The sequence below is a fragment of the Streptococcus sp. 29892 genome, assembly GCF_032594935.1.
In the GTDB taxonomy this organism is placed as follows: Bacteria; Bacillota; Bacilli; order Lactobacillales; family Streptococcaceae; genus Streptococcus; species Streptococcus hyiners.
On sequence record NZ_CP118734.1, the window covers coordinates 838,047 to 1,068,732 of the forward strand.

General features: G+C 41.6%; 224 protein-coding genes, 3 tRNA genes, 2 pseudogenes, 1 riboswitch and 1 other annotated feature (2 of these 231 only partly in view). Of the genes and pseudogenes, 189 read left to right on the forward strand and 40 right to left on the reverse strand.

The genetic code is table 11. From position 1 onward, the window contains the following. From PW220_RS04250 to PW220_RS10405, 8 genes and pseudogenes are all read left to right on the forward strand, one after another. Nucleotides 1-300, forward strand: partial view of a helicase-like domain-containing protein gene (locus tag PW220_RS04250; RefSeq protein ID WP_248054450.1) — the 3' portion only. 5,625 nt of this gene lie to the left of the window's left edge; only the last 300 of its 5,925 coding nucleotides appear in the window; the start codon falls outside the window, past its left edge; the stop codon is at nt 298-300. Nucleotides 301-382: 82 nt separating this feature from the next. After that, the gene (locus tag PW220_RS04255) at nt 383-526 is read left to right on the forward strand and encodes a peptide-binding protein (RefSeq protein WP_248054449.1); all 144 of its coding nucleotides are present in this window, start codon (nt 383-385) and stop codon (nt 524-526) included. Nucleotides 527-737: 211 nt separating this feature from the next. Next, on the forward strand, nt 738-2,657 hold the full coding sequence (gene tet(O), locus PW220_RS04260; protein ID WP_105123813.1) for a tetracycline resistance ribosomal protection protein Tet(O): 1,920 nt from the start codon (nt 738-740) through the stop codon (nt 2,655-2,657). 51 nt (nt 2,658-2,708) lie between these two features. Then, a pseudogene (locus tag PW220_RS04265) lies at nt 2,709-2,898 on the forward strand (cysteine-rich KTR domain-containing protein). A 268-nt stretch (nt 2,899-3,166) separates the two neighbouring features. Then, nucleotides 3,167-3,628, forward strand: coding sequence for a hypothetical protein (locus PW220_RS04270; protein ID WP_248054448.1), 462 nt, complete (start codon nt 3,167-3,169; stop codon nt 3,626-3,628). Between the two features lie 380 nt (nt 3,629-4,008). Then, the gene (locus tag PW220_RS04275; RefSeq protein ID WP_248054447.1) at nt 4,009-5,250 is read left to right on the forward strand and encodes a recombinase family protein; all 1,242 of its coding nucleotides are present in this window, start codon (nt 4,009-4,011) and stop codon (nt 5,248-5,250) included. Beyond that, entirely contained in the window at nt 5,213-5,728 is a 516-nt protein-coding gene (locus tag PW220_RS10400; RefSeq protein ID WP_459565358.1) for a recombinase family protein, read from the forward strand. Before PW220_RS04275 ends, PW220_RS10400 begins: the two co-directional genes overlap by 38 nt. A gap of 5 nt (nt 5,729-5,733) precedes the next feature. Further along, the gene (locus PW220_RS10405; protein ID WP_459565361.1) at nt 5,734-6,456 is read left to right on the forward strand and encodes a recombinase family protein; all 723 of its coding nucleotides are present in this window, start codon (nt 5,734-5,736) and stop codon (nt 6,454-6,456) included. Here the strand turns inward: PW220_RS10405 and PW220_RS10355 are convergent. Both PW220_RS10355 and PW220_RS04285 read right to left on the reverse strand, forming a co-directional pair. After that, nucleotides 6,430-6,606 (reverse strand): PBECR4 domain-containing protein, encoded by a 177-nt coding sequence (locus tag PW220_RS10355; protein WP_398582932.1) that lies wholly within the window; start codon nt 6,604-6,606, stop codon nt 6,430-6,432. The genes PW220_RS10405 and PW220_RS10355 overlap by 27 nt on opposite strands. 246 nt (nt 6,607-6,852) lie before the next feature. Then, entirely contained in the window at nt 6,853-7,152 is a 300-nt protein-coding gene (locus PW220_RS04285; RefSeq protein ID WP_014636989.1) for a DUF5960 family protein, read from the reverse strand. Between the two features lie 79 nt (nt 7,153-7,231). Here PW220_RS04285 and PW220_RS04290 point away from each other — a divergent pair, with 79 nt between their 5' ends. The 6 genes from PW220_RS04290 to PW220_RS04315 all read left to right on the forward strand — a co-directional run bounded on the left by PW220_RS04290 (nt 7,232) and on the right by PW220_RS04315 (nt 14,077). Next, complete coding sequence (locus tag PW220_RS04290; protein ID WP_248054446.1) at nt 7,232-7,699, forward strand: CpXC domain-containing protein; 468 nt, start codon at nt 7,232-7,234, stop codon at nt 7,697-7,699. A 128-nt stretch (nt 7,700-7,827) separates the two neighbouring features. Further along, entirely contained in the window at nt 7,828-8,940 is a 1,113-nt protein-coding gene (locus PW220_RS04295) for a recombinase family protein (protein WP_248054444.1), read from the forward strand. 14 nt (nt 8,941-8,954) lie between these two features. Then, a complete protein-coding gene (locus PW220_RS04300; protein ID WP_248054442.1) occupies nt 8,955-9,374 on the forward strand; it encodes a hypothetical protein in 420 nt (139 codons plus the stop codon). Between the two features lie 580 nt (nt 9,375-9,954). Beyond that, the gene (locus PW220_RS04305; RefSeq protein ID WP_248054439.1) at nt 9,955-12,102 is read left to right on the forward strand and encodes a DNA/RNA helicase domain-containing protein; all 2,148 of its coding nucleotides are present in this window, start codon (nt 9,955-9,957) and stop codon (nt 12,100-12,102) included. Between the two features lie 252 nt (nt 12,103-12,354). Next, entirely contained in the window at nt 12,355-13,017 is a 663-nt protein-coding gene (larB, locus tag PW220_RS04310; protein WP_248054438.1) for a nickel pincer cofactor biosynthesis protein LarB, read from the forward strand. A gap of 34 nt (nt 13,018-13,051) precedes the next feature. Next, nucleotides 13,052-14,077, forward strand: coding sequence for an aldose epimerase family protein (locus tag PW220_RS04315; RefSeq protein WP_248054431.1), 1,026 nt, complete (start codon nt 13,052-13,054; stop codon nt 14,075-14,077). Nucleotides 14,078-14,119: 42 nt separating this feature from the next. On the opposite strand, the gene PW220_RS04320 is transcribed toward PW220_RS04315, so the two are convergent. From PW220_RS04320 to PW220_RS04335, 4 genes are all read right to left on the reverse strand, one after another. Continuing rightward, nucleotides 14,120-15,838 (reverse strand): phospho-sugar mutase, encoded by a 1,719-nt coding sequence (locus PW220_RS04320; protein ID WP_248054430.1) that lies wholly within the window; start codon nt 15,836-15,838, stop codon nt 14,120-14,122. Nucleotides 15,839-15,928: 90 nt separating this feature from the next. Beyond that, nucleotides 15,929-16,498, reverse strand: coding sequence for an ECF transporter S component (locus tag PW220_RS04325; protein ID WP_248054428.1), 570 nt, complete (start codon nt 16,496-16,498; stop codon nt 15,929-15,931). Continuing rightward, entirely contained in the window at nt 16,488-17,033 is a 546-nt protein-coding gene (gene coaC / locus PW220_RS04330; protein ID WP_248054426.1) for a phosphopantothenoylcysteine decarboxylase, read from the reverse strand. Before coaC ends, PW220_RS04325 begins: the two co-directional genes overlap by 11 nt. Next, complete coding sequence (locus PW220_RS04335) at nt 17,026-17,721, reverse strand: phosphopantothenate--cysteine ligase (RefSeq protein WP_248054424.1); 696 nt, start codon at nt 17,719-17,721, stop codon at nt 17,026-17,028. The genes coaC and PW220_RS04335 overlap by 8 nt, the downstream gene beginning before the upstream one ends. A gap of 217 nt (nt 17,722-17,938) precedes the next feature. On the opposite strand from PW220_RS04335, the gene PW220_RS04340 reads away from it, so the two are divergent. Continuing rightward, nucleotides 17,939-19,609, forward strand: coding sequence for a formate--tetrahydrofolate ligase (locus PW220_RS04340; RefSeq protein ID WP_248054422.1), 1,671 nt, complete (start codon nt 17,939-17,941; stop codon nt 19,607-19,609). A 198-nt stretch (nt 19,610-19,807) separates the two neighbouring features. Here PW220_RS04340 and PW220_RS04345 read toward each other — a convergent pair whose 3' ends face one another. The 3 genes from PW220_RS04345 to PW220_RS04355 all read right to left on the reverse strand — a co-directional run bounded on the left by PW220_RS04345 (nt 19,808) and on the right by PW220_RS04355 (nt 22,600). Further along, complete coding sequence (locus PW220_RS04345) at nt 19,808-20,716, reverse strand: hypothetical protein (protein WP_248054421.1); 909 nt, start codon at nt 20,714-20,716, stop codon at nt 19,808-19,810. 357 nt (nt 20,717-21,073) lie between these two features. Beyond that, nucleotides 21,074-21,883, reverse strand: coding sequence for a PrsW family glutamic-type intramembrane protease (locus tag PW220_RS04350; RefSeq protein WP_248054419.1), 810 nt, complete (start codon nt 21,881-21,883; stop codon nt 21,074-21,076). Nucleotides 21,884-21,901: 18 nt separating this feature from the next. Further along, nucleotides 21,902-22,600 carry a CPBP family intramembrane glutamic endopeptidase gene (locus PW220_RS04355; RefSeq protein WP_248054417.1) on the reverse strand — a complete coding sequence of 233 codons (699 nt, stop codon included), beginning with the start codon at nt 22,598-22,600 and terminating at the stop codon, nt 21,902-21,904. A 165-nt stretch (nt 22,601-22,765) separates the two neighbouring features. Between PW220_RS04355 and PW220_RS04360 the strand changes: the two genes are divergently transcribed. The 17 genes from PW220_RS04360 to PW220_RS04440 all read left to right on the forward strand — a co-directional run bounded on the left by PW220_RS04360 (nt 22,766) and on the right by PW220_RS04440 (nt 40,285). After that, the gene (locus PW220_RS04360; protein WP_248054415.1) at nt 22,766-23,413 is read left to right on the forward strand and encodes a response regulator transcription factor; all 648 of its coding nucleotides are present in this window, start codon (nt 22,766-22,768) and stop codon (nt 23,411-23,413) included. A 1-nt stretch (nt 23,414) separates the two neighbouring features. Continuing rightward, a complete protein-coding gene (locus tag PW220_RS04365; protein ID WP_248054413.1) occupies nt 23,415-24,764 on the forward strand; it encodes a sensor histidine kinase in 1,350 nt (449 codons plus the stop codon). Nucleotides 24,765-24,873: 109 nt separating this feature from the next. Beyond that, entirely contained in the window at nt 24,874-26,190 is a 1,317-nt protein-coding gene (locus PW220_RS04370) for an FAD-containing oxidoreductase (RefSeq protein ID WP_248054412.1), read from the forward strand. A gap of 76 nt (nt 26,191-26,266) precedes the next feature. Continuing rightward, nucleotides 26,267-26,881 (forward strand): DUF5052 family protein, encoded by a 615-nt coding sequence (locus PW220_RS04375; protein ID WP_248054410.1) that lies wholly within the window; start codon nt 26,267-26,269, stop codon nt 26,879-26,881. A gap of 2 nt (nt 26,882-26,883) precedes the next feature. Continuing rightward, nucleotides 26,884-27,393: a GNAT family N-acetyltransferase gene (locus PW220_RS04380; RefSeq protein WP_248054409.1), complete on the forward strand. Its 510-nt coding sequence runs from the start codon at nt 26,884-26,886 to the stop codon at nt 27,391-27,393. Continuing rightward, nucleotides 27,383-28,036: a DNA alkylation repair protein gene (locus PW220_RS04385; protein ID WP_248054407.1), complete on the forward strand. Its 654-nt coding sequence runs from the start codon at nt 27,383-27,385 to the stop codon at nt 28,034-28,036. The genes PW220_RS04380 and PW220_RS04385 overlap by 11 nt, the downstream gene beginning before the upstream one ends. A gap of 8 nt (nt 28,037-28,044) precedes the next feature. Further along, a complete protein-coding gene (locus tag PW220_RS04390; RefSeq protein ID WP_248054405.1) occupies nt 28,045-28,332 on the forward strand; it encodes a DUF1905 domain-containing protein in 288 nt (95 codons plus the stop codon). Nucleotides 28,333-28,619: 287 nt separating this feature from the next. Further along, nucleotides 28,620-29,696, forward strand: coding sequence for an aspartate-semialdehyde dehydrogenase (locus PW220_RS04395; protein ID WP_248054403.1), 1,077 nt, complete (start codon nt 28,620-28,622; stop codon nt 29,694-29,696). Nucleotides 29,697-29,761: 65 nt separating this feature from the next. Then, nucleotides 29,762-30,697, forward strand: a complete 936-nt coding sequence (dapA, locus tag PW220_RS04400; protein ID WP_248054401.1) for a 4-hydroxy-tetrahydrodipicolinate synthase — start codon at nt 29,762-29,764, stop codon at nt 30,695-30,697. Between the two features lie 696 nt (nt 30,698-31,393). Next, the gene (locus PW220_RS04405) at nt 31,394-32,722 is read left to right on the forward strand and encodes an FAD-dependent oxidoreductase (RefSeq protein WP_248054399.1); all 1,329 of its coding nucleotides are present in this window, start codon (nt 31,394-31,396) and stop codon (nt 32,720-32,722) included. Nucleotides 32,723-32,733: 11 nt separating this feature from the next. Further along, nucleotides 32,734-34,203, forward strand: a complete 1,470-nt coding sequence (locus PW220_RS04410) for an AcpB/EbpR/MafR family transcriptional regulator (protein WP_248032779.1) — start codon at nt 32,734-32,736, stop codon at nt 34,201-34,203. 168 nt (nt 34,204-34,371) lie between these two features. Continuing rightward, nucleotides 34,372-35,883 (forward strand): glycerol kinase GlpK, encoded by a 1,512-nt coding sequence (gene glpK, locus PW220_RS04415; protein ID WP_248054396.1) that lies wholly within the window; start codon nt 34,372-34,374, stop codon nt 35,881-35,883. 21 nt (nt 35,884-35,904) lie between these two features. Continuing rightward, nucleotides 35,905-37,734 (forward strand): type 1 glycerol-3-phosphate oxidase, encoded by a 1,830-nt coding sequence (gene glpO, locus PW220_RS04420; RefSeq protein WP_248054394.1) that lies wholly within the window; start codon nt 35,905-35,907, stop codon nt 37,732-37,734. Nucleotides 37,735-37,819: 85 nt separating this feature from the next. Beyond that, nucleotides 37,820-38,173, forward strand: coding sequence for a Lin0368 family putative glycerol transporter subunit (locus PW220_RS04425; RefSeq protein ID WP_105125392.1), 354 nt, complete (start codon nt 37,820-37,822; stop codon nt 38,171-38,173). Nucleotides 38,174-38,185: 12 nt separating this feature from the next. Beyond that, nucleotides 38,186-38,521 (forward strand): Lin0368 family putative glycerol transporter subunit, encoded by a 336-nt coding sequence (locus PW220_RS04430; RefSeq protein ID WP_105118468.1) that lies wholly within the window; start codon nt 38,186-38,188, stop codon nt 38,519-38,521. A 198-nt stretch (nt 38,522-38,719) separates the two neighbouring features. Further along, nucleotides 38,720-39,670, forward strand: coding sequence for a VOC family protein (locus PW220_RS04435; protein ID WP_105118467.1), 951 nt, complete (start codon nt 38,720-38,722; stop codon nt 39,668-39,670). A gap of 12 nt (nt 39,671-39,682) precedes the next feature. Further along, on the forward strand, nt 39,683-40,285 hold the full coding sequence (locus PW220_RS04440) for an alpha/beta hydrolase (protein ID WP_248054392.1): 603 nt from the start codon (nt 39,683-39,685) through the stop codon (nt 40,283-40,285). Nucleotides 40,286-40,313: 28 nt separating this feature from the next. Here the strand turns inward: PW220_RS04440 and pepF are convergent, their stop codons facing one another. After that, nucleotides 40,314-42,104, reverse strand: coding sequence for an oligoendopeptidase F (gene pepF / locus PW220_RS04445; RefSeq protein ID WP_248054390.1), 1,791 nt, complete (start codon nt 42,102-42,104; stop codon nt 40,314-40,316). A gap of 162 nt (nt 42,105-42,266) precedes the next feature. Between pepF and PW220_RS04450 the strand changes: the two genes are divergently transcribed. The 7 genes from PW220_RS04450 to PW220_RS04480 all read left to right on the forward strand — a co-directional run bounded on the left by PW220_RS04450 (nt 42,267) and on the right by PW220_RS04480 (nt 49,423). Continuing rightward, nucleotides 42,267-42,605 carry an ATP cone domain-containing protein gene (locus tag PW220_RS04450; RefSeq protein ID WP_105125459.1) on the forward strand — a complete coding sequence of 113 codons (339 nt, stop codon included), beginning with the start codon at nt 42,267-42,269 and terminating at the stop codon, nt 42,603-42,605. A 379-nt stretch (nt 42,606-42,984) separates the two neighbouring features. Continuing rightward, nucleotides 42,985-44,352 (forward strand): H2O-forming NADH oxidase, encoded by a 1,368-nt coding sequence (gene nox, locus PW220_RS04455; RefSeq protein WP_105118465.1) that lies wholly within the window; start codon nt 42,985-42,987, stop codon nt 44,350-44,352. 130 nt (nt 44,353-44,482) lie between these two features. After that, a complete protein-coding gene (pcrA, locus tag PW220_RS04460) occupies nt 44,483-46,762 on the forward strand; it encodes a DNA helicase PcrA (protein ID WP_248054388.1) in 2,280 nt (759 codons plus the stop codon). A 58-nt stretch (nt 46,763-46,820) separates the two neighbouring features. Further along, nucleotides 46,821-47,090, forward strand: coding sequence for a zinc ribbon domain-containing protein (locus tag PW220_RS04465; RefSeq protein WP_248054794.1), 270 nt, complete (start codon nt 46,821-46,823; stop codon nt 47,088-47,090). 43 nt (nt 47,091-47,133) lie between these two features. Then, nucleotides 47,134-47,823, forward strand: a complete 690-nt coding sequence (gene pynA / locus PW220_RS04470; protein ID WP_248054386.1) for a pyrimidine 5'-nucleotidase PynA — start codon at nt 47,134-47,136, stop codon at nt 47,821-47,823. Nucleotides 47,824-47,944: 121 nt separating this feature from the next. Next, the gene (ldcB, locus tag PW220_RS04475) at nt 47,945-48,736 is read left to right on the forward strand and encodes an LD-carboxypeptidase LdcB/DacB (RefSeq protein ID WP_248054384.1); all 792 of its coding nucleotides are present in this window, start codon (nt 47,945-47,947) and stop codon (nt 48,734-48,736) included. Between the two features lie 240 nt (nt 48,737-48,976). Further along, nucleotides 48,977-49,423 carry a VOC family protein gene (locus tag PW220_RS04480; protein ID WP_248049743.1) on the forward strand — a complete coding sequence of 149 codons (447 nt, stop codon included), beginning with the start codon at nt 48,977-48,979 and terminating at the stop codon, nt 49,421-49,423. A 44-nt stretch (nt 49,424-49,467) separates the two neighbouring features. On the opposite strand, the gene PW220_RS04485 is transcribed toward PW220_RS04480, so the two are convergent. Beyond that, nucleotides 49,468-51,072 (reverse strand): permease, encoded by a 1,605-nt coding sequence (locus PW220_RS04485; RefSeq protein ID WP_248049745.1) that lies wholly within the window; start codon nt 51,070-51,072, stop codon nt 49,468-49,470. Beyond that, the gene (locus PW220_RS04490; protein ID WP_248049747.1) at nt 51,069-51,812 is read right to left on the reverse strand and encodes an ABC transporter ATP-binding protein; all 744 of its coding nucleotides are present in this window, start codon (nt 51,810-51,812) and stop codon (nt 51,069-51,071) included. Before PW220_RS04490 ends, PW220_RS04485 begins: the two co-directional genes overlap by 4 nt. A gap of 133 nt (nt 51,813-51,945) precedes the next feature. Here PW220_RS04490 and uvrB point away from each other — a divergent pair, with 133 nt between their 5' ends. From uvrB to PW220_RS04830, 68 genes are all read left to right on the forward strand, one after another. Continuing rightward, nucleotides 51,946-53,931 (forward strand): excinuclease ABC subunit UvrB, encoded by a 1,986-nt coding sequence (uvrB, locus tag PW220_RS04495; RefSeq protein WP_248054383.1) that lies wholly within the window; start codon nt 51,946-51,948, stop codon nt 53,929-53,931. A 215-nt stretch (nt 53,932-54,146) separates the two neighbouring features. Further along, nucleotides 54,147-60,515, forward strand: coding sequence for a ZmpA/ZmpB/ZmpC family metallo-endopeptidase (locus PW220_RS04500; protein ID WP_248054381.1), 6,369 nt, complete (start codon nt 54,147-54,149; stop codon nt 60,513-60,515). A gap of 596 nt (nt 60,516-61,111) precedes the next feature. After that, entirely contained in the window at nt 61,112-61,618 is a 507-nt protein-coding gene (locus PW220_RS04505; protein WP_248054379.1) for a GNAT family N-acetyltransferase, read from the forward strand. Nucleotides 61,619-61,682: 64 nt separating this feature from the next. After that, nucleotides 61,683-62,588: a hypothetical protein gene (locus tag PW220_RS04510; RefSeq protein WP_172049943.1), complete on the forward strand. Its 906-nt coding sequence runs from the start codon at nt 61,683-61,685 to the stop codon at nt 62,586-62,588. Nucleotides 62,589-62,710: 122 nt separating this feature from the next. Further along, on the forward strand, nt 62,711-63,178 hold the full coding sequence (locus PW220_RS04515; protein WP_248054377.1) for an 8-oxo-dGTP diphosphatase: 468 nt from the start codon (nt 62,711-62,713) through the stop codon (nt 63,176-63,178). A 198-nt stretch (nt 63,179-63,376) separates the two neighbouring features. Beyond that, on the forward strand, nt 63,377-63,826 hold the full coding sequence (locus tag PW220_RS04520) for a EutP/PduV family microcompartment system protein (RefSeq protein ID WP_248054375.1): 450 nt from the start codon (nt 63,377-63,379) through the stop codon (nt 63,824-63,826). Between the two features lie 9 nt (nt 63,827-63,835). Beyond that, entirely contained in the window at nt 63,836-64,930 is a 1,095-nt protein-coding gene (gene cobD / locus PW220_RS04525; protein WP_248054373.1) for a threonine-phosphate decarboxylase CobD, read from the forward strand. Continuing rightward, nucleotides 64,923-65,789: a GHMP family kinase ATP-binding protein gene (locus PW220_RS04530; RefSeq protein ID WP_248054371.1), complete on the forward strand. Its 867-nt coding sequence runs from the start codon at nt 64,923-64,925 to the stop codon at nt 65,787-65,789. Before cobD ends, PW220_RS04530 begins: the two co-directional genes overlap by 8 nt. Before the next feature lies 1 nt (nt 65,790). Further along, nucleotides 65,791-66,855, forward strand: coding sequence for a nicotinate-nucleotide--dimethylbenzimidazole phosphoribosyltransferase (gene cobT / locus PW220_RS04535; protein WP_248054369.1), 1,065 nt, complete (start codon nt 65,791-65,793; stop codon nt 66,853-66,855). A 15-nt stretch (nt 66,856-66,870) separates the two neighbouring features. After that, nucleotides 66,871-67,479, forward strand: a complete 609-nt coding sequence (locus tag PW220_RS04540) for a cob(I)yrinic acid a,c-diamide adenosyltransferase (RefSeq protein WP_248054368.1) — start codon at nt 66,871-66,873, stop codon at nt 67,477-67,479. A gap of 180 nt (nt 67,480-67,659) precedes the next feature. Beyond that, nucleotides 67,660-69,015 (forward strand): cobyrinic acid a,c-diamide synthase CobB, encoded by a 1,356-nt coding sequence (locus PW220_RS04545; protein WP_248054366.1) that lies wholly within the window; start codon nt 67,660-67,662, stop codon nt 69,013-69,015. Nucleotides 69,016-69,018: 3 nt separating this feature from the next. Further along, nucleotides 69,019-69,966, forward strand: coding sequence for an adenosylcobinamide-phosphate synthase CbiB (gene cbiB, locus PW220_RS04550; RefSeq protein WP_248054364.1), 948 nt, complete (start codon nt 69,019-69,021; stop codon nt 69,964-69,966). 9 nt (nt 69,967-69,975) lie between these two features. Then, nucleotides 69,976-70,659 carry a cobalt-precorrin-8 methylmutase gene (locus tag PW220_RS04555; RefSeq protein ID WP_248054362.1) on the forward strand — a complete coding sequence of 228 codons (684 nt, stop codon included), beginning with the start codon at nt 69,976-69,978 and terminating at the stop codon, nt 70,657-70,659. Between the two features lie 9 nt (nt 70,660-70,668). After that, nucleotides 70,669-71,364 carry a cobalt-precorrin-8 methylmutase gene (locus PW220_RS04560; protein WP_248054360.1) on the forward strand — a complete coding sequence of 232 codons (696 nt, stop codon included), beginning with the start codon at nt 70,669-70,671 and terminating at the stop codon, nt 71,362-71,364. A gap of 1 nt (nt 71,365) precedes the next feature. Continuing rightward, complete coding sequence (gene cbiD, locus PW220_RS04565; RefSeq protein ID WP_248054356.1) at nt 71,366-72,490, forward strand: cobalt-precorrin-5B (C(1))-methyltransferase CbiD; 1,125 nt, start codon at nt 71,366-71,368, stop codon at nt 72,488-72,490. After that, a complete protein-coding gene (locus tag PW220_RS04570; RefSeq protein WP_316716455.1) occupies nt 72,481-73,098 on the forward strand; it encodes a cobalt-precorrin-7 (C(5))-methyltransferase in 618 nt (205 codons plus the stop codon). The genes cbiD and PW220_RS04570 overlap by 10 nt, the downstream gene beginning before the upstream one ends. Further along, on the forward strand, nt 73,085-73,648 hold the full coding sequence (locus PW220_RS04575; RefSeq protein ID WP_248050904.1) for a decarboxylating cobalt-precorrin-6B (C(15))-methyltransferase: 564 nt from the start codon (nt 73,085-73,087) through the stop codon (nt 73,646-73,648). Before PW220_RS04570 ends, PW220_RS04575 begins: the two co-directional genes overlap by 14 nt. A 5-nt stretch (nt 73,649-73,653) precedes the next feature. Beyond that, a complete protein-coding gene (locus tag PW220_RS04580) occupies nt 73,654-74,427 on the forward strand; it encodes a cobalt-precorrin-4 methyltransferase (RefSeq protein ID WP_024380922.1) in 774 nt (257 codons plus the stop codon). Then, nucleotides 74,375-75,463 (forward strand): cobalt-precorrin 5A hydrolase, encoded by a 1,089-nt coding sequence (locus PW220_RS04585; protein ID WP_398582933.1) that lies wholly within the window; start codon nt 74,375-74,377, stop codon nt 75,461-75,463. Before PW220_RS04580 ends, PW220_RS04585 begins: the two co-directional genes overlap by 53 nt. Before the next feature lie 20 nt (nt 75,464-75,483). Beyond that, the gene (gene cobJ, locus PW220_RS04590; RefSeq protein WP_105106638.1) at nt 75,484-76,209 is read left to right on the forward strand and encodes a precorrin-3B C(17)-methyltransferase; all 726 of its coding nucleotides are present in this window, start codon (nt 75,484-75,486) and stop codon (nt 76,207-76,209) included. Then, nucleotides 76,206-76,985, forward strand: coding sequence for a precorrin-6A reductase (cobK, locus tag PW220_RS04595; protein ID WP_248054352.1), 780 nt, complete (start codon nt 76,206-76,208; stop codon nt 76,983-76,985). Before cobJ ends, cobK begins: the two co-directional genes overlap by 4 nt. A 17-nt stretch (nt 76,986-77,002) precedes the next feature. Continuing rightward, complete coding sequence (gene cobA, locus PW220_RS04600) at nt 77,003-78,457, forward strand: uroporphyrinogen-III C-methyltransferase (protein ID WP_248054350.1); 1,455 nt, start codon at nt 77,003-77,005, stop codon at nt 78,455-78,457. Next, nucleotides 78,454-79,221: a sirohydrochlorin cobaltochelatase gene (locus PW220_RS04605; RefSeq protein WP_248054343.1), complete on the forward strand. Its 768-nt coding sequence runs from the start codon at nt 78,454-78,456 to the stop codon at nt 79,219-79,221. Before cobA ends, PW220_RS04605 begins: the two co-directional genes overlap by 4 nt. A gap of 9 nt (nt 79,222-79,230) precedes the next feature. Next, nucleotides 79,231-79,926: a cobalt-factor II C(20)-methyltransferase gene (locus PW220_RS04610; RefSeq protein ID WP_248054341.1), complete on the forward strand. Its 696-nt coding sequence runs from the start codon at nt 79,231-79,233 to the stop codon at nt 79,924-79,926. A 20-nt stretch (nt 79,927-79,946) separates the two neighbouring features. Then, entirely contained in the window at nt 79,947-80,669 is a 723-nt protein-coding gene (locus tag PW220_RS04615; RefSeq protein ID WP_029694330.1) for an energy-coupling factor ABC transporter permease, read from the forward strand. 1 nt (nt 80,670) lies between these two features. Then, nucleotides 80,671-80,952, forward strand: a complete 282-nt coding sequence (locus tag PW220_RS04620) for an energy-coupling factor ABC transporter substrate-binding protein (protein ID WP_024380914.1) — start codon at nt 80,671-80,673, stop codon at nt 80,950-80,952. Further along, nucleotides 80,939-81,604, forward strand: a complete 666-nt coding sequence (gene cbiQ / locus PW220_RS04625; RefSeq protein ID WP_248054340.1) for a cobalt ECF transporter T component CbiQ — start codon at nt 80,939-80,941, stop codon at nt 81,602-81,604. The genes PW220_RS04620 and cbiQ overlap by 14 nt, the downstream gene beginning before the upstream one ends. A gap of 9 nt (nt 81,605-81,613) precedes the next feature. Beyond that, on the forward strand, nt 81,614-82,462 hold the full coding sequence (locus tag PW220_RS04630; RefSeq protein WP_248054338.1) for an energy-coupling factor ABC transporter ATP-binding protein: 849 nt from the start codon (nt 81,614-81,616) through the stop codon (nt 82,460-82,462). Further along, nucleotides 82,416-83,903, forward strand: a complete 1,488-nt coding sequence (locus PW220_RS04635) for a cobyric acid synthase (RefSeq protein ID WP_248054336.1) — start codon at nt 82,416-82,418, stop codon at nt 83,901-83,903. The genes PW220_RS04630 and PW220_RS04635 overlap by 47 nt, the downstream gene beginning before the upstream one ends. A 20-nt stretch (nt 83,904-83,923) precedes the next feature. Then, nucleotides 83,924-84,508 carry a cob(I)yrinic acid a,c-diamide adenosyltransferase gene (locus PW220_RS04640; protein ID WP_248054334.1) on the forward strand — a complete coding sequence of 195 codons (585 nt, stop codon included), beginning with the start codon at nt 83,924-83,926 and terminating at the stop codon, nt 84,506-84,508. Nucleotides 84,509-84,510: 2 nt separating this feature from the next. Beyond that, entirely contained in the window at nt 84,511-84,945 is a 435-nt protein-coding gene (locus PW220_RS04645) for a precorrin-2 dehydrogenase/sirohydrochlorin ferrochelatase family protein (protein WP_248054332.1), read from the forward strand. 15 nt (nt 84,946-84,960) lie between these two features. Continuing rightward, nucleotides 84,961-86,220 (forward strand): glutamyl-tRNA reductase, encoded by a 1,260-nt coding sequence (gene hemA / locus PW220_RS04650; RefSeq protein ID WP_248054331.1) that lies wholly within the window; start codon nt 84,961-84,963, stop codon nt 86,218-86,220. Further along, nucleotides 86,207-87,115, forward strand: coding sequence for a hydroxymethylbilane synthase (hemC, locus tag PW220_RS04655; RefSeq protein ID WP_248054329.1), 909 nt, complete (start codon nt 86,207-86,209; stop codon nt 87,113-87,115). Before hemA ends, hemC begins: the two co-directional genes overlap by 14 nt. After that, entirely contained in the window at nt 87,112-87,834 is a 723-nt protein-coding gene (locus PW220_RS04660) for a uroporphyrinogen-III synthase (protein WP_248054326.1), read from the forward strand. The genes hemC and PW220_RS04660 overlap by 4 nt, the downstream gene beginning before the upstream one ends. Beyond that, entirely contained in the window at nt 87,821-88,795 is a 975-nt protein-coding gene (gene hemB / locus PW220_RS04665) for a porphobilinogen synthase (RefSeq protein ID WP_248044585.1), read from the forward strand. Before PW220_RS04660 ends, hemB begins: the two co-directional genes overlap by 14 nt. A gap of 4 nt (nt 88,796-88,799) precedes the next feature. Continuing rightward, on the forward strand, nt 88,800-90,086 hold the full coding sequence (gene hemL, locus PW220_RS04670; protein ID WP_248054789.1) for a glutamate-1-semialdehyde 2,1-aminomutase: 1,287 nt from the start codon (nt 88,800-88,802) through the stop codon (nt 90,084-90,086). Then, on the forward strand, nt 90,079-90,663 hold the full coding sequence (gene cobU, locus PW220_RS04675; RefSeq protein WP_248054323.1) for a bifunctional adenosylcobinamide kinase/adenosylcobinamide-phosphate guanylyltransferase: 585 nt from the start codon (nt 90,079-90,081) through the stop codon (nt 90,661-90,663). The genes hemL and cobU overlap by 8 nt, the downstream gene beginning before the upstream one ends. Continuing rightward, nucleotides 90,660-91,382: an adenosylcobinamide-GDP ribazoletransferase gene (gene cobS, locus PW220_RS04680; protein WP_248050873.1), complete on the forward strand. Its 723-nt coding sequence runs from the start codon at nt 90,660-90,662 to the stop codon at nt 91,380-91,382. Before cobU ends, cobS begins: the two co-directional genes overlap by 4 nt. After that, the gene (locus PW220_RS04685) at nt 91,379-91,984 is read left to right on the forward strand and encodes a histidine phosphatase family protein (RefSeq protein WP_248054322.1); all 606 of its coding nucleotides are present in this window, start codon (nt 91,379-91,381) and stop codon (nt 91,982-91,984) included. The genes cobS and PW220_RS04685 overlap by 4 nt, the downstream gene beginning before the upstream one ends. Further along, the gene (locus tag PW220_RS04690; protein WP_024380901.1) at nt 91,965-93,068 is read left to right on the forward strand and encodes an NADH-dependent flavin oxidoreductase; all 1,104 of its coding nucleotides are present in this window, start codon (nt 91,965-91,967) and stop codon (nt 93,066-93,068) included. The genes PW220_RS04685 and PW220_RS04690 overlap by 20 nt, the downstream gene beginning before the upstream one ends. Before the next feature lie 54 nt (nt 93,069-93,122). Then, nucleotides 93,123-93,704 (forward strand): flavin reductase family protein, encoded by a 582-nt coding sequence (locus tag PW220_RS04695; RefSeq protein ID WP_248054320.1) that lies wholly within the window; start codon nt 93,123-93,125, stop codon nt 93,702-93,704. Nucleotides 93,705-93,928: 224 nt separating this feature from the next. Further along, a riboswitch (adenosylcobalamin (AdoCbl) riboswitch) is annotated at nt 93,929-94,073 on the reverse strand. A gap of 457 nt (nt 94,074-94,530) precedes the next feature. After that, nucleotides 94,531-95,667 carry a 1-propanol dehydrogenase PduQ gene (locus PW220_RS04700; RefSeq protein WP_248050864.1) on the forward strand — a complete coding sequence of 379 codons (1,137 nt, stop codon included), beginning with the start codon at nt 94,531-94,533 and terminating at the stop codon, nt 95,665-95,667. An 86-nt stretch (nt 95,668-95,753) separates the two neighbouring features. Beyond that, entirely contained in the window at nt 95,754-96,098 is a 345-nt protein-coding gene (eutS, locus tag PW220_RS04705; RefSeq protein WP_024380898.1) for an ethanolamine utilization microcompartment protein EutS, read from the forward strand. A 19-nt stretch (nt 96,099-96,117) separates the two neighbouring features. After that, nucleotides 96,118-96,693: an ANTAR domain-containing response regulator gene (locus tag PW220_RS04710; RefSeq protein WP_024380897.1), complete on the forward strand. Its 576-nt coding sequence runs from the start codon at nt 96,118-96,120 to the stop codon at nt 96,691-96,693. Nucleotides 96,694-96,868: 175 nt separating this feature from the next. Further along, a complete protein-coding gene (gene eutA, locus PW220_RS04715) occupies nt 96,869-98,302 on the forward strand; it encodes an ethanolamine ammonia-lyase reactivating factor EutA (RefSeq protein ID WP_248054318.1) in 1,434 nt (477 codons plus the stop codon). 30 nt (nt 98,303-98,332) lie between these two features. Further along, on the forward strand, nt 98,333-99,706 hold the full coding sequence (locus PW220_RS04720) for an ethanolamine ammonia-lyase subunit EutB (RefSeq protein ID WP_024380895.1): 1,374 nt from the start codon (nt 98,333-98,335) through the stop codon (nt 99,704-99,706). A gap of 12 nt (nt 99,707-99,718) precedes the next feature. Next, nucleotides 99,719-100,612 (forward strand): ethanolamine ammonia-lyase subunit EutC, encoded by an 894-nt coding sequence (gene eutC, locus PW220_RS04725; protein WP_024380894.1) that lies wholly within the window; start codon nt 99,719-99,721, stop codon nt 100,610-100,612. Nucleotides 100,613-100,627: 15 nt separating this feature from the next. Further along, nucleotides 100,628-101,281, forward strand: a complete 654-nt coding sequence (gene eutL / locus PW220_RS04730) for an ethanolamine utilization microcompartment protein EutL (protein WP_024380893.1) — start codon at nt 100,628-100,630, stop codon at nt 101,279-101,281. A gap of 12 nt (nt 101,282-101,293) precedes the next feature. Further along, nucleotides 101,294-101,956 (forward strand): BMC domain-containing protein, encoded by a 663-nt coding sequence (locus tag PW220_RS04735; RefSeq protein ID WP_316716456.1) that lies wholly within the window; start codon nt 101,294-101,296, stop codon nt 101,954-101,956. A 6-nt stretch (nt 101,957-101,962) separates the two neighbouring features. Further along, nucleotides 101,963-103,468, forward strand: a complete 1,506-nt coding sequence (locus PW220_RS04740) for an acetaldehyde dehydrogenase (acetylating) (RefSeq protein ID WP_024380891.1) — start codon at nt 101,963-101,965, stop codon at nt 103,466-103,468. A gap of 25 nt (nt 103,469-103,493) precedes the next feature. Then, entirely contained in the window at nt 103,494-103,787 is a 294-nt protein-coding gene (eutM, locus tag PW220_RS04745; protein ID WP_024380890.1) for an ethanolamine utilization microcompartment protein EutM, read from the forward strand. 19 nt (nt 103,788-103,806) lie between these two features. Continuing rightward, the gene (gene pduA / locus PW220_RS04750; protein WP_024380889.1) at nt 103,807-104,082 is read left to right on the forward strand and encodes a propanediol utilization microcompartment protein PduA; all 276 of its coding nucleotides are present in this window, start codon (nt 103,807-103,809) and stop codon (nt 104,080-104,082) included. Between the two features lie 82 nt (nt 104,083-104,164). Continuing rightward, on the forward strand, nt 104,165-104,809 hold the full coding sequence (locus PW220_RS04755; protein WP_248054316.1) for a hypothetical protein: 645 nt from the start codon (nt 104,165-104,167) through the stop codon (nt 104,807-104,809). A gap of 19 nt (nt 104,810-104,828) precedes the next feature. Continuing rightward, nucleotides 104,829-105,458, forward strand: coding sequence for an ethanolamine utilization phosphate acetyltransferase EutD (gene eutD, locus PW220_RS04760; protein WP_248054315.1), 630 nt, complete (start codon nt 104,829-104,831; stop codon nt 105,456-105,458). 23 nt (nt 105,459-105,481) lie between these two features. Further along, on the forward strand, nt 105,482-106,102 hold the full coding sequence (locus tag PW220_RS04765; RefSeq protein ID WP_248054313.1) for an ethanolamine utilization protein: 621 nt from the start codon (nt 105,482-105,484) through the stop codon (nt 106,100-106,102). A 13-nt stretch (nt 106,103-106,115) separates the two neighbouring features. Further along, complete coding sequence (locus PW220_RS04770) at nt 106,116-106,394, forward strand: EutN/CcmL family microcompartment protein (protein WP_024380885.1); 279 nt, start codon at nt 106,116-106,118, stop codon at nt 106,392-106,394. Nucleotides 106,395-106,421: 27 nt separating this feature from the next. Beyond that, the gene (locus PW220_RS04775) at nt 106,422-107,519 is read left to right on the forward strand and encodes an ethanolamine utilization protein EutH (protein ID WP_024380884.1); all 1,098 of its coding nucleotides are present in this window, start codon (nt 106,422-106,424) and stop codon (nt 107,517-107,519) included. A gap of 11 nt (nt 107,520-107,530) precedes the next feature. Further along, nucleotides 107,531-107,983, forward strand: coding sequence for a cupin domain-containing protein (locus PW220_RS04780; protein ID WP_248054311.1), 453 nt, complete (start codon nt 107,531-107,533; stop codon nt 107,981-107,983). 76 nt (nt 107,984-108,059) lie between these two features. After that, a complete protein-coding gene (gene pduB, locus PW220_RS04785) occupies nt 108,060-108,761 on the forward strand; it encodes a propanediol utilization microcompartment protein PduB (protein WP_024380882.1) in 702 nt (233 codons plus the stop codon). A 19-nt stretch (nt 108,762-108,780) separates the two neighbouring features. Next, nucleotides 108,781-110,442 carry a propanediol/glycerol family dehydratase large subunit gene (locus PW220_RS04790; protein WP_024380881.1) on the forward strand — a complete coding sequence of 554 codons (1,662 nt, stop codon included), beginning with the start codon at nt 108,781-108,783 and terminating at the stop codon, nt 110,440-110,442. Nucleotides 110,443-110,454: 12 nt separating this feature from the next. Continuing rightward, on the forward strand, nt 110,455-111,120 hold the full coding sequence (locus PW220_RS04795) for a propanediol/glycerol family dehydratase medium subunit (RefSeq protein ID WP_024380880.1): 666 nt from the start codon (nt 110,455-110,457) through the stop codon (nt 111,118-111,120). 69 nt (nt 111,121-111,189) lie between these two features. Then, entirely contained in the window at nt 111,190-111,651 is a 462-nt protein-coding gene (locus PW220_RS04800) for a diol dehydratase small subunit (RefSeq protein ID WP_392339006.1), read from the forward strand. A gap of 27 nt (nt 111,652-111,678) precedes the next feature. Further along, nucleotides 111,679-113,532, forward strand: coding sequence for a diol dehydratase reactivase subunit alpha (locus tag PW220_RS04805; RefSeq protein ID WP_248054309.1), 1,854 nt, complete (start codon nt 111,679-111,681; stop codon nt 113,530-113,532). Then, the gene (locus tag PW220_RS04810; protein WP_248054307.1) at nt 113,513-113,893 is read left to right on the forward strand and encodes a glycerol dehydratase reactivase beta/small subunit family protein; all 381 of its coding nucleotides are present in this window, start codon (nt 113,513-113,515) and stop codon (nt 113,891-113,893) included. The genes PW220_RS04805 and PW220_RS04810 overlap by 20 nt, the downstream gene beginning before the upstream one ends. Before the next feature lie 23 nt (nt 113,894-113,916). Further along, on the forward strand, nt 113,917-114,411 hold the full coding sequence (locus tag PW220_RS04815; RefSeq protein WP_105117781.1) for a GlcG/HbpS family heme-binding protein: 495 nt from the start codon (nt 113,917-113,919) through the stop codon (nt 114,409-114,411). Nucleotides 114,412-114,432: 21 nt separating this feature from the next. Further along, on the forward strand, nt 114,433-115,155 hold the full coding sequence (locus tag PW220_RS04820; protein WP_024380875.1) for an MIP/aquaporin family protein: 723 nt from the start codon (nt 114,433-114,435) through the stop codon (nt 115,153-115,155). Nucleotides 115,156-115,197: 42 nt separating this feature from the next. Beyond that, on the forward strand, nt 115,198-116,388 hold the full coding sequence (locus PW220_RS04825) for an acetate/propionate family kinase (protein ID WP_248054305.1): 1,191 nt from the start codon (nt 115,198-115,200) through the stop codon (nt 116,386-116,388). A 239-nt stretch (nt 116,389-116,627) separates the two neighbouring features. Continuing rightward, on the forward strand, nt 116,628-117,437 hold the full coding sequence (locus tag PW220_RS04830; RefSeq protein WP_248044575.1) for a transporter substrate-binding domain-containing protein: 810 nt from the start codon (nt 116,628-116,630) through the stop codon (nt 117,435-117,437). An 83-nt stretch (nt 117,438-117,520) separates the two neighbouring features. On the opposite strand, the gene glgB is transcribed toward PW220_RS04830, so the two are convergent. The 5 genes from glgB to PW220_RS04855 all read right to left on the reverse strand — a co-directional run bounded on the left by glgB (nt 117,521) and on the right by PW220_RS04855 (nt 124,213). Beyond that, on the reverse strand, nt 117,521-119,359 hold the full coding sequence (gene glgB, locus PW220_RS04835; RefSeq protein ID WP_248054303.1) for a 1,4-alpha-glucan branching protein GlgB: 1,839 nt from the start codon (nt 119,357-119,359) through the stop codon (nt 117,521-117,523). Between the two features lie 68 nt (nt 119,360-119,427). Continuing rightward, nucleotides 119,428-120,873, reverse strand: a complete 1,446-nt coding sequence (gene glgA / locus PW220_RS04840) for a glycogen synthase GlgA (protein WP_248054301.1) — start codon at nt 120,871-120,873, stop codon at nt 119,428-119,430. Between the two features lie 8 nt (nt 120,874-120,881). Then, nucleotides 120,882-121,997: a glucose-1-phosphate adenylyltransferase subunit GlgD gene (gene glgD, locus PW220_RS04845; RefSeq protein WP_248044572.1), complete on the reverse strand. Its 1,116-nt coding sequence runs from the start codon at nt 121,995-121,997 to the stop codon at nt 120,882-120,884. A 12-nt stretch (nt 121,998-122,009) separates the two neighbouring features. After that, a complete protein-coding gene (locus PW220_RS04850; RefSeq protein ID WP_248054299.1) occupies nt 122,010-123,137 on the reverse strand; it encodes a glucose-1-phosphate adenylyltransferase in 1,128 nt (375 codons plus the stop codon). A 164-nt stretch (nt 123,138-123,301) separates the two neighbouring features. Then, nucleotides 123,302-124,213 (reverse strand): LysR family transcriptional regulator, encoded by a 912-nt coding sequence (locus PW220_RS04855; protein WP_172049982.1) that lies wholly within the window; start codon nt 124,211-124,213, stop codon nt 123,302-123,304. A 208-nt stretch (nt 124,214-124,421) separates the two neighbouring features. Between PW220_RS04855 and PW220_RS04860 the strand changes: the two genes are divergently transcribed. From PW220_RS04860 to PW220_RS04905, 10 genes are all read left to right on the forward strand, one after another. After that, a complete protein-coding gene (locus PW220_RS04860; protein WP_248054297.1) occupies nt 124,422-125,195 on the forward strand; it encodes a dihydroorotate dehydrogenase electron transfer subunit in 774 nt (257 codons plus the stop codon). A gap of 9 nt (nt 125,196-125,204) precedes the next feature. After that, nucleotides 125,205-126,146, forward strand: a complete 942-nt coding sequence (locus PW220_RS04865; RefSeq protein ID WP_248054296.1) for a dihydroorotate dehydrogenase — start codon at nt 125,205-125,207, stop codon at nt 126,144-126,146. 166 nt (nt 126,147-126,312) lie between these two features. After that, nucleotides 126,313-127,011: an orotidine-5'-phosphate decarboxylase gene (pyrF, locus tag PW220_RS04870; protein ID WP_248054294.1), complete on the forward strand. Its 699-nt coding sequence runs from the start codon at nt 126,313-126,315 to the stop codon at nt 127,009-127,011. 85 nt (nt 127,012-127,096) lie between these two features. Continuing rightward, nucleotides 127,097-127,729: an orotate phosphoribosyltransferase gene (pyrE, locus tag PW220_RS04875; RefSeq protein WP_105109403.1), complete on the forward strand. Its 633-nt coding sequence runs from the start codon at nt 127,097-127,099 to the stop codon at nt 127,727-127,729. Between the two features lie 107 nt (nt 127,730-127,836). Next, on the forward strand, nt 127,837-128,763 hold the full coding sequence (locus PW220_RS04880) for a glycosyltransferase family 2 protein (RefSeq protein ID WP_248054292.1): 927 nt from the start codon (nt 127,837-127,839) through the stop codon (nt 128,761-128,763). Nucleotides 128,764-128,772: 9 nt separating this feature from the next. Then, a complete protein-coding gene (locus PW220_RS04885) occupies nt 128,773-129,426 on the forward strand; it encodes a uracil-DNA glycosylase (protein ID WP_248054289.1) in 654 nt (217 codons plus the stop codon). A 30-nt stretch (nt 129,427-129,456) separates the two neighbouring features. After that, nucleotides 129,457-130,725 (forward strand): dihydroorotase, encoded by a 1,269-nt coding sequence (locus tag PW220_RS04890; RefSeq protein WP_248054287.1) that lies wholly within the window; start codon nt 129,457-129,459, stop codon nt 130,723-130,725. 130 nt (nt 130,726-130,855) lie between these two features. Then, on the forward strand, nt 130,856-133,165 hold the full coding sequence (nt5e, locus tag PW220_RS04895) for a cell surface ecto-5'-nucleotidase Nt5e (RefSeq protein WP_248054286.1): 2,310 nt from the start codon (nt 130,856-130,858) through the stop codon (nt 133,163-133,165). A 50-nt stretch (nt 133,166-133,215) separates the two neighbouring features. Next, nucleotides 133,216-133,863, forward strand: coding sequence for a Maf family protein (locus PW220_RS04900; protein WP_248054284.1), 648 nt, complete (start codon nt 133,216-133,218; stop codon nt 133,861-133,863). Nucleotides 133,864-133,914: 51 nt separating this feature from the next. Further along, a complete protein-coding gene (locus PW220_RS04905; RefSeq protein WP_023370240.1) occupies nt 133,915-134,403 on the forward strand; it encodes a YkgJ family cysteine cluster protein in 489 nt (162 codons plus the stop codon). Nucleotides 134,404-134,575: 172 nt separating this feature from the next. Here the strand turns inward: PW220_RS04905 and PW220_RS04910 are convergent, their stop codons facing one another. Continuing rightward, complete coding sequence (locus PW220_RS04910; RefSeq protein WP_248054282.1) at nt 134,576-136,105, reverse strand: ATP-binding cassette domain-containing protein; 1,530 nt, start codon at nt 136,103-136,105, stop codon at nt 134,576-134,578. A gap of 388 nt (nt 136,106-136,493) precedes the next feature. Here PW220_RS04910 and PW220_RS04915 point away from each other — a divergent pair, with 388 nt between their 5' ends. The 3 genes from PW220_RS04915 to PW220_RS04925 all read left to right on the forward strand — a co-directional run bounded on the left by PW220_RS04915 (nt 136,494) and on the right by PW220_RS04925 (nt 139,180). Next, nucleotides 136,494-138,065: an L-lactate permease gene (locus PW220_RS04915; protein ID WP_248054280.1), complete on the forward strand. Its 1,572-nt coding sequence runs from the start codon at nt 136,494-136,496 to the stop codon at nt 138,063-138,065. A 132-nt stretch (nt 138,066-138,197) separates the two neighbouring features. After that, entirely contained in the window at nt 138,198-138,689 is a 492-nt protein-coding gene (locus PW220_RS04920) for a GNAT family N-acetyltransferase (protein ID WP_248054274.1), read from the forward strand. After that, nucleotides 138,686-139,180 carry a P-loop NTPase family protein gene (locus PW220_RS04925; protein ID WP_248054273.1) on the forward strand — a complete coding sequence of 165 codons (495 nt, stop codon included), beginning with the start codon at nt 138,686-138,688 and terminating at the stop codon, nt 139,178-139,180. Before PW220_RS04920 ends, PW220_RS04925 begins: the two co-directional genes overlap by 4 nt. 27 nt (nt 139,181-139,207) lie before the next feature. On the opposite strand, the gene PW220_RS04930 is transcribed toward PW220_RS04925, so the two are convergent. Together PW220_RS04930 and PW220_RS04935 are read right to left on the reverse strand one after the other, a co-directional pair. Beyond that, nucleotides 139,208-139,948 (reverse strand): amino acid ABC transporter ATP-binding protein, encoded by a 741-nt coding sequence (locus PW220_RS04930; RefSeq protein ID WP_172029687.1) that lies wholly within the window; start codon nt 139,946-139,948, stop codon nt 139,208-139,210. Then, nucleotides 139,948-142,146: an ABC transporter substrate-binding protein/permease gene (locus PW220_RS04935; protein WP_248054271.1), complete on the reverse strand. Its 2,199-nt coding sequence runs from the start codon at nt 142,144-142,146 to the stop codon at nt 139,948-139,950. The genes PW220_RS04930 and PW220_RS04935 overlap by 1 nt, the downstream gene beginning before the upstream one ends. Before the next feature lie 185 nt (nt 142,147-142,331). On the opposite strand from PW220_RS04935, the gene uvrC reads away from it, so the two are divergent. The 6 genes from uvrC to addA all read left to right on the forward strand — a co-directional run bounded on the left by uvrC (nt 142,332) and on the right by addA (nt 153,912). Further along, nucleotides 142,332-144,116: an excinuclease ABC subunit UvrC gene (uvrC, locus tag PW220_RS04940; RefSeq protein WP_248054270.1), complete on the forward strand. Its 1,785-nt coding sequence runs from the start codon at nt 142,332-142,334 to the stop codon at nt 144,114-144,116. Nucleotides 144,117-144,172: 56 nt separating this feature from the next. Then, the gene (locus tag PW220_RS04945; protein WP_248054268.1) at nt 144,173-144,301 is read left to right on the forward strand and encodes a DUF4044 domain-containing protein; all 129 of its coding nucleotides are present in this window, start codon (nt 144,173-144,175) and stop codon (nt 144,299-144,301) included. Nucleotides 144,302-144,501: 200 nt separating this feature from the next. Continuing rightward, entirely contained in the window at nt 144,502-145,815 is a 1,314-nt protein-coding gene (gene obgE / locus PW220_RS04950; protein ID WP_248054265.1) for a GTPase ObgE, read from the forward strand. Between the two features lie 727 nt (nt 145,816-146,542). Continuing rightward, nucleotides 146,543-146,707, forward strand: coding sequence for a hypothetical protein (locus PW220_RS04955; protein ID WP_105117801.1), 165 nt, complete (start codon nt 146,543-146,545; stop codon nt 146,705-146,707). A gap of 114 nt (nt 146,708-146,821) precedes the next feature. Then, the gene (gene rexB / locus PW220_RS04960; protein ID WP_248054263.1) at nt 146,822-150,091 is read left to right on the forward strand and encodes an ATP-dependent nuclease subunit B; all 3,270 of its coding nucleotides are present in this window, start codon (nt 146,822-146,824) and stop codon (nt 150,089-150,091) included. Then, a complete protein-coding gene (addA, locus tag PW220_RS04965) occupies nt 150,091-153,912 on the forward strand; it encodes a helicase-exonuclease AddAB subunit AddA (protein WP_248054261.1) in 3,822 nt (1,273 codons plus the stop codon). The genes rexB and addA overlap by 1 nt, the downstream gene beginning before the upstream one ends. Before the next feature lie 10 nt (nt 153,913-153,922). Here the strand turns inward: addA and plsY are convergent, their stop codons facing one another. Further along, entirely contained in the window at nt 153,923-154,567 is a 645-nt protein-coding gene (gene plsY, locus PW220_RS04970) for a glycerol-3-phosphate 1-O-acyltransferase PlsY (protein WP_248054259.1), read from the reverse strand. Between the two features lie 141 nt (nt 154,568-154,708). On the opposite strand from plsY, the gene parE reads away from it, so the two are divergent. The 9 genes from parE to PW220_RS05015 all read left to right on the forward strand — a co-directional run bounded on the left by parE (nt 154,709) and on the right by PW220_RS05015 (nt 164,781). Beyond that, nucleotides 154,709-156,658, forward strand: a complete 1,950-nt coding sequence (gene parE / locus PW220_RS04975) for a DNA topoisomerase IV subunit B (RefSeq protein ID WP_024377843.1) — start codon at nt 154,709-154,711, stop codon at nt 156,656-156,658. Nucleotides 156,659-156,681: 23 nt separating this feature from the next. Then, on the forward strand, nt 156,682-157,284 hold the full coding sequence (fic, locus tag PW220_RS04980) for a protein adenylyltransferase Fic (RefSeq protein ID WP_248054257.1): 603 nt from the start codon (nt 156,682-156,684) through the stop codon (nt 157,282-157,284). Between the two features lie 32 nt (nt 157,285-157,316). Further along, nucleotides 157,317-157,820 (forward strand): YkvA family protein, encoded by a 504-nt coding sequence (locus tag PW220_RS04985; RefSeq protein ID WP_248054255.1) that lies wholly within the window; start codon nt 157,317-157,319, stop codon nt 157,818-157,820. A gap of 176 nt (nt 157,821-157,996) precedes the next feature. Then, nucleotides 157,997-158,404: a cupin domain-containing protein gene (locus PW220_RS04990; protein ID WP_248054253.1), complete on the forward strand. Its 408-nt coding sequence runs from the start codon at nt 157,997-157,999 to the stop codon at nt 158,402-158,404. Next, nucleotides 158,404-159,333 carry a hypothetical protein gene (locus tag PW220_RS04995; protein WP_248054251.1) on the forward strand — a complete coding sequence of 310 codons (930 nt, stop codon included), beginning with the start codon at nt 158,404-158,406 and terminating at the stop codon, nt 159,331-159,333. Before PW220_RS04990 ends, PW220_RS04995 begins: the two co-directional genes overlap by 1 nt. A gap of 16 nt (nt 159,334-159,349) precedes the next feature. Continuing rightward, nucleotides 159,350-161,803 carry a DNA topoisomerase IV subunit A gene (parC, locus tag PW220_RS05000; protein WP_248054250.1) on the forward strand — a complete coding sequence of 818 codons (2,454 nt, stop codon included), beginning with the start codon at nt 159,350-159,352 and terminating at the stop codon, nt 161,801-161,803. Between the two features lie 240 nt (nt 161,804-162,043). Continuing rightward, nucleotides 162,044-163,066, forward strand: a complete 1,023-nt coding sequence (locus tag PW220_RS05005) for a branched-chain amino acid aminotransferase (protein WP_248054248.1) — start codon at nt 162,044-162,046, stop codon at nt 163,064-163,066. Nucleotides 163,067-163,287: 221 nt separating this feature from the next. Next, nucleotides 163,288-164,031 carry a YveK family protein gene (locus PW220_RS05010; protein WP_248054246.1) on the forward strand — a complete coding sequence of 248 codons (744 nt, stop codon included), beginning with the start codon at nt 163,288-163,290 and terminating at the stop codon, nt 164,029-164,031. A gap of 105 nt (nt 164,032-164,136) precedes the next feature. Further along, nucleotides 164,137-164,781, forward strand: coding sequence for a CpsD/CapB family tyrosine-protein kinase (locus PW220_RS05015; RefSeq protein WP_248054244.1), 645 nt, complete (start codon nt 164,137-164,139; stop codon nt 164,779-164,781). Nucleotides 164,782-164,842: 61 nt separating this feature from the next. Here the strand turns inward: PW220_RS05015 and PW220_RS05020 are convergent, their stop codons facing one another. Continuing rightward, nucleotides 164,843-165,781 carry a glycosyltransferase family 2 protein gene (locus tag PW220_RS05020; protein WP_248054242.1) on the reverse strand — a complete coding sequence of 313 codons (939 nt, stop codon included), beginning with the start codon at nt 165,779-165,781 and terminating at the stop codon, nt 164,843-164,845. A gap of 272 nt (nt 165,782-166,053) precedes the next feature. Here PW220_RS05020 and PW220_RS05025 point away from each other — a divergent pair, with 272 nt between their 5' ends. Next, nucleotides 166,054-167,238 (forward strand): hypothetical protein, encoded by a 1,185-nt coding sequence (locus PW220_RS05025; RefSeq protein ID WP_248054241.1) that lies wholly within the window; start codon nt 166,054-166,056, stop codon nt 167,236-167,238. A 56-nt stretch (nt 167,239-167,294) separates the two neighbouring features. Here the strand turns inward: PW220_RS05025 and PW220_RS05030 are convergent, their stop codons facing one another. Both PW220_RS05030 and PW220_RS05035 read right to left on the reverse strand, forming a co-directional pair. After that, the gene (locus tag PW220_RS05030; protein WP_248054237.1) at nt 167,295-168,770 is read right to left on the reverse strand and encodes a lipopolysaccharide biosynthesis protein; all 1,476 of its coding nucleotides are present in this window, start codon (nt 168,768-168,770) and stop codon (nt 167,295-167,297) included. Between the two features lie 107 nt (nt 168,771-168,877). Continuing rightward, nucleotides 168,878-169,780: a glycosyltransferase family 2 protein gene (locus PW220_RS05035; RefSeq protein WP_248054236.1), complete on the reverse strand. Its 903-nt coding sequence runs from the start codon at nt 169,778-169,780 to the stop codon at nt 168,878-168,880. Nucleotides 169,781-169,864: 84 nt separating this feature from the next. Between PW220_RS05035 and PW220_RS05040 the strand changes: the two genes are divergently transcribed. From PW220_RS05040 to PW220_RS05080, 9 genes are all read left to right on the forward strand, one after another. After that, nucleotides 169,865-170,635 (forward strand): glycosyltransferase family 2 protein, encoded by a 771-nt coding sequence (locus PW220_RS05040; protein WP_248054234.1) that lies wholly within the window; start codon nt 169,865-169,867, stop codon nt 170,633-170,635. Nucleotides 170,636-170,649: 14 nt separating this feature from the next. Then, complete coding sequence (locus PW220_RS05045) at nt 170,650-171,465, forward strand: glycosyltransferase family 2 protein (RefSeq protein ID WP_248054233.1); 816 nt, start codon at nt 170,650-170,652, stop codon at nt 171,463-171,465. Nucleotides 171,466-171,473: 8 nt separating this feature from the next. Further along, on the forward strand, nt 171,474-172,964 hold the full coding sequence (locus tag PW220_RS05050; RefSeq protein ID WP_248054232.1) for a sugar transferase: 1,491 nt from the start codon (nt 171,474-171,476) through the stop codon (nt 172,962-172,964). A 94-nt stretch (nt 172,965-173,058) separates the two neighbouring features. Continuing rightward, a complete protein-coding gene (locus PW220_RS05055; protein WP_248054231.1) occupies nt 173,059-173,292 on the forward strand; it encodes a DUF2969 domain-containing protein in 234 nt (77 codons plus the stop codon). Between the two features lie 52 nt (nt 173,293-173,344). Further along, nucleotides 173,345-173,425, forward strand: a tRNA-Tyr gene (locus PW220_RS05060). Between the two features lie 169 nt (nt 173,426-173,594). After that, nucleotides 173,595-173,666: transfer RNA gene (locus tag PW220_RS05065), tRNA-Gln, on the forward strand. A gap of 123 nt (nt 173,667-173,789) precedes the next feature. Beyond that, nucleotides 173,790-174,995: a 30S ribosomal protein S1 gene (gene rpsA, locus PW220_RS05070; protein WP_105117820.1), complete on the forward strand. Its 1,206-nt coding sequence runs from the start codon at nt 173,790-173,792 to the stop codon at nt 174,993-174,995. A gap of 37 nt (nt 174,996-175,032) precedes the next feature. Next, nucleotides 175,033-175,104, forward strand: a tRNA-Arg gene (locus PW220_RS05075). A gap of 58 nt (nt 175,105-175,162) precedes the next feature. After that, entirely contained in the window at nt 175,163-176,191 is a 1,029-nt protein-coding gene (locus PW220_RS05080) for a threonine aldolase family protein (RefSeq protein WP_248054230.1), read from the forward strand. A gap of 164 nt (nt 176,192-176,355) precedes the next feature. On the opposite strand, the gene PW220_RS05085 is transcribed toward PW220_RS05080, so the two are convergent. Further along, nucleotides 176,356-176,751 carry a hypothetical protein gene (locus tag PW220_RS05085; RefSeq protein WP_248054228.1) on the reverse strand — a complete coding sequence of 132 codons (396 nt, stop codon included), beginning with the start codon at nt 176,749-176,751 and terminating at the stop codon, nt 176,356-176,358. Nucleotides 176,752-176,810: 59 nt separating this feature from the next. Further along, a complete protein-coding gene (locus tag PW220_RS05090) occupies nt 176,811-177,224 on the reverse strand; it encodes a DUF6556 family protein (RefSeq protein WP_248054226.1) in 414 nt (137 codons plus the stop codon). A 112-nt stretch (nt 177,225-177,336) separates the two neighbouring features. Between PW220_RS05090 and PW220_RS05095 the strand changes: the two genes are divergently transcribed. The 41 genes and pseudogenes from PW220_RS05095 (at nt 177,337) to PW220_RS05295 (ending at nt 214,362) form a co-directional block, all read left to right on the forward strand. Further along, on the forward strand, nt 177,337-178,479 hold the full coding sequence (locus tag PW220_RS05095) for a cysteine desulfurase family protein (RefSeq protein ID WP_248054224.1): 1,143 nt from the start codon (nt 177,337-177,339) through the stop codon (nt 178,477-178,479). A 1-nt stretch (nt 178,480) separates the two neighbouring features. Continuing rightward, nucleotides 178,481-179,698 (forward strand): tRNA uracil 4-sulfurtransferase ThiI, encoded by a 1,218-nt coding sequence (gene thiI / locus PW220_RS05100; protein ID WP_248054223.1) that lies wholly within the window; start codon nt 178,481-178,483, stop codon nt 179,696-179,698. Nucleotides 179,699-179,831: 133 nt separating this feature from the next. Next, a complete protein-coding gene (gene brnQ, locus PW220_RS05105) occupies nt 179,832-181,157 on the forward strand; it encodes a branched-chain amino acid transport system II carrier protein (protein WP_248054221.1) in 1,326 nt (441 codons plus the stop codon). Nucleotides 181,158-181,221: 64 nt separating this feature from the next. Beyond that, nucleotides 181,222-181,311, forward strand: a sequence feature (ribosomal protein L21 leader region). A 36-nt stretch (nt 181,312-181,347) separates the two neighbouring features. After that, the gene (gene rplU / locus PW220_RS05110) at nt 181,348-181,662 is read left to right on the forward strand and encodes a 50S ribosomal protein L21 (protein WP_002941330.1); all 315 of its coding nucleotides are present in this window, start codon (nt 181,348-181,350) and stop codon (nt 181,660-181,662) included. A 46-nt stretch (nt 181,663-181,708) separates the two neighbouring features. After that, complete coding sequence (gene rpmA, locus PW220_RS05115) at nt 181,709-182,002, forward strand: 50S ribosomal protein L27 (protein ID WP_009909754.1); 294 nt, start codon at nt 181,709-181,711, stop codon at nt 182,000-182,002. Nucleotides 182,003-182,135: 133 nt separating this feature from the next. Continuing rightward, nucleotides 182,136-182,525 carry a CdiA C-terminal domain-containing protein gene (locus PW220_RS05120; RefSeq protein ID WP_248054219.1) on the forward strand — a complete coding sequence of 130 codons (390 nt, stop codon included), beginning with the start codon at nt 182,136-182,138 and terminating at the stop codon, nt 182,523-182,525. 442 nt (nt 182,526-182,967) lie between these two features. Further along, nucleotides 182,968-183,873, forward strand: a complete 906-nt coding sequence (locus PW220_RS05125) for a LysR family transcriptional regulator (protein ID WP_248054217.1) — start codon at nt 182,968-182,970, stop codon at nt 183,871-183,873. Nucleotide 183,874: 1 nt separating this feature from the next. After that, nucleotides 183,875-184,339, forward strand: coding sequence for a signal peptidase II (gene lspA / locus PW220_RS05130; RefSeq protein WP_248054215.1), 465 nt, complete (start codon nt 183,875-183,877; stop codon nt 184,337-184,339). Then, entirely contained in the window at nt 184,323-185,219 is an 897-nt protein-coding gene (locus PW220_RS05135) for an RluA family pseudouridine synthase (protein ID WP_172081767.1), read from the forward strand. Before lspA ends, PW220_RS05135 begins: the two co-directional genes overlap by 17 nt. Before the next feature lie 80 nt (nt 185,220-185,299). Further along, nucleotides 185,300-185,638 carry a zinc ribbon domain-containing protein YjdM gene (locus PW220_RS05140; RefSeq protein ID WP_044759226.1) on the forward strand — a complete coding sequence of 113 codons (339 nt, stop codon included), beginning with the start codon at nt 185,300-185,302 and terminating at the stop codon, nt 185,636-185,638. A gap of 48 nt (nt 185,639-185,686) precedes the next feature. Beyond that, on the forward strand, nt 185,687-186,322 hold the full coding sequence (locus tag PW220_RS05145) for a Pr6Pr family membrane protein (protein ID WP_248054213.1): 636 nt from the start codon (nt 185,687-185,689) through the stop codon (nt 186,320-186,322). Nucleotides 186,323-186,537: 215 nt separating this feature from the next. Continuing rightward, nucleotides 186,538-187,059 (forward strand): bifunctional pyr operon transcriptional regulator/uracil phosphoribosyltransferase PyrR, encoded by a 522-nt coding sequence (pyrR, locus tag PW220_RS05150; protein ID WP_248054211.1) that lies wholly within the window; start codon nt 186,538-186,540, stop codon nt 187,057-187,059. A gap of 55 nt (nt 187,060-187,114) precedes the next feature. Continuing rightward, nucleotides 187,115-188,038 carry an aspartate carbamoyltransferase catalytic subunit gene (locus PW220_RS05155; RefSeq protein WP_105117834.1) on the forward strand — a complete coding sequence of 308 codons (924 nt, stop codon included), beginning with the start codon at nt 187,115-187,117 and terminating at the stop codon, nt 188,036-188,038. Nucleotides 188,039-188,277: 239 nt separating this feature from the next. Beyond that, nucleotides 188,278-189,354 carry a carbamoyl phosphate synthase small subunit gene (locus tag PW220_RS05160; protein ID WP_248054209.1) on the forward strand — a complete coding sequence of 359 codons (1,077 nt, stop codon included), beginning with the start codon at nt 188,278-188,280 and terminating at the stop codon, nt 189,352-189,354. Nucleotides 189,355-189,750: 396 nt separating this feature from the next. Further along, on the forward strand, nt 189,751-192,930 hold the full coding sequence (gene carB, locus PW220_RS05165) for a carbamoyl-phosphate synthase large subunit (RefSeq protein ID WP_248054207.1): 3,180 nt from the start codon (nt 189,751-189,753) through the stop codon (nt 192,928-192,930). A gap of 115 nt (nt 192,931-193,045) precedes the next feature. After that, entirely contained in the window at nt 193,046-193,489 is a 444-nt protein-coding gene (locus PW220_RS05170; protein ID WP_248054205.1) for a hypothetical protein, read from the forward strand. Beyond that, on the forward strand, nt 193,486-193,749 hold the full coding sequence (locus PW220_RS05175; RefSeq protein WP_105117837.1) for a hypothetical protein: 264 nt from the start codon (nt 193,486-193,488) through the stop codon (nt 193,747-193,749). Before PW220_RS05170 ends, PW220_RS05175 begins: the two co-directional genes overlap by 4 nt. A 125-nt stretch (nt 193,750-193,874) precedes the next feature. After that, nucleotides 193,875-194,561, forward strand: a complete 687-nt coding sequence (locus PW220_RS05180; protein WP_248054203.1) for a hypothetical protein — start codon at nt 193,875-193,877, stop codon at nt 194,559-194,561. Between the two features lie 197 nt (nt 194,562-194,758). After that, nucleotides 194,759-195,619, forward strand: a complete 861-nt coding sequence (locus PW220_RS05185; RefSeq protein ID WP_248054201.1) for a DUF6572 domain-containing protein — start codon at nt 194,759-194,761, stop codon at nt 195,617-195,619. 233 nt (nt 195,620-195,852) lie between these two features. After that, a complete protein-coding gene (locus PW220_RS05190; protein WP_248054199.1) occupies nt 195,853-197,622 on the forward strand; it encodes a hypothetical protein in 1,770 nt (589 codons plus the stop codon). Further along, nucleotides 197,622-198,491, forward strand: a complete 870-nt coding sequence (ifs, locus tag PW220_RS05195; protein WP_105210468.1) for an NAD glycohydrolase toxin immunity factor — start codon at nt 197,622-197,624, stop codon at nt 198,489-198,491. Before PW220_RS05190 ends, ifs begins: the two co-directional genes overlap by 1 nt. A gap of 55 nt (nt 198,492-198,546) precedes the next feature. Continuing rightward, nucleotides 198,547-199,335, forward strand: a complete 789-nt coding sequence (locus PW220_RS05200; RefSeq protein ID WP_248054198.1) for a class I SAM-dependent methyltransferase — start codon at nt 198,547-198,549, stop codon at nt 199,333-199,335. Further along, nucleotides 199,310-199,957: a pyroglutamyl-peptidase I gene (pcp, locus tag PW220_RS05205; protein WP_248054196.1), complete on the forward strand. Its 648-nt coding sequence runs from the start codon at nt 199,310-199,312 to the stop codon at nt 199,955-199,957. Before PW220_RS05200 ends, pcp begins: the two co-directional genes overlap by 26 nt. Then, entirely contained in the window at nt 199,957-200,265 is a 309-nt protein-coding gene (locus tag PW220_RS05210) for a DUF4298 domain-containing protein (RefSeq protein ID WP_248054195.1), read from the forward strand. The genes pcp and PW220_RS05210 overlap by 1 nt, the downstream gene beginning before the upstream one ends. A gap of 12 nt (nt 200,266-200,277) precedes the next feature. Continuing rightward, on the forward strand, nt 200,278-200,649 hold the full coding sequence (locus tag PW220_RS05215; protein WP_248054194.1) for a YybH family protein: 372 nt from the start codon (nt 200,278-200,280) through the stop codon (nt 200,647-200,649). Between the two features lie 185 nt (nt 200,650-200,834). Next, the gene (trmFO, locus tag PW220_RS05220; protein WP_105114718.1) at nt 200,835-202,169 is read left to right on the forward strand and encodes a methylenetetrahydrofolate--tRNA-(uracil(54)-C(5))-methyltransferase (FADH(2)-oxidizing) TrmFO; all 1,335 of its coding nucleotides are present in this window, start codon (nt 200,835-200,837) and stop codon (nt 202,167-202,169) included. Nucleotides 202,170-202,245: 76 nt separating this feature from the next. Then, nucleotides 202,246-203,256 (forward strand): DNA glycosylase AlkZ-like family protein, encoded by a 1,011-nt coding sequence (locus PW220_RS05225; RefSeq protein WP_248054193.1) that lies wholly within the window; start codon nt 202,246-202,248, stop codon nt 203,254-203,256. 109 nt (nt 203,257-203,365) lie between these two features. Beyond that, complete coding sequence (locus PW220_RS05230) at nt 203,366-204,190, forward strand: alpha/beta hydrolase (protein WP_248054192.1); 825 nt, start codon at nt 203,366-203,368, stop codon at nt 204,188-204,190. A gap of 27 nt (nt 204,191-204,217) precedes the next feature. After that, nucleotides 204,218-204,964 carry an esterase family protein gene (locus PW220_RS05235; RefSeq protein ID WP_248054190.1) on the forward strand — a complete coding sequence of 249 codons (747 nt, stop codon included), beginning with the start codon at nt 204,218-204,220 and terminating at the stop codon, nt 204,962-204,964. Nucleotides 204,965-204,984: 20 nt separating this feature from the next. After that, nucleotides 204,985-206,151 (forward strand): ATP-grasp domain-containing protein, encoded by a 1,167-nt coding sequence (locus PW220_RS05240; RefSeq protein WP_248054188.1) that lies wholly within the window; start codon nt 204,985-204,987, stop codon nt 206,149-206,151. Nucleotides 206,152-206,290: 139 nt separating this feature from the next. Beyond that, on the forward strand, nt 206,291-206,428 hold the full coding sequence (locus PW220_RS05245; protein WP_172084979.1) for a hypothetical protein: 138 nt from the start codon (nt 206,291-206,293) through the stop codon (nt 206,426-206,428). 48 nt (nt 206,429-206,476) lie between these two features. Next, nucleotides 206,477-207,174, forward strand: a pseudogene (locus tag PW220_RS05250) (TraX family protein). A gap of 98 nt (nt 207,175-207,272) precedes the next feature. Then, nucleotides 207,273-207,413, forward strand: a complete 141-nt coding sequence (locus tag PW220_RS05255) for a hypothetical protein (RefSeq protein ID WP_044688597.1) — start codon at nt 207,273-207,275, stop codon at nt 207,411-207,413. Between the two features lie 12 nt (nt 207,414-207,425). Beyond that, nucleotides 207,426-207,800 carry a NisI/SpaI family lantibiotic immunity lipoprotein gene (locus PW220_RS05260; RefSeq protein WP_105107149.1) on the forward strand — a complete coding sequence of 125 codons (375 nt, stop codon included), beginning with the start codon at nt 207,426-207,428 and terminating at the stop codon, nt 207,798-207,800. Nucleotides 207,801-207,822: 22 nt separating this feature from the next. Next, a complete protein-coding gene (locus tag PW220_RS05265) occupies nt 207,823-208,575 on the forward strand; it encodes an ABC transporter ATP-binding protein (RefSeq protein ID WP_248054186.1) in 753 nt (250 codons plus the stop codon). Next, nucleotides 208,576-210,546: an FtsX-like permease family protein gene (locus PW220_RS05270; protein WP_248054184.1), complete on the forward strand. Its 1,971-nt coding sequence runs from the start codon at nt 208,576-208,578 to the stop codon at nt 210,544-210,546. A 90-nt stretch (nt 210,547-210,636) separates the two neighbouring features. After that, nucleotides 210,637-210,876, forward strand: a complete 240-nt coding sequence (gene relB / locus PW220_RS05275) for a type II toxin-antitoxin system RelB family antitoxin (RefSeq protein WP_024376606.1) — start codon at nt 210,637-210,639, stop codon at nt 210,874-210,876. A gap of 40 nt (nt 210,877-210,916) precedes the next feature. Continuing rightward, nucleotides 210,917-211,132, forward strand: coding sequence for a type II toxin-antitoxin system RelE family toxin (locus tag PW220_RS05280; protein ID WP_371314982.1), 216 nt, complete (start codon nt 210,917-210,919; stop codon nt 211,130-211,132). Nucleotides 211,133-211,173: 41 nt separating this feature from the next. Continuing rightward, nucleotides 211,174-211,839, forward strand: coding sequence for a DNA-binding response regulator (locus PW220_RS05285; RefSeq protein WP_079396423.1), 666 nt, complete (start codon nt 211,174-211,176; stop codon nt 211,837-211,839). Further along, nucleotides 211,836-212,777 carry a sensor histidine kinase gene (locus tag PW220_RS05290; RefSeq protein ID WP_248054182.1) on the forward strand — a complete coding sequence of 314 codons (942 nt, stop codon included), beginning with the start codon at nt 211,836-211,838 and terminating at the stop codon, nt 212,775-212,777. Before PW220_RS05285 ends, PW220_RS05290 begins: the two co-directional genes overlap by 4 nt. Before the next feature lie 76 nt (nt 212,778-212,853). Further along, nucleotides 212,854-214,362 (forward strand): phosphohexomutase domain-containing protein, encoded by a 1,509-nt coding sequence (locus PW220_RS05295; RefSeq protein WP_248054180.1) that lies wholly within the window; start codon nt 212,854-212,856, stop codon nt 214,360-214,362. A gap of 62 nt (nt 214,363-214,424) precedes the next feature. On the opposite strand, the gene xerS is transcribed toward PW220_RS05295, so the two are convergent. Next, nucleotides 214,425-215,495, reverse strand: coding sequence for a tyrosine recombinase XerS (xerS, locus tag PW220_RS05300; protein ID WP_248054177.1), 1,071 nt, complete (start codon nt 215,493-215,495; stop codon nt 214,425-214,427). A gap of 148 nt (nt 215,496-215,643) precedes the next feature. Between xerS and PW220_RS05305 the strand changes: the two genes are divergently transcribed. Next, nucleotides 215,644-216,078 carry a GNAT family N-acetyltransferase gene (locus PW220_RS05305; protein ID WP_248054171.1) on the forward strand — a complete coding sequence of 145 codons (435 nt, stop codon included), beginning with the start codon at nt 215,644-215,646 and terminating at the stop codon, nt 216,076-216,078. Nucleotides 216,079-216,113: 35 nt separating this feature from the next. Here the strand turns inward: PW220_RS05305 and PW220_RS05310 are convergent, their stop codons facing one another. The 4 genes from PW220_RS05310 to PW220_RS05325 form a co-directional block, all read right to left on the reverse strand. Continuing rightward, a complete protein-coding gene (locus PW220_RS05310; RefSeq protein WP_248054169.1) occupies nt 216,114-216,779 on the reverse strand; it encodes a SatD family protein in 666 nt (221 codons plus the stop codon). 193 nt (nt 216,780-216,972) lie between these two features. Then, the gene (ffh, locus tag PW220_RS05315) at nt 216,973-218,547 is read right to left on the reverse strand and encodes a signal recognition particle protein (RefSeq protein ID WP_248054161.1); all 1,575 of its coding nucleotides are present in this window, start codon (nt 218,545-218,547) and stop codon (nt 216,973-216,975) included. 12 nt (nt 218,548-218,559) lie between these two features. Beyond that, on the reverse strand, nt 218,560-218,892 hold the full coding sequence (locus tag PW220_RS05320; protein ID WP_024378637.1) for a putative DNA-binding protein: 333 nt from the start codon (nt 218,890-218,892) through the stop codon (nt 218,560-218,562). A 117-nt stretch (nt 218,893-219,009) separates the two neighbouring features. Then, entirely contained in the window at nt 219,010-219,708 is a 699-nt protein-coding gene (locus PW220_RS05325) for a GntR family transcriptional regulator (protein ID WP_105114737.1), read from the reverse strand. Between the two features lie 273 nt (nt 219,709-219,981). Here PW220_RS05325 and guaA point away from each other — a divergent pair, with 273 nt between their 5' ends. Next, on the forward strand, nt 219,982-221,532 hold the full coding sequence (gene guaA / locus PW220_RS05330) for a glutamine-hydrolyzing GMP synthase (RefSeq protein ID WP_248054159.1): 1,551 nt from the start codon (nt 219,982-219,984) through the stop codon (nt 221,530-221,532). Between the two features lie 637 nt (nt 221,533-222,169). Continuing rightward, nucleotides 222,170-223,027, forward strand: a complete 858-nt coding sequence (locus PW220_RS05335) for a hypothetical protein (RefSeq protein ID WP_248054157.1) — start codon at nt 222,170-222,172, stop codon at nt 223,025-223,027. A 50-nt stretch (nt 223,028-223,077) separates the two neighbouring features. Here the strand turns inward: PW220_RS05335 and PW220_RS05340 are convergent, their stop codons facing one another. From PW220_RS05340 to PW220_RS05380, 9 genes are all read right to left on the reverse strand, one after another. Continuing rightward, the gene (locus PW220_RS05340) at nt 223,078-223,860 is read right to left on the reverse strand and encodes a DUF6287 domain-containing protein (protein ID WP_105117038.1); all 783 of its coding nucleotides are present in this window, start codon (nt 223,858-223,860) and stop codon (nt 223,078-223,080) included. Nucleotides 223,861-223,869: 9 nt separating this feature from the next. Further along, nucleotides 223,870-224,625 carry an SDR family NAD(P)-dependent oxidoreductase gene (locus PW220_RS05345; protein WP_398582922.1) on the reverse strand — a complete coding sequence of 252 codons (756 nt, stop codon included), beginning with the start codon at nt 224,623-224,625 and terminating at the stop codon, nt 223,870-223,872. An 85-nt stretch (nt 224,626-224,710) separates the two neighbouring features. Next, entirely contained in the window at nt 224,711-225,310 is a 600-nt protein-coding gene (locus PW220_RS05350; RefSeq protein ID WP_105124587.1) for a lysozyme family protein, read from the reverse strand. Next, entirely contained in the window at nt 225,311-226,285 is a 975-nt protein-coding gene (locus tag PW220_RS05355; protein WP_248054152.1) for a nucleoid-associated protein, read from the reverse strand. Beyond that, nucleotides 226,285-227,544 carry a serine hydroxymethyltransferase gene (gene glyA / locus PW220_RS05360; protein WP_248054150.1) on the reverse strand — a complete coding sequence of 420 codons (1,260 nt, stop codon included), beginning with the start codon at nt 227,542-227,544 and terminating at the stop codon, nt 226,285-226,287. The genes PW220_RS05355 and glyA overlap by 1 nt, the downstream gene beginning before the upstream one ends. Before the next feature lie 120 nt (nt 227,545-227,664). Continuing rightward, nucleotides 227,665-228,264: an L-threonylcarbamoyladenylate synthase gene (locus tag PW220_RS05365; RefSeq protein WP_248054149.1), complete on the reverse strand. Its 600-nt coding sequence runs from the start codon at nt 228,262-228,264 to the stop codon at nt 227,665-227,667. Continuing rightward, nucleotides 228,251-229,084, reverse strand: a complete 834-nt coding sequence (gene prmC / locus PW220_RS05370) for a peptide chain release factor N(5)-glutamine methyltransferase (protein WP_248054148.1) — start codon at nt 229,082-229,084, stop codon at nt 228,251-228,253. Before prmC ends, PW220_RS05365 begins: the two co-directional genes overlap by 14 nt. After that, entirely contained in the window at nt 229,084-230,163 is a 1,080-nt protein-coding gene (gene prfA / locus PW220_RS05375) for a peptide chain release factor 1 (protein ID WP_248054146.1), read from the reverse strand. Before prfA ends, prmC begins: the two co-directional genes overlap by 1 nt. A gap of 369 nt (nt 230,164-230,532) precedes the next feature. Further along, nucleotides 230,533-230,686, reverse strand: the 3' portion of a protein-coding gene (locus tag PW220_RS05380; RefSeq protein ID WP_172050828.1) for a thymidine kinase. Its footprint extends 422 nt past the window's final position; 154 of the gene's 576 nt are visible here — the last part of the coding sequence; the start codon falls outside the window, past its right edge; the stop codon is at nt 230,533-230,535.

The following is a 230,686-nucleotide window of genomic DNA, read 5'->3' on the forward strand; positions in this document are numbered from 1 at the left end:
AAGGGAGAAGGATTTGATGTTTACAATGAACTTAAGGACTTGCTTGTCGATCGAGGGATACCAAAAGAAGAAATTGCCTTTGTGCATGATGCCAATACTGATGAAAAGAAAAACTTACTGTCTAGAAAGGTCAATAGCGGAGAAGTACGGATTCTCATGGCTTCTACGGAAAAAGGTGGAACGGGTTTAAACGTACAATCACGTATGAAAGCTGTCCACCACTTAGATGTTCCATGGCGTCCTTCTGATGTAGGACGGATTTTGCGGACATTCAAAATAAAAAAGAATGTGATATATTAATCACAAATCACTTATCACAAATCACAAGTGATTTGTGATTGTTGATGATAAAATAAGAATAAGAAGAAATAGAAAGAAGTGAGTGATTGTGGGAAATTTAGGCGCACAAAAAGAAAAACGAAATGATACACCAATCAGTGCAAAAAAAGATATAATGGGAGATAAGACGGTTCGTGTTCGTGCTGACTTGCACCATATCATATTATTAAATAAACTGTCAATTTGATAGTGGGAACAAAAAGTAGCAGTCCCGTTTCACTTTTAATATGGGGCTTAGTTTTTTGTACCCAGTTTAAGAATACTTTTATCATGTAATTTTATATGCCCGAAAACATATAAGTGTTTTGGGGCTATTGGAGTTATTTACCCAGTGATAGGAGTATTTATCACTGGGTATTTTTATGCCCTTTTTTGGGTGTTGATAGGAGGAAAATCACATGAAAATAATTAACTTAGGCATTCTGGCTCACGTTGACGCAGGAAAGACAACATTAACGGAGAGTTTATTGTATACCAGTGGTGCAATTGCAGAACCAGGGAGCGTAGATAAAGGCACAACAAGGACAGATACAATGAATTTGGAGCGTCAAAGGGGAATCACTATCCAGACAGCAGTGACATCTTTTCAGTGGGAGGATGTAAAAGTCAACATTATAGATACGCCAGGCCATATGGATTTTTTGGCGGAAGTATACCGTTCTTTATCCGTATTAGACGGAGCAGTATTATTAGTTTCTGCAAAGGATGGCATACAGGCACAGACCCGTATACTGTTTCATGCACTACAGACAATGAAGATTCCGACAATTTTTTTCATCAATAAAATTGACCAAGAGGGGATTGATTTGCCAATGGTATATCAAGAAATGAAAGCAAAGCTTTCTTCGGAAATTATAGTGAAGCAAAAGGTTGGGCAGCATCCCCATATAAATGTAACAGACAATGACGATATGGAACAGTGGGATACGGTAATTATGGGAAACGATGAACTATTAGAGAAATATATGTCAGGGAAACCGTTTAAAATGTCAGAACTGGAACAGGAAGAAAACAGGAGATTCCAAAACGGAACGTTATTTCCCGTTTATCACGGAAGCGCTAAAAACAATCTGGGGATTCGGCAGCTTATAGAAGTGATTGCCAGTAAATTTTATTCATCAACGCCTGAAGGTCAATCTGAACTATGCGGGCAGGTTTTTAAGATTGAATATTCAGAAAAAAGGAGGCGTTTGGCTTATGTGCGTCTGTACAGCGGCGCATTGCATTCGAGGGACGTTGTCAGAATATCAGAAAAAGAGAAAATAAAAATTACAGAGATGAGTATTCCTACAAACGGTGAATTGTGTTTAGCAGATACGGCTTACTCTGGTGATATTGTAATTTTACCAAATGATGTTTTGCAGCTAAACAGTATTTTGGGGAACGAAATACTGTTGCCGCAGAGAAAATTTATTGAAAATCCGCTCCCTATGCTCCAAACAACGATTGCAGTAAAGAAATCTGAACAGCGGGAAATATTGCTTGGGGCACTTACAGAAATTTCAGATGGCGATCCTCTTTTAAAATATTATGTGGATACTACAACGCATGAGATTATACTTTCTTTTTTGGGGAATGTGCAGATGGAAGTCATTTGTGCCATCCTTGAGGAAAAATATCATGTGGAGGCAGAAATAAAAGAGCCTACTGTTATATATATGGAAAGACCGCTTAGAAAAGCAGAATATACCATCCACATAGAAGTCCCGCCAAATCCTTTCTGGGCTTCTGTCGGGTTGTCCATAGAGCCGCTCCCTATTGGAAGCGGAGTGCAGTATGAAAGCAGAGTTTCACTTGGATATTTAAATCAATCGTTCCAAAATGCGGTTATGGAGGGGGTTCTTTATGGCTGCGAGCAGGGGCTGTATGGATGGAAAGTGACAGACTGTAAAATCTGTTTTGAATATGGATTGTATTATAGTCCTGTAAGTACCCCCGCAGACTTTCGGCTGCTTTCCCCTATCGTATTGGAGCAGGCTTTAAAAAAAGCAGGGACAGAACTATTAGAGCCATATCTCCACTTTGAAATTTATGCACCGCAGGAATATCTCTCACGGGCGTATCATGATGCTCCAAGGTATTGTGCAGATATTGTAAGTACTCAGATAAAGAATGACGAGGTCATTCTGAAAGGAGAAATCCCTGCCAGATGTATTCAAGAATACAGGAACGATTTAACTTATTTCACAAATGGGCAGGGAGTCTGCTTGACAGAGTTAAAAGGATACCAGCCAGCTATTGGTAAATTTATTTGCCAACCCCGCCGCCCGAATAGCCGTATAGATAAGGTTCGGCATATGTTCCACAAGTTAGCTTAACAGCTTGCAAAAGTCATATAAAATGAGATTTGAAAGGATTAGAGACTAATTATGATGAAATGCGAATGGATATTGTGTCCTGTTTGTGGGAGCAAAACCCGTAATAAAATTAGGAAGGACACTGTTTTGGAGAATTATCCCCTTTATTGTCCAAAATGCAGACAAGAAAGCTTGATTAAAGTTGACAACTTGAAGATAACTGTCATCAAAGAGCCAGACGCTTAAGACGCAGAGCCGATGAAATTGTGGAACAATTCACGAATCATCGGCTCTTTTTGTTTCGTATTTGAAAGAACAAACTCACCAAATAAAAAAAACGATATTCTACTTCATCAACTATTAGGAAAATTGAGCAATCTCAAACAAATTCGGAGGAATCTGATATAACCTATTCGAAATCGGAAAGTTATTATCGTAGTATTCTTATTCAATCTCGAGATGAACAACGTCATTATATTGAATCTTTACCTCAAGAACAGCAACAAAGCGTTCAAACAACATTTTCTGCAATGGTAATGAAAGCAGAGGAACTCAAACAAGAATTTTCCTCAGACAAAGAGCTAATCGAAACGGTGTTGCATGACTTGTTGGAGGAAGAAGAACAAGTAAGGGATTTTTCCACTTCGGAAACTTCTGACTTAATAGAAACTTATGCCAAGAAAAAAAGTATGCGTTATCTTCAAGGGACTCCAGCTACACAGCAAAAATATTACGGTTACTCAGTGCCCGATGAATTACTTAAGTCCGTATTTTTGAACGGTAATCCAATATCATTCCAGTTTTATGGTTATGTGATTGGAGAAGGCGAATTGTATATCCCCAATGACTGCTATGTGAATGAAGCAGGAACAGAACTTGTTTTATTTGTTGAAAGAAATGGCCAGAAGTATGTCTTAGAAAGCAACATGTCACCAGATAATCAAAAAATTGATGTTTTCTTTAGTCAAGATGAAATTTTGGCTTCTTATTGACAGTAAAATATTAGATAAAATTAATATTGATTATTTTTCTCCTTCCCACATATCAAATTTCTTTTGGATTGATTAGTTGATAATAGGGAAAACTACCTTGAAATTGTGTGGGTAATTAACCTGTATAGGGCTAGGCCGTTTTCTATTTGATTTTTTTATTAAATTTAGCCTGGTGGAAACATCAGGCTTTATTTTTTTTTGACTTTTTTTCAATAAATGCGGAAAAATTACTCCCACACCTACCTAGTAAGGTAGTAGGAATATTTGTATTCCATGAACTATGGCATAAAATTATCAGGTCGAATTAGTTGGTCTGATAACTTGACTAATATCCTTTTTAGAGTGATATATAGTGTGCCATTACATAGGAAGGAGAGTAAATGTCCGTAAAGAAGATTAGAGTCAATAAACAAAAACACAAGAAGAGGGTCTGTGCCTACATTCGAGTTTCGACGACTAATGGAAGTCAGTTAGAATCGTTAGAAAATCAGAAACAGTATTTTGAAAACCTGTATTCCAATAGAGACGATATTGATTTTGTAGGTGTTTATCATGACAGAGGTATATCTGGTTCTAAGGATAATCGTCCAAATTTTCAAGCGATGATTGAAGTTTGTCGTAAAGGTATGATTGATGTTATCCACACCAAGTCTATTGCTCGATTTGCTAGAAACACGATTACAGTTCTTGAAATTAGTCGTGAACTGAAGGCAATAGGAGTAGACATATTCTTTGAGGAACAAAACATTCATACTCTTTCAAGTGAAGGGGAAGTGATGCTTTCAGTATTAGCTAGTATCGCGGAGGACGAGTTGAGGAGTATGAGTGGCAATCAACGCTGGGCATTCCAAAAGAAGTTTCAACGAGGAGAGCTAGTCATTAACACCAAGCGATTCTTAGGATATGACATAGATGAGAATGGTGAGTTGATTATCAATCCAGAAGAAGCTTTCATAGTCAGGCAAATATTTGCACTTTACCTTGAAGGGTATGGTACTCATCGTATTGCCAAACTGTTAAATGAAAAGGGCGTTGCGACTGTCACAGGTGCTAAATGGCATGACACCACAATCCGTCAAATGTTAAGCAATGAAAAATACAATGGTTCGGTCTTATTGCAGAAGTATTTTCACGATGGTGTGAATGGTCCTAAAAAATTGAATCGGGGTGAACTCGAACAATACTTTATAGAGGATAATCACGAAGCCATTATTTCTATGAAAGAATGGCAAGCAGTCCAGGACAAACTAAACAGTAGTAGATGGCAACAAGGTAGAAACAAAACCTATAAATTTACAGGGTTATTAAAGTGTCAGCATTGTGGTACGACTTTAAAGAGACAAGTTTCTTACAATAAAAAAATTGTTTGGTGCTGTTCCAAATACATTAAAGAGGGAAAAGTAGCTTGTCAGGGGATGCGTGTGCCAGAAGCAGATATCTCAAATTGGATAGTAACCTCGCTAGTAACAGTAATAGAAAGGGATAGAAATGGGGAAAAGTATTACAGTTATACCGGCCAAGAAAGTGCAGACCAGTGTTCAACATCAGGTCAGAAAGAAAATCAAAGTAGCCGCATATTGTCGAGTGTCCACCGACCAAGAAGAACAGCTATCAAGTTATGAAAACCAAGTTAATTATTACCGAGAGTTTATCTCTAAACACGAGGACTATGAGTTAGTTGACATCTATGCGGATGAGGGTATTTCAGCAACCAATACAAAAAAACGTGATGCTTTTAACCGCTTGATACAAGATTGTAGGGCAGGTAAGGTGGATAGGATTTTGGTCAAGTCAATTAGTCGATTTGCTAGAAATACCCTTGATTGTATCAAATATGTCCGAGAGCTGAAAGAACTGGGTGTTTGTGTGACTTTTGAAAAGGAGAATATTGACAGCCTAGATTCCAAAGGTGAAGTTCTCCTTACAATCCTTTCTTCCTTAGCACAGGATGAGTCACGCTCTATCTCAGAGAATGCGACGTGGGGAATTCGTAAGAAGTTTGAACGTGGTGAGTTGCGCGTGAATACCATAAAGTTCATGGGTTATGACAAGGATGAAAATGGTAGGCTTATCATTACCCTCAGCAAGCTGAAACAGTAAAATTCATTTATGAGAAATTCTTAGAGGGGTATAGTTCCGAGTCCATAGCTAAGTATTTGAATGACAATGAAATACCTGGTTGGACAGGACAGGCAAATTGGTATCCTAGTGCTATACAGAAAATGCTTCAAAATGAAAAGTACAAAGGTGATGCCTTATTACAAAAGACTTTTACTGTTGATTTTCTGACTAAGAAACGAGTTCAAAATGATGGTCAAGTCAACCAATACTATGTAGAAAATAGTCATGAAGCTATTATTGACAAAGACACTTGGGAATTAGTACAGTTGGAATTGACAAGGAGGAAAGACTTTCGAGAAGAACATCAACTGAAAGCTTACATCATCCAAAATGACGATAATCCTTTTACAACTAAGGTGTTCTGTGCAGAATGTGGTTCAGCCTTTGGAAGGAAGAATTGGGCAACCAGTCGAGGTAAACGTAAGGTGTGGCAATGTAACAACCGTTATCGCATCAAGGAGGTGGAAGGGTGTTTCAGTAGGCATTTGGATGAGGTGACACTTGAGCAGATTTTCCTAAAGGCATTAGTGCTACTGAGCGAGAACATTGATTTGCTTGATGGCAAGTGGGAGAAAATCTTGGCAGAGAATCGCCTGCTTGATAAGCACTACAGCATGGCATTGAGTGACATACTTAGGAAGGAGCAGATAGCTTTCAACCCCTCTGACATGTGCCGAGTGCTAGACTTTATCAGCATTGGATTTTAACTTATGTATACCTGCTAAGTGTACAAAATGTTCCTCAGAAAACGTAAGATTGAGAGTTGTTTGCTGTCCTTTTCGTCCTAAAATAATTTGATAGGTTTTTGAAAGGAGTTTTTTATAATTTCTTGCGGATGAGAGTAATAATGATTCCATGTATTTCCTTAGAAAAAAGGACAGGATAACCTGCCCTTAGTAATGAGTGTTTTCAGTGTTGGCTTGAGGTGTTCACACACAACCCTGGTAAAGCTCCAGCCACAGTCAAACCAACCGACCATAGACCTTCAACGCTTAGTAAATACTCTTGTTATCTACAGTTTTATTATATAGAAAATGTTCTATTAAATCAAGTATTTTACAAAAAAATCATTATTCTGCAATTAGTCTCAGGATAAGTTGAAGTTAGAGATTAGTAGGTCTTGTTTTTACTCCTAGATACTGATATAAACGAACAAGCCTATTATCTTTTAGTGATTCAACATTGAACATAAAATAATGGTCTTGATAATCTTTAGCGTTTTCTTTGTTCAATTTGAAATAGGATTTTTGAGATTTGGCCATGGCAAGCATAATATCATCTGTTAAAAATGTTAGTGGTGTATCTAGAGCAGAATAGCGATAGAAATCCGCTTCAAATTTTCGGTAACTGTCACTAAAATAGTCCATCTGGAGTTGGTTCTTATTAAAATCAAGCTGATTCATACTCTACCTCCAAGTCTATTGCAAGAATATCAGATATTTGGATACTGATGTAGCCTTCTTTTGTTTCAAATGAAATCGATTGAAAAGTCAAGTTCTTTATTTTCCCTATAAAAACAAAACAATTATTCAGTATTGTGCAGATGGAAATTTTGATGTGCTTTCTATGCAAATATGCTCCTTGATTACTGAGGGTGTTAATCTCAGTGAGTATAAAATGCGAGTTGTTTCGGATATAGAGTCTTTCGTTGAGAAGGTACAGATTGTTTCATCTGGGTATGATGATAGAGCAATTGAGCTTATGAAGTTTATGAATAGTCCTCTGGAGGATGGTGATATTCAGTTTAACTATGAACATATGATTTTCACCAAGGTTGGACATGAAAGCTATCAATTTATGTTTATTAATAACCAAATTGCAGTAGCATCTCTCGACTTTTCTCAAGAACAATATGAGTACTACCTTGCTGATGTTGAGGACCTAGAAACTAATACATATTACATAGACTCTAGGTGGGCGGAATCATTTTCTCGTACCAGTTTGATGTAAAATTAAAAATTTATTTACAAGTATAAATGGACTAATTTTTAGTTAGGTCATTTTTTATCTTCTAATTTAGAAAAATGTAGTTAATATATATAATTATTATGTAGATTTCTAGAAAGGAGGTAAAACCAATGGTAAGACGGAATTCTAAAATTACTCGTCAACAGAAGAAAATTCGAGATGCATTTGTATCTGAGAGAACTGTTGAAATTATTCCTGCAAAGCGAGAGTTCACTGATGTTAAAACTAAGAAGTTGCGTGTTGCTGCCTATTGTCGAGTAAGTACTTTTGACGAATCTCAGTCAGGTAGTTTTGAACTTCAAAAACAAACCTATATTGAAAGAGTCAATAGTAATCCTGATTGGATACTGGCTGGAATCTATGCTGACCAAGGAGCATCAGGAACATCAATCAAACGACGTGAACAATTCCAACAGATGCTTCATGATTGTAGATGTGGGAAGATTGACTTGATAATCGTTAAGAGTGTTAGCAGGTTTGCTCGCAATCAGCTAGATTTCATTAGTATTTACCGAGAGTTGAGGGCACTATCCCCTCCAGTTGGAATATATATCGAAGATATAAATTTGAATACACTTGATACGAATAGTGAATTCATTCTTGGTATTATGGCCATAGTAGCTCAAGGTGAGAGTGAACAAAAAAGTGCGTCAATTACATGGTCTGTAATTGAACGCTTTAAAAGAGGGATACCAATGATTCCTACCCATAACCTTCTTGGGTATACGAAAGACCAGTATGGTCGAGTAGTGATAGATGAGACAGAAGCAAAAATTGTTCGCCTAATATATGATTCGTACATTGAAGGTATGACTGCAAGTGAGATTGCCTCAACTTTAATGACTAATCATATACCAACAGTTACTGGTTTGGAGCGTTGGACAAGTTTAGCTGTTTATAATATTCTCAGGAATGAGAAATATAAAGGCGAAATCATCATGCAGAAGACATATACTGTTGATTGTTTTAGTCATAAAACACGGAAAAATAATGGTGAAAAGCCAAAATATCGATTAAAAAATGGAATTCCCTCAATCATACCAGAATCAAGATGGGATTTAGTTCAAGAATTACTCAAGCAACCTAGAAGAAAATCGAAATCTACTTCTGAGATATTTGTACCTAAACTCTACATCAAGAAACTCAAATCTGGTAAGTTGAGGGATTTTGTTGTACTTGATCCTAGTTGGAAGTCGGAAGACATTCAAGAAGTTTTTAAATAAGAAAGAGGTAAATTATGCGTTTTAAAGATTTTAATCTTGAAGTTGTTAATGTTGAACGTTACTCATCAGATTATAGTATGACAGTGAACAAGAACTTTGTTACATTTAGTAAAGGAATCATCCAAGCTTTAGAATACCCAGCACATGTACTTGTTGCTTTTAATAAGGATACAAAGGTAATGGGTATACAAGTTTGTCGGGCAAAAACTAGGGGAGCATTTTCTTTTTCAAAACCTGTTGGGGAGCAAAAAGGTATTGTTCAGGTAGGTCATAAAAATTTAAAAGAAACACTCTTAACAATTATGAGTGAATGGAAATCTGATAAGCGTTATAGGGTAGAGGGGATTCACATTCCTGAAGATAAGGCTTTTATTTTTGAATTGAAAGATTTTGAGGAACTAACTGATTTTCGTAAAAACGACAATAATAAATAGTATGGAATTAAGATAAAAATTATTGGTGGGAGTACAACTAATGTATTCCTGCCATTTTTAATGTATTTATATAAGCAATTTCCATTTACCCTGTGGGGATGTGTTGTCGGCATTGTTACTGGTTTTAGATACTTCGATAGTTGGTCCGTGCAAATGATAGTGGAGTCCCAATTGAAGTACTTTTCTCGTTTCTATCACTGCGTCAAAAATAGGGCAAAAATTTGCTCTATAGATTTAGAGGTGATGGATAGGGTTCAATTCCGGCGAGAGTATATACGGGTAATGGGAGCTAAGGTAGAATTATTGATGTAAAAAAGTCTGTGACGATAGTGGTAAAACAATCTAGTTACAGATTTTTTTGTGTTTCTGTGGTATAATTCAAGTGATATTAAAATGGAGATTGTAAGAAATTGTCCAAGAAATCTTTGAGGAAGACCAAATTGATCATTTTGCTATCTGTTTGGCATTTAGATTTTCTAGAGTGTTATCTAAATTAGAACTATCTAACAAACAATCAATTTTTAGGCTGTTGAAGAAGTTTATGTATATTAGCAGAGAGTGATTCTTTTGAAGGAGGATTATGGCAAAATATAGTACCAACGAACATGGTGTTATCGAGATTGATTTTGAAGGAGTAATTCCTGGTGCGGATATCCGAAATAAAATGAAGGCTGTAAAGTATCGTTGGAACCCCGGTAGAAAAGTTTGGTACACCTGTCAGGACAGTATGACTCTTGCTCTAGCAAAGGAAATATGTGATGGGGATACTGAACTGGTACCAGTAAGTCCTGTTAAATGGGTTCCCCCGGCAGATTATGCGTTGAAGGTTACTATTGGTGAGATGCTAAATGCCTCACCAGCCATATTAAAAGGTTGGGAGGATGTTCTCAAAACACATGTGAATGGCGTCATGTCGGAGGATAATGTAGCTCATTCAGGTCAGGCTGTGAGTAGAGCTCAAACATCTGTTTGGATGGACTGCTTTGATTTTATCAGGGCTAATCTGGCCTCCCTACCTTCTTCCATGTGGACCTTTGAGCTGATTTTTGAATACAGCCTTCCAGGAACAGTTCATCAACGTCCAGATGTATTTCTTCTTACAAATACTAAGACTATCATTTTAGAATTTAAAAAGAAGGTTTCCCCACAAATCGGCAGCAATAAGGATGATGTTGCACAAGCTATTCGGTATAAAAAGTGGCTGGAAAATCATCATAAGGTGACGAGAGAGCGCCATCTTGATGTGAACAGTTATCTTGTATGCACCCCAGATAATTCTGTAGCAGGAACACTTAGAGGAGTAGAGATACTGACAAAGGACAATTTCTGTTCTACTATTGAGCGAGAGCTTACTGGTGAAAGTATCTGTACGTTTACTGAGGAATGGATTAAATCCCCTAAAACAGAAATGCCAGATATGCTTCAGGCTATTGAAATCATGTATCGAGATGGGCGTATTCCTTACATTTCAGATGTTAATAAAAAATGCTTGAAGACAGTACAGAAGCATATAGAAGAGGCTAAACATCAACAGAAGAAAATTCTTATCCTGATCAATGGTGTACCAGGTGCAGGAAAAACTGCTGTAGGTCAGAGTGTCGTGTATGAGCAGAACAGAGATGGCCAGGCGAATGCGGTTTATCTATCTGGAAATGGACCACTGGTGGAAGTTCTACAATACCAGATCAATCAAGTCGGAAACAATAAGCATATGGGGGAGAATGCTATTCAAGGATTGAAGGAATTCAAGTCTACCTATTTCTCCAAAAGTGATAGGAAGAATACGAGCGTGCCTGAGCAAACCGTCCTTATCTTTGACGAAGCTCAAAGGGCTTGGGATGCAGCTACGTTAGACCGTGGTTTTAGTGAGCCTCAGGGATTATTTGATGTTGGCAACAGAATTTATGGGGCCAAAGGCTACGCAGTATTGATCGGTCTTTATGGGGACGGGCAGAGTATTTATAGGGGTGAGGAGGCAGGTATGTCTCTCTGGGAAGAGGCCCTTAAGCACAATAGAGAATGGAGTATTTTTGCATCAGAATCACTTATGGCACAGATACATGGGCTCGAAAGTCAGAAAATACTAGATGATGACCTCTTCTTGCCAGTATCTCTTAGAGCAGATTTTATCGATTGCAGTAAATGGGTGGAGCAAGCTATAGGAAGAACAGGTGTTACGCTACAGCAAGCTCAAGCGGAGCTGGCTGAGCTGCAGAAAACATCCATGCGAATCTGTGTCACCAGAGATTTTGAAAAGGTGAAGGCGCGTGCGACTGTTATTTATCAGGAGCATCCAGACTGGAAATACGGCATTCTGATTTCAAATTTTGCGGAGCAAAGCATTATTCGAAAAGCATTTCCATATTGGAATATTGGTTATAGAGGTTCTAATGAGGTATCGAATGGTAGGTACGGTCCCTGGTTTGCAGGTGATTGTAAAGAATTGAACAAGGCTTGTTCAGTCTACGGCAGCCAGGGGCTTGAACTTGATTGTCCGATCATTTTATTTGGTGGCGGCTATGTTCGTCAAGCGGGCCAGTGGCTTGCAAGAGGAGCTACCTACAATCGACAAAAGGAAAAGTTTCTGGATCCTGAAACAATCGTTGAGAACAATTTTAGAGTTTTGTTTACCCGGGCTCGTAAGGAAATGATTCTCTTGATTCCTGATGATCCCGTTCTGGATGAGACCTACGATTACTTCGTCAACATGGGAATGGACCTTTTGTGATGTCTGTATGCTTCTATGACTGTTGAAGAGAAAATGTTTATTTTATTATAGAAGAGGATAGCAGTTTCGATTGTTGTCCTCTTTGTTTTAGATTGGAATGAATTTGAAAATACTGTCGTCAACTAGTTAATGATATTTGTAAAATCACATATTTTCTTGAATATGTAAATTTTTGTTTGTAAAACGCTTACATTTTTTCTAAAAATATAGTATTATATGATTATAATAAAATATTAAATAAAGGGTTAGGATATGGATTTAGGAAAAATGAGTCATGTTGATCTAGATAGAATCAATATCAAGGGCTTCCCTGAAATCATCTATGGTTTACATAAAACGCCTCTACAAATTTTAGAAGTAGCGCTGAAGTTAGATGCCGCCAATCAACCTGTTATGATTACAAAATTATCCTTTGATAAATGGAAGGAGCTAGAGGATAAGCCACCTAATGGTTCTTATTTTGAGTCCAGTCAAATTTGGTATAACAGGCCATTTCCGACAATGAAAAATGGGAAGATTTTAGTTCTATCTGCTGGGACCTCTGATTCTCAAGTTGTGGAGGAGGCAGCAGTAGTCAGTCAATGGATGGGTTGCCAAACGGACGTTTTACAAGATGTAGGAGTAGCAGGACTTGGTCGACTGCTAGGACAATTAGAAACCATTCGAGAAGCCAGTGTCATTATTGTGGTTGCAGGCATGGAAGGTGCGCTTCCGAGTGTGGTATCTGGCTTAGTATCGGTACCAGTCATTGCTGTACCAACATCAGTTGGCTACGGAGCAAACCTGGATGGCTTGACGACACTTTTGGCCATGACAACCTCTTGTTCATCTGGTATTAGTGTTGTTAATATCGACAATGGCTTTGGGGCAGCTTATCAAGCTTCCCTAATTATAAAATTGATGAATCAAGACTAACTTTTAGGATTAGAATGAAAGTGAGGTTTTCAAAATGGATTTGTTTGTGGATTGCAGGTATGGTATTGCAGGTGACATCATGAATGCTATAGATATTCAACCGTTTGGTTTAGGTTCACTCAGCTATCGTTTGCAAAATTCCAAAGGTATGCAGGTTGTTTTGACTGATTTTGGCGCAAGGATTGTTCAGATTTTACTCCCAGTGGAAGAAGAAAAGGGATTACGAAATGTCTGTCTAAGTCGTCATTCTGCAGAGGAATACCAAGAACCCCCCTATATTGGGGCGACTGTTGCTCCAGTAGCTGGTCGCTTGTTCCAAGGGGACATTACACTTTATGATCGTGTGCTAGAATTGACAGAGAACGGTCCTGGATTTTCCCTACATTCAGGACCAAAATCAGCTAGTATGCAGTTATGGCAGTCAGAATGCGATGCTAAAAACAATAGTGTCACCTTTACCTTGACCCTAGCCGATAACTACAATGGATTTCCAGGCCCTATTCAATTATCAGCTAGCTATTGTTTGAGAGAAGATAATTCACTCTATGTGAGCTACAAGGGAAGAAGTAGTCAAGCAACACTATTTAATCCTACCAACCATGCTTTCTTCAATTTGGCAGGAAATTTTATGGAGCCTATTCATGACCATATCTTACAGATGGAGGCTGATAGGGTTCAATATTATACTGAGGATGGCAGATTTGATGGCCTTCATCAGGTGAAGCAAACTCCTTATGATTTTCGTTCTGAAAAATCGTTTGGGGATGGATTAAGTCAATCTCATCCGCAGCTGGAGCTTTTAGGTGGTTTTGATAATTGCTGGCTACTGACATGTCCGGAAAAAGCAGCAACCGTGACCAGTCCAGATGGTAAGATTAAACTTCATCTTTCTACCAATCAAGACGGTGTGGTCATCTATACCTATAATAACAATAATCCAAAGCTTGCAGTCAAACAAGGAGCCTTTAGTTTAGAGTGCCTGGCTTCGATAGAGGAAAGTCACTTGCTGGAACCAGAAAAGACAGTAGAGTCTTGGACATGCTATCGATTTGAATACTAAAAGTTAAAAGAGCCGCATCTGCGACTCTTTTTGCTTTTAATTTTATCCAACAAATTCGTTGATTTCTTTTTCGATGTTGGCGATTTTTTCTTCTGCTTCAGCAAGTGTTTCACCGACTGTTGCGATGTAGAATTTGATTTTTGGTTCTGTTCCTGAAGGACGAACAGCGAACCAAGAATCATCTGCCAAGGTGTATTTCAAGACATCTGATGGAGGAGTAGTGAGTTTTTCAACATTTCCATCTTTATCTGTTTTGGTTTGAAGGGCAAAGTCCTCAAAGACTGCGATGTCTGTTGCGTTGAATTGAGCTGGTGAGTTATCGCGGAATTTAGCCATGATTGCCTTGATTTGCTCTGCACCATCTTTACCAGAAAGTGTAACAGAAATTGTTTTCTCAGCAAAGTAGCCGTATTCTTTGAAGATTTCATCGATACCGTCAGCCAAGGTCATGCCACGAGAACGGTAGTAGGCAGCAATTTCAGCAACCATAAGCACGGCTTGGATTGCATCCTTGTCACGCACGAATGGCTTAATCAAGTAGCCAAAGCTTTCTTCAAAACCAAACATGTAGGTATGGTTGTGTTTTTCTTCAAACTCTTGGATTTTCTCAGCGATGAATTTGAAACCAGTCAAGACATTGAACATGGTAGTACCGTAGCTTTCAGCAATCTTAGTTACCAACTCAGTAGATACGATTGACTTAGCTAGGGCAGCGTTTGCTGGAAGAGTTCCAGCTTGCTTGTGAGCTTCAAGGATGTATTTAGCGATGATAGCACCGATTTGGTTACCAGATAGGTTCCAGTATGAACCGTCAGCTTGACGAACTTCAACACCAACACGGTCAGCGTCAGGGTCTGTTGCAAGAAGGACATCTGCACCGACTTCACGGCCCAATTCTTCCGCAAGGGCAAAAGCAGCTTGGCTTTCTGGGTTTGGTGAAGCGACAGTAGAGAAGTCAGGGTCAGCAGTTGCTTGAGCTTCCACAACTTGCACAGACTCAAAACCAGCCTGTGCAAGGGCACGACGAGCCAACATTTCACCCGTACCATGAAGTGGTGTGTAGACAATCTTCATGTCCTTACCGTACTCAGCAATCAAGTCAGGATTGATGTTGAGGTCTTTGAGTTCTTCAAGATATTTAACGTCAGTTTCTTCGCCAAGAACCGTAATCAAACCATTTTCCTTACTTGCTTCAAGGTCAGCCAATTCAACTGCAAATGGATTGTCAATAGCACGGATGAAGTTGGTCAATGCATCTGCATCAGCAGGTGGCATTTGTCCACCGTCTTCGCCATATACCTTATATCCGTTGAATTCTTTCGGGTTGTGGCTGGCAGTCACCATGATACCTGCGATGGCATTGTAATGACGAACAGCAAATGACAATTCAGGAGTTGGGCGAAGGCTTTCAAATACATAAGATTTGATACCATGTGCTGCCAATACTTGAGCAGACTCAAAAGCAAATTCTGGAGAGAAGTGACGTGAGTCGTAAGCGATAGCTACACCACGTTTTTTAGCTTCTTCACCTTTTGATTCTACCAACTTTGCCAAACCTTCAGTAGCTTGACGTACAACGAAAACGTTGATACGGTTAGTACCAGCGCCAATATAGCCACGCATACCGGCTGTACCAAACTCAAGGTTTGTGTAGAAGGCATCTTCTTTGGTCTTTTCATCCATTGCGACTAATTCTTCACGCAAGTAGTCTGGAAGGTCTGCAAAGTCGAGCCATGTTTGATAGGTTTCTTGATAAGTCATCGCATATCTCCTTAAAAATATTTCTTTTAAACGCTTTCATTATACCATGTTTGAAAAGAAAAATCACGCTTTCACGTGATTTTCTGATATTTATTTTTTAACTTTCTGTAAGACTGGGACAATGGCAAGGGTTAGAATGGTGGCAATCGCCATTTCAGCGATAGAATTGACTGAAACGATTGCTGCAAGGACTGCCTTAATATCTCCTTTGAAAACACCGCCAAATAGAAAGAAAATACCTGACAGGACAAAGATGGTGTTTGTGAGTGTTCCGGTCAAGCCAGCGAGTGCAAGACCGGCCTTATTTTGCCACAATTTGTAAATATAATAAGGAGTAATCCCAATCAAAATCCGTGGTACAAGTGCGATGAGCACTGAGTAGAGATTTCCATTCTCAACAAAAGGTGAGAAGACATAGCTCAAAGGCGAAAGAATAATACTATTGCGGATGATACTCATAATTCCCATAAAACCACCCAGTTGAGCCCCAATACGAGGTCCATAAATAATACTTGCAATGATAACAGGGATATGGGTAACAGTCGGTTTGACCGGGAGGACAAAGGCTGCGAAGATAGCCTGGCTGATGGTTTCGATGACGACCATAACAGCGATAAAAATAGCTAGGGTTGCGACTTGGTTGGCTTTCTTAGTTTTCATTCAGAATAGAACTCACTTTCTCTAATATAATCTCGATTTCAGCTAGGGCACCTGTTCCAAAATCGCCACAGGCTAGAAGGGCTTCGCGTGGTTTAATTTCCTCAAAGCCGTATTCTATCAAGGTTTTGAGATTTTGCTGTGTGGCAGGGTTCAGGTACATATTGGTATTCATAGCAGGAGCAATCAGCTTTTTAGTCCCGATGGGCAGAGCCAGAGCTGTTGCAGTGACCATATTGTCTGCCAGTCCGTGAGCTAGTTTAGCGATGGTATTGGCAGAAGCTGGGGCTACTATAAATAATTCAGTTGCCTTGGCAATATCAATGTGTTTGATAGAACTAGGATTTTCTTCCAGCATGACATCTGTGTGGACCAGATTTTTTGACAGGGATTGGAAGGTCAAGGGCGTGATAAAGTCCATAGCAGAGCGGCTCATGAGGACAGTTACCTGATGGCCGAGCTTGGTCAATTGACTGGTTAAATCAGCAGCCTTGTAGGCGGAAATGGAGCCAGTTACAGCCAGAGTAATGTTAGCCATGTTTTTCTCCTTTTTCGAGAGTTTCCAAAATGAGTTGGGCAATTTCTTCTTTCGTCTGAGCTTGAACTTCGGAAGTCTTGTCTACTAAATAGGCAATATGTTGATTGCCCTTGATGTCTGTCAAGTCATTAGCAAGGATATAATCTGCACCATTGCGTTCAATGCTTTGGCGGGCAACAGCAAATAGTTCTTCCTTAGAAACATCGACCAAAAGTTTAAATCCGATGAGTTGGATAGTTGGATTCCATTGTTTGACATAGGAAATAACCTTTGGTGTTTTTTTGAGGAAAAGGACTTGGTAGTCATCCTTGGAAGAAATCTTGCTTTCAGCATTTTTCTTATCCAATAAGCTAGTAATATCTTCGGTTGCCTGAACCTCATCCAAGCCAGTCATGTAAACAGGTGTATAATCCGATACGGCCATGCTATGAATGAGGACATGGTGGGTCTTGACCAAGGGTTCTAAAGTTGATTGTAAACTTTCAACATTTGTAATTTCAATAATGGTTAAATTCTTCTGTGGTTCAGGTTTAACTGCCTGCTTGGTAGTGACAAGCGTGACTTCATGTCCAATCCTCAAAGCCTGTTCAGCAATGATTTTTCCAAGATTGCCAGAGGCATGATTGGTAATAGCACGAACTTGGTCAATGGCTTCACTGGTGCCACCTGTTGTAATCAATAGTTTCATGTTCATATTGTACTAGAATTTCCATTTTTCGTAAAGTTTCAGAGAAGGTCTTTTCACAAAGATTTACTAAATCATCTCCCTAACTGAAATGATTGTGGTTTCATCGGGAATAATTGTATCTAAAAACCGTACATTATCTGTAATAACTTCGGAAAATATGCGAAAATCATTTTTTCTATGGTATAATGTTTGTGAAAAATATGGAAATGGAGCTCTCATGAAAACAGATATTGAAATTGCACAAAGTGTGACCTTGAAACCCATTACTGAAATCGTTGAAAAAGTTGGTATCAGTTTTGACGATATTGAACTCTATGGAAAATACAAGGCAAAATTGTCCTTTGATAAAATCAATGCGGTAAAAGACAATGCGCCTGGTAAGCTAATCTTGGTGACTGCTATCAACCCAACACCTGCAGGAGAAGGGAAGTCAACCATTACTATCGGTTTGGCTGATGCTTTGTCAAAAATTGGTAAGAAAACCATGATTGCCCTTCGTGAGCCTTCTTTGGGTCCAGTTATGGGTATCAAGGGGGGAGCTGCTGGCGGTGGCTTTGCCCAAGTCTTGCCAATGGAAGATATTAACTTACACTTTACTGGCGATATGCACGCTATTACGACTGCCAACAATGCTCTCTCTGCCTTGATTGATAACCATATCCATCAAGGAAATGCGATTGGCCTTGACCAGCGCCGTATCATCTGGAAACGTGTTGTGGACCTCAACGACCGCGCGCTTCGTAAGGTGACGGTTGGCTTGGGTGGGCCGCTCAATGGTATTCCACATGAAGATGGTTTTGACATTACGGTGGCATCTGAAATCATGGCAATCTTGTGTTTGGCGACGGACATCAACGACTTGAAAGAACGCTTGGCAAATATTGTGATCGGTTATCGTTTCGATAGCAGTCCTGTCTATGTGCGTGATTTGGCGGTGGAAGGTGCTTTGACCCTCATTTTGAAGGATGCCATTAAACCAAACCTTGTCCAAACCATCTATGGCACGCCAGCCTTTGTCCATGGTGGACCATTTGCTAACATCGCCCATGGCTGTAACTCAGTGCTCGCTACCACAACAGCTCTGCGATTGGCCGACTATACCGTCACAGAAGCAGGATTTGGTGCTGACCTTGGAGCAGAGAAATTCCTTGATATTAAAGTTCCAAACTTGCCAAAAGCTCCGGATGCAGTGGTCATTGTTGCCACTCTTCGTGCCCTAAAAATGCATGGTGGTGTAGCTAAGACAGAACTTTCTACTGAAAATGTAGAGGCAGTGAAAGCTGGTTTTTCTAACTTGAAGCGTCACGTTGAAAATATCCAGAAATATGGTATTCCAGCAGTCGTTGCTATCAATGAATTTGTATCTGACACAGCTGACGAAATCGCTGCATTGAAAGAACTTTGCGCTGAGATTGGTGTACCTGTTGAATTGGCTAGCGTATGGGCAAACGGTGCTGACGGTGGTGTTGAATTGGCTGAAACAGTTGTTGCTACTATTGAAAATCAAGCAGCCAACTACCAACGACTTTACAAGGCAGACGATAGCTTGGAAGAAAAAGTGACTAAGATTGTTACCCAAATCTACGGTGGTACTGGTGTCGTTTTCGAGAAGAAGGCTCGTAATCAATTGGCTGAATTTGCTAAGAATGGTTGGGATAAATTGCCAGTCTGCATGGCCAAGACCCAATACAGCTTCTCAGATGATCAGTTTGCTCTTGGTGCACCCACAGGCTTTGACATTACAGTCCGTGAATTCGTTCCAAAATTGGGAGCAGGTTTCATCGTTGCTCTTACAGGTGATGTCATGACTATGCCAGGTCTTCCAAAAGCCCCTGCAGCCCTCAATATGGATGTGGCAGAAGATGGAACAGCTATTGGGTTGTTCTAGATAGAACAATAGAAGTTTATAAAATAGGATTGCCGGCAAGAAAAAAGCATAGACTCATTTTATTTAGGTAAAATGAGTCTATGCTTTTCTGTTTATGTGAGTTTAGACGCTCTTTATTTAGAGAAATAGTCTGACTATTTGTAGAATGTGTCTCCTCAGTAATTTTTATAATTCTTGAAATGAATGTTTCATCTCCACCTAATAAGCATACCAAGCGACACCTTCATAGATCCAACCTCTTTCTTGAAGTACTCTGACTTCATTTTTATCCAAGGTATAGTGATGGGAACCACTGACTAATCCTGGATGAAACAAACGATGCACTTCTTTGTTTCCATTTGAATACCATCCGATACCTTCTTGTTTCCAACCAAATCGACTTGTTAAAACGTTTACCTCATGTTTATCCAAGGTATAGTGATGGTCTTTGAGAATGGGATTATAGAGACGATAAACAGGTTTGTCATTTGAAGTAGCATTTATGAAATGCCAAGCAATTCCTTCATCATTTCCCCATCCAATTTTTACCAGATAATCTTTTTCATGCTCATCTGAGGTATAAAAATGCTCGTGGTTAACTGGATTATATAGTCTATACATAGGAATTGGAGTGTCTAATTGGTGGGGTTCATTGGTTTCGAGGACGGTTACAGTGAAGGTCGTCTTTTCTGGGGAAGTTTGTTGTTGTGAAGAAACGGGAGTCTGTCCTAAATAAACACCAGGAAAATAAGTCCAATTTTTTTGTGATAATTCATTTAAAAAACTTTGTTTTTTATCTGGTTGTGCTGGAAGGACGGTAACGGATGTTATTCCAGCTTTAAGTGCTTTCCAATCTCCTTTTTCTCCTATTGATAGCACAGAAGCATCCTCTACCTCAAAATCAAGACTGAATTCTAAGTCGTAGTAACTATCTGAGAGGCTACGGCGTATTTGTCCAAAATCGCCCACTCTAACTTCTGTTGGTAGGGTTAGATTGTCCAACTCAACTTTCTGACTATGGTCTGCTATGTAAGGATTTCTTTCTGCTGCTGTAAGGGTTGCGCCTCCCCAAAATAGTAGCAACAATCCTAGAGACAATGAAATTATAAAAATAGTTTTGTTTTTCATCTTGTTTCCCTTCTATTAACGAACCACAGTCCAATTGACATGTTTTATTTTTCAACTTCTAATAGTAAATCTTCCTAACTTATTTTTATCACTTTAATTATACAAGAGTGAAATCGAAATGTCAATATATTATATTTTTTTGGTGAAAAAGTAGGTGTGAGAGAACTTTTTAATCATACTTCTCGGTATTTACAAACCTTTCTAAAACGAATTTAAAAAGTTAAGATAAAGCTAGGATAAAGGAACTGGTGAGGTGGGTTGGAAAGTCAGGATAGCATAAAGATGATTAGATAAAAAAACATAGAATCACAATTAGTAAAGGTGATTTTATGCTTATCATTTAGTCTCTTTGTTAGTTTATTCTGCAAATGTATCAACTGTTCGATAGGCAAGAAGTCCCAGCAAGACACTAGCCATCGGAAGCAGGGTTGTTAAAATATCTGTATGCAATGGTGAGTTAAAGAAGAAGTGCAGACCGATACTTGCCGCAATCCAAAGCACACCTTGAACTTTTGATATAGCTGTTTGTTTGGTAAAAAGTGCCACCATACCAACCGCAAAGAGCATGGTAAATACCCAGTGGGTCCAACCAGCCTGTCCAACACGACCGATAATGGTCTCAAACCCATCCAGTTTACCAATAAACATATCACGAAAAGTGAACATGATATCTTCAACGATTTGGAAACTAAGACCCGCGATAATACCACTGACCAAGGCATATTTGAGAGTCATTTTTCTTGCAATTAGTAAAACCAAGACAACAACCAGAGCCTTGCCAAACTCTTCTGCAAACGGGGCAGAAACAGCAGCCCCCCAGTCATAACGAAAATCATCGCTGACCTTAACAATCTCTAGCAAAAAGTAACCGATAGCAGTGTGTCCATAGTCTGAAAAAGCCACTCCGGCAGTTAGTCCCAAAATCCAACTCAAATGACTAACTTTATTAGAAATTGCATAGCGTTTTTCCAAATAGCTGATAAAATAGACCAGAGGAATGATATAGAGGGCAGCAACAGAAATAGTCAGTAAAAATAAGGGATACTTGGCTTCCATGCCATTCGGCTTGGCCAGTTCATCAAAAATCATCTTGCAGCCACTGACAAAACCAAGGCTGGCAAGAATAAGGGCAAACTGACTTTTATAGGTATTCCATAGGTGTTTCATAAGATTCCTTTCGTATGCTTAGTAAAGAAGATAAGACAAGACTGTCAGACCGATGACATCAGCCAGACTATGAGCTAAAAAGAAGGGCAGTAGATTACGGGGCTGGCGTTTTTGATAGAGAAAATGAAAGAGAAGCCCCACAATCAAGCCAAGACCAATTCCAGCCACCAGACCTTGATAGGTGTGAAAACTAGCCCGAACCAGGAGCGAGAAGGGAAGAATCCACTTACTCTCCTCGGGTTTGTTCATAAAACATAGCCCCAGAAAAAAGATTTCCTCGTAAAAGCCATTGAGGAGGGAGTAGGCTAGCAGGGTGATGTCAATGTGTGGCAGAAGGTTGAACATGGAGGGCATGACTGGACTTGTCAACTGATAGGTCAACAAGTGAAAAATATCCATACAGAAGGCCGCCAATCCGAAAATCAGCAGTGCTTGTAAGGGAACCCAAGGTGTCCAGCATATTCGTTTTGTCAACTGAAAAATATCCACCTTCCGCCAGATAAGATAGGCGAGAGCTAAGCTGAGCCAGACCAACTGGATCAGCAAGGCCTTGATATTGTCAAGAGGTGTAAAGGTCAAATTCTCCGCCAGGCTGGTTTGTTGAGTGAAAAGACCGATACACTGTAAGGTCGAATTGATGATTCCCTCTCCGAATAAAATCACAGCTACAACTAGCAAATCCACGGAGGAGATATACTTCTTCTTTTCTTTTAACATAAGTATCCTTTCTAGTTTCTATCCCCAGTTTAGCAAATCCAACTATTCTCACCCTACCTGTCATCTGTTTTTTATCTGTTTTTTGTAGCGATTGTCAAAAATTAGTTGAGTCCTCAGACAAATAAGCCTATAATGGAGAGAGAAGAGAAAGAAAAGGGAACGGCTATGGCACGCATTTTGGTACTGGAAGACGACACTGTTATCAACCAGGTTGTCTGTGAATTTTTGAAGGAAGAGGGGCACGAAGTCCTGAGTTTTGTCAATGGCAGAGCAGCTTATCAAGCTAGTCAGGAAAGCCGGTTTGACCTCCTTATTCTAGACATCATGGTCCCTGAGATGACCGGCTTGGAAGTCTTACAGGAAGTTCGGAAAAAATCGACAATTCCCATTCTCATGCTGACAGCCTTGGAGGACGAATGCACTCAGCTTCTGTCTTTTAATCAGCAGATTAGTGATTATGTCACCAAGCCCTTTTCTCCCCTTATCCTGATGAAACGGGTTGAGAATATTCTCCGTCAGGAATGTCAAACGGATCAACTGGTGGTTGGAACCATCAGCCTATCTGAAAAAACAGGTATGGTTTATGACCAGGGCAAGCTAGTTTCCTTGACCCAGAAGGAGTATGGCATTCTACACTATCTGATCAAGCACAAGGGCCAGATTGTCAGTCGAGACGGCATGATGTTGGATATCTGGGGCTATACAGAATTGGATAGTCGCGTTCTTGACAACCACATCAAAAATCTGAGAAAGAAATTACCAGACCTTCCCCTAAAAACGGTCATTGGCCGTGGTTATCAGTTGGAGACCTAAGATGAAACTAGCCAAAAAACAATTCCTCATCGTAACTCTAATGGTCAGCCTGACCTCACTTATCTTGCTTGGTCTACTCTACCATGCCATGCCTATCTATTACAATCAGGCCAAGAAAGACCAGCTCAAGCAGGAATATAACCAAGTTCTTAGTACCCTAGAGGGTCAGGATCAGGCAAGTATTCTCGCCAGTTTGAACGCCTACGACCAAGATTCCCCCGACCTACTTTTGACCCTCCATTCTGCCGATCAGGAGATTATCTATCCTTCGCAGGAAGAGAGCAGTCAGGAGCGAGGAAGTAGTTATCTGGAGCAAGGCCAGTACGATGAGATTGGCTCTTGGTCGGCTCTTGTCACTACAAAAGAAGGCAAGGAGTTAGTTCTCACAGCCGAATATGGCTTCTATACCCTATCAGGAGTCAGTCAAACTCTCTTGACCTTCTATCCCTTTGTGCTCCTCTTGATTATTGCCCTATCCGTGACCTCGGCCTTTATTTATAGCCGCTTCTCAACTCGTAGGATTACCCATCTCTCTGTGACGACACGGCAAATGCAAAGTTTACAAGCAGGTCTGGTCTGTCAAGTGACGGGGCGTGATGAGATTGCTACTTTGGCTCAGGACATTAACCATCTTTATGGAAAATTGCAGAGCAGCATAGAAGAGTTGCGGGAAGAAAACGAGCGTAGCCTGGTGCGTGAGAAGGAGAAATCTGACTTTCTCCGTATGACCTCACATGAACTCAAAACGCCCATTGCCAGCATGACCGGTCTGGTCGAGGGCATGCTTTATAATGTCGGGGAGTTCAAGGACCATCAGACCTACCTAGCTAAGTGTCGTGATATCCTAGCTGAGCAAGCAGCCCTCGTTCAGTCTATCTTAGAAGCTACCACAGTGGATATGGCTATAAAAAACAAGGGAGAAGAAATAGCCCTTCACAGCCTGCTTAAAGAAATCCTACCTTCCTATGTTGACTGGGCATTGTTAGAAGGCTATCCGTTTCAAACTGACTTGGAAGAAGTCTTTATTCATGGGAATCCGATCTATCTAACCAAGGCTCTAAAAAATATCCTGGACAATGCCTTTCGTTATACCAGCCCACAGGCAAGCATCAAACTCAAACTCCAGGCCAATCAGCTTTTGATAGATAATCAGGTTTCTCATTTGCTCAGCCAGGAAGAACTTGACCAAGTCTTCCAGCCTTTCTACCGACCAGATTACAGTCGTAGCAAGGAGGACGGAGGGACAGGTATTGGACTCTACCTGGTCAAGCAGATTTTGGACAGTCACCAGTTTTCTTATGAATTTTTCCCGCTTGATCATCATACCATGCGGTTCGTCATTCGGTTTTAAGACATGAAATCCCTTATTTTTCAAGGGATTTTTTGTTATCCGTAGCAGAATTGTGCCAAAAATTTTCTTTTTTGATAGACTAGGGTTGAAAAAACAAAAGGAGTATCTTATGGAACAATTTGATTTGTTAGTTATCGGTTTTGGTAAGGCTGGAAAGACCTTAGCAGGAAAGCTTTCTGCAGCTGGTAAAAAGGTAGCTTTGGTTGAGGAAAATCCTGCCATGTTTGGTGGCACCTGTATCAATATCGGCTGTATTCCAACCAAGACCCTCTTGGTAGCAGCGGATAAAAACTGGACCTTTGAGCAGGTCATGGAGCAAAAAGAAACCATCACCACTCGTCTTCGCAACAAAAACGAAGCAGTCTTGAAAGGCAGTGGAGCTCATCTCTATCAAGGTCACGCGCGTTTTGTGGCTGACAAGGTTGTGGAGGTAGTTGCCGGAGAAGAAAGCCTTCAGTTAACTGCTGAAACTGTTATCATTAACACAGGTGCCAAGTCGCGTGTTCTTCCAATTCCTGGCTTGTTGGATACGCCAAACGTTTATGACAGTACTGGCATTCAGAATTTGGAGGTTCGTCCTGACAAGCTGGCAATTATCGGCGGAGGCAACATCGGACTGGAATTTGCTGGTCTTTATAGCAAACTCGGCAGTCAGGTGACAGTATATGAAGCCAGCTCTGCTATTTTACCAAGAGAAGAGGAAGTGGTTTCCAAGCTAGCTAAGGAGTATATGGAAGAAGCTGGCGTGACCTTCGTATTGGGTGCGAAAATCGAGCAAGTGGCTGCAGCAGGAGAGCAGGTTGCCCTGACGGTTAATGGAGAAACGGCAGTCTTTGATGCTGTCCTCTATGCGACAGGTCGTGTGCCAAACACTGCTGATCTGGGCTTGGAAAATACGGCGATTGAGCTTTTGGAAAATGGCGCTGTTAAGGTGGATGACTACTGCGAAACCACAGTTCCAGGTGTCTATGCAGTGGGCGATGTCAATGGTGGCCCACAATTCACTTACACATCCCTAGACGACTTCCGTATCGTTTTCGGTAAGTTGACTGGAACTGGAACTTACAGCTTGAGCCAACGTAAGTCAATCCCAACCAGCGTCTTCATTACGCCTGTACTTTCTCGTGTTGGTCTGACCGAGAAGGAAGCCAAAGAAGCGGGTTACGACTACATTGCCAATGAATTGCCTGTTGCCAATATGCCACGCGCCCATGTCAACAACGACCTCAAGGGTATTTTCAAGGTTATCGTGGATAAGGAAAGTAAGCTGGTTCTGGGTGCGACTCTCTTTGGTCGCAATTCTGAGGAGCTGATTAACTTGATTGCTATGGCCATTGATAATAAAATCCCTTATACCTACTTCAAGACTCAAATCTTCACCCATCCGACTATGGCTGAGAATTTGAATGATGTCTTTAATTTTTAATAGTGTAATAACCGTCCGAAAGGGCGGTTTTTCTTCTTCCATGTTACAATAAGGTATCAACCATTGGAGGTTTTATATGAAATGGAATAAAAAACTAGCACTTAGTGCTGTCTTAGTCGCAAGTTTGTTTACTTTGTCAGCCTGTCAGTCGATTTCAAATTGGTGGAAAAATACCAAGGAAGAATGGATTGGTTTGGAAATGACAGTTCGGACATTTGATGAAAATTCTCAGTTAATCGATGAGATGTCTGGTAAGTCCCTATCGATTTCGCGGAATGAGGAGTTTGACTCCGTGGATGCCGAAGGCTATTCCAATGCGGATTCGTCTGTTTTGAAGGTGACACTTGGTAATTATGAAATTGACCATGTTGGTTCGTCTTTGATTGCTGCAGAAGAAGGCTTGGAGGATTTATTTGCCAAGTATCAATCTTCTGTAGATATGGTCAACTATGATCCATCTATTCCCATTGTTAATCGGATGGTTTCTAGCCTGAAAAATGATTTTACAGGTAAAGCAAAGGTTGTTTTAATTCGTTCGCAAAACGGAACTCCTCTTGCGACCTATGCTGGTGATAAGGTGTCCCTCTATGCTTCTGATGCGCCTAAGACTTCTGAACTCTTAATTGACGGCAAGCGTTTGATTATTTACCGCTGTGACTATACGATTTATGACAGAGAATTGTTGGAGTAAAAATGATACACATTCGGTCAGTTAAGATAGAGGATGCTGCAGATTTGGTGGCTATCTACGCTCCTTATGTTGAAGGTACCGCCATTACTTTTGAAACAGAAGTGCCGACTGTGGCGGACTTTGCCGGTCGTATTGAAAAGACTTTGGAGAAATTTCCCTATCTAGTCGCTGAAGAAGATGGGCGAGTTGTGGGCTATGCTTATGCATCGACCTACTATGCCCGTGCTGCTTACGATTGGACAGTTGAATTGTCTGTTTATGTCAGTAAATTGGCACGTGGAAAAGGGATCGGAAGTCTTTTATATGATGCCTTGGAAGAAGACTTGACGGCGCGTGGCTTTAAAAACTTTTTAGCCTGTATTGCTCTTCCTAATCCAGCCTCGCTTTCACTCCATGAGAAGAGAGGGTATGAACAGGTAGCACATTTCAAAAATGTTGGTTATAAATTTGATACATGGCACGATATTGTCTGGCTTCAAAAATCTTTGGTTGGTGAAATGGATGAAAATTGAAGAATTAGAGAAACGGCTCAATGCTGTGGCAGACGCTAGTCAAGCCCAGCCTATGAAAGCTTATATGAAAAATAACTTTGAATTCTTGGGTGTACGAACACCTGACCGCCGAAAAGTTGCCAAGCAGTTTTTCAAAGATTTCAAGGCACAGGGAATTGACTGGGATTTTGTGGAGGCTTGTTGGGAAAAGCATTATCGTGAGTTTCAGTATATCGCCATTGATTACCTGGTTACTAAGAAAAAAGACCTGGTTTTAACTGATTTACCACGCTTGAAAAAATTAGCCCAGACCAAGTCTTGGTGGGATAGTATTGACGGTCTTGATAAATTAGTAGGCAAGATTGTAGTGGACAATTCAGAGGCCGAGCAGACCATTTTAGAATGGAGCCTCGATGATGATTTCTGGTTGAGGCGAATTGCCATTGACCACCAACTTTTACAAAAAGAAAAGACAGATACAGAACTACTTGAGAAGATTCTCGTTAACAATCTCAATCAGACAGAATTTTTCATCAATAAGGCAATTGGCTGGAGTTTGCGGGATTATTCCAAGACCACTCCTGACTGGGTGCGGGATTTTCTTGATAAATATAGTTCTCAAATGGCAGGTCTATCCATTCGTGAAGCCAGTAAGTACATTTAGGAGTGGATATGTCTAAAGTATATGAATTTGAAGCAATTATCCACCCTGTTCCAGATAAGGGAGGAGCCTATGTCATCTTTCCTTATGATATTCGAGAGGAATTTGGCAAAGGCAGAGTAAAAGTCCATGCGACTTTTGATGAACATCCTTATGATGGTTCAATCGTAAATATGGGAGTTTGTGATACAGAAGGGAATATCTGCTATATTATCGGAATTCAGAAGGCTATTCGAGCTGTCATAGGTAAACAGGCTGGTGATAGAGTACAAGTGACTATTCAAGAACGAATGGACTAATCAGGCTTGCAAATCCTTGAGATTATGGTAGAATAGTTACATGCGATGAGCCGAGTAGTGACTTTGTCACATTCGACGCTAGGGAGGTCTTCATTAGATTGAAACGCAGGAGCGGACCTTGGTTAGATGCTGTGAACCTTCTAACCTCATCGGAAACGATGCCCTTGCCCACCTTTTAGGTGGGCTTTTTTTGAATTCCAGACTTTTCATTTTATAAAATTATGGTATAATTATGAAATAACAAATTTTTAGAAAATTTTGAAGAATTGATCTAAAGGAGATTTTTTATGGCTTATGTAGTAGCTGTTGTTGGTGCGACTGGTGCAGTTGGTGCCCAAATGATTAAAATGTTGGAAGAGTCAACTTTACCAATCGAGAAAGTACGTTTCTTGGCATCTGCTCGTTCAGCAGGTAAGACCTTGCAGTTCAAGGGACAGGATATTGTCATTGAAGAAACAACAGAGACAGCTTTTGAAGGAGTGGATATTGCCCTCTTCTCAGCTGGTGGATCTACATCTGCCAAGTACGCTCCTTATGCTGTGAAAGCTGGTGCAGTTGTCGTTGATAACACATCATATTTCCGTCAAAATCCAGATGTTCCCTTGGTTGTTCCTGAGGTAAATGCTCACGCATTAGATGCCCACAATGGTATCATTGCTTGTCCTAACTGTTCAACTATTCAGATGATGGTTGCTTTGGAGCCTGTTCGTCAGAAATGGGGCTTGGAGAGGATTATCGTATCTACTTATCAGGCAGTTTCTGGTGCAGGTATGGGAGCAATCTTAGAAACTCAAGCTCAATTGCGTGCTGTTTTGAATGACGGTGTGGAGCCAAAAGCGGTAGAAGCGAATATTCTTCCTTCTGGTGGTGATAAGAAACACTATCCAATCGGCTTTAACGCAATTCCTCAAATCGACCTCTTCACTGAAAATGACTACACCTACGAAGAGATGAAGATGACTAAGGAAACCAAGAAAATCATGGAAGATGACAGCATTGCCGTTTCTGCAACCTGTGTCCGTATTCCAGTATTATCTGCTCACTCTGAGTCTGTCTACATCGAAACCAAAGAAATTGCTCCAATTGATGAGGTAAAAGCAGCAATTGCTGCCTTCCCAGGTGCAGTTTTGGAAGATGATGTGGCTAATCAAGTCTATCCGCAAGCTATTAATGCAGTTGGAAGCCGTGATACTTTCGTGGGTCGTATCCGTAAGGATTTGGATAAGGAAAACGGTATTCACATGTGGGTTGTTTCTGACAACTTGCTCAAGGGTGCAGCGTGGAACTCAGTTCAAATCGCTGAAACTCTCCATGAACGTGGATTGGTTCGTCCAACTGCAGAATTGAAATTTGAATTGAAATAAGTTTGAGAACTTAGAAAACAAAGGCTGGTTTCAGCCTTTTTTGGCAAGAGAAAGAGAGAAAATCTATGTCTATTCAAGATTTACGCGATGTAAAAATCATTACAGCCATGATTACACCCTTTAAGGAAGATGGGGCAATTAACTATGATGTTTTGCCAGAATTGGTTGAGCATTTGTTGGCTCATCATACGGAAGGGATTTTGTTGGCAGGAACAACTGCCGAAAGTCCAACCCTGACACACGCAGAAGAGTTAGAATTATTTGCGGCGGTACAAAATATTGTCGATGGACGCGTGCCTTTGATTGCTGGTATCGGTACCAATGATACCCGTGACTCCATCGAGTTTGCCAAGGAAGTAGCGGCTTTCGGTGGCTTTGCTGCTGGACTTGCTATTGTGCCGTATTACAATAAGCCTTCACAAGAAGGTATGTACCAACACTTCAAGGCTATCGCGGATGCTTCTGATTTGCCAATCATTATCTACAATATCCCAGGTCGTGTTGTCGTTGAAATGACGCCTGAAACCATGTTGCGTTTAGCGGAACATCCAAATATTATCGGTGTTAAAGAGTGTACCAGCCTTGCTAACATGGCTTACTTGATTGAGAATAAGCCGGAGGATTTCTTAATTTATACTGGTGAAGACGGCGATGCCTTCCATGCTATGAACTTGGGTGCAGATGGTGTAATCTCAGTCGCTTCCCATACCAATGGCGATGAAATGTATGAGATGTTTACTGCCATTGAGCAGCAAGATATCCGAACAGCAGCAGCCATTCAACGCAAGTTTATTCCGAAAGTTAATGCTCTATTCTCCTATCCTAGTCCTGCACCAGTCAAGGCAGTTCTCAATTACATGGGATTTGAAGTTGGACCACTCCGCTTACCATTGGTACCTTGTCCAGAAGAAGATGCAAAACGCATTATCAAAGTCGTAGTTGACGGCGACTACGAAGCAACCAAAGCAACTGTGACAGGAGTTGTAAGACCGGATTATTAAAAATGTCTGGGGGAGTGAAACAGTTCGGGGAACTGTTTCAGCTGGTCACCAAGAAATACGAAAGTGACCATAGAAGACCCGAGCCTAGAAACTGGAAAGCGAGGATAGTCTACGGATAGACTGTTTTAACGCGAGCTCGAAAATACGAAAGCGAGGCTTGTTCGGGGGACACGAATAGTCCAGCGGAGTGAAACAGTTCGGTGGATACGAATATTCCGGTGGACTATTCGTACCTGAGCCTGCAAACCAAAAAGCGAAGTATATCAGCTGGTCACCAAGAAATACGAAAGTGACCACGGAAGACCTGAGCTTGAAAATAAAAAAGCGAAGTATATCAGCTGGTCACCAAGAAATACGAAAGTGACCACGGAAGACCTGAGCCTGCAAACCAAAAAGCGAAGTATATCAGCTGGTCACCAAGAAATACGAAAGTGACCACGGAAGACCTGAGCCTGCAAACCAAAAAGCGAAGTATATCAGCTGGTCACCAAGAAATACGAAAGTGACCATAGAAGACCCGAGCCTATAAACTCAAATGTGAGGCCATCCAGGGCATTAACTGCCATTTTCGACCTTTTATTTAAATTTATTCAAGCACATCATAAAATAGGTGTGCTTTTTTGTTTGGATGTGTAAACCTTTTCAATAAGAATTTGTCTTGTCAATGCTATAATGGAGGAGAAGGGAGGAAGCGGGATGAATATTTTGATCATTGGTGCTTCATTCGCTGGTTTGACAGCTGCAATGGACTGCCAGAAACGCTATCCACAAGCGACTATTTACTTGATTGACAAGGAAGAAAGTATCGGTTATTTTCCCAATGCACTCAATTGGAAAGTAAAAGGAGAAATTTCAAGCTGGGCAGAAGCAAGGGTTGGCTATTTTGAGGGGCTAGAGCAGTCGGTCCTTCATTTCTTGTTTGGATGGGAATGCATTTCCATAGAATCCGTATCTAAAAAAATAAGGCTAAAAAAAGAAGAAAGCACGCGAGAATTATCCTACGACTATCTCATTTTAGCCATGGGAGCTCAACAAGTTTGGGAACATCAGTCGGTCGACCTGTCGGAAAAGATTTTGACCAGTAAATCCATTGCTCAAGCTCAAAAGAGTTTTGAAAAGCTGGAAGAGGCAGAGAGTGTGACGGTAATAGGTGCTGGTCAAATTGGGCTTGAAAGCCTAGAAGCACTCAGTCGTCTGCCTTTGAAGCTTAGATTGATGGAGTCGCAAGAATGGCCCTTGGCCAAGTATTTTGATCAGGAAATGGTCGCCTTTATCTGGAATGAATTTGAACGGATAGGCTTGGACTATCATTTTTCAGAAACCATCAATGAAGTCAGCTTGAATGAACTGGGTCAAGTCCAGTTAAGCAGCTTGCAGGGAACCTACCTGTCTGACTTTGTTCTTTTGGGGACCAACTTTAGACCTCATACAGATTTGGTGGAAGGATTAGTTGATTTACATACAGACGGCAGTATTCTGGTGGATGACTATCTTGAAACCAGTCAATCTGGAATTTTTGCGGTAGGAGATTTAATTCGGATGCCTGTGACCATGTTTGGGCAGGCCTATCTACCTATGATCAATCATGCTATCTTGACAGGTCGTTTGGTTGCAGAAAACCTTTTGGCCAAGAAGAAGCCTTTAAGAGCTGTTGAACGCATTGTTTCCACCCATGTATTTGGTTATAATTTGACCAGTGTCGGCCTGACCGAAAGGGAAGCAAATTTGTGGTTAGATACCTCATCTATCCGTATTCAACAAGCCTTTAGTCAGTGGGATGAGGAAACAATCGACTTTAAAATGGTGGTCAGTCGAAAGGATGGACGCATACTTGGTGGGCAACTGGTGTCTACCTCTGATCATATAGCACAGATGAATGTGCTTGCTCTTGCCATCTCTAAGGAAATGACGGTGGAAGATTTGCTACAGGAAGCTTGGCTCTGTTTGCCAAGGAGGACGGATTTGCAACCATTTCTTGTTGAAGCAGCCAATCGTTATCTATGGCAAAAAGAGGATAGAGAGTAGGTGGTGAGCTGGTGCATATACTAGATTTATTAGAAAAACGGGAGCGTGCTATTTACCAGCTTTTCCTTCTTTTGAGAAAGTCGGTCACAGCCCTTGGGATAAAAGAGGCGGCTCAGGAATTGCATCTGTCTAAATCAACCTTGTTACGCTATGTAGAGAGTTTTTCTGAAGAGGTTGCAGAGGAGCCGTTTGGACTTGTTTTTCAGATTAGAGAAGAGGAAATCCTTCTGCACCGTGGTGCCACCCTATCCATCCAAGACCTGTTTGCCTATCTGTGTCGAACGAGTGTGAAGTACCAGATTTTACTCTATTTTTTTGATAAAAATGAATGCTCTATTCCCATGTTGGCGCAGGATTTGTTACTCAGCGAGGCAACCTTAAACAGACACCTGTCCTCTATAAACCAAGTCTTGAAAGAGTTTCAGGTGACTATTCGAAGCGGTCGTTTGCGTGGCAGTGAATTGCAAATTCGTTATCTCTATTATCACTTGTTTTGGCTGACCCGGCCTTTAAAGGAACTAGAAAAGGACCGAGTATTTGTCGAACAACTGGGGCATTTGCCAATTTTTGAACGCTTTTACCAGTCCCCCTTTAATCCAAGACAGGCTCATCAGCTAGCCCTATGGTTGATGATTGTCCAAAAGAGAATGCGCTTGAAAGATTTGGATTTTCAGGCGGTCTATCAGCTAATGGCCCCTTATGAGCAACATAAATTCTATCGGCAACTGCGGCAACTGTTTTTGACCTTGAGCCAGCAATCATCGGCTTCCTTTCAAGAGGGGGACACCATGTCTGTTTTTGCATTTTTGTTCAGTCAAGGGATATTGGCTGCTCATCAATTAGAACAGGTATTGGGCTTTGGTGGTCCCATCATGGCAGCGACTAGTTGGGCCTTTCAGCAGGTCAAGGTCTTATTGCAAACAGATTTGGCAGTGGAAGAGGGGGAACTCTATCATCTCAATCAGGTCTTTAGTCAGCTCTATTTTTTCACTTCCTGCATAGAGAGTGGCTTTGATGAACTTGGTTCTTATGAAGTGTCCGTGCAAATGGCAGCAAGCAGTATTTTACGCCATGTTTCCAGCGAGATTTTTGGGAGAAAGGAAGAGGTGGCAGTTTGTCATCTGAGGTCCTTGAGCCAGTTATTTTCTTATTTCATGCAGGTGGAGCCAGCTATGGTACAGATTGGTTGGGCATCCAGCTATCCGTCTGTCATTAGTTCTCCAATCTTGCAAGTCCTCCGTCAGTCATTAGAACGCAATCGGTCCATTCAAATCGAACCTGTCCAACCAGACCAATCCTATGATTTGGTTATCTGCCACGATTATCCTTGGGAGAAGGGCCCCTTTTTCCAAGTGTATGCTATGCCAACTGTTCAGGAATTGAAAGACCTAAAAAGTTTGATTCAGACAATTCATCAGCGCAAATTAGAGCAGGCCAAGCGCCTGGTTGAGCGCACACACTTCCGAATTGAACGACGGTGATAAACTTTCTAGTGTTCTAGGAAGTTTTTTTAATACGCAAATCCTGCTTTATCAATTTTTTTTAAAAATCTAAAAAAATTGATAGGATGATCTTGAAAAAATAGTTTACAATAAAGTCACAAGAAAAACGGAAGCGTTTTCAAAAAACAAAAAATAGGGGGACAGGACATGTCAACTGAAAAATACATTATGGCCATCGACCAAGGTACAACGAGCTCACGCGCTATCATCTTTAACAAAAAAGGTGAAAAAGTGGGTAGTTACCAAAAAGAATTCACGCAAATTTTCCCTAAACCAGGTTGGGTAGAACACAATGCCAATGAAATTTGGAATTCTGTTCAGTCTGTTATTGCAGGTTCCTTTATCGAAAGTGGTGTTCGTCCAGACCAGATCGAAGGGATTGGGATTACCAACCAACGTGAAACGACAGTTGTTTGGGATAAGGAAACCGGCCTTCCGATTTACAATGCCATTGTTTGGCAATCTCGTCAGACAGCTCACATTGCAGATCAGTTAAAACAAGATGGGCATGCAGACCTCTTCCATAAGAAGACAGGCTTGGTTATTGATGCTTACTTCTCTGCAACTAAGGTTCGTTGGATTTTGGATCAAGTTCCTGGAGCCCAAGAGCGTGCAGAAAAGGGGAAAATCCTCTTTGGAACCATCGATACTTGGTTGGTATGGAAATTGACAAATGGTAAGTGCCATGTGACGGACTACTCAAACGCGGCACGTACTATGTTGTACAATATCAAAGAGCTCAAGTGGGATGATGAAATCCTTGAATTGCTCAATATTCCAAAAGCTATGTTGCCTGAAGTTCGTTCTAACTCAGAAATCTACGGAACGACAGCTCCATTCCATTTCTACGGAGCAGAAGTGCCAATCTCTGGTATGGCAGGTGACCAGCAGGCAGCCCTCTTCGGTCAGTTGGCCTTTGAACCTGGTATGGTGAAAAATACCTATGGAACAGGTTCCTTCATCGTCATGAACACAGGTGAGGAAATGCAGCTTTCTGATAATAGCCTCTTGACCACTATCGGATATGGTATCAACGGTAAAGTATACTATGCACTGGAAGGTTCAATCTTTATCGCAGGATCAGCTGTACAATGGCTTCGTGACGGTATGCGGATGGTCAAAGAATCACCTGAATCAGAAGAGTTGGCACGCAAGTCAACTAGCAATGATGAAGTCTATGTTGTACCAGCCTTTACTGGTTTGGGAGCTCCTTATTGGAATTCAGATGCGCGTGGATCTGTTTTTGGCTTGACACGTGGAACAACCAAGGAAGATTTTGTGAAGGCAACCCTTCAATCCATTGCCTACCAAGTGCGCGATGTCATTGATACCATGCAGATTGATTCAGGTATTGATATCTCTGTTTTGAAGGTTGATGGTGGCGCGGCTATGAACAGTCTTCTCATGCAATTCCAGGCGGATATTCTTGGTATTGAGATTGCCCGTGCGAAAAACTTGGAGACAACTGCTCTTGGTGCAGCCTTCCTAGCAGGTCTGGCAGTTGGTTTCTGGAAAGACTTGGATGAATTGAAAGAATTGAATGCAGTTGGCCAATCCTTCCAGCCAGCTATGAATGAAGCTCGTAAAGAACAGCTTTATAAAGGATGGAAAAAAGCAGTTGCTGCAACGCAATTATTTGCACAGTTGGATGAAGAGTAAAGAAATAGAAAGTGTGAAAACATGGAATTTTCAAAAGAAACACGTCGCTTAGCGATTGAAAAAATGCAAGATAGACAGTTGGACCTGCTGGTTATCGGTGGTGGGATTACGGGGGCTGGCGTAGCCCTCCAAGCTGCTGCTAGTGGCATGGAAACAGCCTTGATTGAAATGCAAGACTTTGCCGAAGGGACATCCAGTCGTTCAACCAAATTGGTTCACGGTGGACTTCGTTACCTCAAACAATTTGATGTAGAAGTGGTTTCCGATACGGTTTCAGAACGTGCAGTTGTGCAAAATATTGCTCCACATATTCCAAAACCAGATCCAATGTTGCTACCAGTCTATGATGAAGAGGGTTCTACCTTTAGCCTCTTCCGCTTGAAAGTGGCCATGGACCTCTATGACCTCTTGGCTGGCGTCAACAATACAGACCTTGCCAATAAGGTGTTGACGAAAGAAGAAGTCTTAGAGCGGGCACCTCACCTGAAAAAAGAAGGCTTACTTGGAGGTGGAGTTTACCTTGACTTCCGTAACAATGATGCTCGCTTGGTTATTGAAAATATCAAACGTGCCGCCAAAGATGGTGCCTTGATTGCCAGCCGTGTCAAAGCGGAGAAATTCATCAAGGACGAGGCTGGAAAAGTTGTCGGTATCGTCGCTCGTGACTTACTGACAGACAGCACATTTGAAATCCGTGCGCGTTTGGTTATCAATACAACTGGCCCTTGGAGTGATGAAGTACGCAACCTGGGTGGTGAAGGTTCAGGTGTCCTTCAAATGCGTCCAACCAAGGGTGTGCACCTAGTTGTCGATAGTTCTCGCTTGTCTGTGCCACAGCCGACTTATTTTGATACAGGTCACGCAGATGGCCGCATGGTCTTTGTCCTTCCACGTGAAAATAAAACCTACTTTGGTACGACAGATACAGACTACACTGGCGATTTGGCCAATCCAATGGTAACTCAAGAAGATGTTGACTACCTGCTTGATATTGTCAACAATCGCTTCCCAGAAGCAAACTTGACCTTGGATGACATTGAGAGCGGTTGGGCAGGTCTTCGTCCTCTCTTGTCTGGAAATGGAGCTTCTGACTACAACGGTGGAAACAACGGCAAACTCAGCGATGACAGCTTTAATAGCTTGATTGAAACCGTCAAAGGCTATTTGAACAATGAAAAGACACGGGACGATGTGGAACATGATTTGACGCATTTGGAAGGTAGTGTTTCTGAAAAACATTTAGATCCGTCTGCTGTATCGCGTGGTTCTGCCCTTGACCGTGATGATAATGGTTTGCTGACACTTGCTGGTGGTAAAATCACAGACTTCCGTAAAATGGCCGAAGGAGCAATGGAAAAGGTAGCAGACATTCTCAAAGAAGAACATGGCCGTAGCTTCAAACTCATCAATTCGAAGACCTATCCAGTTTCTGGAGGGGAATTGAACCCAGCTAACGTAGCAGAAGAAATTGAACACTTGGCACAATTAGGGGTGAAAAAAGGTTTGGACTACGACGATGCCCTCTATCTTGCTAACTTGTACGGCTCAAATGCGCCAAAAGTATTTGCTTTGAACCATAAAGTAGAGGCTGTGTCTGACCTTAATCAACGTGATTTGCTTTCTCTTCATTATGCCATGAAAGAAGAAATGACCTTGACTGCAGTTGACTATCTTCTTCGTCGTACCAACTATATGCTCTTTATGCGAGAGCAGTTGGATGCAGTAGCACCTGAAATCATCAAGGAAATGGCAGCGTATTATGCTTGGTCAGAGGAAGAAGTGGCTCAACAGGAAGGCTTACTTGCGGAAACCTTGCACAAAAATGATTTGAGCTATCTAAAAGAAAAATAATCTATTGGTAGGTAGGAGCTTGTTCTTCTATGGAAGAAGCTCCCCACCAGTTTATCAATAAGAGATTGATACAAGAGGAGAAGTTATGAAATTTTTACGTTCAACTATTGGCTATATGATTGCTGGTATGATTGTCATGAGTGTTTGGGGAGCCTTTGCGGAAGCCTATGGCATAGCAGGTGGCTACTTTGCAGCCTTTATTATCATTGGACCTATGTGGTTTATGAACCACTATCTAGGTCTAATCAAACACGATTCTGATTCAGCTTTTGTCGATATGGGATTGGGAATTGCGCTGTGTGGTATTTTCCGTGATGCCTTTCTCAATGGATTTGGAACACTGGCAGATTCTCTTCCAACCATTCTTCTGATTACAGTAGGCGCTGTTTTGGGTGGCTTGGTTGCTGCAAAAGTCGAAGAAGATATGGAAAAAGATTAAGGAGGAGTAGAAATGACAATTCAACAAGCAATCGCAACAATTGTAGGTGCTTTTATCTTCCCATTTGTCATTCGCATGATGTGGGGAAAAATGGTTGAGCACTGGGGTGCCATTGGAGGATGGATGGCAGCTTCTATGATTGTCGGAACAATTTGGACCCTTAACCACGGTGTTGGGCTCATGACCCAGTCTGGCGCAGTTTGGGTTGACATGGGATTGGCAGCAGGTATCGGCTTATTTGTTGCTTCGGCAGCCAGAGGCGGAAAAGTTGGTAAAGCGACAAATAATCTACTTGCAGCACTTGTAGGTGGTATACTAGGTGGCTTAATCCTCTCCTTCATTTTATAATAGATAGAAACAGCTAGAACATTTATTCTAGTTGTTTTTAGTTTAGATTAGTTTAAGGAAAGTGCCTTATAATAAAACCATCTTTTTCATATAATCTCCTAGAAGCACTTGAAGACATTCAGGTGTTTTCTTTGTGCATTTTTCTTGATTTTACAACTAATTAGTGATAAAATTTCAGATAGAAATGAGGTAGTGCTTATGAATAATACAGGTATCCATCATATTTCAAGTTTAGTTGGCAATATTTACCAGGCCTATGATTTTTATCATCATATTCTCGGATTAAAATTGACCTTGAAAACTGTCAATCAAGAAGATTCAAGCATGTATCATCTCTTTTTCGGTGATGATGAGGGCCGCTATGGAACGGAATTTACCATTTTTGATATGCCCAATCATCCTAGGCATCGGACTGGCAGCAATCGTTTGGAACGAACCGTTTTTCTGGTTAAAGATTTTGCTGCCTTGGAATTCTGGCAGAAAAGACTGACAGAGTTTGCAGTGGAAAACGAAGGAATTCAGGCCTTTGGAAAGGGGCATATCTTGTATTTCCAAGATGAAGATGGGCAGTTGCTTGGCTTGAGCTATCATGACTCAATTGGAGAAATATTTCCGTATGAAACAGATGAAATTTCATCGGAATACGCCATACTTGGTATTGCCAGTCTTCACATGCGAATTCGTGAAGAAAAGGCATTACTAAGTTTGCTGACCGAAACCTTTGGATTTGTCGAGGAAAGCCGATTTGTCTTTGAAGATAAGATGGTGATTTCTCTACTCTTTGACAACACCTTCCAACATCGACTTTATTTGATTCTTGACCAAGGGTCGCCAATCAGCGTGATGGGAGTTGGGGCTATTCATCATATCGCGTTTGGTGTCTTAGATGAGTCCGACTTGGAAGACCTGATTAGTCGCTTAAATCTCATCAATCGTCCACATTCTGGTATTATCAATCGAGATTTCATGCATTCCTTGTACTTCCAAGCGCCAAATTATCTCATGTTTGAAGTTGCGACCATGGCTGGCGAAAGAGAGGCTGCTATGCCAAGACAAGATAAGCAGCTAGATAATGTTGAACTGTTTTTGCCAAGTTTTTTTGAAGAGGACAGACAGGAAATCGAAAAAAATCTCTCCCACCGTTATTAGGAGAAAAGAGATATGGATTATCGCTTTATCAAAGGGACCAGTCCCCGTCTTTTGGTCTTTTTCCACGGCACAGGTGGCAATAAGGAATCCATGCTATTTCTCCGTCAACAGCTGGATCCAGAAGCTTTTGTCCTTTCCTTGGATGGAAGTTGGGGCCAAGGCAGGGAAAGGCGTTTCTTTGCACCTCTCATTGACGGTCAGTTGGATTTTTTCGATTTTGAATGGCGCTTGTCGGCTTTTCTGGATTTTTGGCAGGACTTTGACATTCAGCCCTACCAGCAGGTTACCTTCGTGGGATTCTCAAACGGTGCCAACTTTATCATGGGCTTGTTGACCAAACAGTCAAACCTGGCGGACAATTATATCTTACTCCATCCCTCAGCCTTAGATTATGCATTTCCTATGGAAAATAGCAGAGCAGAAATATTGTTTACACTGGGGCAGAATGATGTGTTGATTGAGCCAGTGGCTCTTGAACATCTTGTAGATGACTGGCAAGCGTCAGCTTTTCCCAGAGCTAACCTAGCTCGTTTTGACAAGGGACATTTTTTAAGTCAGGATGAATTGACCTATATCAAAAATTGGTATCAAGAAAGAATAGACAAAAAGACCTGAACCAATACGTTCAAGTCTTTTATGTGTCTTAGATTAGTGTTTCCAGTTTATCCACCAAGGAACCGACATAAGCAATAGTTTCTTTAAGTGGTTGGTCAGTCGAAACATCGACACCTGCGTGTTTTGCAAGGTCTTGGGCAGAAAGACTTGCACCGAGTGACAAGGTTTCCAACCATTTTTCAACAACTTCTTCAGGATGTTCTTCCAATTGTTTTGCCATGGCTGTACCGATGGTCAAACCAGCTGAGTAGGTATATGGATACAAACCAATGTAGTAGTGTGGTTGACGCATCCAGATAAGACCTGCATCATCACCGATTTCAAAGTCTTCACCCCAGAATTCCTTGATGACATCCAACTTGATTTGGCAGAGAATATCACCATTGAGGTATTCTTCATTATCCAAACGAGTGTAGACTTCACGCTGGAAGGCTGCTTCAAGCAAGTGAGTGACCATGTTGTGGAAGTAAGTACGGCTGATTAACTCGCTAATCAAGTAAGCCTGGAAGCCAGGGTCTTGGTTGTTTTTCAAAAGTGTGTTACAGGTCAAGACCTCGTTAGCAGTAGATGGAGCTTCGATGAAGTAAAGAGAAGGTTCATAGCTAAGTACGCTTTGTTTTTTCGCCCATTGGAAATGACCAGCATGCCCCAATTCGTGAGCCAATACCAAGACCTCGTTCATCAAACCTGTCCATGAAAGTAGGATATAGGATGGTCCATCGTAAAGAGTAGCACAGAAGCCACCAGTAGCCTTACCTTCGTTTTGAGCAAAGTCAATCCAACGCTCATCAAATGATTGTTCAATCATTTTCACATAATCTTCACCAAGAATGCCTAAGCAGTCAATCAAGAATTGCTTAGATTCTTCAGGTGTGATGCGTTGGTTGTATTCCGATGGCAAGCTGATTTTCAAATCGGCATGGGTAATTTTTTCCAAGCCATGAGCCTTGGCAACCAATTTCACAAAGCGACGCATGTGAGGAGCCAATTCCTTCATGATAACATCAATCTGACGATCAAATAGGTCACGGGATACGTTTTGACGATGTAAGAGGAAGTCAATGGTATTGTCAAATCCACGCAAGCGAGCTTCGATTTGCTCATTCTTGATGTGGGACAAATAGGTTGCTGCGGTTGTATTCTTATATTTTTTCAGGGTTGAGTAGAAACCAGCCGCGGAATTGCGACGGATTTCGGTATCGTGGCTGATTTCATAATCATTTTCAAAAAGTACATAGCTGTTTCCGAGCGTCTCGCCATTTGCCTCAAAGTTGTCAAAGGTCATATCTTCAAACTTGGTCACACCGTAGTTATTATATGGCTGGCCAAAGGTTGGTGCAAAGTTTGCTAGTAATTCTTCTTGAAGTGGATGGAGTTGATGAGGTTTGTCACGGAGAATGCTGTCGAAAAATGCAGCCCATTGTGGTTGTTCCTTTTTTAATTCCAGCAGAACAGCCTCATCTAATTGACCAAGTTCTGAATAGAGGAAATCTCGTTGAGGACGTGCCTTGGCAGAAACGAGGTCGTATTCGTTGGCTAGGCTAGCAAGCTCAGTGTTCATCTTATCGACTTCGAGTGGAAGAAACGCATAGTGAGAAAGTCTGCTATCCAGAATAACAATTTTCTCATATTCTGTGAGAGCACTTACGATGGTTTGCTTGTCTGTTAGTTTTCCTTTGAAGTTTGTTTCGAAGGCAGTGACTTGATTTGCATAAGCAATCAAATTTTCTTTGTAATTTTCAGGTGTTGGGAATAACAAATCTGTATCCCAAGTTAATTGCACATCAATTTCTTGACGCTTTGGCATTGCAGAAGTCATATATTTCTCCTTTTCTTAGTGATAGCTACATTATAACATAAGAATTGGTTTGAGGAAAAATAATGTTAGACCAATTTATGAAAAGAAAACTTGACAAAATGCTTAAAAACGTAGATAATTATAGTATGAAAGGGTTTACTGAAAACCGGAAAGGAGTTAGATATGCAGGTTATTAAACGAAGTGGTGAAGTTGTAGAATTTGACCCAGAAAAAATTTACCAAGCCATTATTAAGGCAGCTCAAACTGTATATGTAATCGACGATACATGGCGGAAGAACCTAGCACAAGTGACTAAAAAAGTCGTGCTTGATTTGGAAGAAGCTCATACAGAACGTCCAACCATCAGCATGGTTCAGTCACAAGTTGAGCATCGTTTATTGGATGCCGGTTATATTACCATAGCTGAACATTATATTTCTTATCGTTTGCAACGTGATTTGGAACGTAATGGATATGCTGATAAGATTGTCGTTCATTTACGCTTTGAGCAAATTCGATAAAGAAAAGATATGGAGAGTGGTGAAGTTAGCTTTCTTCCCTGCTCTTTTTGTTATAGTCAAAAGCTATAACAATCTATATTTAAAAAGTATTTGTAAACAACGAACCATTAGCGTATAATCAAATTAGTTAATCCCAATCTAACTAGTTGAATCCCGTAGTTCGTGCCTATGGGATTTTTTATGTTGACAACCTATCTTTGGAAATGATTTAAAAAATAATGGCTACAATGTAGACTATGTTTAGGCTGCTTTTAAGGCTTACCAACAGGTTTAAAGAAAAAAATGTGATTTTCTGAGCAAAAATTTTGAAATCGGTAACAAATTTGTAGTATAATAGATGCTGTAAAAAAATATTTATTTTGAAAGTGAGATTTTACTTATGTCTAAAATCGTTGTTGTCGGTGCTAACCACGCAGGTACTGCCGCAATCAAAACTATGTTGACAAACTACGGTCAGGAAAACGAAATCGTTGTATTTGACCAAAACTCAAACATCTCATTCTTGGGTTGTGGTATGGCTTTGTGGATTGGTGAGCAAATTGCTGGTCCAGAAGGACTTTTCTACTCAGATAAAGAACAATTGGAAAGCATGGGCGCTAAAGTCTACATGGAGTCACCTGTTACAGCTATCGACTACGAAGCAAAAACAGTTACTGCACTTGTAAACGGTCAAGAACATGTTGAAGCATACGACAAACTTCTCTTTGCTACTGGTTCACAACCAATTTTGCCACCAATCAAAGGTGCGGAAATCAAAGAAGGTTCTCTTGAATTTGAAGCAACTCTTGAAAACTTGCAATTCGTTAAATTGTACCAAAACTCAGCTGATGTTATTGAAAAATTGAAAAACAAAGACATCAACCGCGTAGCAGTAGTTGGTGCTGGTTACATCGGTGTTGAACTTGCTGAAGCTTTCCAACGTAAAGGTAAAGAAGTTATCCTTATCGACGTTGTAGACACATGTTTGGCTGGTTACTATGACCGCGACTTGTCAGACCTTATGGCTAAAAACATGGAAGACAACGGTATCAAACTTGCCTTCGGTGAAACAGTTCAAGAAGTTGCTGGTAACGGTAAAGTTGAAAAAATCATCACTGACAAGAACGAATACGATGTTGACATGGTTATCTTGGCTGTTGGTTTCCGTCCAAACACTGCATTTGCAGGTGAAGGAATTGAGCGTTTCCGCAACGGTGCCTTCCTTGTAAACAAACGCCAAGAAACTTCAATCCCAGGCGTTTACGCTATCGGTGACTGTGCAACTATCTACGACAACGCTACTGGCGACACAAGCTACATCGCTTTGGCTTCAAACGCAGTACGTACTGGTATCGTAGCAGCTCACAACATCTGTGGTACTGACCTTGAAGGTATCGGTGTACAAGGTTCTAACGGTATCTCTATCTATGGTCTTAACCTTGTATCAACAGGTTTGACACTTGAAAAAGCTACTCGTCTTGGCTTGAACGCTGCTGTTACTGAAGTAACTGACAACCAAAAACCAGAATTCATGGAGCATGGTAACTTCCCAGTAACTATCAAGATCGTTTACGATAAAGATTCACGTCGTATCCTTGGTGCTCAAATGGCAGCTCGTGAAGATATCTCATTGGGTATCCACCTCTTCTCATTGGCAATCCAAGAAGGCGTAACAATTGAGAAATTGGCATTGACTGACTTGTTCTTCTTGCCACACTTCAACAAACCATACAACTACATCACAGTAGCAGCACTTGGTGCTAAATAATATCTTTTGATACATAAGGCTCAGAGATTATCTCTGGGCTTTTTTGTTTGCCATCTATCACATTGAACTGCCTATCGAGAGATTTTTTGGTATAATGGAGAGAATGATTTTTTAGAGAAAGTATGAGAAAATGAACCTATTATTAAACGGAATGAATGACAGGCAGGCAGAAGCGGTGCAGACAACTGAAGGCCCGCTTTTGATTATGGCAGGGGCTGGTTCGGGCAAAACCCGTGTTCTTACCCATCGTATCGCTTACTTGATTGATGAAAAGATGGTAAACCCGTGGAACATCTTGGCCATTACCTTTACAAACAAGGCGGCACGGGAGATGAAGGAGCGGGCCTATGCCCTCAATCCTGCAACTCAGGATTGCTTGATTGCTACCTTCCACTCCATGTGTGTCCGTATTTTGCGCCGTGACGCCGACCATATCGGCTATAATCGTAATTTTACTATTGTAGACCCTGGTGAGCAGCGCACACTCATGAAACGGATTTTGAAAAATCTTAATTTAGATCCGAAAAAGTGGAGTGAACGTTCTATCCTGGGCACCATTTCCAATGCCAAAAATGATTTGCTTGATGACAAGGCTTATGAGGCCCAGGCTGGCGATCTATACACGCAGATTGTTGCCAAATGCTATACAGCTTACCAAAAGGAACTGCGGCAGTCAGAGGCTGTTGACTTTGATGATTTGATCATGTTAACGCTCCGCCTTTTTGACCAAAATCCAGAGGTCCTGACCTATTACCAGCAGAAATTCCAGTACATCCATGTCGATGAGTATCAGGATACCAACCATGCCCAGTACCAATTGGTCAAGCTCCTGGCATCACGTTTCAAGAATATCTGTGTGGTCGGTGATGCGGACCAGTCTATCTATGGTTGGCGTGGGGCGGATATGCAGAATATTCTGGACTTTGAAAAGGACTACCCAGAAAGTAAGGTCGTTCTATTGGAGGAAAACTATCGTTCGACCAAGAACGTCTTGCAGGCTGCCAATGAGGTCATCGAAAACAACCGCAACCGTCGTCCTAAGAAACTTTGGACCCAGAATGCACAAGGGGATTTGATTACCTACTATCGTGCCAGAGATGAGAATGATGAAGCGATTTATGTTGCAGGGCAGATTGACCAGTTAAATAGAGAAGGCAAGGCTTATAAGGATTTTGCCGTTCTTTATCGAACCAATGCCCAGTCCCGTACCATTGAAGAAGCCTTGCTTAAGTCCAACATTCCCTACACCATGGTGGGTGGCACTAAGTTCTACAGTCGTAAGGAAATTCGAGATGTGATTTCTTATTTGAATATCATCGCCAACCCATCGGATAATATTTCCTACGAACGCATTGTCAACGAGCCTAAGCGTGGTGTGGGACCTGGCACAGTCGATAAGATCCGCGATTTTGCCAACACACATGGTATGTCCTTATTGGAGGCTTCGCAGGATATTATGTTGTCACCAGTCAAGGGCAAGGCAGCGCAGGCAGTATTCGACCTAGCCAACCTTCTCTATAAGCTCCGCAATCAACTGGATGACTTGACCGTGACCCAAGTAGTCGAGGCAGTATTGAACCAAACAGGCTATGTTGATGCCCTTGCAGCTCAAAATACACTGGAAGCCAATGCCCGCATTGAAAACATCCAAGAATTCCTATCTGTGACCAAAAACTTCGATGAGAAGAATACTGAGGAAGAAGAAACAGGTCTGGATTGCTTGACTCGTTTCCTACTTGATTTGGCATTGATTGCTGATACGGACGACGATAGCCGTGAGGCATCGGAGGTCACCCTCATGACTCTCCACGCAGCCAAAGGTTTGGAATTTCCTGTTGTTTTCCTAATTGGTATGGAGGAAAATGTCTTCCCACTCAGTCGTGCAGCAGAAGATGAGAATGAGTTGGAAGAAGAACGTCGACTTGCCTATGTGGGTATCACACGGGCAGAGAAGACCCTCTATCTGACCAATGCCAACTCCCGCCTGCTTTTCGGTCGCAGCAACTACAATCAGCCAAGCCGTTTTATTCGCGAAATTTCTAGCGACCTATTGGACTATCAAGGTCTTGCTCGTCCAGCTAATACCAGCTTTAAGGCCTCTTATGTCAATGGCAGAGCGACACAGTTTGGACAAGGTATGAGCTTACAAGAGGCCATGCAAGGTCGAAAAGCAACCGTCCAACCATCTGCCAAACTCGGAGGCAGTATGCCTTTCGCATCAAGCAACAAATCGTCAGGCTCAGGCACCAACTGGTCAGTTGGTGACATCGCTGTCCATAAGAAATGGGGTCGCGGAACTGTTCTTGAAGTATCAGGTACAGGCAGCAACCAAGAACTCAAAATCAATTTCCCAGAGATGGGACTTAAGAAGGTCCTGGCAAGTCTGGCACCGATTAGTAGGGAAGAGTAGAAAAAACAGACTTCTTTATGATAGAATAGACTATTTTCGAAAATGAGGTATGAAAATAATGGAAAAATTTTGTCAATCTTGTGCCATGCCCTTAAATTTGCATGGTCAAGATGTTCGTGGATCAGAGAAAGACGGCAGCCACTCTAATTTGTTTTGCTCTTACTGCTATGCCAATGGTGAATTTTTAGAGCCAGATATTACATTTGAACAAATGCTTAAAAAGGGTAAACAAGCTATTTCAAACGGTCAAGGAAATGCATTTATAAAATTTCTCATGAAAGCAAGCTATCCAATGATGTTGAAGAAAACCCAACGCTGGAGAGCTTAGGCACGGAAAAGGTAGCAACACTAGTAAAAGAGAGGATATAAAGTTGTCATATAAATATTTATTATTCGATCTTGATCACACACTTTTGGATTTTAACCAAGGAGAAGAAGTAGCCCTCACTCAATTTTTGGAGTTCATGGATGTGGAGGATATAGAGGCCTTTAAAGCCATCTATCGTCCGCTCAACCAAGGCATGTGGAAGGAACTTGAAAAAGGTTTAATTACCAAGAAAGAATTGATCAACACGCGCTTTTCCAAAACCTTTGCACATTTTGGGAGGGAAGTGGATGGTCGTGAAATGGCCCTCCGCTATCAAGAATTTATTGGTCAGCAAGGTCAGATATTTGAAGGTGCAGACCTATTACTTAAAGAACTGGTTGACCGTGGTTACCAGCTCTATGCGGCGACCAACGGCGTGACCTATATTCAGGAAAATCGTCTCCTCAACTCCCCTATTCAGACCTATTTCAAGCAGGTTTTTATCTCAGAACAGATGGGGACACAGAAGCCTGCGGCTGATTTTTATGAAAAAATAGCAGAGCAGATAGGGTGTTTTGACATGGCAAGTTTTCTGATGATAGGCGACAGCTTGACTGCTGACATCCAGGGTGCAAATAATGTAGGTATGGATTCGGTCTGGTACAATCCTGAACAAGTCAGTCTTACAGGTCCAGCACAACCAACCTATACCGTTTCCAATTACCAACAATTACTGGACATTCTGAAAGAATAGATGGTCCTCTATGTAAGATAACGAATGGGAAAGTTAGAGCTGGAGCTGGTTTTAGCCAATCTTTTAGTTGATTTTATGTTAGAATAAAGGTATACGACGGACAAGGAAAGGATGGAGAAAAATGTATAAGAAATTAGGCTTACTACTTCCGATGGTGCTCTTATTAGTAGCTTGTGGTCAGAAGTCAACGGATACCAGTCCATCAAGTAGCAGTAGTGCAACATCAAGCCAGTCTACCACTAGTAGTTCGCCGGCGCAGGCTAGCTCTAGTCAAGAAACTCAGGAAAGTTCTTCTAGTTCAACAGAAACCAGTTCGACGACTGGTGAGGAAGCCACAAGCAGTCAGACGGAGGTGGCGACAAGCGCGGCTTACAATGGAGCTTATTACAGTGTTCAGGGGAAATATGGTCAGGTCATTATTGCCAATAAAAAACATCCCCTGTCTGCTAGTTACGCTCCTGGAGAAGACCCTCAAGCCTTGGCAGCTTTCCAGCAGTTGATTGCAGATATGCAGGCGCAAGGTTTTGCCATTTCCAACAATTATAGTGGTTTTCGTTCCTATGAAACCCAGGCTGGTTTGTACCAATCCTATGTCAATCAAGATGGTCAAGCAGCAGCCGATACCTATTCGGCGCGTGCTGGCTATAGTGAACATCAGACAGGTCTTGCCTTTGACCTATTAGACAGCTACGGTAATCTCTTGGAAGAACCAGTTGCTTCTCAGTGGTTGGCAGACAATGCCCATCATTATGGTTTTATTGTGCGTTATTTGCCTGGCAAGGAAGCCATAACAGGCTACATGGCAGAATCTTGGCACGTTCGTTATATCGGTGCAGAAGCAACGGATATTTACAATTCAGGACTAACATTAGAAGAATACTTCGGAGTTCCTGGTGGTGATTATCAAGAATAAGGACTTTTATTCATGGTTCAACGCCTCTATCTAAAGCTAGTTTTTTAGCTAGTTAGTCACAATTTTTTCAAAAATCAGTCTTGATGAGTGAAAATTTATCTCTAATATTGAGCACTTGGTTTGTGAATACAGGTTTTAAGAAAGTTGGGTTGTCAATCAGTCCAACTTTTTAAAATCAAAAAATTTGTCCGTACAACTAACTCGTGATATAATGGGCTATCAATGATTTGGAGGTATCCCATGCTTAAAGCGATGGAAGTATATTTGGTAACAAATGGAAATGGTTTAGAAGCGATTGAATTCTACAAAAATGCACTTGGTGCAGAGGTGGAACAAGTAAACTTATACAAAGATTTCTTGCCAGACTGTCCAGCAGAATTAGAAAACCATGTCATGAATGCCCAATTCCGTTTGAACGGACAACGTTTCATGCTTTCTGACAATAACCCAGAAATGCCTTATTCAGTTGGCGACAACATTACTGTTGCCTTGATTACAGAAGACGCAGAAACCGCGAAAGACTTGTTCACAAAACTATCTGAAGGTGCTATGAAAATTACAATGGACTTGCAAGCTGTGCCATGGTCACCTGCTTATGGTTCCTTGCAAGACAAATTCGGTATCCACTGGCAGGTCAACGCAGAAGTAGCAGGCTACGGTCAAGAATATTACGCAGAACAAAACTAATAGCATTCAAAAACCAGATTTCGACGAGCGAAATCTGGTTTTTTTTACAATTTTTGCCAATAGGATTTATAGAGAAAGAATTGCAGTAATCCCGAAAGGACAAGAATCAAGGTTGCTAGTCCAGAGCTTACTAAGGTCGGACCAATGATGGTAGTCATTACACTACTGATGACGAGCAAGATGAATCCGAAAATCATCGTTAGCAAGATGGAACCAGCAATCAGCCATTGACCCGCTCCGCGACCGAAAAGCTGGTTGGAGTTCTGCCAGTTGAGCATGAGTAGGCGTTGGTCCCTCCAGTAGTATATTTGTCCAGTTAGTAGGGCAGAAACAAGTATGCCTAGACCAAAGAAGAGGGCTAAGACCATGTTTACTTTCATGACAAATAGGGCTAACATGAGATAGAGCAAAGTCGGAACCAGGAATTGAACCGCAGCAATCACCCAAAACTTCTGAATCGTAAACTGTTTGAAGTTAATGGGTAAGGTTCGGATGAAGTGATAGTTTTCCTTTTCCAAGGACATAGCTGTTCCGATAAAGGTTGTAGCACCTGCGAACATGCTTCCTAACAAACAGCCGGCCAGTAAAGCAATTCCGAAATATTCCCATGAAAGAACACCCAGTCTACCACCTTCAGTAATTTTTGAAATTGAAGGGAGCAGGGCAACTCCTAGCACCAATGACTGTAAGAAGGTCTGTACCATCAGGTTGCTATCGTTGAGGGTAGATAAATGGTGTTTGATAAGGGCCTGATTTAAATTCTGAGGTAATTTCCTTGGTTTGCCGACCTTACGTTTTGATGAAGCAGTATCAATCGCCAAAACCTGTTGGAAATAATTCGGAATAACAGTTTTAAAGGCAAAGTGGACCAATCCCAACATGAAGAAAATAGGAAGGATGAGATTGATAACTGTCCCCAACGAAATTGGTTGGCTGATGATGTAGTGGAAACCGACAAAAAGTGGCAATTCTGGAAACTGAACAAAACCATCTGATTGGAGGGAAACAGTCTGCTGGGATTGGAGAAACATAAGCGCTCCCATTGAAACCAGAGATGAGCCTGTCAGAAGAATGGTAGAAATGGTTGTCTTATGTGGGCTCTTAGTCAAGATTTCTCCGATAAAGTGCATAAAAATCATATTGAGAAGATTGACTAGGAACCATAGGAGAATAAAACTTGGCAAGGCAAAAAGTGCAAAGGCTGGTCCACCTATTTGCCAATAGGTAATGATAAGAAGAGAGAGGCAGGGGATGAGGAAGGGCAAGACCATACCTTGAGCCGATAAGAATTTGGCGATAAAAACCTCGCTTGCTTTTAAGGGAAGAGGTAGATAGAGTTTGGTGTCCTTGCTGTCGTAGAAGACAGAAAAGAAGCCTGTGAAACCGTATACGGTTGCCAGTATAGCAAATTGGGCTAGTTGTAGGGAGAAGAAACCTGTGGACCGTTTGTAATCAATCCCTAGAAAGAAGACGGAGTAGAGAATAGCCATCATCAGAATGAGGAAGCCTTGTTGGATAAGGATGCTCCGATAGGCTGAAAAACGTCCATCTTTATTCTTATTTTGTTTTTTCTTGACGGAAGCTAGCAGTTGCGGGTTGGAGTAGAGGATATTGATTTTGACCAATTCCCAAATCAGAGATTTGTTCATCCGACCTCACCTGCCTCTCTTTGTTGGCGACCTGCTAATTCTAGGTAGATGGTTTCCAAGTCCTTGTCAGGATATTGGGATTTTAATTCTTCCAGACTGCCTACGAAGATGAGTCGTCCCTTTCTGAGAATGCCAATACGGTCACAGAGTTGTTCTGCAACAGACAAAACGTGGGTCGAAAAGAGAACGGTGTTGCCACCCTTGGCATGGTCCTTCATCATCTGCTTGAGGTCAAATGAGGCCTGGGGATCCAGTCCTGTCAAGGGTTCATCCAAAATCCAAATATCTGGCTTGGGAATGAGGGCGCCGATGATAATGGTTTTCTGTCGCATACCGTGGGAGAAACTGTCAATGGGTTCGTGCTGACGGGCAGTTATGTCAAAAAGGCTGGCTAGCTTGTTGATACGTTGGTCAACAGTGTCTTTGTTCACTCCGTAAACCTTGCCCATAAAGTGCCAATATTCAAAAGCAGTCAAGTGAAGAAAAATATCAGGCGAGTCTGGTACATAGGCAATCCGTTTTTTGACCTCATCTCGATTTTCTTCCAGATGAAGTCCGTCGACGGAGATGGTTCCATGACTGGCTTGAATAATAGAAGTGAGCAAACTGATTGTCGTTGTCTTACCAGCACCGTTATGTCCAATCAAGCCGAAAATTTCCCCACTTTCGATGGTCAAATCCAAATCATCAAGGGCTACTGTGTCGCCATAGGCTTTACTAACGTGGTTAAATTGAATCATAAGAACCTCCTAGATAAATATAATAAATTACAATTATTATACTACTATCTTAGTACAAAAGCAATAGTTTTTTAGAAAAAAGTTAAGAAACTCACAAATCCTATCCACAAGAAAAATTTGCTATAATAGACCTATGATTAACCGAAATACTGAAAACCAATTTAAACTTGTGTCAAAATATGCACCGTCTGGTGACCAGCCCCAAGCCATTGAAACCTTGGTTGATAACATCGAGGGGGGCGAAAAAGCCCAGATTCTCATGGGGGCGACTGGTACCGGTAAAACCTACACCATGAGTCAGGTCATTGCCCGTGTCAATAAGCCCACTCTGGTTATCGCCCACAACAAGACCCTAGCTGGTCAGCTCTACAGTGAGTTCAAGGAATTCTTCCCAGAAAATGCGGTCGAATACTTCGTATCTTACTACGATTACTACCAGCCAGAAGCCTATGTTCCGTCCAGCGACACCTATATCGAAAAGGATAGTTCGGTCAATGATGAGATTGACAAGCTCCGCCACTCAGCGACCTCAGCCCTGCTGGAGCGAAACGATGTTATTGTCGTGGCTTCGGTTTCCTGTATTTACGGTTTGGGTTCGCCCAAGGAATATTCAGATAGCGTGGTCAGTCTGCGACCAGGTCAGGAGATTTCCCGGGATCAGTTGCTCAATTCTCTGGTAGATATCCAGTTTGAGCGCAATGACATCGACTTCCAACGGGGGCGCTTCCGTGTGCGTGGAGATGTAGTGGAGATTTTCCCAGCTTCTCGTGATGAACACGCCTTCCGTGTGGAGTTTTTTGGGGATGAAATCGACCGCATTCGTGAGATTGAAAGCCTGACAGGTAAGGTTTTGGGCGATGTGGACCACTTGGCCATTTTCCCTGCTACCCACTTCGTGACCAACGATGATCATATGGAAACGGCTATTGCTAAAATTCAGGCAGAGCTGGAAGAGCAGCTCAAGGTCTTTGAGGCAGAAGGAAAACTCTTAGAAGCTCAGCGATTGAAACAACGGACCGACTACGACATCGAAATGCTGCGGGAGATGGGCTATACCAACGGAGTTGAGAACTATTCACGACACATGGACGGGCGAAGCGAGGGCGAGCCTCCTTATACCCTACTGGACTTTTTCCCTGAAGATTATCTCATCATGATTGACGAGAGCCACATGACCATGGGGCAGATTAAGGGGATGTACAATGGTGACCGCTCACGCAAGGAGATGCTGGTCAACTATGGTTTCCGCCTCCCGAGTGCATTGGACAACCGTCCGCTGCGCAGGGAAGAATTTGAGAGTCATGTCCACCAGATTGTCTATGTATCTGCGACGCCAGGTGACTATGAAATGGAGCAGACCGATACCGTTGTCGAGCAAATCATTCGGCCGACAGGGCTTCTGGATCCAGAAGTGGAAGTCCGTCCAACCATGGGGCAAATGGATGACCTCTTGGGCGAAATCAATGCCCGTGTTGAGAAAGGTGAGCGGACCTTTATCACTACCCTGACCAAGAAAATGGCAGAGGACTTGACCGACTACCTGAAAGAAATGGGTGTTAAGGTCAAGTATATGCACTCGGATATCAAGACCTTGGAGCGTACGGAGATTATCCGTGACTTGCGTCTAGGTGTTTTCGATGTTCTGATAGGGATTAACCTCTTGCGTGAAGGGATTGACGTGCCAGAAGTTAGTCTGGTGGCAATCTTGGATGCTGATAAGGAAGGTTTCCTCCGTAATGAACGAGGGCTCATCCAGACAATCGGTCGGGCGGCCCGTAACTCTGAAGGTCATGTGATTATGTATGCAGACAAGGTCACCGAGTCTATGCGGAAGGCCATGGAAGAAACAGCCCGCCGCCGTCAAATCCAAATGGCTTATAATGAAGAACATGGCATCATTCCACAGACCATTAAGAAAGAAATCCGTGACCTGATTAGAGTGACCAAGGCTGTCACTCAGGACAAGGAAGAAGTAGTGGACTTCAACGCCCTCAACAAAGACGAACGCAAGGCTATGATCAAGAAACTGGAAGGACAAATGCAGGAAGCAGCAGAAGTGCTTGACTTTGAACTGGCAGCTCAGATTCGTGACATGGTCATCGAGTTGAAGAATATGTAATCAAAGAAGATAAATAGCGGTTGGAAAAGGATTCCAGTCGTTTTTTATCTGAATTATTTCTCTTATGGTAGACTAGTTAATCCTTGTAAATATGTCTATTATTCAGCGCTCTGACAGAATTCATTTTTTCTACGAATAATGAGCCGTAATACTTGTTTCCTTATCCTTGAGAGAGTATAATGAAGGGGTATATTTTTAAGGGGATTTGAGAGATAATGAAGAAACAATTTAACGAGAAACAAGAGCGTTTTTCACTGCGTAAACTATCAGTAGGTCTTGTTTCAGCAACGGTAGCAAGCCTATTTTTTGCGACTTCCATTGCGGCTGCACCATCTGTTAGTGCTCAGTCAATCAACTATACTTATGTAACTGAGCAAGAATTAACCGAGGCTGAAAAAGAGCTCATTATTCGGGATTTGCCAGGTTTAGCACAGGCGACAGATGCTAATTATTATTTAGTCTATCGTCCGGTCGGAGCAAGCAAGCCATCCACTGCTGTAGATACAAACAGTCGTTTGGAAATTTTACCGAAAACAGGTGTTATGGAAACAGGCGTAATGGCCCTTGCTGGAATTTCTCTCCTTGTTCTTGCCATAAAAATTGGCAAAAAAGGGAAGAAGGAGCTTGCAGGTGTTATTTTATTAGCGGCTACTGGTGCAAGCTTCTTGGCACCAACCAGCTCTGCCTTGACCAGTCATATTTTGGCTCAGTTCAACCATGCGGTAGAAAGATCAGCAGGCCAGGCCTTGCCAGCGCCTGCTGAAATTGAAGGCTATGTCTATGTGGGCTATTTTAAAGATAGCAGAGCAGAAGAGAAATTGTCTACTGAAGCCCCAAAAACGCCTGAAAAAGAAACTGTAAAGGATACTACGGAAGAAACAGTTACGGAAGTTCCGAATACAGCACCAAGTCATCAAGTGCCAACTGTTGAGATTTCTGAAAAGATTATTACAAAGTCAGAAGTGCTTGCTTTTGATACTCAGATTGTAGAAAATACTGCTTTGGCTGAAGGAACAGAAAAAATTGTTCAAGAAGGTCAAAATGGTGAGCGAACCATTACCATCAAACAAACACTGGTAGATGGCCAGGTTCTGAAGGAAGAAGAAGTTTTGTCAGAAGTGACTAAAACTGCTACTCCAAAAATCATCGAGATTGGTACCAAAAAAGCTGAAGAGCCTATTGTAACGGATGTTCCAGATGCGGCACCAACACACGAAGTTCCAGCCTTAGCAATTACGGAGGAAGTCACTTCGCATATAGAATCGATTGCCTTTACAACCGAGGAAATCTATGACGATACTCTTCCAGAAGGTACTAGACAGACAGCTCAGGCTGGTCAGGCTGGTCAAAAGACTATTGAAACCAAGCAAACATTCATTGGCGGTGTCTTGGTTCAATCAGAAGTTGTGTCAGAAACGGTCAGCCAAGCTCCTGTTAATCAGGTCGTGAAAATTGGTACCAAACCCATTACTGCTCTACCAGATACAGCTCCGACGCATGAAGTACCAGCAGTAGTCCTGACGGATGATACGACGACAAATACGGAATCTATACCTTTTGAAAGTCAAGTCATCTATGATGACACCTTGGCGGAAGGAACTCGAAATGTGGATAAAACAGGTGTTGCAGGTGTTCGGACTACGGTTACTAAGAATTACTATGCTGACGGTGTCTTGATCAAGTCTGAGCAGGTTTCAAGCTCGGTGACAATCTCACCAGTAACTGAGATTGTTCGCCTTGGTACAAAGAAAGCTGATACTGTCACAACGGAGACGGAATCAGCTACAAAAGTCATTCCATTTGAAATCAGCTACCAAGACGATGCGACCCTCCCAGTCGGTGAAGAAAAAATCATTACAGCTGGTCAAAATGGAATTGCGACTGTTACAACAACCTACACTCTTGTAAATGGCGTTCGTCAGGCAAATCCAACAGTAATTGAAACTGTGACCACTCAGCCTGTGCCTCAAGTAGTAGCGCGTGGTACGAAAACGGCTACTCCAACACCAGTTGAAGGTACGGAAACCGTTACGGAAACGGTAGAGATTCCATTTGAAACAAAGACAACAGAAACAGCTGACCTTTATGTTGGTCAAGAACAAGTTCTTACGGAAGGCAAAAATGGCAGCAAAAACATCACCACAACCTATGTGACGATTGACGGTGTTCGCCAGCCAAATCCAACTGTGACTGAAAAGGTTCTAGTTGAGCCAACGACCAAAGAAGTTCTCAAAGGAACCAAGCCAATTGAAGGTACGGAAGAAGACAAAGAAACGGTCGATATTCCATTTGAAACAGAATACATTGATGACCCAACACTTCTAGTAGGTAAGACTAAAGAAGTGACCAAGGGTGTCAATGGTTCTAAGACGATTACTACAACCTATAAGACCATCAAGGGCGTTCGTCAGGAAAATCCGACAGTTACCGAAGAAATTACCAAAGAACCAGTTAAGGAAGTCATTGCGCGTGGTACAAAAGTTGAGAAAGTACCACAAGTGATTATCACAGATCTGGTAGAAAATGACGATGCTAAGTCAGCGACAATCAGCTATAAGTTGACAGATGAAACAGCCAACTTCCTCCGTGCTGTTGCCCTCCTCTATGACAATACAGGTGCTTTGGTTAAGGAACAAGCTATTGACGATCCAAATGGTCAGTTAACACTTGAAAATCTGGACTTCTACACAGACTATACAGTCAAAACTAAGATTTTCTATACAATGGTAGAGCAGGAACAAAGCTCTGAGCAAGAAGCTATTCTTGAAAGCATGCGCCAGTTTGATCTAGTTTACAAGAAGATTGAAATCAAGGACATTGATGCAGTGACGGTTTATCGTCGTAAAGATGGTAAGTATGTCGGTCAAGAGTTTTTAGAAGAAATTCCAGCATCGGCTAATGAACTATTTATCAAGGTAACATCCGATCGCTTCAAAGAAGTCTATCTTCCAGTTTCAAGCGTTGAAGAAACGAACTTAGATGGCAAGGCAGTCTTCAAATTGGTTTCTTCCTTTGACCAGTTGGTAGAGGATAAGAACAGCCAATACGTTGCAAATCGTGAGTTTTACATTCCGAAGATGGCGATGGATGCCAATACCTATACATCCTTCAAAGATCTGATTGATGCCATGAAGAAAAATACCAGTGGCACTTTCAAACTAGGGGCTCACCTAGATGCCAATGAAGTCCCAGTAGGTGATGTGGCTTCTTACGTTCAGAATTTTAGTGGAAGTTTGGACGGAGTAAATGATGGCCATGCTTTCTCAATCAGTAACTTGAAAGCTCCACTTTTCTATAACCTTGGTGGTAAAGTTCAAAACTTGGACATCAAGAATGCTCATTTACAGACAAGTACCACCAATCCTCTTGCTACCATTGCCGTTAATGCTAATAATGCATTAGTCACAAACGTGGCTGTAGAAGCCAACCTAAAAGGACCGCATAATGTTTCAGGTTTGATCCAGTCGGCGACCAATACAACCATCAAAGACGTTTCCTTCAAAGGAAGCATTGAAACGACTGGTACAGGCGCAAGCTTGACAGGCGGTATTCTTGGAAATGGTATGTTGTCAAGTGTCGGAAATGCGAAAGTAGACGCTACCATCACCATTCCAGGCAATGTTGATCAATTTGCGGGTGGTATTGTCGGACGTACCATGCTTGTCTACGATGTACCAGGAAGTGTCTATAATTCGTACGCAACAGGCTCTATAGTGACGACAGAAACAGGTGGTATAGTCGGCGGCATTGCAGGTGCCAACCAAGTAACTGGTGCCTATGCTCCATATAGTGGTAATGTTAATAACGTTATCAGCGATATGACTGGTGCGACAAGTATTATCGGTCAACCAGCAAATCCAACCGGTAAGATTAAAGACGGCTTCACAACAACTTCAGATACATTGGGCAATGTCAAGGCTATCACGAATGAAGAAGCACAAGCAAAAGTTCAAGCAATGGGCATCCAAGCGACTTTGGAAGATTCAAAACCTCTCAATCTTAACCCTTATTCCGTCAATTATCTAACTCTGGATAAGGCACAGGCAGACCATGAAACTGCTTACTACAATATGGAGAAAATCCTTCCATTCTACAACAAGGAACTCCTTGTTTACTATGGAAATAAGATTGCGACAGATGACAAACTCAACAGAGTTCGTTTGCTTGATGTTGTTCCAATGAAGAATGATGCCTTTATAGCAGATGTGCATACTGAAAAAGCTAATATCAACAGAATCATGCTCCATTATGCGGATGGAACGGTGGATTATAAGGCGGTTTCATACCTTGAAGATTTCAAGAATAACCATGTGGTAGAATACACCATTGCTGGTACGGACTTGATTTACACGCCGGAGTCCTTCTTGAATGATAGAAGTTCTCTTGTAAATGATTTGGTAAGCAGCTTGTCTACAGTGGTTCTGGATTCAGATGCTATGAAAGCCGTTGTCAATTATCCAACTAAATTGGATGCCAACCGACAAACTGGGACAGCAAAAGATTTCTACTTTGGCGAAAGTTTTGACCAAGTTAAGGCTAACCTAGAGAGTAATGTACGTAAGATTTTGGTTGCTAGCCTAAACGGTCAAGGTCAGGCAGCGGAAGATTATATTAAAGAGAAAATTACCAATAATAAGGAAGCCTTTCTTCTCGGTTTGACCTACTTGAACCGTTGGTATGATATCAATTACGGGGATGTGAATACCAAAGAATTGACCATTTTTGAGCCTGATTTCTTCGGAAATGATGCTGCCTCTGCCTTGGATATGATTTTGGCAATTGGCAATGGTGGCTATGAGGTTCTTCGTGCCCATAACAACGTAACGACCTACTCATCCATTATTGGTAAGCAAAATAACAAGGCTAGTCTATTCGACATGGTGGAAGCCTACCGTAAACTCTTCTTGCCAAATCTATCAGACAATGACTGGTTTAAACAAACAACCAAGGCCTATATTGTTGAGAGTAAATCACAGGTTGCAGAAGCGGCAGCCAAGCAAGAAAGTGCTGAGAAACATAGCAAGTACGCACTTGCTGTTTACGATAAGATTACCAATCCAGCTTGGGAATACCGTCAGATGCTCTTGCCTCTATTGACCCTGCCGCAAGAGGACATCTTCATCATCAGCAACATGAACACCTTAGCAGTAGGTTCCTATGAACATTATGTAGATGACTATAAAGATCCTGTCAAGCGAGATAGTGTCCGTCAGTTGGTCGATAAGGCGGCTGAAATGCAGCGGGACAATGCTGACTTCTGGTATAAGATCCTTGATGAAGAAAATCGTGACAAGCTCTTCCGCACAGTGCTAAATAATGAAGGCTTCCTAATGAATGGCCCAGATGGTCAGAAAGTCTATCGTAATTTACTCGCCGATGTGGATGCTATTCAAGATTACTATGGCCCGATTAACAAGTGGTATGCAGAGGGTGGAACCAAAACTGCCTATGCAAACGGAAAAGAAACCTTCTATGTCCTCTATAATATGCTAGACAATTATGGGACAACTCTCTATACCCATGAAATGGTGCATAACCAGGATGGAAGTACCTATCTTAAAGGATATGGTCGCCGGATGGGACAAGGAATGGAAGTATATGCAGATGGCTTGCTCCAAAACGTATCTTCTGTCGATCGAACAATCCTTGGTTTCAATGCTGTCTTCAATAGTGACGCTGCTAATCGTGTGCACGTCGGAGATCCGACTGCTCGTTTCAACAGCGAAGCGGACTTTAACCAGTATTTCCACAATCAATTTGATGTTCTCTATCTACTAGACTACATCGAAGGAATGACTGTCCTTGAAAAGCCCAATACCGTTAAGAAGGACTGGTTCCTCAAACTGGAAAATTACTACATTCAAGAAAATGGCAAAGATACCCATGCTGGTAACCGAATGGCGACCCTGACAGAGGAAGATGCTGCTAAATTGACTACGTTTGATGACCTAATCAATGGAAGTATCATTGATCGCTATGGCTATCAAAGTGCTAAATACGACCAAAACTTACAACGTAATGGCTACTACAGCGTTCCGATGTTTGCAGGTAACTATTCAGCCTTGTCTAATCCAAATGGCTCACCAGGTGACTTTATGTTCCGTCGCATGGCCTTTGAGCTAATTGCTGCCAAAGGTTACACAGATGGTTTCATACCATATGCATCTAATCAGTTGTCTGATTATGCCATGAGCCAAAACTCTATTACTTATGATACGTGGAACAAGAAAAATACAGGCTTGATTACAGATAAACACGTCTTTGACCAAGTCTTTAATGGCCAGTATGCAAGTTGGGAAGAGTTCAAGAAAGCCATGTTTATGGAGCGTGTGGATAAGGCCCAAGCAGGTAAATTGAAACCATTCACTATTCAGTATGAATTAGGTGTTGCAAACTCAACGAAAGAAGTAAGTATTGCGAGCTATGATGACCTTCAAAGATTGATTAGAGAAGCGATTGATGCGGATATTGAAAATAAATCCTATGGTAGCGATAAGAGCCGATTATCAACTTTGAAAATCAAGATTTATCAAGCCTTGATGCAATCAACAAACGACTTTAGAACATCTATTTTCAATCCATAATCTATTGAAAGAAGTCAACCCAGGTTGGCTTCTTTTTCTTATTTTTAGATAGATTATTTCGAGCTTTGGGTTTGGAATAGTAAATATTAAAATTGTTTATACAATTCAAGCAAAACCCTTGAAAAATGAGGGGGGGGGGGTGATATACTAGTAGTGGTATTTTATATATCGTCCTTTCTAGCTAGGGTAAAAGCTGCAAGATTGTCTACTAGAAAATGATTGTTTACCAATCAAATGATTTATTAAAGATAACTCTCCCCCCCAAAAAAATCTAACTATCACTAAGAAAATTTTATCAGGAAAATAATTGGTTTCTTGTAGATTTTTTGCAGAAAATGGCAGGGTCAATCTAGCCTAGATGGACCCTATCAAACCTAGCGAAGATAAGTAGCTCTTATTCAGATGTGACTAGTAGTTATAATGGAAGAGCTTGTAATTTGGTACGATTTACAATAAAATCCAATTTAATGAAAGTAAAAGGCTCTCTATTCTCCAGTCAGGTATTGCTGTCTTGGTAAGGAAGAGCCTTTTTATCTTGTTAATACCATGTAGAATGATATAATATAAAATGTACTCTTAAAAGTTTGAGGTAGTATATGTTTATCAAAGATATGGAAACCGAGAAGGAAATTCAAGGCAAGGCTTATGTTCATTGGAAGGCTTGGCAGGAGGCCTATGCTGATTTGTTACCGCAGGATTTTCTCCAAAAGACCTACACCTTGGAACGGTGTCAAGACTGGGCTGTCCGTTATCCTCAAAATATCCTGGTGGCACTGGTGGATGAGCAGGTGGTTGGCTTTGCCTGTTACGGTGCCAGCAGTCAGGAAGATTTACAGAGGGCTGGCGAGCTTTATGCCCTTTATGTACTGGCGGATTATTACGATCAAGGAATTGGCTACCGGCTTATGCAGGCGGCCTTGGAAAAATTGCAGAGCTACCATCGGGTTTCTCTTTGGGTATTGGAGGGGAATGCGCGTGCGATTGCCTTTTATGAAAAGGTTGGCTTCCGTTTTGATGGTCTAAAGAAAATTGTCAATCTAGGAGCAGAGCGAATAGAATACCGAATGGTCTTAGAATTACCAGGTGGAAATTCAAAAGAATAATATAACAAATATTGAATAACCCGCTTTGATGTGCTATAATAAGGCTGAATCAAGGAGGGTTTTTATGATTTTACTGACCAATAATCGTTTACGTGTTGAAATTTCTGAACCAGGCGAACGGCCAAATGATACTTTTCGTTTTGATCGAGCAGGCTTTATTTCAGATGTTACACTGGATGGCGATACACACTTTGGTGCTAATGAGCCTATGAACCTACGGCATTTATCGTCTGGTGGTAGAGGGCTGTGCTGCGAATTTTCAGGAGATTTTTCTGCTGGGGCTCAAGTTGGTGACTATTTCCCTAAATTAGGTGTGGGCTTGATTAAGCAGGATAGTGAACTAGGTTACCAATTTGCCCATAAATACGATGAGGTCATTCCCTATCCTGTCACCTACAGCCATACGGAAACTTCTGCTACATTTTTTACAGAAGCGGTAGCTTGTTTGGGAATTGCTGCTGAGATTGAAAAGACTATTCGGATCGAGGAGAATGCTCTTATTTTAGAAGCCACAATCACCAATGTTGGCGACAAGGCATTTGAAACAGAAGAATATTGCCATAATTTCTTGAGTATCGACGGTATGGCTATTTCACCGGATTACCATCTGGACTTGCCAGATATGAATGATCTGGGTCATGATCGCTTAGAAGGTTTTGGTGGCTATGACCATAACAACTTTATTGCGGATGGGAAGGCCATCACCTTCGAAAAATGTGAAACGGATGTTTCCCTCAGTGTTCTTAGCACCGATAAGGCAAACCTCGGTGATACATTTACTTGGAAACTCAGTCATAAGGGAGCTCAAGCAAGTATTACAGGTATTGATAGTGTCAAACCGACCAGCTTACTCCTATGGGCGACAGACCACATTGTCAGTCCAGAAATTATTCAGACCATTAGGCTTTCGCCGGGGCAAAGTCATAGTTGGACCCGTCGCTGGGTTTTTGAAGCCAATCCTCGTTGGTAGTGTTCAGTCAAGGCTAGTCGGCCTTGGCTTTTTTTGATAGAATAGATGTACTTGGTTTCTATTGTTGTTTGTGACAGAGAAAAATTGATTGACTGATTTGTTTTGAAATGTAAGGAGTTATGATGGCTAGAAAAGAAATGGTCACACTGACCAATATGTGTTTGATTGAGGATAAAGATGGGAATGTAGTAGTGCAAATTCGGGATCCTGAACGCTATCGTTGGGCCGGAGTTGCATTCCCAGGTGGTCATATAGAAGAACGTGAAAATTTCCATGACTCTGTTGTTCGCGAAGTTGAGGAAGAAACGGGATTGACCATTACAAATGCTCGCTTGGTTGGTGTCAAACATTGGCCTGATAAGGAAGGCCATCGCTATCTAGTTTTTCTCTATAAGGCAACGGAGTTCACTGGCACTCTTCATTCAACGGAAGAGGGGGAAGTGCGGTGGGTCAAGAAATCGGCCCTTCCTCAGATGAATTTGGCCTATGACTTGTTAGAAATCCTGAAGGTTATGGATAATCCTGAATTGTCTGAGTTCTTTTACACCCAAAAAGGAAGCGATGGGGATTGGGATAGGAATTTTAGGTAGGGTTGCTTGATTTTTTGAGTTGACGAAGACTTGAATATAGTATATACTATACTTGTTAATATATAAAAGGCAAAGGGGCCTGTTGTTCGCAATGAAGCGGAAGTTTTGGAACAACGGGCTAACTTTGCCTTTTTATTTCTAATAGTATTTTAGGAAATTGAATTTCCCCTTTGACAAATAGCTTGAAAGGATGATTGTATGGGACTTGAATCAAAAAAAATTATGTTTGTAGGCCCAGTAGGTGTTGGGAAAACGACACTAACACAACGTTTGAAGGGGCTTGATATCACCTATTTTAAAACACAAGCTATCCAATTTTATGATTCTATCATTGATACACCTGGTGAATTTTTACAACATAGACGATACTACAATGCTTTATCTGTAACAGCTGCAGAGGCAGAAGTGATAGGCTTACTAGCTTCAGCAACAGCCACAATGCAGACTTTTCCACAAGGATTCTCTTCTTTGTTTAACAAACCAGTGATTGGCATTATCACCAAGGTTGATTTAGTAACAGACCCTAGCAGCCTTGAGAAAGCTAGAGCACAATTACGTGCAGCAGGTGCCAAGGAAATCTTTGAGGTGTCTTTAGAGGATAATACAGGTATTGAAGCGATTCAATACTATTTGACAAAGGAAAGTTGAGGTGATGGGATGAAGGTAGAACATGGAGGAAACATGAATCAGCTTGCCTCTGATTTTGGTTTTCGCCCAGAGGATTGCTTAGATTTTTCTGCTAATATCAATCCATTAGGTCTTTCAGAAAAAGTAAAATCAAAGATAATAGAAACTTTAGATAGCTTAGTTCACTACCCTGATGTGACCTACTCACAGTCCAAGGCAGCCTTGGCTGAATATCATTCTTGTCCGACCCAGCAAATCCTTCTATCGAACGGGGCAGTAGAAATCTTTTATGAATTGGCTAGGTATGTGAAGCCAAAGAAGATACTGCTTTTAAGTCCGACATTTATGGAGTATGAAAAAGCATTTAAGCAGGTTGGTTCAGATATTATATATCATGTATTAGAAGGACCTCATTACAGTTGGACGTTTGAATCCATCTTACCTAACTTGGAAAACCTATCATCTGGAGATTTGGTATTGATTTGTAATCCAAATAACCCAACAGGGACCTTGGTACCAACGGATACATTATTATTGGTAGCAGAATTTCTTCGACTAAAAGGAGCCTATTTGGTCCTTGACGAAGCCTTTATGGATTTTCTTACTGATAGTGATGCCTATTCCATGGTGGCTCATTTGAAGGATTATCAAAATGTCATTGTTGTTCGGTCTTTGACAAAATTTTATGCTATTCCTGGCTTGAGGTTGGGCTATGCCTTATCAAGTAATACAGAATTGATTGCTGCTATTGATGAAATGCGACCACCTTGGACCATCAATGCTTTGGCAGATGCTTTAGCACCTGTTATTCTCAAGGATGACCAGTATCACCGTGCCACAGAAGAGTGGCTCAAGAGTGAGCAGGAATTCCTTTATAAAGAATTGACTGCTTTGCCCGATTTGCAAGTCTTGCCACCGACTGTCAATTACATTTTCTTTGAATACGAGGGAAATGAAAGTCTGAGAGAGCTTTTAATACAAGAAAAAATATTTATTCGTTCCTGCCATAATTACCATCATCTGAACGACCGCCACTATCGAGTAGCCATTCGATCAAGAGAGGAAAATTGTCGTTTGATTGAGGCTTTTAGATCTGTGTTAGGAAAGTGTGATGGCCATGTCTAGGAACAAATGGTTTTCCTGTCCAGGTTCATGTGGGGAATTGTTTCAGGGTGTTAAGGATGGTCAAGAATTTTTGCTGACTTACGGTATCAATCGCAAGTCCTATGCAAGGCTTATCAGAGAGGAGGAAGAAACGGAATTTGCAATAGGAGAAAAGGTTGTCAAGGTCTTGGATTATCTTGATCCGATAGAGGATGGATGGAAGCTAGAAAAGAAGTCCAGTCTTCCAATCGGTAAAGGAATGTCCAGTAGCACGGCAGATATGCTGGCAAGCCTACAAGCCTTAGCCTATGTTCAAAATAGGCATTTGACTGCTGAAGAAGTGACCAAGTTCTGTTGTCAGATTGAGCCAACAGATTCGATTGCCTTTGCTGACTGGACGGTCATCAATCCCTTGAGCGGTCAGATACTGTTTCAGACGGATTGGAAACCAGAACTTTATGTCTATATTCTAGAACCTAGAAAGACCGAGTGGACAGTTGAGTTAGCTAGAATGACAGAATGTCCTACTTATCCAGTCCAAGCATCAGAAGGGTTATTGGAAATGTTTCAGCAGGCATGTCAGTCAAAAAATGAACTTCTTTTGGGTCAGATTGCGACAGCAAGTGCCCTATTAAACAACACTCGGCTACCAAAGCCTTATTTGGCGGACATAATAACCCTGGTGAATCAATTAGGTTTACTTGGAGTTAACGTCGCTCACAGCGGAACGGTAGTGGGAATATTGATGACTAAAAGTCAATTACCATTGATATCAGTTATCGAAGCAAATTTTTCTAAGGGAGAAATTGGTAAGTATTATGACCAACGCTATCTTTCAAGGATTTGTTTCGAAGGTGTTAAAAGGGTGAAAGGAGGTTAAGGTGGTAGACTTACATGAGATATTGAGGGAGATCAAGCCTCTAGATAAACATGCAATTGAGAAGGGGAAGAAGATTTGTGATCAATTAGCCAAGCCCTTAGGTGCTCTGGGTAAAATGGAAACAATATATGCCCGTTTGTATGCTATGTTTCAAGGAGCTATAGACATATCTAAACAGATTGTGCTAGTCTATGTGGCTGATAATGGTGTCGTTGCCGAAGGTATTTCTGCCAATCCACAGGAAACGACCTATGTCGTAGCCCGTAATATGCTAGAAGGAAAAACAGGTCTGTGCGCCATTTCAAGACATGTAGGCTCAGATGTCAGGGTAGTTGATATAGGGTGCATGAAAGATGTTCATACCGACCAAGCTTGTAAGGTTAGGAGAGGGACGGGGAATATCTTGAAAGAGCCTGCTTTGACTAGAGAGCAAGCTGTTGAAGCCATAATGGTTGGCTACAGGGAAACCCTATCCTGTATTCAGAAAGGGTATAAACTTTTTGGTACAGGAGAGATGGGAATTGGCAATACGACAACCTCGGCAGCAGTAATCAGTGCTATTTTAAATCTTGAAGCCAGTCAAGTGACTGGTTACGGGGCTGGCTTGACAGAAGGGATGAAATCCCATAAAACACAAGTGATTGCTTCAGCGGTTGCTCGCCATGCTCCCTACAGGGATGTTCTGGACATTGCTGCAAAAGTTGGTGGATTAGATATGCTGGGTATGGTAGGGACTTACTTGGCCTGTGCTCATCATCAACTTCCCTGTGTAGTGGATGGTCTAATCTCTATCACTGGTTTGCTGATTGCCAGTAAATTAAATAGTCATGTTTTAGATTACTGCTTTGCTTCCCACCTTTCCACAGAGCCTGCCTATCGGTTGGTTTGTGAGCACTTGGGACTAGATCCCATGCTCTTGATGGATATGAGATTGGGTGAGGGATCGGGTTGTCCTCTAGCCTTCTTTTTAATGAGTAATGCAGTTTATACTATTGAAGAAATGCCTACATTTTCTGAGGGAAAATTGAGTAGGAATGATTACATCGACATTCGTCAATCAAAATAGAAAGTGAGAATACAAATGCAGTTATATACAAAAACAGGTGACAAAGGACTAACTAAACTGGTTGGTGGTCAGAGTGTCGCAAAAGATGCGGAGCGTGTCAATGCTTACGGTACCATTGATGAATTAAATTCTTGGATTGGTTATATCGTTACTAAAATGGACCCCGCAGATGCCTTAAAGGATGAATTGTTGCAACTCCAGCATTACCTTTTTGACTGTGGTTCGGATTTATCTACGCCTCACGGTGTTTATCCTTATAAGGTTGACAAAACCATGGTTGATTGGATTGAGGAAAGGATTGATACTTACGCAGATGTTCCACCAGCGCTCGAAGTTTTTATCTTACCAGGAGGACATGAAATTGCTGCTATGATCCACATAGCACGCACTATTGCTAGACGTGCGGAGCGCCATATTGTAGGTACCATGTGGACAACGGAAATCAATAAGGATGTCTTGGTATTTGTAAACCGTCTTTCAGACTATTTCTTTGCCTTGGCGCGTGTGATCAATTTTACCCACCAGCAGCCAGATATTGCTTATGAAAGAGGTGCAAAAGTCTTTCATAATATAACAAAAGCTGATGTGGAGCGTTGGGCTAAGGCTAGGGAAGAAGTAAGATAAGAGCATTTTTGAAACCGTTTTAATTTACATATTGACATAATGCTCTATAAAGTGTAGAATGATTTTATAAGAAAATCATTTGACACAACGGCGTGTTAAATCAATTGAAGTGAGCAACGGGGCTACAAAAAATAGTGATATTTTTTGTGGCCTTTTTATGTTTTAAAAAGGTGGCAATACATGAAACAATTTATGTTAGCAGGTGTTTCTAGTGGGGTTGGAAAAACAACTGTCACTCTAGGTATTTTAAAAGCCTTGACTGAGAAAGGCTTACGTGTACAACCTTACAAGGTCGGTCCAGACTATATTGATACCGCTTATCATAGTCGAATAACGAAGAGGGTTTCTCGGAACTTAGACAGCTTTATGATTCCTGATAAGGCTGCCTTGGACTGGTCGTTTAGAAAGTGGCATAAAGATGCTGACATTGCCCTTGTTGAAGGGGTAATGGGTCTATTTGATGGTCTTGGTACGGATAAAGACTGTGCCTCATCGGCTGCGATTGCTAAGAAATTAGATATCCCTGTTGTCTTGATTATCGATGGGAAAGCAACTTCAACATCGGCAGCGGCTATGGTTCATGGTTTCTCAACTTTTGATCAGGATTTGACAATTGCTGGAGTGATTGTCAATCGAGTTGCTTCACAAACTCATTATGAATTGATAAAAGGCGCTATTGAACGCTATACGGATGTGGAAGTTTTAGGCTACTTTCCTAAAAATATTCAGGTAGAATTGCCCTCACGCCATTTGGGGCTAGTTCCAGATGTTGAAATGGAAAACTTGGAGAAACATTTTTCTATCTTAGGTCAATTGGCTCAAGACCATATTGACTTAGATCGCTTGCTTGAGAAGGTAGATATAGCAGGTGAAGAACCGTCAAATCCATTCAGCATTCCAAAACAATTCCCTCTAAAAATTGGCTATGCTCTTGATGATGCCTTTCATTTTTACTATGAGGATAATCTGGATTTGTTAAGGGAATATGGGGTGGACTTGATTCCCTTTAGTCCCCTTAATGACAAAGAATTACCTGAAGCAGATGCTTACTATTTTGGAGGAGGTTTTCCGGAAGTCTATGCAAAAGAATTGATGGAAAATGTTTCCTTCCGCCAATCTGTTCTGAAGGCCCACCAAGAAAATAAACCTATTTATGCAGAATGTGGTGGCCTGATGTATCTTGGCAAGGAACTACAGACTGGAGAGGGGTCTTATGACATGGTAGGGATATTTGATGGTGTCAGTGTTATGACAGACCGGCTAAAAAGCTTTGGTTATTGTCAAGCTAAGACTCAGGTTAGGAGCTTGTTTGGTCCAAAGGATACGGTTGTCAGGGGTCATGAGTTTCACCATTCTGTATTTCAGACTAATGAACCGACCGTTTTGCAACTAGAAAAAGTTCGAGATGGCCAAGTTGTTTCTAGCTGGACAGGTGGCTATCAAACTGGTAAAACCTTTGCTAGCTATCTGCATGTTCATTTTTATCAAAATCAGGCTTTGTTGGAAAATTGGCTTCAAAGTATTTGTGAGGGATAGCTTATGTATTTACTAGCTATATTCATTGCGGTTCTGTTGGATTGGTTGCTGGGGGATCCCTATAGTTGGCCTCATCCAGTCAAGCTAATTGGGAATTTTATTAGCCTATTTTTGAAAGGTCAGCCTAATAGTCCAAAAGGAAAATATGTCTACGGGTTCTTCTTGTGGTTGACTACGGTTGGTCTGACAGCAGGTATGAGCTACCTCTTGCTCAGAGCATTTGCTCGTTTTTCGCCAGTGCTTTACTGGGTTTTATGGATATACTTGGCTTATACTTCTTTGTCGACAAGGTGTTTAGCCATGGAAGCCTTGAAGGTCTTGAAAACGTTAAAGACGGGGACTATCGAAGATGCTCGTTATCAGGTCAGTATGATTGTTGGGCGAGATACTAGTCAACTGACAGCGGAGGAAATCAGCAAGGCCACCATTGAAACAGTGGCTGAAAATACCAGTGACGGCGTTATCGGACCATTGCTCTGCTTGTTTATTGGTGGTCCAGTTTTGGCCATGGCTTATAAGGCAGTTAATACCTTGGATTCTATGGTTGGATATAAGACGGAAAAATACCGGCAAATTGGTTTTGTGTCAGCCAAGCTGGATGATCTAGCAAACCTGATACCTGCGAGGATCACGTGGATTTGCTTGATGATTGCTAGTCATATTCTAGAATTGGATAGTAAAAATGCATGTCTAATCGGCTTTAGGGATCGTTACCAACACGCCAGCCCTAATAGTGCCTTTTCAGAAGCTGTAGTGGCAGGTGCCTTGGGTATTCAACTTGGTGGCGCCCATATTTACCATGGTGAGTGGGTTGACAAGCCGACCATTGGTGATGCGGTTCGTCCTGTTGAGTTTACTGATATTCAAACGACCATTCAAATGCTCTATATGAGTACAACCGTTTCATTGTTGCTATTTAGTGCCGTATATTTGTTACTGACGATTATTTAGGAGACTTACATGACCTATATTCAAAATCCATCCTCTATTGAGGAAACAAGCTTTAAAATTATTCAATCGATTATTGATGAGGAGCATCCAGATTATCAATTTCAAACGGAGATGGAGGAGTCTATCATCAAGCGAGCAATTCACACTTCAGGCGATTTTGATTATCTCTATACTTTAAAATTTACTCATGATGTCAATCAAAAGATTGTAGAAGTATTGAAAAACAAGGGGACCTTGGTGCTGGATTCCAGTATTTCACTTAATGGGATAAACAAACGTGTTTTAGATCAAATGGGGGTGAATTATACCTGCTTGATCAACGATGAAGATGTTGCTCTACTGGCTAAAGAAAAAGGTATCACACGGGCCATGGCTGCTGTTGAAGTGGCAGCTAAGATTCCAGGTCCAAAAGTCTATGCCTTTGGTGGTGCTCCAACAGCCCTATCCTACTTATTAGAATTGGTTGAGGCAGGGCAGATGGAAGTTGATGCAGTTATTGGTGTCCCAGTTGGCTTTATCAATGTTGAGGAATCTAAGTCAGACTTGCTTGCGTCACCTCTTCCTGCTATTGCGACCCTTGGTCGAAAGGGTGGTAGTACCATTGTGGTAGCTATAATAAATGCCATCATCTACCAGTTAAAAGAAGTCTTGACTGGTGATTATATTCGTTACTCAACACCGACAAGTAAATAGGAGATGACTATGGTCTATATAACAGATGCCCATAAAATTGAAGCAGCAAGTTACCAAAAAATTCAGGAAATCATCACTAAAGAACATTCGGATTTTGTATTTAAAAACCCCTATCAGGAGGCTGTTTTAAAGCGAGTTGTTTTTACTAGTGCTGATTTTGATTACCTGTATAATATACAGTTTTCCAATCATGCCATTGAGGAAATAGTGAAGGTCTTGAAAAATAAGGGAACCATTTTCACTGATACGACGATGGTTTTGGGAGGTTTCAATAAAAAATTATTGGATAGGCTTGGTGTCGCTTATCGTTGCTTGGTGAATGAACCAGAGATTTTTAAAGAAGCCAAGGAAAAGGGAATTACGCGATCAATGGCTGCAGTAGAGCACGCGGCAAAAGTCGAAGGGCCGAAACTCTTTGTTTTTGGGAATGCTCCAACTTCTATATTTAAGGTCTTGGAAATGGTCGAGGCAGGTCAAATGGAGTCTGTTCCAGTCATAGGTGTTCCAGTTGGATTTGTTGGAGCTGCAGAGTCTAAATTGCAACTCCATGAAAGTTCCTTGCCGGCTATAGCTGCACTTGGTAGAAAGGGTGGCAGTACCATTGCAGCAGCCATTGTTAATGCCATACTCTATCAGTTGAAAGCTGAGGATAAGGAGGGACAACTCTTCTCACCTTCAGGAAAAGGCTATTGTCAGGGTAAATAAAATGGAAGAATATGTTTATGTTGATGGAAAAAAATTAAAAAGAGGCTTTACGACGGGGACCTGTGCAACAGCAGCAACAGTTGCAGCTTTGAACATGATTTTACAACAGGAAATCGAGGAGAAAGTTACTGTAAAAACAGCTTCAGGTGTCCAAGTTACTATGGATGTTCACAAGCCTTCCTTTGATGAACAATCGGCTACCGCAGCTATTCAAAAAGATGGCGGCGATGATGCCGATGCGACCCATGGATTATTGATTTTTTCAACAGTTACCTTATTGCCTCATCAGACAGAAATTGAAATTGATGGAGGTGAGGGAGTCGGTCGGGTGACAGAAGTTGGTCTGGCCAATGCAGTCGGTATGGCAGCTATAAACCCAACTCCGCGAAGGATGATTGAGGAGCATGTTCGTGACTTGATAGGTCCAGATTGCGGGGCTAAGGTCTTGATATTTGTTCCTGGAGGTGAGGAAGTTGCCAAGGCGACTTATAATTCGCGGCTAGGCATTCTGGGAGGTATTTCCATTTTAGGTACCACAGGGATTGTCAACCCCATGTCTGAAGATAGTTGGAAGGCTGCTATTACAGTCGAGTTGTCCATGCTTTATAATAAGGGTTATCGTTCTGTTGTCCTATCGCCTGGAAAATATGGTGAAGCCTTTGGAATGGATGGTTTAGGCCTACCCAAAGAGCAAATTGTCAATATGAGCAATTTTGTGGGGCACGTTCTGAAAGAAGTTCAGAGAATTGGATTTACAAAGGTACTGATGGTTGGGCATATGGGCAAGTTAGTCAAGGTTGCATCAGGCACCATGTCTACGCATAGTAAGGATTCTGATGGACGTATTGATACCTTAATAGCTAATTTAGCCCTCATGGGTGCTCCTTTGGAAATGTTACAGAAGGTAAATACATGTTTGACAACAGATGCAGCAGCAACCATTATCAAAGAATATGGTTATGAAGGTATTTATCAGATTTTAGCAGACAAGATTAAGGCTAAGACAGAGCGGTTGCTCAAGTACCGTCAACCTGCGGTAACCATTGATGTAGTCTTATTTGGTACGGAAGATGGCTACCTAGCTTCAACCAAAAGCTTAGCGGAAATTCAGGAGGAATGGTCATGATAGATGTGATTGGCATTGGTCCAGGAAATCCGGTCTATTGCCTGGTTGGTCAATTGGACCGTTGTGAGCAGGCAGACTATATCTTGGGGAGTGAGCGCCATTTAGAAGTTCTTCCTGCTAGTCTTAGGGAGAAAGGGGTTATAGCTCCTAAAAAACTGAAGGACTTAGAGGCTTTATTGGAAACATATCCCGTAGAAGCTTCTATTGTTTACTTGGTTTCAGGAGATCCCTTGATTTACGGTTTGGGCAAGTGGATGTCTGAAAAATTTCCTGGTCGTGTTAGGATATTGTCAGGGATTAGCTCCATGCAATACTTAGCTAGCAAGGTATGTTTGCCTATGAATGATGCCTATTTAACCAGCAGCCATGCCAAACTCCCAAACTTTGATTTGATCATGAGTTTGCCCAAGGTCTTCATGGTGACAGATGCCCATGTTGGTCCCTATCAAATTGCTCAGGAGGTCCTCAAAAGGGGACTTAAACGGAAAATCATTATCGGTGAACATCTGAGCTACGAAGATGAGGAAATCAGTATTCTAGCAGCGGAAGATGTTGTTGACCGTGATTATAAAATGAATGTGGTGGTAATTGTAGATGAAGGATACTGAATTTATTCGAACCAAGGTCCCTATGACCAAATCAGAGATTCGTGCCATTAGCATTGATAAACTAGATTTAACACATGCTAAACGGATGCTGGATGTGGGATCTGGGACTGGTAGCGTTACGATTCAAGCAGCTTGTAGCTATCCTCAATTAGAAGTGGTAGCTGTGGAGCAAAATCCTGATGCCTTGGCCCTAACAAGACAAAATATTGAAAAGTTTCAGTGCCAAAACATCACTCTGCATGAAGGGAAGGCACCGATTGAACTACAGGGTCCATTTGATGCCATTTTTGTCGGAGGGACTGGTGGAAACATGCAGGAAATTTTTGACTGGTGTCAGAAACTTCTCCTTCCAGGAGGCAGGTTGGTCTTGAATTTTATACTTTTGGAAAATGCCTTAGAGGCAGCCCAGATTGCTGAAACAATGGATTGGGAAGACCTAGAGCTCACCTCAGTACAGGTTGGCAACTGGACTGGTTTAGGAAAAGGTCATTATTTTAAACCACAGAATCCAACAATTGTGGTTTCTTGTCAAAAAGCTAAAAAGGAGTAGAGAGAATGTCGAAGGTACATTTTGTTGGTGCAGGTCCTGGTGATGTGGAACTGATTACCTTGAAGGGTTATAAGCAGTTATCACAGGCAGATGTTGTGATTTATGCAGGTTCCTTGGTCAATCCAGCCCTCTTGGATTACTGCAAGGAAGGTGCAGAAATTTATGATAGTGCTGGGATGCATTTGTTGGAAATTATTGATGTCATGGAGGCAGGGGTCAAGGCAGGCAAGGAGGTTGTCCGATTACAGACTGGCGACTTCTCTATTTACGGCTCTATCCGTGAACAGATTGAGGAGATGAAGAAGCGAGGGATTGCATTCGATTGTACCCCAGGTGTCAGTTCCTTCTTAGGAGCTGCTTCAAGTATTGGAACAGAATACACAGTGCCTGAAGTTTCCCAAAGTGTCATCATTACCCGTATGGCAGGTCGGACACCTGTTCCAGAGCGTGAATCTTTACGAAGCTATGCCCAGCATCGTACTTCAATGGCTATTTTCCTGTCTATTCAAGGCATTGAAAAAGTAGTGGAAGAATTGGTTCAAGGTGGCTATCCTACCACTACACCTGTTGCGGTCATCTATAAGGCGACTTGGCCAGAGGAGAAAAAGGTTTTTGGCACACTCGAAACGATTGCAGAGAAGGTCAAAGAAGCGGATATCAGTAAGACGGCTCTGATTCTGGTTGGTGATTTTCTAGGACAGGAGTTTTATTATTCAAAACTTTACCATGAAGAATTTGAACACGAGTATCGCCATGGGAAAAGTAGCCATGCCCAGTAAGGTTGCCCTTGTTGCCCTAACAGAAACTGGCAAAGAAACGGCTCTAAGGTTGAAAAGCAAGTGGGCACGTCCCTGTCATATCTACAGCCTAGCTAAATTGGCAGATAATCAGGTGACAGGTTTTGATAAGCGTCCTACTCAGGCAATAGCAGAGCTCTTTCAACAAGTGGACGTTCTGGTCTGTATCATGGCGACCGGAATTGTTGTCCGTGCTATTGCTCCTGTTGTTCAGGACAAAGCAGCAGACCCAGCCGTCATTGTCCTAGATGAAAATGCGACAAATGTCATTAGTCTACTAAGTGGTCATCTGGGTGGAGCCAATGAAGTGACTAGGGAAATCGCTACTCTTCTAGAAGCTAATCCAGTCATTACAACGGCAACGGATGTTCAAAATGTTGTTGCCCTGGATACCCTTGCCAAATCCGTCAATGGTTGGCGATCTGACCTACGCCCCTTGGTTAAGGAATTTAATGGATTGTTAGCAAATCGGGAAAGGGTCTATTTTTACCAAGAAAAACCTTGGATAGAAGATGTGCGGGGCTTAAGCCTTCTTGAAGTCAATCAAGTGGAAGAAGTCCTAGCTGGAGATGCCCCTCTTATTCTCTTGCAGACAAAGGAAATGACCAGCAAACGTGAACATCTTGCTGTCATTTATCCTAAGCCCTATGTACTTGGAGTTGGGGCACGAAAAAATGTATCCTCTGAGATTTTTTATCGGAACTTTCAAGAATTTTGTCAGGAACAAGGAATTGAGCAAACCGAAATTGCGAGGATTGTCAGTATTGACGTCAAGAAGGATGAAGAGGCCATTTTGGATTTAGCAGAACGACTATCTTGTCCTTTTGATGTATATAGCAAGGAGGACTTAGAGAAGGTTGCTGACAAGTATCCTTGTTCGGATTTCGTGAAAAAAACAGTTGGGGTAGGAAGTGTGGCGCTTGCTAGTGCAGACCTTGCCAGCGATGGCCAGGTTCTAACAAATCGATTTGCAAAAGATGGGTGTACCTTTGCTTTAGGTAAAGTCCCTGTAAACTAATAGATATAAAGGAGAATGCTATGCTCTATGTGATTGGCTTAGGTCCAGGTAAAGAGGAACTAATGTCTGGAGAAGCCCTCAAGGCTATCGAGGATTGCGAAATTATTGTTGGTTATTCAACCTACATGCGTTTGATTTTGCATTTGGTAGAAGGTAAGGAATTAGTGGCGACAGGTATGCGGAAAGAAATTGAACGCTGCCAAAAAGCTATTGATTTGGCTCTGGAAACGGGTAAGAATGTCGGTGTTGTATCCAGTGGTGATGCAGGTGTCTATGGTATGGCTGGACTAATTCTAGAGCTGATTGGTGATGATTCTGACTTGGAAGTCAAGGTGATTCCAGGTATTACAGCTAGCTTGGGTGCTGCAGCAATTATGGGTGCTCCCTTGATGAACGACTTTTGTCATATCAGTCTTAGTGACTTGATGACCCCCATGCCTGTTATTGAAAAACGTCTTCATGCCGCTGCTCAGGGAGATTTCGTCATCTGTCTCTACAATCCACGTAGTAAGGGGCGGCCGGACCATCTATCCAAGGCCCTTTCAATTATTGCTGAGTACAAATCACCAGATACCATTGTGGGCATTGGTAAGGACATCGGTCGAAAGAAAGAGGAGTATATCTTAACGACGATTAAAGATTTAGATGAGTCCTTGGTTGATATGACAACCATTGTCATCGTTGGAAACAAAGAAACCTATATTAAAAATGGCCGTATGGTTACACCTAGAGGATACACTCTATGATGAAATTACTTTTGGGAGGGACTTCGGACAGCACAGAAATTTTGGCTCTGCTAAATGATCTAGGTATCGAGGTAACAACATCGGTGGTGACAGACTATGGGAAACATCTGGCATCCAAATTTGGTCAACCTGTCATTCAAGGTCGATTGACTGCAGAGGATATGGTCCGCTTTGTCCAAGAACACAAAGTGGATGAAATCATTGATGCTACCCACCCTTTTGCAGATTTGGTTTCCAAGGAGGCGATGAGAGCAGCAGAGCTTGCTGGCATTTCTTACCTGCGGTATGAGCGGAAGGAAACAGATGACTTGACGGGAGCCCTAGTGGTACATTCCACAGAAGAAGCCATATCCTTGATAAAAGAAAAAGGTTACCCTACTGTTTATTTGGGAACTGGAAGTAAAACCTTGCCACTCTTTGTTAATGGTTTACCTGATGTGCGAATTGTGGCCCGTGTTCTTCCAACTTCTGAGGTTTTGCTGGCTTGCGAGCGATTGGGCATGGTTGCGGATCAAATTGATGCTATTAAGGCACCCTTTTCCAAGGAATGCAACAAGGAACTGATTTTACGGTCCAAGGCTCAAGCCTTTGTTTCCAAAGAAAGTGGCAGTATTGGTGGTATTCGTGAGAAAATCACAGGTTGTCAAGAATTGGGTGTTGATTGCATTATCATCGCAAGGCCTAAGGTGGACTATCCTAAGAAGGTGTCTTCCGTAGAAGAACTAAAAGATTATTTACAAATAGAAGCATTTCAAAACGAATGCCCAATAGTTTAACAGTGAAAGGAGTTAGAATGACAGGATTTGTAAGTTTGCTAGGTGCGGGACCTGGTGATGTTGAACTGATAACGGTCAAGGGGGCTAGAAGATTGCGTGAAGCAGATGTTCTGGTTTATGACCGCTTGGTCAATCAGGATTTGTTTTCCTATCTATCAGATAAGTGTCAGCTGATTGATGTTGGAAAGAAACCAGGAATGCCTTGCATTCGGCAAGAGGAAATTGAGCGAATTCTTATTGAAAACGCTAGGGAAAATAAGCGGGTTGTCCGACTGAAAAGTGGAGATCCTTATATCTTTGGGCGAGGCGGGGAAGAAGCTCAAGCCTTGGTAGAGGCTGGAATTCCTTTTGAAATTGTTCCAGGAGTGACATCGGCCATTGCAGGTGCCACTTATGCTGGAATCCCAATGACTTTTAGGGATAAGGCAACCAGCTTCCATGTCTTTACAGGTCATTTGCAGGATGAAATGGAAAGTCTAAACTGGGCAGCTATTAGTCAGCTTAAGGGAACCCTGGTCTTCTTAATGGGGATGAAACATCTATCCGTCATCACACGAGAACTTGTTAACAATGGTTTTTCTAAGAATACACCTGTAGCGATAGTAGAATGGGCAACCCATCCAAGCCAGCGCTCGATAGACGGAACCTTGTCTACCATTGAAGAACTGGCCCTGAAAGAAGATATGAAGGCACCTTCTATCATTGTTGTTGGGGATGTAGTTTCATTTAGAAAGGAATTGAATTTCTATGAACATCTTCCTTTGCATGGTAAACGAATCTTTTTACAGGATTCAACAACCGGGAAATTGCCAGTCTACTTAAAAGATGATGGAGCGACCTTGGTTAAATTCCCAAGTCGTACACAGGTTAATAAGCTTTCCTTTGATTTGCCAGATTGGTCCCAAGTTGATGGAATGGTATTTACTGATACGCAGAGTTGGATTTTATTCTTATCTCGTTTGAGGGAGGATGGAATTGACCTACGCAGCCTTTCCCATATTCAGTTTGCGGCCATTGGTCATCATACTGCTAAGACATTGGAAGAAGCAGGGATTTTATTAGTAGCAAAAGGAACACAAAGTAAGGATCCTTCTATTAAGGACTTACTGGAAAAGACTGATGCTTCTTGGTATTTGGTGGCTCCAGAACACAAGCTGGCAGATTTGAGAAGCTTATATGACTTCCCTGTCCTTGTCACCCATAGTCTTGCATTTGATAAGGAATTAAGACCTCAAGATTGGACCAATCTTGACTGTGTTTGCTTGCCAAATTCAGTTGCTGCGGCTAATTTTGTGACTCTTGTGGAAGAGACAGGATTAGACCTTCAAGAACTGCCAATTATCGTTATGGGAGAAACAACACGAGATAAACTGGTGGAAGCAGGCTATTCAAGGATTATTGAAACAGACCAGCCAACCATTTTGGCTATTCGAGACAAGTGTCGTGACATTCTGATAAAGGAGAACCTATGACAAAAGCTATTTTATTGGTGAGTTTTGGAACAACTCATCCAGAAACGAGACAAAAAACGATTGGTGCCTGTGAACAGGCCATCAAGGAGGCCTTTCCGCAGTATGCGGTTTATCAGGCTTATACTTCTACAGTCGTTTTGAGACGTATCAAGGAAAATGAGGGACTAGAGATTCCAACTGTTAAACAAGCCTTGGAACAAATGAAAGACGAAGGAATTCGGGAAGTTTACATTCAGCCATTACACATTATTGCGGGGTCTGAATTTGAAAAAATCTTGAATCAATCACAAGAATTTCAATCTTATTTTGACATCATAAAAGTTGGTCAGCCCTTGCTCCACAGTGAAGATGACTATCAGCAAGTCAAGCAAGTTCTGATGGACCAGTACGGCCATTTTGGTGAAAAAGCAGCTACTGTTTTAATGGGCCATGGAAGCCAACACAATGCCTTTGTGGCCTATGCGGCATTAGATCATATGTTGACTGGTAGTCCGGTGCACATTGGTTGTGTGGAAAGCTATCCTCCTGTTGAGCAGATTGAGGAGAAATTAAAATCTAAGGGAATCAAAGAAGTTCATTTGGCACCCTTCATGCTGGTAGCTGGTGAACATGCGACCAATGATATGGTGTCAGATGATGAAGATTCTTGGAATACCTATTTCAGTCAACGGGGTTATGAAGTGATTCCACATTTGATTGGTCTAGGCGAGTATCCAGCCATTCAAGATATGTATATCCAACATCTACACAAAATCATTGACTAGGAGTAACTTATGGCACGATTTTATGGAATTGGGATTGGTCCTGGTGATAGTGAGTTGGTAACAGTAAAAGCTAGTCGTATTCTTGGTGAGCTTGATATTCTCTATACTCCAGAAGCCAAAAAAGGAGCGAAAAGTTTAGCGCTTGAGATTGCTGGACCCTATCTTAGTGAAGAATTGATGATCAAGCAACGACATTTTCCAATGGTAAGGGATAAGTCGCATAAAGAAGGGCAATGGCTGGATATCGCTGAAGAAATTGTTGCAGATGTCCAAGCAGGTAAGAATGTTGGTTTCATTACTCTAGGGGATCCAATGGTATTCAGTACCTATAGCTATCTATTAGACATTATCGGGCATCGTATTGAAACCAAGACCATACCGGGGATAACGTCATATAACAGTATTGCAGCTGAAGTCGGTTTGCCCTTGGTCATGGATGAGGAATCATTTGCAGTTGTTCCAGCAACTGCGGATGTACAGCACTTGGAGGCTGTATTAAGGACACATGAAACGGTTGTTATTATGAAGGTGGCTAATCATCTTGCTGAAGTACTTCCCTTGTTAAAGCAGTTTGATTTGCTTGATAAAACGGTTCTTGTTAGTCGTTCTAGTACCGATCAACAAGAGATTCGACATGGGGTAGCAGATCTCTCTCCTGAAGAAAAGCTATCTTATTTCTCAACTATGTTAGTCAAAAAACATTAAAAAAAATAAAGGAGAATAACATGAAAAAGTTATTGAATCTTTTAGCACTTGTTGCTTTACTGACCCTAGTTACAGCTACACCAGTAGCAGCCATGCACATTATGGAAGGCTATTTACCTCCTGCTCATGCCCTGCTCTGGTTTGGAATATTTGCACCATTTTTCCTGTATGGTTTGTTCCAATTGAAAAAGTCGGTCCAGAAAAATCCTGAAAGTAAGGTGGGATTGGCTCTATCAGGTGCCTTTGTCTTTATCCTTTCAGCCCTAAAAATTCCATCTGTAACAGGTTCAACATCGCATCCAACAGGTGTCGGCTTTGGTACAGCTATGTTTGGTCCGAGTGTCATGGTTGTTTTAGGAACGATCTGTTTGCTCTTCCAAGCTCTCTTCTTGGCCCATGGTGGTTTGACGACCTTGGGAGCAAATGGATTTTCAATGGCAGTTGTTGGACCATTTGTTGGTTACTTTGTTTATAAATTAGCCCTGTCTATGAAAGTCAATCAGCGCGTGGCTATTTTCCTCTGTGCTTTTATAGCTGACCTGGCAACTTATTTAACTACTTCGCTACAATTATCATTGGCCTTTCCAGATGCACAAGCAGGTGTCTTTGGTGCTGCAATGAAATTTATGGGGGTCTTCATGGTTACACAAATTCCAATTGCCATCATTGAAGGTCTTTTGTCAGTAGTCCTGTATAACTTAGTTGTAGCCAATGCTAAAAAAGAAGAAGTAGGAGTGTTCTAAGATGAAAAAGCAAAATATTCTCTTATTGTTGACTTGTGTTCTGATTGCTGTTGGTGCCTTTTTCTTAGCACCTAAAGACGCCGAGTTTGGGGGTTCGGATGGCGGTGCTGAAGTAGCCATTACAGAGGTTAATCCAGATTATGAACCATGGTTCGCTTCAATTTATGAACCAGCTAGTGGTGAGATTGAGAGCTTACTCTTCACTCTACAAGGTAGCATTGGTGTGGGTATTATTACCTATGTATTGGGTTATCACAAGGGAAAGAAATATGTTAATCATTGATCAATACGCCTACCAGAATCGATTGGTAGGGCTATCTCCCAAAGTAAAATTAGGGATTTACCTATTGTTGCTAGGAATTTCTTTTACAGGAATTCCTAGCCTGCAATGGGCTATTATAGTGGCCTTATTCCCAGTGACTTGTTACCTAGCAAAGTTACATTGGAAAACATATGTAAAATGGCTATTGTTAACCCTGCCTTTTGTTTTTATCAGTTTAGTAACCATGGCCGTGAGTTTTCAAGAATCTCCATCAAAGAATCTTATTCTAGCCTTACCTTTGTGGAAGGGCTATGCAGTTATCACTCGTGCTAGTCTAGATCAAACCATTGCTGTGTTTGTGAGAAGTTATGCTTGTTTGATGTCTACCTACTTTTTTGTTCTCACTGTACCATTTAGACAGTTGATTGACTTGTTAAGAAGTTTTCGCATTCCAAATGAATTATTAGAAGTTATTGTCTTTATGTATCGCTTTATCTTCATGTTTTTGGAAGAATTTCTTGTCATGCGAGATACACTTGATTTGAAATTTGGTTTTGGAACAGTCAAGCAGAGCTATCAAACTATGGGTTTGTTGGCTAGTCAATTATTTACTAGATTGATGAGAGCAAATCGACAGATCAATGATATGTTAGAATTTCGCTTTGATCCTTAGGAGGTTATCATGCTAAGTGTGGAGAATATCAGTTACACCTATAATCTAGACTTTGGAAAGGTCCTCGAAGATGTAACTATGGACTTTGATAAGGGGCAAATCGTCGGTGTTTTAGGAGCAAATGGCTCTGGTAAGTCTACTCTGATGAAAGTTATCATGGGCCTCTACCAACCACAAGATGGAAGGGTGTATTACCAACAGAAATCGCTTGTCTATTCTAAAAAAGCACTGTATGCCTATCGCCAAGAGGTCGGAATTGTTTTTCAAGACCCTGAACAACAGTTGTTTTACTCAGTGGTGGAAGATGATGTGGCCCTGGCCCTTCGTAATCTCTCCTATCCAGAGCCAGAAATAAAGGAGCGTGTGGATAAGGCGTTAAAAGATATGCATATCGAACATTTGCGAAATCGCCCTGTTCACTATTTGAGTTTTGGTCAGAAGAAAAAGGTGGCGATTGCAGGTGTTTTAGCCTTACAACCCAAGTATTTACTTCTGGATGAACCGACTGCAGGTTTAGATCCGCGTGGTCGGAATCATATGATGTTTCTGATGAAAAAATTGGCCAAGCAAGGAACAAAAATTATCTTGACCAGTCATGATATGGATTTGATGTATGATTGCTGCGACTACGTTTACCTACTTGATAAGGGGAAATTAGTCTTGGAAGGCGAAGTAAGCAGTGTCTTTTTAGAGGAGGAAATCTTAGAGAAGGCCCGCTTATCTTTACCTTGGCTAGTAAAATTACATCTAGCAATGGGACTCCCATTGGCAGAAAATGAACAGGAATTTTTTGAAAGGTTAGGAAAAGACTATGGCAAAATCATTGATGATTCAAGGAACAGCTTCGGATGCCGGTAAGAGTATTATCGTAGCAGGGCTATGTCGTATTTTTAAGCAGGATGGCCTGCGGGTTGTGCCCTTCAAATCACAGAATATGGCCCTTAATTCGTATATCACCAAAACAGGTCAGGAAATGGGACGGGCCCAGGTCTTTCAAGCGGAGGCTGCTCAGGTTGAACCAGATGTTCGGATGAACCCTGTTCTTCTCAAACCGACCTCAGACCGAAAATCTCAGGTTGTTTTCATGGGCCAGGTCCTAACGGATATGGATGCGGTCGAGTACCATGAATTTAAGCAGGAGTTGCTTCCCAAGATTAAAGAAGTTTATGAGGAACTGAGTGCTGAAAATGATATAATATTGCTTGAGGGAGCAGGTAGCCCAGCTGAGATCAATTTGAACGACCGAGATATTGTTAATATGGGTATGGCTAGATTGGTTGATGCACCGGTTATCTTGGTAGCGGATATTGATAAGGGTGGTGTCTTTGCTTCGATTTATGGGACAATCATGCTCATGCCAGAGGAAGATCGCCAACGAATCAAGGGAGTAATTATCAATAAATTCCGAGGTGACGTTGCCCTGCTTCAGTCAGGAATCGACATGATTGAGGACTTGACCAAAGTTCCTGTTTTGGGTGTAGTCCCTTATGCCCAGCTCAACATTGATAGTGAAGATAGTGTTGCTCTAGTTCAAAAAAGCCGGAAATATAATCCTCAAAAAGACTTGGATATTGCCATTATCAATCTGAATAGGATGTCCAATTTTACAGATTTTAATAGTCTAGAAATGCAGCCTGACGTGTCTGTTCGCTATGTCAGACCAGGTGATGAGCTTGGTCACCCAGATCTCGTGATTTTACCAGGAAGCAAGAACACCATTGAGGATATGGTTTATTTGGTCGAGTCGGGCTTGGATAAAGAAATTCATCGTTGTTTCCAAGAAGGAAGTGCTATTTTTGGTATTTGTGGTGGCTACCAGTTACTTGGTCAACACTTGTCGGATCCCTTAGGGGTTGAGTCCAGCATTCAGGACATACCTGCTCTGGGGCTTTTAGGCACAACCACTATCTTCCAAGCCAATAAGTGTACCACTCAGGTCCAAGCTCGACAAGGTGACTACTGCTTAGAAGGTTATGAAATCCATATGGGGGAAACCTGTTTGGGTGATGGTGTTCAAGCATTTTCAACCATTGTTTTGCAAAATGGCGAGGCGACGGAGCGTCAGGATGGAGCTATTGGACATGGTGGTCAGGTTCAAGGGACCTATCTACATGGTATTTTCGACAATCTGGCATGGACCCGTGATTACCTAAATCAATTAAGAATTAGAAAAGGCTTGCCAACTCTTGACCAGCAAGTAGAAGCCATTCAGACCATAAAGGATAGAGAGTACGATAAGTTAGCAACTATTTTGAGAGAATCCTTGGACATGGCAGCTATCTATGACATCTTAGCTTGACCGTTAGGAAGGGAAAATGTATGCGAATTTATACAGGATATGGAGATAGTGGGAAAACCCGCCTTTATGGTGGTGACCGAGTTTCCAAGACCCATGAGCGCGTGGAAGCTTACGGGACTATGGATGAGCTGTGTTCACTGCTAGGAAGAATAGTTGCGGAGATGAGGGAATACCCAGAATTGGACGACCTTCGACTGGAGTGCGAGCAAATCCAGCAGCAGCTCTTTGATTGTGGCAGTGACCTAGCTACACCAAGGGAATTACGGCCCTACAAGCAGGAAGAAGCTACTGTAAATTGGCTGGAAGAACGTATGGATGCCTATATGAAACAGCCTCCTCAGTTGGAGAAGTTCATCATACCAGGTGGGCATTTGATTGCCAGTTCTCTCCACATGGCAAGAACACTTACCAGAAGGCTTGAACGCCGCATGGTAGCCTTAATGGAGATAGAAGAAAAGGTAAATCCAGTCGGTCTTGTCTATATTAACCGTTTATCAGACTACTTTTTTGTCCTCGCTCGCCTGGTTAATTTTAGACTAGGGGTAGCTGATACGGTCTATGAACGCAGTTCTAAGATTTTTCGAAGTCGGAAAAAGGAGGCATGACCATGTACCCAGTTATGATTAACATAAAGGGAAAAAAGGTAGTTGTGGTAGGCGGAGGCAAGGTTGCTTCCAGAAAAATCAAGGGCTTGTTAGATGAGGGTGCTTTGGTGACTGTTATCAGCCCAGACCTGCATTCAAGTATTGATGCTACACAAGTGACCTGGCTTGCTAGATCCTATCAAAAAGGAGATTTAGAGGGTGCAACATTAGCCTTTGCCTGTACCGACCAAGCCAGTGTCAATCTGCAAGTGATGGAGGATGCCGATCCTAGTCAGTTGGTCAACAATACTGGTGACAAGAACCATTCTGATTTTTATAATGTAGCAATGGCCAAGGGAAAAAATTTTTCTGTCATGATTTCAACAAATGGTGCTTCTGCTGCCTATTCAAAGGCCATACGTCAGAAAATCGAAGCACTGTTAGAAGAGTTAGAATGAAAAGGTTAGTATGTTATGGACCTATTATATGTTGGATTGACCCATCAAAATACACCGTTTAGTTTGTTGGAGAGGGCACACTTTTCCGACGAGGAAGTGGACCAGGCCTTACGGGCCCTCAACCAAGAGAAAAGTATTTTTGAAACGGTCATTGTATCGACCTGTAATCGAACAGAGCTGTATCTAGTAGTGGACCAGCTCCATACGGGACGCTATTATGCCAAACGATTTTTACTGAACTGGTTTCAGCTGGAAGCGAAAGAAGTAGATCCCTGTCTGATTTTCAAAGAAGCCGATCAGGTCTTGGAACACCTACTGAGAGTGTCCATTGGCCTGGAATCGAAGATTTTAGGAGAAACTCAAATTCTAGGTCAGTTGAAACGGGCCTTTGCCAGAGCTCAGACAGTTGGGACGACTGGAGTTATCTTAAATCAAGTCTTCAAGCAGGTCATGACCTTTGCCAAACGAATGCATGAAGAATACCGCATCAATGCTCGACCGATTTCCATAGGCTTAACAGCGGTGCAAATGCTAGAGCAGACGGATTTTGACTATTCTGGAAAAACGGTAGCGGTTATCGGCCTGGGTGAAATCGGCCAACTGGTGACCAAATACTTGCTGAAAAAACCTTTTGAACAAATCCGCTTGGTCAATCGGACAGTTTCAAAGGCCCAGTATTTTCTACAGGACCAACGTGTGCAGGCTTTTAGCTGGGACCAGCTAGAAGCAGCGGTTGCGGATGCGGATGTTGTATTCTCGGCTGTAAAAGTAGGTGGCTACATTCTTTTTCCAACCATGCTAAAAGAAAGTGTTATCGCCTTTGACCTTTGTCTACCTAGGACCGTTCATCCCAGTGAACAGATGACCCTCTATACGATCGAGAATCTCAGCAATCAACTGGAAGTCTATCATGAAGAAAGAAGAGAAATTGCCAATCAGATTGTTTTGGAAATAGAGGATGAGTTGGTCAAATACCAAGAGTGGCAAGCGCAGTTGGGAATTGTTCCGCTTATTCGTGAATTGAGGGAAAAAGCCTTGCAGATTCATGCAACATCTTTAGAAAGTATCAATCGAAAAATACCTGATTTGACCGAAAGGGAACAGAAACAAATTTCCAAACACATGAAGGGGATTGTCAATCAGTTGATTAGAGAGCCCATTTTACAACTCAAGGAGATGTCTGTCGGGGAAAGGTCTGACTATGATATTGCCTTGGTCTGTAAACTTTTTGGCTTAAAAGCAGACAGATTAGGAGAAGATTATGACAATAATTAGAGTGGGAACTCGGCAAAGTCAGCTAGCACTGACTCAGACCAATATGGTTGTAGATGCCCTTAAGACCTTACACCCCGATGTTGAGTTTGAACTGGTTCCTTATAAGACGACAGGTGACAAGCTAGTCCACGTCAGTCTTCAGAAAATCGGTGGAAAAGGTGTTTTTGTTAAAGATATTGAGAAGGCACTGGTGGAAAAAGAGATTGACATTGCAGTCCATAGCTTGAAAGATGTTCCTGGGCTACTAGCTGAGGGATGTGTCATTGGGGCCAGTCCTGAGCGTGAGGATGTGCGTGACTGTTTAATTTTCAAAGAAGCTGGTATGACCTTGGCTAGCTTGCCAGCTGGATCAGTAGTAGGAACTAGCAGTCTTCGCCGTCAAGTTCAGCTCGAGGCTGTTCGGCCTGATCTGGTCTACAAGTCCTTGCGTGGAAATATCGATAGCCGTATCCAAAAGGTCCGAGACGGCCAGTATGATGCCATTGTCTTAGCAGTTGCGGGAATCAATCGACTTGGCTGGACCAGCCAGGCTGACTTGGATATTGAATATTTGGACGAATCCATTTGTCTTCCTGCTATTGCCCAGGCAGCTCTGGGAATCGAATGTCGGGCGGATGACCAGCAAGTATTGGATATCTTATCTGGCATAAACCATCCTGAAACAGCCATCTGTGCAGGCATTGAGCGGGAATTTTTACGAGGAATGGGTGCTGATTGCACCTTCCCAATTGCTGCCTTGGCCAAGCAGGTTGGAGCTGACTATCAGTTAGAAGTCATGCTGGCAGACCGTGAGAAAAACTGCCACCGCATCAGACTCTCTGGTCCAGACGGTTTCCAGTTAGCTAAGGAGGCCGTGGAGAAACTCAATCAGCTAGGGGTTGAGCCAGCAAGATGACAGCGACGATTGTAGTAACAAGAGATGGGGTTATAGATGTGGACCTGCAAGCAGCTTTGGAAAATGTTGGCTTCCAGCTAGTAATTGTTCCTCTGATAGCTTTTCAGGCCCATCCCCTACCTCAACAAGTCCAGCAGGAGTTGGAAAAGGCTGATTGGTTGTTCTGCACCAGTGCGACAGCTTTTGAGTGCTTTCTGCCCTATCTCCCCTCTGCCATACAGATTGCCAGTATTGGCGAGCAGACCAGTCGTTCCATCAGGGAAGCAGGACGGTCAGTGACTTTTGAGTCCACTAGTCAGTATGGAAAAGATTTTGTAGAGGAGTGGCTGGCCCTTGGCTTAGAAAGGCAAACGATCTTGCTGCCTCAGAGTCATTTGGCCAATCCTCGCATCGCAGAGCGTTTGAGGCAAGAAGGGCATTCTGTGCTGGCTTGGGAGATGTATGACACGGTTGCCCATCAGGCAGGTCAGGCTCAGCTGGCTACTTATCTGAACATAGATAGGGTTATTTGGACCTTTGCTAGTCCATCTGCCTGGCACAGTTTTACAGAGGTAGTAAAAAAGCTCCCTGCCAGCCATAAAATAGCAGTCATTGGAAGGACAACAGCTCAGGCAGTGATGGACTCTGGTTATGAGGTAGACCTAATGCCAGACAGGCCTTCTATCACTGCCATGCTAGAAACCATAATGGATAAGGAGAAACGATATGGTATTTTTTAGACACAGACGTCTGAGAAGGACAGAAGGGATTCGCGATTTAGTCAGGGAAACCCAACTACTGACCACAGACTTGATTTATCCTATTTTTGTGAAAGAAGGTCTTGAAGACAAGCAGGAAGTAGCTTCCATGCCAGGAGTCTATCAATTCCCCTTGCATCAGTTAGTGGATGAAATAGCAGAAGTAGAAAAATTAGGGCTAAAGAGTATCATTCTATTTGGCATTCCCAAGGAAAAAGATGAGATTGGTAGCCAGGCCTCTTGTGAAACAGGCATTGTTCAGGAAGCGATTCGCCTAATCAAAGAACACTTCCCTCAGCTTGTCGTGATCGCAGATACCTGCTTGTGTGAATTTACCAGTCATGGACATTGTGGTTTGTTAAAAGGTCAGGAGGTTGACAATGATACTTCCTTGACACGCTTGGCAGAAGTTGCTATTAGTCAAGCAAGAGCGGGGGCGGATATCATTGCTCCATCCAACGCCATGGACGGCTATGTTGAGGCTATTCGTCAGGGACTGGATCAGGCAGGTTTTGAAGATATTCCCATCATGTCCTATGCCATTAAGTTTGCCTCTAGCTTTTACGGACCGTTTCGCGATGCTGGTGAGAGTGCTCCAAAGTTCGGCAATCGGAAGACCTACCAAATGGATCCAGCCAATCGTTTAGAAGCATTGAGAGAGGCACTGAGCGATGAGAAAGAAGGTGCTGACTTTCTCATGGTCAAGCCAGGCCTAGCCTTCTTGGATATTCTGCGGGAGTTACGGCAGGAAACAAAACTTCCCTTAGTTGCCTATAATGTCAGCGGAGAATATGCCATGATTAAAGCTGCAGCTCAAAATGGCTGGATTGATGAGAAGGCGGTTGTTCTTGAAACCTTGACAGGATTTAAGCGGGCAGGTGCAGACTTGATTATCACCTACTTTGCCAAAGACGTAGCCTACTATTTGAAAGAGGAAGGATAAGATGATGCAGACTCAACAATCTAAGTTCGCATTCGAACAAGCCCAAGCCGTTTTTCCAGGCGGAGTCAATAGTCCTGTCAGAGCCTTTAAGGCAGTTGAAGGAAATCCAGTATTTATCGACAGGGCCAAGGGTGCCTATCTTTATGATGTGGATGGAAATCGCTACATCGACTACGTTCTATCCTGGGGACCAATGATTCTAGGTCATGCAGAAGATAGAGTTATTGAAGCGGTCAAGTCAGCCGTGGAATGCGGCACCAGTTTTGGAGCACCAAGTCCCTTGGAAACTCGTTTGGGCCAGCACCTGCAGGAACGAATTCCCTATCTGGAACGGATGAGAATGGTCAGTTCGGGAACGGAAGCTACCATGAGTGCTATTCGCTTGGCACGTGGAGTAACCCGGAGGGATAAAATTGTTAAATTTGTTGGCTGTTACCATGGTCACAGTGATTCCTTCCTCGTTCAAGCAGGGTCAGGGGTTGCCACCTTTGGCTTGCCAAATTCCCCTGGGGTGACAGAAGCAACTGCTCAAGATACCATTACGTTACCTTATAATGATAAGGCCAGCCTTCAGACCTGTTTTGAAGAAATGGGTTCAGACATCGCCTGTGTCATTATCGAAGCAGTGGCGGGAAATATGGGGCTGATTCAGGCGGACCATGACTTTATCCATGTTATTCGAGAGCTCACCAGTCAATACGGTGCCTTGTTTATCATCGACGAAGTGATGACAGGTTTTAGGGCTAGTTATACTGGAGCTACTGGCTTGTACGGTGTGGAGCCAGACTTGTTGTGCTTTGGTAAGGTTGTTGGCGGAGGTTTCCCAATGGCACTCTTTGGAGGTAAGAAGAAGTACATGGACTATATCGCTCCCATGGGGGCAGTCTATCAGGCAGGTACCTTGTCAGGAAATCCCATCGCTATGACAGCTGGCTATGAAACCTTAGTGTCCTTAACACCAGAAATCTTCAAGGATATGGAAGGACGAACCAGTCAGCTTTGCCAAGGCTTGAAAGAGTTAGCTGTCAGGTATCAGATTCCCTTACAGGTTGTACAAGTTGGCACCATGTTTGGATTTTTCTTTAACGAGCGACCTGTTCGAAATTTTGAAGATTCCAAAGCCAGCGACCAGGAAGTCTTTGCTCGTGTCCATGCAGGCTTACTCAAACAAGGGATCTACCTAGCACCTTCCCAGTATGAATCAAATTTCATGTCCGCAGCTCATACCAAGGAAGATATTGATCAGACCTTGCAGGCCTTTGATACTGTTTTTGGAGAAATATATGGGTAAAATTGTCTTGGTAACTGGAGGAGCTCGAAGTGGCAAATCGCAGTTCACAGAAGAGCAAATCTGGGAGAAAAATCGTGTTTGTTATATAGCGACAGGAATGAGTTCAGGCACCGACAGTGAATGGCAGGAGCGAGTCCGACTTCACCAAGAACGCCGTCCAGCTGCTTGGACCACCCATGAACAGTTTGCGAATCTGGGATCCTGGTTGAAAGACCAAACCTACGATTATTACTTGCTGGACTGTGCCACCATGTTGACCACCAATCTCCTCTTTCAGCTGGTTGAAATCTATTTCCCTGAGAAAATAGCCATGGAGGATACCAACTTCCTAAGCAAGGAAGAACAGGCTTTTATCAGCCAACAAATCCATGCTCAATGGCAGGACATCCTACTTGCTCATAGGGCAACAGAGAGTCAGCTCTATATTGTTACCAACGAAATTGGACTGGGCATTGTTCCAGATACCAAGTTGGGACGGTATTTCCGCGATCTGCTTGGACAGGTAAATCAGTTTTTAGCGAAGGAGGCGAGTGAGGTTTATCTGGTGATTTGTGGCCTTGCTCAACGCTTAAAATGATAGATGCACTGATTATTTACACACAATTTTTTAGTCGGATTCCCATCAACAAGGAAGTGGACATTGCCCATATCCAGAAAGGAGTTCCCTACCTGACCCTATTTGGCCTCTTGCTAGGGAGTATTACAGGACTGTTTTATTTTCTAGCTCAGCTAGTTTTACCAGGGATAGTCGCGTGGTGCCTCAGTTTTCTCTTTGATGTCTTACTGACAGGTGGGTTTCACTTAGATGGCTTGGCAGATACTGCAGATGGACTTTTTTCCTCGCGAAAAAAGGAGAGAATGCTGGAAATCATGAAGGATAGTCGTATCGGTAGCAATGGTGTCCTGGCCTTGATTCTTTACTATGCTCTGATGCTGGTGGCCTATCCTTATCTTCCTGAGCCGACCTGGTTTATAGTGGCAGCCTTGGCGATGATTGGGAAGGTTGGACTAGCTCTGCAACTTTACCACATGCGCTATGCACGGGCTGAAGGTGGTACGGGCAATTTTTTCTCAGGCACGACAAGTGGTCAAATTTTCCTTTCTCAGCTCTTGCCACTAGCCAGCTTGGTTTATGTCTTTAGTTATAAAGGTTTGCTTGCCTACGGCCTTGTCTTGCTCGGTTCACAGGTCTATCGGCGGTTTGTCTACCAAAAAATTGACGGCCACACGGGTGATACTTTAGGAGCCTTTGTAGAAGTGGCTCAACTCCTATTTATTATTGGGTTAATCATATGAAAATCTACCTTATGCGTCACGGTGAAACCGATTTAAACAAGAAAAGATGTTTTTACGGAAACTTGGATGTTTCTATCAATCAAAGAGGCAGGGAGCAGGCTCTGGTTTTACATACTTTAATGCAAGATATTCCTGTTGACAAGGTCTATGTCAGCTCTTTAAGACGCAGTCAGGAAACAGCTCAACTTGTCTTTCCAGTTAGTATTCCAATTCCATTAAAAAACCTAGATGAAAAAGGTTTCGGATTGTGGGAAGGCTTGACTGCTGACCAGATTCAAGAACAATTTCCGCTGGAATGGGAGGCCTGGTTAGCTGAACCATTTACCTACAGACCACCAGAAGCGGAAGCTTTTGGGGAATTTCAAGACCGTGTTTGGAATGAAGTTGACAGATTGGTCAATGAACACCCAGGGCACTCACTGGCTCTTGTTGCTCACTTAGGTGTTTTAAGGCTGATTTACCAACGTTTAGTAGATCCATCGGCACTATTTTGGGATATTGATTTCCCACAAGGAACCGTGACTGTTGTTGAAAAAAAAGAAACATATTTTACTGCATATCTTTTAGGAAAAGAGGTTGTAGATGGTAAAAACAATTCATGATGCCGTACAAATTACGGATTACATTCACACTAGAAATCGAGTGGTGCTGGCTCCCATGACCTTGAGTGTTTGTCAACCGGGAGGCTATGTGTCACAAGATGATATTGATTTTTATGCTCGTCGTGCTGGCCAAGTAGGTATGGTCATTACAGGTAGTGCCTATGTCCATGCACAAGGTCAGGCGTTCAGGGATAGCTTTAGCGTCGCGGAAGATGATAAGATTGAAGGTTTGTCCCGCTTGGCTCACGCCATCAAGGAAAAAGGAGCTTTGGCAATCTTACAAATCTATCATGGTGGCCGCATGGTTCCTCCAGTCCTGATTGAAGGAAAACCCGTAGCCCCTAGTGCCATTATTGGTTCTCATGGCAATGTAGTGGAGCCACGTTCCCTGAAGCATTTGGAAGTAGATGAGATCTTACAAGCCTTCCTTGATGCAACTAGGAGGGCCATAAAAGCAGGTTTCGATGGGGTAGAGTTACATGGAGCTAACACCTATTTAATCCAGCAATTCCTTTCTCCCCATTCCAATCGACGGCAAGATAAGTGGGGAGGCAGTCTGAATAACCGTATGCGGTTTGCCAAGACCTTAGTTAAGCAGGTGAAAAAACTAGTCAAAGAAGAGGCAGATAGACCATTTTTGGTTGGTTATCGTTTCTCCCCAGAAGAGATTGAAGATCCAGGGATTGAATTATGGGATAGTTTACAGCTGATAGAGCAGCTAATTGCAATGGGGGTAGATTATCTTCATCTCTCCTTAAGTCATGTTTTCCGACCTTCCCTGCGGAATCCTGAAGCACCAGAGCCGATCATTCACTCAGTCATTAAAAAAATCAATGGACGGGTTCCTTTGATTGCAGTTGGTGGGGTTCAGACTAGTCAAGATGTGGAAGAAATTCTCGCAGAAGATATCCCACTCTTCTCTGTTGGTAAGGCCATGTTACTAGATCCCGACTGGCCAATCAAGGTTTCTCAAGGACGGGAGTATGACATCATTACCCGCTATCGAGATGAACTGCAAGAAGAGCTGAAACTTCCAACAGCATTTGTCAATTCCTTACGGGATTATTTGGAAGGCAACCAATGACTATTTAGAATTGGTCATCTTTTGTCTTAGAAAACTATCATAAAGGAGTAAAAGGTGAAAAAAACATTTGAAACACGCAAGCTATATTTCGGATTCCCAGTATTCTTTCTGGGATATAAAGATGATGTTCATGGATACAATATAACAACCTCAAGTTCTGCTTATTCTTTGGGCAGTATGATGGTTATTGGCATGAGGACAAAGGGAAATGCAGTAACTGAAATCAGTAAACATGGTCACTTTACTGTCAATATTCCTAGAGAAGAGTTGATTGAGGAAGTGGAACTTGCTGGTTTTAATAGCCGAAAAGATAAATTTTCCTTGACTGGTTTGACTTACACAGTTGGTGAAACAGTCGATGCTCCTTTAGTAAATGAGTGCCCAATTTCTATTGAGTGCGAAGTTGTTGAACTTGTGGAATGTGGTAAGTTGACCAACATTATTGGAAAAGTGACGCGCAGAGTAGTAGAAGAAGACTTGCTTGATGAAAATGGTGATTTTAAGGGCCATGAATTTTCGCCGATCAGCTATATCGGTGATGGTTCAGGTCGGGACTATCGTTTCTATAATGAAAAATCCTTACGAATGGGGACTCTGATCAAAAAACGAAGAGAAGCAGAAGCAAAGTCGGATTAGAACAAGAAAAAACCACCTTTGAAAAATCAAGGGTGGTTTGTAGTTTATGTTAAGAAAGCATTTATACATCTTTGTATAGTCTGTTAAGCATCATTGATTAACTGTGGCTTTCCCGATTATCGGCCCTGCTCCGTTGCAGTAAGGTAGTTTTTCTACCTTTAGAAAATGAAAGGTACTTCACGTAGAGCCAATAATGGAAAATACCGCAGTAGATGCGCTATCCAAACTGACATCACACCTTACATCGAGGCGTGAGATCTACTAAAATTTGAAACCAAAGACCTGACTTAAAGCAAAGCTTATCACAGTGGCGGGACCGCGTTGGATTTGCACCAAACTTCCATGTTTTCAAAAGTACTAAAATCAATTCCTAGCATCATCATTATAACTTATCTTCGCTAGTTTGACAACTAATTTGTATCAAAATGATGGAAATTGAGAAGCTCTCTCCATCCATAACTCGCTTTGCTATAGGAGAGCATTTTGTCGTTCATCAAGGCAGATTTTGATGGAAATATAAAAAAGAAGATGAATGCTGGGTAGCTTGAAAACTAGTCATAGATAGAAGTACTGAACGAGGGGCACAGGTTCATAGGTAGTCATTTAGGTAAGGGTGCAAGGGCAAAAAAGTTAATAAAAATATCAAGAAAAATCATTATTTCTGTTGATATGTTAATGGCTTTATGTTATAATTTTTTCGTGGTACAAAGGCGTACTAATCAATAAGCAATGTAGCTATATGAAACGACTATAACTTAATGGAGAGTTCTAGTCTGGTTTTCATATGGCTTATTTTTATGGAAAAGTTACATAGAAAGGAGAAGAAATGTACAAGATTTTCTATAAAACAGAATTGTGCATAGGTGAGGGTGCTCTAGAACAGCTAAGAAGTTATAAGAATGAGCACATCTTGGTTGTTGCAGATCCCTTCCTAAAACAAACTGGTCAGTTGGACAGTGTATTAAGTTATCTGGATTCAAGCAATCAGTGTCATGTTTTTGATGATATTGTACCAGACCCACCGATTGAAACCATAATTGCTGGTATTCAGTCTGTGGGTGGTCAACAAATCAGTATCATCCTTGCGATTGGCGGTGGTTCAGCTCTTGATGCAGCCAAGGCAATTTACTACTTTGGTAAAAAAATGGCTGTGTTTACAGATGTGACTTTAATTGCTATCCCAACAACCAGCGGTACTGGTTCGGAAGTGACGGAATTTGCCGTCATTACTGACAGGCAAAAAGAAATCAAGTATCCTTTGGTTTCAAGAGAAATACTACCCGATGTAGCCATTTTAGATTCCTGTTTAGTATCATCTCTACCAGGAAACATTACAGCAGATACGGGGATGGATGTCCTGACCCACGCTATTGAAGCCTATGTTTCGACCAAGGCAACAGATTTTTCAGATGCTCTAGCAGAAAAAGCCATTAAATTAGTTTTCGAATACCTACCTAAAGCCTACAAAAATGGAAACGATTCAGTGGCTCGTGAAAAAATGCATGTTGCGTCAACTCTGGCAGGCATGGCCTTCAATACCGCATCCTTGGGGATCAACCATGGCTTAGCCCATGCTACAGGAGCAAAATTCCATATCCCTCATGGACGAGTAAACAGTATTCTAATGCCATACGTCATCCAGTATAATGCCAATATCAGTGCTCGTGGACTAGGTGACGGTGATAGAGCAACAGCTATCCGATACCAAGAGATTGCTAAACTAATTGGTTGCAGTGCTACTAGTCCTGTTTTGGGTGTTCGACAGCTGATTGACGCTGTGAAAAAATTGCAACGAAAACTGGATTTGCCGATGACCTTACGGGAGTATGGTGTTTCTGTTAGTGATTTTAATCAGTACAAGGAAGAAATTGCAGCAGCAGCGGTAGTAGATAAGTGTACTGCTACAAATCCACGACAACCGAGCACGGAAGAAGCTTTGGTAGTTTTGGAAAATGCTTTCTAGAATTATGTTGATAATTACCCTACTTCATGTTATAATATACTAACTAGGGTGTTATCCAAACTTCTATTTGAGGGAAGGTGGACAAACTGGAAGAAAAACAGAGAATGATACAAGAGTATGTACCAGGGAAACAGATAACCCTGGCCCATCTCATTGCAAATCCTGATGAAGTTATTTATGAAAAACTTGGTTTGCTGGTCGATAAAAAAGGAGCTATTGGCATACTGACGATTACTCCTAGTGAAGCTTCCATCATTGCGGTAGATCTTGCGACCAAGGCGGCAGATGTTCAGATCGGCTTTGTTGATCGATTTAGTGGCTCTGTTGTCATGACAGGAGATGTTTCATCTGTTGAGGCTGCTCTAGTAGCTGTGTTACAAGGCTTGGAGGAAATTCTTCATTTTTCAAGTACAGTTGTAACGCGGACATAAGCTTTCAGAAGAGGTAGGTATGAAAGGTAGAATACTAATAGCAGACAAGGATCCAATGGTTAGACGTGAAGTTAGAGAACTATTGGAAAAGGCTGATTTCGAAGTTGTGGCAGAGGCTAGTGATGGCTTTGAAGCAATAGAATTAAGTCAAAAATACCGTTCGGATTTAGTTGTGATGTCTATCCAGCTACCTCTATTAGACGGTTTGACAGCCTGTAAAAAAATATTGGATGACAATCTGGCCTATAGTGTTCTCTTGTTAACTACCCAAAGTGATGAACAGTATATCGAGAAAGCCAAAAGATATGGTGTTAGTGGTTACTTAGTAAAACCTCTTGATGCTAAATCATTGATTCCTATGGTGGAAGTATGTATAGCAAGAGGTAGACAATTTCAGCACTTGACCAGTGAAATGGCTAAATTGACGAAGAAAATCAATGACCGTATCATCATTGAAAAAGCAAAAGGCTTATTGATGTCCCGTGATCATCTATCAGAATCAGCAGCCTTTAAGCATATTCGAACCATCAGTATGCAAAAGCGAGTTCCCATGGTGGAAATTGCTAAATTGTTGGTTATGCATGATGAGTTTTAATAATAGATATACAATACAGTGAACCAAGTCCTGTGATAGTAAGCAGTATTACAGGATGCTAATCGAATAGAAGAGGCTGACAATGATGTAAGCCTAAAAGCAATGACGCTTGAAGAGTGGTAATAGACGAGTTCTATTAGCATTTCTTTAAGTGTCTTTTTTTGGAGGTAAGGTGATGTCCGATAAGATTTTAAGTGTTGGCATTGATATTGGTACTGCTACGACCCAACTGGTGTTATCTGAATTGACTGTGGAGAATATTGCCTCCGTTTTCACTATTCCACGTGTCTATATAACAGATAAGAAGGTTCTATATAGGAGTGAAATTATCTTTACTCCCATCTTTGAAAATCTTTTGATAGATGTTGAGTCTATAAAAGAATTTGTCCGCTTGGAATACCAAAAAGCAGGTATTTCTAAAGATATGATTCAGATGGGGGCTGTCATCATAACGGGTGAAACAGCTAGAAAGGATAATGCTAGTCAAGTCTTAGAGGCTTTGAGTGGCTATGCTGGTGATTTTGTTGTTGCTACTGCTGGTCCAGACTTAGAGAGTATTATCTCTGGAAAGGGAGCTGGTAGCTATCAGTACTCTCAGGAACATCACACTTCTGTAGCAAATATTGATATTGGTGGTGGAACATCCAATATCTCTGTTTACCGAGAGGGTGATTTGATTGATACAGCGTGCTTTGATATTGGTGGCAGGCTTGTAAAAATTGAACCTAATAGTCACAAAATTACCTATATTGCTCCAAAACTTCAAGAAATTATTAGCCAAGAAAAATTACAATTGGCAGTAGGGGCTCAACTTAATGGTCCAGATTTAGAACGCTTAATAGGTATTTTAGTATCTGTACTGGAGCAAAGTTTGGGTCTAGATACAAATAGTCCATACTATGAGTTACTTCAGACTAATCATGGTTTGAAACTAGATTATCCTGTCAAGTGTGTTTCGTTCTCAGGGGGAGTAGCTGATGCTATTTTCCAAGCAGATCCTTCTGTTAGTGATTTTCACTATGGTGATATAGGGATACTACTTGGAAAAGCGCTAGCACAATCGAAAATATTTTCAGACAAGAAGGTAATTGAGTCAGTTGAAACCATTCGGGCTACAGTAGTTGGTGCTGGTAGTCATACGACAGAGGTAAGTGGGAGCACGATTACCTACATTTCGAAAATTTTGCCAATCAAGAATATCCCAGTTTTAAAATTATCTAGTCAAGATGAGATGGGTTCTAAGCAAATGCTGGCAGAAGCTATTAAGGAAAAAAGCCGTTGGTTCATGCTTGAAAATGAAGTGCAGGAATTAGCGCTGGCCTTAGATGGTATAAAGAGTCCAAGTTTTGTCAGGGTACAAGAATATGCTCAGGCTATTCTGGAAGGGATGAAAGATAGTATTGACCGAGGAATTCCTTTGTTGGTTGTTGTCAAGGAAGACATGGCAAAGGTACTTGGTCAAAGCTTGTTTGCATTGTTGCCTAAAGATTATCCCTTTGTTTGTATCGATTCAGTTGATGTGCAAAATGGAGATTACATTGATATTGGCAATCCGCTAATCGAAGGGTCAGTTTTACCAGTCGTTGTAAAAACCCTCGTATTTAGTTAAGTAGTCAATATCAAAAGGAGGATAAATTTAATGATATTAAAAACGAAGTTATTTGGTCGAGTCTATGAATTTCATTCTGTTAAAGAAGTCTTGGCCAAGGCTAATGAATTCAAATCAGGAGATCATTTGGCTGGCGTTGCTGCAGAGTCTGCAGAAGAACGTGTAGCAGCTAAGGTTGTCTTGGCTCAGCTCAAACTTTCTGATTTGTTTAATAACCCAGTTGTCCCTTATGAAGAGGATGAAGTAACGCGCATTATCATTGACGATGTTAATCTTCGAACCTATGAAAAAATCAAAAACTGGACGGTTGAAGAACTGCGTGAGTGGATTCTTGATAATAAAACAACAAATATTGATATTCAATGGTTGTCACGTGGTTTAACTTCAGAAATGGTTGCAGCTGTTGCTAAGCTCATGACAAACTTAGACTTGATTGTAGCAGCGCAAAAGATTGTCATTACTAAGACTGCAAATACTACCATTGGTGTTCCAGGTACCTTCTCATCTCGCTTGCAGCCTAACCACACGACGGATGATCCTGATGGAATCATGGCTTCAACAATGGAAGGCTTTGCTTATGGCTGTGGAGATGCCTTGCTTGGTTTGAACCCAGTTGATGATTCGGTAGAAAGTACCAAACGGATTTTGCATAAATTCAATGATTTTATTGAAGAGTATAAAATCCCAACTCAGCATTGTGTGCTGGCCCATGTTACAACACAGATTGAAGCCATGAATCAGGGGGCTCCAACTGGATTGGTCTTCCAGTCAATTGCAGGTTCTGAGAAAGGAAATACAGCCTTTGGTTTTGATGCTAAAATCATTCAAGAAGCTCGTGACACAGCCTTGAAAGTAGGTACAGCAGCAGGTCCAAACGTTATGTACTTTGAAACAGGTCAGGGATCAGAATTGTCCTCAGATGCCCATCATGGAGCTGACCAAGTAACTATGGAAGCACGTTGTTATGGTTTTGCCAAACGTTTTGATCCATTCCTTGTTAATACTGTAGTTGGTTTCATTGGTCCAGAGTACCTCTACGATTCCAAACAAGTTATTCGTGCGGGTTTGGAAGACCACTTCATGGGTAAATTGACAGGTATTTCAATGGGATGTGATATCTGTTACACCAACCATATGAAAGCTGATCAAAATGATGCTGAAAACCTACTTGTTCTCCTTGGTGCTGCAGGTGTCAACTATATTATGGCTATTCCACATGGTGATGATATCATGTTGAACTACCAAACAACTGGTTATCATGAAACCGCTACCATGCGTGACTTGTTAGGCAAGCGTCCAATCAAGGAATTTGAAATTTGGATGGAAAATATGGGCTTGATGAAAGATGGTCATCTGACTGAAATTGGTGGTGACGGATCAGTCTTTATGAAGTCAAAAATATAGGAGGAAGTTACTGTGAATGAACTAGAATTAAAAGAAATGATTCGTTCCATTTTGAATGAAATAACTGAAACGCCAGTTGTACCAGAAAAAATGGACACGCCTTCCTCTTCACATCAACCGAAGCAAGAAGATAGCCAAATTGAAGATGGAATCATTCCTGATATTACCGAGGTGGATATTCAGAAACAATTCCTTATTCCAAACGCGATCAATGAAGAGGCTTATCGCAAGATTAAACAATTCACTCCAGCTCGTTTAGGTTTGTGGAGAGCAGGAAATCGCTATAAAACACAAACAATTCTGCGCTTTAGAGCAGACCATGCTGCAGCTCAAGACGCAGTATTCTCCTATGTCGCAGAAGATTTTGTCAAAGAGATGGGCTTTATTCCTGTCCATACCAAGGCTTCTTCTAAGGACGAATACCTAACGCGACCTGATTTGGGAAGAATTTTCCCAGAAGATCAGCAGGAAATTATCAAAAACAGCTGTAAGAAGAATGCCAAAGTTCAAATTGTTGTAGGTGATGGATTGAGCTCGTCAGCCATTGAAGCAAACGTAAGAGATTTCCTTCCAGCTTTGAAGCAAGGTTTGAAAATGTTTGGTCTAGAATTTGATGAAGTACTCTTTATCAAACACTCTCGTGTTGGAGCTATGGATCACATTGCAGAATTAACAGGTGCAGAAGTTGTTTGTATCTTGATTGGCGAACGTCCAGGATTGGTAACAGCAGAATCTATGAGTGCATACTTGGCCTATAGACCAACGATGGGGATGCCCGAATCACGTCGGACTGTTGTATCCAATATTCACAAAGGTGGAACTCCTGCGGTAGAGGCAGGGGCATATGTTGCGGAAATCATTAAAAAGATTTTGGACAATAAAAAATCAGGTGTTGATTTGAAATAAAAAGGAGGTCCTATTGTGATAAACGAACGTTTGGGAGCATCTGTTCTTAGTGCTCTACTTATTTCCAATGTTGATGCCAGTCTGGCTGCTTCTTTGGAGTTAAAACCTCATCATCGAAGTTTGGGAATTATTACTTCAGATTGTGATGACGTAACCTATGTTGCACTGGATGAAGCAACCAAGTCTGCAGATGTTGAAGTGGTTTACGCTAGAAGTATGTACGCGGGTGCTGGGAATGCATCAACTAAATTGGCTGGTGAAGTCATTGGTATCTTAGCAGGTCCAACTCCGGAAGAAGTTCGGAGTGGCTTGGATGTTGCCATTTATGAAATTGAAAATGGCGCAAGCTTCTATAGTGCTAATGATGACAATACTATCCCATATTTTGCTCATTGTGTTTCCCGTGCGGGTTCATATCTTTCACAAGGTGCAAATGCCGACGAGGGAACTGCTATTGCCTACTTGATTGCACCGCCAGCCGAAGCCATGGTTGGACTTGATGCAGCTTTGAAAGCTTCAGATGTGACCATTGGTGCTTTCTACGGTCCACCAAGTGAAACAAACTTTGCTGGAGGTCTATTGGTGGGTTCTCAATCAGCTTGTAGGGCTGCCTGTGATGCCTTTGCAAGAACAGTTATCTCTATTGCAAGCAATCCTAAGAATTATTAAAAGGGGGATTAGATGGCTAAAAGAGCACTAGGACTAATTGAAGTAAGAGGGTATCTAGGTGCTGTTGTAGCTGCCGATATAGCTGTAAAAGCAGCCAATGTCTCCATTATCAATATTGAGAAAATCAAATCTGGTTTGAATACCGTACATATTACAGGAGATGTTGGCGCTGTAAAAGCAGCAGTAGCTGCTGCAGTCGCAGAACTCGAAAATAAATCTTTTTATCGTGGTAGCCATGTCATTGCTAGCATGGATGAGCAGACTGAAAAATTGATCAGGGCTGAGAAGAAACTCAAAAAAGAAGAGCCTCTTCCAGTCGAAGAGCGAGCTATTGCCGTAGAGCAAGCTGTGCCTCTCGCACAATCGAAGGAAGAGGTTGCTATTTCTGCAAATCTTGTAGCTAGCCCTGAGCCATCAGAAAGGACAGAGCTAGTTAATGAAGAAGCTACTGAAACTACGGAAATAGCGGAAATGCCTACAAGCATAGAAGTGGAAGCGATCGAAACACCTTTTGTTCCTAAGTTTTCACAAACAGAGCTGGAAAAATTAAAAGTTGTCAAACTCAGAAGCATTGCCTACCGTGAAAAAGATATTCAATTAAGCAAAAAAGAAATAAAATTTGCTAACAAGCGTCAGCTTGTCCAAGCCTTGATGGAACTCTCAAGAAAGGAGTAATACTGAATGTACTTAGAAGATAAGGATTTAGTATCAATACAGGAAGTTCGCAACCTTGTTCGCCAAGCAAAAAATGCTCAACGTGAACTAGCGCAGATGTCCCAAGAACAGATTGATACGATTGTCAAAGTCGTTGCAAAAGCTTGTTACGATGAGCGTGAACGACTGGCTAAGATGGCTGTTGAAGAAACTGGATTTGGTCGCTGGCAGGATAAAGTTATCAAAAATACAGTGGCTTCAAAGGTGCTTCTGGAGCATATCAAGAATATGAAGACTGTAGGTATCTTGCGCGAAGATACAGAGAAAAAGATTATCGAAGTTGGTGTACCAGTTGGTGTGATTGCTGGTCTGATTCCTTCGACAAACCCGACCTCTACTGTCATGTATAAAGCCCTCATCTCCTTGAAGGCTGGAAACAGTATTGTATTTTCTCCACACCCAAGCGCCTTGAAGTGTATTGTTGAAACAGTGGAAATTATTAAACGCGCTGCTAAAACAGCTGGCTGTCCAGATGGAGCCATCAGTGTTATCGAAAAAACTTCCATTGCGGCAACTAATGAGCTCATGCGCCACAAAGATACAAATCTTATTTTGGCAACGGGTGGTACAGCTATGGTAAAAGCAGCTTATTCATCTGGAACTCCTGCGATTGGTGTAGGACCTGGTAATGGACCAGCCTTTATCGAACGGAGTGCGGATATTCCAACAGCTGTTCGTCATATTATTGAGTCTAAAACCTTTGATAATGGTGTGATTTGTGCCTCTGAGCAATCTGTCATTGTTGAAGAGGACATGAAAGACATTGTCATCGCAGAATTTAAAAAGCAAGGTGCTTACTTCTTACCACCTGCTGATGCTAAAAAATTGGGAGAATTTATCATCCTTCCAAGCGGTGCAATGAATCCGAAAATGGTTGGTAAGACACCTCAAATCATCGCTGAGCGGGCAGGTATCTCTGTACCGGCTGACGCAAGAGTCTTGATTGCAGAAGAGTGTAGAGTTGGAAAAGATGCACCATATTCTATGGAAAAATTGGCTCCAATTCTTGGTTTCTATACTGTTAAAACATGGGAAGAGGCTTGTGATTTAAGTATTAAAATTCTGCATCATGAAGGGGTTGGACATACCCTATCCATCCACTCTAAGAATGATGAGATTATTCGTGAGTTCGCCCTGAAAAAACCAGTTTCCCGTCTATTAGTCAATACACCTGCAGCTCTTGGTGGTGTTGGTGGCACAACAGGTTTGTTCCCAGCCTTTACCTTAGGCTGTGGGGCAGTCGGAGGAAGTGCCACATCTGATAACGTTAGTCCACACAATCTTTATAATATCCGTCGTGTTGCTTACGGAACATCTGAATACACAGATTTCTTAAAAGCTGAAAATCTAATGGATAGTTATAGAGGGACAACAACTGATACAAATATAAGCTCAGGTCCAACTTCAAGTACCAACGAAGATGAGCTTGTTGAATTACTTGTAAAACAAGTATTAGCTAAATTAGGTCAATAAAAAATAATTTTTGGAGGTCATAACAATGGCAAGTGCAAATGCATTAGGAATGGTAGAAACACGCGGCTTGGTTGGCGCAATCGAAGCAGCAGATGCAATGGTCAAAGCAGCAAACGTTACCCTTGTAGGTAAAGAACAAGTTGGTGGTGGTTTGGTGACTGTCTTGGTTCGTGGTGATGTTGGTGCGGTTAAAGCTGCGACAGATGCAGGTGCAGCAGCAGCAGAAAATGTTGGTGAATTAGTATCTGTACACGTTATCCCACGTCCACATTCAGAAGTAGAAGTAATTTTACCTCAAGCTAAAAAAGAAGAAGAATAAAAAATCGGAGGAAATAACAATGGCAAACGCAAACGCATTAGGAATGGTAGAAACACGCGGCTTGGTTGGCGCAATCGAAGCAGCAGATGCAATGGTCAAAGCAGCAAACGTTACCCTTGTAGGTAAAGAACAAGTTGGTGGTGGTTTGGTGACTGTCTTGGTTCGTGGTGATGTTGGTGCGGTTAAAGCTGCGACAGATGCAGGTGCAGCAGCAGCAGAAAATGTTGGTGAATTAGTATCTGTACACGTCATTCCACGTCCACATTCAGAAGTAGAAGTAATTTTACCAAAATAGCGAATAAGTGTACTGGCTACCTAGATGTGTAAAAGGATTTGGGTAGCCAGTTGATTAAAAAATCGTTAAAGGATGTGAGTGTATGTCGGTTTTTACAGAAGTAAAGATTAGAAAGCTGCTCAAGGAGCTTTCTATTGCTGACGGAGGAGTTTTCCAGTTAGGTGAACATGAAAAACTGACTCCATCAGCAAGAAGTTACTTGAATGACCATCATATTCGAGTGGTCCAAACGCGTTCCAATAATCAGCAACTTACGACATCTCCACAAGCGATACATCAAAAAGTAACTACTTTAGAAGATTCAGCAATCTATCCAATATTGTTTCGTCTGACGACACTTTATCCACATTTTCTTAAAAGTAAACGTGAACTCTATCTTTCATTCGAACAATCAAAATTTGAGAAAGTTAGCAAAGTATTGACAATGATTGAAGGTATGGTATCTGGTCAGATACTGGATGAACTTCACGATTATGATGAACTATTCCCGTCGGTGACAGAACTAGAAGAATATAGTCAGCAAAGGGAACTGGATTTTACAAAGCTTTCCTTAACCTGTGCTGTAACTAACTGGAAACTAGCTCTGTACGAAACTTACATAGCCTTAGCTACGCTTGAACAGGAGCTATCGCTGATAGGTTCTCGAGAAAATGATGTATATTTGGCTAAGCTAACTCATTTATTGCATTCTACTCAGATTTTCCTATGGATGACAATGGATGAGTGAAAGGTAAGGTGTGATTAGAATGGAAATAAAAGAGCTAATTGATAAGATTGCTACAAGAGTTCAGGATGAATTAGAAGGAAGTTTTGAAATTGAGGCGAGTGGACGCCATATCCACCTTTCTCAAGAAGATTTAGAAACCTTATTTGGAAAAGATTATTCTCTAACCAAAGCTAAAGATTTATCCCAACCTGGACAATTTGCTTGTAAAGAACGTTTGACAATTTTAGGTCCAAAAGGTTCCTTCCAAAATGTGGTGATACTCGGTCCTGTTCGTGGTGCTACACAAGTTGAAGTATCGTTGACAGATTGCTTGAAGCTAGGTGTCAATGCTCCTATTCGAGAGAGCGGACAGATTGAGGATACTCCAGGAATTGTCTTGATAAATGGAAGTAAGGTAGTATCTCTGGATAAGGGATTGATTGTTGCTAAACGTCATATTCATATGACCCCAGAAGATGCTGCTAAAGCTAATGTAGTGAATAAGGAAATTGTGCAAGTACAAGTAGGGGGAGAAAGAGGGCTGATTTTTGATGATGTAGTCATCCGAGTTCACCCTAAGTTTGCAACTTATATGCACATTGACTATGATGAAGCCAATGCTTGTGGATATAAAAAAGGAATGCGTGGTCGCATTATCAAAAAAGGATAGAGATGGTTTAGAAAGGATTAAAAATGGATAACTTAGAATTTTTAGTTCAAGAGATTACCAATCGCCTTCTAGACCGTCTGAATAGTAGTTCCCATCAAATCAGTCTGTATCTTATCGGTGATAAATCAGTAGGCGGTTTCTTAGATGGAGAGTATCGTATTGTAGAAGGTATTGATGAGGCAGAGCATATCATTGCAAATGGTTTGCCCTTAGAGTCCCTCTTGCGAATTGCTCAGCTTTGTCCCAATAGTTTAGAGGAGATGGAAGTTGTTACTAGTTTGTTAGCAGGTAGAAAGGTCTTGGTTTCAAAGGAATCATTTGCCATAGACTGCTATAGACAGTCAGCTAAGAACTTACTCTTCCAAGAACTACTTCAAAGAAAATTGAAACTGGAGCAATATGGTGTGCAGTTTTACTCACAGAAAGACTTGCCAGCCTTATTGAAACAAGAACATATGGAGGTTCAATCCACTCATCAAACTCCTGAGAAAAATGTTTCAAAGAAGGTCAAACTCATTACAGAATCTAGGCTGAGAGCTTTAGAATTGGAAGATGATGGAGTATTTCATGTTGAAAAGGGAACCATTATAACAGCCTTGGCGCGCGACTATCTAAATCGTCGTAGAATAACAATCATAGAATAAAAGGAGAGAGAGTATGTTTGTTGGAACAGTAAAAGGGAGTCTTTGGGCTACTAGAAAAGATGAGAACTTAAATGGATTGAAGTTTTTAGTGGTCGAGCGCCAACTAAATGAACAACAAACAGATCCATCTTTGGTTGTTGTCGCAGATTGCATCGGTGCTGGGGAAGGTGATCAGGTAATGGTGACTACAGGCAGTGCAGCTAGAGTTAGCTTGAATAGAGAAAATGTTCCTGTTGATATGGTCGTTGTCGCAATTATCGACAAAGTTGAGTACACAGCTGATGCAGAATAAATTCACTAGAAAGTGAGAAGGGGAATTATGAGTATAAATGAAATCATCATCTACATCATGGTCCTATTTATGTTGGCCGGTGCAGTTGATAAATGTATCGGAGGGAAATTAGGACTTAGTGAAAAATTTGAGGAAGGTATCATGGCCATGGGGGCTTTGGCACTTTCGATGGCCGGTATTATGGTTGTTGCACCATTATTAGCGGATATTCTCAAACCAATTATTGTCCCACTATATGGCATGGTTGGAGCAGACCCATCTATTTTTGCTACAACGTTCATTGCTAACGATATGGGTGGAGCACCATTAGCTCTTAGTCTAGCTGATGATCCAGTAGTTGGAAACTTTGCTGCCTATGTATTAGGTTCTATGATGGGGCCAACTATCGTATTTACTATCCCAGTTGCCTTGGGAATCATCGAGAAAGATGATCGTCCACTATTAGCTAGGGGTATTTTATACGGCTTAGTGACAGTTCCGGTGGGTTGTTTAGTTGGAGGATTCTTGGTTCCAGGCTTATCTGCAGGAACATTAATGATTAACCTCATTCCAATAGTGATTGTTTCTGCATTGATTTTTGTCGGTCTATTATTAGCACCAAATGGAATGATAAAAGGATTTGAGATTTTTGGTCATATCATTGTAGTGATTGCAACTCTCGGTTTGGCCTTTGGTGCAGCACAGCTATTGACAGGCAATGAATGGTTAAATAGCCTTTATCCGAGTGGAGCTGAAACTCTTATGGAAGCCTTTGGTGTAGTTGGTTCCATTGCAGTGACCTTAGCAGGAGCCTTTGGTTTAGTAGCTATCTTTACAAAGGTTGCCAACAAACCACTCTCAGCAATTGGTAAATCTCTTGGTATGAATGAAGTCGGTGCAGCAGGTCTAGTCGCATCTTTGGCCAACAATATTGCCATGTTCCAAATGATGAAAGACATGGACAAACGAGGTAAGATTATTAACGTTGCCTTTGCTGTATCAGCATCATTTGTTATCGGCGATCACTTGGGCTTCACAGCAGGTCAAAATCCAGATATGATTCTTCCGATGATGGTCGGAAAATTGGTTGGTGGTGTAACAGCAGTCCTACTTGCTTTTGTGCTCACTAAAAAAGAAGCTGAGTAGAGGAGGACTTTATGAGTGACATCAATCGTAGCCAGATAGAAGAACTGGTTAGAAAAATTTTATTAGAAAGTTTTGTAGCTGGAGATGCCTTTAAAAAGTCTAGTTCGACAGGTATTATTTCACTAAGCCTGCCTCATATTGAGGTTAGACCTGAGGATCGTTTAGACACAGGCAATAGCAAGGATGTGGTCTATACCCGTGACCTCCTAACTTTGGAAGAAAGTCCTCGTCTGGGACTTGGCTTAATGACAATGGAAAAAACAACATTCCCATGGCATCTTGACTATGATGAAGTGGATTATGTCATTGAAGGACAATTGGATATTATTACTGGCAATGAGGTGATGACCGCGGGTCCTGGTGAAATTCTCTTTATTCCTAAGGGAAGTGATATTCAATTTTCTGTCAAAGATATGGCAAGGTTTATCTATGTAACCTATCCTGCGGATTGGCAAAATCAATAAAAATTTTTAAAACAAAATGTAAGCGTTATCGCATTAGGCGATGTAAATGAAAACAAAAAAATAGAGGAAGATTATTATGGCAAACAAATGTAATGTTACCGAATTTATTGGTTCAAACCCTATTGGTGATACTATTGGATTGGTGATTGCAAATGTCGATCAACAAGTACTCAGTGCGATGAAGTTGGAAAAATCTTACCGTTCACTTGGTGTGGTAGGTGCTCGTACTGGTGCTGGTCCTCACATTATGGCTGCAGATGAAGCAGTAAAAGCAACCAACACAGAAATTGTTAAAATTGAATTACCACGTGATACCAAAGGTGGTGCTGGTCACGGTAGCTTGATTATCTTTGGTGGTGATGATGTTTCAGACGTGAAACGGGCGGTAGAAGTAACTCTTGGTGATATTGCTCGTACATTCGGTGATGTCTATGCCAATGAAGCAGGGCATATCGAATTGCAATATACTGCTCGTGCTAGCCATGCTTGTCAAGCGGCTTTCGGTGCAGAAGTTGGTCGTGCCTTTGGTCTCATTGTAGGTGCACCAGCAGCAATTGGTGTTGTAATGGCTGATACAGCTGTAAAAGCTGCAGATGTTGATGTAATCGGATATGCTTCTCCAGGAAATGGAACAAGTAATTCAAATGAAACCATTCTCTTCATCAGTGGTGATTCTGGTGCTGTTCGTCAAGCTGTGATTTCTGCACGTGAAATCGGTAAAGAATTATTAGGTACGCTTGGTGATACTCCAGTTAACTCTCAACCTTCATACATCTGATAGATAGGGAGAAAGAAATATGAAATCAAAACGTTTTGAGGCATTAAGTAACCGCCCAATCAACCAAGACGGATTTGTAACAGAGTGGGTTGAAGAAGGTCTTATTGCAATGGAAAGCCCCAACGATCCAAAACCAAGTATCAAAATTGTCAATGGTAAAGTGGTTGAATTGGATGGGAAGCCAAAAGAAGAATTTGACTTGATTGATCAGTTTATTGCAAACTACGGTATTGATTTGGCTCATGCAGAAGAAGTAGTGAAGATGGACTCGAAAGAAATTGCCAATATGATTTTGACTCCTTCTGTACCTCGTTCTGAAATTGTTAAATTGACCAAGGCTATGACTCCAGCTAAAATTGTTGAAGTTGTCAGCCACATGAACGTAGTTGAAATTATGATGGCTGTTCAGAAAATGCGTACCCGCAAACAGACAGCTACTCAATCACACGTTACTAACGTAAACGATAACCCTGTTCAAATTGCAGCGGATGCGGCAGAAGGTGCCCTTCGTGGATTTGCAGAGCAAGAAACAACAGTTGCGGTTGCTCGCTACGCCCCATTCAACGCCCTAGGGATTATGATTGGTTCTCAAGTTGGTCGTCCAGGCGTATTGACCCAATGTGCCCTGGAAGAAGCAACTGAGCTGGACCTTGGTATGAGAGGATTTACAGCCTACGCTGAAACCATTTCTGTTTATGGTACTGAAGATGTCTTTACAGACGGTGACGATACTCCGTGGTCTAAAGCCTTCTTGGCATCTGCCTATGCTTCTCGTGGTCTGAAGATGCGTTTCACATCAGGTACTGGTGCCGAAGTGCAGATGGGGCAAGCAGAAGGCAAATCCATGCTCTATCTTGAAGCTCGTTGCTTGTATATTACAAAAGCAGCTGGTGTACAAGGTACCCAAAACGGTTCTGTATCTTGTATCGGTATTCCTGCGGCCGTTCCAAGTGGTATCCGTGCAGTCATTGCTGAAAACTTGATTGCTACCATGCTTGACTTGGAATGTGCTTCTTCAAATGACCAAACCTTTACTCACTCAGACCTTCGTCGCTCTGTCCGCACCTTGATGCAATTGGCACCAGGTACAGACTTTATTAACTCAGGTTACTCTTCTACACCAAACTACGACAATATGTTTGCTGGCTCTAACTGGGATGCAGAAGACTACGATGATTATAATATCTTGCAACGTGACTTGCGTGTTGATGGTGGTTTGCGTCCAGCTCGCGAAGAGGAAGTTGTTCAAGTTCGCCGTAAAGCAGCCAAAGTTATGCAAGCCCTCTTCAAAGGTCTTGGTTTACCAGCTATTACAGATGAGGAAGTTGAAGCAGCTACCTACGCCCATGGTTCAAAAGATATGCCAGAGCGTGACAAGGTTGAAGACATCAAGGCAGCTGTTAATCTCTTAGAACGCGGTGTACAAGGCGTAGACCTCATTAAAGCCCTTGCCAATAATGGTTTCCCAGATGTTGCCAATGAGCTTGTAAATCTCTTCAAACAACGTGTTGCTGGAGATTTCTTGCAAACATCAGCAATCTTTGACCGCAATTGGAATGTTATCTCTGCAATCAACTCACCAAATGACTATGTCGGTGTCGGCACAGGTCACCGTCTGGTTGGAGAAGAGTGGGAAAAAGTGAAGAACATTCCAAATGCCATTGATCCACGTGATATCTAGGAGGTAATCATTATGACAACCATCAATGAGGACGTACTACGTTCCATTATTGCAGAAGTAATCAAGGAAGTTGGCCTGACAAATCCTACTCCTGCAACTCAAACTACTACAACTACCAAGAAAGAAGTCCTGCCAGAAAAGGCTGTTGTTCGCACCATTGGCGTTGCCAAACCAAGTCAATCTGTTGATGAAGTGGTTATTGCAGTTGGTCCTGCTTTTGGCACACAACAAACCAAGACCATGGTTGATATCCCTCATACCGAAGTGTTACGACAAGTGATTGCAGGTATTGAAGAAGAAGGGCTGAAAGCGCGTGTTGTCAAGGTTTATCGCTCATCAGACGTTGCCTTTGTGGCAGTAGAAGGCGACCACCTATCTGGTTCAGGCATTTCAATCGGTATTCAGTCTAAGGGAACAACAGTTATTCACCAAAGAGATTTACCACCATTGAGTAACCTAGAACTCTTCCCACAAGCACCACTCTTGACAGCTGATACCTATCGTTTAATTGGTAAAAATGCTGCTAAATATGCCAAAGGTGAAACACCAAACCCAGTTCCAACCTTGAATGACCAAATGGCTCGTCCTAAGTACCAAGCCTATTCAGCCTTGCTTCATATCAAAGAAACCAAGCTTGTTGAAAAAGGTCGTCCAGCTGATGAAATTGAATTGATTTAAGAAAATCTTCAAGGAGAAATCGAAATGAGTGAATCAGTAGAACTATTAGTAAGAAAAATCTTAGAAGAGATGAATGGACACGACAAACCTGTAACCAGTGGTCTACCAAAAGGTACAGAAGCTACTGCAGCAGACTATCCGATTGCACAAAAACACCCAGACTGGATTGTTGTTGGTGATAACAAGAAATTTGAAGACATTACCTTGGAAAATATTGTCAATGGTAGTATCACTTCAAAAGACTTGCGGATTAAGCCAGAAATCCTCTTAAAACAAGGTGAAATCGCACGTAATGCAGGTCGTGAAGCTATCGAATACAATTTCTCACGCGCGGCAGAATTGACCAAGGTACCAGATGAACGTGTATTGGAAATCTATAATGCCCTTCGTCCGTACCGTTCTTCTAAGCAAGAACTATTAGACATCGCAAATGAACTTGAAAATGTCTATGGCGCGAAAATCTGTTCAGGATTTGTCCGTGAAGCAGCAGAACACTATGAACGCCGTAAGAAACTAAAAGGTGATAACTAATCTGAAAATCGAAAGGAGGAAGAAGGAATGAAGTATATTATCGGTATTGACATTGGAAATTCATCAACTGAGTCTGCCTTAGCTCAGCTATACGATAATGGAACCGTCCAGTTTCTGTCCTCTGCGATTGCAGATACAACTGGTATCAAGGGAACAAAAGAAAATGTTCATGGCATATATCAGTCCCTGAAATTACTCTTAGAACCAACCAATCTTAGTATCAAAGATATTTCTTTAATCCGTATCAATGAAGCAACTCCCGTAATTGGAGATGTTGCTATGGAAACCATTACGGAAACTGTCATTACAGAATCTACCATGATTGGCCACAACCCAAGGACACCAGGTGGACTTGGGTTGGGGGTTGGTTATACCGTTGACATCTTGGACTTGATCAATAAGCCAATGACAGATAGCTATATCGTTGTGGCTTCTAAGCAAGTGGATTTTGATGCAGTTGCTCAACTTATCAATGCCTATGTTTCAAGAGGATATAAGATTGTCGGTGCAGTCTTGCAGGCTGATGACGGTGTCTTAGTTAATAATCGCTTGGAGAAAAAGATACCGATTGTAGATGAAATTTCCTATATAGATAAGGTGCCTTTAGGAATGTTGGCGGCGGTTGAGGTTGCAGAAGTTGGTAAAGTTATTTCCCAACTCTCCAATCCTTATGGTATTGCGACGGTCTTTCAGCTTGATGCACAAGATACTAAGCAGGTCGTTCCGATTGCCCGTGCCCTGATTGGAAATCGTTCAGCCGTTGTCATCAAAACACCAAAAGGAGATGTTCAAGCAAGGACAATTCCTGCAGGGACTATCAAGATTATTGGTCAGCAACAGAACACCAGCGTGGATATTTCAAAAGGTGCAGAAGCCATTATGGACCATGTTTCCCGTATTCAACATATCGAAAATGTTCTGGGTGAAGCAGGCACAAATGTGGGTGGTATGCTTGAGAAAGTCCGGCTTACCATGGCAAATTTAACTGAGAAACAACTGGATCAGATTAAGATTCAGGATATTCTGGCAGTGGATACTTTTGCTCCTATCACCGTAAAAGGCGGTCTTGCCGGAGAATTTTCAATGGAGCAGGCCGTTGGAATTGCCTCCATGGTTAACTCTGACAGATTACAGATGTCCCTTATTGCTCAGGAAGTTGAAAAGGAATTGGGTGTCCCTGTTGAAATCGGGGGAGCTGAGGCCCACTCAGCTATTCTTGGAGCTTTAACAACACCAGGTACTAGTCAACCAATGGCTATTCTAGACCTTGGGGCTGGTTCCACAGATGCCTCCATTATTAACCAAAAAGGGGATATCCAAGCTGTTCACCTAGCTGGTGCTGGTGATATGGTCACCATGCTCATCAATACGGAGTTAGGTCTTGAAGATAGGCATTTGGCAGAGGATATTAAAAAATACCCCCTTGCCAAGGTAGAAAGTATTTTCCATATTCGTCACGAGGATGGTAGTGTCCAATTCTTTGACAAGCCTTTGAGCGGAGATTTATTTGCCCGAGTAGTCATCGTCAAAGACACCGGAGAATTAGTACCTCTTGACACAGACTATTCTATCGAAAAAATCAAGATTGTTCGCCAGACAGCCAAAGAAAGAGTCTTTGTGACCAATGCCATTCGGGCCTTAAAGACAGTCAGTCCGACGCAGGACATCAGGGACATTCCATTTGTGGTTATAGTAGGTGGTTCAGCCTTAGACTTTGAAGTACCGCAGTTGATAACCGATGCCCTATCTCAGAGCAATATCGTGGCAGGTCGAGGAAATATCCGAGGAGCTTCTGGACCAAGAAATGCAGTAGCAACAGGTTTGGTACTTTCATACTGTAAAGAAGAGTGGGGTGATGCTTATGTTCTATCAAGCAACTAAGCCAGTTATTCTTATTTACAAGTTGGGAAAGGTGCCTGAAGACAAGTTGACTCAGTTAGAGCTTGGTATGGAGGAAGAAGGAATTCCATTTTTAAAAGAAACTATAGAACTTTCTTCGGAAAGTATCGTTTCTCTGGCCCATCAAGCTGCTCAGTCCTCACCACTCTCGGTTGGTTTAGCTATCAATGAAAGAGAAATTGTTCTCCATTATCGAAATTTACAAACGGAACAGTTTTTCTATCGTTTAAGTGACTATCCAAACCAGTCTAATCGTGTCTTAAGGATTTTAGGGACTAATGCAGCTAAACTTGTTAAAGGAACTCCATTGATACAGGATTCTGCCTTGGAAACATCCTTTTAGAAATAGGTAATCGGAGAGAAAAGATGACACAAAATCAAATCGATGAAATCCTGCTTCAAAGAATCATTCAAAAATGTCAAGAGCTCTTAGAAAAAAAAGATGATTTACACAGCATAAATCTCTATGACCTAGCTTTTGATATTGTAAATCGTGCCAGAGAAAAAGCACAGGAATTGAAAGTACCTGTTGTGATTACCCTGGTGGATGCAGGTGCTCATGTAATCCTATCCTATCGCATGGAAGATTCCCTTTTGGTTAGCTACGATATGGCCTATAAAAAAGCCTACACAGCTGTTGGCATGAAAATGCAGTCAAAAGACCTAGCTCTATTAACAAAACCCAACCATTGGCTCTTTCAACTAGAAACAATGTCAGAAGGTCAGATTGTTAGTTTAGCAGGTGGAATTCCTATTTATTCCAAGGGACGGATTATCGGAGCAATTGGTATCAGTGGCGGCAACGCCATAGAAGATCAAACAATTGCCGAGTATGCAATTGAAGAAATAAATCTAAAATAATATTAGAAGGAGATTCTCACGATGGAGAAATACATTGGTGAATTTTTAGGAACAATGGTTCTGATAGCCTTTGGTACAGGCTTCGGATCCTCAATTAGTTTAAAACACGCCCTATCCAAAAATATGTCCCCTAGTTTCCTAACTGTAATCTTTGCCTGGGGCTTTGCCGTAATGTGCGGTGTTTATGTGGCGGGCTTCTTTGAAACAGGTGGGCACCTAAATCCCGCAGTCACAATCGCTTTTGCCTTAGGTGGCTTGTTTGACTGGAGTATGGTGGCAGGTTACATCATTGCACAAATTCTCGGTGCCTTTACTGGTGCAGCAATCGTTGTTTTGCATTACTATCCACATTTCCAAGCAACAACAGCTGAGGAAGGGAATTCAGTCGGTATTTTTGCCACTGGTCCAGCTATTCCAAACACAACCTTTAACTTCTTGAGTGAAGTAATCGCGACCTTCTTCTTCATTTTCGTTTTGTTATTGATGAATACTGCAGGTTTTGCAGTAGGTCTTGCTCCTGTTGTAGTTGCTTTCCTAGTTATGGCCATCGGTCTTTCATTTGGTTCAACAACGGGTTATGCCATCAACCCTGCGCGTGATTTCGGTCCTCGTTTGGCCTATGCCCTCTTACCTATTCCAAATAAGGGCGGAGCGAATTGGGGCTATGCTTGGATTCCAATTGTAGCACCAACTGTCGGTGCAACTCTAGCTGTATTCGTATTTAAAGCCTTGGGAATGGGCTAATCCCTCTCTCATTGTAAAATGTGATTAAAGAAAGGACGAGTAATGAGGAAAATTTTTGCAATCAATGCTGGTAGTTCATCTTTAAAATTTCAATTATTAGCCATGCCTGCTGAGGAAATCATCGCTAAAGGTATATTTGAAAGAATTGGAGAACCGGAATCGGCATTTACTTTGGTTTACCAAGGACAAAAGGAGACAGAAAAACTAGTTCTTTCAAGTTATAAAGAGGCAGTAAACTATCTATTAAAAAGATTAGATGAAAAAGGTATTATACAATCTTTAGCAGATATTGCTGGAATTGGGCATCGTGTGGCCCATGGTGGTGATTATTTTAAGGCATCGGCTTTGGTTGACGAAAGTGTCTTGACAAAGATTGATGAATTGTCCTTCTTAGCTCCAAGTCATAATCCAGCAAACTTAGAGGTTATTAAAGCCTTCAAGGAGCTTTTGCCAAATACTCCAAATGTGGCAGTTTTTGATACAGCCTTTCATCAAACCTTAAGCGAGGAATACTACCTTTACCCTCTACCTAGAAAGTATTATGACAAATACCGTTTACGCAAATACGGTTTCCATGGCACCAGCCATAAATACATTTCTTTAATTACCAAGGAAGTATATAGACAGCAAGCTCTTGATACGGATCAGTTGAAGGTCATCAGTTGTCATCTTGGCAATGGAGCAAGTATCTGTGCCATTAAGGGGCAACAATCCATCAATACTTCCATGGGCTTCACTCCTTTAGCAGGGCTGATGATGGGCTCCCGAAGTGGTGATATTGACCCAGCCATTCTTCCTTTCCTAATGGAAGAAGAAGGCTTGACCCCTAGTCAAATCACAGCCATTCTGAATAAAGAGTCTGGACTATTAGCTGTTTCCGAAATTAGTAATGATTTGCGAGATATCGAGGAAGCGTATCATAAAGGCTATTCTCAAGCCATCACAGCAATTGAAATGTTTACCAATCGAATTGCTCATACCATTGCGACCTATATGGTAGATTTAGGTGGAGCAGATGCCATTGTTTTCACAGCAGGAATAGGTGAAAATTCCAGATTGATACGTGAGAAAGTCGCAGAAAAACTTTCTGTTTTCGGTGTGAAACTTGATCATGAAGCAAATGAAAGTAGTAAAAAACTGATTAGTAAAGACGATTCCAGTATCAAGTTATTTGTGCTTCCAACCAATGAAGAACTAATGATTGCAAGAGATACAATGGAATTGATCTCATAAAATTACATATTTCCTCCATTCTAGCCCTAATGAAAGGGCTAGAATTTTTTTGTTTGAATAAAAAATAAAAAAATCGCATAAAAATACAAAATAATTGTTGACAAGTGTATAAAATTACTATATACTAGATATATCTTTTGAAAAGAGGAAGAAAATATGGAGAAAATTACTTTCAAGGTCCGATGATTCATTAGGAAAAATGACATCGTTTCAATAAAGAAGGAAAAAGAGGATAAAAAATGAAAAAACTATTTACTTTAGCAGCTACCTTGTTAGCTGGATTTACACTAGCAGCTTGTTCTTCAACTAGCTCATCTTCAAGCCAATCAACACTCGAGAAAATTAAAGAAAAAGGAACCTTGGTTGTAGCGACAAGTCCTGACTATGCACCATTTGAATTCCAAACGCTTGTTGATGGCAAAAACGAAGTTGTTGGAGCAGATATTATGCTGGCACAAAAAATTGCGGATGAGCTCGGTGTGAAGTTGGAAGTATCAGCCATGAGCTTTGACAACGTTTTGAACAGTGTCCAATCTGGCAAGGCTGACATTGCAATCGCTGGTCTATCTTACTCTGAAGAACGTGCAAAAGTTTTTGACTTCTCAGAAAGCTATTACCAAATCGCTGACGTCCTACTTGTTAAGAAAGAAAATGCTGAAACCATCTCAAGTGTTGATGCTCTTGCAGGAAAATCCTTGGCTGTTCAAAAAGGTTCTACCCAAGAAACCTATGCTAAAGAAAAAATGGCAGATGCAAAAATTATTTCATTGACACAAATGGGTGAAGCGGTTAATGAATTGAAGACAGGTAAGGTAGAAGCTGTCTTGATGGATTCACCAGTTGCGGCAGGTTATGTTTCACAAAACAGTGACCTTGCTATTGCATCAGCACAGTTTCCAACCATTGATGAGAACTCAAAAGTTATCGCCCTTCCAAAAGGAAGTGCAGATTTAAAAACTGAAATTGACAAGGTAATTGCAGAAGTAAAAGCAAGTGGCGAATTTGATACCTTCCTTGAAAAAGCAGCAACCTATACAGCTGTTGAATAAGTCAGACAAACAATCATCGGAAACGGTGGTTGTTTTTTCATGCAAAAAAGAATGAAGTTTTTGAACTCCATTCTTACATGCTTTTATTTCACCCGTTCTAGATAGAAACTTGTCAAGCGTGGAACGGTTATTGTAGCCCCATTTTCATCTGGATAGAGGCTGAATGTTTCCATTGGAATGGCATTAGAAGAGAAGACCAGTTTGTATTCGCTATCAGTAGGCAAATCCAAGTGGACGTCAAATAATTCTTGGTCGTTAAAATTATGAATGGTCAAGATTTCTTGGTCATCACTCATGCGTGAAAAGGCATATAGACTAGCTTCGCTATCAATTTTCACCCACTTAAATCCTTTATCGTAGGCTTGATAATCATACTTCCAAAAAGCGTCATGTTCGCGATAGAAAGTAGACAGGGTCTTCATCATCTGGTAGAAACTAGAGTGAGTTGGATAAGTTAGTAAATTCCAATCCATTTCAGTGTATTCATGCCATTCACGGATGTGGCCCCATTCATTGCCCATAAAGAGTAATTTCTTACCTGGATGAGCAAAATAGAAGCTGTAGTAAACACGTGCCAAATGAAACTTGTCTTCGTAATCTCCATTCATTTTATCAATGATAGATAGTTTTCCATGAACCACTTCATCATGGGACAATGGCAAGAGAAATTGTTCATTCTGGTTGTAGTACATGCCGAAAGTGATTTCATTTGAATGGTATTTACGATAGACGGACGGACGTTCAACAAATTTCAAGGTATCATTCATCCAGCCCAAATCCCATTTCATATCAAAACCGATACCACCTTCTTCAAGAGGATGGGTGACTTTAGGATAACTTGATGAATCTTCCGCAATCATCATGACACCCTTATAGTCGGTGTGAACCATGGCATTGACACGCTTGATAAAATCAATCGCCCCATGGTTAATCTTGTCATCTTCCGTTTCCCCACGCCAGTAGAGCAGGTAGGACAGGGCATCCACCCGAATGCCGTCAAAATGGAAGTTTTCCAACCAGTATTTGAGATTAGATAGAAGGAAAGAACGCGTCAAGCCCTTACCTAAATCAAAGTTTGCTGTTCCCCACTGGTGATTTTCGCGGTCTTGCTCATTCGGATATTCATATAGCCAACTACCGTCAAACTGATAAAGACCATGGGCATCCTTACAGAAATGAAGTGGAACCCAATCCAGAATGACCCCAATTCCAGCCTGGTGACATTGGTCAACCAAATACTTGAGTTCATCTGGCTTGCCATAGCGACTGGTAGGGCTGTAATAACCTGTAACCTGATAGCCCCAAGATGCATCTAGCGGATGCTCAGTGATTGGCAAGAGTTCAATGTGAGTGTAGTTATTTTCCTTGACGTGTTCAATGAGAAGCGGAGCAATTTCCTTATAGTTATAAAAGGCTTCTAGTGGTGCACCACCCTCATTTTTATTGACAAATTTCTGTTTCCAGGAACCCAAGTGAACTTCATAGATAGAAACAGGTTGCTCCTTGAAATCGTAATCGACGCGATGGTACATCCAAAGATCGTCTTTAAACTTGTATCGCGGATTGTAGGTTGTAGAGGCAGTATTGGGACGTTCTTGGCTGAAAAATGCATAAGGATCAGCCTTGTAGATTTCCCGACCATCGTGGGTGATAATCACATACTTGTAGTCCTCGAAAGATTTCAAACCTTCAACATAAAGCTGATATACACCGTCAATTTCATGCTGTAGGGGATGGGTTCGTTGCCAGTCATTAAAGTTTCCAACCAAGAAAACTTCTCTAGCATTTGGAGCATAGACACGGAATTGAGTGCCAAGGATTTTATTGCGCTCCTTCACCAAATGAGCACCCATTTTTTCATAAAGAGTAGTATGCTCACCGGAATTCATATAGTATAAATCCAAATCAGTAAATTCTGTCATAGCAATCTCCCTTGTGGAAAAGGAGTGGACCTTGGTCGCACTCCCCTTCAGTTTGTTACAAATCTTATCTAGCCACTGATTTCACGGTAGAGCCAGATGTATTTTTCAGCAGAAGCAGTCCAACTGAAATCACGTTCCATGGCCTGTTTGACCATAGTGTACCAGTCTTCTGGACGGTCATAGTAGGTCTGTAGAGCCAAATCATAGACTTGACGCATATTGTAGGCATCCCGACCACCAAATGTAAAGCCGGTACCTTCTTTGCTGTCAATATGATAAGGTGTCACCGTATCTACCAAACCACCTGTTTCACGAACCAATGGAAGTGTACCATAGTGCATAGAAATTAACTGGCTGATACCACATGGTTCAAACATAGATGGCATGAGGAAAAGGTCACTTGCTGCATAAATTTGGTGGGCAAGCGGTTCATTATAGCCACGGTAGAAGGCAAATTTTTCAGGATAGGCATGTTTGAAATGGTTAAAGGCATTTTCAACATCCGCTTCACCATTCCCCAAGATAACAAATTGGACATGGGCTTGAAGAAGATGGCTGAGTACCTCAGTCAAGAGGTAGAAGCCTTTCTGCCAGGTCAAACGAGAAACGATACCAATCATCAGGACATGTTCATCCTGTGGAAGTCCGAATTGCGCTTGTAAAGCCAATTTATTGGCTTTCTTATCTCCGATTGTTTCAAGGTTATAGTTCTTCACAAGATAGTGGTCTGTCTGACTGTCCCAGCTATCGTAATCAATCCCATTGACAATACCGACCAAATCATGCTTGCGAAGCTCTAGGACGTGTTGCATATTTTCGCCAAATTCTTCGGTCAAAATTTCACGCGCATAGGTATCTGAAACAGTTGTGACCTTGTCAGCATACAAGATACCCAATTTCATAAAGGAAATGCACTCGTCATGGAAACGAGCAATCCCATCTAAGTAGTAGCTGTAGTCCATTCCCAGAGCAGACCAAAGGGCTTGTTTATGGAAAATGCCTTGGAAAGCTAGATTATGGATGGTGAAGACATGCTTGATAGCACGGAATTCCTCACGGTAGCTGTAGAAAGTACGGCAGAGGAATGGAAGTGCAGCAGTATGCCAGTCATGTGTATGAATGACATCTGGGAAGAAATCCAAGGCTTCCAATAGACGACAGGTTGCATGCTGGAAAAATCCGAAACGCATAGCATCATCGTCATAGCCATAAAGCTCATCTCGCTCAAAGAAATCACGGTGTTCAATGAAATAGAAAGTAACACCATCGATTACTTGGCTGTAAACATTAGCCATGGACTGAATGTCGCCTGCACGAACATCAAAACTGGACACATAGTCAAAATCAGCATGGTTATTGATAGCAATTTTCTTATAGAGTGGTAGAACCACACGGACATCCAACCCCTGTTTTACCAATTCTTTTGGCAAGGATCCGATAACATCGGCCAAACCACCAGTCTTGATGAATGGAAGTCCTTCAGATGCAACAAAGAGAACAGATTTTCTTGTCATGATTTCTCCTAGATGATTTGATGTGCTTTGATGTAGGCTGGATTTGCTTCACTGCCCTTAATATCTGTAGAATGAACAATCTTTGTCGACTTGTCAATGATGGCATTTTCAATGGTAGTACCGTTCTTGATAGTTACACCATTGAGAATGATAGAGTTTTTAACGACAACCCCTTCTTCAATAATCACATCACGGTCAATGACGGAGTTTTCTACCTGACCATTGATGTTGGCACCGTTGGCAATTAGGCTACGTTTGACTTCTGCCAGAGGGCCATAGAGAGTAGGTGAAGAATCGCTTGTTTGCGTATGAATTGGCCAGTCATTCTTGAAAAGAAGTTTACGAGTATCACGGTCAATCAAATCAATCTGTGTTTTGAAGAAAGATTCCACATTGTTGATACAAGCTACAAAGTCACGGTGTGCATAGCCCATGATTTTGTATTGATCCACTGTATCACGAAGAATATCTTTCAACCAATAGAGTGATGAAACCTTGTTGGCACGTTTGATCAACTCGATAAAGGTCGTGCGTTTCATGATGTAAGCTTCTAATGAAACAGGACGGTTTTTGTACTTGCCGTGGTTTTCTTCAAAAGCAACGACACGTTTGTTATCGTCAAATTTCAGGGTTTGGCAACCGATGAAGTTTTCTTTAGCATCGGTGATATTCTTGTAGAGAACTGTAATATCCGCCCCTGTTTTCTCATGCTCTTCCATGACGTTGGTAAAATCTTGGCTGTAGATGAAGTAAGAAGGTGCAATCAACACATATTCTTTGGTTGAATTTTCAATGAAATGAAGGTTGTCAGAAAAGGCATTGATATCATGTTGATAAACAGAGTTTGGATCTGTCACACTGTTGAGCAAACGAAGAGAGCCACGTTTACTGTTGATGTTGTAGTGTTTACCTGTACCAACGTGCTGGATAGTTGAGCGCATACGAACAGGCATATAAACTTGGAACTCTGTAATACCTGAGTTTGACATGTTTGATAGAACGAAGTCAATTAGTCGATAGCGTCCCAAAAAACCAAAGGCTTGTACGCCACGATGTTCCATTACGTCACCAAAGTGTACATTGTTTCCTTCAATATTTACAATTCCTAGAGTATTTCTTAACATAGCAGTCCTTTCTTACTTGGTTACATTCTTATCGATCAAGAGGATATTATCAGCGTCACCAGAGAGTTTGGTTCCATCCGCAATCTTAATGTTTTCAGCAACGATGACATAGTCTAGCTCAACTCCCTCACCGATGACAGCACCAGGAAGAAGGACGGAGTTTTTCACAACAGCTTCTTTATGAACCTGAACATCAGTTGAAATAACAGAGTGTTCTACATAGCCGTCAATGATAGCCCCTTTGTCAATGTAGGCTGACTTAACAGTTGCGGTAGCACCGATTACTTGAGCTGGAGAGCCCTTGTCTTCTGAGTAAATTCTCCATGAACGGTCTGAAAGATCCAAGTCACCTGCGTGGTCAATCAAGTCCATGTTTGATTCCCAAAGGCTGTTCACAGTACCAACGTCCTTCCAGTAGCCACGGAATGGATGGGCGATAAGGGTACGACCGTCTTCCAAGTATTTAGGAATGATGTCATGACCAAAGTCGTGTGAAGATGTTTCAGATTTATCATCCTCTTGGAGATACTTTTTCAAGGTCTTCCAAGTGAAGATATAGATACCCATGGATGCCAAGTTGCTCTTAGGATTTGCAGGTTTTTCTTCAAATTCTTCGATACGGTAGTCCTCATCCGTATTCATGATACCAAAGCGAGAAGCTTCTTTAATTGGCACTTCAATAACAGCAATAGTTGCGTCGGCTTTTTTCTGAATGTGGGTATCAAGGAGCTTGTCGTAGTTCATCTTGTAGATGTGGTCACCTGACAAAATCAAGACATATTCAGGATCGTTCAAATCAATGAAATCGATGTTTTGTGTAATAGCATCAGCAGTACCTTTGTACAGACCAAAGCCTTCAATCTTCTCACTTGGAGGAAGGACAAAGACACCAGAACCTTGCACATCCAAGCCCCAACGTTGTGATTGAGCAACGTAAGAGTTCAAGAGGACAGGTTCATATTGGGTCAAAACTCCGACAATATCGATACCTGAGTTGGCACAGTTACTGAGAGGGAAATCGATAATACGATATTTTCCTCCAAATGCGACCGCTGGTTTAGCGACTTTCTTGGTCAAACCTTCTAGACGTGTTCCACGTCCACCAGCAAGAATCATAGCTAACATTTTATTTTGAGCCATCTAACCACTCCTTAATATATATTATAAGCAAATTATAACATAGATATAAAAAAAATGAAAGCGTTTCCTAGACAAAAATTGAAATATTTCAATTTTCTTTTCAGAAAGCTTTCATGAATATATTATAACATATTGTTTTTGGATTTGTCTATATAAATCTGTATTTACTTCTTGCCAAATTTAACTTCTTCCAGAAGGTGGTTAATAAATTTTTCGCCCATGTCTGATAGCATAGCTTTTTCATGCTGGATATAGACCAATTCTATTTTATCATCAAATTCTAAAGGAATTGAAACAATGTTATCTCCATTGAGATTAGAATTGAGGATACCGGTTGCAATGGTATAGCCATCTAGACCAATCAGTAGATTAAAAAGGGTAGCACGGTCAGAAACGACAATCGATTTCTTGTGGTGCTCTTGTGCCAATATTTCTTCAGCAAAATAGAAGGAGTTGTGGATACCTTGCTCGTAGCTAAGATAAGGGAAATCAGCTAATTCGTCCAAAGTTATCGATTTCTTCTGTGCCAGTGGATTTGTCTTGCTGACAAAAACGTGGGGCTTGGCAGTAAAAAGATGGGTGTAGGATAGACGATTATCGTCTAGCAGTTTTAAGAGAACATCACGGTTGAAGTGATTAAGGAAAAGCACGCCTATCTCTGAACGGAAGTTTTTGACGTCATCAATGATTTCCCAGGTCCGTGTTTCCCTTAGAAAGAGCTCATAATCTTCCAAGTCCGTATCTTTTAAGAGGGACACGAAGGCATTAACTACAAAGGCGTAATGTTGGGAAGATACGCTGAAGAGTTGGCGTTTAGCACTTGGATTTTTATAACGATCCTCGAGGAGTTCCGTCTGTTCAACGATCTGGCGGGCGTAGGAAAGAAATTCAATACCATCCTTGGTCAGGGTAATCCCCTTGGAATTGCGGAAGAAGATCTTGATGCTAAGTTCCTTTTCCAAGTCGCGTACGGCATTGGAAAGACTGGGCTGAGTGATGAAGAGTTGTTTGGCAGCCTCGTTCATACTGCCAGTTTCTGCGATTTTAATAATATAGTATAATTGTTGAATTCTCATATCTCTATTGTATCATGATTTGACAAATAATTCTAAAAAATGTATAATGCTGAAAATATATCCTTTAACTGAGTCCAGAGAGGCGAAGAAGGGAACGTGATAAATAGGGCAGATACTGCCTTCTTTTCGTGTAACCTTGCTAGCCAGCAAGGTTTTTCTCTTATATCGACTTTCTTGTTTTCTGCATTTGCATAGAATAGGAGAAAAGATGATTTTAAAAGAACAAATGTTGCTTGTTGAACAAGTCCAACTTGCCCCACGTATTTTTGCTATGACCTTACAGGGGGAGATGGTCCAGGATATGAAGATGGGGCAGTTTGTCCATATTCGTGTTCCTGATGATTCCATGCTTTTGAGAAGACCAATTTCTATTTCCGAGATTGATAAGGTCAACTCTCAATGCAGGCTCATTTATCGAGTGGAAGGTCAGGGTACGGAAGTCTTTTCTAAGATGACTGTCGGACAACATTTAGATGTCATGGGACCGCTTGGGAAAGGTTTTGAAGTGGACTTTCTTACAGCAGGTGACCATATTCTCATTATTGGAGGGGGCATCGGTGTTCCACCCCTGGTGGAAGTAGCCAAACAGGCTGCGAAACGTGGCGCCAAAGTCACGTCAGTCATTGGCTTCGCCACAAAAGAGGCAGTCATTTTGGAAGAAGAATTAGCCCAATTCGGTCAGGTCTATGTCACAACGGATGACGGTTCCTACGGACAAAAAGGAACGGTGGCAAGTGTGGTTGAACAGTTAACAGACGGCTATGCAGCCATTTATTCCTGTGGAGCACCTGCTATGATGAACTATGTTGATCAACGCTTTCAGGATCATCCTCATGCCTACATCTCCCTTGAGGCGCGCATGGCTTGCGGAATGGGGGCTTGCTATGCCTGTGTTGTCAAACCAAAGCAGGGACAAGAACACGAGAATAAGCGTGTCTGCAAAGAAGGTCCAGTCTTTACGACCGGCAGTCTGATGTTATAGGAGGTTGAGATGAAGAAACGATTAGCCATTTCCTTGCCAGGCTTGGACTTGAAAAATCCAATCATTCCAGCCTCTGGTTGCTTTGGTTTTGGTCAGGAGTATGCGGACTATTATGACCTCAACCAGTTGGGCTCCATTATGATTAAGGCTACTACTCGGTATCCTCGTTATGGCAATGCGACTCCCCGTGTGGCCGAGACACCGGCAGGTATGCTCAATGCTATTGGACTTCAAAATCCGGGTGTTGAGGCGGTCTTATCTGAAAAGTTGCCATGGCTAGCGCAGCATTTCCCAGACTTGCCCATCATTGCCAATGTGGCAGGTTTTTCCAATGAAGAATATGCCTATGTGTCAGGGAAAATTTCACAAGCTCCAAATGTAAAAGCCATTGAACTAAATATTTCCTGTCCAAACGTGGACCATGGCAACAATGGATTGCTGATTGGACAGGTGCCAGAATTGGCCTACGATGCTGTAAAGGCTGCGGTAGAAGCTTCCTCTGTGCCTGTCTATGTCAAATTAACACCGAGTGTGGCAGATATTACCCTCTTGGCAAAGGCGGCTGAAGATGCTGGTGCCAGCGGTTTGACTATGATTAACACCTTGGTTGGTATGCGTTTCAATCTTAAAAATCGCCAGCCAATCTTGGCAAATGGTACAGGAGGAATGTCAGGTCCAGCGGTCTTTCCAGTTGCCCTAAAACTCATTCGTCAGGTGGCACAGATGACCAAGCTACCAATCATCGGCATGGGTGGTGTGAATTCGGCTGACAAGGCTTTAGAGATGATGATTGCTGGAGCTTCAGCCATTGGGGTTGGAACGGCCAACTTTACAGACCCATTTGCCTGTCCAACCATTATCAAGGATTTACCAAAACGTATGGATGTTTATGGGATTGACACCTTAGAAAATTTACGCCAAGAAGTTAGAGAAAGCTTGGGTAAGCGTTGACAAAAATAAAATAAAATAGTATTATTAGAGTAACATCGTCCTTTAACCAAGTCCAGAGAGGCTGAAAAGGTAGCATAATATAGCTTGAAAGTTGATTTTCAGGCTGATTTCGTCTACCTCCCTGTCCAATCTGGCAGGGTTTTTGTGTCGATTTGGAAAGGAATTTATGAAAGAGAAACGTCCAATTATCGCCTTAGACTTTGCGAGTAAGGGAGAAGTTCAGTCCTTCCTGGAACAATTCCCAGCCCATGAAAAACTGTATGTGAAAGTGGGAATGGAACTCTACTATGCAGAAGGTCCGAGCATTATTTCTTATCTAAAAGACTGCGGACACAGCATTTTTCTAGATATAAAATTGCACGACATTCCCAATACAGTCGAATCCGCCATGCGGGTTCTGGCAAAACTAGGTGTGGATATGACTAATGTTCACGCTGCAGGTGGGGTTGAGATGATGAAGGCTGCCCGCAGAGGATTAGGTTCAGAGGCTGTATTGATTGCAGTCACTCAGCTGACCTCTACTTCTGAAGAGCAAATGCGAGCTGACCAAAATATCCAGACCAGTTTGCAGGATGCGGTTGTTCACTATGCGCAAAAGGCGGCACAAGCTGGTCTTGACGGAGTCGTTTGTTCAGCACATGAAGTTGCATTGATTAAAGGTGCTACGAGGTCGGATTTTGTCTGCTTGACACCAGGTATTCGACCAGCTGGGGACGATCTAGGTGATCAAAAACGAGTTATGACACCGGCTGAGGCAGCCAGAATTGGAAGTAACTATATCGTGGTTGGTCGTCCCGTTACACGAGCTGAAAATCCTTACCAGGCCTATCTGGCTATTAAGGAGGAATGGGCACAGCATTCCTAGAAATAGAAATTCTATAGATAAACATGTACAAATCTGTTTGGCGAAATAGGTTTGAAATTCTTTACGCACTTTAAGGAGGTCTATTATGACACTAGCAACAGAAATCGCATCACACTTGTTGGACATTAAGGCAGTTCACCTGCGTCCAGAAAAGCCATTTACATGGGCATCAGGTATTAAATCTCCGATTTATACAGACAACCGCATTACCCTATCTTATCCTGAAACACGGAACTTGATTGAAGATGGCTTTGTTCAGCGTATTGAAGAAGAATTTCCAGAAGTCGAAGTTATTGCAGGTACTGCCACAGCAGGTATTCCCCACGGTGCTATTATTGCTGACCGTATGAATTTGCCCTTTGCCTATATTCGTAGCAAACCAAAAGAACATGGGGTTGGTAATCAGTTGGAAGGTCGCATTGTCAAGGGACAAAAAATGGTGGTCATTGAAGATTTGATTTCAACAGGTGGTTCTGTACTGGATGCTGTTGCAGCGGCAGAGCGTGAAGGTGCAGATGTTATCGGTGTGGTGGCTATTTTCACTTACGAATTGCCAAAAGCAGAGCGCAATTTTGACAATGCTGGTGTCAAATTGGTAACGCTCAGCAATTACTCCGAACTTATCAAGGTCGCAAAAGTACAGGGCTATATCAATGCTGATGGCTTGACCTTGCTCAAGAAGTTTCGCCAAAATCAAGAAACGTGGTTAGAAGATTAAGTAGTCATGTTTAAACGCACGATTTCTGGGAACTTATCTTCTAAAATGGTATAATGGTACCTACAGTATGTTTGACATACAATTTTTGACCGTATGAGGAGAAATACATGATTTCAGTTATCGTGCCTTGTTTTAATGAAGAAGAGGCAATTCCCTATTTTTACGAGGCTATGGAAAAGGTTCGTAAGGAAATGGGGGAAAAATTTGAATATATTTTTGTTAATGATGGTTCCAAGGATGGCACTTTAAAAGTCTTGCGTCACTTGTCTGGTCAAGACAAAGTCGTCCGCTATCTATCGTTTTCAAGAAATTTTGGTAAAGAAGCAGCCCTCTATGCTGGTTTACAGGCGGCTAAGGGCGACTTAGTAACGGTTATGGACGTTGACTTACAAGATCCGCCTGCGATGTTGGTCGAGATGAAAGCCATGCTTGAGGCCAATGCAGATTTAGACTGTGTGGGAACCCGTCGTGTCAGTCGTGAGGGTGAACCTCCTATTCGTAGTTTTTTTGCTAAATTATTCTATAAATTGATGAATAAGATTAGCCAAGTTGAAGTAGTTGACGGTGCCCGTGATTTCCGACTTATGCGTCGTCACATGGTCGATGCCATTCTCTCTGTGTCTGAATACAATCGTTTTTCAAAAGGTATTTTTGCCTGGGTTGGTTTTGAAACGGAGTATCTTCCATACAAGAATGTTGAGCGCGTGGCTGGTCAAACAAGTTGGTCATTCTGGAAATTGCTTTCCTACTCGATTGAAGGGATAATCAACTTTTCAGATACACCGCTAAATATTGCTTCCTATACTGGATTTTTCACCTTCTTGCTGTCCTTGGTCTTGATGGTGATTGTAGTGGTTAAAACCTTGGTATTTGGCGATCCGACCATCGGTTGGCCCTCAACCATCTGTATCATCCTATTTTTGGGTGGCTTGCAGTTGATGACTATCGGTATTCTTGGTAAATATTTGGCCAAAGTCTTCTTAGAAACCAAGAAACGCCCTGTTTATATTGTCAAAGAAAAAAGTTCAAACTAGGAGTTGTGTATGGAACATTCAGCCTGGCATGAATTGATCAAGGAACAGTTGCCTGAACATTATTTCGGTAAAATCAATCAATTTTTGGATAAAGCTTATGCAAGTGGGACCGTTTACCCGCCTCGCGAGAAGGTATTTGCAGCCATTCAGACGACGGCATTAGAAACGGTTAAGGTGGTTATTTTGGGACAGGATCCCTATCACGGACCTGGTCAGGCACAGGGCTTGTCCTTCTCTGTACCCAATTCGGTACCAGCTCCGCCATCTCTGCAAAATATTTTAAAAGAATTGGCAGATGATATTGGGGTCAAACAGGACCATGATTTGACAGCCTGGGCGGAAGAGGGTGTTCTTTTACTCAATGCTTGTTTGACTGTTCCAGCTGGTCAGGCCAATGGGCATGCAGGGCAAATCTGGGAGCCTTTTACAGATGCTGTTATTAAGGTGGTCAATAGCTTAGACCAGCCAGTCGTCTACATTCTTTGGGGAGCTTATGCTCGCAAGAAAAAGGCACTGATTACCAATCCCAACCATTTGATTGTCGAATCAGCTCACCCAAGCCCTCTATCAGCCTACCGAGGATTTTTCGGAAGTAAGCCATTTTCAAAAGCAAATGCCTTTTTACATTCAAAAGGAAGTTCAGAAATTGACTGGCTGCGTTAGGTGAAGTTGGCTACACAAAGGAGATTGTAAATGTTATTAGTAAAAAATGGTCGTGTTGTCGATCCACATTCGGGATTAGACGAAATTTGTGATGTCTTAATTGACGGAAAGAAAATTGTCAAGATTGCTGAATCGATTTCTGAAGATGTGGAGCAGGTTATTGATGCGACTGGCTTGGTGGTTGCTCCAGGCTTGGTCGATGTTCATGTGCATTTCCGTGAACCCGGTCAGACCCACAAGGAAGATATTCATACTGGAGCTCTTTCAGCAGCTGCTGGTGGTTTTACTTCTGTGGTCATGATGGCCAATACCGCTCCGACAATTTCCACTGTCGAAACTCTGAATGAAGTCTTGGAATCTGCCAAAAAAGAAGCCATACACATTTACAGCGTGGCAACTATTACCAATCAATTCGACGGGCAACATCTGACCGATTTCCCTGCCTTACTAGAAGCTGGAGCAGTCGCCTTTTCGGATGACGGTATTCCTTTGACAAATGCTGGCGTGGTTAGAAAGGCTATGAAATTAGCCAAGGAACACGACTGTCTCATCAGTCTGCATGAAGAAGACCCTGATTTGAATGGTATTTTGGGGCTCAACGAGCAAGTGGCTGAAAAATATTTTCATGTCTGTGGCGCGACAGGTGTGGCAGAATACAGCATGGTGGCTCGTGATGTCATGCTTGCCTATGAAACGGGTGCTCGTGTTCATATCCAGCATTTATCCAAGGCTGAATCTGTAAAGGTCGTTGAATTTGCTCAAGGTTTGGGAGCAAAGGTCTCAGCAGAAGTAGCACCCCAACATTTTTCACGGACAGAGGACTTACTGCTAACAAAAGGTGCCAATGCCAAGATGAATCCGCCGTTACGCTTGGAAAGTGATCGCTTGGCTGTGATTGAGGGATTGAAATCTGGCATAATCTCCGTCATTGCAACAGACCATGCCCCTCACCATGCCGATGAGAAAAACGTAGAGGACCTCACTCAAGCACCGTCAGGAATGACAGGTTTAGAAACATCGCTTTCACTGGGTCTGACTCACTTGGTGGAAGAAGGCCACCTAACTCTCTTGCAACTGCTGGAGAAGATGACCATTAACCCTGCCAAGCTCTATGGCCTTGATGCTGGTTATCTTGCTGAAAATGGACCTGCCGACTTGGTCATTTTTGATCCGACTGTAAATCGTTTGGTCACAGCAGACTTTGCTTCAAAGTCAGCCAATTCTCCATTTGTTGGTGATCGATTGAAGGGCGAGGTTCGTTTTACAATATCGGATGGCAAAATTGTTTTTGAGAAATAAGCAGTAAGCGGATTGGGTAACTAATCCGCTTTTCTCGAACATTTTTTCTATAAAAACGATTTCAATGTTTCTATTTATGTTGAAAAAGTGTATAATAGTCTTGTGAATTCTGCACAAGAAAGGTTTGTTTATGAAAAAGAAAGATTTCTTATTACCAGTTATGTCTACTCTCTTGTTGGCTCCATTCGTCTTAGCTCAACAAGTGCAGGCTGCTGAAACTACGCCATCGAGTACTACGGCAAGTACCACAGCTGCTAGCCAAGAAGTAGCTCCGACATCAGCTTCAACCGAAACAGCTACCACTGGAAGTGAGGAAGCGGGTGTAACAAGTCAAACTTCAGAAACAGTTGAAGCAGTTATCATCCACACAAACGATGTTCATGGTCGTATTCTTGAAGATACCCGTTCTGGCGTTATCGGTGATGCCAAGGCTGCTGCTGTTATTGAGGAAGAACGTGCAAAGGTTGAAAATACCATCGTTGTAGATGCTGGAGATGCCTTCCAAGGTTTGCCAATTTCTAACTCGACCAAGGGTGAAGATCGTGCCAATATCATGAATGAGGTTGGATACGATGCTATGGCTGTTGGTAACCATGAATTCGACTTTGGTATGGAACAGGCTATCAAGTACAAAGAAACCTTGAATTTCCCACTCCTTAGTGCCAATACCTATGTTGATGGCGCGCGTGTCTTTGAAGCTTCAACCATTGTTGATAAAACTCCAACAGTTGTTGGTGATGAGTTTGTTGTGATTGGTGTTACAACACCTGAAACAGCGACTAAAACGCACCCTAAAAATGTTGAGGGCGTTACTTTTGCGGACCCAATCACTGAAGTCAATAAAGTAATTGACGAGGTAGAAGCGCGTGCCTTAGCTGATAACCGAGTTTATAACAACTATATCATCCTTGCTCACTTAGGTGTTGATACAACAACTCCTGTTGAGTGGAGAGGTTCTACCTTGGCACAGGCTCTTTCTGAAAACAGCAAGTTGGCTGGCAAACGTGTCATTGTGATTGACGGACATTCTCATACAGTCGAATCAACAACCTATGGCAACAACGTAACCTACAACCAAACAGGTTCATACTTGAACAACATTGGTAAGGTAACCTTGAAATCTAACCAGTTGCTAGCTGAAGCAGGTCTGATTTCTGCAGCCGATGCTAAGAATGTGACACCAAATGCGAAAATTGAGGCTCTAGTTGCTGAGATCAAAGCCAAGTACGAAGCTGAAAATGTTCAAGTTGTTATTGCCAACAATCCAGTTGAATTGAATGGTGAACGTTCAAACGTCCGTGTCCGTGAAACAAACTTGGGGAATGCGGTGACAGATGCCATTTACGCTTATGGTCAAACAGGTTTCTCTAATAAAACTAGCCTTGCTGTGACAAACGGCGGTGGTATTCGTGCAACTATTGCTAAAGACCAGCCTGTCACAAAAGGTGATATTATTGCTGTCTTGCCATTCGGTAATATTGTTTCTCAAATCACTGTGACTGGTCAACAAATTGCCGATATGTTTGCCAAGTCCTTGTCTGCAACCTTGCAGGCTGATAAGGAAACTGGTGCTCCTGTATTAGATGAAAATGGTCGTCCACTTTTGGAAGCAAGTGGTGGTTTCTTACATGTTTCCGGTGCTAAAGTTTTTTACGATACAACCCTACCAGCTGAAAAGCGTGTTCTCTTGGTGGGTATTTTCAACCCAGAAACGGGTCTTTATGAGGATTTAGATTCTGCTAAGACTTATTACTTAGCAACAAATGACTTCCTGGCTGCTGGTGGTGATGGCTACACTATGTTAGGTGGCGCTCGTGAAGAAGGTCCTTCAATGGATAGTGTTTTTGCGGATTATTTGAAGGTTGCCAATTTGTCAGTCTATAATGAGGTCAATCCAAATTCACGTTTGGTTTCTGTGGACTCAACCTTGGATACAGATAAAGATAAATATTTGGATTTTGTTGAAGTCTATCATTCAACAAATCCTAATGATTCCTTATCATATCCTGGGAAATTGCTCGTATCAGATTGGCCATTTATTTCAGAAAATACAATTCCTGTTACCATTAAAGATTTAACTGATGCAGGTAAAACAAGTCTTTCAGAATTAGAAGTATCAACGCCAGTTAACCAGACTGAGTTAACTCAGCAGGCTAGCTCATCTCCTATTCTTAGTCAAGCTGTGGAAGTTAACTCTGAACAGTCTCAACCAGAATTGGTGCAGAATGTAGAAAGCTCGCTTGTTAGCTCAGAATCTATTTCTCAACCTGTAGTTAAACCAGCCTTGGCTGCTAGCACTCCAGTTGCTACTTCTAAAACAACTACTAGCTCAGCAGCTAGCCTGCCAAATACCGGTGATCAATCAAGCCTAGCACTTAGTCTATTTGGCCTTGGTCTTGCTGGACTTGCAGTGACCGTTCGTCGCCGTAAAACAAACTAATCAAATGACAGAAACAGGGTCTTAGGGCTCTGTTTTTGACTGGAGGAAATATGCAAACTGTATTTGACTATCAAAAAGAAGGGAGTCAACCAATCCTTACTTCCTATGTTTTGCTCAGTAATTCGCCTAGACGCAAGCAATTATTGGAGTTTCTAGATCCTCGCATCCAATCCGTTGAAGTCGATGAACGGGGGATTGAAGAGTATTTTATGGAAAAATTTGCTAGCGATGATTTTCTTACTCGAGCAGCAAAAACATGCTGTGAAATTTCCAAGGCCAAGTCGGATATGGAACTAGAACAAGGCTATCTCTATATCTCGGCTGATACGATTGTGGTGGCAGACGGACAGATTTTCAACAAACCTCGGGATTTGGCTGAGGCGGAAGCCATGTTTCGTTCCTATTTTGGCAAGAGTCATTATGTAGTGACTTCTGTTTGTCTTCGAAGTTCTCAGTCATTAGATGTTTTTTATACGCTGGCACAGATTGATTTTGTTGACTATTATCCAGCGCTTGAGGAACACATCCAAGCTTATATTCATGAAAAACAGCCACTCGATAAGGCAGGTGCCTACGGTATTCAAGAGCTGGATCCACGCTTTGTGGCGGGCATTTCAGGGGATATTCATACCATCATCGGTCTGCCCGTGGCTGAAGTTTCTCGCAGGATTTTCGCCCATAATCCTTTTGAAAAATAGCAGAGCTGAAAAGTTTGTTTGTGGTATAATAGAGGTCGAAAAGGAGAGTTTATGACTGTAGATATCGAAAAATACAAGCAGCTGGCCCAGCAGAAACAGGGAGAACATCGAAAATTTCTAGCCAACCTCAAGAAGAAAGCACCCAAAAATCTGGACAGAATTGTTCAAGATATCCATGCGGAAGTTTTTTCGGAAATCGACTGTACAGAATGTGCTAACTGCTGTAAGACCTTGGGACCGCTTTTTACAGAAGCTGATATTACTCGAATTGCTAAGCATTTGCGTATGAAATTACCTGTTTTTGAGGATATGTATTTGCGCGTGGATGAGGATGGCGATAAGGTTTTTCAATCCATGCCCTGTCCCTTCCTTGGAGGTGATAATCTCTGTAGCATCTATGATGCTCGTCCTAAGGCCTGCCGAGAATTTCCGCATACTGACCGGAAGAAGATATACCAAATCAACAATTTAACTATAAAGAATACCTTAATCTGCCCTGCGGCCTACCTCTTTGTTGAGAAATTGCGTGAGCGGATTTAATCAATATAAAAAGGGAGTGGGAAAGACATCCATGATGGCTTCGCCCTCAGCCGCAGAATAATGAAAACGAACATAAAGCCCTCACTAGGTGTAACATCTTAGTGAGGGCTTTGTGGTTGACGATTTAATGATAGAAGTGGCGCAGGACTTGAGCCCAGCCTCTTTTTACTAGCTAGATTTGGACTTGATCCAAGCCCTTTTCGCTTAATCTGTATATTTTTCGGCAAACTTCTTTCAAAAAACGCCTATCATGTGATACGCATACTAAGCCACCTGGATAATCGGCAAATAGTTGACGAATATATGGCTGAGAAGTGGGAGAGAAGTTTCGACTAGGTTCATCTAATAAGAGAAAATTGGCTTGATCAAGAACCATTTTTAACAAGAGTAACTTGGCTTTTTGTCCCCCTGAAAGTTCACAGATCCTGTGATGAACTTCTTGTCGTGTAAACTGAAGACTGGCTAGATGTGTCAAGATTAGTTGTTCCTGCTCACGATTGCCATTTTCCAATAAAAAATTAAGTGGAGTTTTAGACTCATCAAGGACTTCTGAATAGCGCTGGGGCATGTATCCCAAGTTTATATCTGCTCGTTGCCTGAGTTCTTGATAGATTAGCTTTAGAAAACTGGATTTACCAATTCCATTTTGTCCAATGATACCAATCTTATCTTGCCCATTTATGTTGAAATGGATGTTTTGAACGAGTAGTCGTTCGTCAACCATTAATTGAAAGTTTTCTAAGTGAAGTACTTGCTTTCTAGCTGGTAGTGGTGAAATGTCTGAGAAGAAGAGGGAAATGGCATCTTCATGAAAAGGAACTTCTGTGAGGTTTTCCTTCATTCTTTCATAGCGTTTTTCACGTGATAAGACATTCTTCATTTTCTTGGCAATGAGGCGTCCCATAGTAGCATCATGTGTATTGAGCAAGGTATTGCGCACCTGTGATTTTTGTCGTAGGTGCTTATTCATGGCTTTGTCAAATTCTTTTTGGTCATTCCGAGCTTGTTGGACTTGTTTCTGATAAGCTTGTAGGCGCTGTTGAGCATAATCGCTGTAATCCAGTTCTTGAACAGTTGTTTGAGCAAGTGTTTTCTTTTTAACCGATTCTAGGTGAATGATTTTTGTGGCTGTTTTACTGAGGAAATCTTCATCGTGAGAAACAAATAGAATGGTGTTAGGGCTCGTGATGATATAGTTTTCAAGCCAAAGTAAGGTATCCAAATCTAAATCATTTGATGGTTCATCTAGAAAGATGATGTCAGATGGAATAGACAGTAATTTGATCAACTGAATTTTTAGTTTTTCACCACCTGACAGGCTTTTAATCAATTGTTGACTGGAAAATCGCTCGCTGTCAAACTGGAGCTGGTCAGCATAGAGGTAGAGTAGGCCGTAATCAATGTCGATGTCTAAGTCAGCGAAGAAGTAGTCGTTCAAGGTTAGCTCTGCTATTTCCAGTGGAAGACTTTGAGGAATATAGACTGGTGAGTGAAAATATCGGTGAATACTGCCTGATTGAAGCAGGTAGTTGGCGACAAGTGTTGAATCCATCAAGGTTAGTAATAGACTGGATTTTCCATTTCCTTCTTCGCCGATGATGGCTATTTTATCGCCGGGGTTGACAATGAGGTTTAGGTCCTGAACCAAGGTTCTTAAATCTTTTTGATGGTCGAGAGATAAATGTTGAGTGCTTAGTAGCATAAGGCCTCCTTTACAAGAAAAAACACACTACCTATTTAGTAGTGTGTCGAAATCAGCCCAAAAAGACCCTATTCATGGAACAGAGAAACAGAAAAATGGACGCAAGAAAACTACTAAATAAGCATAGAACTTAGTTTGAGTTTACTTCTTATTGTCCATTTCTCCCTACCTCGCTTGCTACATTTGTTTTAGTATAGCATATCGATAAAAACTTGTCAATATACTGTTCTTGTACGGAAAACTTATCGAAGAGTGAAGAAAAAATGAATTTTCTTTCATCAGGAGAGCAAACAATCGTATTTTTGGCTAGGCTTAGGTTATAATAAGAGAAGCTGTGTTTAGACAGGACTCTAATGCAATAGCTTAAAAATAAGGAAATGAAAATGTTATGGATATTTTATTGAGTGTATTTCCAATTGTTCTCTTGATATTTTTGATGATCAAGATGCGTTTGGCAGCCAGTTATGCCTTGCCAGCGATTGCAGGTTTGGTTTATTTGATTTTGTTGATGTATTTTAAGACGGATTTTGCCTTGTTAAATTCAGGCTTGGTCACAGGTTTTTTGGCTACCCTAACGCCGATAACAGTGATTATGGGAGCAGTGCTATTTAATAACTTTCAACGAAAAACAGGAAACCAAGCTATCATCAACAGATGGATGTCTAGTTTGACACCCAATCCTGTTGCTCAGATGATGATTATCGGTTACGCCTTCGCCTTCATGATTGAAGGGGCATCTGGTTTTGGAACTCCCGCAGCAATTGCAGCCCCCATCTTGATTGCTTTGGGATTTGAACCCATCAAGGTTGTGCTAGCAGTATTGATTTTTAATTCGATTCCTGTATCTTTTGGTGCTGTCGGTACGCCGACTTGGTTTGGATTTGGTTCTTTAGGTTTGACCAGTCAGCAGATTGGAGAGCTGGGCTTAAAGGCAGCTCTAATTCATTTAACCGCAGGCTTGCTCATTCCCTTGATTGCCCTTCGTTATGTCTTTTCTTGGTCACAAATCAAGGCCAATCTGCTCTATATTTATTTGACAGTCTTTGCTTGCGCCTTGCCCATGACCCTTTTGGCCACTATCAACTATGAATTCCCATCTCTTTTGGGAGGAGCAATCGGTTTTCTTATTTCAATCTGGTTAGCCAAAAAACAGATTGGCTTGAATTCGGTCGAAAACAAGAAAAATTTTGTGGAACAAGTTACAGCAAAAGAACTCTTTATGGCTACCCTTCCCTTGATTTGCTTGGTTTTGATACTGGTGATAACCCGTGTTCCTCAGCTAGGGATTAAAGGCCTGATGCGAACGGATGCCCTGCTTTTAAGTGCAGATATTGGCTTTGCTAAGCTAGAAATTACAAAGGCTCTGAAATTCACATTAGCCAATGTATTTGGTACTAGCTCGACAGAATCTTATGAATTGCTTTACGCACCAGCATTCATTCCTTTCTTCCTCATTGTGTTGACCCTATCAAGCCTCTATCCAAGTACGAAAGGTCAAGTATGGAAGATGATTGGACAAACTGCCAAACAAGTGTCGGAACCCTTCTTTGCCCTTCTAGGTGGTGTGACCATGGTAAAATTCATGCTACTTAATGGTGAACAGTCTATGGTATCCATTATCGGGATGTCCTTGGCAGCAGCAACTGGTCCATATTGGGGTCTCTTCGCTTCCTATCTAGGTGCCATTGGAGCCTTCTTCTCAGGTTCTGCGACAATTTCCAATCTCATTTTTGGAGGCGTTCAACAATCCATCGCCACGCAAACAGGTCTGAACATGACCAGTATCTTGGCCATGCAGTCAGTTGGTGGAGCCATGGGGAATATGACCTGTGTCAACAATATCATTGCGGCCTCATCCGTTTCCGGAGTGCGTCGTCAAGAAGGATTTATCATGCAGAAAACAGCCGTGCCTATGTTTATCTACGGAATCATTACGGCTTTAGTTGGATTGTTTTTATAAAACAAGAAGCCTCGAAATGAGGCTTTTTTTTTTTTGATTTTTGCATTACTAGATGAATAGGAATGACTATTCTCATCTATTCAGATTTGTGATAAAATTGACCTACCGAGATGAACTAGTAAGGAGATATTCATGGCAATCGAAGGAGTAGAGCAGGCGGCAGTATTAGAAATTGACAATCAGATTCGGCTTCGTAGATATGATGGAATTCATGATTTTGCTTTGATATGGCATCAAGATTTGGAATTGGTCTGGCTCGTTGACGGGGATGAGGAAGTTTATAGTGCAGACTTGCTTCATCGCATGTATGAATACTTGTCAACGAATGGAGAATGTTATTTCATTGAGATAATTGAAAATGGTCAGTTTCTACCAATAGGTGATGTGACTCTTTTTAAAGATGATTTTGCCATTGCAATTGGAGACAAGCGGTATTGGAAAAAGGGAATAGGAACCAAGGTATTGCAGCGAATGATTGATCGAGCAAGGGAGTTGGGCTTTGAGGAAATACTTGTCGAAGAAATTTATGATTGGAATACGGGCTCCCGTAAACTATTTGAGAAATGTGGCTTTGAAGCTGTTGAAAAGAAAAAGAAAGGTTGGTCCTATAGGTTAACAGTATGAAGAAAGTAATGATTATTGGTTGCCCTGGTGCTGGAAAATCGACCTTTTCACTGAAATTGAAAGAAATTACAGGATTGCCCCTCTATCATTTGGATCAGTTAAACTGGTTATCGGACAAGACAACAGTTGCTAGAGAAGTTTTTCAAGCTCGTCAAGAGGAAGTATTAAGGCAAGAAGAGTGGATTATTGATGGTAATTATAGGGGGACTTATAAACTTCGAATGGCGGCCTGTGATACGATATTATTTTTAGATTACCCAGAATCAGTGTGCGTGGAAGGTCTATACAGTCGTGTTGGCAAACCGAGAGTGGATATGCCGTGGGTTTCGATGACTGTCGATGAAGAATTATTAGAGTTTGTAAAGAATTTTCGAACGCAGGTTCGCCCCAATATTTTCAATCTGCTATCCATATATAAGGACAAGAATATTTTTATATTTACCTCCAGAAAAGAGGCAAATGATTATTTGAAGCAACTCAAAAAGCCTTGACTGTTAGTCAAAGGCTTTTTGTTTAGCTTACACATTCAAGACCTTATCTAGAAAGTCTTTCAAACGTGGGTGTTGTGGGTTATCAAAGATTTGTTCTGGAGTACCATCTTCAAGGAACTCACCGCCATCTGTAAAGATAACGCGGTTAGCAACCTTGCGGGCGAAGCCCATTTCGTGGGTTACAATCAACATGGTCATACCTTGTTCTGCCAAGTCCTTCATAACATTGAGTACATCACCAACCATCTCAGGGTCAAGGGCAGAAGTAGGTTCATCAAAGAGCATGATGTCTGGGTTCATAGCCAAGGCACGAGCGATAGCAACACGTTGTTTTTGCCCACCAGATAGGCTATCAGGCATGGCGTCACGCTTGTCTGCCAAACCAACTTTTTCCAATAATTCCATACCAACTTTTTCAGCTTCTGCCCTATCCATCAACTTGTGTTCGATAGGAGCAAAAGTGATATTATCAAGGACAGTCATGTGTGGGAAGAGGTTGAAGTGCTGGAATACCATGCCAACATTGGCACGGAAGGCATCAACATCTGTCTTAGGATCTGTCAAATCATATCCATCTACTGTCACTTGACCACTTGTGATGGTTTCAAGCAAGTTCATGGTACGAAGGAAGGTTGATTTACCTGAACCAGAAGGACCGATGATACACACAACATCGCCTTCATAGAACTTAGCAGTAATACCTTTCAATACTTCGTTTTTTCCATAATACTTGTGCAAGTCATGGACGTTAATTTTCAATTGAGCCATTATTTGCCTCCTTTTTCAAGATTACGAGCCAAGCGCGTCAAGAGAGTGATAACTACCAAGTAGATAATGGCAAGGATTGCGTACATACGGAAGGACTGATAGTTACGAGCGATAATGATTTTACCTGCTTGGAAGAGCTCCACCAAACCAATCGCAGAGATGATAGTTGTATCTTTCAAAGTGATAACGAATTGGTTAATGAAGTTTGGCAACATGATTTTACCAGCCTGTGGCAAGATAATCTTACGCATGGTTGTTCCGTAGGAAATACCCAAACTGCGTGAGGCTTCCATTTGACCAGCAGGAACGGCTTGAATACCACCGCGAACAATCTCAGCGATATAAGCACCAGAGTTGAGGGACAGGGCAATGGTACCAGCAACGAAGTCGTTGATTGGAGATTGCTGACCTGTGATAGATTCGATTAAGTTAGGAATACCCCAGAAGATGAAGGCAGCTACAATCATCAAAGGAATTCCACGAACCACATCAACAAACACAGATGCAGTTACACGGAGGGCTTTGATTGGACTAACCGCGAACATACCGAAGATAATACCAATAACAATAGCGATTGCAAATGAAAGAAGTGCAAGACCGATTGTGATACCAAGACCAGAGAGTAACTGACCGTAGTTGTTTTTCAAAAGACCCGCAATGGTTGTTTCATCAACAGTAGATGTAGTAGAGCTTGTTTTCTCAGTAGAATTGAAGTACTTGTTCAAAATTTCATCGTACTTACCAGATTGGACAAGAGCAGCCATACCGTTGTTGAACATTTCAATCAACTCTGGGTTTGTACCTTTTTTAACAGCGAAACCGTACTCACCAGATTTTTCGCCAGGGATTGGAGTTGCAAAGTCGCGACCTTGTTGGATGGCGTAGAGAAGCACAGCTTCGTCATCCATGAGGGCATCAATAGAACCTGAATTCAAGCTGTCATACATGCCAGAAGCTTCATCGAAAGGTTTAAGAGTATACCCGTACTTGTCTTTGTTACTTTCTAAGAAAGTATAAGAAGCCGTACCGTTTTTAGCACCGACAGTTTTGCCTTTCAAGCCTTCGTAGGAAGTAATATCGCTACCATTTTTAACAGCAAGAAGAATATTTGATGAATAATAGGCATCTGAGAAATCAAAAATCTCTTTACGAGCGTCTGTGATAGACATACCAGCGATAACTGCATCAGCTTGTCCAGCTTGTACAGCGTTCAAGGCTGCATCAAAGCCAGGGTTTTGGATGGTAATAGTAAAGCCTTGGTTTTCTGCAATTGCCTTAATCAATTCCATGTCAATGCCGACATATTTACCAGTTTCGTCCTGGTATTCAAATGGAGCAAATGATGAGTCGGAAACGATTGTGTAACTTGCTTTTACAGGCGTTGCTTTTGCAGTAGCACTACCAGTCAAGCTAAGGCGTGAAGAGTAGTCAGTTGTTTCAGCAGAAGCAGTTGTTGTTCCCAACCACTTGTTCATGATTGTTTCATATGTGCCATCTTCTTTCATGGCTGCAAGTGCCTTGTTAAAATCTTCTACAAGGTACTCATATTGGCTGCCTTTTTTAACAGAGAAACCAAAGGAACCAATGGCTTCACCAGCGATGTCGATGCTGAGGTCTTGACCTTGTTGGATAGCATATTGGATAACTGCTTCATCGTCCATAACTGCATCAACAGCACCAGCTGAAAGGCTGTTGTACATCAAATCGCCTGTATCAAAGGTTTTAAGAGTATAGCCGTACTTTTCCTTGTTTTCCTCCAGAAAGGCTTGGGCAGCGGTACCGTTTTTTACACCGACAGTTTTACCTTTGAGGTCTTCGTATTTAGAAATCGTGTTTGACTTGGTTGTAGCAATAACGATTTTTGTATCGAAGTAGGGATCTGAGAAAGTAAAGACTTTCTTGCGAGCCTCTGTAATGGTTGTACCTGCCATAAGGGCATCGGCAGAACCGGCTTGAACAGCGTTAACGGCAGCATCGAAGCCTGGGAAAGATTGGTTAACTTTCCAGCCAGAGCGCTTGATAACTTCGTTGATGATATCAACATCTAATCCTTTGTAAACTTGGTCTGAGTCTTTAAACTCGAATGGTGCGTAGGCATTATCGAAGACAATATCAATGGTATCGTCAGCCTTAACACTGGTAAAAATAAAGAATACTGGCAGTATGCTTGCCAATAACATGAATAGTTTTTTCTTCATTTTCATACTCCTTCTATATAAAATAACTTTGCTAGTATACCATATTCTGAAAATTTTTGCAAAATCTATCAATTCCTTATGTTAGAAAATATAACATTCCAAGTCATTAAATTGTGAGAAAATTTAATGTTTTTTTGAGAAGATGTCTAGTGTTCCATTGATTAAACTTGTGTTACAATAGTTTTATGAACGATTTAATCAAGCACAAGTTGGAGTTGCTGCCGGATAGTCCGGGTTGTTACCTCCACAAAAACAAGCACGGTAAGATTATCTATGTGGGCAAGGCCAAAAACCTGCGAAATCGGGTGCGGTCTTATTTTCGTGGTGCCCATGATACCAAGACAGAAGCCTTAGTAGCTGAAATTGCCGATTTTGAATTTATCGTGACAGACTCCAATATTGAGGCACTTCTGTTGGAAATCAATCTCATTCAGGAAAACAAGCCACGCTACAATATCATGCTCAAGGACGACAAGTCCTATCCTTTCATCAAGATCACTAAGGAACGCCATCCGCGGCTAATCATTACACGGCAGATAAAAAAGGATGGTGGTCAGTATTTTGGTCCTTATCCTGACGTTAGTGCGGCCAATCAAACCCTTAAACTATTGGAGCGCCTCTATCCTTTCCGCAAGTGTAAATTGCCTGAGAACAAGTATTGTCTTTATTATCATTTGGGGCAATGTTTGGCACACGGGGAAAACCTGCCCAGCCTGTCTGACTATGACAAGATGGCTAAGGAAGTGGCCCAGTTCTTGACAGGTCATGATGATAAGATTGTCAAGGAAGTCCAGGACAAGATGAAAGTTGCTGCTGGCAATCTGGAATTTGAAAAGGCTGCGGAATACCGAGATGTCCTCCAATCCATTTCAACCCTGCGGACCAAGCAGCGTGTGATGGCCCATGACTTGCAGAATCGAGATGTCTTTGGCTACTATGTAGATAAGGGCTGGATGTGTGTACAGGTTTTCTTTGTTCGTCAGGGAAAACTAATTGAGCGGAATGTCAATCTCTTTCCCTACTATAATGATGCGGACGAAGACTTTTTGACCTACATCGGTCAGTTTTACAGGGACCAGCAGCATTTAATTCCATCTGAAGTGTTGATACCGCAGGATATTGACCAAGAAGCCGTAGAAGCTCTGGTGGCGACCAAGGTGCTTAAACCCCAGCGTGGTGAGAAGAAGCAACTCATAGCTCTGGCCACCAAGAATGCCCGTGTCAGTCTGGAGCAGAAGTTTAATCTCCTGGAGAAAAATCTGAAGAAGACCTATGGTGCAGTCGAGAATATCGGTCAGCTTTTGGGAATTCCGACGCCTGTGCGGATTGAGGCCTTTGACAACTCCAACATCATGGGGACCAGTCCTGTGTCGGCCATGGTGGTTTTTGAAAATGGGGTGCCCAATAAAAAAGAATACCGCAAGTACAAGATTAAGACGGTTGAGGGGCCGGATGATTACGCCTCTATGCGTGAAGTGCTGCAACGCCGTTATAGTCGGGTCTTGCGGGACGATTTGACACCGCCTGATTTGATTATCATTGACGGTGGTCAAGGTCAGGTAAATGTCGCCAAGCAGGTCATCGAGCAGGAGCTAGGCATGTCCATTCCTATTGCAGGTTTGCAGAAGAATGACAAGCACCAGACCCACGAATTGCTTTTTGGCAATCCCTTAGAGGTGGTTGAACTACCCCGTAATTCTCAGGAATTTTTCCTTCTTCATCGAATTCAAGATGAAGTGCACCGCTTTGCCATTGAGTTTCATCGTCAGGTTCGGTCAAAAAATTCCTTTTCATCTAAATTGGATGGCATAGAGGGTCTGGGACCAAAACGCAAGCAGACCCTGATGAAGTATTTCAAGTCCATTGGCAATATCCAGTCGGCCAGTCTGCAGGAAATCGCAGAAGCTGGTCTACCTTATAAGGTGGCGGAGAAGGTGAAGGAAAGTTTATCAGATAGAGGTGAGAATTGAAAAAATGGTTCAATTATGGTAGAATAAAATGATATTGCAAAAATAAGGAGAAAGCCATGGCTTTTGGAGAAGTAAAACATAAGAAAACATTTTTTGAGAAGGTGACAATTATCATCGTTATTGTGATGGTGCTAATAACCTTGGCTGGTTTGATTTTACCAGCTATCAATGCATTGATGAATTAAGAACCTGTACACACTTCAGCACTTCTATGGTAAGGTTAGCTTTCAGTTCCTCATTGTTAGTTTTTTTTTCAAAATACAACTGTATTTCCCTAAAAACTGCTTTGTTTAACTTGAAAAGAATTCTTATATTTGAATTTTGCTTGTGATACAGATTATAAAACGCTTCTAAGCGTTTTTTTCTAGGAAAGAATAGGTAAATTATGAGTATGTTTTTAGATACAGCCAAGATTACGGTCAAGGCTGGTAAGGGTGGCGATGGCATGGTAGCCTTCCGCCGTGAAAAATATGTACCCAATGGCGGTCCTTGGGGTGGCGACGGTGGTCGTGGTGGTAATGTGGTCTTTGTCGTGGATGAGGGCTTGCGCACCTTGATGGACTTCCGTTACAACCGTCGTTTTAAGGCTGACGATGGCGAAAAAGGCATGACAAAGGGAATGCATGGGCGTGGCGCAGAAGATATGTTGGTCCGTGTCCCTCAGGGAACTACTGTGCGCGATGCGGAAACTGGCAAGGTTATTACTGACTTGGTGGAGCATGGCCAAGAATTTATCATTGCCCATGGCGGACGTGGTGGTCGTGGTAATATCCGTTTTGCGACACCTAAAAATCCTGCACCAGAAATTTCTGAAAATGGGGAACCAGGTGAAGAACGCCAATTGGAATTAGAATTGAAAGTCCTTGCTGATGTTGGGCTTGTTGGTTTTCCATCGGTTGGTAAATCAACCCTGCTCAGCGTGATTACGGCAGCCAAGCCAAAAATTGGTGCCTATCATTTTACTACTATTGTTCCAAACTTGGGAATGGTTCGGACTAAATCTGGTGAATCCTTTGCAGTTGCAGACTTACCAGGTTTGATTGAAGGGGCTAGTCAAGGTGTCGGTCTAGGTACCCAATTCCTTCGCCATATCGAGCGGACACGTGTTATTTTGCATGTCTTGGATATGTCAGCAAGTGAAGGTCGTGATCCTTATGAGGACTATGTAGCTATCAACAATGAATTGGAAACCTACAATCTTCGACTCATGGAACGCCCACAGATTATTGTCGCCAATAAGATGGACATGCCGGAAGCAGCTGACAATCTGAAAGAATTTAAGAAAAAATTGGCAGCAAACTATGATGAATTTGACGAACTGCCACAGATTTTCCCAATTTCAGGGATTGCTCACCAAGGTTTGGAAAATCTCTTGGAGGCAACAGCAGAATTGCTAGAGAAAACACCAGAATTCTTGCTTTATGATGAATCAGATTTCCAAGAAGAAGAGGCTTACTACGGCTTCAACCCAGATGAACCAGAATTTGATATCAGCCGTTCAGATGATGCCAGCTGGATTCTATCTGGTGATAAGCTAGAAAAACTCTTTACTATGACCAACTTTGACCGTGACGAATCAGTCATGAAATTTGCCCGCCAGTTGCGAGGAATGGGTGTCGATGAAGCCCTCCGCGCGCGCGGAGCAAAAGACGGAGACACCGTCCGCATCGGCAAGTTTGAATTCGAGTTTGTTGATTAACGTAGCAGTTTGACTGCAAGTTAACTTGCAAGTCAAACTACGCCAAGTCCTAGGGGACCTTAGCTAGCTACCTTACTAACTTCCCCCAAATGGTAGTATCGACCATTTGGGTTCCGTTTCGTAACTTTGGATCACATCTAAGTCCTAAAGGACTTGATGTAGTACGGTAGCCGCTATGGCGGTCTACTTACCAACCTTACTAATTCCGTACAGGCAGTAACATCGACTGCCTGTACTCCATGTCGTAACTTGTCCAGTGGAGTGAAACAGTTTGGGGAACTGTTTCAGCTGGTCGCCTTGAAATATGAAAGCGACCACAGAAGCTCGAGCTTAAAAATTCGAAAGCGAGTTAAGCATTTTGACTGCAAGTTAACTTGCTAGTCAAACTACGCCAAGTCCTAGGGGACCTTGGCTAGCTACCTTACTAACTTCACCCAAATGGTAGTATCGACCATTTGGGTTCCGTTTCGTAACTTTGGGATCACATCTAAGTCCTAAAGGACTTGATGTAGTACGATAGCCGCTATGGCGGACTACCTACCAACCTTATTAATTCCGTATAGGCAGTAACATCGACTGCCTGTACTCCATGTCGTAATACATCCGATAAGTTGGCACGGTTTTAACTGGGGAACTCGAAGGCGAGGTAGTCTTGGAATAGACTGTTTCAGTTGCTTTAAACTTGGACGAGTAGAAAATAAGTAATGATAGAAATTTGGAGGTGTCTATGGGTGATAAACCGATATCCTTCAAGGATAAGGATGGAAATTTCGTTTCTGCAGCAGATGTTTGGAATGCTGAGAAATTGGAAGAACTTTTTAACACGCTCAATCCCAATCGTAAATTGCGCTTGGAAAGAGAGCGTATAGCCAAAGAGAAAGAAAATGAGTAAAGTTAGAATCTGCTGGTGTATTGCATGACTGGCAGATTCTATTTTTTTTGTTCAGATGTTAACCAAATTTTGCTATACTAGACATAGAATATTTTAAGAAAGCGTGGTGGCCGAATGAAATTAGTCTATACAGATATTCGTAATCCTCTGACACAGTATCTGACAGAGCAGGCGGCAGTATTTGCCAAACAAGGGAAGCGTGTTTTTTATATTGCTCCTAACTCCCTATCATTTGAAATGGAACGCAAGGTTTTGGAATACTTGCCAGAGCAAGCAACTTTTGACATCATCGTGACACGTTTCGGTCAATTAGGACGTTATTTGTTGATTGATAAGATAGAGGAAAGGCAGTCGCTTGATGATGTAGGCTTGGCCATGGTTTTTTTCCGTGTCTTATCACAGTTTAAAGATGGTGATTTGAAAGTCTATGGGCGTTTAAAGACAGATTTTGGTTTTATCAATCAACTAGTAGCACTATATAAAGAGTTGCAAGGGGCCAATATGTCTGTCTTAGACTTGGAAGCCATGGATTCTCCTGACAAACAGGCTGATTTGACCAAGATAATTCTGGCAGTAACTGATGTTTTGGTCAAAGAAGGCTTTGAGCACCGATCCAAGTTAGCACAGCTGATTAGTATGATTGAAACAGGTCAGTTAGATCAGCAGTTAAAAGAAATAGTCCTTGTTATAGATGGCTTTTCTCGTTTCTCAGCAGAAGAGGAGGCCTTGGTAAGCGCCTTAAATGAACGGGTATCGGAGATTCTGATAGGTGTTTATGCTAGTAAAAAGGCTGTAAAGGCAGCTTATATTGAAGGAAACGTTTATCAGGCCAATGTTGATTTTTTGCGTCACTTATCTGCCCACTTTAGCAGCAAAATTGACTACATTGGTCAGGAGCCTGTTTTGGATAGTCTAGGTAAAATTTCCAAGAATCTGGAATGTCATTACGATTATAGTGGTTCTCAGCTCGCCCTAACGGAGGCAGATCAAAGCAAGATTGAGATTTGGAAAGTTATCAATCAAAAAGCTGAAGTGGAGCAGGTTGCAATCGCCATTCGTCATCTACTTAGCAAGGGTGTTCGTTACAAGGATATTCTTTTGTTGGTTGGCGATGTTGATAGCTATCATTTACAAATTGGCAAGGTGTTTGATAGATTTGACATCCCCTACTATTTGGGGAAGGCAGAAGAGATGAGTCACCATCCTCTCGTGCATTTTGTTGAGTCACTCCAACGCTTGCGTCGCAATCGTTTCAGACCAGAGGACCTGCTCAACCTTCTCAAATCAGGCTTGTACGCCAGTATTTCTCCAAAGGAACTGGATCTTTTTGAATCTTATGTGCAATTTGCAGATATGAAGGGCCAGGCTGCTTTTTCACGGCCCTTTTTGGTCAATAGCAGAGCAGACTATGATGTGGAGATAATTAAAGAGAAGGGTCTTATCTATGATTTGAATGTCTTAGAACCTCTGCGGGCCAAGATTATGGAGCCTTTGCTGACCTTGTTTAAGGCTGGTCCGCAAAAGGCTAGTAGTCTACTAGAGAAATTTATGGTCTTTTTAGAGGCTGTTCAGCTAACTCAAAATATGGAAGTGCTCACTAAAGGGCTAGGTGAAGCAGAGCAGGATAAGGCGAAACAAGTCTGGAATAGCTTTATCCATACTCTTCATTCTCTTCGTCAGATTTTTGGTAATGAAAAAATGAAGTTGGATGATTTTCTGGCTATTTTACAGGCTGGAATGCAGGCCAGTCAGTATAGGACTGTTCCAGCAACAGTCGATGTGGTCAATGTAAAATCCTATGATTTGATTATGCCTCATACTGCCAAGTACGTTTTTGCTATCGGTATGGGACAGGCTAATTTCCCAAAAGTTGCTAAGAATACCAGTCTGTTGACCGAAGAAGAGATGGCCAAGGTCAATCTGGTATCAGCTAGCTCCTCTCGTTTTGACTTGGTCAGTCGTGACAATATTAAGAAAAACCACGCTACCATGATATCCTTACTAAATGCGGCTACGGAACACTTGGTTCTTTCTGCACCTCAGATATACAATGAAGGTGAAGATCCTCAATCCCCTTATATAGGCCTTCTCGTCGAGCTGATGAAGTTTCAAGTGATACCGCATGGTCGAATACTCAGTCCAAATCCTCAAGATGTCGGTTACTATAAAGGCTTGCTCTCTCAGCTAAAAGAGCCAGCCCTCTCAAGCCTTGAACAAGATTGGCAAGGTCAATCAGCTTTTTGGACGACTTTGGTATCCGAGCTAAAAGAAAAATTTGCAGCAAAAGATCTTTCTATTCCTGAAATCAAGGATGATATCAGTCCAGTCGCCTTAAGTGAAGATACTCGAGCAGTTCTCTATCCAGCAGATAAGCCTTTAAAACTATCGGCCTCTAGTTTGACCAATTTTTACAATAACCAGTATCTCTACTTTATTCGCAATATCCTACGCTTGCGGGAGCAGGAAACCATTCATCCGACAGTGACCCAGCACGGGCTCTTTCTACATCGTGTCATGGAACGCTTTGCTATGGACAAATCTAGTGATAGTTTTGAGCAGAAGTTGGATAAGGCTATTTCTGACACTCACAATGAAGCGGAGTTTAAGATGTTTTATAGTCAGGATGCCGAAGCGGAGTTCACGGGGCAAGTTTTAGATACGATTGCTCGCTCTACAGCGACTGTTCTAAGGGATAATGATTTGGTCGCTATTGATGGTCAGGAAAAGAGTTTCCGTGAGGAACAAGCTATTAAAATCCTAGATACTCAGGTCAATCGGCCAATTCATATCAATGGTACCATTGACCGCTTGGATACTTTATTGATAAATAATGCTGTAGGTATCGTAGATTACAAGTCCAGTGATCAGACCTTCTCATTGGCTGATTTTTACAATGGTTTGAAACCCCAATTGGTCACTTATTTGGAAGCTGTGCGCCATCTGAAAGAAACAAAAGAAAAGGCTGCTTTTGGAGCTATGTATCTACATTTACAAAATCCTCTTATCCGATTAAAGGATACGAAGAATATGGAAGACATAGAGCAGCTTGCCAATACCAGTTTAGTCTACAAGGGTTTATTTATTAAAGGGGAAAGTCAAGGTCTTTCATCCCTTTATAAGACAGAGAAGCAGACCTATGAGAAAGAGGAATGTGATATTCTACTGGAGCATAATCGACATCTCTATCAGAAGGCTGCTGAGGAAATTCTCAATGGTCGCTTTGCTATTAACCCTTATACAAAAGATGGACGTTCGGTTGCTGGTGAGCAACTGAAGGCCATTACTGGTTTTGAGGCCGATCGACATATGGGAATGGCTCGTCGTTTGGTCAAAGAAACAAAACGAGAGAATTGGCTAGAGAGAATGAAAGGAGAAGAGGACTAATGGCTTTTGAACCATTTTTAAGTGCAGAAGAAATTCGTGCTATTCAGTTGGAGGAGGCTGCTTCTGCAAAGAAGCCCAAGCGGACACCTGAGCAGATTGAAGCCATTTATAGTCATAGTCAGAACATACTTGTTTCAGCGTCAGCTGGTTCTGGCAAGACCTTTGTCATGGTGGAGAGGATACTGGACAAGCTACAACGTGGTGTGGGGATTGAAGAGCTTTTTATCTCTACTTTTACAGTTAAGGCAGCAGGTCAGCTAAAGGATCGGATTGAGGAAAATCTTAATAAAACCATTGCTGCGACTAGCGATATGGACTTGAGGCGACACCTATCAGCTCAGTTGGCTGATTTGACCAAGGCTGATATCGGGACCATGGATTCTTTCACGCAGAAATTAGTCACGACCTATGGCTATAGTCTGGGTATTTCGCCCCAGTTTCGTATCCTACAAGATGAGGTTGAAAAATCTAGTTTCAAAAAAGAAATTTTTAGTCAGATTTTTGCAACCTATTTAGAAAATGACAAATCAGGGGACTTTCGGAAGCTGGTCAGCAATTTTTCAGGTAGTCGGAAAGACAATAGCGGTTTTCGCACGGTTGTCTACCAGATTTATGATTTTAGCCAATCAACTAGCAATCCGACCCAATGGCTAAAAGAAAAGGCTGTTCAGTCAGAACTTTATAGCCAGGAAAAAATTGACCAGATGCTTGAGCAAGACTATAAGCAAACTGTTTTGGACCAACTCCATCAATCAGGGGACTTTTTCCGTCATCATATAGAGTGGGGCAAAAAAGATTTTGGCTCTGCTCCATATTTTGCTAATGTTGAAGAGGTTGTGGGTCTTTTGACAGATTTAGATGGCTTGGGGCTAAAGGACTTGACGGAACGGGTTGAAAAAATTCTACTCATCAATAGCCAGTCCAATGGCAGGGGGTTGACAAATGCTAAGCGTCCTAAGGATGAGCATTTACTAGCTTTTAAGGAAGAATATAATGCTGGTAAGAAACAAATTATTGAAGGCTTGCGGGAGTTAGGGCAGGAAGCCTATGAATTGAACTTGCTTAAAGACTACCAGCTTCAAGCTCTGCCTTTGTTGGAGCTTCTGCGTGATTTTGTTTTGGATTTTTCACAAGCCTATTTGGAGTTGAAAATCAGGGAAGCTGCCTTTGAATTTTCGGATATTGGGCATTTTGCCATTCGGATTTTAGAGGAAAACGAGGACATTCGCCAGTATTTCCAAGACAAGTACCATGAGGTAATGGTGGACGAGTACCAAGACAATAACCACAGTCAAGAGCGAATGTTGGATTTGCTGTCTAATGGGCACAATCGCTTCATGGTAGGGGATATCAAACAATCAATCTATCGCTTCCGTCAGGCTGATCCGATGATTTTCCAAGAGAAATTTGAACTTTATCAGTCTAATCCAGAGGCAGGAAAATTGATATTACTCAAGGAGAATTTCCGCAGCAGTATCGAGGTTGTAGAAGCGACTAATGCGATTTTTACTCGCCTTTTGGATAAACAGGTGGGTGAAATTAACTATGATGGCAGCCACCGCCTAGTCTTTGGTAATAGTGAAAAACCTACTTATAAGCCAGAAAATCAGATGGAGTACTGGCTCTATAGTCAGAAGGAAGATAAGTCTGATACAGAGGATAGGGAAGAAGAGGTGGCCATATCAGCTGGCGAAGTTGAAATGGTGGCTAAGGAAATCTTACGTCTGCATAAGGAGAAGAACGTAAAATTTGAAGACATTACACTATTAGTCCAAAAACGAACCCACAATCATCTGATTACAAGCATTTTTGACCGGTATGGTATTCCCTTAGTGGCTGATGGTGGGTTAACATCCTATCTGAAATCCTTGGAAGTCATGGTCATGCTAGATACCTTGCGGGTAATTAACAATCCGCTCAATGATTATGCCCTAGTAGCCCTTCTCAAATCTCCTATGTTTCGATTTGATGAGGATGAATTGACCCGCATTTCCCTACAGGCTAATACAGGATTTTTCTATCAAAAGATGGAAGAAGCGAAACAAATAGAAGGTATCAAAGATGATGCGGACCAAGAGAATTGTGCTAGGAAAAGCTTGATTACAAAAGGTTTGCAAACTAAGATTAGTCATTTTTTGTCAGTATTGGATAGCTGGCGTTCTTTTGCCAAGCTACATTCTATCCATGATTTGATTTGGAAGATTTTCAATGAAAAATTCTACTACGACTATGTAGCTACTTTGCCAAATGCCAGCAAGCGACAAGCTAATCTTTACGCCCTGGGTTTGCGTGCTCATCAATTTGAAAAGACTGGTTACAAGGGATTATCTCGCTTTATTGCCATGATTGATCGTGCCTTAGCCAACGACAAAGACTTGGCAGATGTTCAAGAATTTGTTCCGGAAAACGCAGTGCAACTCATGACTATTCATAAGTCAAAGGGGTTGGAGTTCAAGTATGTATTTCTTATGAATATTGATAAGAAATTTAACTTAGAGGACCATTACCAGTCTGTTATTATCAGTCGAAAAAATGGACTTGGGGTTCAGTATCTGGCAGACATGAAAAATCGAGTAAGGAGTTCATTACCCCAGGTGCGCGTGCTGATGAATACTCTTCCCTATCGTCGTAACTTGCAAGAGCTGAAAATTGCCAATCTATCTGAACAAATGCGCTTGCTCTATGTAGCCCTGACCCGAGCCGAGGTAAAACTCTACTTGGTTGGAAAAGGGGACAAAGAAAAACTATCTGTCAGGTATGATGGCAAACAAGAAAATGGTGTCTTGGCTAAATCAACAAGAGAAAATATGGTCAGCTTTCAAGATTGGATACTAGCCATTGATGCTGCCTTTACTGGTCAAGACCTTCACTTCAAGAAAAGATTTGTGACGGATGAGGACATGGTAGAAGACAGTGAACAGGGGGGAGGCCACCAAGAACAGACAGAGCAAGAAACTGTGGAAGAAAGTACGAAAGTAGCAACTGAAACCGTAGAGGTTACTGTGTCTGAACAGTTACTACTAGAGCAAGCTGACCCAACTGATCAAGCCAAAGAAGTGAAGTCAGATCGAATAGAAAAAATCCAGTTAAAAGACATTGAGATTGGTTTGAAATTATTGTCTTCTGTCCAAGAGTTGAACGAAGGCTATAAGGCTGCTATAGAATTACCAAGTTTACGCACTCCAAGTCAAATCAAGAAACTCTATGAGCCTATTTTGGAACAAGAAGGAATGGAAATCATGGATAAGTCCGATACAAGGCAGGGCTTGGCAAAATCCAAAACAAAACGGACTTTCAACTTGCCAGATTTCTCCAAGAAACCAAAAATTACTGGAGCTCAAGTCGGTTCAGCAGTCCATGAACTCATGCAACGCTTGGACTTGTCTTGGTTGGTGACAGAAGATACGGTAAGAGAAGCTCTAGAAGCTGTTCATGCAGATCAGGCTGTTAAGGACAAGATTGATATTCAAAAGATCTTGGATTTCTTTGATACAGACTTGGGTCAGGGAATTCTAGCCAATACCGACAAACTACACCGAGAAGCTCCATTTGCAAGTTTGCAGATAGATCCTGTATCACAGGAACAATTTGTCCTTCGCGGGATTATCGATGGCTACCTACTCTATGATGATCACATTGTCCTCTTTGATTACAAGACAGACAAGTATGACCAGCCAAGCCAACTTAGCCAACGTTACCAAGCTCAAATGCAACTCTACGCAGAAGCATTGAAAAAAGCCTACAAGATAGATCGTGTAGACTGTCATTTGATTTTGCTTGGTGGGGAGAAGATTGAAGTGGTAGAGGTCAAGGTAAATTAAAAGCGAGTGATTAAACTCGCTTTTTCTGTTTGGTTAGATTGAGGCCGAATGGAACTAAATTTTCTTCTTTTTTCAAAATCCGCTGGATATTTTCCTTGTGTCGAACGATGACAAAGAGCCCCAAAAAGACGATGATAATGGTAAAGAGCCAGTCGTAGCTAGGTAGGATAAATTTTAGTGCTGGAAATAGCAGAGCTCCTAAGATGGCTAAGGCTGCTGCCAAAACACTAGAGAATGACACCATGGATGTCAAGTAGAGGGAGCTGGCAAAGATTAGAATGAGATAGAGGCAGAAAGCAGGTGCAACCCCTAAAAGCATACCAGCAGATGTGGCAACAGCCTTTCCGCCTTTGAATTGGGCAAAGATGGGGAAAGTATGTCCTAAAACAGCCATCAATCCAAAGACAATCGGAGAAATTCCTTGGGCATGAAAAATAATTGGGAGCAGTGCTGCCAAGGTTCCCTTGAGGAAATCAATCAGAAAGACGACAGTGCCCGCCTTCTTACCGAGAATACGGAAGGTATTGGTGGTTCCTGTATTGCCTGAACCATGTTCGCGGATATTGATCTTGAAAAAAGCCTGACCAATCCAAAGTCCTGATGGAATAGAACCTAATAAATATGCGACGAATAATAAAATAAGATTGACTAACATGCTTCCATTATAGCACAATTTCCTTTGAATTCTCCTCAAATGCGTTTTCTTAGCTGTTCCAGCCGAAAGTTAGCAGAAAAATTTTGCAAAAATGCTCAAAAACTTGTAATATAGTAAGGATGACAAGTATGGAGGTCAGTTTTGACTAAGAAAGAGATTAACATAAATAATTATAATGACGATGCCATTCAGGTATTAGAAGGGCTAGATGCTGTTCGCAAACGCCCTGGTATGTACATCGGCTCCACAGACGGAAATGGTCTGCACCACATGGTCTGGGAGATTGTCGATAATGCTGTCGACGAGGCCTTGTCTGGTTTCGGTGACCGAATTGACGTGACCATTAACAAGGACGGTAGTCTGTCCGTTTCCGACCGTGGACGTGGAATGCCTGTCGGTATGCACGCAACAGGCAAGCCAACCGTTGAAGTTATCTTCACCGTTCTCCACGCAGGTGGTAAGTTCGGTCAAGGTGGCTACAAGACTTCAGGTGGTCTGCACGGGGTTGGTTCTTCGGTGGTCAATGCCCTGTCCAGTTGGTTGGAAGTGGAAATTACCCGTGACGGTGCTGTTTACAAGCAACGGTTTGAGCAGGGTGGAAAGCCAGTCACGACCTTAGAGAAGATTGGTACCGCTCCAAAATCAAAAACAGGTACAAAAGTTACCTTTATGCCTGATGATACCATCTTTTCAACGACTGATTTCAAGTTCAACACCATTGCCGAACGTTTGAAAGAGTCAGCCTTCTTGCTCAAACAAGTCACCATGACCTTGACAGATGAGCGGACGGGCGAGCAGGAGGAGTATCACTATGAAAATGGCGTTCAAGACTTTGTATCCTACCTCAACGAAGACAAGGAAACCCTGACGCCAGTCCTCTATTTTGAAGGAGAAGATGCAGGTTTCCAGGTTCAAGTGGCCATGCAGTACAACGATGGTTATTCAGACAACATTCTCTCCTTCGTTAACAACGTTCGGACCAAGGATGGCGGTACCCACGAAACAGGTCTCAAACTAGCCATTACCAAGGCCATGAACGACTATGCTCGTAAGACTAATTTGCTCAAGGAAAAGGACAAGAACTTAGAAGGCTCAGATTACCGTGAAGGTTTGTCTGCGGTCCTCTCTATCCTTGTGCCAGAAGAGCATTTGCAGTTTGAAGGACAGACCAAGGACAAGCTGGGCAGCCCGCTTGCTCGTCCTGTGGTGGACGGCATTGTATCGGACAAGCTGACTTTCTTCCTTTTGGAAAATGGCGAGCTAGCATCTAATCTAGTTCGTAAAGCCATTAAGGCGCGTGACGCCCGCGAGGCTGCGCGTAAGGCGCGTGACGAATCCCGAAACGGTAAGAAAAACAAGAAGGACAAGGGGCTTTTATCAGGAAAATTAACCCCAGCCCAGTCCAAAAATCCAGCCAAAAACGAACTCTATCTGGTCGAGGGAGATTCGGCCGGAGGCTCTGCCAAACAAGGCCGTGATCGTAAATTCCAAGCCATCCTACCTTTGCGTGGTAAGGTTATCAACACTGCCAAGGCTAAAATGGCGGACATCCTCAAAAACGAAGAAATCAACACCATGATTTACACCATCGGTGCAGGTGTTGGTTCAGACTTTACGCTGGAAGATGTCAACTATGACAAGATTATAATCATGACCGATGCGGATACGGACGGTGCCCACATTCAGACTCTCTTGCTGACCTTCTTCTATCGCTATATGCGACCGCTAGTAGAAGCAGGCCGGGTTTATATCGCCCTTCCGCCCCTCTACAAGATGTCAAAAGGTAAGGGCAAGACAGAAAAGATTGCTTATGCTTGGTCTGATGGGGAATTAGAAGATCTCCGCAAGGATTTTGGCAAGGGCTTTATCCTCCAACGCTACAAGGGTCTTGGTGAGATGAATGCCGATCAGCTCTGGGAAACGACTATGAACCCTGAAACTCGTACCCTTATCCGTGTCACCATTGAAGATTTAGCCCGTGCTGAACGCCGTGTATCTGTCCTTATGGGCGACAAGGTCGAGCCACGCCGCAAGTGGATTGAGGACAATGTTAAGTTTACATTGGAAGAGGCGACAGCTTTTACTAAATAATCTCAGGGAAGTTGAGGTGCAGTATGGTTTTAGAAAATAAATTGGGGATTGAAAATTCGGCTGAATTAGCCCGTCTTGAAGAACAAATCAGCAAGAAAAAAGCAGCTCAACTGTTCGAAACTGGGCAATTGTTCCAGATAGAAGTTGGAACCTTTGCAGGTTTGGCACAAATTCATCAGGCTTTATTTGAGGATATTTACGACTTTGCAGGTAAAATTCGTGATGTAAACATTGCCAAGGATAACTTTCAATTTGCCCCTCGTATTTTTCTGGAGCAGTCATTGGCTTATATTGACAAGCTACCACATGAAACCTTTGATGAGATTATTGACAAGTATGCAGATATGAACATTGCACACCCATTCCGTGAAGGAAATGGTCGCAGTATGCGTATCTGGTTGGATTGTATGCTACGGGATAGGTTGGGCAAGGTAGTTGATTGGAATAGCATTGATAAAGATGAGTATTTCAATGCCATGGTTAGAAGCCATGTGTCAACAGGCGAACTCAAATATTTGTTGTTACACGCTTTGACTGACGATCTTGGGCAAGCAACCTATTTTAAAGGTATCGACCATTCCTATTACTATGAAGGATACAACCTCTATCGGACAGAGGATTTGTAAGTCTAGCACAAGCAAACTATGTGAGGTGTTTTATGCCACTAAGAGTAAAATTAACTGACCGTTTTCAAAAACAGCTGACTGAATGGGCTCGAAAGCGTAAGCCATTTAAAAACAAACAGGAATTAGAGGAAAAGTTTGACCAGGCGCTTGAAACTTGGAAATCGTCCAAGACTAGAGAACGGGCAGAGGCCTTGTTGTCTGATCAAGGGAAATTGGAACATTTTCTACAAGATATCGAGAAGAAATTGGCGCGACTACCATTTGGCGGGGACAAGTTTTCAGCCATTCCGGGGATGATTTCCATGGTTAGAAGCTATGTTAAGCGAGAATATACAACCTTACCAAAAGGAGCTATTTTGGCTACAATTGGTGCCTTAATTTACTTTTTCAGCCCACTGGATGCTTTGCCTGATTTCCTATTCGGACCAGGTTTGCTAGATGATGCCTTTGTCCTTAATGCCTGCCTCAAATTAGTTAAGTCAGATGTGGATGATTTCAGAAACTGGCAAGCAAGGAAGCGGACGGTGGAAGAGTAGCTCTGCTATTTTCAAAAAATTTAGAAAAGAAAATACTCACTTTTAAAATAATTATTTCAATTAAATCAGTGAGTATATGAAATTACTTTTTTGAATTAATCAAGTATTTTATTGATGTATCAAAAACGGTTTAGTAATCGAATAAGGAAATTATTCTGACTTAATTAGGAGTAAAAATGAAAAATATTTTAAGTGAAAAAATTGAACAAAGCTTAGTGAAGAATGACAGAGTTTATTTATCAGGGAAATTAAAGTCGGATAATTCTGTTGAACACTTTGATTTTCAAAAATATGAGATGGGAATATCTGATTATAAGGAATTTAAGGCAGATGCGCCTCATGTTCATTTGAATAATTATGAATATAACTATGTTTTAGAGGGTCGAATAAAAGTGTTGCTTGTTGAGGAAGGTAAAGAATATACTTTTCATAAGGGAGATATTTTTTTAATTGAGCCTAATATGAAATATGCTACAAAGTGTTTGGGAGGAACAAGAATACTATTCACAAAAGTTCCTGGCGGAAATGATAAAGTTTTGCTTGAGTTGTCGGATGATTTGAAAAGATGGCAGGGAGGATGGTAATGTTTAAATTTTTAATTAATGTGTTATCATTCTCGCTTACAGATATGATAAGAATTTTAACTTTTTACATTACTGTATGGGGGGTTGCTACTACTATTTTTGATTTTAAAGAATTTAAGTTTTATTATTTAATTTTTATTGTTTCATTATTTATTGTGTTAATTACTTTATTAATAAAAAACTTCTTTAAACTGAAATCCAAAAAGCTCCACTTTGATTTTAATTCAACAAGAAAATTTTCAATTTTACTCGGTGACTATCTTGAAAATATGCAATATATTAGCGACAAAAAAGTTAATGCTGAGCAAAATACCTTGTTCGTTGTTGGCTTGGATCAAAGTGGATTATTAGAAAATGCATCCAACGGTAGTGTACTGTCCGATCTTTTAAAACTGTTAGAGCAAGAAGGGATAAATAGGTCGGATTTACAGAATCAATTAAATGAATGTGTGAAAAGTCAGCTAAATATAGATTTAAATGATTCAACACAAAAATTGGCTCTCGGTGATATAGTTTTGGTGAAATTCAAAGCTTCTTTAAAATTTAGAACAAGTAATATTTTACCTATTTTATTTGTAGTAAATTCTTTTAAAACCGCTGAGGGATTAAAATACAATGACTTGGATAATATAAAAGGTATTGATTCAAGAAAAATTATCATTGATATTTATTCAAAATTTCATGAATTAAAACAATTTGATAGATTATTTTTAGGAGCTATTGGAACAAATAAACTTAAATTTCCCTATTCAATTTTAATTAATGAAGTGATTACAGGATTTGCGTTTGCTGTTGCAAATAATTTTGAGATTAAGCAAGTTTATTTTTCAATAAGAGAAATTGACATGGAAAATCAATTTCTTGATAGAGGAAATCTTATTAATCAAGCGACTTCGTTGTTGAAATATTATAGCAATAACATCTCTTAATGTTTAAAGGATTATTATGAGCAACATTCAAAACATGTCCCTTGAGGACATCATGGGAGAGCGTTTTGGTCGCTACTCCAAATACATTATTCAGGAGCGGGCTCTACCGGACATTCGGGATGGTCTGAAACCTGTTCAGCGCCGTATCCTCTACTCTATGAATAAGGACGGCAACACCTTTGACAAGGGCTACCGTAAGTCTGCTAAGTCAGTCGGAAATATCATGGGGAATTTCCACCCACACGGTGATTCCTCTATTTATGATGCCATGGTCCGCATGAGTCAGGACTGGAAGAACCGCGAGATTTTGGTGGAGATGCACGGGAACAACGGTTCCATGGACGGCGATCCGCCAGCGGCTATGCGTTACACCGAGGCTCGCCTGTCAGAAATGGCTGGTTATCTGCTGGCCGACATCGAGAAAAAGACCGTGCCATTTGCTTGGAACTTTGACGATACGGAAAAAGAACCCACGGTGCTACCAGCTGCCTTCCCTAATCTCTTGGTCAATGGAGCGACAGGAATTTCAGCTGGGTACGCGACTGACATCCCGCCGCATAATCTGGCGGAGGTCATCGATGCCGTTGTCTACATGATTGATCATCCGACAGCTAAATTAGAAAAGCTGATGGAGTTCTTGCCTGGACCAGACTTCCCAACAGGTGCCATTATCCAAGGGGCTGACGAAATCAAGAAGGCCTATGAAACTGGAAAGGGCCGTGTCGTAGTCCGTAGCCGTTGTGACATTGAACAACTTAAGGGTGGAAAGAAACAGATCATTGTGACGGAGATTCCGTACGAAGTAAATAAGGCTGTTCTGGTTAAAAAGATTGATGATGTCCGTGTCAACAACAAGGTTCCTGGTATTGCTGAGGTACGTGACGAGTCAGACCGTACAGGTCTGCGGATTGCCATTGAGCTGAAAAAAGACAGCGACGAGCAAACCATTCTCAACTACCTTTACAAATACACCGATCTGCAAATCAATTATAACTTCAACATGGTGGCCATTGATAATTTCACACCGCGTCAGGTCGGCTTGCAGAAGATTCTGTCCAGCTACATCGGCCACCGCCGTGAGATTATCATTGCTCGGTCTAAGTTTGATAAGGAAAAGGCTGAAAAACGCCTCCACATCGTAGAAGGTTTGATTCGTGTCATTTCCATCTTGGACGAAGTTATCGCCCTTATCCGTGCTTCTGAAAACAAGGCTGATGCCAAGGAAAACCTGAAAATCAGCTATGATTTCAGCGAGGAGCAGGCAGAAGCAATCGTGACCTTGCAACTCTACCGCTTGACCAATACCGATATTGTGACCTTGGAGAATGAAGAAGCAGCTCTACGCGAGCAGATTCAGACCTTGTCAGCCATTATCGGCGACGAACGGACCATGTTCAATCTCATGAAGAAAGAACTGCGTGAGGTCAAGAAACAGTTTGGCAATCCTCGTTTGAGTGAATTGCAAGATCAGGCAGAAGCGATTGAGATTGACACCGCTAGCTTGATTGTCGAGGAAGAAACTTTTGTCAGCGTGACCAAGGCAGGTTACATCAAACGGACAAGTCCGCGTTCTTTCAATGCCTCAACGCTTGAAGAAATGGGCAAGCGGGATGACGATCAGCTGATTTTCTTGCAGAATGCCAAGACAACTCAGCACCTCTTGCTCTTTACTAATCTTGGAAATGTCATCTACCGACCTGTCCATGAACTGACAGATATTCGTTGGAAGGATATTGGCGAACACCTGAGCCAAACTCTTATGAACTTTGATACCGATGAAGAGATTATCTTCGCTGAATTGGTGGAGAATTTTGATGAGGGAACTTATTTCGCGGTGACCAAATACGGTCAAATCAAGCGTGTGGAGCGGAAGGAGTTCACGCCATGGCGGACTTACAAGTCCAAGTCAACCAAGTATGCCAAACTCAAAGATGCCGAAGATGTGGTTATTACTGTATCGCCTGTGGTCTTGGACGACATCATGCTCATGACAGAAAAGGGCTACGCTCTGCGATTTAACATCGAAGAAGTGCCGATTATCGGCGCCAAGGCGGCTGGTGTCAAGGCGGTCAACCTTAAGGATGGGGATGTGGTGGCTGCGGCCTTTATCAGCAACACCAGCTCCGTCTATCTCCTGACCCAGCGTGGTAGCCTCAAGCGGATGGCGACGGAGGAAATCCCTGTGACCAGTCGTGCCAAGCGTGGTCTGCAGGTCCTTCGTGAACTCAAGGCTAAGCCTCACCGTGTCTTTGCGGCGGGTCCAGTCTTGACGGATCAGGGCGATTTTGACCTCTTTAGCACGGCAAATGAAGATGAAACGACTAGTCAAGTTCTTCATGTCCAGTCCAAAACTGGTAAACTCTATGATGTTGATGTGACCCAGCTCAGCCTGTCTGAACGCACCAGCAATGGTAGCTTTATCTCGGATACCATTTCTGATGAGGAAGTGTTTAGGACTTGGATAGATTAGATATTTAGAATGAAAAAGAAATTCCTTATTTTGTTCACTATCTTAGTACTGATAGTCCTTGCCATGAAAGTCTTTCCTACCTTTGAGGAATGGCTGCATCAGCTGATTGGTTGGTACTAACGGATATAGAACGAACCCGCTCCGGCGGGTTTTTTCTAATGTTGCAAAATATTCTGAATTTTTCTTGTAAATCACTTTCAAAAGTAGTAAAATAATAAAAAACACCTTTGGAGAAACTATATGACAGTAAACATCGACTGGGAAAACCTTGGTTTTGCCTACATGAAACTACCTTACCGCTTCATCGCTCATTTCAAGAACGGCCAGTGGTCTGAGGGGCAGCTGACAGAAGATGCGGAACTTCATATTTCAGAAAGCTCACCAGCCCTCCACTACGGGCAACAAGCTTTTGAAGGATTAAAAGCTTATCGTACAAAAGCTGGTAAATTACAACTTTTCCGTCCAGACCAAAACGCTGAGCGCCTGCAACGAACAGCTGACCGCTTGCTCATGGAACCTGTACCGACTGATCTGTTCATCAAGGCCTGTAAAGAGGTGGTCAAGGCAAATGCAGACTATGTTCCTCCTTATGGAACTGGTGGCACCCTCTATCTCCGTCCGCTCCTGATCGGTGTTGGCGATATCATCGGCGTAAAACCAGCGGAAGAGTATATTTTCACCGTTTTTGCCATGCCAGTTGGCAATTACTTCAAGGGTGGTTTGGCTCCAACCAACTTCCTCATTCAGGACAAGTACGACCGTGCGGCGCCAAATGGTACAGGGGCAGCCAAGGTCGGCGGTAACTACGCGGCATCGCTCTTACCGGGCCAATATGCCAAAAAGCAGGGCTTCTCAGATGTGATTTACCTGGACCCAGCTACCCACACCAAGATTGAAGAAGTAGGGTCTGCAAACTTCTTTGGCATCACAGCTGATAATGAATTTGTCACACCTATTTCACCGTCAATCTTGCCGTCCATTACCAAGTATTCACTTTTGTATTTGGCAGAGCATCGTCTGGGGATGAGGGCTGTGGAACGTGAAGTCCTTGTCGAAGAATTAGACCAGTTTGTCGAAGCAGGTGCCTGCGGAACGGCAGCTGTTATCTCGCCAATCGGTGGTGTCCAAATCGCAGACAAATTCCATGTTTTCCATAGCGAAACAGAAGTAGGACCAGTGACTAGAAAACTCTATGAAGAATTAACAGGCATCCAGTTTGGTGATATTGAAGCACCAGAAGGATGGATTGTTGAAGTGGACTAATTCTAGTAGTGTGAATGGAATAGACATAAGATCTAGGAATGCTTTTGCAGTATATCTAGGTCTTTTATATTTTCCTTTGTGGACATTGTTATTCTGTAAGAATATATATAAATACCTCAGTATGATATTGTAAGGTCTTTTAACTACTAATTATAAACAATTTTGATATAATGGAATGTAGAGCAAAATTATTTTCCTGAATGGAGAGAGGAATAACACAAATGGATAGAAAAAACGATGATATAATGAATTTTTTAGAGCTCATTCATCTCTTTAAGAAAAATATAGTCTTGATTGCGATTTGTGCTTCGATAGGAGGCTTATCTATGGGCCTCTATGCACAATTTGGAATCACTCCGCAGTATGAATCAAGTGCCCAGCTATTGGTTGCTCAAGATCCAATCGAAATGGGGAATACCAATACTTACGCGCAGGCTGCAACATCTATTCGAACGAATTTAGAAATGATTCCAACCTATCGGGATATTTTATATGGTGTTCCGGTATTGGGAAAAGTTTCTGAGACTTTTGGTAACGAGTATTCTGCTGCCTACTTGAAAGAACGTTTAAGCTTTGTTCAAACTGAGGATTCACAAGCATTTGTTGTCAAACTCCGATTGGATGATGCAACAGAAGCCCAAGCAATTTTAGAAGAAATTACGACTGTATTTAGTAAAACGTTACAAGAAATTTATAGCGAAGGATTTGGTAAAGTGGTCGTTCTTTCTCCTGCTTCATATAGTAGTAGTAAGGTATCACCAAGTCTTATTAAAAATATTGTTTCTGGTATATTAGCAGGTATATTTCTTTCTTTTGGTTTTGTCATTGCTAGACATTTATTGGATCGAACAGTCAAGAATGATGCAATTTTACAAAGCTATAATTTGACACTTTTGACTGAATTATATGACATGAGTGCAAAAGAAATTGGTAATGCACACTACCAATCGAAACAATCATCTTAGAAAGAGAGCTGTTTTATGTTTTTTGGAAAAAAGAAGAGACAAAAAGTATTACATAAACAACAATTACAAGGTTCTCCACTCTATTCTGCAACACAGCCAACGAGTTTGAATGCAGAGCAGATTCGCGTGCTGCGAACCAATCTTGAATATGCTCAATTAAATGGGAAAGTAAAATCCATCGGAGTTACCTCCTCTATTCCAGGCGAAGGAAAATCGACAGTATCTGCGAACCTGGCACATAGTTTAGCCTCGGCAGGGAAGAAAGTACTAATCGTTGATGCAGATTTAAGAAAACCCACCGTCCATCGTACTTTTAAGGTCTCTAATGTGAAAGGTTTGACGGACCTAGTTATTAGCAAAGAGGGACAATTTGTACAGTGTGTCAACTACTTGGCAGATTTGGACCTGTACATATTAACTTCTGGACCGATTCCACCAAATCCATCGGAGTTGCTTCAGTCAGAAAATATGACCAAATTGATGGAAGAATTAGTAGCTTACTTTGACTATATCATTTATGATTTACCCCCAGTAAATAGTGTAACAGATGCACAGATCATGTCCAGAAAAGTAGACGGTATGATTCTAGTAGTCCGCCAAGAGTATGTTCTGAAAGCTGAACTTGAGAAGAGTTTACGCAATCTTAATAACGTTGAGGCACATATATTAGGCTATGTGATGAATGATGTAGCAACTAGTCAGAAAGATTCCTACTATTATTATGGTTCAGGACCTGATACTCCCAAGTAAGCCAATTATTATTCAACCGACAATCAAAAAGGAGCTGATATGATTCAGCTCCTTTTATGGATTATCTAGAGACTATGGATGATAGCAGGCGAGCGATGGTATAGTTCGATGGTAGAATATATACTTTTATAAAGTAGCGATGAAGTGGTAGGGAATCCTTGTAAAATGTTTTAATGAATGGATTACTTAAATAATCTAATGAATCTAGATAATTTTTGGATGTACGATAAGCTGTTTTATCTCCTATTTTTACAGCATTAGCTATCATTTGAAGTAAATCTTCAATCATTTTAAAGGTAAAATAATCCTTATAATCTGGGTTTCTTTCCCCCATTATGCGATTATTCTCCATTGATTTTAGATTGTTTTCAGGCTTAGGTGTAGTACTTAGAGAGCCTTCCCTAGAGCGATAGATATATAGTTTTTCGTGTACAGTAGTAATGTTTTCTGCATGAATCATCAATTCAAAATAGATGCCTTCACCCATTCCTGGTAAAAAACGGAAGTTGATTTTATCAATTAATTCTTTAGCCACCATCCGGGCAGTTGGTTGAGTATTATGAAAAATATCTTTCAGTTGCGCTTTACCGTAAATCGGTTTATACCAGACAGATTTTTCTCTTCCATCAGAAGAGAAGGTTCCTGTGTCACAAAGTACCAAATCTGCTTTATCAGTCAAGGCTTTTTGATAAAGTTTCTCAAACATATCTTTTTTAAGAAAGTCATCAGAGTCAACAAATGAAATGTACTGACCTGATGCACGTTCAATTCCTTTGTTGCGTGCTTCACCAACACCAGTTTTGGATATTGAATCGATAATGTGAATTCGAGAGTCTATTTGCTCATATTTTCTCAAAATGTCCAAGGATCTGTCTGTAGAACAATCGTTAACTAATATTAGTTCAATGTCTGTTAGGCTTTGGTTTAAGATAGATTCAATACATTCACCAATGTAATCTTCAGTATTATACACTGGAACGATGATAGAAACTTTTGGCATGGTAATCTTCCTTTCCTTTGAGAATTATACCATAAAAATCGTAAAATAAGCCAATTACTAATATTGGAATGGCTGTTGACCCAATTATTTTCATTTTATACCTCCAAGTGTTATAATGGAGTGTTAGTATGAATGAAAATAAATACAAAGGATGTACAAATTGATTAGAAAGTGGTATAAAGAGTTGTTTATGACTACATCAAGTGGTCTACCTCCGATTGTTCAGTTAACACGGTTAAGGTGGCTAGCAAATCAAAGGTTGGTGGCTTATAATGTGCAATAAATTATTTAATAAGTGGAGTGTATCCTTTTTATATGTTTCGATAGTGATTTTTCCACTCAATATGTTGTTGTCCCTCCTTCTTCAAAAGATAGGATTTGCATTTCTTGCTGCAAGAAGTATCTATATTTGCTATGCAGTAGTCTATTTATTAGCATTGGTCATATTTACTCGCTTTGGAGTATCTATAAAGAGATTGGTGGTACTTTATGGTATTTATTTCCTATATTTTATATTGTATCTAACTGCTGATCCCTTTGTAAAAGATATTTTTTCCGGGGTAGTGATGACAATGATCTACCTTTACTATCTTCCCTACTCTATTTTGATCTTATCGAGAATAGATGATTTTTCTTTATTGTTTTCAAGTAAGTGGATAGAATATACAAATTATTTTGTCATCTGTATTGCTTTCATTGTCAAGTATGTTTTTAATGATGTGACCAATTACATGACCTATTCCTATAACTTATTGCCGATTTGGGTTTTATTTACTCTGAATTTTATCCATCGTCCTACCTTAATCAAAGCTGGAATCGCAGTCGTAATGCTTTTGGAAGGTGTTATTTATGGAGCACGTGGTCCTTTAATTTGGTTAGCAGTGGGAGGCATCTTGGGTTTGCTTCTTGAATTGATTGAAAACAAGATCATTCGTCGTCTAACACTTAAGAAATTCTCACGTTTCATTTTTAGCGTTGGAATTTTTGCTGGAATCTTCTTTCTAGTAAGACAACGATTGGGAACCATAGAAATTGAAGGTTCCTATATCCTGAGTCGTTTACAGCAAGGAGATTTGGGAGATAGTACAGGTAGGGTTGTCATGATTGACACTGCACTTTCGTATTTGAAGTTCATGGGCGGTGAAATTAATGGCCTATTCTTTGACAGAACCATTATGCCTGAAAAAATTTACGTCCACAATTTTATTCTGGAAACCTTACTCGCCTTTGGTTGGATGCTAGGTGGCTTGGTTTTAGTGTCCTTACTATTTTTTGTCTGTAAGATCTTCCTTATGTCAAATTATATCAATAAAAAAATGGTTATCTTTGCAGTGTCTTCCTTCTTTCTAAAGTATTTTTTATCAGGAAGTATGTACGAAGGGGAAAGTTTTATTATTTTTGTAGCAATCCTATTTGCTATTTATCAGCAAGAAACTTCTAGAAAATCTAATTTATGATTCATAAAAACTCCGTCAATTTCAAGTAATCTTACTTGATAATTGAGGGAGTTTTCTTATTTCTTAAAATGAAGAAGATTCTTGTTCAAAACGATCCTATTCAAGATGTAGCTGATAAAAGTTGTCAAGAAAATGCTGATAAATCCAAAGAAAATCCAGGAGATGAATGATTCAATTTTGTTGACTCGTGGCAATAGTAAAAGATTCGATAAGAGAAATACACCTGCATCCACCAGCAGCTGTTTATTCAGTAGACGTAAGTCGGTTTTTAATATATGGGAATAAGAGTACCACATGTAGTAAATCAAGCTGAAGAAAAGGGCAACCGCAGTGCCAATTGCAACCCCGACGATCTGCCATTCGAAAACCAAGGCGAGAGACAGGCCAAGATTCAATACAGCTTCGAAATAGGTACCAAATTGGGTATTTTTGAAGTCTCCTTTGGAAAAAACCAGGGTCCGGTAGGGCAAGCGTAAGGCATAGAACAGAATAGCAAGTGTCATAAGATAGCCAAAAAGAGGTTGATTGTAATTGGCATCGGTAATTTTTTTTGTATAAAGAACAACAAAAGGAGTGACTAGTTGAAAGGCACTACTGATAAAAATGGTAGAGCTAGTGTGTAAGAGCCATTCCATTTTATGGAATTGTCTTTGCAATAGCTTCTGTTCCTCCATGTGTAGAGCACGTCCTAAAAATGGGCGAAGGCCACTTGTTGCTGCATTTAAAAATGTCTTAATTCCCTGAAAAACGGTATTGTAAACGGCATAGACTGAAACTTGTGACAGGCTGGCAAACATGGACAAAATGACAATATCCGTGCTCTCTTGGATGGTGTAAGCAATGTGTTGACCGATTCCATACCATTGTTGCTGGATCTGGTAAGTCCGATCCCGAAGAGTTTTGGAAATCTTATAACTACGACGGACATAGAAGCTGATAAAAAGAGGTGGAAGGATAAAAATCAGTGCGGAAGCAAACTTTACCATAAGAACTGTCTGTCCCGACTGTATCAAAACCAGGGTAAGGAGTAGGTTGAGGATATTGGCTGTGCCTTGTAGAATTTCTTTGATATAAGCTTTCTGATCTGATCCAAGGATAATTTGACTGGTAATTCCTAGGAAAAATTGCAATAAATGAGATAGGGAAAGAACCAGAATCAATCCTATAATTTGCCCTGGAGTAAATTGTCCAGAAAGGTGGGCAGGTAAGAAAAGACATAGACCAGCTATATAAAATAATAGGGCAAATCCGATTCGGTTAAAAAAAGCCTGCGATTTATAATAGATAGTCGAGAGGAGTGCTGTATCTTTATCTAATAATGGTTTGTACATACTAGCTTGAATAATGGCTCCCATCCCCAAATCTAAGAGACTGATTAGTGTTAGATATTGAGTGATACTGGACATGAGGCCGTTGACCTCAGAGCCATAAGCGGTAATAAATAGTCTGGGGAGAATAAGGCTACAGATGATTGAGATAACCTTATTCAAAAGAGAAATAAGTCCATTTAGTTTAAGAGATTTTGTATTCACTAAGTTCTTCTTTCAGTTGGAAGTATTATTTCAATATCTTTGATATATCGAAGGATTTTTGATACAATGAATTGGTTGAAAAGGAAATATTGACAACAACTCATATTTTAAGCTCTAATGAAGAGATATTTGAATTTTAGAAATATTTTAAAGGCTGAATATCCTAATAGGGACACCATCCAATAAAGTATTGGAACTGGTCTCGGGCTAATTAGAATGGATTTTCGGAGATGCTTGCGAGTTTGTTTGATATTTTCCAATTTAAAGTATCGCATAGCTAGATAGTACTCATGATAGGCTTTCAATTCTTTTGGTTGAATCAATTGTAGTTGCTCGTTGATCAAGGTCGCTCTTTTTGAAACGATAGTGTAGCCTTGTATGACCTTATTGGCATTTTTAGAGATACTATCTGTTTGAACTTCGTAGATGACAAGATCTTCTTCGATTTTGTATCCCTTACTAATCTGTAATAATTTCAGAAAAAGGTCCCAGTCTTGACAGCTGAGAAGTTCCTGATCTAGCCCACTAACTTGGAGGAAGAGAGTTTTTCGAACCATTAAGGTAGAAAAACCACCAAGATCATTTTGTCTTAGTGTTCCTTGAATGGGGATGATCCCCCCAGGTAGCTTATGGATCGCTTTGGCCCCAAAACCAGTCACTACAAAACCGATGTCTTTCTGTTCTTGCAGGATATTCATTTGTTTTTCAAGTTTCGTAGGTAGAAAGAAGTCATCTGAATCGAGAAATGCTATGAAGTCACCTTTGGCATGATCGACACCGATATTACGACAAGCATTGGCACCACTATTCTTCTCCAGAGCGATGAGTCTTATATTATTTTGATTAGCTTGTAAAGCTTGGATAGTGTTGATAGAGTAATCTGTTGAACAATCATCTACAATAATGATTTCAACTGTGGAATAGGTTTGTTGATTTACACTATCAATGACTTTTTCAATCATATGACCACGATTATAGTTTGGAATAACGACGGATATTAATGGATTCATCTTATCTTCTTTCTAATTCAGTTCGAACTTTATCTTACTACATATTTAATTATTTTTCAAATAATACTCTATAAAGGATTTAGAATGACCAAAATAAAAGAAATGCCACTTGTTAGTGTTATTATTCCTATGTATAATGCGGCGCAGTTTATTCAAGAGACTATTCAGTCAGTGCTTGCACAAACCTATCAAGCATTTGAGATTCTTGTAGTAGATGATCAATCTAACGATAATTCTATGGCGATTGTACAGTCATTAATGGGTAAAGATAATCGCATTACTCTGCTACAAAATAAGGTCAATGCTGGTGTTGCTGTAGCCAGAAATGCTGGAGTAGCAAAAGCGCGTGGTCGTTTTATTAGTTTTCTTGATGCAGACGATCTCTGGTTACCAGATAAATTAGAGACACAAGTGAAGTTTATGTTAGAGAATGCCTATGCCTTTACATTTACTTCCTACCAGTTTGCTAATGAAAAGGGTGTTGCAATAAAATCACCTATTCATGTGCCTGGTCGATTAACTTATAAAGAAGCTCTGAGGAAGCATACTATTTGGACTTCTACAGTTATGTTGGACTTAGAACAGTTAACTAAACAACAAATTGAGATGCCCGATGTGCGCAGGGGACAAGACACTGCAACATGGTGGAAAATTTTAAAAGTGACAGACTATGCATACAGCATTGATGAGGTTCTATCATTGTATAGAAGGACCTCTGACTCCCTGTCAGCAAATAAATTTGCGGCTATTAGGAGAACCTGGAATCTATTCAGAAATGTTGAAGGACTATCATTTTGGGAGACCATTCTACCGTTTTGCAGCTATGCCTACAACGCAATTAAAAGAAGAATATGAGATAAGGAGAACTTATGGTTGTACTTGTTGCGACATTGGATCATGAAAATGTCGATCAGCTGTTAGAAGAAATGAATTTGCAAACAGTTGAGACTATCGTAATCAATCAATCTCGTTCAGCTAGGGAAGAGACAATTGTCGAACAAAGAGAGCATGCAACCATTGTTCATAGTTGTGATCTTGGTTTAAGTGCTAGTCGAAATGAGGCACTATCTTATGCGGGAAGTGATGATATTTGTCAAGTTGCAGATGATGATTTGGTGTTTGTAGACAATTATCAAGAAATTGTGAACAAAGCCTATCATGAGTATCCAGATGCTGATATTATCATTTTTTATGTTGATTTTGAAAATCATGCTATAAAAAGACCTAAACTTTCTCAAGGCGAAATGTCTTATCTAGATGCCATGCGAGCTTCATCTGTTCAGATTAGCTTCAAAAAATCTAGTTTGGACAAGGTTGGTATATTGTTTGATGAGCGATTTGGAATAGGTGCTCAATATGGATCAGGGGAAGAGACAATTTTGTTGTTTGATGCCCTTAGGAAAGGCCTTAAACTCTATAGTTACCCAGAAAAAATTGCCAGCCTAAAGGAGAGGGAATCACATTGGGATCGTTCCAACACACCCGAAAATTGCCGAAAACGCGGTGCAATTTACAAACGTATGTCTCCTAACTGGTATTGGCTGCTCATTTTTCAATTCGCTATTCGTAAACGTAAATTGATGTTGCCAGAAATTTCTATGTTTCAAAACATGAAATATATGCTGCAAGGTGCAAAAGATTTTCGAAATTTCGATAAATTTAACCCTTTAAGAGGGGCAGATTAGTTTAAAAGATGATAAAATTTAGAAATAATAGTCAGAAGTCAAACTTCAAATTCAAAACAAAGCAAAATAATCGATATGTTCCTTTGCACAAAAATTATGGGGGGGGGACGTTATCAATGCTAGAAAAAAATAGCTTTTGGTCTAATATCATTTATACGTTAGAGGCCGCTTTGATGTTAGTTGCTGTCTACATAGTCCTTAAACCGAATCATTCATTTGATCTATCACCCGAAGGATTAGAACACTTTATTACCGTTGTTCCGTGGCTCATCCTAACTTATGTTTTGATCAATAATGCCTTTGATACCAATGTTTATTATAATCAAACCAAGTCGAATATTTTATTTAATACATTCATCGTTCAATTTATCTTCTCCATAATTCTATGTGTTATCTGTACTATTTATATTGAGCATTTTTTCTTCGATATTGGTTTTATTTTTGCTTATTTCATTTTCGGGGTGATTATATCTTCTATCATCCATGTCGGGATATTTACTTATTTTTCAAAAATTGTAGATACAAGACGTGTCTTAATTATTGGGAAACCTAAGGCAGTTTATTTGGCACTAGAAAATTTTGAACGATCTAGTGAATCTCTCCATAGAGTAACTCATGTTGTGATGGGAAATTACTTAGAAAATTTAAAAAAGGTCGCTGAAGAAGTAGATGTAATTTTTATTGCAGGTGTAGTTGATCCGATATTAACCCAGGAAATATACAACTATCTCATTCGCAAAGACAAGATGATTTATCTAACATCTACTGTAGAGAATTCGGTGTCGATCAATGCCCATTTACTTAATATTTCAGATGAGAGTATCATTCAAGTTTCTCCCTATTATTTGACGAGAGAGCAAGCTGCTGTTAAGCGTGTAATGGATATTGTTATTTCAATCATTATGCTCGTTTTGTTCTCACCAGTGATTTTCCTGACAGTGATTGCTCTGAGAGTAGAAAGTAAGGGACCGGTTTTTTACAAACAAGAACGGGTTACTCTTGGGAATCGAGTATTCCAAATTTTGAAATTCCGCTCTATGGTTGTTGATGCAGAAGAGAAGACAGGACCAGTATTGGCTAAGAAGAATGATAGCCGAGTTACAAAAGTTGGTCAATTCATTCGAGCAACTAGAATAGATGAAATCCCACAATTGATAAATGTATTGAAGGGCGAAATGTCTATTATCGGACCTAGACCCGAACGCCCGAATTTTGTAGATACTTTCTCGGCAACAAATCCATTTTATCATTTGAGACACAATGTCCGAGCAGGAATAACAGGCTATGCTCAAGTATATGGAAAATACACATCAAATTTTGAAAGTAAATTAAAGTTTGATTTACTTTATATAAAAAAATATAGTTTCTTACTGGATATAAAATTGTTGCTAAAGACAATTCTTACGGTCTTTAACAAATTAAGCTCACAAGGCGAGAGTAATGAGAAGCAAGATGGACATACTAGATCGATCGATGAATCTATTACGATTTTAAAGTAGAAATGTAATAATAGCTAGGTAGCAGCTTTGACTTGCAAGCTGTTACCTTTTTTTGTAAAATGATGGAAGTAGTTTGAATCTATAGGAGGATATTATGACAAAAAAAGATAGAAAAATTGAAATTCAAATTGAAGATAGCAAGGTGATCGTAAATGGACAAACTTATCCTGGCTATCAATTAACTATCGGAAAAAAGTTGATTGGTGAGATTGCAGAATTGGCAGAAAATAATTTTGCTGTGGTAAAAAATGGAAATGCCGAAAGCTTTTATAAACAATTAGAAAAAGCAGTCGGAAATATCATAGAAAATTATAATTTAAGTCACTAAAAGGCTTGAAATAGTCACTATTTTATGTTAGAATAGTGACTGTTGGTGCTATGGAAAGATAGCGAAGAGGCTAAACGAGGCGGACTGTAAATCCGCTCCTTCGGGTTCGGGGGTTCAAATCCCTCTCTTTCCATTGAACAGGATACAAAGGACGTTAAGAAATCCGTATGAAAATAGGAAACTGACGCAGTGTGCCACACACAAGGAAGTTTATCTTTTTCATTAGGATCTTAGTCCGTGTTCAACTAAGATACGAAGCCCTTAAAAACGCTCAGTGTTTAGAATGAATTGTATCTATATTTTGGGGTATCGCCAAGCGGTAAGGCAAGGGACTTTGACTCCCTCATGCGTTGGTTCGAATCCAGCTACCCCAGTCAAGGTACTAGATAAAGTCTAGTTCGTCAAAGATGTCTAATTGTTGTTGTCCTTGCGTGTGCCTTAAATAAAATATATTTTATGTTGGGTCGAAAGACCTGATTGTCGGAGGTTTTTTTATAATGAACGAATTTGAAGATTTGTTGAACAGTGTAAGTGAAGTTACACCTGGTGATGTGGTAACTGCAGAAGTATTGACAGTTGATGCTGGTCAAGCTAACGTAGCTATTTCAGGTACTGGTGTAGAAGGCGTATTGACTCTTCGTGAGTTGACAAACGACCGTGATGCTGACATCAACGACCTTGTTAAAGTTGGTGAAACGCTTGAGTTGCTTGTACTTCGCCAAGTTGTTGGTAAAGATACAGACACTGTTACATATCTTGTATCTAAAAAACGTTTGGAAGCACGCAAAGCATGGGACAAACTTGTTGGTCGTGAAGAAGAAGTTGTTACAGTTAAAGTAACTCGCGCTGTTAAAGGTGGTCTTGCAGTTGAATTTGAAGGTCTTCGTGGATTTATCCCAGCTTCAATGATCGACAGCCGTTTCACTCGTAACACTGAGCGTTTCGTAGGTCAAGAATTTGATGCTAAAATCAAAGAAGTTGATCCAGCTGAGAACCGCTTCATCTTGTCACGTCGTGAAGTTGTTGAAGCTGCAGCAGCGTCAGCACGTGCAGAAGTATTCGGTAAATTGGCAGTTGGTGAAGTTGTAACTGGTAAAGTTGCACGTATCACAAGCTTCGGTGCCTTCATCGACCTTGGTGGTGTTGATGGTTTGGTTCACTTGACTGAATTGTCACACGAGCGTAACGTATCTCCTAAATCAGCTGTAACTGTTGGTGAAGAAGTAGAAGTTAAAGTTCTTGCAATCGACGAAGTCGAAGGTCGCGTATCATTGTCATTGAAAGCTACACAGCCTGGTCCATGGGATGGCGTTGAGCAAAAATTGGCAGCTGGCGACGTGATCGAAGGTAAAGTAAAACGTTTGACTGACTTCGGTGCATTTGTTGAAGTATTGCCAGGTATCGATGGTTTGGTACACATTTCACAAATTTCACACAAACGTGTTGAAAATCCAAAAGATGCTTTGTCAGTAGGTCAAGAAGTAACTGTTAAAGTTCTTGAAGTAAATGCAGCTGATGAGCGTGTATCACTTTCTATCAAAGCTTTGGAAGAGCGTCCAGCAGCTGCTGAAGGCGAAGAAAAAGCTGAAAAACGTGCTCCACGTCCACGTCGTCAAAAACGTGAAGAAAAACGTGATTACGAATTGCCAGAAACACAATCTGGTTTCTCAATGGCTGACCTTTTCGGTGACATTGAATTGTAATTCATATAAAAACTTGCCTTGTGCAAGTTTTTCCTTTCCACCCTTAGTGTAATGGATATCACGTAAGATTCCGGTTCTTGAGATGGGGGTTCGATTCCCTCAGGGTGGATAAGTTTTAAGCCTGAATGAACAGGCTTTTTTGTTTTATTAATTACGGAGGTTGTGAGATGTTACATTTTGAAAATGATTACAACAAAGGTGCTCACCCAGTCCTGCTTGAAGCCTTGGTTGCTAGCAACCAAGAAGGTTTATCTGGCTATGGAACGGATAAATATACCCAATCTGCTATCGAAAAAATTAGACTTGCGACTAACTGTCCTCACGCACAGGTTACTTTTTTTGCAGGTGGTACGCAGACCAATCAAATCCTTATTTCTTCAATGTTAGCTTCTTATGAGGGTGTGATTGCCGCAGATACAGGCCATATTTCTACACATGAGGCTGGCGCCATTGAATTTTCTGGACACAAGGTGTTGACACTGCCGCATCATGAAGGGAAAATAACGGCAAGTGAGGTTGATAACTTCATCAAGGATTTCTATGCCGATGCTAATCATGCCCATATGGTTCATCCAGGTATGGTTTATATTTCCCACCCGACTGAATATGGTACACTTTATAGCAAATCAGAGATGGAAGACTTGTCCCAAGTTTGCCGGCAGCACAATATTCCGCTCTTTTTAGACGGTGCTCGCTTGGGTTATGGTCTTGCTGCACGCGATACGGATCTTGATTTGCAGGCCATAGCAGAGCTGACAGATGTCTTCTACATCGGAGGGACAAAACTTGGTGCCTTGTTGGGAGAAGCTCTTGTATTTACAAAGAATAATCAGCCAAAGAATTTTGTATCTATTGTCAAACATCACGGTGCCTTGTTAGCTAAGGGACGATTGATTGGGGTCCAGTTTGATCGATTGTTCACTGATGACTTGTATCTTGAATTGGGGCGTCATGCTATCTCAATGGCAGAGCAACTCACACAGATTTTGGAAGATAAAGGATTTCAATTCTACTTCAAATCACCAACCAATCAGCAGTTTGTCATCGTCAAAAATGAAGAGTTGCCAAAACTGACTGAAGCAGGAATTGTTTACAGTTTCTGGGAAAAATACGATAATAACCAAAGTATCATCCGCTTTGCAACCAGCTGGTCAACCAGTCAAGAGGATATAGATGAATTAAGAAAAATACTTTAGAAAGCTAAAAAGAGGCTGGGACAAAAGTCCTGGCCTCACTGTTTTTTCTAAATAGTTAAACTTGATGCAGTGGTTGAGTGGGCTCTAATTCGCTGATGTTATCAGCTTTTATAGCCCTACTCAACTGTGCAGAGCTGGGCTAACGGCTCATCGAACCCTTCGGGTTACCGATTTTTGTCCCACTCTCTTTTCGTCTGTAAATAGTGATAGCGATAGACGGTATAGCGCTCAATAAGGCGGTAGCCTATTCCACCCAAAATAGCTTTGATGATAAAGACAAGGTGTTTTGATAGGGGTGCCTGGACAGTCAATCCGAAAAGGATACCCAAGATAATCCAAGCAAGTACCGCCCACCATAACTCTTTGAATGGAGTGTATTGTCCATCTCTTTCTTTGACTTCGTTCGATACTCTAACTGCACAGCTAGATAAGATAACTATGGGAAGAAGAGAATTGGTGTTAAACGGTTCTGGTAAAAATGATGCTAGCAGGAAGATTTCAATGAATGAAAATAACAATAACCAAACTAAAATAGGTATTCTAAGAATAAAATATTTCATACAGCACCTCCTAGATTGAGTATATCAAACCAAGAGCAGTTGTGCAAATATTTATCTGGTTATTCTTGGGAAGAACTTGTGGATGCTTCAGTAGAGTTTTCTGTACTACTCGTTGTATCTGTTATACTTGTTTGGATTTCTTGACTAGATGAAGTTTCTGTAGTTGTTGACGAACTGCTGTGATCTACTGTAGAGCTAGTTTCAGTTTGGCTAGGAGCAGTCGTTTCAGTACTTGAACTTGTTGGTGCTTGTATATTGATGGTTGGGCTAACTGCTGAAGATGTATTAGTGTTAGTAGAACTGGATGAGCTTATCGAGCTACTAGGACTAGTACTGACTACTGTTGATTTTGCAGTGAAGGTATAAATGGTAATACAAGCAGTAATAATTCCTAAAATCGAACCGATGAAGGTTAAAAACTTTTGTAGTTTTGTTAAGGCAGAACCATGTTCTTTTCTATTTGTTGATTTCATGTGCTATCCTCCAAGTCCGTCATAAAAAACCAAGTTTAAAACTATCTTAAAGATTGGCGAAAGGCATGAAAACGTGATAAAATAGGACTATTGCAAACAAAGGAATGAAGAAATGATTTATTTTGACAACGCAGCCACGACCCAGGTATACCCAGAAGTGTTGAAGACCTATACGGAAGTGGCGACAAAAATTTGGGGCAACCCCTCTAGTCTGCACAACCTGGGTAGCCAGGCGACACGGATTTTAGAGGCATCTCGCAAGCAAATAGGAGAGCTTCTCGGCAAGGACAGCAAGGAAATCTTTTTCACCTCAGGTGGTACAGAAGGTGATAACTGGGTCATCAAGGGCGTGGCTTTTGAAAAGGCACATCTGGGCAAGCACATCATTGTGTCAGCTATTGAGCATCCAGCGGTAAAGGAGTCAGCTCTATGGCTCAAAACCCAAGGTTTTGAGGTGGATTTGGCTCCGGTCAATGCCCAAGGTTTTGTGGATGTTTCAGCCTTAGAAAGCTTGATTCGTCCAGATACCACATTGGTTTCTGTCATGGCCGTCAACAATGAAATTGGTGCCATTCAGCCCATTCAGGAAATCTCCCAGCTCTTAGCTGATAAACCGACCATCTCCTTCCACGTGGATGCGGTGCAGGCAATCGGCAAGGTGCCAACGGAACAGTATCTGACAGACCGAGTTGATTTTGCTAGTTTTTCAGGTCACAAATTCCACTCTGTCAGAGGAGTAGGCTTCGTCTATGTCAAAGCAGGCAAGAAAATTGCTCCGCTATTGACAGGAGGGGGACAGGAAAGCGACAAACGCTCAACCACGGAAAATGTGGCTGCTATCGCTGCAACGGCTAAGGCGCTCCGCTTGACCTTGGACAAAGCAGTAGAAAGCCAGAAGCGACTGACAGCTATGAAGCAGATCCTGGTGGATGAATTGGGGAAGTATGCTGATGTGACAGTCTTTTCTGGACTAGAGGACTTCGTGCCCAACATTGTGACCTTCGGGATTAAAAACATTCGTGGCGAAGTCATCGTCCATGCCTTTGAAGACCACCAGATTTATATTTCGACCACGTCGGCCTGCTCGTCTAAGGCAGGGAAACCTGCGGGTACACTAATTGCCATGGGTGTTCCGCAGAAGTTGGCTCAAACTGCCGTCCGTATCAGCTTAGACGATGATAACGACATGGGGCAAATCGAGCAATTTCTCACCATTTTCAAGCAAATTTATCACAATACACAGAAAGTAAGGTAGTATGAACTATTCAGAAATTATGATTCGCTATGGCGAATTGTCAACCAAAGGGAAAAACAAGATGCGGTTTGTCAACAAACTCCGCAATAATATCAAGCATGTCCTTTCAGTCTATCCAGAAGTGACCGTTTATTTTGACCGTGACCGTGGTCATGTCTATTTGAATGGGGCGGATTATCAGGAAGTGTCAGCTTCTTTGAAGAAGATTTTTGGTATCCAAAATTTTGCACCGTCTTATAAGATTGAAAAGTCAGTTCCAGCCTTGAAAGAAGCGGTTGTGGAGATTATGCAGTCTATTTACAAGGAAGGGATGACCTTCAAGATTGCGGCACGTCGTAGCGACCACAGTTTTGAATTGGACAGTCGTGACCTCAACCAAGTTCTTGGGGATGCGGTTTTTACAGCCATTCCTAATGTACAGGTGCAGATGAAGTCGCCAGATATTACGCTGCGAGTGGAAATTCGTCCTGATGCAGCCTATATTTCCCATGAAGAAATCAAGGGAGCAGGTGGTCTGCCAGTTGGAACATCTGGAAAAGGAACGCTTATGTTATCAGGTGGTATTGATTCGCCTGTTGCGGGTTATTTGGCCCTAAAACGTGGTGTGGAAATTGAAGCGCTTCACTTTGCTAGCCCTCCATATACCAGCCCAGGTGCCCTTAAAAAAGCCCATGATTTGACCCGTAAACTGACAGCCTTTGGTGGCAATATCACCTTTATCGAAGTGCCGTTTACAGAAATTCAAGAGGAAATCAAGGAAAAGGCCCCTGAAGCCTACTTGATGACCTTGACCCGTCGTTTCATGATGCGAATTACAGACCGAGTTCGTGAAGAGCGTGGTGCTATGGTTATTATCAATGGCGAAAGTCTAGGACAGGTGGCAAGTCAGACCTTGGAATCTATGCAGGCCATCAATGCAGTAACTAGTACGCCTGTTATCCGCCCTGTCGTTACCATGGACAAGTTGGAAATCATAGACATTGCTCAAGAAATTGATACCTTCGATATTTCCATCCAGCCATTTGAGGATTGCTGTACCATCTTTGCACCAGACCGTCCAAAGACTAATCCTAAGATTAAAAATGTCGAGCAATACGAAGCCCGCATGGATGTAGAAGGTTTGGTAGAACGAGCTGTGGCTGGGATTATCGTCACTGAAATCACACCGAAAGAAGAAGTGCAGGATGAAGTGGATAGTTTGATTGCTGATTTATTGTAAGGAAACAAAAATATTTTTCAAAAATATAATGAAAATCTAGCGAAAGCTGGATTTTTTGCAACTTGCTCGGAAAAGCAAGATTTGTATGGTATAATAGTTTTTCACAAATATTTTTTCTAACAAAGGAGGAGTTATGAAAAAAGGAGCCTTAACAGGTCTACTCCTGTTTGGTATGTTTTTTGGTGCAGGAAACTTGATTTTTCCGCCTGCACTTGGTGTCTTATCTGGTGAGAATTTCTGGCCAGCTATTTTAGGATTTGTTGTATCGGGTGTCGGTATTGCCGTCATTGCCTTGATTGTCGGAACATTGAACCCCAAAGGCTATGCACATGAGATTTCACGCAAGATTTCGCCTGCCTTTGCAACGGTTTATCTTGTTGCCTTGTATTTGTCCATCGGTCCTTTCTTTGCCATTCCGCGTACGGCTACAACGTCCTTTGAAATTGGTATTGCGCCATTGTTGGGCGAAGCAAACCTTGGAATTTGGTTATTTGGTTTTACGGCTCTCTACTTTGTGGCAGCCTACCTGATTGCCCTCAATCCATCTCAGATTTTGAATAGTATTGGTCGTATTTTGACACCAGTATTCGCTATTTTGATTGTTATTTTGGTTGTTCTAGGAGCTATCAAGTATGGTTCGACCAGTCCTCTGCCAGCAGCAGAAGCTTACTCAGCTGGACAGGCTTTTGGTACAGGATTTATTGAAGGCTATAACACTTTGGATGCTCTTGCGGCGGTTGCCTTTAGTGTGGTAGCTGTCAATACCTTGAAACAACTTGGTTTTTCAAGTAAAAAGGAATACATATCTACCATTTGGTCAGTAGGCCTTATTGTAGCCTTGGCTTTCTCAGCGCTTTATGTTGGTTTGGCCTTCCTTGGAAATCACTTCCCAGTCCCAGCAGATGTTTTGGCATCAGATACGAACAAGGGTGTCTATGTTTTATCTCAAGCAACTCAAGCTATTTTTGGACCAAGTGCTCAAATTTTCTTAGCCGCTATGGTTATCGTAACCTGCTTCACTACAACAGCTGGTTTGATTGTGTCTTCTGGTGAATTTTTCGCTGAGCGTTTTCCACGTTTTAGCTACAAAGTATATGCGACTGCCTTTACCTTGATTGGTTTTGGGATTGCCAATCTTGGTTTGAGTAAGATTATTGCCTTCTCTATTCCAGTTCTTTTGATTCTCTATCCAATTACCATCTGTATCGTTTTAATTACCATTGTCAACAAATTTGTACCGCTTTCAAAATATGGTATGCAGTTGACAGTTGGTCTAGTAACAGCTTTGTCATTGGTAGAAGTTTTGGCTGGCCAATTTGGTTGGAAAGCTATTTCAACAATCATTTCAGCTCTGCCATTAGCCGGACAATCATTAGCCTGGTTATTGCCTGCTCTTGTCGGAATCGTTCTTTCAGTTTTCTTGCCAAACAAGCAGGAGAGCGAAGTTTTTGAAATGTAAAAAAATGATACAAAACACTTGCATTTGCAGGTGTTTTTGTTATAATAGGAGTGTTGACTATGCACACCCTGTGCAACCGCACGAATGCCGTTGCTTCTTTGGGAGCAAGATAAAGTGGTTCGTCCCACGGTACTAGGCGAGTCTTCACATCAAATTCGGGCAAGGCCCTAAAATCCATAGGAGGTGCATAATGAGCACATACGCAATCATTAAAACTGGCGGCAAACAAGTTAAAGTTGAAGTCGGTCAAGCTATCTACGTTGAAAAATTGAACGTTGAAGCAGGTCAAGAAGTTACTTTCGAAGAAGTAGTTCTTGTTGGTGGTGAGAAAACTGTTGTGGGTACTCCACTTGTAGCAGGCGCTACTGTTGTTGGTACTGTTGAAAAACAAGGTAAACAGAAAAAAGTTGTTACCTTCAAGTACAAACCTAAAAAAGGTAGCCACCGCAAACAAGGTCACCGTCAACCTTACACAAAAGTTGTTATCAACGCTATCAACGCTTAATCGCGTAGCTTGAAGCAATCATTACAGAAATTCGGAGGAATAACATATGTTAAACTTGAATCTTGCTAACTTGCAATTTATGGCCCACAAAAAAGGTGGAGGTTCAACGTCAAACGGTCGTGATTCACAAGCGAAACGCCTTGGTGCGAAAGCTGCTGACGGCCAAACTGTATCAGGTGGTTCAATCCTTTACCGCCAACGTGGTACTAAAATCTACCCAGGAGCTAACGTAGGTCGTGGTGGAGATGACACTCTTTACGCTAAAGTAGAAGGCGTTGTACGCTTTGAACGTAAAGGTCGCGATAAGAAACAAGTATCTGTTTACCCAATCGCAAAATAAGTCTGAAAATGGCTTAACAGTAGCTCTTTGTCAACTGTAGTGGGTAGACGAAAAGCTAACACCTAGAGAGGACGAAATTCGTTCTCTCATTTTTTGTTGTTTAAAGCAATATAAAGGCGGTAAGAAATATCAATTGGATGGTCGTAATGTTGTGCTAGATAATAGTCTAAAAGAAAAGGAGACAGCACAATGGCTGTCTGAGCTTTTAGGTCGCCATGTTGAAATAGTTCCAAGGGTCAATTATCCTAAAAATATCCCTACCCCTGATTATCTAGTTGATGGTGTAAAGTTTGATTTGAAAAAAATTTCAGGAAGTGGTAAAAATGTCTTTGATAACGCTTCAAAAAAAGCCAAGGAACAAGCTGAAAACATTGTATTTGACATTACAAACACTCCATTATCCGAAGCTGAAATCTTTGGGCTGCTTGATAAGGTTTATAAATCAGGACGTCGCGGATTGAATACAGCATTGATCAAAAAGTCGGATAAAGTTATTGATATTATTAAACCCAAAGAAAAATAAAGGTGTCCCACCTCCTACCGCAGCAAGCTGTTTCAAGGGGAGATGGAAAACCTCTATTTCTTACTTAAATTATAACTCAAATAATCATTATTATCAATAAAAGAGGTAAAGAATGAACAGAGATAAGAAGCCAGGTATGGAAACTGTCAAAATTGGCGGTATAGTTTATGAAGTCGGCAAGAAACCAGACCTACAAGGTAAATCTGGTGAATGAGGGCATATTGAGTACAAGACAGGTAAGATTGTGCTAAAAACCTTACATTACAAGGCTTTCCGAGTTTTCGGAAGGCCTGTTTTTTTGTTTTGGTACCCAAGAACATTATAGTAGACGTATTGCCCAGTAAATTGACACTAGGAATCGTGAGACTAATGGAATTTACTCATCGTGTTGCATCTAATCTGTGTTATAATAGAAAGATAAGAATTGAGAAAGGACATGACAATGAATATTCAACAATTACGGTACGTTGTTGCCATTGCCAACAGTGGTACATTTCGAGAGGCGGCAGAGAAAATGTATGTGTCCCAGCCTAGTCTGTCCATTTCCATTCGTGACTTGGAAAAAGAGATTGGTTTTCAAATTTTTAACCGAACAAGTTCGGGAACCTTTCTGACCAAAGAGGGCATGGATTTTTACGAAAAAGCTCAAGCTTTGGTTAAGGGCTTTGACCAATTTGAAAATCGTTATTTGCAACCTGAAGAAGGGGAAAAGATTTTTTCCATTTCCAGTCAGCACTATGACTTTTTACCACCGTTGATAACAGAATTCTCAAAGGAACATCCTCAGTACAAAAATCTCCGAATTTTTGAATCAACAACGGTTCAAATTTTAGATGAAGTGGCCCAAGGATATAGCGAACTAGGGATTATTTATCTGAATGGTCGCAATACAAAAGGCATTATGCAGAAATTGGAAAAGCTCAAGTTAGAAGTGGAGGACCTGATAGCCTTTCAAACACATATCTATATTCGGAAAGACCATCCTTTGACAAGCAAGTCTGAGGTTGAGTTGAATGATTTAGTTGGTCTTCCGACAGTGCGATTCACTCAGGAAAAAGAAGCTTATCTTTATTACTCTGAAAATCTAATTGATACGTCAGACTCGTCTGTTACTTTTGATGTAACAGATCGTGCCACTTTGAATGGTATTTTGGAGCGGACCGATGCCTATGCGACAGGCTCTGGCTTCCTAGATAGTGAAAGTGTGAACGGGATTACGGTCATTCCAATTAAAGATCAAATTGATAATCGCATGGTCTATGTTAAACGAGCTGATGGAGAATTAAGCCAATGTGCTTTAGATTTTATTGAAATGATGCATCAATATTTTGATGCGAAGAAAGGTTAGTATGAGAAAGTTTGGATTTCCAATTCTGGCAGTTGTTTTGATAGGTCTTGACCAGCTTGTCAAGGCTTGGACAGTTGCCAATATTGAATTAGATACGGTTGAGCCATTTCTTCCAGGATTTATGAGTTTAGCCTATTTGCGAAATTATGGAGCGGCTTGGTCTATCTTACAAAATCAGCAGTGGTTTTTCACGATTGTAACAATCGCAGCTGTGACCGGTTTGATTTGGTATTATGTGAAGCAAATCAAGGGTAACCTGTGGACCTTGTTTAGCTTGGCTTTGATGATTTCTGGGGCCTTGGGGAATTTTATTGATCGAATTCGTCTTGGTTATGTAGTGGATATGTTCCACTTGGATTTTATCAGTTTCCCAGTATTTAATGTGGCGGATATGTGTTTGTCTGTCGGTGTAGGAATTTTGTTTATTTGTATCATGAAAGAAGAGAGTAATGGAAGTAAGAGTTGAGATTGGTGGTATTCGTTTGGACAAGGCCTTGGCGGATTTGACAGATTTGTCCCGTTCAGTTGCCAATGAACAGATTAAAAATGGTCAGGTTTTGGTTAATGGCCAGCCTAAAAAAGCCAAATACAGTGTGCAGGCTGGTGATATCCTAACCTATCAGGTGCCAGAAGTAGAAGAAATTGACTATGTAGCAGAAGACATTCCCTTAGAAATTGTCTATCAGGATGCGGATGTGGCTGTGGTCAATAAACCTCAAGGGATGGTTGTTCACCCATCTGCGGGTCACACATCTGGTACACTGGTCAATGCGCTTTTGTATCATGTTAAGGATTTGTCAGGTATCAATGGTGTTCTTAGACCTGGAATTGTCCATCGGATTGACAAGGATACATCTGGCTTACTCATGATTGCCAAAAATGATGATGCCCATACAAAGCTGGCTGCTGAATTAAAAGACAAAAAGTCGCTTCGTAAATATTGGGCGATTGTTCATGGCAATCTGCCAAATGACCGTGGAATGATTGAAGCACCGATTGGGCGTTCTGAGAAAGACCGCAAGAAACAGGCTGTGACAGCCAAAGGGAAAGAAGCTGTGACACGTTTTCAAGTTTTGGAGCGTTTTGGGGATTACACCTTGCTAGAATTGACCTTGGAAACTGGACGGACACATCAAATCCGTGTCCATATGGCTTATATCGGTCATCCAGTAGCAGGGGATGAGGCCTACGGTCCTAGAAAGACACTAAAGGGACATGGTCAGTTTCTCCATGCCAGAACGCTTGGATTTACCCATCCGAGAACTGGGGAAGTAGTGGAGTTTACGGCAGAAGCGCCAGCTATTTTCCAGGAAACACTTGAAAAACTACGCAAGTCAAATGGCTGATGAAAACCTGTTCATCTTGCCCATTTCCCCAAGAAATGCTATACTAGTAGACGATAAAAATGTAAGGAGTATGAAAAAATATGGAAACTTTACCAAATTGTCCAAAATGTCATTCTGAATATGTTTATGAAGACGGCGCCCTATTGGTTTGCCCTGAGTGTGCTTATGAGTGGAACCCAGCAGATGTAGCTGAGGAAGAAAGTGGACCTGTTGCAATTGATGCGAACGGTAATCGTTTGGCGGATGGCGACACGGTAACTCTGATTAAGGACTTGAAAGTCAAGGGTGCGCCTAAAGACTTGAAACAAGGTACACGCGTGAAGGGTATCCGTATCGTTGAGGGTGACCACAATATCGACTGTAAGATTGATGGTTTTGGTGCCATGAAGTTAAAATCAGAATTTGTGAAAAAAATCTAAGAGAAAGGACTGGTCCATCCAGTCTTTTGTCATTTTTGAAAGGATAATATGAAGAATCAAACTATTTTATTCTATAGTCGGTGCTTGTTGGCAGTTTTGGCTATTACAGGAACTGTCTTGGAAATTGTAAAGTACGGTATCGGTATGCTTATGTACTATACGGTGCTTTCAAACCTCTTGGTATCTATCTTTGCGGTTTATATGGTGCTTGCCATGAAGAAGGGTGAGGATTTACAGGCTCCTTGTTTTCTTCGTATAAAGGCTGCGGTAACCATGTCTATTATGATTACCTGTGTGGTCTATCACTTGATGTTGGCACCTCTTGCAGATGATTTTTGGCGAGTGGAAAATATGCTATGCCACTATATTGTTCCGATTTATTTCTTGTTAGATACCCTACTTGTCGACCGTCAGCAACAGTACAAGTGGTTTGACCCGATTTGGTGGACACTTTTACCAGTTCTCTACATGATTTTTGGGCTTGTTAATGGTCTTTTTATCAAAATTCCTATCCCTGATGCTAAGGACAGTCCCTTTGCTTATTTCTTCCTCAATGTTCCCAAATATGGATGGCCTTATGTACTGACCTATGCAGGCACGATTTTCGTGGCCTATCTGGTTTTTGGCTTTGTTTTGACTGGTGTAAAATCCGTCACTGTCCGTCGTAATCTGCTAAACAGGTAACATTCTCAGCAAAATCCGAAGATTTTCGAAATTTTTACAGAAAGAATTTGTCCGGGTAGAAAAATTGTGCTATACTTTGCTTAATCAATCCTTTAAATCCTGTCCAGAGAGGCAGACAAGGAGTAGTGTGTTAAGCAGGTTAGTCTAAATACTGGCCTATATTTTCATGGTCTCCTTGTAAAAGGGGACTTTTTCTATATTTTTTGGAGGTCTTTATGAAGACAAAAGAAATCGTTGACGATATGACCATGAAACGGGCCATCACCCGTATCACCTATGAAATTATCGAGCGGAACAAAAATTTGGATAATATTGTTCTGGCAGGTATAAAAACCCGCGGGGTGTTCATTGCTAAACGTATTCAGGAAAGGCTGAAACAGTTAGAGGGGATTGATGTTCCACTGGGTGAATTGGATACCAAGCCTTTCCGTGATGATGTAAAAGTCAAAGAAGATACGACAAACATGACTGCTGATGTGAATGATCGTGATGTTATTTTGGTGGATGATGTGCTTTATACTGGGCGAACAATTCGTGCGGCTATTGACAACGTAGTTTCCTTGGGGCGACCAGCTCGTGTTAGTCTGGCTGTTCTGGTTGACCGTGGTCACAGAGAACTACCTATTCGAGCGGACTATGTTGGAAAGAACATTCCGACTAGCCGTTCGGAAGAAATCATCGTTCACATGGCTGAAATCGATGGTCAGGATTCTGTCCTCCTAGTCGAGGGAGCTTAGTCGTTTATTTTTCAACTCAATATTCTACATCTATATCATAAAGGCAGGTATCGTCATGACAATTACAAATGGTAAAGTTTCACTCAAACACTTGGTTACTATGGAAACTCTTTCAAATGAGGAAGTGCTCGGGCTTATTCAGAGAGGAATTGCTTTCAAAAATGGGGAGCGGGTAGAGTTGGATAGGAAGTATTATGCTTCCAACCTATTTTTTGAGGATTCGACTAGGACCCATAAGTCTTTTGAAATGGCAGAGCTTCGTTTGGATATGGGCATGATTGACTTTGATGCGCGTACCAGTTCGGTCAATAAGGGTGAAACCTTGTATGATACGATTTTGACTATGTCAGCTCTGGGAGTTGATATTTGTGTTATTCGCCACTCTGAAGTAGATTACTACAAGCAGTTGATTGATAGCCCTACCATTCAGACTTCAATCGTCAATGGTGGTGATGGTTCTGGGCAACATCCAAGCCAGTCCTTGCTAGATTTGATGACCATTTATGAGGAATTTGGAACCTTTGAAGGTTTGAAGATTGCCATTGCTGGTGATATTACGCATTCACGAGTGGCTAAGTCAAATATGCAAATCTTGAAGCGTTTGGGCGCTGAAATTTACTTTGCTGGGCCAGAAGAGTGGTATGCAGAGGAATTTGATGTTTATGGTCAACATTTGAATATTGATGATATTGTTGAGAAAGTAGATGTCTTGATGTTGCTTCGTGTGCAACACGAGCGCCATGATGGTGATGGTGGTTTTTCGAAAGAAACCTATAATCGCTTGCATGGCTTGACTGAAGAACGCTACAAGCGCTTGAAAGACAGGGCTATTGTCATGCATCCTGCCCCTGTCAATCGTGATGTAGAAATTGATGACCATTTAGTAGAGGCACCAAAATCACGCATCGTCAGACAAATGCAGAATGGTGTATTTGTCCGAATGGCGATTTTGGAAGCTATTGTTAATGGTAAGGCTTAAAAGTAAGCTGTTAAGGTATCTTAGAACTGAGCAGTTAGAAATTTGTTAGACTTATCTTATTTAATGTCGCCCAGAGAGGCGACGAATAGAAAGGAGAAGGGGTGTTCTGTTGCTCGGATTTGTAACTGAATTCGGGCTACGGACTGGGTCAAAAAGATAGTTTTTCCTCGAACGCAAACGTTCTTGGTCAAACTCCTATTTTGACTGTGTCCGTTTAACGCCCTTAATATCTTATTATTATGTCAAAAAGACGTTTAATTTTGGAAGATGGTACTATTTTTGAAGGTGAGGCCTTTGGTGCTGATATTGATGTGACTGGTGAGTTGGTTTTCTCGACTGGAATGACTGGTTATCAGGAATCAATCACAGACCAGTCCTATAATGGTCAGATTTTAACCTTTACCTATCCTTTAGTTGGAAATTACGGGATCAATCGAGATGATTATGAATCCATTAATCCGACCTGTAAGGGGGTTGTGGTTAGTGAATGGGCTCGTCGGGCAAGTAACTGGCGTAACCAGATGAACTTGGATGAATTTTTAAAGGCTAAGAAAATTCCAGCTATTTCTGGAATTGACACACGCGCCTTGACTAAAATTATTCGCAAACACGGTACCATGAAGGCCACCTTAGCAAATGTTGGTGATTCCGTTGAGCATTTGACGGATCAGCTGAGAGCGACTGTTTTGCCAACTAATAACATTCAGCAAGTATCTACCAAAACAGCCTATCCTGCGCCTGGAATTGGACGTAGTGTTGTGCTGGTTGATTTTGGCTTGAAGCATTCTATTCTTCGTGAATTAGCAAAACGCGATTGCAATGTGACGGTTGTTCCTTACGATACGACAGCAGAAGAAATATTGGCTCTTAATCCAGACGGTGTCATGCTGTCAAACGGTCCTGGTAACCCAGATGATGTTCCAGAAGCTTTGGACATGATTCGGGGCATTCTTGGAAAAATTCCAATTTTTGGTATCTGTATGGGGCACCAACTCTTTGCCAAGGCCAATGGTGCTACAACTTATAAGATGAAGTTCGGACATCGTGGTTTTAACCATGCTGTTCGTGAAATCGCGACTGGTCGAGTAGATTTTACCAGTCAGAACCACGGTTATGCTGTGGCTCGTGAAGATTTGCCAGAGTGTTTGATGATTACACATGAGGAAATCAATGACAAATCAGTGGAAGGGGTACGCCATAAGTACCATCCAGGTTTCTCTGTTCAATTCCATCCGGATGCAGCACCTGGTCCACATGATGCTAGCTATCTCTTTGATGAATTTATGGATTTGATGGATGGCTTCCAGGCAAGATAATAAATCTATTGTTTACAATTTAGAAAACACTTTATTGCCGAATGTCAGTTATTTAATGTCAACCTGTGAGTTGACGAATAGAAAGGCAAGGGACAGGTCAATGGTTGCAAGCAACTCATTTCCCTACGCCTGCCTCTATGGAGGTCAGGCTATCCCTTGCACTAGCAGTAAGGTTTACCTAATATCGAGCTAAACCTTACTGCGTCGGACTTATCTTATTTAATGTCAACCTGTGAGTTGACGAATAGAAAGGAGAAGATACAGGTTCGAATTTTCCTATTCGAACACGCCCTAAGGACTGTGCGAAAAAGATAAACGTCGTCTGGATGCTTGAAGCATCAGCGTCGCGTTTCCTATTTTCGCTTTGTCCTCTTAACGGGCTTTGTATCATACATTATGCCAAAACGTACGGATATTAAGAAAATTATGGTGATTGGGTCTGGTCCGATTATTATCGGTCAGGCTGCGGAGTTTGATTATGCTGGAACTCAGGCTTGTTTGGCCTTGAAAGAAGAAGGTTATAGCGTTGTCCTGGTCAATTCAAACCCTGCGACCATCATGACAGATAAGGAAATTGCGGATAAGGTTTATATTGAGCCGATTACGCTTGAATTTGTCACACGGATTTTACGGAAGGAGCGTCCAGATGCTCTCTTGCCAACCCTGGGTGGTCAGACAGGTCTTAATATGGCCATGGAATTGTCCAAGGCTGGTATTTTAGATGAGCTTGGAGTTGAGCTGTTGGGAACTAAACTGTCTGCAATTGATCAGGCAGAGGACCGCGACCTCTTCAAACAACTCATGGAAGACCTCAATCAGCCTATTCCTGAGTCAACGATTGTGACGACAGTTGACGAGGCTTTGGCATTTGCCAAGGAAATCGGCTATCCTGTCATCGTTCGTCCAGCCTTCACGCTGGGTGGAACTGGTGGTGGTATGTGTGCCAATGAAGAAGAACTGCAAGAAATTGCAGAAAATGGTCTAAAATTGTCACCAGTGACCCAGTGTTTGATTGAGCGTTCCATTGCTGGTTTCAAGGAAATCGAATACGAAGTGATGCGCGATGCGGCTGATAATGCCTTGGTCGTATGTAACATGGAAAACTTTGACCCTGTGGGAATTCATACAGGAGATTCTATCGTATTTGCCCCAACGCAGACGCTTTCGGATATTGAAAACCAGATGCTGCGTGATGCCAGCCTCAGCATTATTCGTGCCCTCAAAATCGAGGGTGGCTGTAATGTGCAGTTGGCACTAGATCCACATAGTTTCAAATATTATGTCATTGAAGTAAACCCACGTGTGTCCCGTTCCTCTGCCTTGGCATCGAAAGCGACAGGTTATCCTATCGCCAAATTGGCAGCAAAAATTGCGGTTGGCTTGACCTTGGATGAAATGGTCAACCCTGTTACAGGAACAACCTATGCCATGTTTGAGCCTGCACTTGACTACGTTGTGGCAAAAATTCCACGTTTCCCATTTGACAAGTTTGAAAAAGGGGAGCGTCGCCTTGGAACCCAGATGAAGGCAACTGGCGAGGTCATGGCCATAGGTCGTAACATCGAAGAAAGTCTGCTCAAGGCCTGCCGTTCTTTGGAAATTGGTGTTTATCACAATGAAATGCCAGAACTCAGCCAAGTGACAGATGACCAATTGGTTGAAAAGATTGTCAAGGCTCAAGATGACCGACTCTTCTATCTTTCAGAAGCCCTTCGCCGTGGCTATACAGTAGAAGAATTGGCTCAATTGACAAAAATTGATGTTTTCTTTCTTGACAAGCTATTGCACATCTTGGAAATCGAGCAGGAATTGGCAATCAATCACGATAATATCGACTTATTGAAAAAAGCCAAGAAATACGGTTTTGCAGACCGCAAGATTGCGGAACTCTGGGGACGGACAGAATCCTACATCCGTCAACTGAGAGCAGACCACAAGATTGTACCCGTTTACAAGATGGTGGACACTTGTGCGGCTGAGTTTGAAAGTGCTACGCCATATTTCTATTCAACTTATGAGTGGGAAAATGAATCCATCCGTTCGGAGAAAGAATCTGTTTTGGTGCTGGGTTCTGGTCCAATTCGTATCGGTCAGGGTGTAGAGTTTGACTATGCGACGGTACATTCTGTAAAAGCTATTCAGGCCGCTGGCTACGAAGCCATCATTATGAACTCAAACCCTGAAACGGTGTCTACTGACTTTTCAGTTTCGGACAAGCTTTATTTTGAGCCATTGACCTTGGAAGATGTCTTGAATGTCATCGATTTGGAACAGCCTAAAGGGGTTATCGTTCAGTTTGGTGGACAGACAGCCATCAATTTGGCAGAGCCATTGGCAAAAGCAGGCATTCCAATCTTGGGTACGCAAGTAGCGGATTTGGATAGAGCTGAAGACAGGGATTTATTTGAAAAAGCCCTGAAAGACCTTGGTATTCCACAGCCACCAGGTCAAACCGCAACCAACGAAGAGGAAGCACTAGAAGCGGCCCGCAAAATTGGTTTCCCAGTACTTGTTCGTCCCTCTTATGTCTTGGGCGGTCGTGCTATGGAAATTGTCGAAAATGAAGCAGACCTACGTTCTTATATGAGAACGGCGGTCAAGGCTTCGCCAGAGCACCCAGTTTTGGTGGATTCTTACATCATCGGTCGTGAGTGTGAAGTGGATGCCATTTCAGATGGTAAGGATGTCTTGATTCCAGGTATTATGGAGCATATCGAGCGCGCAGGGGTTCACTCAGGTGACTCTATGGCAGTTTATCCCCCACAAACCTTGTCTAAAGAGGTACAGGCGACCATTGCAGACTACACTAAACGATTAGCAATCGGTCTTAACTGCATCGGTATGATGAATATCCAGTTTGTTATTAAGGATGAAACAGTCTATGTCATTGAGGTCAATCCACGCGCCAGTCGTACGGTGCCATTCTTGTCCAAAGTCACAGACATTCCAATGGCTCAGGTTGCAACCAAATTGATTTTGGGACAAAGCCTTGCGGAACTGGGTTACCAAGACGGTCTTTATCCTGAGAGCAAGCAAGTGCACGTCAAAGCACCAGTATTCTCATTTACAAAATTGGCTAAAGTTGACAGTTTGTTAGGACCAGAGATGAAGTCAACCGGTGAGATTATGGGATCAGACTTGACGTTGGAAAAAGCACTGTATAAGGCTTTTGAAGCAAGCTATCAACATCTGTCTGAGTTTGGTAATGTAGTCTTTACCATTGCGGATGAAGACAAGGAAGAAGCTCTTGGACTTGCCCAACGCTTCCATGAACTAGGCTATGGTCTGCTGGCCACGGCAGGTACAGCTACCTATCTGGCTGCTAAGGGACTATCCGTGACAACTGTTGGCAAATTGGGCGATGCAGCTTATCAAGATATTCCAAGTCTTGTTCGAGCAGGTAAGGTTCAGGCGATTATCAATACGGTTGGTAAAAAACGGGTAGCGGATGGCGATGGTCAGGTCATTCGAAGCTCTGCTATTGAAGGAGGAATCCCACTCTTTACAGCCCTTGATACAGCAGAAGCCATGATTAAGGTGTTGGAAAGCCGTAGCTTTATGACACAGGCTATATAGAAGATAATGCAAATTTGCAGCATAGACGACTTCGCAAGAGGTCGTCTTTTTGATATAATAGAGTTGTAATTATAACTAGTAGGATCGGCAAGGTAAATAAGGGAATAAAATGAAAATGGAAAAAATGACAGTAGAAGAGTTTTTACAACTGAAGAAGGATGCTCAGGTATCCTTGATTCTATTTATTGTTTTTGGACTTGTCTTGTTTTCAAGCATGTTTTATATCACAGTGATTGGGGCGAGAACACAAATGTACAATTCACTTGTGACGATGGTGTTTCTATCTGTATTGATGAGTGCAGTCAGACCCTATGTTTTTTCCAAAAATATCTTAGAGAAAAAACAACCTGAGCTGAAACAGTATTCGACAAAGGGCTACTCAGTTTCTAGTGCCTTTCTAAAAAGGGTTTTTCTAGTTTATTCGGTTGCGATTATTGTGGTTGTTTTCGGTTTTGCCTCTGCCTACGCAACTCGGGTTGAGACCATCCTTCCCGATGATACTTTACCAAGTCTGGAACAGAAGTCTATTATTGAATTAGAGCTTGAGGAAGATCAATGACAAAGCAAGAATTACTGAATTTTGTGGAAGCTCACCAATCTGAAATAGGGGCATTTACAATTATGCCAGGAAGAAAATTTGGTGGGCAATTTACTCTGGGCTACTATTTTGATGAGGAATCACAAAAATATAAAGTATATGAGGTGAGTGAGCGTCAAGAATTCTGGGTATGGGATGAATTTGATATGGAATCTGAGGCAATAGATAGACTATATCGAAAAATAGTTTTTAGTTTTAATTTAAATGAAAAGCATATTTAGATTTATCCATCGACTCTCTTGGAATTGTAGAGGGCTCTGTTAAGGGACTCCAAAGCCAACTTTCTCACATTGAAGTCTCAAGCCCAAGCCAAAATCAGCTCAACGCTCGTCAGGGTCAGGACTTTGTGGACTTGCAAACGGTTGAGTTTGGTAAAATCGCCAGCAAGGTCGAGAATAACATCACAATCAAGATGACGGTTGATGGCGTTGAGCAGAAAATCCGAGTGGATGCGATTGGTTTTGACGAGGCAGGCAACATCCGCATCCAGGAATACACAACTGCCCAGAATGGTTTGAAAATCAGCCGTCAGAACCTCTTGGAGGATCTGTCCAAGTACGGCGGCACCATTGTCGGCGCAGGCAAGGGTGACTTTGTCGGCGGTGTTGAGATACCTAAGGGCACACGGATTGATGTCGTGTCGCAGAAGACGGGGAATGTGACGATAGGATCTCCGGATACCGTTTATTCTGTAAAAGACTTTAAAGCTGAAATGGAGCAATTGCCTCATATCAATCTTTCAAAACAGGTTGAAGATGGCTTGGTTAGTACGAAGAACGGGAGCCGTCCGTCACCTCACCATGTTTATTCAGTAGAAGAAATTGCAACTCATCTTGCTATGTTCGATGATGGAGCAGTGAAAGTTATGAGCTTTGAAACATATGATTATGGGTTGCAAAATTATGGTGCGACGATAGGCCATCCTGACGGTCATTATGTAATGCCTAAATTTGTTTATGAAAAAGCTGTAAGGGCATCTAATGGTAATCCAAGAGTTCTAGAGGAACTATTGGGATTAGAACAGGGGTACTAGGAGATAATCCAGTTGTTATTGATATTCAGCGCTTAAAAAACCTCCGGATGCCTTCTGGTAACGAGCCTGGAGCTTGGCAAGGTTTGTGGGAACCTGGAGGCTACACACAGGGAGGGATTCCTGAGGCAGTGATTGATCAACTTAGTGAGTCGGATTATACAATAGACGAAGTATTCCAATAGAAAGGTCAGATATATATGAAAGTGTTACGAGGGACTGACTTTATAATATATGAATTAAATGGGCAATATAGCATTAATTGGTATCGTGGGCGAGAACGTTTCTCTTATCCAATAGATGAAGATTTAGTAAAAAAAGCTCTGTTAACATCTAAAGACGGGAAAGAGGTCATGTTTTATGTAGAGCATGGGCGCTGGCCAGAAGAGGATGAGTTAGAGCATTATAATGAATCTAACGTAATTACACATAGAGGGAATGATTTTATTGTCTATGAAGAAAATGGCAAATATGAGATGCACTTTATGACTGGCGGATTTCAAGACCGAGAGGTCATCTATCCTATTTCTAAAGAACTTATGGAAAGAGCTTTTGAGTCGCCTCAAGATGCCTATGAAGTAAAAATTTACTTAATGACAGGCCATTGGCCAGATAAGAGTCAAGAAGAATTGGATAGAAATTTCTTAAGACAGTTTCCAGAGCAAATTCTTAAGACCCCGACTATTTCAAAGACTCTCTTTTCAGAGTATGAGTTTACGAAATTATTGAAACAAGCAATTGAAACAGTATTACAGACTAGTAAAATTGACAGCTTAGGAATAGTTGAAGAACATTTGGAACTCTTGCTTCTAGACCCAATCAAGTGGCAGGAAGAAACAGAAATTATTCATTTACAGTTATTGCAAGAAAAGCTGAACAACTACATTCACTTTATCGAAAGCAAGCAGTATGTGGACAGCTACGGGAATGACTTTACAGAAAAAGTTATCAATCTTACTTTCCAGTATGCCCCATCAGATAATGGTCTTGCTTTCCTTGTGCAAGTTCAAAAAGTATTACAGCCAACAGATATTCGCTTGAAGGTTGTTGTGCCAAAGTAGAGTTTTAAGTCCAGACAGGGCCAACTTGTCTGGATTTTTTGGTATAATGGGAGGGTAGAAATATTCTTCATTGATATATAAGAAGCTAGGCTAGGATTGGTTTAAAGCGGAGCCTAGGAGTGGGAATGAGATTGGAGTTGTTATCTCTCACGTCCATTTTGAAACAAGTTGAGTAGCTCTGCTATTAACCACTCCGCCAGACCGACCAACTAACGGATAAACAAATCAAAGAGTTGGAGTCAAAGAGTGATGCGGAGTTGGTTCAGGAGTTCTATCCGACTCTGGAGTCAGACTATAGTCAAATCAAAAATAGTACTTGGCAGGAGGAGAACAAGGAAGCCTTAGGCTTGGTTGACAATGGTCTCAAATTTCTAGCAATAGCGGCATTTTCAGCCGGAACTCTTATGACAGGAGGTGCTGCCCTCCCACTTGCGCTAGCAGGTGGCGCTTACCTCTTTGCGGATGGGGCCCACTCTGCGATTACAGGCAACACCCTGATTACTGGTACTCAGTTGAGCACGGAAGATCGTATCTGGGCTGGAGCTGAGGCTGTAGTAACCTTGGCTACTTTCGGTAGCTTTGCGGCAGGTCAGAGTGCCTTGCGAGCAGGAAAAGAGATTCCGACAACCGTTCAGACCATTGGTAAGTTGGCTGGCTATGCGGATGAGGGTGTGGAAGCCTTACAATGGGGTAGCGGAGTTTTGCAGGGTGATGCAGCGAATGCGACCTTGAATTACATCGGAGGTAAAGCATTTGAAGGCATTGTAGAGGGCTCTGTTAAGGGACTCCAAAGCCAACTTTCTCACATTGAAGTCTCAAGCCCAAGCCAAATTCAGCTCAACGCTCGTCAGGGTCAGGACTTTGTGGACTTACAAACGGTCGAGTTTGGTAAAATCGCCAGCAAGGTCGAGAATAACATCACGATCAAGATGACGGTTGATGGCGTTGAGCAGAAAATCCGAGTGGATGCGATTGGTTTTGACGAGGCAGGCAACATCCGCATTCAGGAATACACGACTGCTCAGAGTGGTTTGAAGTCTAGTCGCCAGAACCTCTTGGAAGACTTGTCCAAGTACGGCGGCACCATTGTCGGCGCAGGCAAGGGTGACTTTGTCGGCGGTGTTGAGATACCCAAGGGCACACGGATTGATGTCGTGTCGCAGAAGACGGGGAATGTGACGATTGAACATGTTACACCAGAAATTAAGCAGTCCGCATTTGACAAGTTTGATGAGTTAACATCTCAACCTAACAATAGTTGGATCACCTCAGAGACCTCGTCTGAATTCAAAAATTCATTTGATGCCTATGCAGAACGTGCTGTTCAAGAAGGGGCTGTGTCTTCTAAAGAGGAGTTCTACCAAATGTATGAAAGCCGCCAGTACGCATACACATCTGAATATCAGCAGAAAATTTTAGAACCATATCGTCAAAGTGGTGCTTCTTCGGTTGTAAATGGATATGTTATTCAAGAATATACCTTTTCAAAAAACCCTAATTACCCTCCTATGATAGGACGTGTTGATAATGGAGTAGGTGTTGGAAATTTTGTAACTAGTGGCGCAGAAGATGGAGCCTTGTTATATAATTTGGATGGGAGCCTCAAATCTGGTGAAGAAATTGCAACGGTTAAAGGGGTGTCTAGCAGTACCTATAGTTCAGGTATCTATCAATATGAATATACACCCGAATGGGTTCAAAATGTTATAGATAATGACTTGGTATCATTTGTCAATGGTGATACGCCAGGTTCGAATCCACTTAATATTCCAGGGGCTAAAACTTGGTCAGGGGCTGATATGACAAATTCTGAGAGTGAGCTACTTATGCCTACTATTGATATGCGAGGGCATTCATATGAAGACTTCCAAGCTTCAATTGCAGAAAAGGGATATTATGAAATAAAAAATCCTAATGTTTTTATTCCTAATGTTACTACAAGTCAGACTTATCCAACAGAGGGGATTGTCCGGATAAACCAATGGGTAGGAGGTAATAATTAATGAAAGACTATCAGCCAGTTAAAACAGGTTGGGAACTTGAGAAATATAAGCAAGCCATAAGAGAAGGTAAAGAGGATGAAGTGTTTCTTGGTGATGGCGAATTTATGATTCGTCATCGAGAATCTTTCTTTGAAGGTATTACAGATATGGAGGTTTTGATAAGATACTGTTTGTTTCCTTTGTATGAAGAGGGAGATAGAGATATCGTTCGCCGCACAGAAAATATTCTAAAAGATTTTGTAGCAAGTGGTGAGATAAATAAATTGTATCAGGTCTCTCAATATTTTAAAATTCAGAAATGGTTATTAAGTAGCTACAATAACCTTCCTTTTATTATTGAACTTGAACAATTTGTTCCGATTTTTTTTGAAAAAGTTGTCAAGATGCCTTTGGAAACAGAATCGGTTCGATATGGAGCGGTTTGTGCTTGGATGAGTGAAACACCAGAATTTCTTGAGTATGACAAAACAACAATTGATAGGATTATGAATAAGCTTAAGGAATTAGCCAACAAACCCCAAGTAGTCCCATCTCTTGAAGAAATTTTTCCGATTGAACTTGATCCAACCAAAATTGATTCTATAGGAGTTATAGAAAATCATTTGGAAATGTTATTGCTAGATAGCAACAAATGGCGAAAACCACTAGAAAAACAACACCTCCTCAAACTCCAAGAAAAGCTGAACAACTACATTCACTTTATCGAAAGCAAGCAGTATGTGGACAGCTACGGGGATGACTTTACAGAAAAAGTTATCAACCTGACTTTTCAGTATGCCCCATCAGACAATGGTCTTGCTTTCCTTGTGCAAGTTCAAAAAGTATTACAGCCGACAGATATTTGCTTGAAGGTTGTTGTGCCAAAGTAGAGTTATTTCTACAAAATGAAGACTACATTTTCAGTATTTCTGGTACAATAGACTTATGAAAATAATCGTCACAACCAGTCTTCGTATGAACCAAAACCTGATTTTACAGGCTAGGGAAATAGCAGCGCAGCTCAATCTAGACTATCAAGACCGTCGTAAGAGGTCAGTCCAGTCCATTCTAGCAAAAACAGAAGCTAACGCGGTGCTTGTGGTCTATCAAGGCCAATTAGTTTTGGAAGAAAAAAATGGACAACGCTTCTTTTTCCACCCTGACACAGCTATTTTGCGTATCAAGTCTGGAAGGGATCCGCTCTTGGAATTGATAGGACCTTATAAACATACCGTCCTGGACTGTACCATGGGGCTGGCTTCTGATAGTATTGTCCTAGCTAGTGCGGGTCATCAGGTGACTGCCTTGGAGAGTTCTCAGCTTATTCATTTTATGGTGAGTCAAGGTCTGAAAGAGTTTGATAGTGGCAATGACGCAGTTAATCAAGCCATGCGCTCTATTCAGACGATTTGGACGGACAGTTTGACTTACTTACAGTCACAAGCAGACCAGTCAGTCGATGTGATTTATGTTGACCCCATGTTCTCGCAGGAGATAAAGGAATCGGATAATCTTGACGGACTAAAACCCTTTGCCAATTATTCGGCCCTGTCTGAAGATTTTTTGAAAGAATGCAGGCGTGTGGCCAGAAGAAAAATCATTATCAAGGCTCATTTTAGAGATGAAGTTTTTGAAGAATTCGGCTTTGAACGTCATGTCAGACCTAATCAAAAATTTCATTATGGAGAAATCATTTTGGAGGGAAACGATGAAAATTTTAGTAACAGGTTTTGATCCCTTTGGTGGTGAGGCCATCAATCCAGCTTTAGAAACCATCAAGTCCTTACCTCGTACCATAGCAGGCGCAGAGATTATGATTGTCGAAGTTCCGACTGTTTTTGATAAGGCTGCTCGTGTTTTGGAAGAGAAGATGACAGAATATCAACCCGATGCAGTGCTTTGCATTGGACAAGCTGGGGGACGTGTTGATTTGACACCTGAGCGTGTGGCCATCAACCAGGATGATGCTCGCATTCCTGACAATGAGGGGCAACAACCCATTGACAAGACCATTCGTTCAGATGGACCAGCAGCATATTTTTCAACCCTACCTATCAAGGCCATGGTCGAAGCCATTCGTTCTGCTGGCATTCCAGCATCGGTTTCTAACACTGCAGGCACCTTTGTCTGCAACCATCTCATGTATCAGGCCCTATATCTGGCTGAAAAATCCTTTCCTAATACTAAGGCAGGCTTCCTCCATATTCCCTATCTTCCTGAGCAGGTATTGGACAAGCCAGGTGTTCCGTCCATGTCCCTTGAGGTGATTGTCAAAGGGATAGAAGCGGCCATTTCAGCCATTGTAGCCTATGCGGACAAGGAAGATATCAAAACTGTTGGAGGGGCGACGCATTGATGGATGGAAAATGGCAGAGCAGACAGCGTGTTGAGCAGATGGAAAGCATATTTCATTCCCAACTCCAGCTCGTTTCAGCATTGCAATCCCTTCTAGAACAGGTCGAAACAAGCCAGCCAGCATATCTGGAATTACTGGACTATTACCAAAGTCCGACCTTCCTAGAAGATATGGACTTGGCTGATAGAGGGGAATTTAAACATCTTACCTGCGGTGTCTTGAGTGAAGATGGTGTCTATAATCTGCTTATAGATAGAAAAGAATTAGCAGCCAAGCTAAGAGAATGTGCAGACTTACTGGATGTGTAAGATTGGAGAGAAATGGCAAATAGGATTGAGAACGTATTGGAATTATATAAGCAAGCTGTCTTGGAAAAGGATTTGGATCTCATGTTGTCCTTGTATTGTGACGATGTTTTGATTTACGATGTGGCTGGGCAGTGGTCTTTGTCTGGTAAGAAGGACTTGGCAGATATGGTGACTTCTTGGTTTCAAGAAATTGCGACGGATAGGGTAGAAGTGAGCTATTCAAATCTGGAAATTCAGTCTTCCCAGACCTGTGCCTTTGCCTATTTTGATGCCAGCTTTTCAAAAATTGGAAAGGAACAGTCTGTCACAGACCGTTTCACACTAGGCTTTATTTATGACCAAGGTTGGAAAATCAAGCACCAACACTCTAGTCACCCTGTATAAACCAAACAGTATTTATTTGCATAAAAAATATTACGCAAACAAAAACTACCTTCATCTCTATGAGAGTAGTTTTTGTATTTTCACGCCATTTTCTGATATACTGGATAGGTATTAAAATTTAGAAAGGTTCTGTTTTGGGTCATTCCCAAACGGTAGCCAGTCTTCTGGCTAGAGGTATTAGTTTCATGTCTCAAACCCACATTAATGTTATCGGAGCTGGCTTAGCTGGCTCAGAAGCTGCTTATCAGATTGCCAAGCGTGGCATTCCTGTCAAACTTTACGAGATGCGTGGTGTCAAACCGACTCCTCAGCACAAGACCGACAAGTTTGCCGAGTTGGTTTGTTCTAATTCTTTCCGTGGTGATAGTTTGACCAACGCTGTCGGTTTGCTCAAGGAAGAAATGCGTCGCTTGGATTCCATCATCATGCGTGCTGGTGAGGCTCATCGTGTGCCTGCTGGTGGCGCCATGGCCATGGACCGTGAGAACTTCTCTCAAGCAGTCACAGATGAAATTCACAATCACCCACTGATTGAAGTCATTCGTGGTGAGATTACTGAGATTCCCGAAGATGCTATTACAGTCATTGCGACGGGGCCTTTGACGTCTGACGCCTTGGCAGAAAAAATTCACGCACTCAATGGTGGCGACGGTTTTTACTTCTACGATGCGGCAGCACCGATTGTCGACAGCTCGACCATTAACATGGACTTGGTTTATCTTAAGTCCCGTTATGACAAGGGAGAGGCTGCCTATCTCAATGCTCCCATGAATAAGGAACAGTTTACCGCTTTCTATGAGGCCTTGATTTCAGCCGAGGAAGCACCGCTCAATTCCTTTGAAAAAGAAAAATACTTTGAAGGCTGTATGCCGATTGAAGTCATGGCTAAACGTGGTATCAAAACCATGTTATATGGTCCGATGAAGCCAGTTGGTCTGGAATATCCAGATGATTACAAGGGGCCACGTGATGGCGAATACAAGACACCTTACGCAGTTGTCCAGCTCCGTCAGGATAACGCAGCAGGTAGCCTTTACAATATTGTTGGCTTCCAGACTCACCTTAAGTGGGGTGAGCAGAAGCGGGTCTTCCAGATGATTCCAGGGCTTGAAAATGCGGAGTTTGTCCGCTACGGCGTTATGCACCGCAATTCCTACATGGATTCGCCAAACTTATTGGAACAGACCTTTGCGACCAAGAAAAATCCAAATCTGTTCTTTGCAGGTCAAATGACAGGAGTAGAAGGCTATGTTGAGTCTGCCGCCTCTGGCTTAGTGGCCGGTATCAACGCTGTTCGCCGTTTCCGAGGCGAGGAGCCGGTCATCTTCCCACAGACCACAGCCATCGGAGCTCTGCCATTCTACATCACCCACACCGAAAGCAAGCACTTCCAGCCTATGAATGTCAACTTTGGCATCATCAAGGAGCTAGACGGTCCGCGGATCCGTGATAAGAAGGAGCGTTATGAGGCAATAGCAGAACGTTCCCTCAAGGACTTGGAAGAGTTTTTGGCTTACTAAGATAATCAGCTATCTCCAGACACCTCCGGGTGTCTTTTGTGTTATACTGGGGTTAGAAAACCGAAGGAGAAACACGATGAATCACGATACTTGGAAGGGGATTATCTTGCAGAAGCAGGGCTTATTAGCCCCCCAGTCTGTCCAGCAGATTTGCCAAAATCTCAATGGCTTACAGGCTCAGTTCCAGCCCTATGTTCATGTCGGATTTCGCAACCGTATGACAGCAGAGGATTTTCATGAGGGGAGCTGGCAGGAGGAGCTGACACGTCAGTGGTCCATTCGGCGAACGGTTCATGCCTATCTCAAGTCGGAAATTCCTCTCTATATCCACGAGGGGCGGATGGCTAGTACCGACTATCTTCAAACCGTCGGTCGCGATGATTTTTCACCTCAAACCAAGCAGAAGTATCATCGGCTAATCCTAGAAGCCTTGGAACAAGCCCCTATGACCCGCGAAGAGCTGAAAATCCTCTGTCGTGCGGAAAAGATGACGCAGGAAGAGGAGAAGCAGGTTTTCAACGCTTGGGGCGGCCTTTTTCGCTACATGGTCGAGCGTGGGGAAGTTTATCAGGAGTACGGTGCCAAACGTTTTCACCTTCTGACAGACTTTCAGCCACTTTCACGGGAAAAAGCAGAGCTGGAAATCGCACGGCGGTATTTTTCAGGTTTTGGTCCTGTCAGCTTAGCGGATGCTCGTTATTACTTCAAGGAAAATAAATCTACGGTCCTAAATTGGATGAAACAATTGGATTTGAAAACTATAGAAGTAGCAGGGGAAGAACGCTTCTATCTAGGAAAATTAGAAGAAGCAGAAGTACCAGACTGCCTCTTCATTGCAGGTTTTGACCAACTTTTGCTAGGTTACGAAAAGAAAGCCAATCCCTTCTTTGATCCCAAGCATATTCGGCAGATTTATACGCTGACAGGCATTGTCAAACCAGTTGTTTTCTACAAGGGACGACTGGTTGCGACCTGGCGACGTGATAAGGACAGGATTGAATTAGCTATATTTGAAAATCTGACCAATCGTGAACTGAAAGAACTGGAACGTTACCGTCGAGTCTACGAGGAACGCTTGAAAACTTAGCAAAAATTGTTCGGATAATCCGAAAAATGACGTAATATAACTAAATTTTCTGAATATTTCAGAAAATCTATGGTATAATACTAAAAACACTGTTTAGAAAGAGATGTCTATGAACAAGTCCTACTTTTATCTAGATATGAAAACGCACGAATTGGAAGTGCCCTTTACTGCTAGAAAACGCCGTGTCCGTGTTTTATTGCCAAAAGGATATGAGGAAGATACGGATAAAACCTACCCTGTTGTCTATTTCCATGACGGGCAAAATGTCCTGTACAGTAAAGAAGCTTTTTCAGGTCATTCTTGGAAAGTCATTCCGACCATCAAGCGAAATCCTGATATTGCTAAGATGATTATTGTAGCCATTGACAATGATGGTGCTGAGCGTATGCATGAATACGCTGCCTGGAAGTTTAGCGAGATGGGTATTCCAGGTGTTCAGTTTGGTGGCAAGGGTACCTTATATGCCGAATTTGTTATGGATGTGGTCAAACCTTTTATTGACAATACCTATCGCACCAAGTCTGACAAGAGCCACACAGCCATGATTGGCTCATCACTTGGTGGCAACATCACTCAGTTTATGGGATTAGCCTATAAGGACCAAATTGGCTGTTTGGGAGTATTTTCATCAGCTAACTGGCTCCATCAAGAAGCCTTTGACCGTTACATTGAGCGAAAAGCACTGGATAAGGACCAACGAGTTTATATCTACGTTGGAACAGAAGAAGCGGATGATACAGATAAAACCCTGATGGCAGGTAATATCAAGCAATCTTATATCAATTCCTCGCTAACTTACTACCGTCAATTGATAGCGGGAGGCGTTGATTTGGACAATATCGCCTTGGAAGTTGTTTCTGGTGCCGTCCATAATGAGGAAGCCTGGGCAGCTTATTTGCCAGATTGCTTGCGCTTTTTAAGCGAAAAGTGGTAATGTAAAGAATTAGTTAGGAGAATGAATATGCATGTAGAATTTTTAAGTCACTGGTCTGGCCATCTTGGTCGTGAAATGAATGTCAACCGTTATGGACACGCAGGTATTCCTGTGGTTGTTTTTGCCTCATCAGGCGGTTCGTACAATGAATACGCAGATTTTGGGATGATTGAAGCCTGCCGTGGCTCGATTGAGGCTGGTAATGTCCAATTTTTCACCCTAACCAGTCACGATAAGGAAAGTTGGTTGGCGGACTGGAAGTCTATTCATGATAAAGCTGAAGCTCACCGTGCCTATGAACGTTATGTGATTGAAGAAGCGATTCCATTTATTAAACATAAAACTGGCTGGTTTGATGGTATGATGACAACTGGTTGCTCAATGGGGGCCTACCACGCGCTGAATTTCTTCCTCCAGCATCCAGATGTATTTACAAAAGTTATCGCCCTTTCAGGTGTCTATGATGCTCGTTTCTTTAACAACAACCACGACTACGGGCATGATGATGTGGTCTATCAAAACTCACCGTCTGATTACATCTGGAACCAAAATGATGGTTGGTTCATCGACAAATATCGCCAAGCAGATATCATCGTCTGCACAGGTTTGGGTGATTGGGAGCAAGATGGTTTAGACTCTTTCTACAATCTGAAACGTGCATTCGAAGAGAAAAATATCCCAGCTTGGTTTGACACTTGGGGCACCGATGTGGCTCACGACTGGTTATGGTGGAGAAAACAAATGCCATTCTTCCTTCACTCCATCGGACTATAAAAAATTAGAAAGGACTGCCTATGAATTATCTCGTTATTTCCCCTTTTTATCCAGAAAATTTCCAACCCTTCACCATTGAATTGGCTAAAAAAGAAGGTGTTACCGTTCTAGGTATTGGACAAGAACCCTATGAACAATTACCAGAAGAACTCCGCAATGCTTTGACAGAATATTTCCGTGTGGAAGATTTGGAAAATATCGATGAAGTCAAGCGTGCAGCGGCTTTCTTGATTTATAAACATGGTCCAATTGACCGTGTAGAATCCCACAATGAGCATTGGTTGGAAAATGATGCAGCCCTCCGAGAACAATTTAACATCTTCGGAGCCAAACCCAAACACCTGAAAAAGACTAAATTTAAGTCGGAAATGAAAAAATATTTCAAAAAAGCAGGAGTTCCTGTCGTTCCAGGTGTGGTGGTTAAAACGGAACGCGACTTTGGTAGAGCTTTGAAGAATGTTGGTTTCCCAATGATTGCTAAGCCAGACAATGGTGTCGGTGCATCTGGGACTTTCAAAATCGAAAATAAGGAAGATTTTGATCGATTTGTTGACACTTGGGATAGAAGCACCGTCTATTTCTTAGAAAAATTTGTTAATTCAAGCATCATCACAACATATGACGGATTGGTCGATCATGAAGGCAATGTTGTTTTTGAAACAGGTTTGACCTACGTTCATACACCGTTTGAATTGATACAAACCAAGAAGGACAACGCCTACTTTATTGAGAAAGAACTAGATCCTAAGTTAGTTGAATATGGCAGGGCAATTATCAAGGCCTTTGGTATGAGGGAGCGTTTCTTCCATATTGAATTTTTCAAGGAAGGTGATGACTATATCGCTATCGAGTACAATAATCGTATGGCAGGTGGTTTCACAGTTGAAGCCTACAACTATGCCCATTCCATTGATCTCTTCCGTGACTATGCTAATATCGCAACAGGTGGAGGAGTTGAGGAGCGGACATACACCCCTCAATATTGCTTGGTGGCAACTCGTCGTGATACAACAGACTATGTTCACTCAGCAGATGACATTCATCAGGAATTTGCTGATAAGATTAAGACAGTTAAACGCATGCCAGACGCCTTTGCGGAATTGCAAGGAAATGATGCCTACCTCCTTGTGACAGAGAGCAAGGAAGTGTTGGATGACATGATTGCCTATATTGGTTTAACAAAATAGAATGAATTGAAAGATGCCTAAAATGGTGTCTTTTTTTCTTTCCTTACAAAGCTGTAAGTTTTCAGTTCAGAACTGTAAGGTAGCGAGGTAGTAATATTTTCTATAATAGACTCATAAGAAAACGAAAGAAGGAAATCATATGTCATTCAAATTTTTACAAGCCAAGCAAGTGTTTGATAAATCACAAGCAAGCAAACAGCCAGAAGAGCAAGAAAAAGAAGCCCAATTTTTATTTGAGCTGAAACATGAATTGTTGCACCGCAACTGGATGTACTAGAAGGAGGTTATCTTGAAATCTTACAATGCTTATCAACTGAAACTCGCTATGGCTGGCTTAATGGTTTTGGATCATCTGAAAATCATACCAGATTTTATCCCAGACCAACTTAGCATGGTCTTTCACATGGTCACTCGATGTGTTGCAGTCTTCTTTGCTTACATGTTAGTGGAGGGGTTTCTTCATACGAGAAATGTCAAAGCCTATCTTCTACGACTGTATGGTGCAGCAGGACTGATGGCCACTGGAAATGTTATGATAAACAGTCTTTACCAATCAAAAGATATTTACATCACTAATAATATCTTTCTAACATTGGCCGTTGGACTAACCATGCTTATTTGTTTGAAGGAGTTTAAAAATAATAGTAGAACTCGACAAGTGATTCAAGTTGTCCTAGCTGGTTTGTGCTTGATAGTCGGGGCAGCATTCACAGAAGGAGGGCAGTTGTCTTACCATTTATTCTCATTACTTACTTAGGTCGTAAGATGCCATTCAAAAGAAATATTGCCTATGTATTGTTAGCTTTGCTTTTGCTTTTATCATCCTATCATCCTTATGAGACTATTGAAATGACCATTCAGATGATGCTCTTCAATGCAGACTGGTTATTTATTTTAGTCCTGCCAATTCTGAGTCTTTATAATGGACAAGCAGGGCCTCGCACAGCATTTTCACGCTATTTCTTTTACATTTTTTATCCGCTTCATTTGTGGCTACTAGCAACTTTCGCCTATTTTCTCTAAACTTACAATCTTGTAAGTTTACATGTCAGAACTGTAAGGGAGCGAGGTAGTAATATTTTCTATAATAAACTCATAAGTAAACGAAAGAAGGAAATCATATGTCATTCAAATTTTTACAAGCAAAGAGAATAGAAGAAAAGGTATTCTCTGAAAAAGAGAAGATTGAACTCATGGAACAAGCTGCATTCTTGGAAGAGCTTGCCCATGATTTGCAAAGTATGCGATTTATGGCATACTAGAGGGAGGAAACTATGAAAAAGAAAGTATTTGGCTTGCTGGCTTTGGGCAGTATAATGCTAACTGCTTGTTCTTCCTCTTCAGCAGGTCTTAGCTTTGATGAGGGCTATCAAACTTTCCATTACAAGGGAAAAGATTATGCCGTTAGCAAACAGGAAGTTACCGAAGATAGTATTCAAGAGGTAGAAGTCAAGTTTATGGATTGGCCTGTTGTTAAAGAGGAAGGGGCAGTGAAAACGACGGTATCCTTGAATAATCTCTATGTAACCACTAGCAAGGATTGGGCCATTGGTGTCCAAGATGGTTATTATAAAGTGGACTTAGAAGACAATATTGCTGAGTCAGATCGTATCAATTATCAAGAAGTGCTTGATCAAGCAGATGAATAAAAAAAGAAAAGTAGGAGTAACTATGTTATTAGAAATCAATCATTTAGAAAAAGTTTACCGCACGCGCTTTTCAAAAGAGGAAACTCGTGCCTTGCAAGATGTGGACTTCAAAGTCGATAAGGGGGAATTTATCGCGATTATGGGTGAAAGTGGTTCAGGTAAGACGACTTTGCTCAACATTTTGGCGACCTTGGACAAGCCAACGCGTGGCTCTGTTATCTTAAATAATCAAGACATCACCAAAATCAAGGAAAGCAAGCTGGCAGATTTCCGTTTGCGTAACCTAGGTTTTGTTTTCCAAGATTTTAATCTCTTGGATACCCTGTCCATCCAAGACAATATCTTTTTACCTCTGGTATTGGCACGTACTAGCTATGAGGAAATGGAAAAACGGTTGAAAGTTTTGGCGCCAAAACTGCGGATTCAAGATTTGCTGAAAAAACGTCCCTTTGAACTTTCTGGTGGACAAAAGCAGCGCGTGGCCATTGCTCGTAGTTTGATTACCCAGCCACAGATTGTTCTAGCGGACGAACCGACAGCTGCCCTAGATTACCGCAATTCAGAAGACTTGCTGAATTTGTTTGAAGAAATTAACCGTGACGGTCAAACCATTCTCATGGTGACCCACTCGGCCAACGCAGCCAGCCACGCCAAACGTGTCTTGTTTATCAAAGATGGTCGCATTTTCCATCAACTGTACAAGGCAGACAAGAGCAATCAAGACTTTGCCAAGGAGATTTCGCTCAATATGTCTGCACTTTTAGGGGGTGAGTAGATGTTTTACCTCAAACTTGCTGGGCAAAATATCCGAAAATCCATGGGTGTGTTTGCTCCCTTCGTTTTAGCCAGTCTTGTGCTATTTACTCTGATTTGTTCCATGTTCTTACTCATGCTCAGTCCAGTTATAAAGACCATGGGCTCTGGTGCCGTTTCTATCGGTCTTGGTGTTGTTGTTCTGACCATTTTCTCGGTCATTATGGAGATTTATAGTTTTAATTTCCTTATGAAACAACGGGCGAGGGAATTTGGTCTCTATAACATGCTGGGGATGAACAAGAAAAAGGTAGCCTTGATAGCTAGCCTCGAATTGATGATGATATTCTTTCTGGTTGTAGTTCTTGGTTCTGTCTTAGCTGGTGTGTTCGCAAATGTTCTCTACTTGATTTTTGTCAATCTAACACATTATAGCGATTTGCATTTTGGAATAGACCCTCTGGCCTTTGTCATGACCGCCTTTCTCTTTGCTGGTATCTTCTTTCTCTTGGAATTGCTAGCCATTCGGACCATTGGTAAGACCAGTCCGCTGATTTTGTTCCGAGCTAGTGAAAAAGGGGAGAAGGAGCCACGTGGGAATCTTCTCTTGGCTGCTCTTGGTGTCCTTAGCCTAGGCGTTGGCTACTACCTGTCACTTTCTTCTCAATCTGCAGGAGTTGCTGTCATCTATCGTTTCTTTATCGCTGTTCTCTTTGTCATTGCGGGGACATATCTGTTCTACATCAGCTTTATGACTTGGTATTTGAAGGCTCGGCGGAAAAACAAACGCTATTTTTACACGCCAGAGCATTTCATTACCACATCGCAGATGATTTTTCGGATGAAGCAACATGCAACAGGTTTGGCCAATATTACACTGCTTGCGGTCATGGCCTTTGTTACCATTGCGACAACTACTTCTCTCTATACAGGCATGACCAATATGACCAGTGGACTTTATCCAAAGGAAACATCCATTACCTATCACGTTGCGAATAGAAGTCAGGGTGAAATGGCCTTCCAGCAATCGGTGCTCAGCCATTTTCCAGAAAAAGCAAATGACAGCTTATCTTATCTGACCTATCAAGCTGGTCTAGTCTATGATGGTGGTAGTGAGATTGTCATTAGTCCGGAAACCATTGCCAATCCAGACTTTAGCAAAATGGCTTATACTTACTTCATCACTCAAGATGACTTCAGGAAGTTGGGCAATGACTTGCCAGAGCTGGCTGTCAATCAAGTAGCCTTTATCCGTCCAAGTGAAATGCCATCGCTAGAGAAAGTCACTTTGGGAGATAGTACTTTCGAGAATGTAGTAAATCTTGATACAGCTATTTTCCCTGATATTACTAATACGCTCAATGCTGCCGTCATGGTGGTTAGCGATGATAGTGTTCTACAAACTATTCGTAGCTATTATGAATCAAATAATCCTCAAGGCTATCAGGTTAGTCTGGACTACCGTATCTTTACCGACCTGACCAATGAAGAAGTGCTCTCTCTTGGAGAGCAGGCAGGCGATATGTATCATATTCTGGATGAAAATGGAGAATACCTAGGAAATGCCATGCAGAAAACAGACTTCAATAATATGATCATGGGTTTCACAGGTGGTTTCCTCTTTACAGGCTTTTTGTTGGGCATTAGTTTCTTGCTGGGTGCTGCCCTGATTATCTACTACAAGCAGTATTCGGAGGGGCATGAGGACAAGAAATCCTACAAGATTTTACAGGAAGTGGGGATGAGCCAGCAGGCTGTCAAGAAAACTATCAACTCTCAAACGCTTTTGGTCTTCTTTATGCCACTGGCTATGGCAACCCTGCACTTTGTCGTCGCCCTAGTCATGCTCAAACAAATGTTGATGATGTTCGGTGTGGTTTCTTCCAGCATGATTTACACGGTTAGTGGAATTACATTGTTGGCAGTCGCCTTGATCTACTTTGTCATCTACAAGTGGACCAGTCGGACTTATTACCGTATTATTGAACGATAGCAGAAGTCTCGCTTATGCGGGATTTCTTGATTTTTTTAGGAAATGGTGTTACAATAGTAATACCAAAGGAATACCAGAAGAGGTGAGAAAATGGCAGCTATTACATTAAAAGTTTCTGAGCAAGACAAGCTCTTTATGCAGGCTATGGCAAAATTTGAAGGTGTGAGTTTGTCAGAACTCATTCGGACTAAAACACTTGAAGCCCTTGAAGACGAGTACGATGCGCGTGTGGCTGATATTGCTTGGGCAGAATACCAAGCTGACTTGGCGAATGGAATTGAGCCGATAACACTAGAACAAATGGCTGAGGAGTTGGGCATTGAGTTATAAGGTTATTTTGTCTGCTAAGGCCCAAAAGCAAATTCGAAAGATGGATAAAACCGCTGCAAGTTTGATTTTGCGCTATCTTTATAAGCATATTGACGGGTGTGACAACCCCAGACAATACGGAAAAGCTTTGACTGCCAATCGTTCTGGCCAATGGCGCTATCGTATCGGCAACTACAGGGTTATCGTCAGTATTGAAGATGACAAATTGATTGTAACGGCCCTTGAAGTCGGGCATCGGAAAGAAATATATAAATAGAAAGCCAAGACCTGTGTCCTGGCTTTTGCAGAATGAAGAAGATGAAAAAAGAGAAGATTTATATTGTTGAAGACGATGAGATGATTGTCCAGCTCTTGAAGCAGCATCTGGGAAAATCATATCAGGTGGAAAGTGTGCAGAATTTCCGAGCTGTCAGTCAGGAGGTTGCAGAACTCAAACCAGACTTAGTGCTGATGGATATTAGCCTGCCTTATTACAACGGCTTTTACTGGACGACAGAAATCCGTAAAACCATGACCATGCCCATTATCTTTATCTCCTCTAGCGATGATGAGATGAATGCAGTCATGGCTATGAACATGGGTGGTGATGATTTTGTGTCCAAGCCATTTTCACTAGGGATTTTGGATGCCAAAATCGGTGCCTTTCTGCGTCGGGTTAATCAATTCAGCAAATCAACCGATTTGTCTATCGACCAATTCCAGCTTAGTTTGGATGGGCGATTTTCAAATGAATCGGAACAGGTTCAATTGTCTCCAACAGAAACCAAGATTTTGTCTGCCTTACTAGAAAGACAGGGGCAGATTGTCAGCAAGGATGAACTCTTGGAAAAACTCTGGGAAAATGAAGAATTTATCGACCAGAACACGCTCAATGTAAACATGACCAGACTGCGTAAGAAGGTGAGCGAAGTCGGGTTTGAACGAATTCATACGGTTCGTGGCGTGGGGTACTTGGTCAAATGATAGCAAAATTTATCCGTGAATACAGGAGTTTTTACTTCTCCTACATTGTTCTGGCTACTAGTTTTATCTTGCTTTTCTTTCTCTATCAACTGCCCACCGAATTCCTGCAAAACGCTCTGCTATTGTCCCTAACCCTTTTAATCCTACTGACTGTAGGGTTTTTCTGGAAGTTTCGCAACCGCATGAGAGCCTTGGAAGACTATGTCCATGAAGAAGCTCTGCCCCTGCTTAATAAGCCTGTGGACTTGGCCTATCTCAACTTGATTGAGGCAGAGAAGGAGGCGACACGAGAGCAGCTTTTGGTCTATAAGTCACGAGAAGAAGACCTGCAAGCTATGGTAAAAATGTGGTCCCACCAGATGAAAGTGCCGCTGGCTGCCCTGTCTTTGATGAGCCAGACTGACAATCTCAATCAGAAAGAAGTCGATCACCAGCTCTTGCGCTTGGATAATTATATGGCAAATCTCCTCAACTACCTCAAACTGACCAACCATGCCAGCGATTTTCGCTTTGAGCAGGTGGAAGTGAGAGAAGTAGTGGTCGATTTGGTCAAAAAATACCGTAATCAGTTCTTGCAAAAAGACATTTCAGTGACCATCAATGGAAATTGGCTACTGAAAACCGACAGAAAGTGGCTTAGTTTTGCCCTATCACAGATTATCGACAACGCCCTCAAGTACAATAAGACTGGTGGAAAGGTGGCCATTGAATTGAATGAGGGGATTTCCATTTCCGATACGGGAATTGGCATTTTGGCAGAAGACATTCCTCGCCTGTTTGATGAAGGATTTACAGGTTTTAATGGGCGTGAACACCAAAAAGCGACAGGTTTTGGGCTTTATTTGACAAAGCGTGTTTTAAGTCAATTAGATTTAAGCATTAAAGTGGAAAGCCGAGTAGACGTCGGCACCACTGTAACCATCACCAAAGTACAGTAGAAGCTGTACTTTTTCCTTTTGAAAGCGCTTTGATTTTGTGATATACTGAAGCTACTAGATAAATCAGGAGGTTACTATGTCACATCATCATGTTTTGCAAAACGGATCGGATATTCGTGGAATTGCCATCGCTACAGACGAATATGCTGTCAATCTCACTCCACAGGCCACCAAGGAAGTGGTTCGCGGACTTATTCATTGGCTAACTCAGAAGCCAGAACTGGCGCAGGCCTATCAGGAAGGACAACTCAAGATTGGTATTGGTCGAGATAGTCGTCTCAGCGGTCCAGACTTGGTTGCCGCCTTCACAGAAGAAGCGGTGCGTTTGGGCGTTCAGTTGTTCGACTTCGGCATGGCCACTACGCCAGCCCTCTTCATGAGCACCCAGTACCCGCAGTTCAAGTGCCACGCTGGTGTCATGATTACCGCCAGCCACCTGCCTTATTACTTCAACGGCATTAAGATTTTTTCGGAAAATGGCGGAGCAGAACATGAAGATATTGACTTCATCCTCTCGCATAGTGAAGACTTGCCAGCTTCTTCCCTTGGAAGTGTGACCCAAGCAGACTTGATTACGCCTTATGCCCAAGACTTGGTTGGTAAAATTCGTACCGCCTGTGGTGGACAAGAAAAACCACTGATAGGTCTTAATATAATCGTTGATGCTGGAAATGGTGCAGGAGGCTTCTTTGCTGAGAAAGTTTTGGCAGAGCTAGGAGCAGACACTACAGGCTCACAATTCCTAGACCCCGACGGCACTTTCCCAAATCACGTTCCAAACCCAGATAACAAGGAAGCGATGGAAAGCATTCGTCAGGCTGTCTTGAAGCAAGGTGCAGATCTTGGTATTATCTTTGATACCGACGTTGACCGTGCCGCCCTGGTTACCAAGTCAGGTCAAATTCTCAATCGTAACAACCTGATTGCCGTTCTCAGCCAGATTACCCTGGCAGAACATCCAGGAACCAGTATTGTGACCAACTCTCCAACCTCTGAACACCTGAAAGTCTTTATCGAAAGCTTGGGTGGCAAACAAATTCGCTATATTTCAGGCTACCGTAATGTCATTAACCGTGCTATTTCAGCAAACCAAGAGGGAGTTGATTGCCAGTTGGCTATCGAAACCTCTGGACATGCTGCCTTTAAGGAAAATTACTTCCTCGATGACGGGACCTATGTGGCGGCTAAGATTCTCATGCTCTTACCAAAACTGCAAGCGGAAGGCAAGTCCTTGGACGACTTGATTGCCCAGCTTAAACAACCGCTGGAAACCCAAGAAGTACGGTTCAAACTAGAAGCGGCAGATTATCGAGCACTTGGTGAACAGGTGATTGCTGACCTCCGCCAAACCAGCCTCGAAGGCTTTGCTTTTAACCCAGAAAACGAAGAAGGAGTGCGGTTTGACCTGACTGCTCCTTATGGTGATGGCTGGCTCTTGCTCCGTATGAGCCTACATGAACCCCTCTTGGTCTTGCAGGTGGAAAACGACCAGACAGGCCATATTCCAGCTGTTTTACGAACCCTCTCAGCCTTTTTGGACCAGTACCCAGCTGTCAATCAGGAAAAGTTGAAAGAATTGCTATAATTGAAAACACGAGTAAGTTTGAGCTTACTCGTGTTGTTTTGCATAATTAATATTACGTAAATTTATAATTTATCCAGAGCATTTTTTTGCTCATCGTTAACGATATGGGTGTAGAGATCGGTGACCTGGGTATTGGCATGACCCAGCTGGTGACTGACCAGAACTTGCGACTTGGTGGCGTCGTAGAGACGAGTTGCCAATGTGTGACGGAGTTTGTGGGGTGTGACACGTATCTTGAAGTCCGCAGAATACTTAGCAACCATTTTCTCAATGGAAGAAGCGTCGATGCGGTTAGGCAGACCACGGTACTCAGACAGGAAGAAGGCCGTATCCGTTTTCTCAGCCTTGTAGCGTTGCTGACGGATGCTCATGTAGGCTTCTAAGTAAGGCTTAGCAAATCCTGCCACATTGACCGAGTCCCGCTTGCCACCTTTACGGGTCACCTCGATGATCATCATCTTGAGGTTGACATCACGGAGGTCCAGATTGACCGCCTCAGACAGACGAACGCCAGATGCCAAGAGAAGCGCCAAAATCGCCAAGTCGCGTTCCTTGTTTTTTTGGAAGGAGGAGAGGGCACGTTTGGAGAGATTGACCTGGTATTCCTTGTCCACATAGTCCAAAAACTCCATGGTTTCATCGCCCAAAAAGAGCTTCTGCTTGATGTTCTCCGCCCGAGCCGCCAAGGTTTCCTTCTTCTTCTTGGTGGATACCTTCTTCATGACATTGCGGTAGAAGTAGGGCTCACCCTGATCATTTTCCACTTCTTCGGTTAAATACTTGAAGAGACTAGAAAGTGCCGATAGGGTACGGTTAATGGTGGTCTGCGACACACCATTCTGTGTGGTATTGGCATTCAGCAAGGGACGCTCCCGCAGATAAAGAATAAAGGCCTCCATATCTTTTTTTGTCAAATGTTCCAGAACATCAAGAGAAATGTCAGCAATCCGTTCCACAGATACCAAATCCGAATCCTGCAACCATTCAAAAAAACGACGGTATTCTTTCAAGTATTCATATAAGGTTGTGAAACTGTAAGGCACAGCCAACTTTGATTGGTAATATTCCAAGACATACCAAGGCATGATTTCTTTTAGCTGTTCAATTTTTTCTAATAATAATTCGCGTCTCATCATTTTCTCCTGATTTTCGTTATATGAGTAGTATAGCATAATCTTATATAAGTTTCAAGAAAATTATAGTTTTTCGGAAAGATGTACGTAAGTATAGTTCACCAAACCCACATATGCTATAATACAAACAAATACGAAAGGATGTTTTATGCTAGATTTTGTTCCTGTTAACCCTGATAATTGGCGAATTCCGTTATCAGTTTCGCCTGACCAAGCTGAGTTTGTCGCCGATAAGGTAACAACCTTGGCACGTGCCTTTGCTTATCGGATGTTTGATAGCCAGGCTTATTTGATTTACCAGCAAGATTGTCCTGTTGGTCTAGTTTTATACCATGATTTTCCTGAACGACAAGCCTATCTCATCTCTGAATTCTTCATTGATGCCAACTACCAGCGACAAGGTTTGGGTCGTCAGGCTATGACACAGTTACTGGAAAAATTCCGCTCAGAAAGAAAATTTCCAGCTGTTCAGCTCTGCATTTTATCCCAAAACACCCCAGCCAAAGCCTTGTACCAATTGCTTGGCTTTGTTGAAACGGGCGAATATGATGAAGATGAAATTATATTGCGATTAGAATTCTAAAAACAATTTACACAATATAAATTATGTAAACAACATTAACTTCTTTGACTGAGCTGCAGAATTAAATCCATAGCTGTTTTTCGATTTCGGAAATAAAGTTTTATTCCACTGGACTTCAAGCGTTTGGTAAAGGCACTTTGGCTCAGTTTCATCTTCTCGGCAATTGGCTTTTGCTTAAATTCTTCCTGATAGATTTTATTGCTGATTAAGACTTCAAACAAGTCTGTTTGTGAACTATTCCAAGTAGCTTTGATAAAATCACTTGAAGTAAGTAAAGGATTGATAACACGGTCGATTTGCTTGTATTCAGAAGAAAAAGCAACTAGGCTACTACCATAATCATCCTTATCTTGAATGACCTTTATCGCTTTTTGCGCTTCCCAATAAGCAGGTCCGTCCACTCCAATGCTTTGTTTGGGGTCGATGGCTGTTAAAATTTTCCCCAAGCCAATACCAAATTTAATTTCTAGCTGATCACGAAAAGCCAGTTGAATTTGGTCAATCATCAAAAAAATATGAGGGTTAGGCTTACATAAGGCTTGAAACTCATCTCCCTTTGTAAGGGTAAATGGCGATGCCAAGTTCTGGGAAAAAGAATAATTGATACTATTCAGCTGTTGCTTTAGAACTTCTATAGTGTTTGAACGCTGGGAAACTTGTTTTGAATGGATAATATTTCCTATTATTGCGATATAATTCATGACTTGTCCTTTGATTATCGTTATTTTTCTATTGTAACGGACATCACGGAAAATGTCTAGCATGAGGGACTTTTTTAAAACTTTCCTTTATAACGGAAATTATGAATGCGAAATAGCGCTCTTTCTGCCATCCTACTCCTATTTTCTATTGCTACAACATAACCACTTTGAACAAAAAAGTAAAAAGAAGAGATTATTTTCTCTTCTTTTTGGCTTTCTTGATTTTATTGGCTTGGCGTTTCATGGCTTGTTTCATAGCAAACTCACCAATTTTACCTTTCAGACCGCCTCCAAACATTTGGGACATGTCTGGCATGCCAGCTCCCCCCATCAGTTGGCTCATATCAGGCATTCCTGCACCGCCCATCATGTCTTCAAGAGCAGACATATCCATACCATTCATATTTGGCATATTTTTAGGAAGATTATTTGGGTTAATACCCATTTGCTTCATCATCTTGCCCATATCACCAGACATGACGCCTTGCATCATTGTTTTGGCTTGGTTGAAATCTTTGATAAATTTATTAACTTCTACAAAGCTATTTCCTGAACCGTTAGCAATACGACGACGACGGCTAGGTGTTAACAAGTCAGGATTTTCCCGTTCGGCAGGTGTCATAGAAGATACAATAGCTCGTTTTCGTGCAATTTCTCGCTCGTCAACTTTCAAGTTGGCAAGGGCTGGGTTACCAGCCATACCTGGAATCATCTTCAGCAGGTCTTCCATAGGTCCCATATTTTGAACTTGGTCCAGCTGATCGATGAAATCGTTGAAATCAAAGGTATTCTCACGCATTTTTTCAGCGAGTTCTAATGATTTCTTCTCATCATATTCCTTGCTCGCCTTCTCAATCAAGGTCAGCATGTCACCCATACCTAAGATACGAGAAGACATACGGTCTGGGTGGAAGGTTTCAATATCTGTGATTTTTTCACCAGTACCGGTGAATTTGATTGGCTGACCAGTGATGTGGCGGACAGACAAAGCAGCACCACCACGTGTATCGCCGTCAATCTTGGTCAAAATCACACCAGTAATAGCCAGTTGATCATTGAACTCACGCGCAACGTTGGCAGCTTCCTGACCAATCATGGCATCGACAACCAAGAGAATTTCATTTGGTTGGGCAAAGTCTTTGATTTCTCTTAATTCAGCCATAAGGGCTTGGTCAATTTGTAAACGACCGGCCGTATCAATCAAGACATAGTCATTGTGGTTGGCTTTGGCTTGTTCTAAACCTTGGCGTACAATCTCCAGGGCAGGGACTTGATTACCCAACTCGAATACAGGTACATCAATTTGTTGACCAAGGGTTTTCAACTGGTCAATGGCAGCTGGACGATAAATATCGGCCGCAATCAAGAGAGGACGAGCATTCTCTTCCTGCTTGAGTTTGTTGGCCAGCTTACCTGTGAAAGTCGTTTTACCAGCCCCCTGCAAACCAGCCATCATAATGATAGTTGGAATTTTTGGTGACTTGATAATGTCAGACGTTTCAGACCCCAATACAGCCGTCAATTCTTCATCAACGATTTTGATAATTTGTTGAGCGGGGTTCAGGGTTTCAATGACTTCATGACCGATAGCACGTTCACGTACTTTTTTGATGAAATCTTTTACAACTGGCAAGGCAACGTCGGCTTCTAGTAAGGCCAGACGGATTTCCTTGGTGGCTTCTTGGATATCACTCTCAGAAATTTTCCCCTTACGACGTAGGTTTTTAAAAACACTCTGCAAACGTTCTGTTAAGCTTTCAAAAGCCATATACTTCTCCTCTTACTCTCTATTATCAATACTGGTTAAAATGGCGATTTTCTCCTTCAAATAAGCATCTTCTGGATACTTAGTGAGTATTTCATCGAAAATCTGACTACGCACTACATAGTCAGAATACATATGTAGTTTCATCTCATAATCTTCCAGTAATTTTTCTGTTCGTTTAATGTTATCATAGACCGCCTGACGGCTAACTTGAAATTCCTCAGCAATCTCAGCCAAGCTATAATCATCTGCATAATATAGCTCAATGTAGTTCATTTGCTTATCTGTCAGCAAGGCTGCATAGAATTCAAACAAGGCGTTCATTCGGTTGGTTTTTTCAATTTCCATAAGCTTTATTATATCAAAAATTCCGTCTTAAATAAATAGAAACATCTGCTTCCGTACCTAGAAAACAGATGTTGTTTACATAATTTATGTTATGTTGCAAAAATAGGAAAACATATACTAATTATTCTCCAGATAAAACTCGAATCGTTCACCAACATACTGGCTATTGACATACTCAAAGGCTTGACCGTCTTCCAGATAAGAAACCTGTCTTAAAGCTAGAATAGCTTGATTTTTCGAAATCTCTAAATATTTGGCAACCTTTTCATTAGCCAGTCGGGCAAAAATGGTTTGTTTACTTGTTCCGATCCGATAGCCATTATCAATAAGGGTTTTGAAGAAATGGTTAGTCACATCTTCCTTGGGAACGTTCTTAATCAAGCGTTCGGGAATGCTGGCTACCTCATAGACCACAGGGACATTATCAGCATAGCGAACCCGCTCCATCCGAATAACGTATTCTCCCTTGCCTAAAGCAAGTTGCTCAACTTCTTTCTCATTTGGTTTGGTACGAGTATAAGACAACAACTGACTGCTCGGCATTTTCCCTTGGAGTTGTACCAATTCAGTAAAAGAGGTTGTTCCACGCATCTTTTCTTGGACCCGTGTGCTGGCTACATAGGTTCCAGACCCCACCTTACGTTGAAGAACTCCTTCTTCGACCAGTAGGGTAATGCCCTGGCGCAAGGTCATCCGTGAAACGCCAAACTCGTCAGCCAAATCGCGCTCACTGGGTAAGCGTTGTCCAACTGCCCAAACTCCCTTGTCAATCTGTTCTTTTAATTTATCATGAATGGTAATATATGCTGCTTTCATCTGATTAGCCTTTCTTACTCCTAGTTTATCAAAATATCCGAAATTTGACCAATCTAGACCGATTTTTATCTGCAAAAACTTGCTAGACAAACAATCATCTGAATTTCCCTATAACAAAATCAGTAAAAAACAGAAAAAAACGAACGCTGTTTTTTCTAAAATCCACCATAGTTTGCAAAACAGATATTTAACAAATATAGTTTGGAAAATGTTCGTTTTTATGATAAAATAAGTAACAGTATTTGAATTATTTTCAAAACGAAAGGGAAAAACATGACAAAACAAGATGTCCAAAAAATTATTGTATTGGATTATGGTAGCCAGTACAATCAGCTCATCTCACGCCGCATTCGTGAGTTTGGTGTCTTTTCTGAATTGAAAAATCACAAGATTACTGCTGAAGAAGTCCGTGCCATCAATCCGATTGGTATTGTTCTCTCTGGTGGTCCAAACTCTGTTTACGCTGAAAATGCCTTTGATATTGATCCAAAAATCTTTGAATTAGGAATTCCTGTCTTGGGAATTTGCTACGGTATGCAGTTGATCACGCATAAATTGGGTGGTAAGGTACTACCTGCTGGCGAGGCTGGAAACCGTGAATATGGTCAATCAAACTTGCAATTGAAAGTTGAATCAGCCTTGTTTGATAACACACCTGAAGAGCAATTGGTTCTGATGAGCCACGGTGATGCCGTAACGGAAATCCCTGAAGGTTTCAACTTGGTTGGTCTATCTGCTGACTGTCCTTTTGCTGCTATTGAAAACACTGAACGCCGTATCTACGGTATCCAGTTCCACCCAGAAGTTCGTCATTCGGTTTATGGTAATGATATTTTGAAAAACTTTGCGTTTGGTATCTGTGGAGCCAAAGGCGACTGGACCATGGAAAACTTCATTGAAACTGAGATCGAAAAAATCCGTCAAACAGTTGGTGACAAGAAAGTTCTTCTTGGTCTTTCAGGCGGTGTTGACTCATCTGTTGTCGGCGTCCTTCTTCAACGCGCTATCGGTGATCAATTGACCTGTATCTTCGTTGACCACGGTCTTCTTCGCAAAAACGAAGGCGATCAGGTAATGGAGATGTTAGGCGGCAAGTTCGGTCTGAATATTATTCGCGTTGATGCTGCTAAGCGTTTCTTAGACCTACTTGCTGGCGTATCTGACCCTGAAAAGAAACGTAAAATCATCGGTAATGAATTTGTTTACGTCTTTGACGACGAAGCAAGCAAGCTGACGGATGTTGAGTTCTTGGCGCAAGGTACTCTTTATACTGATATCATCGAGTCTGGTACCGATACGGCTGAGACAATCAAATCTCACCACAACGTTGGTGGTCTTCCTGAAGATATGCAGTTTAAGTTGATTGAACCACTTAATACTCTCTTCAAAGATGAGGTACGTGCTCTTGGTACTGCTCTCGGTATGCCTGACGAAGTCGTGTGGCGTCAGCCGTTCCCAGGACCAGGTCTTGCCATTCGTGTCATGGGTGAAATTACCGAAGAAAAACTCCAGACTGTTCGTGAATCTGACGCTATCTTGCGTGAGGAAATTGCAAAAGCAGGTCTTGACCGCGATGTGTGGCAATATTTCACTGTCAATACTGGCGTTCGCTCTGTAGGTGTCATGGGTGATGGTCGTACCTACGACTACACTATCGCCATCCGTGCTATCACTTCTGTTGACGGAATGACTGCTGACTTTGCCAAACTCCCATGGGAAGTCCTTCAGAAAATCTCTGTCCGCATCGTAAACGAAGTAGACCACGTCAACCGCATCGTCTATGATATCACAAGCAAACCACCAGCAACAGTTGAGTGGGAGTAAAACAGTCTGGGGATAGACTGTTTTACCCGTCGCCTAAAAATAAAAGAGCGTCGAAGCCTGGGGATAGGCTGTTTTACCCGGCGCCTATAAATAAGGAAGTGTCGCAAGCCTGGGGATAGGCTCTATCAGCCAGTCCATCAAGACTAATTTACCCGACGCTATAGTTGAAAGAATAACTACAACCCGTAGAAAAGCAGATTTCTACGGGTTTCTTGTAACAAAAACCTTCCGATTTCCACTTGCTTCAAACAATATTATTTGAAACTATATATACATAGAAAAAGGCATTTATTATACATTCGTACGGCATTTGCTGTCCAATGGTAATAGCTAGACCAGACTTTGTCGCCTATGACCATCTTTACCAAAATAATCTTAGTCGGCGACTAATGAAGTTTGTTTTCGGCATTCCCTTGATTTGTTATACAGTCAAAAATCCTCAAAAGATGAAAATAATAAAACCCTCTTTGACTTCCAAATCTTCGAAGGTTTTGAGCCAAGGCAACTTAATAAAAAACAGGAATAATATACAAGTCATCCCCTATTGTTCTTCAAACAGGGGATATCTTCTATATAACTGTTTAACAAATTAAACTTTTGTCTGGATTTGAAATATATTTTTTGCTATACTAATCATATGAAAACTATGACACTTGGAAAATTACTGGCATTACCCCATTTTCATCATTTTTATAACCTGCCTATTAGTGAAAATTGGGAAGGTCCTGAAAATTATATAGTTGTTTTTGAACAGAATGGTCAAGCTGTATTTGTTGATTTGAATAGTGAAGTTGGTCACACTCACGAGGCACGTTTTGCTAGTCATTTTCATAAAGACAATCTTTTGGTTGGTTTGGGGGCTGTTCCTGTCAGCACCTGGCCTACTTGCCAAATCCTTACCATAGAGAAAAATAGCAATCAGAGGGGGATTGCCCTTGCTAACTTAGTTGAACATTACGGACACCTATCTGTTTTTAAGGAAATAGCAGAGCAGTATCGACTACGTGAACGTTCAACGATTTATGACCCCTATCGCTATTCCTATACCATTGATGAGAAGAAAATTGACAAGACCAGTCAATTAAATCTGGTACCCCGTAAAGAATACGAAAAAATTAGAGATTTTCATCCATTTTTACAGACAAATAGAGGAAATGTCTATGCTGTACCTTGTTACTACAAGGACAATAAAAGAAATCGAGAAACAAAAATCTATATCATGGGCTGGTATTTTTACGAGAAACAGTTAAAAATATCCTGGAAACCATCTCATTCCAGAAAAAGTCGATGGCGTTCCTCAATAGTTTCGGTAGATAAGCTGTCTGAACGCTACTTTTTCCAGGGGGAACTTTATAAGAAAGGCTCCTTCCCCATTTTCTTGGATAATCTCATCATACAAAACAAAAGCTACCAAAAACGGTTAGACACAGAATTCGCCGCCTTCCTCCGTATCATCGAAAAACAAAAGCAAGCAGCCAAATTGCGCATAAAATAAAGCTGAGCCTAATGGGCCCAGCCTTATGATTCCAAGATGTGTACCTATCCCTAGGGTTGATAGACAATCTGATAATTAGCATTGACAATCACACCATTTTGATAGACAGAATAGTGAGTGTTGTCATTGCCTTCTAAGACATTATATGGAATGGTTTCCGTCCGTGTATAATTCCCTTCTATTACTCGCCAATTATTCTCGCCAAGAATAGAATTAGCATATTCGATGGTCTTTGGACCGCTTTCTAGTTGAATACCAGTTTCTGTATTCTTGAGAGGATCTATACCCTCGCTAGACGTATTGCTGACACGGTAAAAGGCATCTACATCCAGTTCTGCTGCTCCAACCTTTGTCAAAATGCGATCTCGTGTTGTATCCGTCGGATCACTTCCAGCTGAGTAAAGTGATTGGCTAAGTAAGGTATCTTTAGGCAACATCATCAAACTCACTTCACCGATATTATTATCAATGTAGCCCGTTTCAAAAATACCATCCGTAATTTTTCCTCGTCCCAACAAATTTTGGCTTTCATCAACCAATCCTTTTATATTAAAGACGAGAGTTTCTCCACTGCTATTTTGCCAGGTTCCAATAATGCTATCATAGTTTCCTTGCATTAAAGAATCAATATCCATAGATAATATTGCATCCATCTCTACTGAAGTAGAGGTTGTGTTATCACTACTAAAAGAACTTGAAGTGCTATTTTCACTACTAGTAGTAGTCGAACTTGTCGCTGAACTAGAACTTACTTGATTTTTATTTGGACTACAGGCAAAAAGAGTAGTCAGTGTCAGAATGCTTACTAAAATTAATGGGTAGTTCTTTTTCATATTGTTCTCCTATTCTCTATGAATGGTGAAGCCAGTGGCCTGCTTAGTAGCCATAATGGTCATATCTGAAATCTGAACGTGCTGAGGCTGATTGGCTACAAATAAGGTACAATTGGCAATATCTTCAGCTTGTAGGGCATCAATCCCTTGATAGACTCCTGCTGCCCTTCCCTTGTCACCATGGAAACGAACCTGACTAAAGTCAGTTTCAACAATACCAGGTTGCAGGGTTGTAACCTTGATATTTTTATCGATTGTATCAATCCTAATACCATCAGACAGGACCTTAACCGCTGATTTTGTAGCAGCATAGACCGCTGCGCCAGCATAGGCATAAATCCCAGCAGTAGAGCCAATATTGATGATATGCCCTTCGTTGTGTGCAACCATCTGGGGCAATATCTGACGTGTAACAGTTAACAAGCCCTTTATATTGGTATCGATCATGGTCATCATATCGGTTAAGTCATAGTCTTGAAACTTATCCAAGCCTAAAGCCAGACCTGCATTGTTCACCAAGATATGAACTTGTCCCACTTCTTGCAGTATCTGTTGGCAAGAATCAATAACTTGCTCACTATTTGTCACATCAAATGAATAGATGTAAACCTGAACATCATAATTATTCTCAAGATCACATTTTATTTCATTTAATTTATCTTTTCTGCGTCCAGTAATGATGACATTGTCACCATTCTTAGCGAAAGCGTAGGCGATGGCTTTCCCAATGCCACTGGTTGCGCCAGTAACCATACAATTTCTCATATCGATCATTCCTCATTCTGTCTATATAATCATTATATCATTTTTTAGCAGGAAAATAAAAACAACCAAGAAATTTTCTCGATTGTTAAAAGATGTTCATCAAACGCATCAGGTGCATATTAAAGCGAACCTGTCTGGCGTAGTAAATATTTCCACCATTTACATAGAGTTTGCCACCGTGGAGGAGGGCAATTGGATGATAATAGGTATAGGTTTCTCCACTTGTATTTCCAAGACTAGGAGCTACTACTGTTTTTGAATATTCTTCGGCTAGAGCTAGGGTATGCTCGCCGCCGTTTTCAGCCACAAAATCAATATAAGCAGGTCCGAAATTGTAGGCTTGGACAGCAGTCCAGACCTCAACTCCTTTTTCCTCTGCTAAGCGTAAATTTTCTGATAAATAGACTATTCCTTGGCGGATACTTTCCTTACTATCTGTAATGGTATTTGTATAGCCTGTTGCAGATTCACTGGACTGCATAACATCTGCTTCTCTCCCCTTGGTTTCTGTGTAAATCATTGCCAAGACAAGTTCTTCATTGGCCCTGGTATCGTTCTCTGCTAGAACTTCTTGAACCATAGCCTGATAGGTCATAACTTGCTTGACATCCTGATAGGTCTGGAAGGTTTTTACTAGTAGAAAAACAAGGGCGATAAGGCTAATCGCTCTTATTAGTTTTTTCATTTATTTGCTCTTTATGTCTTCGATATTTTTGATTAGAATGGAATAAGTTCCATTATCATTTTGGATAAACTCTACAGATTCAGCGTCTTGATAGACGGCATTAGGAACAATCAACTCAATGCCATTTGAAAGAGATAATTTTTGATTTTCAAACTTTTTCAGTTGACGACTGTTGTCAATCTCATCGAAGGAAATCTTATCTGGAATGACTTCTTTTAATTGATCAACAAAATTCAAACGAGCAGTCAAATTGTTATCAAAAAGCTGGTCTGCCAATTTTTCAGGAGAAAGTTCATTATCTTCTTCTAAATGGTTAAAAATAGCAGACTTGACCTTGGACTGAAATTGGAAATCTCCTTGGTGAAAATTGTCCGCAATCTTTTGTGCGGTCTGTTCAACTGCTTTGATGGATTTCTTGGCAGAAATGGCTGGCGTGACCTGCAAGAGATTATCTGAAAAGTAATGAAGAAAGGCTCCATTATGCTTAATTCTCTTTTCAATCAAATAATACTTGCGTGTCTGTAGATTGATGATTAAGGCTTCATCTGGTGTAGAACCTGCTCCTGGTAGATTGTTTTGAGTGATTTTTAGCGGGCTATCACTTTCTGAACCAACGTGGGCCAGGTTTTCACGCAGGGTAATTCTTAGAAAGGCGAAATGCTCCACACCATTTCGTTCGAATTCGATGAAGATTAAATCATTGGTCTTGAGATTTTCTGAAATGGAAAATTCTTCTTTCCAAAGGCCAGCAATCTTGACAGAATTGGTCAGTAAATCCTCTTTTAAGTAATCAAGAAAAGGACTATCTGGCTCAAACTGTCCAGTTTTGGCTTCATCAGAAAACACACGCTCGATTTTCTTGCGCAGGTATTCTTCAATTTTAGGACTGACAGTCAAAAGCTGGTCGGCAAGGACCAGCTCTGTGTCATCAGGACTAAATTGATGTATAATAGCTTTTTTTACAAATATATCCATTATAAACCTTCGTAAAGTGGGAATTGTTCTGTCAAAGCACGGACTTCTTGACGGACTTCTTCAAGAACTGCTTCGTTTTCAGCATTTTCAAGTGCTTTGATAGTCAATTGAGCAACCTTACGCGCTTCTTCCACTCCAAAACCACGGGCTGTGATAGCTGCAGCACCGATACGGATACCGCTGGTCTTAAATGGCGAGAGTTTTTCGTAAGGGATTGAGTTTTTATTTAGGGTGATATTTACTTCATCTAGGAGATGTTGAGCAACCTTTCCGTTTTCAACGACTTTGGTCACATCAACTAAGAAGAGATGGTTGTCTGTGCCGCCTGTAATAACTTTGAAATTAGGGTTGGCAAGGAAGACTTCTGCCATTGCCTTGCTGTTATCAATAATCTTTTGAGCGTAATCTTTAAAGGCTGGGTCTAAGACTTCTTTGAAGGAAACAGCTTTTGCGGCGATAACATGCTCAAGTGGACCACCTTGGATACCAGGGAAGATGGCAGAATTGATTTTCTTGATAAGAGCTTCATCATTGGTCAAAATCAAACCACCACGAGGTCCACGGAGGGTTTTGTGGGTTGTAGTCGTTGTGATATGAGCATGAGGAACTGGGTTTGGATGGAGGCCAGCTGCTACAAGACCAGCGATATGGGCCATATCCACCATCAATTTAGCACCAACTGCATCTGCGATTTCACGGAATTTTGCGAAATCAATGGTACGAGCATAGGCTGAAGCACCTGCTACAATCAGTTTAGGCTGCACTTCTTTTGCCTGCTCTAAAATAGCATCATAGTCAAGCAAACCAGTTTCTTCGTCAACGTTGTAAGCCACAAAGTTATAGGTTTGTCCTGAGAAGCTTACTGCAGCACCGTGGGTTAAGTGACCACCGGCTGACAGGTCCATACCCATGACAGTGTCACCTGGCTCAATCAAGGCCATGTAAGCCGCGCAGTTGGCTTGGCTACCTGAGTGTGGTTGAACATTAGCATACTGAGCACCAAATATTTCTTTAGCACGTTCAATAGCAAGACTTTCGATGACGTCAACGCACTCTGTACCACCATAGTAACGACGACCTGGATAGCCTTCGGCATACTTGTTGGTTAAAATAGAACCTTGGGCAGCCATAACGGCTTTAGTCACTACGTTTTCAGAGGCAATCAATTCAATATTGTTTTGCTGGCGTGCTTCTTCTGCTTTGATAGCCTCCCAAACTTCTTTGTCGAATTCTTTGAAATCTACTTTGTCAAAAATCATTTACGGTACTCCTTTATAAGTGCTTGAAAAAACAATAATGCAGTTTGTTAGATTTATATCCCAAATGCTCGTAAAAACACTATGCTTACTTGCAGTTTCAGTATAATGCGACTAAATCAACTATTCAAATTCTATCTCAGGTACTTCTTTCATGATAGTTTCACGACTAATCGCTCCCTGGCGTAAAATTCGTGCTTTTGGTCCAGAAAGGTCCAAGATAGTAGAATCAATGCCCGTTAAGGCATTGTCATCAGCCACTCCTTCCAATTTTTCAGAGAATTGTGATAGAAGTTTGGTAAACTCTTTTCCACTTTCTTGACCAGAAACATTGGCTGACGGTCCGATTAGAGGTCCTGTTTCGGTAATCAAACGTAGCGTTTTTTCGTGATTTGGCAGACGAAATCCAACTGTATCCAGACCTGAATTAACCCAAAAAGGAACGTTCTTGTTCGCTTTTAGGATAATCGTTAGCGGTCCTGGCATAAAACTATTATACAATTTTTCCAGAAAAAAGGGTGGATTTTGACTGAAAAAATAGATATCGTTCAGATTTGAAACATTTAAGTTCATGGCCTTGTCCCTAGGACGTTGTTTCAACTGATAAACACGATTGACCGCATCTTCATTCAAGGCCTGGGCAAAGAGACCATAGACAGTTTCAGTCGGCAAAACAACAGCCCCACCACTTTCGAGGATTGTTCGGAGTTTATCCATTGTCATCCACTACAACCTTTCTATCCTGACCGAATTGGTCTTTTATAACGCGAACACGCTTTTCGGGAAAATGCAGGACCAGTAAGTCTGTTAAGGCCTGCCCTTGCTTGTAGCCAATTTCAAAGTAGAGTTTTCCATTTTCCTTCAAAAATGCCCCTGCCTGTTCCGCAATTTGTCGATAGATGGCCAGCCCATCTTCTTCTGCGAACAGGGCTAAATGTGGTTCCGATGTTAAAACATTGGCTCCAACTTCGTCCTTGTCGTCTGGTGAGATATAAGGTGGATTGGAAACAATGATATCAAATTGACCTGTCACAGCTTGCAAGACATCCGACTGTATGAATTGAACAGAAACCTGATTGCTTCTTGCATTTTCCTGAGCCACTGCCAAGGCATCTTCTGAAATATCTACTGCTACCACTTCCCAATCAGGTCTAGCTTTTGCAAGGGAAATTGCAATAGCACCGCTTCCTGTACCGATATCTAAGATACGCAAACCTGCTCTGCTATTTTCCTGCAAAATCAAATCGACCAATTCTTCCGTTTCTGGTCTTGGAATTAAAACCCGCTCGTCCACCGCAAACTTCAAGTCGTGAAAATCAGCCTTGCCGATAATGTACTGGGCAGGTCGGTGCTGGGAGAGTTGCTGAAAAATATGGTTTAGTAGCTCTTGGTCATCTGGACTAACGTCCTGGCGGAGCAAGAGGAGAAATTCCGTAAAATTCAGTCCTTTTAAGCCTCGAAAGGTGAAGGACAGGGACTCTGCCTCTTCACCTATTGCTACTAATTCTTCTTCGTATGCTGCAAATAATTGAGCGTAATTCATTATTTATTAAGCTCTTCCAGTTTTTGTGTTTGGTCGTAGAGTACAAGGGCATCGACAACTTCGTCCATCTTACCTGACAAGATGGTATCGAGCTTCTGCAAGGTCAAGCCGATACGGTGGTCTGTCACACGGTTTTGTGGGAAGTTGTAAGTACGGATACGCTCTGAACGGTCACCAGTACCGATAGTTGATTTACGCTCTGCATCCTGCTCATCTTGGGCAATCTGTGCAAAGTGATCAGCTACACGGGCACGGATAATCTTCATAGCTTTTTCACGGTTTTTCTGCTGGGTCCGTTCTTCCTGCATTTCCACCTTGATGTTGGTTGGCAAGTGAACGATACGCACGGCAGTCGCAACCTTGTTGACGTTCTGTCCACCAGCACCAGATGCGTGGTAGATATCAACACGGAGGTCTTTTGGATCAATGTCGTATTCTACTTCTTCTACTTCTGGCATGATGAGGACAGTTGCTGTTGAGGTGTGGACACGACCTTGGCTTTCTGTTACAGGGACACGTTGGACACGGTGAGCTCCTGACTCATACTTGAGTTTTGAATAAACGGATTGGCCAGATACCATGGCAACCACTTCCTTGATACCACCAACACCGTTATATGAAGCCTCCATGACTTCAAAACGCCAGCCTTGACCTTCTGCATATTTTTGGTACATGGTCAAAAGGTCACCAGCAAAGAGGGCAGCCTCGTCACCACCTGCAGCACCACGGATTTCCAAGATGATGTTTTTGTCATCGTTAGGGTCTTTGGGCAAGAGAAGGATTTTCAACTTTTCTTCATATGCTTCTTTGTCAGCTTTTGCTTGTTTTAGTTCTTCCTTAGCCATTTCCTCCAAGTCAGAATCGCCAGAAGATTCTTTGATCATTTCTTCTGCATCGACAATGTTTTGAAGTACATTCTTATATTCACGGTAGGCTGTTACTGTATCACGAGTTGCCGCTTCTTCTTTGGACAACTCCATAAAACGCTTGGTATCGCTGACCACATCAGGGTCAGACAACAATTCACCAAGTTCCTCATAGCGGTCCTCCACCGCCTGTAATTGATCGTAGATGTTCATAAAATTAAGATATTAAGGGCGTTAAACGAACAAAGCAAAAATAGGAGTTTTGACGAAGGACGAAAGCGTCCTAGGAAAAACTATCATTTTTGCACAGTTCGTAGCCCGAATTCAGTTCCTTTCTAAAAATTTGGAAAGAACACACTTCTAGTTAGCTTGTAGGGCGTGTGCAGTTCTATTAAGATACAAAGCCCGTTAAACAAGCACAGTCAAAATAGGAATTTCGACAAAGTGTTACAAACACTTGGAGAAATTATCTTTTTGACACAGCTTGTAGGGCGTGTTCAATTCATTTCTGTAATATATAGGTCATGAAATAGGCACAGTTTCTAGCATGTGTTCATTCTTTCGATAGATGGTTTACTTGCGCTACATCTCAATTTCCGGCGAAAAATAATGCTTGCGGCAAACTGGGATGTAGGTTTCATTTCCACCGATTTGAATTTGAGCGCCTTCATAGGTTGGTTTACCATCTTGCGTTCGCAAAACCATAGTGGCTTTCTTGGAACAATATTGGCAGATT

What these genes read in the sequence shown, in the direction of transcription:
- PW220_RS04985 (WP_248054255.1), top strand. Translation starts at nt 157,317, where the DNA reads ATGCCACTAAGAGTAAAATTAACTGACCGTTTTCAAAAACAGCTGACT.
- pduB (WP_024380882.1), top strand. Translation starts at nt 108,060, where the DNA reads ATGGCAAACAAATGTAATGTTACCGAATTTATTGGTTCAAACCCTATT.
- PW220_RS05310 (WP_248054169.1), bottom strand. Translation starts at nt 216,779, where the DNA reads ATGAATTATATCGCAATAATAGGAAATATTATCCATTCAAAACAAGTT.
- rexB (WP_248054263.1), top strand. Translation starts at nt 146,822, where the DNA reads ATGAAATTAGTCTATACAGATATTCGTAATCCTCTGACACAGTATCTG.
- PW220_RS05145 (WP_248054213.1), top strand. Translation starts at nt 185,687, where the DNA reads ATGAAGAATCAAACTATTTTATTCTATAGTCGGTGCTTGTTGGCAGTT.
- PW220_RS04795 (WP_024380880.1), top strand. Translation starts at nt 110,455, where the DNA reads ATGACAACCATCAATGAGGACGTACTACGTTCCATTATTGCAGAAGTA.
- PW220_RS04925 (WP_248054273.1), top strand. Translation starts at nt 138,686, where the DNA reads ATGAAGAAAGTAATGATTATTGGTTGCCCTGGTGCTGGAAAATCGACC.
- hemC (WP_248054329.1), top strand. Translation starts at nt 86,207, where the DNA reads ATGACAATAATTAGAGTGGGAACTCGGCAAAGTCAGCTAGCACTGACT.
- PW220_RS04735 (WP_316716456.1), top strand. Translation starts at nt 101,294, where the DNA reads ATGGCTAAAAGAGCACTAGGACTAATTGAAGTAAGAGGGTATCTAGGT.
- PW220_RS04540 (WP_248054368.1), top strand. Translation starts at nt 66,871, where the DNA reads ATGCAGTTATATACAAAAACAGGTGACAAAGGACTAACTAAACTGGTT.
- coaC (WP_248054426.1), bottom strand. Translation starts at nt 17,033, where the DNA reads ATGGCTAACATTACTCTGGCTGTAACTGGCTCCATTTCCGCCTACAAG.
- PW220_RS04585 (WP_398582933.1), top strand. Translation starts at nt 74,375, where the DNA reads ATGAAGAATTTGAACACGAGTATCGCCATGGGAAAAGTAGCCATGCCC.
- PW220_RS04830 (WP_248044575.1), top strand. Translation starts at nt 116,628, where the DNA reads ATGAAAAAACTATTTACTTTAGCAGCTACCTTGTTAGCTGGATTTACA.
- trmFO (WP_105114718.1), top strand. Translation starts at nt 200,835, where the DNA reads ATGTCTCAAACCCACATTAATGTTATCGGAGCTGGCTTAGCTGGCTCA.
- PW220_RS04395 (WP_248054403.1), top strand. Translation starts at nt 28,620, where the DNA reads ATGGCTTATGTAGTAGCTGTTGTTGGTGCGACTGGTGCAGTTGGTGCC.
- PW220_RS04820 (WP_024380875.1), top strand. Translation starts at nt 114,433, where the DNA reads ATGGAGAAATACATTGGTGAATTTTTAGGAACAATGGTTCTGATAGCC.
- PW220_RS04615 (WP_029694330.1), top strand. Translation starts at nt 79,947, where the DNA reads ATGAAAAAGTTATTGAATCTTTTAGCACTTGTTGCTTTACTGACCCTA.
- PW220_RS05095 (WP_248054224.1), top strand. Translation starts at nt 177,337, where the DNA reads ATGATTTATTTTGACAACGCAGCCACGACCCAGGTATACCCAGAAGTG.
- PW220_RS04860 (WP_248054297.1), top strand. Translation starts at nt 124,422, where the DNA reads ATGATTTTAAAAGAACAAATGTTGCTTGTTGAACAAGTCCAACTTGCC.
- pyrF (WP_248054294.1), top strand. Translation starts at nt 126,313, where the DNA reads ATGAAAGAGAAACGTCCAATTATCGCCTTAGACTTTGCGAGTAAGGGA.
- PW220_RS05010 (WP_248054246.1), top strand. Translation starts at nt 163,288, where the DNA reads ATGGATAGAAAAAACGATGATATAATGAATTTTTTAGAGCTCATTCAT.
- rpsA (WP_105117820.1), top strand. Translation starts at nt 173,790, where the DNA reads ATGAACGAATTTGAAGATTTGTTGAACAGTGTAAGTGAAGTTACACCT.
- prfA (WP_248054146.1), bottom strand. Translation starts at nt 230,163, where the DNA reads ATGAACATCTACGATCAATTACAGGCGGTGGAGGACCGCTATGAGGAA.
- PW220_RS05140 (WP_044759226.1), top strand. Translation starts at nt 185,300, where the DNA reads ATGGAAACTTTACCAAATTGTCCAAAATGTCATTCTGAATATGTTTAT.
- PW220_RS04620 (WP_024380914.1), top strand. Translation starts at nt 80,671, where the DNA reads ATGAAAAAGCAAAATATTCTCTTATTGTTGACTTGTGTTCTGATTGCT.
- PW220_RS05345 (WP_398582922.1), bottom strand. Translation starts at nt 224,625, where the DNA reads ATGAGAAATTGTATGGTTACTGGCGCAACCAGTGGCATTGGGAAAGCC.
- PW220_RS04765 (WP_248054313.1), top strand. Translation starts at nt 105,482, where the DNA reads ATGGATAACTTAGAATTTTTAGTTCAAGAGATTACCAATCGCCTTCTA.
- PW220_RS04890 (WP_248054287.1), top strand. Translation starts at nt 129,457, where the DNA reads ATGTTATTAGTAAAAAATGGTCGTGTTGTCGATCCACATTCGGGATTA.
- PW220_RS05175 (WP_105117837.1), top strand. Translation starts at nt 193,486, where the DNA reads ATGACAAAGCAAGAATTACTGAATTTTGTGGAAGCTCACCAATCTGAA.
- eutM (WP_024380890.1), top strand. Translation starts at nt 103,494, where the DNA reads ATGGCAAGTGCAAATGCATTAGGAATGGTAGAAACACGCGGCTTGGTT.
- PW220_RS04490 (WP_248049747.1), bottom strand. Translation starts at nt 51,812, where the DNA reads ATGATTCAATTTAACCACGTTAGTAAAGCCTATGGCGACACAGTAGCC.
- cobD (WP_248054373.1), top strand. Translation starts at nt 63,836, where the DNA reads ATGAAGGTAGAACATGGAGGAAACATGAATCAGCTTGCCTCTGATTTT.
- PW220_RS05055 (WP_248054231.1), top strand. Translation starts at nt 173,059, where the DNA reads ATGACAAAAAAAGATAGAAAAATTGAAATTCAAATTGAAGATAGCAAG.
- PW220_RS04390 (WP_248054405.1), top strand. Translation starts at nt 28,045, where the DNA reads ATGTCTAAAGTATATGAATTTGAAGCAATTATCCACCCTGTTCCAGAT.
- PW220_RS05260 (WP_105107149.1), top strand. Translation starts at nt 207,426, where the DNA reads ATGAAAAAGAAAGTATTTGGCTTGCTGGCTTTGGGCAGTATAATGCTA.
- PW220_RS04955 (WP_105117801.1), top strand. Translation starts at nt 146,543, where the DNA reads ATGGGTGATAAACCGATATCCTTCAAGGATAAGGATGGAAATTTCGTT.
- PW220_RS04605 (WP_248054343.1), top strand. Translation starts at nt 78,454, where the DNA reads ATGACAAAAGCTATTTTATTGGTGAGTTTTGGAACAACTCATCCAGAA.
- PW220_RS04685 (WP_248054322.1), top strand. Translation starts at nt 91,379, where the DNA reads ATGAAAATCTACCTTATGCGTCACGGTGAAACCGATTTAAACAAGAAA.
- PW220_RS04385 (WP_248054407.1), top strand. Translation starts at nt 27,383, where the DNA reads ATGAAAATTGAAGAATTAGAGAAACGGCTCAATGCTGTGGCAGACGCT.
- PW220_RS05215 (WP_248054194.1), top strand. Translation starts at nt 200,278, where the DNA reads ATGGCAAATAGGATTGAGAACGTATTGGAATTATATAAGCAAGCTGTC.
- PW220_RS04580 (WP_024380922.1), top strand. Translation starts at nt 73,654, where the DNA reads ATGTCGAAGGTACATTTTGTTGGTGCAGGTCCTGGTGATGTGGAACTG.
- PW220_RS05290 (WP_248054182.1), top strand. Translation starts at nt 211,836, where the DNA reads ATGATAGCAAAATTTATCCGTGAATACAGGAGTTTTTACTTCTCCTAC.
- PW220_RS04350 (WP_248054419.1), bottom strand. Translation starts at nt 21,883, where the DNA reads ATGAAACACCTATGGAATACCTATAAAAGTCAGTTTGCCCTTATTCTT.
- PW220_RS05155 (WP_105117834.1), top strand. Translation starts at nt 187,115, where the DNA reads ATGACAATTACAAATGGTAAAGTTTCACTCAAACACTTGGTTACTATG.
- PW220_RS04295 (WP_248054444.1), top strand. Translation starts at nt 7,828, where the DNA reads ATGGTAAGACGGAATTCTAAAATTACTCGTCAACAGAAGAAAATTCGA.
- pyrR (WP_248054211.1), top strand. Translation starts at nt 186,538, where the DNA reads ATGAAGACAAAAGAAATCGTTGACGATATGACCATGAAACGGGCCATC.
- PW220_RS05335 (WP_248054157.1), top strand. Translation starts at nt 222,170, where the DNA reads ATGAAAACTATGACACTTGGAAAATTACTGGCATTACCCCATTTTCAT.
- PW220_RS04480 (WP_248049743.1), top strand. Translation starts at nt 48,977, where the DNA reads ATGCTTAAAGCGATGGAAGTATATTTGGTAACAAATGGAAATGGTTTA.
- PW220_RS04560 (WP_248054360.1), top strand. Translation starts at nt 70,669, where the DNA reads ATGGTCTATATAACAGATGCCCATAAAATTGAAGCAGCAAGTTACCAA.
- PW220_RS04710 (WP_024380897.1), top strand. Translation starts at nt 96,118, where the DNA reads ATGAAAGGTAGAATACTAATAGCAGACAAGGATCCAATGGTTAGACGT.
- PW220_RS04305 (WP_248054439.1), top strand. Translation starts at nt 9,955, where the DNA reads ATGGCAAAATATAGTACCAACGAACATGGTGTTATCGAGATTGATTTT.
- PW220_RS04775 (WP_024380884.1), top strand. Translation starts at nt 106,422, where the DNA reads ATGAGTATAAATGAAATCATCATCTACATCATGGTCCTATTTATGTTG.
- PW220_RS05305 (WP_248054171.1), top strand. Translation starts at nt 215,644, where the DNA reads ATGCTAGATTTTGTTCCTGTTAACCCTGATAATTGGCGAATTCCGTTA.
- PW220_RS04355 (WP_248054417.1), bottom strand. Translation starts at nt 22,600, where the DNA reads ATGTTAAAAGAAAAGAAGAAGTATATCTCCTCCGTGGATTTGCTAGTT.
- PW220_RS04610 (WP_248054341.1), top strand. Translation starts at nt 79,231, where the DNA reads ATGGCACGATTTTATGGAATTGGGATTGGTCCTGGTGATAGTGAGTTG.
- ffh (WP_248054161.1), bottom strand. Translation starts at nt 218,547, where the DNA reads ATGGCTTTTGAAAGCTTAACAGAACGTTTGCAGAGTGTTTTTAAAAAC.
- PW220_RS04945 (WP_248054268.1), top strand. Translation starts at nt 144,173, where the DNA reads ATGGCTTTTGGAGAAGTAAAACATAAGAAAACATTTTTTGAGAAGGTG.
- PW220_RS04370 (WP_248054412.1), top strand. Translation starts at nt 24,874, where the DNA reads ATGGAACAATTTGATTTGTTAGTTATCGGTTTTGGTAAGGCTGGAAAG.
- PW220_RS04575 (WP_248050904.1), top strand. Translation starts at nt 73,085, where the DNA reads ATGAAGGATACTGAATTTATTCGAACCAAGGTCCCTATGACCAAATCA.
- rplU (WP_002941330.1), top strand. Translation starts at nt 181,348, where the DNA reads ATGAGCACATACGCAATCATTAAAACTGGCGGCAAACAAGTTAAAGTT.
- PW220_RS04440 (WP_248054392.1), top strand. Translation starts at nt 39,683, where the DNA reads ATGGATTATCGCTTTATCAAAGGGACCAGTCCCCGTCTTTTGGTCTTT.
- PW220_RS05040 (WP_248054234.1), top strand. Translation starts at nt 169,865, where the DNA reads ATGACCAAAATAAAAGAAATGCCACTTGTTAGTGTTATTATTCCTATG.
- PW220_RS05020 (WP_248054242.1), bottom strand. Translation starts at nt 165,781, where the DNA reads ATGCCAAAAGTTTCTATCATCGTTCCAGTGTATAATACTGAAGATTAC.
- PW220_RS05080 (WP_248054230.1), top strand. Translation starts at nt 175,163, where the DNA reads ATGTTACATTTTGAAAATGATTACAACAAAGGTGCTCACCCAGTCCTG.
- plsY (WP_248054259.1), bottom strand. Translation starts at nt 154,567, where the DNA reads ATGTTAGTCAATCTTATTTTATTATTCGTCGCATATTTATTAGGTTCT.
- cbiQ (WP_248054340.1), top strand. Translation starts at nt 80,939, where the DNA reads ATGTTAATCATTGATCAATACGCCTACCAGAATCGATTGGTAGGGCTA.
- PW220_RS05245 (WP_172084979.1), top strand. Translation starts at nt 206,291, where the DNA reads ATGTCATTCAAATTTTTACAAGCCAAGCAAGTGTTTGATAAATCACAA.
- obgE (WP_248054265.1), top strand. Translation starts at nt 144,502, where the DNA reads ATGAGTATGTTTTTAGATACAGCCAAGATTACGGTCAAGGCTGGTAAG.
- PW220_RS04990 (WP_248054253.1), top strand. Translation starts at nt 157,997, where the DNA reads ATGAAAAATATTTTAAGTGAAAAAATTGAACAAAGCTTAGTGAAGAAT.
- nox (WP_105118465.1), top strand. Translation starts at nt 42,985, where the DNA reads ATGTCTAAAATCGTTGTTGTCGGTGCTAACCACGCAGGTACTGCCGCA.
- PW220_RS04825 (WP_248054305.1), top strand. Translation starts at nt 115,198, where the DNA reads ATGAGGAAAATTTTTGCAATCAATGCTGGTAGTTCATCTTTAAAATTT.
- PW220_RS05350 (WP_105124587.1), bottom strand. Translation starts at nt 225,310, where the DNA reads ATGAAAAAACTAATAAGAGCGATTAGCCTTATCGCCCTTGTTTTTCTA.
- PW220_RS05035 (WP_248054236.1), bottom strand. Translation starts at nt 169,780, where the DNA reads ATGAATCCATTAATATCCGTCGTTATTCCAAACTATAATCGTGGTCAT.
- PW220_RS05280 (WP_371314982.1), top strand. Translation starts at nt 210,917, where the DNA reads ATGGATAAAACCGCTGCAAGTTTGATTTTGCGCTATCTTTATAAGCAT.
- PW220_RS05125 (WP_248054217.1), top strand. Translation starts at nt 182,968, where the DNA reads ATGAATATTCAACAATTACGGTACGTTGTTGCCATTGCCAACAGTGGT.
- PW220_RS04805 (WP_248054309.1), top strand. Translation starts at nt 111,679, where the DNA reads ATGAAGTATATTATCGGTATTGACATTGGAAATTCATCAACTGAGTCT.
- larB (WP_248054438.1), top strand. Translation starts at nt 12,355, where the DNA reads ATGGATTTAGGAAAAATGAGTCATGTTGATCTAGATAGAATCAATATC.
- PW220_RS04905 (WP_023370240.1), top strand. Translation starts at nt 133,915, where the DNA reads ATGACTGTAGATATCGAAAAATACAAGCAGCTGGCCCAGCAGAAACAG.
- PW220_RS04430 (WP_105118468.1), top strand. Translation starts at nt 38,186, where the DNA reads ATGACAATTCAACAAGCAATCGCAACAATTGTAGGTGCTTTTATCTTC.
- fic (WP_248054257.1), top strand. Translation starts at nt 156,682, where the DNA reads ATGGTTTTAGAAAATAAATTGGGGATTGAAAATTCGGCTGAATTAGCC.
- PW220_RS04435 (WP_105118467.1), top strand. Translation starts at nt 38,720, where the DNA reads ATGAATAATACAGGTATCCATCATATTTCAAGTTTAGTTGGCAATATT.
- PW220_RS04340 (WP_248054422.1), top strand. Translation starts at nt 17,939, where the DNA reads ATGAAAACAGATATTGAAATTGCACAAAGTGTGACCTTGAAACCCATT.
- PW220_RS05295 (WP_248054180.1), top strand. Translation starts at nt 212,854, where the DNA reads ATGTCACATCATCATGTTTTGCAAAACGGATCGGATATTCGTGGAATT.
- PW220_RS04755 (WP_248054316.1), top strand. Translation starts at nt 104,165, where the DNA reads ATGTCGGTTTTTACAGAAGTAAAGATTAGAAAGCTGCTCAAGGAGCTT.
- PW220_RS04910 (WP_248054282.1), bottom strand. Translation starts at nt 136,105, where the DNA reads ATGCTACTAAGCACTCAACATTTATCTCTCGACCATCAAAAAGATTTA.
- cobJ (WP_105106638.1), top strand. Translation starts at nt 75,484, where the DNA reads ATGCTCTATGTGATTGGCTTAGGTCCAGGTAAAGAGGAACTAATGTCT.
- cbiD (WP_248054356.1), top strand. Translation starts at nt 71,366, where the DNA reads ATGGAAGAATATGTTTATGTTGATGGAAAAAAATTAAAAAGAGGCTTT.
- PW220_RS04800 (WP_392339006.1), top strand. Translation starts at nt 111,190, where the DNA reads ATGAATGGACACGACAAACCTGTAACCAGTGGTCTACCAAAAGGTACA.
- uvrC (WP_248054270.1), top strand. Translation starts at nt 142,332, where the DNA reads ATGAACGATTTAATCAAGCACAAGTTGGAGTTGCTGCCGGATAGTCCG.
- glpK (WP_248054396.1), top strand. Translation starts at nt 34,372, where the DNA reads ATGTCAACTGAAAAATACATTATGGCCATCGACCAAGGTACAACGAGC.
- PW220_RS04555 (WP_248054362.1), top strand. Translation starts at nt 69,976, where the DNA reads ATGACCTATATTCAAAATCCATCCTCTATTGAGGAAACAAGCTTTAAA.
- glgA (WP_248054301.1), bottom strand. Translation starts at nt 120,873, where the DNA reads ATGACAAGAAAATCTGTTCTCTTTGTTGCATCTGAAGGACTTCCATTC.
- cobS (WP_248050873.1), top strand. Translation starts at nt 90,660, where the DNA reads ATGATAGATGCACTGATTATTTACACACAATTTTTTAGTCGGATTCCC.
- PW220_RS04345 (WP_248054421.1), bottom strand. Translation starts at nt 20,716, where the DNA reads ATGAAAAACAAAACTATTTTTATAATTTCATTGTCTCTAGGATTGTTG.
- PW220_RS04720 (WP_024380895.1), top strand. Translation starts at nt 98,333, where the DNA reads ATGATATTAAAAACGAAGTTATTTGGTCGAGTCTATGAATTTCATTCT.
- PW220_RS04360 (WP_248054415.1), top strand. Translation starts at nt 22,766, where the DNA reads ATGGCACGCATTTTGGTACTGGAAGACGACACTGTTATCAACCAGGTT.
- PW220_RS04740 (WP_024380891.1), top strand. Translation starts at nt 101,963, where the DNA reads ATGTACTTAGAAGATAAGGATTTAGTATCAATACAGGAAGTTCGCAAC.
- PW220_RS05210 (WP_248054195.1), top strand. Translation starts at nt 199,957, where the DNA reads ATGGATGGAAAATGGCAGAGCAGACAGCGTGTTGAGCAGATGGAAAGC.
- PW220_RS04325 (WP_248054428.1), bottom strand. Translation starts at nt 16,498, where the DNA reads ATGAAAACTAAGAAAGCCAACCAAGTCGCAACCCTAGCTATTTTTATC.
- PW220_RS04920 (WP_248054274.1), top strand. Translation starts at nt 138,198, where the DNA reads ATGGCAATCGAAGGAGTAGAGCAGGCGGCAGTATTAGAAATTGACAAT.
- glgB (WP_248054303.1), bottom strand. Translation starts at nt 119,359, where the DNA reads ATGACAGAATTTACTGATTTGGATTTATACTATATGAATTCCGGTGAG.
- glgD (WP_248044572.1), bottom strand. Translation starts at nt 121,997, where the DNA reads ATGTTAAGAAATACTCTAGGAATTGTAAATATTGAAGGAAACAATGTA.
- PW220_RS05325 (WP_105114737.1), bottom strand. Translation starts at nt 219,708, where the DNA reads ATGAAAGCAGCATATATTACCATTCATGATAAATTAAAAGAACAGATT.
- PW220_RS05135 (WP_172081767.1), top strand. Translation starts at nt 184,323, where the DNA reads ATGGAAGTAAGAGTTGAGATTGGTGGTATTCGTTTGGACAAGGCCTTG.
- PW220_RS05050 (WP_248054232.1), top strand. Translation starts at nt 171,474, where the DNA reads ATGATAAAATTTAGAAATAATAGTCAGAAGTCAAACTTCAAATTCAAA.
- parC (WP_248054250.1), top strand. Translation starts at nt 159,350, where the DNA reads ATGAGCAACATTCAAAACATGTCCCTTGAGGACATCATGGGAGAGCGT.
- PW220_RS05090 (WP_248054226.1), bottom strand. Translation starts at nt 177,224, where the DNA reads ATGAAATCAACAAATAGAAAAGAACATGGTTCTGCCTTAACAAAACTA.
- pcp (WP_248054196.1), top strand. Translation starts at nt 199,310, where the DNA reads ATGAAAATTTTAGTAACAGGTTTTGATCCCTTTGGTGGTGAGGCCATC.
- nt5e (WP_248054286.1), top strand. Translation starts at nt 130,856, where the DNA reads ATGAAAAAGAAAGATTTCTTATTACCAGTTATGTCTACTCTCTTGTTG.
- PW220_RS04425 (WP_105125392.1), top strand. Translation starts at nt 37,820, where the DNA reads ATGAAATTTTTACGTTCAACTATTGGCTATATGATTGCTGGTATGATT.
- uvrB (WP_248054383.1), top strand. Translation starts at nt 51,946, where the DNA reads ATGATTAACCGAAATACTGAAAACCAATTTAAACTTGTGTCAAAATAT.
- PW220_RS04630 (WP_248054338.1), top strand. Translation starts at nt 81,614, where the DNA reads ATGCTAAGTGTGGAGAATATCAGTTACACCTATAATCTAGACTTTGGA.
- PW220_RS05045 (WP_248054233.1), top strand. Translation starts at nt 170,650, where the DNA reads ATGGTTGTACTTGTTGCGACATTGGATCATGAAAATGTCGATCAGCTG.
- guaA (WP_248054159.1), top strand. Translation starts at nt 219,982, where the DNA reads ATGACAAAACAAGATGTCCAAAAAATTATTGTATTGGATTATGGTAGC.
- rpmA (WP_009909754.1), top strand. Translation starts at nt 181,709, where the DNA reads ATGTTAAACTTGAATCTTGCTAACTTGCAATTTATGGCCCACAAAAAA.
- PW220_RS04790 (WP_024380881.1), top strand. Translation starts at nt 108,781, where the DNA reads ATGAAATCAAAACGTTTTGAGGCATTAAGTAACCGCCCAATCAACCAA.
- PW220_RS05255 (WP_044688597.1), top strand. Translation starts at nt 207,273, where the DNA reads ATGTCATTCAAATTTTTACAAGCAAAGAGAATAGAAGAAAAGGTATTC.
- PW220_RS04375 (WP_248054410.1), top strand. Translation starts at nt 26,267, where the DNA reads ATGAAATGGAATAAAAAACTAGCACTTAGTGCTGTCTTAGTCGCAAGT.
- PW220_RS04510 (WP_172049943.1), top strand. Translation starts at nt 61,683, where the DNA reads ATGATTTTACTGACCAATAATCGTTTACGTGTTGAAATTTCTGAACCA.
- PW220_RS04545 (WP_248054366.1), top strand. Translation starts at nt 67,660, where the DNA reads ATGAAACAATTTATGTTAGCAGGTGTTTCTAGTGGGGTTGGAAAAACA.
- PW220_RS04315 (WP_248054431.1), top strand. Translation starts at nt 13,052, where the DNA reads ATGGATTTGTTTGTGGATTGCAGGTATGGTATTGCAGGTGACATCATG.
- PW220_RS04700 (WP_248050864.1), top strand. Translation starts at nt 94,531, where the DNA reads ATGTACAAGATTTTCTATAAAACAGAATTGTGCATAGGTGAGGGTGCT.
- pcrA (WP_248054388.1), top strand. Translation starts at nt 44,483, where the DNA reads ATGAACCTATTATTAAACGGAATGAATGACAGGCAGGCAGAAGCGGTG.
- PW220_RS05225 (WP_248054193.1), top strand. Translation starts at nt 202,246, where the DNA reads ATGAATCACGATACTTGGAAGGGGATTATCTTGCAGAAGCAGGGCTTA.
- relB (WP_024376606.1), top strand. Translation starts at nt 210,637, where the DNA reads ATGGCAGCTATTACATTAAAAGTTTCTGAGCAAGACAAGCTCTTTATG.
- PW220_RS05340 (WP_105117038.1), bottom strand. Translation starts at nt 223,860, where the DNA reads ATGAAAAAGAACTACCCATTAATTTTAGTAAGCATTCTGACACTGACT.
- PW220_RS05230 (WP_248054192.1), top strand. Translation starts at nt 203,366, where the DNA reads ATGAACAAGTCCTACTTTTATCTAGATATGAAAACGCACGAATTGGAA.
- prmC (WP_248054148.1), bottom strand. Translation starts at nt 229,084, where the DNA reads ATGAATTACGCTCAATTATTTGCAGCATACGAAGAAGAATTAGTAGCA.
- PW220_RS04640 (WP_248054334.1), top strand. Translation starts at nt 83,924, where the DNA reads ATGCGAATTTATACAGGATATGGAGATAGTGGGAAAACCCGCCTTTAT.
- pduA (WP_024380889.1), top strand. Translation starts at nt 103,807, where the DNA reads ATGGCAAACGCAAACGCATTAGGAATGGTAGAAACACGCGGCTTGGTT.
- lspA (WP_248054215.1), top strand. Translation starts at nt 183,875, where the DNA reads ATGAGAAAGTTTGGATTTCCAATTCTGGCAGTTGTTTTGATAGGTCTT.
- PW220_RS04635 (WP_248054336.1), top strand. Translation starts at nt 82,416, where the DNA reads ATGGCAAAATCATTGATGATTCAAGGAACAGCTTCGGATGCCGGTAAG.
- PW220_RS04880 (WP_248054292.1), top strand. Translation starts at nt 127,837, where the DNA reads ATGATTTCAGTTATCGTGCCTTGTTTTAATGAAGAAGAGGCAATTCCC.
- cobK (WP_248054352.1), top strand. Translation starts at nt 76,206, where the DNA reads ATGATGAAATTACTTTTGGGAGGGACTTCGGACAGCACAGAAATTTTG.
- PW220_RS05235 (WP_248054190.1), top strand. Translation starts at nt 204,218, where the DNA reads ATGCATGTAGAATTTTTAAGTCACTGGTCTGGCCATCTTGGTCGTGAA.
- addA (WP_248054261.1), top strand. Translation starts at nt 150,091, where the DNA reads ATGGCTTTTGAACCATTTTTAAGTGCAGAAGAAATTCGTGCTATTCAG.
- PW220_RS04450 (WP_105125459.1), top strand. Translation starts at nt 42,267, where the DNA reads ATGCAGGTTATTAAACGAAGTGGTGAAGTTGTAGAATTTGACCCAGAA.
- PW220_RS05355 (WP_248054152.1), bottom strand. Translation starts at nt 226,285, where the DNA reads ATGGATATATTTGTAAAAAAAGCTATTATACATCAATTTAGTCCTGAT.
- PW220_RS05365 (WP_248054149.1), bottom strand. Translation starts at nt 228,264, where the DNA reads ATGACAATGGATAAACTCCGAACAATCCTCGAAAGTGGTGGGGCTGTT.
- PW220_RS04995 (WP_248054251.1), top strand. Translation starts at nt 158,404, where the DNA reads ATGTTTAAATTTTTAATTAATGTGTTATCATTCTCGCTTACAGATATG.
- PW220_RS10355 (WP_398582932.1), bottom strand. Translation starts at nt 6,606, where the DNA reads ATGGAATCATTATTACTCTCATCCGCAAGAAATTATAAAAAACTCCTT.
- PW220_RS05005 (WP_248054248.1), top strand. Translation starts at nt 162,044, where the DNA reads ATGACAGTAAACATCGACTGGGAAAACCTTGGTTTTGCCTACATGAAA.
- PW220_RS04855 (WP_172049982.1), bottom strand. Translation starts at nt 124,213, where the DNA reads ATGAGAATTCAACAATTATACTATATTATTAAAATCGCAGAAACTGGC.
- hemB (WP_248044585.1), top strand. Translation starts at nt 87,821, where the DNA reads ATGGTATTTTTTAGACACAGACGTCTGAGAAGGACAGAAGGGATTCGC.
- pepF (WP_248054390.1), bottom strand. Translation starts at nt 42,104, where the DNA reads ATGACTTCTGCAATGCCAAAGCGTCAAGAAATTGATGTGCAATTAACT.
- PW220_RS04365 (WP_248054413.1), top strand. Translation starts at nt 23,415, where the DNA reads ATGAAACTAGCCAAAAAACAATTCCTCATCGTAACTCTAATGGTCAGC.
- PW220_RS04465 (WP_248054794.1), top strand. Translation starts at nt 46,821, where the DNA reads ATGGAAAAATTTTGTCAATCTTGTGCCATGCCCTTAAATTTGCATGGT.
- PW220_RS04780 (WP_248054311.1), top strand. Translation starts at nt 107,531, where the DNA reads ATGAGTGACATCAATCGTAGCCAGATAGAAGAACTGGTTAGAAAAATT.
- PW220_RS04335 (WP_248054424.1), bottom strand. Translation starts at nt 17,721, where the DNA reads ATGAAACTATTGATTACAACAGGTGGCACCAGTGAAGCCATTGACCAA.
- PW220_RS05265 (WP_248054186.1), top strand. Translation starts at nt 207,823, where the DNA reads ATGTTATTAGAAATCAATCATTTAGAAAAAGTTTACCGCACGCGCTTT.
- PW220_RS05085 (WP_248054228.1), bottom strand. Translation starts at nt 176,751, where the DNA reads ATGAAATATTTTATTCTTAGAATACCTATTTTAGTTTGGTTATTGTTA.
- PW220_RS04485 (WP_248049745.1), bottom strand. Translation starts at nt 51,072, where the DNA reads ATGAACAAATCTCTGATTTGGGAATTGGTCAAAATCAATATCCTCTAC.
- PW220_RS04815 (WP_105117781.1), top strand. Translation starts at nt 113,917, where the DNA reads ATGACACAAAATCAAATCGATGAAATCCTGCTTCAAAGAATCATTCAA.
- PW220_RS05270 (WP_248054184.1), top strand. Translation starts at nt 208,576, where the DNA reads ATGTTTTACCTCAAACTTGCTGGGCAAAATATCCGAAAATCCATGGGT.
- ldcB (WP_248054384.1), top strand. Translation starts at nt 47,945, where the DNA reads ATGTATAAGAAATTAGGCTTACTACTTCCGATGGTGCTCTTATTAGTA.
- dapA (WP_248054401.1), top strand. Translation starts at nt 29,762, where the DNA reads ATGTCTATTCAAGATTTACGCGATGTAAAAATCATTACAGCCATGATT.
- PW220_RS04520 (WP_248054375.1), top strand. Translation starts at nt 63,377, where the DNA reads ATGGGACTTGAATCAAAAAAAATTATGTTTGTAGGCCCAGTAGGTGTT.
- PW220_RS04770 (WP_024380885.1), top strand. Translation starts at nt 106,116, where the DNA reads ATGTTTGTTGGAACAGTAAAAGGGAGTCTTTGGGCTACTAGAAAAGAT.
- PW220_RS04570 (WP_316716455.1), top strand. Translation starts at nt 72,481, where the DNA reads ATGGTCATGATAGATGTGATTGGCATTGGTCCAGGAAATCCGGTCTAT.
- PW220_RS04660 (WP_248054326.1), top strand. Translation starts at nt 87,112, where the DNA reads ATGACAGCGACGATTGTAGTAACAAGAGATGGGGTTATAGATGTGGAC.
- PW220_RS04645 (WP_248054332.1), top strand. Translation starts at nt 84,511, where the DNA reads ATGTACCCAGTTATGATTAACATAAAGGGAAAAAAGGTAGTTGTGGTA.
- cbiB (WP_248054364.1), top strand. Translation starts at nt 69,019, where the DNA reads ATGTATTTACTAGCTATATTCATTGCGGTTCTGTTGGATTGGTTGCTG.
- glyA (WP_248054150.1), bottom strand. Translation starts at nt 227,544, where the DNA reads ATGATTTTTGACAAAGTAGATTTCAAAGAATTCGACAAAGAAGTTTGG.
- brnQ (WP_248054221.1), top strand. Translation starts at nt 179,832, where the DNA reads ATGAAAAAAGGAGCCTTAACAGGTCTACTCCTGTTTGGTATGTTTTTT.
- xerS (WP_248054177.1), bottom strand. Translation starts at nt 215,495, where the DNA reads ATGAGACGCGAATTATTATTAGAAAAAATTGAACAGCTAAAAGAAATC.
- PW220_RS05185 (WP_248054201.1), top strand. Translation starts at nt 194,759, where the DNA reads ATGAAAGTGTTACGAGGGACTGACTTTATAATATATGAATTAAATGGG.
- PW220_RS04690 (WP_024380901.1), top strand. Translation starts at nt 91,965, where the DNA reads ATGGTAAAAACAATTCATGATGCCGTACAAATTACGGATTACATTCAC.
- PW220_RS04270 (WP_248054448.1), top strand. Translation starts at nt 3,167, where the DNA reads ATGGTAATGAAAGCAGAGGAACTCAAACAAGAATTTTCCTCAGACAAA.
- PW220_RS04850 (WP_248054299.1), bottom strand. Translation starts at nt 123,137, where the DNA reads ATGGCTCAAAATAAAATGTTAGCTATGATTCTTGCTGGTGGACGTGGA.
- PW220_RS05025 (WP_248054241.1), top strand. Translation starts at nt 166,054, where the DNA reads ATGTGCAATAAATTATTTAATAAGTGGAGTGTATCCTTTTTATATGTT.
- eutA (WP_248054318.1), top strand. Translation starts at nt 96,869, where the DNA reads ATGTCCGATAAGATTTTAAGTGTTGGCATTGATATTGGTACTGCTACG.
- ifs (WP_105210468.1), top strand. Translation starts at nt 197,622, where the DNA reads ATGAAAGACTATCAGCCAGTTAAAACAGGTTGGGAACTTGAGAAATAT.
- PW220_RS05200 (WP_248054198.1), top strand. Translation starts at nt 198,547, where the DNA reads ATGAAAATAATCGTCACAACCAGTCTTCGTATGAACCAAAACCTGATT.
- PW220_RS05160 (WP_248054209.1), top strand. Translation starts at nt 188,278, where the DNA reads ATGTCAAAAAGACGTTTAATTTTGGAAGATGGTACTATTTTTGAAGGT.
- hemL (WP_248054789.1), top strand. Translation starts at nt 88,800, where the DNA reads ATGCAGACTCAACAATCTAAGTTCGCATTCGAACAAGCCCAAGCCGTT.
- PW220_RS04935 (WP_248054271.1), bottom strand. Translation starts at nt 142,146, where the DNA reads ATGAAGAAAAAACTATTCATGTTATTGGCAAGCATACTGCCAGTATTC.
- PW220_RS05170 (WP_248054205.1), top strand. Translation starts at nt 193,046, where the DNA reads ATGGAAAAAATGACAGTAGAAGAGTTTTTACAACTGAAGAAGGATGCT.
- PW220_RS04885 (WP_248054289.1), top strand. Translation starts at nt 128,773, where the DNA reads ATGGAACATTCAGCCTGGCATGAATTGATCAAGGAACAGTTGCCTGAA.
- PW220_RS04530 (WP_248054371.1), top strand. Translation starts at nt 64,923, where the DNA reads ATGTCTAGGAACAAATGGTTTTCCTGTCCAGGTTCATGTGGGGAATTG.
- glpO (WP_248054394.1), top strand. Translation starts at nt 35,905, where the DNA reads ATGGAATTTTCAAAAGAAACACGTCGCTTAGCGATTGAAAAAATGCAA.
- PW220_RS04505 (WP_248054379.1), top strand. Translation starts at nt 61,112, where the DNA reads ATGTTTATCAAAGATATGGAAACCGAGAAGGAAATTCAAGGCAAGGCT.
- PW220_RS04810 (WP_248054307.1), top strand. Translation starts at nt 113,513, where the DNA reads ATGTTCTATCAAGCAACTAAGCCAGTTATTCTTATTTACAAGTTGGGA.
- PW220_RS04275 (WP_248054447.1), top strand. Translation starts at nt 4,009, where the DNA reads ATGTCCGTAAAGAAGATTAGAGTCAATAAACAAAAACACAAGAAGAGG.
- carB (WP_248054207.1), top strand. Translation starts at nt 189,751, where the DNA reads ATGCCAAAACGTACGGATATTAAGAAAATTATGGTGATTGGGTCTGGT.
- eutD (WP_248054315.1), top strand. Translation starts at nt 104,829, where the DNA reads ATGGAAATAAAAGAGCTAATTGATAAGATTGCTACAAGAGTTCAGGAT.
- PW220_RS04865 (WP_248054296.1), top strand. Translation starts at nt 125,205, where the DNA reads ATGAAGAAACGATTAGCCATTTCCTTGCCAGGCTTGGACTTGAAAAAT.
- PW220_RS04300 (WP_248054442.1), top strand. Translation starts at nt 8,955, where the DNA reads ATGCGTTTTAAAGATTTTAATCTTGAAGTTGTTAATGTTGAACGTTAC.
- PW220_RS04900 (WP_248054284.1), top strand. Translation starts at nt 133,216, where the DNA reads ATGCAAACTGTATTTGACTATCAAAAAGAAGGGAGTCAACCAATCCTT.
- PW220_RS05320 (WP_024378637.1), bottom strand. Translation starts at nt 218,892, where the DNA reads ATGGAAATTGAAAAAACCAACCGAATGAACGCCTTGTTTGAATTCTAT.
- PW220_RS04405 (WP_248054399.1), top strand. Translation starts at nt 31,394, where the DNA reads ATGAATATTTTGATCATTGGTGCTTCATTCGCTGGTTTGACAGCTGCA.
- thiI (WP_248054223.1), top strand. Translation starts at nt 178,481, where the DNA reads ATGAACTATTCAGAAATTATGATTCGCTATGGCGAATTGTCAACCAAA.
- PW220_RS04915 (WP_248054280.1), top strand. Translation starts at nt 136,494, where the DNA reads ATGGATATTTTATTGAGTGTATTTCCAATTGTTCTCTTGATATTTTTG.
- hemA (WP_248054331.1), top strand. Translation starts at nt 84,961, where the DNA reads ATGGACCTATTATATGTTGGATTGACCCATCAAAATACACCGTTTAGT.
- PW220_RS04515 (WP_248054377.1), top strand. Translation starts at nt 62,711, where the DNA reads ATGGCTAGAAAAGAAATGGTCACACTGACCAATATGTGTTTGATTGAG.
- PW220_RS04320 (WP_248054430.1), bottom strand. Translation starts at nt 15,838, where the DNA reads ATGACTTATCAAGAAACCTATCAAACATGGCTCGACTTTGCAGACCTT.
- PW220_RS04930 (WP_172029687.1), bottom strand. Translation starts at nt 139,948, where the DNA reads ATGGCTCAATTGAAAATTAACGTCCATGACTTGCACAAGTATTATGGA.
- PW220_RS05240 (WP_248054188.1), top strand. Translation starts at nt 204,985, where the DNA reads ATGAATTATCTCGTTATTTCCCCTTTTTATCCAGAAAATTTCCAACCC.
- PW220_RS04285 (WP_014636989.1), bottom strand. Translation starts at nt 7,152, where the DNA reads ATGAATCAGCTTGATTTTAATAAGAACCAACTCCAGATGGACTATTTT.
- PW220_RS05285 (WP_079396423.1), top strand. Translation starts at nt 211,174, where the DNA reads ATGAAAAAAGAGAAGATTTATATTGTTGAAGACGATGAGATGATTGTC.
- PW220_RS04380 (WP_248054409.1), top strand. Translation starts at nt 26,884, where the DNA reads ATGATACACATTCGGTCAGTTAAGATAGAGGATGCTGCAGATTTGGTG.
- cobA (WP_248054350.1), top strand. Translation starts at nt 77,003, where the DNA reads ATGACAGGATTTGTAAGTTTGCTAGGTGCGGGACCTGGTGATGTTGAA.
- pyrE (WP_105109403.1), top strand. Translation starts at nt 127,097, where the DNA reads ATGACACTAGCAACAGAAATCGCATCACACTTGTTGGACATTAAGGCA.
- cobU (WP_248054323.1), top strand. Translation starts at nt 90,079, where the DNA reads ATGGGTAAAATTGTCTTGGTAACTGGAGGAGCTCGAAGTGGCAAATCG.
- PW220_RS04500 (WP_248054381.1), top strand. Translation starts at nt 54,147, where the DNA reads ATGAAGAAACAATTTAACGAGAAACAAGAGCGTTTTTCACTGCGTAAA.